Origin of the sequence: Bacillus tequilensis KCTC 13622 (genome assembly GCF_000507145.1) — a bacterium.
GTDB lineage: Bacteria > Bacillota > Bacilli > Bacillales > Bacillaceae > Bacillus > Bacillus tequilensis.
Genome location: NZ_AYTO01000041.1, coordinates 1 through 230,686, shown reverse-complemented (window position 1 = coordinate 230,686; position 230,686 = coordinate 1). Strand labels below are relative to the sequence as shown.

238 protein-coding genes and 9 pseudogenes (1 of these 247 cut by a window edge) are annotated in these 230,686 nt (G+C 42.4%); 208 read left to right on the top strand and 39 right to left on the bottom strand.

Translation table 11 applies throughout. The annotated features are described in order from the left end of the window. Nucleotides 1–1,509: the 5' portion of a tRNA modification protein RqcH gene (gene rqcH, locus V756_RS0119280; protein ID WP_024716104.1), read on the bottom strand. It extends 204 nt beyond the left edge of the window; only the first 1,509 of its 1,713 coding nucleotides appear in the window; it begins with the start codon at nt 1,507–1,509; the stop codon falls past the left edge of the window. A 121-nt stretch (nt 1,510–1,630) separates the two neighbouring features. Here rqcH and V756_RS0119275 point away from each other — a divergent pair, with 121 nt between their 5' ends. From V756_RS0119275 to spoVM, 17 genes are all read left to right on the top strand, one after another. Next, on the top strand, nt 1,631–4,303 hold the full coding sequence (locus V756_RS0119275) for a calcium-translocating P-type ATPase, SERCA-type (RefSeq protein WP_024716103.1): 2,673 nt from the start codon (nt 1,631–1,633) through the stop codon (nt 4,301–4,303). 82 nt (nt 4,304–4,385) lie between these two features. Continuing rightward, a complete protein-coding gene (locus V756_RS0119270) occupies nt 4,386–5,261 on the top strand; it encodes a YicC/YloC family endoribonuclease (protein ID WP_024716102.1) in 876 nt (291 codons plus the stop codon). 76 nt (nt 5,262–5,337) lie between these two features. Next, the gene (remA, locus tag V756_RS0119265) at nt 5,338–5,607 is read left to right on the top strand and encodes an extracellular matrix/biofilm regulator RemA (RefSeq protein WP_003154355.1); all 270 of its coding nucleotides are present in this window, start codon (nt 5,338–5,340) and stop codon (nt 5,605–5,607) included. Between the two features lie 7 nt (nt 5,608–5,614). Then, nucleotides 5,615–6,229: a guanylate kinase gene (gene gmk, locus V756_RS0119260; RefSeq protein WP_003232083.1), complete on the top strand. Its 615-nt coding sequence runs from the start codon at nt 5,615–5,617 to the stop codon at nt 6,227–6,229. Between the two features lie 3 nt (nt 6,230–6,232). Continuing rightward, on the top strand, nt 6,233–6,436 hold the full coding sequence (gene rpoZ, locus V756_RS0119255) for a DNA-directed RNA polymerase subunit omega (protein WP_003221520.1): 204 nt from the start codon (nt 6,233–6,235) through the stop codon (nt 6,434–6,436). Between the two features lie 79 nt (nt 6,437–6,515). Continuing rightward, entirely contained in the window at nt 6,516–7,736 is a 1,221-nt protein-coding gene (gene coaBC / locus V756_RS0119250) for a bifunctional phosphopantothenoylcysteine decarboxylase/phosphopantothenate--cysteine ligase CoaBC (RefSeq protein WP_024716101.1), read from the top strand. Continuing rightward, nucleotides 7,733–10,150, top strand: a complete 2,418-nt coding sequence (gene priA, locus V756_RS0119245) for a primosomal protein N' (RefSeq protein ID WP_024716100.1) — start codon at nt 7,733–7,735, stop codon at nt 10,148–10,150. The genes coaBC and priA overlap by 4 nt, the downstream gene beginning before the upstream one ends. Before the next feature lie 26 nt (nt 10,151–10,176). After that, the gene (gene def, locus V756_RS0119240; RefSeq protein WP_024716099.1) at nt 10,177–10,659 is read left to right on the top strand and encodes a peptide deformylase; all 483 of its coding nucleotides are present in this window, start codon (nt 10,177–10,179) and stop codon (nt 10,657–10,659) included. Between the two features lie 4 nt (nt 10,660–10,663). After that, a complete protein-coding gene (gene fmt / locus V756_RS0119235) occupies nt 10,664–11,617 on the top strand; it encodes a methionyl-tRNA formyltransferase (protein WP_024716098.1) in 954 nt (317 codons plus the stop codon). Continuing rightward, on the top strand, nt 11,604–12,947 hold the full coding sequence (gene rsmB / locus V756_RS0119230) for a 16S rRNA (cytosine(967)-C(5))-methyltransferase RsmB (RefSeq protein WP_024716097.1): 1,344 nt from the start codon (nt 11,604–11,606) through the stop codon (nt 12,945–12,947). The genes fmt and rsmB overlap by 14 nt, the downstream gene beginning before the upstream one ends. A gap of 3 nt (nt 12,948–12,950) precedes the next feature. Beyond that, a complete protein-coding gene (rlmN, locus tag V756_RS0119225; protein WP_024716096.1) occupies nt 12,951–14,042 on the top strand; it encodes a dual-specificity RNA methyltransferase RlmN in 1,092 nt (363 codons plus the stop codon). A gap of 6 nt (nt 14,043–14,048) precedes the next feature. Further along, nucleotides 14,049–14,813, top strand: coding sequence for a protein-serine/threonine phosphatase PrpC (gene prpC / locus V756_RS0119220; protein WP_024716095.1), 765 nt, complete (start codon nt 14,049–14,051; stop codon nt 14,811–14,813). Next, entirely contained in the window at nt 14,807–16,756 is a 1,950-nt protein-coding gene (gene prkC / locus V756_RS0119215) for a serine/threonine protein kinase PrkC (protein ID WP_024716094.1), read from the top strand. Before prpC ends, prkC begins: the two co-directional genes overlap by 7 nt. Before the next feature lie 14 nt (nt 16,757–16,770). Then, nucleotides 16,771–17,667, top strand: coding sequence for a ribosome small subunit-dependent GTPase A (rsgA, locus tag V756_RS0119210; RefSeq protein WP_024716093.1), 897 nt, complete (start codon nt 16,771–16,773; stop codon nt 17,665–17,667). Nucleotides 17,668–17,671: 4 nt separating this feature from the next. Continuing rightward, a complete protein-coding gene (gene rpe / locus V756_RS0119205; RefSeq protein ID WP_024716092.1) occupies nt 17,672–18,325 on the top strand; it encodes a ribulose-phosphate 3-epimerase in 654 nt (217 codons plus the stop codon). A gap of 71 nt (nt 18,326–18,396) precedes the next feature. After that, nucleotides 18,397–19,041: a thiamine diphosphokinase gene (locus V756_RS0119200; protein ID WP_024716091.1), complete on the top strand. Its 645-nt coding sequence runs from the start codon at nt 18,397–18,399 to the stop codon at nt 19,039–19,041. A gap of 70 nt (nt 19,042–19,111) precedes the next feature. Further along, nucleotides 19,112–19,192, top strand: coding sequence for a stage V sporulation protein SpoVM (gene spoVM / locus V756_RS01000000122795; RefSeq protein WP_003221545.1), 81 nt, complete (start codon nt 19,112–19,114; stop codon nt 19,190–19,192). A 71-nt stretch (nt 19,193–19,263) separates the two neighbouring features. On the opposite strand, the gene rpmB is transcribed toward spoVM, so the two are convergent. Continuing rightward, entirely contained in the window at nt 19,264–19,452 is a 189-nt protein-coding gene (gene rpmB, locus V756_RS0119190) for a 50S ribosomal protein L28 (RefSeq protein ID WP_003221548.1), read from the bottom strand. A 278-nt stretch (nt 19,453–19,730) separates the two neighbouring features. On the opposite strand from rpmB, the gene V756_RS0119185 reads away from it, so the two are divergent. From V756_RS0119185 to mutL, 122 genes are all read left to right on the top strand, one after another. After that, on the top strand, nt 19,731–20,093 hold the full coding sequence (locus V756_RS0119185) for an Asp23/Gls24 family envelope stress response protein (RefSeq protein WP_003238605.1): 363 nt from the start codon (nt 19,731–19,733) through the stop codon (nt 20,091–20,093). A 15-nt stretch (nt 20,094–20,108) separates the two neighbouring features. Then, nucleotides 20,109–21,770: a DAK2 domain-containing protein gene (locus V756_RS0119180; RefSeq protein WP_024716090.1), complete on the top strand. Its 1,662-nt coding sequence runs from the start codon at nt 20,109–20,111 to the stop codon at nt 21,768–21,770. 138 nt (nt 21,771–21,908) lie between these two features. Beyond that, nucleotides 21,909–22,571, top strand: coding sequence for an L-serine ammonia-lyase, iron-sulfur-dependent subunit beta (gene sdaAB / locus V756_RS0119175; RefSeq protein ID WP_024716089.1), 663 nt, complete (start codon nt 21,909–21,911; stop codon nt 22,569–22,571). Between the two features lie 23 nt (nt 22,572–22,594). Continuing rightward, nucleotides 22,595–23,497 (top strand): L-serine ammonia-lyase, iron-sulfur-dependent, subunit alpha, encoded by a 903-nt coding sequence (gene sdaAA, locus V756_RS0119170; protein ID WP_024716088.1) that lies wholly within the window; start codon nt 22,595–22,597, stop codon nt 23,495–23,497. Continuing rightward, nucleotides 23,475–25,523 carry an ATP-dependent DNA helicase RecG gene (gene recG / locus V756_RS0119165; RefSeq protein ID WP_024716087.1) on the top strand — a complete coding sequence of 683 codons (2,049 nt, stop codon included), beginning with the start codon at nt 23,475–23,477 and terminating at the stop codon, nt 25,521–25,523. Before sdaAA ends, recG begins: the two co-directional genes overlap by 23 nt. A gap of 108 nt (nt 25,524–25,631) precedes the next feature. Further along, on the top strand, nt 25,632–26,198 hold the full coding sequence (gene fapR, locus V756_RS0119160; RefSeq protein ID WP_003221561.1) for a transcription factor FapR: 567 nt from the start codon (nt 25,632–25,634) through the stop codon (nt 26,196–26,198). 13 nt (nt 26,199–26,211) lie between these two features. After that, entirely contained in the window at nt 26,212–27,213 is a 1,002-nt protein-coding gene (gene plsX, locus V756_RS0119155; RefSeq protein WP_024716086.1) for a phosphate acyltransferase PlsX, read from the top strand. 18 nt (nt 27,214–27,231) lie between these two features. After that, nucleotides 27,232–28,185 carry an ACP S-malonyltransferase gene (gene fabD, locus V756_RS0119150; protein WP_024716085.1) on the top strand — a complete coding sequence of 318 codons (954 nt, stop codon included), beginning with the start codon at nt 27,232–27,234 and terminating at the stop codon, nt 28,183–28,185. Next, the gene (fabG, locus tag V756_RS0119145; RefSeq protein WP_024716084.1) at nt 28,178–28,918 is read left to right on the top strand and encodes a 3-oxoacyl-[acyl-carrier-protein] reductase; all 741 of its coding nucleotides are present in this window, start codon (nt 28,178–28,180) and stop codon (nt 28,916–28,918) included. The genes fabD and fabG overlap by 8 nt, the downstream gene beginning before the upstream one ends. 83 nt (nt 28,919–29,001) lie before the next feature. After that, entirely contained in the window at nt 29,002–29,235 is a 234-nt protein-coding gene (gene acpP, locus V756_RS0119140; RefSeq protein WP_003154310.1) for an acyl carrier protein, read from the top strand. Nucleotides 29,236–29,374: 139 nt separating this feature from the next. Next, nucleotides 29,375–30,139: a ribonuclease III gene (gene rncS, locus V756_RS0119135; protein WP_024716083.1), complete on the top strand. Its 765-nt coding sequence runs from the start codon at nt 29,375–29,377 to the stop codon at nt 30,137–30,139. Between the two features lie 85 nt (nt 30,140–30,224). Then, a complete protein-coding gene (gene smc, locus V756_RS0119130) occupies nt 30,225–33,785 on the top strand; it encodes a chromosome segregation protein SMC (RefSeq protein WP_024716082.1) in 3,561 nt (1,186 codons plus the stop codon). Between the two features lie 19 nt (nt 33,786–33,804). Beyond that, nucleotides 33,805–34,794 (top strand): signal recognition particle-docking protein FtsY, encoded by a 990-nt coding sequence (ftsY, locus tag V756_RS0119125; protein ID WP_024716081.1) that lies wholly within the window; start codon nt 33,805–33,807, stop codon nt 34,792–34,794. Between the two features lie 83 nt (nt 34,795–34,877). Beyond that, nucleotides 34,878–35,648, top strand: a complete 771-nt coding sequence (locus tag V756_RS0119120) for an aminoglycoside phosphotransferase APH(3') (protein WP_024716080.1) — start codon at nt 34,878–34,880, stop codon at nt 35,646–35,648. A gap of 130 nt (nt 35,649–35,778) precedes the next feature. Next, nucleotides 35,779–36,111 (top strand): putative DNA-binding protein, encoded by a 333-nt coding sequence (locus tag V756_RS0119115; protein WP_024716079.1) that lies wholly within the window; start codon nt 35,779–35,781, stop codon nt 36,109–36,111. Between the two features lie 13 nt (nt 36,112–36,124). After that, on the top strand, nt 36,125–37,465 hold the full coding sequence (gene ffh, locus V756_RS0119110; protein ID WP_024716078.1) for a signal recognition particle protein: 1,341 nt from the start codon (nt 36,125–36,127) through the stop codon (nt 37,463–37,465). Between the two features lie 105 nt (nt 37,466–37,570). Next, complete coding sequence (rpsP, locus tag V756_RS0119105) at nt 37,571–37,843, top strand: 30S ribosomal protein S16 (RefSeq protein WP_024716077.1); 273 nt, start codon at nt 37,571–37,573, stop codon at nt 37,841–37,843. Continuing rightward, nucleotides 37,843–38,088 (top strand): KH domain-containing protein, encoded by a 246-nt coding sequence (locus tag V756_RS0119100; RefSeq protein WP_032682161.1) that lies wholly within the window; start codon nt 37,843–37,845, stop codon nt 38,086–38,088. The genes rpsP and V756_RS0119100 overlap by 1 nt, the downstream gene beginning before the upstream one ends. A gap of 119 nt (nt 38,089–38,207) precedes the next feature. After that, the gene (locus V756_RS0119095; RefSeq protein WP_024716075.1) at nt 38,208–38,594 is read left to right on the top strand and encodes a YlqD family protein; all 387 of its coding nucleotides are present in this window, start codon (nt 38,208–38,210) and stop codon (nt 38,592–38,594) included. 4 nt (nt 38,595–38,598) lie between these two features. Continuing rightward, entirely contained in the window at nt 38,599–39,123 is a 525-nt protein-coding gene (rimM, locus tag V756_RS0119090; protein ID WP_024716074.1) for a ribosome maturation factor RimM, read from the top strand. Continuing rightward, nucleotides 39,120–39,851, top strand: a complete 732-nt coding sequence (gene trmD, locus V756_RS0119085; RefSeq protein WP_024716073.1) for a tRNA (guanosine(37)-N1)-methyltransferase TrmD — start codon at nt 39,120–39,122, stop codon at nt 39,849–39,851. Before rimM ends, trmD begins: the two co-directional genes overlap by 4 nt. 139 nt (nt 39,852–39,990) lie before the next feature. After that, the gene (gene rplS, locus V756_RS0119080) at nt 39,991–40,338 is read left to right on the top strand and encodes a 50S ribosomal protein L19 (RefSeq protein ID WP_003220825.1); all 348 of its coding nucleotides are present in this window, start codon (nt 39,991–39,993) and stop codon (nt 40,336–40,338) included. Between the two features lie 144 nt (nt 40,339–40,482). Continuing rightward, nucleotides 40,483–41,331 carry a ribosome biogenesis GTPase YlqF gene (ylqF, locus tag V756_RS0119075; protein ID WP_024716072.1) on the top strand — a complete coding sequence of 283 codons (849 nt, stop codon included), beginning with the start codon at nt 40,483–40,485 and terminating at the stop codon, nt 41,329–41,331. A 70-nt stretch (nt 41,332–41,401) separates the two neighbouring features. Next, a complete protein-coding gene (gene rnhB / locus V756_RS0119070) occupies nt 41,402–42,169 on the top strand; it encodes a ribonuclease HII (RefSeq protein WP_024716071.1) in 768 nt (255 codons plus the stop codon). 29 nt (nt 42,170–42,198) lie between these two features. Beyond that, nucleotides 42,199–43,932 (top strand): hypothetical protein, encoded by a 1,734-nt coding sequence (locus V756_RS0119065; RefSeq protein ID WP_024716070.1) that lies wholly within the window; start codon nt 42,199–42,201, stop codon nt 43,930–43,932. Then, nucleotides 43,929–44,210: a FlhB-like flagellar biosynthesis protein gene (locus tag V756_RS0119060; RefSeq protein WP_024716069.1), complete on the top strand. Its 282-nt coding sequence runs from the start codon at nt 43,929–43,931 to the stop codon at nt 44,208–44,210. The genes V756_RS0119065 and V756_RS0119060 overlap by 4 nt, the downstream gene beginning before the upstream one ends. Before the next feature lie 173 nt (nt 44,211–44,383). Further along, a complete protein-coding gene (gene sucC / locus V756_RS0119055) occupies nt 44,384–45,541 on the top strand; it encodes an ADP-forming succinate--CoA ligase subunit beta (RefSeq protein ID WP_024716068.1) in 1,158 nt (385 codons plus the stop codon). 28 nt (nt 45,542–45,569) lie between these two features. Continuing rightward, complete coding sequence (gene sucD, locus V756_RS0119050) at nt 45,570–46,472, top strand: succinate--CoA ligase subunit alpha (RefSeq protein ID WP_024716067.1); 903 nt, start codon at nt 45,570–45,572, stop codon at nt 46,470–46,472. 58 nt (nt 46,473–46,530) lie between these two features. After that, nucleotides 46,531–47,424 carry a DNA-processing protein DprA gene (gene dprA / locus V756_RS0119045; protein WP_024716066.1) on the top strand — a complete coding sequence of 298 codons (894 nt, stop codon included), beginning with the start codon at nt 46,531–46,533 and terminating at the stop codon, nt 47,422–47,424. Nucleotides 47,425–47,610: 186 nt separating this feature from the next. After that, nucleotides 47,611–49,686, top strand: a complete 2,076-nt coding sequence (topA, locus tag V756_RS0119040) for a type I DNA topoisomerase (protein ID WP_024716065.1) — start codon at nt 47,611–47,613, stop codon at nt 49,684–49,686. A 75-nt stretch (nt 49,687–49,761) separates the two neighbouring features. Continuing rightward, nucleotides 49,762–51,069: an FADH(2)-oxidizing methylenetetrahydrofolate--tRNA-(uracil(54)-C(5))-methyltransferase TrmFO gene (trmFO, locus tag V756_RS0119035; protein WP_024716064.1), complete on the top strand. Its 1,308-nt coding sequence runs from the start codon at nt 49,762–49,764 to the stop codon at nt 51,067–51,069. 66 nt (nt 51,070–51,135) lie between these two features. Continuing rightward, nucleotides 51,136–52,050, top strand: a complete 915-nt coding sequence (xerC, locus tag V756_RS0119030; RefSeq protein ID WP_024716063.1) for a tyrosine recombinase XerC — start codon at nt 51,136–51,138, stop codon at nt 52,048–52,050. Nucleotides 52,051–52,062: 12 nt separating this feature from the next. Continuing rightward, nucleotides 52,063–52,608, top strand: coding sequence for an ATP-dependent protease subunit ClpQ (gene clpQ, locus V756_RS0119025; RefSeq protein WP_024716062.1), 546 nt, complete (start codon nt 52,063–52,065; stop codon nt 52,606–52,608). A gap of 16 nt (nt 52,609–52,624) precedes the next feature. After that, nucleotides 52,625–54,028: an ATP-dependent protease ATPase subunit HslU gene (gene hslU, locus V756_RS0119020; RefSeq protein ID WP_024716061.1), complete on the top strand. Its 1,404-nt coding sequence runs from the start codon at nt 52,625–52,627 to the stop codon at nt 54,026–54,028. 39 nt (nt 54,029–54,067) lie between these two features. Then, nucleotides 54,068–54,847 (top strand): GTP-sensing pleiotropic transcriptional regulator CodY, encoded by a 780-nt coding sequence (gene codY / locus V756_RS0119015; protein WP_024716060.1) that lies wholly within the window; start codon nt 54,068–54,070, stop codon nt 54,845–54,847. A gap of 357 nt (nt 54,848–55,204) precedes the next feature. Next, nucleotides 55,205–55,594 (top strand): flagellar basal body rod protein FlgB, encoded by a 390-nt coding sequence (flgB, locus tag V756_RS0119010; protein WP_024716059.1) that lies wholly within the window; start codon nt 55,205–55,207, stop codon nt 55,592–55,594. Next, nucleotides 55,594–56,046 carry a flagellar basal body rod protein FlgC gene (gene flgC, locus V756_RS0119005; RefSeq protein WP_024716058.1) on the top strand — a complete coding sequence of 151 codons (453 nt, stop codon included), beginning with the start codon at nt 55,594–55,596 and terminating at the stop codon, nt 56,044–56,046. Before flgB ends, flgC begins: the two co-directional genes overlap by 1 nt. A gap of 11 nt (nt 56,047–56,057) precedes the next feature. Then, complete coding sequence (gene fliE, locus V756_RS0119000) at nt 56,058–56,378, top strand: flagellar hook-basal body complex protein FliE (RefSeq protein ID WP_024716057.1); 321 nt, start codon at nt 56,058–56,060, stop codon at nt 56,376–56,378. Between the two features lie 45 nt (nt 56,379–56,423). Continuing rightward, nucleotides 56,424–58,034 carry a flagellar basal-body MS-ring/collar protein FliF gene (gene fliF, locus V756_RS0118995; protein ID WP_032682160.1) on the top strand — a complete coding sequence of 537 codons (1,611 nt, stop codon included), beginning with the start codon at nt 56,424–56,426 and terminating at the stop codon, nt 58,032–58,034. Between the two features lie 12 nt (nt 58,035–58,046). Then, entirely contained in the window at nt 58,047–59,063 is a 1,017-nt protein-coding gene (gene fliG, locus V756_RS0118990; RefSeq protein WP_024716055.1) for a flagellar motor switch protein FliG, read from the top strand. Continuing rightward, nucleotides 59,056–59,808: a flagellar assembly protein FliH gene (gene fliH / locus V756_RS0118985; protein ID WP_024716054.1), complete on the top strand. Its 753-nt coding sequence runs from the start codon at nt 59,056–59,058 to the stop codon at nt 59,806–59,808. Before fliG ends, fliH begins: the two co-directional genes overlap by 8 nt. Beyond that, nucleotides 59,805–61,121, top strand: coding sequence for a flagellar protein export ATPase FliI (gene fliI, locus V756_RS0118980; RefSeq protein WP_024716053.1), 1,317 nt, complete (start codon nt 59,805–59,807; stop codon nt 61,119–61,121). The genes fliH and fliI overlap by 4 nt, the downstream gene beginning before the upstream one ends. Before the next feature lie 2 nt (nt 61,122–61,123). Further along, nucleotides 61,124–61,567 carry a flagellar export protein FliJ gene (gene fliJ / locus V756_RS0118975; RefSeq protein ID WP_024716052.1) on the top strand — a complete coding sequence of 148 codons (444 nt, stop codon included), beginning with the start codon at nt 61,124–61,126 and terminating at the stop codon, nt 61,565–61,567. An 11-nt stretch (nt 61,568–61,578) separates the two neighbouring features. Beyond that, a complete protein-coding gene (locus tag V756_RS0118970) occupies nt 61,579–62,193 on the top strand; it encodes a MotE family protein (RefSeq protein ID WP_024716051.1) in 615 nt (204 codons plus the stop codon). Nucleotides 62,194–62,205: 12 nt separating this feature from the next. Beyond that, a complete protein-coding gene (locus tag V756_RS0118965; RefSeq protein ID WP_024716050.1) occupies nt 62,206–63,669 on the top strand; it encodes a flagellar hook-length control protein FliK in 1,464 nt (487 codons plus the stop codon). Beyond that, the gene (gene flgD, locus V756_RS0118960) at nt 63,666–64,088 is read left to right on the top strand and encodes a flagellar hook assembly protein FlgD (protein ID WP_024716049.1); all 423 of its coding nucleotides are present in this window, start codon (nt 63,666–63,668) and stop codon (nt 64,086–64,088) included. The genes V756_RS0118965 and flgD overlap by 4 nt, the downstream gene beginning before the upstream one ends. A 20-nt stretch (nt 64,089–64,108) precedes the next feature. After that, nucleotides 64,109–64,903: a flagellar basal body rod protein FlgG gene (gene flgG / locus V756_RS0118955; protein ID WP_024716048.1), complete on the top strand. Its 795-nt coding sequence runs from the start codon at nt 64,109–64,111 to the stop codon at nt 64,901–64,903. Nucleotides 64,904–64,942: 39 nt separating this feature from the next. Further along, nucleotides 64,943–65,158 (top strand): swarming motility protein SwrD, encoded by a 216-nt coding sequence (gene swrD, locus V756_RS0118950; protein ID WP_024716047.1) that lies wholly within the window; start codon nt 64,943–64,945, stop codon nt 65,156–65,158. Further along, nucleotides 65,155–65,577 carry a flagellar basal body-associated protein FliL gene (gene fliL / locus V756_RS0118945; RefSeq protein WP_024716046.1) on the top strand — a complete coding sequence of 141 codons (423 nt, stop codon included), beginning with the start codon at nt 65,155–65,157 and terminating at the stop codon, nt 65,575–65,577. The genes swrD and fliL overlap by 4 nt, the downstream gene beginning before the upstream one ends. 33 nt (nt 65,578–65,610) lie before the next feature. Next, a complete protein-coding gene (fliM, locus tag V756_RS0118940) occupies nt 65,611–66,609 on the top strand; it encodes a flagellar motor switch protein FliM (RefSeq protein ID WP_024716045.1) in 999 nt (332 codons plus the stop codon). Then, a complete protein-coding gene (fliY, locus tag V756_RS0118935; protein WP_024716044.1) occupies nt 66,599–67,732 on the top strand; it encodes a flagellar motor switch phosphatase FliY in 1,134 nt (377 codons plus the stop codon). Before fliM ends, fliY begins: the two co-directional genes overlap by 11 nt. A 25-nt stretch (nt 67,733–67,757) precedes the next feature. Continuing rightward, entirely contained in the window at nt 67,758–68,120 is a 363-nt protein-coding gene (cheY, locus tag V756_RS0118930) for a chemotaxis protein CheY (protein WP_003220882.1), read from the top strand. A gap of 14 nt (nt 68,121–68,134) precedes the next feature. Then, nucleotides 68,135–68,794 (top strand): flagella biosynthesis regulatory protein FliZ, encoded by a 660-nt coding sequence (fliZ, locus tag V756_RS0118925; protein WP_024716043.1) that lies wholly within the window; start codon nt 68,135–68,137, stop codon nt 68,792–68,794. Beyond that, nucleotides 68,787–69,452: a flagellar type III secretion system pore protein FliP gene (gene fliP / locus V756_RS0118920; RefSeq protein WP_024716042.1), complete on the top strand. Its 666-nt coding sequence runs from the start codon at nt 68,787–68,789 to the stop codon at nt 69,450–69,452. Before fliZ ends, fliP begins: the two co-directional genes overlap by 8 nt. A 14-nt stretch (nt 69,453–69,466) precedes the next feature. Beyond that, the gene (gene fliQ / locus V756_RS0118915) at nt 69,467–69,736 is read left to right on the top strand and encodes a flagellar biosynthesis protein FliQ (RefSeq protein ID WP_014113798.1); all 270 of its coding nucleotides are present in this window, start codon (nt 69,467–69,469) and stop codon (nt 69,734–69,736) included. 7 nt (nt 69,737–69,743) lie between these two features. Continuing rightward, a complete protein-coding gene (gene fliR, locus V756_RS0118910; RefSeq protein ID WP_024716041.1) occupies nt 69,744–70,523 on the top strand; it encodes a flagellar biosynthetic protein FliR in 780 nt (259 codons plus the stop codon). After that, nucleotides 70,523–71,605: a flagellar biosynthesis protein FlhB gene (flhB, locus tag V756_RS0118905; protein ID WP_024716040.1), complete on the top strand. Its 1,083-nt coding sequence runs from the start codon at nt 70,523–70,525 to the stop codon at nt 71,603–71,605. The genes fliR and flhB overlap by 1 nt, the downstream gene beginning before the upstream one ends. Before the next feature lie 32 nt (nt 71,606–71,637). Continuing rightward, entirely contained in the window at nt 71,638–73,671 is a 2,034-nt protein-coding gene (gene flhA, locus V756_RS0118900) for a flagellar biosynthesis protein FlhA (RefSeq protein ID WP_024716039.1), read from the top strand. Then, complete coding sequence (flhF, locus tag V756_RS0118895; protein ID WP_024716038.1) at nt 73,671–74,771, top strand: flagellar biosynthesis GTPase FlhF; 1,101 nt, start codon at nt 73,671–73,673, stop codon at nt 74,769–74,771. Before flhA ends, flhF begins: the two co-directional genes overlap by 1 nt. Further along, entirely contained in the window at nt 74,762–75,658 is an 897-nt protein-coding gene (gene flhG / locus V756_RS0118890; RefSeq protein ID WP_081719926.1) for a flagellum location/number ATPase FlhG, read from the top strand. Before flhF ends, flhG begins: the two co-directional genes overlap by 10 nt. A gap of 1 nt (nt 75,659) precedes the next feature. After that, nucleotides 75,660–76,730, top strand: coding sequence for a protein-glutamate O-methylesterase CheB (gene cheB, locus V756_RS0118885; protein ID WP_024716036.1), 1,071 nt, complete (start codon nt 75,660–75,662; stop codon nt 76,728–76,730). Nucleotides 76,731–76,734: 4 nt separating this feature from the next. Then, nucleotides 76,735–78,750: a chemotaxis protein CheA gene (cheA, locus tag V756_RS0118880; protein ID WP_024716035.1), complete on the top strand. Its 2,016-nt coding sequence runs from the start codon at nt 76,735–76,737 to the stop codon at nt 78,748–78,750. Nucleotides 78,751–78,771: 21 nt separating this feature from the next. Beyond that, the gene (gene cheW, locus V756_RS0118875; RefSeq protein WP_024716034.1) at nt 78,772–79,242 is read left to right on the top strand and encodes a chemotaxis protein CheW; all 471 of its coding nucleotides are present in this window, start codon (nt 78,772–78,774) and stop codon (nt 79,240–79,242) included. Nucleotides 79,243–79,260: 18 nt separating this feature from the next. After that, complete coding sequence (gene cheC / locus V756_RS0118870; RefSeq protein ID WP_024716033.1) at nt 79,261–79,890, top strand: CheY-P phosphatase CheC; 630 nt, start codon at nt 79,261–79,263, stop codon at nt 79,888–79,890. Further along, complete coding sequence (cheD, locus tag V756_RS0118865; protein ID WP_024716032.1) at nt 79,887–80,387, top strand: chemoreceptor glutamine deamidase CheD; 501 nt, start codon at nt 79,887–79,889, stop codon at nt 80,385–80,387. Before cheC ends, cheD begins: the two co-directional genes overlap by 4 nt. Nucleotides 80,388–80,409: 22 nt before the next feature. Next, nucleotides 80,410–81,174, top strand: a complete 765-nt coding sequence (gene sigD, locus V756_RS0118860; protein ID WP_003220911.1) for an RNA polymerase sigma-28 factor SigD — start codon at nt 80,410–80,412, stop codon at nt 81,172–81,174. A 28-nt stretch (nt 81,175–81,202) separates the two neighbouring features. Further along, nucleotides 81,203–81,703 carry a hypothetical protein gene (locus tag V756_RS0118855; protein ID WP_024716031.1) on the top strand — a complete coding sequence of 167 codons (501 nt, stop codon included), beginning with the start codon at nt 81,203–81,205 and terminating at the stop codon, nt 81,701–81,703. Nucleotides 81,704–81,847: 144 nt separating this feature from the next. Further along, a complete protein-coding gene (gene rpsB / locus V756_RS0118850; RefSeq protein WP_003220918.1) occupies nt 81,848–82,588 on the top strand; it encodes a 30S ribosomal protein S2 in 741 nt (246 codons plus the stop codon). A 101-nt stretch (nt 82,589–82,689) separates the two neighbouring features. Next, nucleotides 82,690–83,571 (top strand): translation elongation factor Ts, encoded by an 882-nt coding sequence (tsf, locus tag V756_RS0118845; protein ID WP_014663986.1) that lies wholly within the window; start codon nt 82,690–82,692, stop codon nt 83,569–83,571. Nucleotides 83,572–83,716: 145 nt separating this feature from the next. After that, entirely contained in the window at nt 83,717–84,439 is a 723-nt protein-coding gene (pyrH, locus tag V756_RS0118840; protein WP_024716030.1) for a UMP kinase, read from the top strand. 1 nt (nt 84,440) lies between these two features. Beyond that, the gene (frr, locus tag V756_RS0118835) at nt 84,441–84,998 is read left to right on the top strand and encodes a ribosome recycling factor (protein ID WP_024716029.1); all 558 of its coding nucleotides are present in this window, start codon (nt 84,441–84,443) and stop codon (nt 84,996–84,998) included. Nucleotides 84,999–85,128: 130 nt separating this feature from the next. Next, nucleotides 85,129–85,911, top strand: coding sequence for an undecaprenyl pyrophosphate synthase (gene uppS / locus V756_RS0118830; RefSeq protein ID WP_024716028.1), 783 nt, complete (start codon nt 85,129–85,131; stop codon nt 85,909–85,911). A gap of 3 nt (nt 85,912–85,914) precedes the next feature. Then, nucleotides 85,915–86,724: a phosphatidate cytidylyltransferase gene (gene cdsA / locus V756_RS0118825; RefSeq protein ID WP_081719925.1), complete on the top strand. Its 810-nt coding sequence runs from the start codon at nt 85,915–85,917 to the stop codon at nt 86,722–86,724. A 61-nt stretch (nt 86,725–86,785) separates the two neighbouring features. After that, the gene (gene dxr, locus V756_RS0118820; RefSeq protein ID WP_024716026.1) at nt 86,786–87,937 is read left to right on the top strand and encodes a 1-deoxy-D-xylulose-5-phosphate reductoisomerase; all 1,152 of its coding nucleotides are present in this window, start codon (nt 86,786–86,788) and stop codon (nt 87,935–87,937) included. 6 nt (nt 87,938–87,943) lie between these two features. Continuing rightward, nucleotides 87,944–89,212 (top strand): RIP metalloprotease RseP, encoded by a 1,269-nt coding sequence (gene rseP, locus V756_RS0118815; RefSeq protein ID WP_081719924.1) that lies wholly within the window; start codon nt 87,944–87,946, stop codon nt 89,210–89,212. Nucleotides 89,213–89,244: 32 nt separating this feature from the next. Further along, nucleotides 89,245–90,939 carry a proline--tRNA ligase gene (gene proS / locus V756_RS0118810; protein WP_024716024.1) on the top strand — a complete coding sequence of 565 codons (1,695 nt, stop codon included), beginning with the start codon at nt 89,245–89,247 and terminating at the stop codon, nt 90,937–90,939. A 108-nt stretch (nt 90,940–91,047) separates the two neighbouring features. Continuing rightward, the gene (locus tag V756_RS0118805) at nt 91,048–95,361 is read left to right on the top strand and encodes a PolC-type DNA polymerase III (RefSeq protein WP_024716023.1); all 4,314 of its coding nucleotides are present in this window, start codon (nt 91,048–91,050) and stop codon (nt 95,359–95,361) included. A 330-nt stretch (nt 95,362–95,691) separates the two neighbouring features. Continuing rightward, nucleotides 95,692–96,162: a ribosome maturation factor RimP gene (gene rimP / locus V756_RS0118800; RefSeq protein ID WP_024716022.1), complete on the top strand. Its 471-nt coding sequence runs from the start codon at nt 95,692–95,694 to the stop codon at nt 96,160–96,162. Between the two features lie 34 nt (nt 96,163–96,196). Next, nucleotides 96,197–97,315: a transcription termination factor NusA gene (gene nusA, locus V756_RS0118795; protein WP_024716021.1), complete on the top strand. Its 1,119-nt coding sequence runs from the start codon at nt 96,197–96,199 to the stop codon at nt 97,313–97,315. Nucleotides 97,316–97,328: 13 nt separating this feature from the next. Further along, nucleotides 97,329–97,604 carry an RNase P modulator RnpM gene (gene rnpM / locus V756_RS0118790; protein WP_024716020.1) on the top strand — a complete coding sequence of 92 codons (276 nt, stop codon included), beginning with the start codon at nt 97,329–97,331 and terminating at the stop codon, nt 97,602–97,604. Nucleotide 97,605: 1 nt separating this feature from the next. Continuing rightward, nucleotides 97,606–97,908: a YlxQ family RNA-binding protein gene (locus V756_RS0118785; protein WP_024716019.1), complete on the top strand. Its 303-nt coding sequence runs from the start codon at nt 97,606–97,608 to the stop codon at nt 97,906–97,908. 19 nt (nt 97,909–97,927) lie between these two features. After that, on the top strand, nt 97,928–100,078 hold the full coding sequence (gene infB / locus V756_RS0118780; RefSeq protein WP_024716018.1) for a translation initiation factor IF-2: 2,151 nt from the start codon (nt 97,928–97,930) through the stop codon (nt 100,076–100,078). Further along, a complete protein-coding gene (locus V756_RS0118775) occupies nt 100,075–100,353 on the top strand; it encodes a DUF503 domain-containing protein (RefSeq protein WP_024716017.1) in 279 nt (92 codons plus the stop codon). The genes infB and V756_RS0118775 overlap by 4 nt, the downstream gene beginning before the upstream one ends. A gap of 16 nt (nt 100,354–100,369) precedes the next feature. Beyond that, a complete protein-coding gene (rbfA, locus tag V756_RS0118770; protein WP_009967251.1) occupies nt 100,370–100,723 on the top strand; it encodes a 30S ribosome-binding factor RbfA in 354 nt (117 codons plus the stop codon). An 83-nt stretch (nt 100,724–100,806) separates the two neighbouring features. Continuing rightward, a complete protein-coding gene (gene truB / locus V756_RS0118765; protein WP_024716016.1) occupies nt 100,807–101,736 on the top strand; it encodes a tRNA pseudouridine(55) synthase TruB in 930 nt (309 codons plus the stop codon). A gap of 18 nt (nt 101,737–101,754) precedes the next feature. After that, entirely contained in the window at nt 101,755–102,705 is a 951-nt protein-coding gene (gene ribF / locus V756_RS0118760) for a bifunctional riboflavin kinase/FAD synthetase (RefSeq protein ID WP_024716015.1), read from the top strand. 156 nt (nt 102,706–102,861) lie between these two features. Continuing rightward, nucleotides 102,862–103,131 (top strand): 30S ribosomal protein S15, encoded by a 270-nt coding sequence (gene rpsO, locus V756_RS0118755; protein WP_003154182.1) that lies wholly within the window; start codon nt 102,862–102,864, stop codon nt 103,129–103,131. Between the two features lie 173 nt (nt 103,132–103,304). Continuing rightward, nucleotides 103,305–105,422 (top strand): polyribonucleotide nucleotidyltransferase, encoded by a 2,118-nt coding sequence (pnp, locus tag V756_RS0118750; protein ID WP_024716014.1) that lies wholly within the window; start codon nt 103,305–103,307, stop codon nt 105,420–105,422. A gap of 117 nt (nt 105,423–105,539) precedes the next feature. Further along, on the top strand, nt 105,540–106,499 hold the full coding sequence (locus V756_RS0118745) for a polysaccharide deacetylase family protein (protein WP_024716013.1): 960 nt from the start codon (nt 105,540–105,542) through the stop codon (nt 106,497–106,499). A 39-nt stretch (nt 106,500–106,538) separates the two neighbouring features. Then, a complete protein-coding gene (locus V756_RS0118740) occupies nt 106,539–107,768 on the top strand; it encodes a M16 family metallopeptidase (protein ID WP_024716012.1) in 1,230 nt (409 codons plus the stop codon). Nucleotides 107,769–107,845: 77 nt separating this feature from the next. Continuing rightward, on the top strand, nt 107,846–108,103 hold the full coding sequence (locus V756_RS0118735) for a YlmC/YmxH family sporulation protein (RefSeq protein WP_014664003.1): 258 nt from the start codon (nt 107,846–107,848) through the stop codon (nt 108,101–108,103). Nucleotides 108,104–108,265: 162 nt separating this feature from the next. Beyond that, nucleotides 108,266–109,159: a dipicolinic acid synthetase subunit A gene (dpaA, locus tag V756_RS0118730; protein WP_024716011.1), complete on the top strand. Its 894-nt coding sequence runs from the start codon at nt 108,266–108,268 to the stop codon at nt 109,157–109,159. A 2-nt stretch (nt 109,160–109,161) separates the two neighbouring features. Continuing rightward, nucleotides 109,162–109,764: a dipicolinate synthase subunit B gene (gene dpaB / locus V756_RS0118725; protein ID WP_024716010.1), complete on the top strand. Its 603-nt coding sequence runs from the start codon at nt 109,162–109,164 to the stop codon at nt 109,762–109,764. A gap of 125 nt (nt 109,765–109,889) precedes the next feature. Beyond that, the gene (asd, locus tag V756_RS0118720) at nt 109,890–110,930 is read left to right on the top strand and encodes an aspartate-semialdehyde dehydrogenase (protein WP_024716009.1); all 1,041 of its coding nucleotides are present in this window, start codon (nt 109,890–109,892) and stop codon (nt 110,928–110,930) included. Nucleotides 110,931–111,021: 91 nt separating this feature from the next. Next, on the top strand, nt 111,022–112,236 hold the full coding sequence (dapG, locus tag V756_RS0118715; protein WP_024716008.1) for an aspartate kinase: 1,215 nt from the start codon (nt 111,022–111,024) through the stop codon (nt 112,234–112,236). Nucleotides 112,237–112,266: 30 nt separating this feature from the next. Beyond that, nucleotides 112,267–113,139: a 4-hydroxy-tetrahydrodipicolinate synthase gene (gene dapA / locus V756_RS0118710; RefSeq protein WP_024716007.1), complete on the top strand. Its 873-nt coding sequence runs from the start codon at nt 112,267–112,269 to the stop codon at nt 113,137–113,139. 177 nt (nt 113,140–113,316) lie between these two features. Next, nucleotides 113,317–114,984, top strand: coding sequence for a ribonuclease J2 (gene rnjB / locus V756_RS0118705; RefSeq protein WP_024716006.1), 1,668 nt, complete (start codon nt 113,317–113,319; stop codon nt 114,982–114,984). Between the two features lie 116 nt (nt 114,985–115,100). After that, nucleotides 115,101–115,838: a translocation-enhancing protein TepA gene (tepA, locus tag V756_RS0118700; RefSeq protein ID WP_024716005.1), complete on the top strand. Its 738-nt coding sequence runs from the start codon at nt 115,101–115,103 to the stop codon at nt 115,836–115,838. After that, nucleotides 115,835–116,050, top strand: coding sequence for a YlzJ-like family protein (locus V756_RS0118695; RefSeq protein WP_024716004.1), 216 nt, complete (start codon nt 115,835–115,837; stop codon nt 116,048–116,050). Before tepA ends, V756_RS0118695 begins: the two co-directional genes overlap by 4 nt. A gap of 130 nt (nt 116,051–116,180) precedes the next feature. Further along, entirely contained in the window at nt 116,181–118,541 is a 2,361-nt protein-coding gene (spoIIIE, locus tag V756_RS0118690; protein WP_024716003.1) for a DNA translocase SpoIIIE, read from the top strand. Between the two features lie 133 nt (nt 118,542–118,674). After that, entirely contained in the window at nt 118,675–119,400 is a 726-nt protein-coding gene (locus V756_RS0118685) for a GntR family transcriptional regulator (RefSeq protein WP_024716002.1), read from the top strand. A gap of 137 nt (nt 119,401–119,537) precedes the next feature. Beyond that, entirely contained in the window at nt 119,538–120,749 is a 1,212-nt protein-coding gene (gene bcbE, locus V756_RS0118680) for a bacillibactin exporter BcbE (RefSeq protein ID WP_032682208.1), read from the top strand. Between the two features lie 174 nt (nt 120,750–120,923). Beyond that, complete coding sequence (yfmF, locus tag V756_RS0118675; protein WP_024716000.1) at nt 120,924–122,204, top strand: EF-P 5-aminopentanol modification-associated protein YfmF; 1,281 nt, start codon at nt 120,924–120,926, stop codon at nt 122,202–122,204. Then, nucleotides 122,201–123,487 carry an EF-P 5-aminopentanol modification-associated protein YfmH gene (gene yfmH, locus V756_RS0118670; protein WP_024715999.1) on the top strand — a complete coding sequence of 429 codons (1,287 nt, stop codon included), beginning with the start codon at nt 122,201–122,203 and terminating at the stop codon, nt 123,485–123,487. The genes yfmF and yfmH overlap by 4 nt, the downstream gene beginning before the upstream one ends. Nucleotides 123,488–123,540: 53 nt before the next feature. After that, the gene (gene ymfI, locus V756_RS0118665) at nt 123,541–124,269 is read left to right on the top strand and encodes an elongation factor P 5-aminopentanone reductase (protein ID WP_024715998.1); all 729 of its coding nucleotides are present in this window, start codon (nt 123,541–123,543) and stop codon (nt 124,267–124,269) included. A gap of 80 nt (nt 124,270–124,349) precedes the next feature. After that, complete coding sequence (locus V756_RS0118660) at nt 124,350–124,607, top strand: DUF3243 domain-containing protein (protein ID WP_024715997.1); 258 nt, start codon at nt 124,350–124,352, stop codon at nt 124,605–124,607. A gap of 129 nt (nt 124,608–124,736) precedes the next feature. Continuing rightward, a complete protein-coding gene (locus V756_RS0118655) occupies nt 124,737–125,528 on the top strand; it encodes a DUF3388 domain-containing protein (protein ID WP_003220998.1) in 792 nt (263 codons plus the stop codon). A gap of 18 nt (nt 125,529–125,546) precedes the next feature. Next, the gene (gene rodZ, locus V756_RS0118650) at nt 125,547–126,455 is read left to right on the top strand and encodes a cell shape determination protein RodZ (protein WP_024715996.1); all 909 of its coding nucleotides are present in this window, start codon (nt 125,547–125,549) and stop codon (nt 126,453–126,455) included. A gap of 49 nt (nt 126,456–126,504) precedes the next feature. Beyond that, entirely contained in the window at nt 126,505–127,086 is a 582-nt protein-coding gene (gene pgsA / locus V756_RS0118645; protein ID WP_003238444.1) for a CDP-diacylglycerol--glycerol-3-phosphate 3-phosphatidyltransferase, read from the top strand. Between the two features lie 18 nt (nt 127,087–127,104). Then, the gene (locus V756_RS0118640) at nt 127,105–128,355 is read left to right on the top strand and encodes a competence/damage-inducible protein A (RefSeq protein WP_024715995.1); all 1,251 of its coding nucleotides are present in this window, start codon (nt 127,105–127,107) and stop codon (nt 128,353–128,355) included. Between the two features lie 171 nt (nt 128,356–128,526). After that, entirely contained in the window at nt 128,527–129,573 is a 1,047-nt protein-coding gene (recA, locus tag V756_RS0118635) for a recombinase RecA (RefSeq protein ID WP_024715994.1), read from the top strand. 167 nt (nt 129,574–129,740) lie between these two features. After that, nucleotides 129,741–130,916 (top strand): serine hydrolase domain-containing protein, encoded by a 1,176-nt coding sequence (locus V756_RS0118630; RefSeq protein ID WP_024715993.1) that lies wholly within the window; start codon nt 129,741–129,743, stop codon nt 130,914–130,916. A 274-nt stretch (nt 130,917–131,190) separates the two neighbouring features. Then, on the top strand, nt 131,191–132,753 hold the full coding sequence (rny, locus tag V756_RS0118625) for a ribonuclease Y (protein WP_003221010.1): 1,563 nt from the start codon (nt 131,191–131,193) through the stop codon (nt 132,751–132,753). Nucleotides 132,754–132,822: 69 nt separating this feature from the next. Next, nucleotides 132,823–133,617, top strand: a complete 795-nt coding sequence (gene ymdB / locus V756_RS0118620) for a 2',3'-cyclic-nucleotide 2'-phosphodiesterase (RefSeq protein ID WP_024715992.1) — start codon at nt 132,823–132,825, stop codon at nt 133,615–133,617. 199 nt (nt 133,618–133,816) lie between these two features. Then, entirely contained in the window at nt 133,817–134,077 is a 261-nt protein-coding gene (spoVS, locus tag V756_RS0118615; RefSeq protein WP_003154135.1) for a stage V sporulation protein SpoVS, read from the top strand. A gap of 265 nt (nt 134,078–134,342) precedes the next feature. Further along, complete coding sequence (gene tdh, locus V756_RS0118605; protein ID WP_024715991.1) at nt 134,343–135,386, top strand: L-threonine 3-dehydrogenase; 1,044 nt, start codon at nt 134,343–134,345, stop codon at nt 135,384–135,386. Nucleotides 135,387–135,399: 13 nt separating this feature from the next. Continuing rightward, entirely contained in the window at nt 135,400–136,578 is a 1,179-nt protein-coding gene (locus V756_RS0118600; RefSeq protein ID WP_024715990.1) for a glycine C-acetyltransferase, read from the top strand. A gap of 144 nt (nt 136,579–136,722) precedes the next feature. Beyond that, nucleotides 136,723–138,252 (top strand): tRNA (N6-isopentenyl adenosine(37)-C2)-methylthiotransferase MiaB, encoded by a 1,530-nt coding sequence (miaB, locus tag V756_RS0118595; protein WP_024715989.1) that lies wholly within the window; start codon nt 136,723–136,725, stop codon nt 138,250–138,252. A 1-nt stretch (nt 138,253) separates the two neighbouring features. Continuing rightward, the gene (ricA, locus tag V756_RS0118590) at nt 138,254–138,685 is read left to right on the top strand and encodes a regulatory iron-sulfur-containing complex subunit RicA (protein ID WP_024715988.1); all 432 of its coding nucleotides are present in this window, start codon (nt 138,254–138,256) and stop codon (nt 138,683–138,685) included. Between the two features lie 252 nt (nt 138,686–138,937). After that, nucleotides 138,938–139,483 carry an outer spore coat protein CotE gene (gene cotE / locus V756_RS0118585; protein ID WP_003231833.1) on the top strand — a complete coding sequence of 182 codons (546 nt, stop codon included), beginning with the start codon at nt 138,938–138,940 and terminating at the stop codon, nt 139,481–139,483. Nucleotides 139,484–139,616: 133 nt separating this feature from the next. Then, nucleotides 139,617–142,193, top strand: a complete 2,577-nt coding sequence (mutS, locus tag V756_RS0118580) for a DNA mismatch repair protein MutS (protein ID WP_024715987.1) — start codon at nt 139,617–139,619, stop codon at nt 142,191–142,193. Nucleotides 142,194–142,208: 15 nt separating this feature from the next. Further along, entirely contained in the window at nt 142,209–144,092 is a 1,884-nt protein-coding gene (gene mutL, locus V756_RS0118575) for a DNA mismatch repair endonuclease MutL (protein WP_024715986.1), read from the top strand. Nucleotides 144,093–145,620: 1,528 nt separating this feature from the next. Here mutL and V756_RS01000000122780 read toward each other — a convergent pair. Both V756_RS01000000122780 and V756_RS01000000122775 read right to left on the bottom strand, forming a co-directional pair. Then, on the bottom strand, nt 145,621–145,887 hold the full coding sequence (locus V756_RS01000000122780; protein ID WP_032682159.1) for an LCI fold-containing protein: 267 nt from the start codon (nt 145,885–145,887) through the stop codon (nt 145,621–145,623). Between the two features lie 287 nt (nt 145,888–146,174). Continuing rightward, nucleotides 146,175–146,450 (bottom strand): hypothetical protein, encoded by a 276-nt coding sequence (locus tag V756_RS01000000122775; RefSeq protein ID WP_338083798.1) that lies wholly within the window; start codon nt 146,448–146,450, stop codon nt 146,175–146,177. Nucleotides 146,451–147,716: 1,266 nt separating this feature from the next. Here V756_RS01000000122775 and V756_RS1000000124625 point away from each other — a divergent pair. Beyond that, nucleotides 147,717–147,920, top strand: coding sequence for a hypothetical protein (locus V756_RS1000000124625; protein ID WP_024715985.1), 204 nt, complete (start codon nt 147,717–147,719; stop codon nt 147,918–147,920). Between the two features lie 69 nt (nt 147,921–147,989). Here V756_RS1000000124625 and V756_RS0118540 read toward each other — a convergent pair whose 3' ends face one another. Beyond that, nucleotides 147,990–148,445 (bottom strand): regulatory YrvL family protein, encoded by a 456-nt coding sequence (locus V756_RS0118540; protein WP_024715984.1) that lies wholly within the window; start codon nt 148,443–148,445, stop codon nt 147,990–147,992. A gap of 157 nt (nt 148,446–148,602) precedes the next feature. Continuing rightward, complete coding sequence (locus V756_RS0118535; protein WP_024715983.1) at nt 148,603–149,160, bottom strand: hypothetical protein; 558 nt, start codon at nt 149,158–149,160, stop codon at nt 148,603–148,605. A 119-nt stretch (nt 149,161–149,279) separates the two neighbouring features. On the opposite strand from V756_RS0118535, the gene V756_RS0118530 reads away from it, so the two are divergent. Then, nucleotides 149,280–149,897, top strand: a complete 618-nt coding sequence (locus V756_RS0118530; protein WP_024715982.1) for a TetR/AcrR family transcriptional regulator — start codon at nt 149,280–149,282, stop codon at nt 149,895–149,897. A 152-nt stretch (nt 149,898–150,049) separates the two neighbouring features. Here V756_RS0118530 and ymzB read toward each other — a convergent pair whose 3' ends face one another. The 3 genes and pseudogenes from ymzB to aprX form a co-directional block, all read right to left on the bottom strand. After that, a complete protein-coding gene (gene ymzB, locus V756_RS0118525; RefSeq protein ID WP_024715981.1) occupies nt 150,050–150,406 on the bottom strand; it encodes a protein YmzB in 357 nt (118 codons plus the stop codon). A 78-nt stretch (nt 150,407–150,484) separates the two neighbouring features. Next, a pseudogene (locus V756_RS1000000124755) lies at nt 150,485–151,272 on the bottom strand (MBL fold metallo-hydrolase). A gap of 110 nt (nt 151,273–151,382) precedes the next feature. Continuing rightward, nucleotides 151,383–152,711, bottom strand: a complete 1,329-nt coding sequence (gene aprX / locus V756_RS0118520) for a serine protease AprX (RefSeq protein WP_024715980.1) — start codon at nt 152,709–152,711, stop codon at nt 151,383–151,385. Between the two features lie 254 nt (nt 152,712–152,965). Here aprX and V756_RS1000000124615 point away from each other — a divergent pair. The 3 genes and pseudogenes from V756_RS1000000124615 to V756_RS0118505 all read left to right on the top strand — a co-directional run bounded on the left by V756_RS1000000124615 (nt 152,966) and on the right by V756_RS0118505 (nt 154,659). Next, nucleotides 152,966–153,158, top strand: a pseudogene (locus V756_RS1000000124615) (hypothetical protein). 267 nt (nt 153,159–153,425) lie between these two features. Then, on the top strand, nt 153,426–154,133 hold the full coding sequence (locus tag V756_RS0118510; RefSeq protein ID WP_024715978.1) for a poly-gamma-glutamate hydrolase family protein: 708 nt from the start codon (nt 153,426–153,428) through the stop codon (nt 154,131–154,133). Nucleotides 154,134–154,206: 73 nt separating this feature from the next. Then, on the top strand, nt 154,207–154,659 hold the full coding sequence (locus V756_RS0118505; protein ID WP_024715977.1) for an OsmC family protein: 453 nt from the start codon (nt 154,207–154,209) through the stop codon (nt 154,657–154,659). Nucleotides 154,660–154,670: 11 nt separating this feature from the next. On the opposite strand, the pseudogene ebrB reads toward V756_RS0118505, so the two are convergent. From ebrB to ymaG, 3 genes and pseudogenes are all read right to left on the bottom strand, one after another. Further along, nucleotides 154,671–155,025 (bottom strand): annotated as a pseudogene (gene ebrB, locus V756_RS0118500) (multidrug efflux SMR transporter subunit EbrB). Between the two features lie 13 nt (nt 155,026–155,038). Continuing rightward, the gene (ebrA, locus tag V756_RS0118495; RefSeq protein WP_024715975.1) at nt 155,039–155,356 is read right to left on the bottom strand and encodes a multidrug efflux SMR transporter subunit EbrA; all 318 of its coding nucleotides are present in this window, start codon (nt 155,354–155,356) and stop codon (nt 155,039–155,041) included. 141 nt (nt 155,357–155,497) lie between these two features. After that, complete coding sequence (ymaG, locus tag V756_RS0118490; RefSeq protein WP_024715974.1) at nt 155,498–155,797, bottom strand: inner spore coat protein YmaG; 300 nt, start codon at nt 155,795–155,797, stop codon at nt 155,498–155,500. 90 nt (nt 155,798–155,887) lie between these two features. Here ymaG and V756_RS0118485 point away from each other — a divergent pair, with 90 nt between their 5' ends. The 9 genes from V756_RS0118485 (at nt 155,888) to V756_RS0118445 (ending at nt 162,738) form a co-directional block, all read left to right on the top strand. Beyond that, nucleotides 155,888–156,301: a YmaF family protein gene (locus V756_RS0118485; protein ID WP_081719921.1), complete on the top strand. Its 414-nt coding sequence runs from the start codon at nt 155,888–155,890 to the stop codon at nt 156,299–156,301. Nucleotides 156,302–156,399: 98 nt separating this feature from the next. Next, a complete protein-coding gene (gene miaA / locus V756_RS0118480; protein ID WP_024715972.1) occupies nt 156,400–157,344 on the top strand; it encodes a tRNA (adenosine(37)-N6)-dimethylallyltransferase MiaA in 945 nt (314 codons plus the stop codon). Nucleotides 157,345–157,383: 39 nt separating this feature from the next. Continuing rightward, complete coding sequence (gene hfq, locus V756_RS0118475; RefSeq protein ID WP_003221097.1) at nt 157,384–157,605, top strand: RNA chaperone Hfq; 222 nt, start codon at nt 157,384–157,386, stop codon at nt 157,603–157,605. A 173-nt stretch (nt 157,606–157,778) separates the two neighbouring features. After that, nucleotides 157,779–158,051, top strand: a complete 273-nt coding sequence (locus V756_RS0118470) for a YmzC family protein (RefSeq protein WP_024715971.1) — start codon at nt 157,779–157,781, stop codon at nt 158,049–158,051. Between the two features lie 81 nt (nt 158,052–158,132). Beyond that, nucleotides 158,133–158,363, top strand: coding sequence for a hypothetical protein (locus V756_RS0118465; protein WP_024715970.1), 231 nt, complete (start codon nt 158,133–158,135; stop codon nt 158,361–158,363). Between the two features lie 243 nt (nt 158,364–158,606). Continuing rightward, entirely contained in the window at nt 158,607–158,999 is a 393-nt protein-coding gene (nrdI, locus tag V756_RS0118460) for a class Ib ribonucleoside-diphosphate reductase assembly flavoprotein NrdI (RefSeq protein ID WP_024715969.1), read from the top strand. Beyond that, nucleotides 158,959–161,061, top strand: a complete 2,103-nt coding sequence (nrdE, locus tag V756_RS0118455) for a class 1b ribonucleoside-diphosphate reductase subunit alpha (protein ID WP_024715968.1) — start codon at nt 158,959–158,961, stop codon at nt 161,059–161,061. Before nrdI ends, nrdE begins: the two co-directional genes overlap by 41 nt. A 17-nt stretch (nt 161,062–161,078) precedes the next feature. After that, nucleotides 161,079–162,068, top strand: coding sequence for a class 1b ribonucleoside-diphosphate reductase subunit beta (gene nrdF / locus V756_RS0118450; protein WP_014113879.1), 990 nt, complete (start codon nt 161,079–161,081; stop codon nt 162,066–162,068). Nucleotides 162,069–162,117: 49 nt separating this feature from the next. Beyond that, nucleotides 162,118–162,738 carry a hypothetical protein gene (locus V756_RS0118445; RefSeq protein ID WP_024715967.1) on the top strand — a complete coding sequence of 207 codons (621 nt, stop codon included), beginning with the start codon at nt 162,118–162,120 and terminating at the stop codon, nt 162,736–162,738. Between the two features lie 60 nt (nt 162,739–162,798). Here V756_RS0118445 and V756_RS0118440 read toward each other — a convergent pair whose 3' ends face one another. Next, on the bottom strand, nt 162,799–163,566 hold the full coding sequence (locus V756_RS0118440; RefSeq protein ID WP_024715966.1) for an N-acetylmuramoyl-L-alanine amidase: 768 nt from the start codon (nt 163,564–163,566) through the stop codon (nt 162,799–162,801). A gap of 638 nt (nt 163,567–164,204) precedes the next feature. On the opposite strand from V756_RS0118440, the gene spoVK reads away from it, so the two are divergent. The 5 genes from spoVK (at nt 164,205) to glnA (ending at nt 169,761) form a co-directional block, all read left to right on the top strand. Then, the gene (gene spoVK / locus V756_RS0118435; RefSeq protein WP_032682158.1) at nt 164,205–165,173 is read left to right on the top strand and encodes a stage V sporulation protein K; all 969 of its coding nucleotides are present in this window, start codon (nt 164,205–164,207) and stop codon (nt 165,171–165,173) included. 132 nt (nt 165,174–165,305) lie between these two features. Beyond that, a complete protein-coding gene (hflX, locus tag V756_RS0118430; protein WP_024715964.1) occupies nt 165,306–166,568 on the top strand; it encodes a GTPase HflX in 1,263 nt (420 codons plus the stop codon). A 17-nt stretch (nt 166,569–166,585) separates the two neighbouring features. Continuing rightward, a complete protein-coding gene (locus V756_RS0118425; protein ID WP_024715963.1) occupies nt 166,586–167,851 on the top strand; it encodes a methionine gamma-lyase family protein in 1,266 nt (421 codons plus the stop codon). A 109-nt stretch (nt 167,852–167,960) separates the two neighbouring features. Then, on the top strand, nt 167,961–168,368 hold the full coding sequence (glnR, locus tag V756_RS0118420) for a transcriptional repressor GlnR (protein WP_003238341.1): 408 nt from the start codon (nt 167,961–167,963) through the stop codon (nt 168,366–168,368). Nucleotides 168,369–168,426: 58 nt separating this feature from the next. Continuing rightward, complete coding sequence (gene glnA, locus V756_RS0118415; protein ID WP_024715962.1) at nt 168,427–169,761, top strand: type I glutamate--ammonia ligase; 1,335 nt, start codon at nt 168,427–168,429, stop codon at nt 169,759–169,761. Between the two features lie 106 nt (nt 169,762–169,867). Here glnA and V756_RS1000000123715 read toward each other — a convergent pair. After that, a pseudogene (locus V756_RS1000000123715) lies at nt 169,868–170,584 on the bottom strand (tyrosine-type recombinase/integrase). A gap of 662 nt (nt 170,585–171,246) precedes the next feature. Between V756_RS1000000123715 and V756_RS0118410 the strand changes: the two are divergent. The 3 genes from V756_RS0118410 to V756_RS0118400 all read left to right on the top strand — a co-directional run bounded on the left by V756_RS0118410 (nt 171,247) and on the right by V756_RS0118400 (nt 172,284). Continuing rightward, nucleotides 171,247–171,567, top strand: a complete 321-nt coding sequence (locus V756_RS0118410; RefSeq protein ID WP_024715961.1) for a CotD family spore coat protein — start codon at nt 171,247–171,249, stop codon at nt 171,565–171,567. Between the two features lie 149 nt (nt 171,568–171,716). Further along, nucleotides 171,717–171,947: a hypothetical protein gene (locus V756_RS0118405; RefSeq protein WP_024715960.1), complete on the top strand. Its 231-nt coding sequence runs from the start codon at nt 171,717–171,719 to the stop codon at nt 171,945–171,947. Between the two features lie 148 nt (nt 171,948–172,095). Beyond that, entirely contained in the window at nt 172,096–172,284 is a 189-nt protein-coding gene (locus tag V756_RS0118400) for a hypothetical protein (protein WP_024715959.1), read from the top strand. 259 nt (nt 172,285–172,543) lie between these two features. Here the strand turns inward: V756_RS0118400 and V756_RS1000000123710 are convergent, their stop codons facing one another. Further along, nucleotides 172,544–172,639 carry a YjcZ family sporulation protein gene (locus V756_RS1000000123710; protein WP_081719920.1) on the bottom strand — a complete coding sequence of 32 codons (96 nt, stop codon included), beginning with the start codon at nt 172,637–172,639 and terminating at the stop codon, nt 172,544–172,546. 342 nt (nt 172,640–172,981) lie between these two features. Here V756_RS1000000123710 and V756_RS1000000124020 point away from each other — a divergent pair, with 342 nt between their 5' ends. From V756_RS1000000124020 to xynB, 3 genes are all read left to right on the top strand, one after another. Continuing rightward, nucleotides 172,982–173,158 (top strand): hypothetical protein, encoded by a 177-nt coding sequence (locus V756_RS1000000124020; protein WP_155906247.1) that lies wholly within the window; start codon nt 172,982–172,984, stop codon nt 173,156–173,158. Between the two features lie 305 nt (nt 173,159–173,463). Continuing rightward, nucleotides 173,464–174,858: an MFS transporter gene (locus tag V756_RS0118390; RefSeq protein ID WP_024715958.1), complete on the top strand. Its 1,395-nt coding sequence runs from the start codon at nt 173,464–173,466 to the stop codon at nt 174,856–174,858. Nucleotides 174,859–174,900: 42 nt separating this feature from the next. After that, a complete protein-coding gene (gene xynB / locus V756_RS0118385) occupies nt 174,901–176,502 on the top strand; it encodes a xylan 1,4-beta-xylosidase (RefSeq protein ID WP_024715957.1) in 1,602 nt (533 codons plus the stop codon). 127 nt (nt 176,503–176,629) lie between these two features. Here xynB and xylR read toward each other — a convergent pair whose 3' ends face one another. After that, nucleotides 176,630–177,784 carry a transcriptional repressor XylR gene (gene xylR, locus V756_RS0118380; RefSeq protein WP_024715956.1) on the bottom strand — a complete coding sequence of 385 codons (1,155 nt, stop codon included), beginning with the start codon at nt 177,782–177,784 and terminating at the stop codon, nt 176,630–176,632. A 224-nt stretch (nt 177,785–178,008) separates the two neighbouring features. Here xylR and xylA point away from each other — a divergent pair, with 224 nt between their 5' ends. From xylA to V756_RS1000000123705, 3 genes and pseudogenes are all read left to right on the top strand, one after another. Further along, a complete protein-coding gene (xylA, locus tag V756_RS0118375) occupies nt 178,009–179,346 on the top strand; it encodes a xylose isomerase (protein ID WP_024715955.1) in 1,338 nt (445 codons plus the stop codon). A 140-nt stretch (nt 179,347–179,486) separates the two neighbouring features. Continuing rightward, nucleotides 179,487–180,986, top strand: a complete 1,500-nt coding sequence (gene xylB, locus V756_RS0118370; RefSeq protein ID WP_024715954.1) for a xylulokinase — start codon at nt 179,487–179,489, stop codon at nt 180,984–180,986. 5 nt (nt 180,987–180,991) lie between these two features. Further along, nucleotides 180,992–181,196: pseudogene (locus tag V756_RS1000000123705) on the top strand (glycoside hydrolase family 11 protein); the annotation flags it as partial. Between the two features lie 190 nt (nt 181,197–181,386). Here V756_RS1000000123705 and V756_RS0118360 read toward each other — a convergent pair. Beyond that, a pseudogene (locus V756_RS0118360) lies at nt 181,387–181,836 on the bottom strand (thermonuclease family protein); the annotation flags it as partial. Nucleotides 181,837–182,432: 596 nt separating this feature from the next. On the opposite strand from V756_RS0118360, the gene V756_RS0118355 reads away from it, so the two are divergent. Then, a complete protein-coding gene (locus tag V756_RS0118355; RefSeq protein WP_024715952.1) occupies nt 182,433–183,842 on the top strand; it encodes a sugar porter family MFS transporter in 1,410 nt (469 codons plus the stop codon). Here V756_RS0118355 and V756_RS01000000122755 read toward each other — a convergent pair. After that, nucleotides 183,839–184,311: pseudogene (locus V756_RS01000000122755) on the bottom strand (alanine racemase C-terminal domain-containing protein); the annotation flags it as partial. The gene V756_RS0118355 and the pseudogene V756_RS01000000122755 sit on opposite strands and share 4 nt — an antisense overlap. A 386-nt stretch (nt 184,312–184,697) precedes the next feature. Here V756_RS01000000122755 and V756_RS0118345 point away from each other — a divergent pair. The 3 genes from V756_RS0118345 to V756_RS0118335 all read left to right on the top strand — a co-directional run bounded on the left by V756_RS0118345 (nt 184,698) and on the right by V756_RS0118335 (nt 186,144). Then, complete coding sequence (locus V756_RS0118345; protein ID WP_024715950.1) at nt 184,698–185,159, top strand: DUF2691 family protein; 462 nt, start codon at nt 184,698–184,700, stop codon at nt 185,157–185,159. Nucleotides 185,160–185,186: 27 nt separating this feature from the next. Then, complete coding sequence (gene dutA, locus V756_RS0118340) at nt 185,187–185,621, top strand: dUTP diphosphatase DutA (RefSeq protein ID WP_024715949.1); 435 nt, start codon at nt 185,187–185,189, stop codon at nt 185,619–185,621. Between the two features lie 73 nt (nt 185,622–185,694). After that, entirely contained in the window at nt 185,695–186,144 is a 450-nt protein-coding gene (locus tag V756_RS0118335; protein WP_024715948.1) for an AraC family transcriptional regulator, read from the top strand. 39 nt (nt 186,145–186,183) lie between these two features. On the opposite strand, the gene V756_RS0118330 is transcribed toward V756_RS0118335, so the two are convergent. Both V756_RS0118330 and V756_RS1000000124750 read right to left on the bottom strand, forming a co-directional pair. Continuing rightward, nucleotides 186,184–186,429 (bottom strand): hypothetical protein, encoded by a 246-nt coding sequence (locus V756_RS0118330; protein ID WP_024715947.1) that lies wholly within the window; start codon nt 186,427–186,429, stop codon nt 186,184–186,186. 82 nt (nt 186,430–186,511) lie between these two features. Continuing rightward, complete coding sequence (locus V756_RS1000000124750; protein WP_081719919.1) at nt 186,512–186,781, bottom strand: DUF1643 domain-containing protein; 270 nt, start codon at nt 186,779–186,781, stop codon at nt 186,512–186,514. A gap of 106 nt (nt 186,782–186,887) precedes the next feature. On the opposite strand from V756_RS1000000124750, the gene V756_RS0118325 reads away from it, so the two are divergent. Further along, on the top strand, nt 186,888–187,727 hold the full coding sequence (locus V756_RS0118325) for a thymidylate synthase (protein ID WP_024715946.1): 840 nt from the start codon (nt 186,888–186,890) through the stop codon (nt 187,725–187,727). Nucleotides 187,728–187,787: 60 nt separating this feature from the next. Continuing rightward, nucleotides 187,788–187,940 (top strand): hypothetical protein, encoded by a 153-nt coding sequence (locus V756_RS1000000124015; protein WP_155906245.1) that lies wholly within the window; start codon nt 187,788–187,790, stop codon nt 187,938–187,940. Between the two features lie 45 nt (nt 187,941–187,985). On the opposite strand, the gene V756_RS0118315 is transcribed toward V756_RS1000000124015, so the two are convergent. The 6 genes from V756_RS0118315 to V756_RS0118285 all read right to left on the bottom strand — a co-directional run bounded on the left by V756_RS0118315 (nt 187,986) and on the right by V756_RS0118285 (nt 191,459). Continuing rightward, a complete protein-coding gene (locus tag V756_RS0118315) occupies nt 187,986–188,183 on the bottom strand; it encodes a hypothetical protein (protein ID WP_024715945.1) in 198 nt (65 codons plus the stop codon). A gap of 456 nt (nt 188,184–188,639) precedes the next feature. Then, nucleotides 188,640–189,362, bottom strand: coding sequence for a YrpD family protein (locus tag V756_RS0118310; RefSeq protein ID WP_142675227.1), 723 nt, complete (start codon nt 189,360–189,362; stop codon nt 188,640–188,642). Nucleotides 189,363–189,502: 140 nt separating this feature from the next. Then, a complete protein-coding gene (locus V756_RS0118305; protein WP_024715943.1) occupies nt 189,503–189,859 on the bottom strand; it encodes a YoqO family protein in 357 nt (118 codons plus the stop codon). Between the two features lie 232 nt (nt 189,860–190,091). Further along, nucleotides 190,092–190,316 (bottom strand): hypothetical protein, encoded by a 225-nt coding sequence (locus V756_RS0118300; RefSeq protein WP_024715942.1) that lies wholly within the window; start codon nt 190,314–190,316, stop codon nt 190,092–190,094. Between the two features lie 179 nt (nt 190,317–190,495). Further along, nucleotides 190,496–190,684, bottom strand: a complete 189-nt coding sequence (tatAC, locus tag V756_RS0118295; protein ID WP_024715941.1) for a twin-arginine translocase TatAC — start codon at nt 190,682–190,684, stop codon at nt 190,496–190,498. A 340-nt stretch (nt 190,685–191,024) separates the two neighbouring features. After that, nucleotides 191,025–191,459 carry an SRPBCC family protein gene (locus tag V756_RS0118285; protein ID WP_024715940.1) on the bottom strand — a complete coding sequence of 145 codons (435 nt, stop codon included), beginning with the start codon at nt 191,457–191,459 and terminating at the stop codon, nt 191,025–191,027. A gap of 393 nt (nt 191,460–191,852) precedes the next feature. Here V756_RS0118285 and V756_RS0118275 point away from each other — a divergent pair, with 393 nt between their 5' ends. The 8 genes and pseudogenes from V756_RS0118275 to pghL all read left to right on the top strand — a co-directional run bounded on the left by V756_RS0118275 (nt 191,853) and on the right by pghL (nt 197,291). Further along, complete coding sequence (locus V756_RS0118275; RefSeq protein WP_024715938.1) at nt 191,853–192,041, top strand: hypothetical protein; 189 nt, start codon at nt 191,853–191,855, stop codon at nt 192,039–192,041. A 306-nt stretch (nt 192,042–192,347) separates the two neighbouring features. Continuing rightward, a complete protein-coding gene (locus V756_RS1000000124010; RefSeq protein ID WP_155906243.1) occupies nt 192,348–192,488 on the top strand; it encodes a hypothetical protein in 141 nt (46 codons plus the stop codon). Between the two features lie 45 nt (nt 192,489–192,533). Beyond that, nucleotides 192,534–192,635, top strand: a pseudogene (locus V756_RS1000000124835) (hypothetical protein); the annotation flags it as partial. A 203-nt stretch (nt 192,636–192,838) separates the two neighbouring features. After that, nucleotides 192,839–193,642, top strand: a complete 804-nt coding sequence (locus V756_RS0118265; RefSeq protein WP_024715937.1) for a hypothetical protein — start codon at nt 192,839–192,841, stop codon at nt 193,640–193,642. A 7-nt stretch (nt 193,643–193,649) separates the two neighbouring features. After that, on the top strand, nt 193,650–194,270 hold the full coding sequence (locus V756_RS0118260) for a DUF4166 domain-containing protein (protein ID WP_024715936.1): 621 nt from the start codon (nt 193,650–193,652) through the stop codon (nt 194,268–194,270). Beyond that, complete coding sequence (locus V756_RS0118255; RefSeq protein ID WP_024715935.1) at nt 194,264–195,907, top strand: YndJ family protein; 1,644 nt, start codon at nt 194,264–194,266, stop codon at nt 195,905–195,907. Before V756_RS0118260 ends, V756_RS0118255 begins: the two co-directional genes overlap by 7 nt. Before the next feature lie 81 nt (nt 195,908–195,988). Beyond that, a complete protein-coding gene (locus tag V756_RS0118250) occupies nt 195,989–196,303 on the top strand; it encodes a hypothetical protein (RefSeq protein WP_024715934.1) in 315 nt (104 codons plus the stop codon). A gap of 229 nt (nt 196,304–196,532) precedes the next feature. Beyond that, nucleotides 196,533–197,291 carry a gamma-polyglutamate hydrolase PghL gene (gene pghL, locus V756_RS0118240; protein ID WP_024715933.1) on the top strand — a complete coding sequence of 253 codons (759 nt, stop codon included), beginning with the start codon at nt 196,533–196,535 and terminating at the stop codon, nt 197,289–197,291. A gap of 26 nt (nt 197,292–197,317) precedes the next feature. On the opposite strand, the gene V756_RS0118235 is transcribed toward pghL, so the two are convergent. Beyond that, nucleotides 197,318–197,770: a YndM family protein gene (locus V756_RS0118235; protein ID WP_024715932.1), complete on the bottom strand. Its 453-nt coding sequence runs from the start codon at nt 197,768–197,770 to the stop codon at nt 197,318–197,320. Between the two features lie 212 nt (nt 197,771–197,982). Between V756_RS0118235 and fosM the strand changes: the two genes are divergently transcribed. Continuing rightward, the gene (gene fosM / locus V756_RS0118230; RefSeq protein ID WP_024715931.1) at nt 197,983–198,405 is read left to right on the top strand and encodes a FosM family fosfomycin resistance protein; all 423 of its coding nucleotides are present in this window, start codon (nt 197,983–197,985) and stop codon (nt 198,403–198,405) included. A gap of 506 nt (nt 198,406–198,911) precedes the next feature. On the opposite strand, the gene lexA is transcribed toward fosM, so the two are convergent. Beyond that, nucleotides 198,912–199,529, bottom strand: coding sequence for a transcriptional repressor LexA (gene lexA, locus V756_RS0118225; RefSeq protein WP_024715930.1), 618 nt, complete (start codon nt 199,527–199,529; stop codon nt 198,912–198,914). 148 nt (nt 199,530–199,677) lie between these two features. Between lexA and yneA the strand changes: the two genes are divergently transcribed. From yneA to V756_RS0118195, 6 genes are all read left to right on the top strand, one after another. Continuing rightward, nucleotides 199,678–199,995 (top strand): cell division suppressor protein YneA, encoded by a 318-nt coding sequence (gene yneA / locus V756_RS0118220; protein ID WP_081719918.1) that lies wholly within the window; start codon nt 199,678–199,680, stop codon nt 199,993–199,995. 18 nt (nt 199,996–200,013) lie between these two features. After that, nucleotides 200,014–200,667, top strand: a complete 654-nt coding sequence (locus V756_RS0118215; protein WP_024715928.1) for a YneB family resolvase-like protein — start codon at nt 200,014–200,016, stop codon at nt 200,665–200,667. Between the two features lie 62 nt (nt 200,668–200,729). Continuing rightward, complete coding sequence (locus V756_RS0118210; RefSeq protein ID WP_024715927.1) at nt 200,730–200,963, top strand: DUF896 domain-containing protein; 234 nt, start codon at nt 200,730–200,732, stop codon at nt 200,961–200,963. Nucleotides 200,964–201,131: 168 nt separating this feature from the next. Beyond that, entirely contained in the window at nt 201,132–203,135 is a 2,004-nt protein-coding gene (gene tkt / locus V756_RS0118205) for a transketolase (protein WP_024715926.1), read from the top strand. A 152-nt stretch (nt 203,136–203,287) separates the two neighbouring features. Then, nucleotides 203,288–203,734, top strand: coding sequence for a sporulation inhibitor of replication protein SirA (gene sirA / locus V756_RS0118200; RefSeq protein WP_024715925.1), 447 nt, complete (start codon nt 203,288–203,290; stop codon nt 203,732–203,734). Between the two features lie 85 nt (nt 203,735–203,819). Then, nucleotides 203,820–204,038, top strand: coding sequence for a YneF family protein (locus tag V756_RS0118195; RefSeq protein WP_003153994.1), 219 nt, complete (start codon nt 203,820–203,822; stop codon nt 204,036–204,038). Nucleotides 204,039–204,118: 80 nt separating this feature from the next. Here the strand turns inward: V756_RS0118195 and ynzD are convergent, their stop codons facing one another. Then, the gene (ynzD, locus tag V756_RS0118190) at nt 204,119–204,283 is read right to left on the bottom strand and encodes an aspartyl-phosphate phosphatase YnzD (RefSeq protein WP_081719945.1); all 165 of its coding nucleotides are present in this window, start codon (nt 204,281–204,283) and stop codon (nt 204,119–204,121) included. Between the two features lie 219 nt (nt 204,284–204,502). Here ynzD and ccdA point away from each other — a divergent pair, with 219 nt between their 5' ends. The 3 genes from ccdA to V756_RS0118175 all read left to right on the top strand — a co-directional run bounded on the left by ccdA (nt 204,503) and on the right by V756_RS0118175 (nt 206,231). Then, nucleotides 204,503–205,210, top strand: a complete 708-nt coding sequence (gene ccdA, locus V756_RS0118185; RefSeq protein ID WP_024715923.1) for a cytochrome c-type biogenesis protein CcdA — start codon at nt 204,503–204,505, stop codon at nt 205,208–205,210. Nucleotides 205,211–205,298: 88 nt separating this feature from the next. Further along, nucleotides 205,299–205,661 carry a response regulator gene (locus V756_RS0118180; protein ID WP_024715922.1) on the top strand — a complete coding sequence of 121 codons (363 nt, stop codon included), beginning with the start codon at nt 205,299–205,301 and terminating at the stop codon, nt 205,659–205,661. A gap of 78 nt (nt 205,662–205,739) precedes the next feature. Beyond that, the gene (locus V756_RS0118175; protein ID WP_081719917.1) at nt 205,740–206,231 is read left to right on the top strand and encodes a CcdC family protein; all 492 of its coding nucleotides are present in this window, start codon (nt 205,740–205,742) and stop codon (nt 206,229–206,231) included. 30 nt (nt 206,232–206,261) lie between these two features. Here V756_RS0118175 and V756_RS0118170 read toward each other — a convergent pair whose 3' ends face one another. The 4 genes from V756_RS0118170 to sspO form a co-directional block, all read right to left on the bottom strand. Continuing rightward, the gene (locus V756_RS0118170) at nt 206,262–206,690 is read right to left on the bottom strand and encodes a DUF2621 domain-containing protein (protein WP_024715920.1); all 429 of its coding nucleotides are present in this window, start codon (nt 206,688–206,690) and stop codon (nt 206,262–206,264) included. A gap of 234 nt (nt 206,691–206,924) precedes the next feature. Beyond that, on the bottom strand, nt 206,925–207,317 hold the full coding sequence (gene cotM, locus V756_RS0118165; RefSeq protein WP_081719916.1) for an outer spore coat protein CotM: 393 nt from the start codon (nt 207,315–207,317) through the stop codon (nt 206,925–206,927). 80 nt (nt 207,318–207,397) lie between these two features. Next, the gene (locus V756_RS0118160) at nt 207,398–207,544 is read right to left on the bottom strand and encodes a small acid-soluble spore protein P (protein WP_003221237.1); all 147 of its coding nucleotides are present in this window, start codon (nt 207,542–207,544) and stop codon (nt 207,398–207,400) included. 31 nt (nt 207,545–207,575) lie between these two features. After that, nucleotides 207,576–207,722, bottom strand: a complete 147-nt coding sequence (gene sspO / locus V756_RS0118155) for a small acid-soluble spore protein SspO (protein WP_024715918.1) — start codon at nt 207,720–207,722, stop codon at nt 207,576–207,578. A gap of 225 nt (nt 207,723–207,947) precedes the next feature. Here sspO and acnA point away from each other — a divergent pair, with 225 nt between their 5' ends. The 7 genes from acnA to V756_RS0118120 all read left to right on the top strand — a co-directional run bounded on the left by acnA (nt 207,948) and on the right by V756_RS0118120 (nt 212,780). Then, nucleotides 207,948–210,677, top strand: a complete 2,730-nt coding sequence (acnA, locus tag V756_RS0118150) for an aconitate hydratase AcnA (protein ID WP_024715917.1) — start codon at nt 207,948–207,950, stop codon at nt 210,675–210,677. A 71-nt stretch (nt 210,678–210,748) separates the two neighbouring features. After that, the gene (locus V756_RS0118145; RefSeq protein WP_024715916.1) at nt 210,749–211,261 is read left to right on the top strand and encodes a redoxin domain-containing protein; all 513 of its coding nucleotides are present in this window, start codon (nt 210,749–210,751) and stop codon (nt 211,259–211,261) included. 79 nt (nt 211,262–211,340) lie between these two features. After that, entirely contained in the window at nt 211,341–211,466 is a 126-nt protein-coding gene (locus V756_RS01000000122745; RefSeq protein WP_003244964.1) for an FbpB family small basic protein, read from the top strand. A gap of 64 nt (nt 211,467–211,530) precedes the next feature. Continuing rightward, nucleotides 211,531–211,677, top strand: coding sequence for an acid-soluble spore protein SspN (gene sspN, locus V756_RS0118135; RefSeq protein WP_003231569.1), 147 nt, complete (start codon nt 211,531–211,533; stop codon nt 211,675–211,677). A 36-nt stretch (nt 211,678–211,713) separates the two neighbouring features. Further along, nucleotides 211,714–211,965 carry a small acid-soluble spore protein Tlp gene (gene tlp / locus V756_RS0118130; protein WP_024715915.1) on the top strand — a complete coding sequence of 84 codons (252 nt, stop codon included), beginning with the start codon at nt 211,714–211,716 and terminating at the stop codon, nt 211,963–211,965. A gap of 83 nt (nt 211,966–212,048) precedes the next feature. Further along, nucleotides 212,049–212,465, top strand: coding sequence for a YbgC/FadM family acyl-CoA thioesterase (locus tag V756_RS0118125; protein WP_024715914.1), 417 nt, complete (start codon nt 212,049–212,051; stop codon nt 212,463–212,465). Between the two features lie 15 nt (nt 212,466–212,480). Further along, complete coding sequence (locus V756_RS0118120) at nt 212,481–212,780, top strand: hypothetical protein (RefSeq protein ID WP_024715913.1); 300 nt, start codon at nt 212,481–212,483, stop codon at nt 212,778–212,780. Nucleotides 212,781–212,810: 30 nt separating this feature from the next. Here the strand turns inward: V756_RS0118120 and V756_RS0118115 are convergent, their stop codons facing one another. Next, the gene (locus tag V756_RS0118115; RefSeq protein ID WP_024715912.1) at nt 212,811–213,098 is read right to left on the bottom strand and encodes a HesB/YadR/YfhF family protein; all 288 of its coding nucleotides are present in this window, start codon (nt 213,096–213,098) and stop codon (nt 212,811–212,813) included. 87 nt (nt 213,099–213,185) lie between these two features. Continuing rightward, entirely contained in the window at nt 213,186–213,767 is a 582-nt protein-coding gene (plsY, locus tag V756_RS0118110; RefSeq protein ID WP_024715911.1) for a glycerol-3-phosphate 1-O-acyltransferase PlsY, read from the bottom strand. A 168-nt stretch (nt 213,768–213,935) separates the two neighbouring features. On the opposite strand from plsY, the gene V756_RS0118100 reads away from it, so the two are divergent. The 3 genes from V756_RS0118100 to parC all read left to right on the top strand — a co-directional run bounded on the left by V756_RS0118100 (nt 213,936) and on the right by parC (nt 219,125). Then, nucleotides 213,936–214,343, top strand: a complete 408-nt coding sequence (locus V756_RS0118100; RefSeq protein WP_024715910.1) for a CoA-binding protein — start codon at nt 213,936–213,938, stop codon at nt 214,341–214,343. A gap of 390 nt (nt 214,344–214,733) precedes the next feature. Then, the gene (gene parE / locus V756_RS0118095; RefSeq protein WP_024715909.1) at nt 214,734–216,701 is read left to right on the top strand and encodes a DNA topoisomerase IV subunit B; all 1,968 of its coding nucleotides are present in this window, start codon (nt 214,734–214,736) and stop codon (nt 216,699–216,701) included. Nucleotides 216,702–216,704: 3 nt separating this feature from the next. Further along, nucleotides 216,705–219,125: a DNA topoisomerase IV subunit A gene (gene parC / locus V756_RS0118090; protein ID WP_024715908.1), complete on the top strand. Its 2,421-nt coding sequence runs from the start codon at nt 216,705–216,707 to the stop codon at nt 219,123–219,125. Between the two features lie 44 nt (nt 219,126–219,169). On the opposite strand, the gene V756_RS1000000124605 is transcribed toward parC, so the two are convergent. After that, nucleotides 219,170–219,295, bottom strand: a complete 126-nt coding sequence (locus V756_RS1000000124605; protein WP_003231548.1) for a hypothetical protein — start codon at nt 219,293–219,295, stop codon at nt 219,170–219,172. Nucleotides 219,296–219,319: 24 nt separating this feature from the next. After that, nucleotides 219,320–219,673, bottom strand: coding sequence for a hypothetical protein (locus V756_RS0118080; protein WP_024715907.1), 354 nt, complete (start codon nt 219,671–219,673; stop codon nt 219,320–219,322). Between the two features lie 406 nt (nt 219,674–220,079). On the opposite strand from V756_RS0118080, the gene V756_RS0118075 reads away from it, so the two are divergent. From V756_RS0118075 to V756_RS0118065, 3 genes are all read left to right on the top strand, one after another. Continuing rightward, the gene (locus tag V756_RS0118075; protein WP_024715906.1) at nt 220,080–221,477 is read left to right on the top strand and encodes an alanine/glycine:cation symporter family protein; all 1,398 of its coding nucleotides are present in this window, start codon (nt 220,080–220,082) and stop codon (nt 221,475–221,477) included. 301 nt (nt 221,478–221,778) lie between these two features. Further along, nucleotides 221,779–223,278, top strand: coding sequence for a cellulase family glycosylhydrolase (locus tag V756_RS0118070; RefSeq protein WP_024715905.1), 1,500 nt, complete (start codon nt 221,779–221,781; stop codon nt 223,276–223,278). A 73-nt stretch (nt 223,279–223,351) separates the two neighbouring features. Further along, nucleotides 223,352–223,615, top strand: a complete 264-nt coding sequence (locus V756_RS0118065) for a YnfE family protein (protein WP_024715904.1) — start codon at nt 223,352–223,354, stop codon at nt 223,613–223,615. A gap of 376 nt (nt 223,616–223,991) precedes the next feature. Here V756_RS0118065 and V756_RS0118060 read toward each other — a convergent pair whose 3' ends face one another. Continuing rightward, nucleotides 223,992–225,128 carry an alpha/beta hydrolase gene (locus tag V756_RS0118060; protein WP_024715903.1) on the bottom strand — a complete coding sequence of 379 codons (1,137 nt, stop codon included), beginning with the start codon at nt 225,126–225,128 and terminating at the stop codon, nt 223,992–223,994. Between the two features lie 648 nt (nt 225,129–225,776). On the opposite strand from V756_RS0118060, the gene V756_RS0118050 reads away from it, so the two are divergent. Genes V756_RS0118050 through V756_RS0118035 form a run of 4 tightly spaced genes read left to right on the top strand, consistent with a single transcriptional unit; the run spans nt 225,777 to nt 229,618 of the window. Next, nucleotides 225,777–227,153 carry a glycosyltransferase gene (locus tag V756_RS0118050; RefSeq protein WP_032682156.1) on the top strand — a complete coding sequence of 459 codons (1,377 nt, stop codon included), beginning with the start codon at nt 225,777–225,779 and terminating at the stop codon, nt 227,151–227,153. Further along, nucleotides 227,150–228,253 carry a glycosyltransferase gene (locus V756_RS0118045; protein ID WP_024715900.1) on the top strand — a complete coding sequence of 368 codons (1,104 nt, stop codon included), beginning with the start codon at nt 227,150–227,152 and terminating at the stop codon, nt 228,251–228,253. Before V756_RS0118050 ends, V756_RS0118045 begins: the two co-directional genes overlap by 4 nt. Beyond that, nucleotides 228,243–228,950, top strand: a complete 708-nt coding sequence (locus tag V756_RS0118040; protein ID WP_024715899.1) for a class I SAM-dependent methyltransferase — start codon at nt 228,243–228,245, stop codon at nt 228,948–228,950. The genes V756_RS0118045 and V756_RS0118040 overlap by 11 nt, the downstream gene beginning before the upstream one ends. Continuing rightward, nucleotides 228,947–229,618: a glycosyltransferase family protein gene (locus V756_RS0118035; RefSeq protein ID WP_024715898.1), complete on the top strand. Its 672-nt coding sequence runs from the start codon at nt 228,947–228,949 to the stop codon at nt 229,616–229,618. The genes V756_RS0118040 and V756_RS0118035 overlap by 4 nt, the downstream gene beginning before the upstream one ends. 113 nt (nt 229,619–229,731) lie before the next feature. On the opposite strand, the pseudogene V756_RS0118030 reads toward V756_RS0118035, so the two are convergent. Next, nucleotides 229,732–230,686 (bottom strand): annotated as a pseudogene (locus V756_RS0118030) (collagen-like triple helix repeat-containing protein); the annotation flags it as partial.

Here is a 230,686-nt window from a genome sequence, read left to right as displayed (position 1 = left end):
ATCCGGTTCGCTGCTTCTGATGACAACGTGGGAGCCTGGAATATCCTTCGTGTGAAGCCAAATATCATCTCTGGCTGCGGCTCTTGTCGTTAAGTATTCGTTTTGGCGGTTGTTTTTGCCTACTAAAATCGTCAGGCCCGAAGAAGATTCATATGTTTCTAAAACCGGATTGTGCGATTTTGATTTTTTCTGTCCTTTTTGCTGTTTAGGGCGTAAATATTTACCCTCCACAAGCTCTTCCCTGATTTCGCTGATATCTCGGGGAGAAGCGGATGAAAGCTGCTGAATCAGCTGGTCAAAGTATTCGATCTCTTCCTGTGCCAGCCTGATTTGCTCCTCGACAACCGCGACCGAATTTTTCGCTTTTTGATATTTTGTGAAGTAGGCCTGTGCGTTTTCAGAAGGCGTCTTATTCGGATTTAAAGGAATCGTGATTGTCGGACTTTCTTCATCATAATAGTTGATGACCTCAGCCTGTTTATCGCCTTTTTTTAGCATATATAAGTTCGCTGTTAACAGCTCACCGTATAGCTGGAATTCCTTCGCGCTTTCTGAATACTCCAGTGTTTTCTCTAATTTTTTGATTTTGTTGGCATTTTTCTTTCGTTCATTGACAACAAATCGTTCAAGATCCTGAGCCTGCTGTTTGACCCGGTCTCGTTCAGCTTTTCCAAAATAAAAACGATCGAGCAGCTCGCTTAATGAATCAAAACGGCGCGTTTCGCCTTTTAGATGTGTCAGCTCCAGCAGATAAAAATATTCTTTTCCGCTTACGGTCGTAATGTTAGGAATGAAGCGGTGCTCTTTTACTTCCGCGAAAAGCTCCAGCAGTGCTTTTGGAAGTGTGACTTTGTTAGCGAGGCCCGCTCTGTGAACCGCTTCTTTGGCAAAGAGCGGAGACACCCCTGAAAAGTGGTCGACAATCTGTTTATCAAGGCGTCCTTCTTGAAAACTGAGATGACGCAAAATATCGTCTTCTGTTGCCTCAAACGGCGAAATTTTGTCCTGTGCCGGCGGAAGCTTATAATCGTGTCCGGGCAGCACTGTACGATAGCTGTTCATTGACGGTGATAAATGCTTAAGCCCGTCGATGATCACATTGTCTTCTCCGTCTGTCAAAATGATATTGCTGTGGCGGCCCATAATTTCTACATATAGCTTTCGAGTGGTTTCATCGCCAATTTCGTTCCGGCTTTTGATATGAAAAATCATAATGCGGTCTAAGCCCGCTTGTTCGATTTTCTCAATGAATCCGCCCTCGATATGCTTTCTCAGCAGCATGCAAAACATCGGCGGTTCGCTCGGGTTTTCATAAGCTTGCGTTGTAATATGCACCCGTGAATAGCTCGGGTGTGCGGATAACAATAGTTTTTGGTTTTTTCCATTGGCGCGGATGTGAAAAATCACATCGTGTTTATATGGCTGATGGACTTTCGTAATTCGTCCGCCCGTCATTTTCTCATTAAGTTCATGTGTCATTCCGTATGTAAACATACCATCAAACGACATATGCAATACACCCTCTCATTCTTCCTGCATTCGATAATTATAGCATGAAATGGGACGAGTCAGAATAAGCATGCTTATAGAGTGATATCTCTATATGAGAGCAGGGGAGTGGACGAGCGGAATGAAGTTTCATGAAATGGGACAAACAGATTTACTAGAGGCAACCAATACGTCCATGAAACAAGGGTTAACAGAAAAAGAGGTGAAAAAACGCCTCGACAAGCATGGACCAAACGAGCTGCAAGAAGGGAAAAAAACATCAGCGCTTCTCTTGTTTTTCGCGGAGTTCAAAGATTTTATGGTGCTTGTTCTTTTGGCGGCAACGTTAATCTCAGGTTTTCTTGGTGAATACGTAGACGCGGTTGCAATTATTGCGATTGTGTTTGTGAATGGCATACTCGGCTTCTTTCAAGAAAGGCGTGCTGAGCAATCTCTTCAGGCTTTAAAAGAGCTTTCAACACCGCATGTCATGGCGCTCAGGGAAGGAAGCTGGACAAAGATTCCTTCCAAAGAACTTGTGCCGGGTGATATTGTGAAATTTACGAGCGGGGACAGGATTGGCGCGGACGTTCGAATTGTCGAAGCGAGAAGCCTTGAAATAGAGGAGTCAGCACTAACCGGGGAATCAATCCCGGTAGTGAAGCATGCCGATAAATTGAAAAAAACGGATGTTTCCCTCGGTGATATTACGAATATGGCATTTATGGGAACAATTGTGACCCGCGGCAGCGGTGTCGGAGTTGTCGTCGGCACAGGAATGAATACGGCAATGGGGAAAATTGCCGACATGCTTGAAACGGCAGGGACACTCTCAACCCCGCTGCAAAGAAGACTCGAACAGCTCGGAAAGATTTTAATTGTTGTTGCATTGCTTCTGACCGTACTTGTCGTTGCCGTCGGTGTCATCCAGGGTCACGATTTGTACAGCATGTTTTTAGCGGGTGTGTCGTTAGCGGTTGCCGCTATTCCTGAGGGGCTCCCGGCCATTGTGACAGTGGCGCTGTCGCTAGGCGTACAGCGGATGATTAAGCAAAAATCGATCGTAAGAAAACTCCCTGCGGTTGAAACGCTGGGATGTGCGTCTATCATTTGTTCAGATAAAACAGGGACTATGACGCAAAACAAAATGACAGTGACACATGTCTGGTCCGGAGGGAAAACGTGGAGAGTGGCAGGAGCCGGCTATGAGCCGAAAGGAAGCTTCACGCTAAACGAAAAAGAGATCAGTGTCAATGAACATAAGCCGCTTCAGCAGATGCTGCTGTTCGGAGCGCTTTGTAACAACTCCAATATTGAGGAAAGAGACGGCGAATATGTGCTTGATGGAGATCCAACAGAGGGAGCGCTCCTCACTGCGGCGAGAAAAGGCGGTTTTTCAAAAGAATTTGTTGAATCTCATTACCGGGTAATCGAAGAATTTCCGTTTGATTCCGCCCGGAAAATGATGACAGTCATTGTCGAGGATCGGGACAGAAAGCGGTATATCATTACTAAAGGTGCACCAGATGTGCTGATGCAGCGTTCTTCCCGTATTTTTTATGACGGTTCAGCGGCTCTTTTCTCAAATGAGAGAAAAGCAGAAACAGAGGCGGTATTAAGACATTTGGCATCACAGGCGCTCAGAACGATAGCAGTCGCCTACAAGCGGATAAAAGCAAATGAAACACCGTCTATGGAGCAGGCGGAAAAAGATTTGACGATGCTCGGTCTTTCAGGCATCATCGATCCACCGCGGCCTGAGGTCAGACAGGCGATTAAAGAATGCCGTGAAGCCGGAATCAAGACCGTCATGATTACAGGCGATCATGTAGAGACCGCTAAAGCGATAGCGAAAGACTTGCGCCTCCTTCCAAAGAAGGGAAAAATCATGGACGGCAAGATGCTGAATGAACTTACTCAAGAGGAGCTTGCTCATGTGGTGGAGGACGTGTATGTCTTTGCCCGCGTTTCTCCTGAGCATAAACTGAAAATCGTGAAAGCCTATCAGGAAAACGGGCATATTGTGGCGATGACTGGAGATGGCGTCAATGACGCCCCGGCCATTAAACAAGCTGACATCGGGGTCGCTATGGGCAATACCGGGACAGATGTGGCAAAAGAAGCGTCATCCCTTGTGCTTGTGGACGATAATTTCGCGACAATCAAATCAGCGATAAAAGAGGGCAGAAACATCTATGAAAATATCAGAAAGTTTATTAGATACCTGCTGGCTTCTAACGTCGGAGAAATTCTTGTCATGCTGTTTGCAATGCTGCTTGCCCTTCCCTTGCCGCTCGTCCCAATTCAGATTTTATGGGTGAACTTGGTGACGGATGGGTTGCCGGCGATGGCACTCGGCATGGATCAGCCGGAAGGAGACGTGATGAAGCGGAAGCCCCGTCATCCGAAAGAAGGAGTGTTTGCCCGCAAGCTTGGGTGGAAGGTCGTCTCCAGAGGGTTTTTAATCGGCGCCGCCACTATTCTAGCGTTTATCATTGTGTATCATCGGAATCCGGAGAATTTGGCTTATGCTCAGACGATTGCGTTTGCCACATTGGTGCTGGCTCAGCTGATTCACGTTTTTGACTGCCGAAGCGAGACATCTGTTTTTTCCAGAAATCCGTTTCAAAATCTGTACTTAATCGGTGCGGTATTGTCATCCACTTTGCTGATGCTTGTTGTCATCTACTATCCGCCGCTTCAGACGATTTTCCATACGGTTTCCATCACGCCGGGAGACTGGATGCTTGTCATCGGCATGTCTGCCATCCCTACTTTTTTACTGGCTGGGTCACTTTTGACAAGAAAAAAATAAATTCATATGATATAATCTTAGGGGTAATAGCATGTCTATTGCCCTTTTATTATGAGAACAGGGAAGAATTGGGTGTTTTAAAATGATACGAAGTATGACGGGCTTCGGCAGTGCAAGCAAAACACAAGATGATCTCTCTGTAAGCGTAGAACTTAAATCTGTGAACTACAGGTTTAAAGAAGTGAACGCTCGTTTGCCAAGGCCTTTGCTATATGTTGAAGATAAGCTGAAACAAACCATTCTGCAGCATATCCAGCGCGGAAGGATTGAGCTTTTCGTTTCCGTTGACAGCGATATGCTTGTGGAGAAAAGGCTTGAAATTGATTGGCCGCTCCTCGATGAGTTTGTCGCAGCTGCGGGCGATATGAAGAAGCGGTATCAATTGTCTGCAGAGCCTGATGTAATGGATTTCTTTAAGCTTGACCATGTCGTCCAGATTCATGAAGAACAGACGCAAAATGACAAGCTGGAGGCGTTAATCACCGCTGCTGCAGAGGAAGCTGTAAAAGGGCTCTGTGAAATGCGTGAAAAAGAGGGGCAGCTTTTAGCGAGAGACTGCCTGACACATATTGATCAGCTTGAAGAGCTGGTGAAAGAAACGGAATTGCTGGCAGCAGACGTCGTATCTCGTTACCGGGAACGGCTGTACGCCAGAATCAAAGAATGGACTGAAGACGTATTAGACGAAAGCCGGCTTGTAACAGAATGCGCTATTTTTGCAGACCGCTCTGATATCACTGAGGAGATTACCAGGCTGAAGAGCCACTTCGCCCAGTTTCGTGATATATTAGCTGGGGGCGGAGCTGTCGGGCGCAAACTCGACTTTCTTGTTCAAGAGCTGAACCGGGAAGCCAATACAATTGGCTCAAAAGCAAATGATCACCAGATCACAAAGCTTGTCGTCGAAATGAAAAGTTCTATTGAAAAAATAAAAGAACAAGTGCAAAATATAGAATAGTGACTGTGCGTGTTGTTTACAGACGCTCTTGCTAGGCTAAACTAGAGACGTCTATTTTACAGGGGGAACGTAGAAGATGACGATTAAACTGATTAATATCGGATTTGGCAATATTATCTCCGCTAATCGGATGATTTCGATTGTCAGCCCGGAGTCTGCGCCAATCAAAAGAATGATTCAGGATGCAAGAGACCGCGGAATGCTAATTGACGCTACATACGGACGAAGAACCCGTGCAGTTGTCGTCATGGATAGTGATCACATTATCTTATCTGCCGTCCAGCCTGAGACAGTTGCACACAGACTTTCTGTTAAAGAAGAAATTATGGATGAAGGGCAGGGATAATTGCCGCATGAAAGAAAGAGGGTTATTAATCGTTCTCTCAGGTCCCTCAGGAGTTGGTAAAGGAACGGTTCGGCAAGCGATCTTTTCGCAGGAAGACACAAAATTTGAATATTCGATTTCAGTAACAACAAGAAGTCCGCGAGAGGGCGAAGTAAACGGAGTCGATTATTTTTTCAAAACAAGAGACGAATTCGAGCAAATGATTGCGGACAACAAGCTGCTTGAATGGGCAGAGTATGTTGGCAATTATTACGGTACGCCGGTCGATTATGTTGAACAGACGCTTCAAGATGGAAAAGACGTCTTTTTAGAAATTGAAGTTCAAGGCGCTCTTCAAGTGAGAAATGCTTTCCCGGAAGGCCTGTTTATTTTCCTTGCGCCTCCAAGTCTTTCTGAACTGAAGAATAGAATCGTGACACGAGGAACGGAAACAGATGCTCTGATTGAAAATCGAATGAAAGCCGCAAAAGCTGAGATCGAAATGATGGATGCTTATGATTATGTCGTTGAAAACGATAATGTCGAAACGGCTTGCGATAAAATCAAGGCAATCGTTCTCGCTGAGCATTTGAAGCGCGAGCGCGTTGCGCCTAGATATAAGAAAATGCTGGAGGTTGAATAACAAATGTTAGATCCGTCAATTGACTCTTTAATGAATAAATTAGATTCCAAATACACGCTCGTGACTGTTTCTGCGAGACGTGCACGTGAAATGCAAATCAAAAAAGACCAAATGATTGAACATACGATTTCACACAAATATGTAGGCAAAGCTTTAGAAGAAATTGATGCAGGCCTGCTTTCGTTTGAAAAGGAAGACCGCGAATAGTAGCACAAGTAGCAACCTATATCATGTAGGTTGTTATTTTTTTCCGTGCGGTTTTTAAAGTGAAAAGGGGGAGAAGTCATTGCTTAACAATCGAAATGTGTTGCTTTGCGTGAGCGGAGGCATCGCTGTTTATAAAGCCTGCGCGCTAACGAGCAAGCTGGTTCAGGCAGGAGCCAACGTCAAAGTGATTATGACTGAATCAGCTTGCCGATTCGTCTCACCGCTGACATTTCAGGCATTGAGCCGCCATGAAGTATATACAGATACATTTAAAGAACAAAACCCAAGCGTTATTTCACATATTGATGCCGCAGACTGGGCCGACTTGATTATCGTGGCGCCGGCTACGGCCAATGTGATTGGCAAACTGGCAAACGGCATCGCTGATGATATGCTGACGACAACATTGCTTGCAGCAACGGCTCCCGTATGGATCGCCCCGGCGATGAACGTTCACATGTATGACCATCCGGCAGTTAAACGAAATATTTCTGTTCTTTATCAGGATGGTTATCGTTTTATTGAGCCGAGCGAGGGTTATTTAGCATGCGGTTACGTGGGAAAAGGAAGACTGGAAGAGCCTGAAAATATCGTGAAGCTTGCCGAAGAGCATTTTGCTGAAGAAAAATTCGCTCCTTTAGAAGGGAAGCGCGTGGTCATTACAGCTGGCCCGACACGGGAAGCGATTGATCCTGTCCGATTTTTCACCAATAAATCAACTGGCAAAATGGGTTACGCATTAGCGGAGGCTGCTGTCCAGCTCGGCGCACAGGTAACCTTAATCTCTGGCCCTGTTTCGCTGGATCAGCCGAAAGGCCTTGCTCAGTTTATCCCGGTTCAATCGGCTGCGGATATGCATGAAGCGGTGCTCTCAGTGTATGACACGAGTGATATTGTCATCAAAACAGCTGCGGTGGCCGATTTTACGCCGAAAACAGTATTTGATCATAAAATGAAAAAACAAGACGGCGATATGACACTTGAATTGAATAGAACAATCGATATTTTGAAAGAATTGGGCGAGAAAAAGAACGAGCAGATTTTAGTCGGATTTGCCGCTGAAACACAGGACGTTGAACACTATGCACGTAAAAAGCTCGCCGCCAAAAATCTTGATATGATTGTGGCAAATGATGTGAAAGCAAATGGGGCCGGATTTGGTGCTGATACGAATATCGTAACCATCTTTTTTAAAGACGGGCATAAACGTGAGCTTCCGATCATGACTAAGCTCGATGTTTCTTTTGAAATCCTTCAAGAAATCGCAGCCCGCTCAACACAAACCGGAGAGCACTCATGAATTTTGCCGAAGTCATCGTTGATGTCAGCACCAAAAATATAGACAGGCCTTTTGATTACAAAATCCCGGACCATCTCAAAGGCATGATCAAAACAGGCATGCGAGTTATTGTTCCGTTTGGCCCCCGTAAAATTCAAGGCTTCGTAACAGCTGTGAAAGAAACGTCTGATCTCTCGGGGAAATCTGTCAAGGAGGTAGAGGATTTATTAGATCTTACACCTGTTTTAACAGAGGAGCTTATGCATCTGTCATCATGGCTGTCCGACAAAACGCTGTCTTTTAAAATAACGGCGCTTCAAGCGATGCTGCCTGCCGCATTAAAGGCAAAATATGAAAAAGAATTAAAAATCGCACACAGCGCTGATCTTCCGCCGCAAGTGGAACGGCTGTTTTCTGAAACGAAAACGCTGCTTTATTCAGACATACCGGATCACGAAATGCTGAAACTGATTCAAAAGCATGTTCAAAAAGGCAGCATTGACGTAACGTACAAGGTTGCGCAAAAAGCCAATAAAAAAATGGTCAGGTATATTCAGGCAAATGCGAGTAAAGAAGAGCTTAGTAAGCAGGCTGAGGGATTATCCCGCCAAGCAGCGAAGCAGCAGGCGATTCTCCGCTTTTTCATCGCTGAGCCGGAAGGTGCGAACATCCCTGCGGCGGATTTGTGCAAAAAAACGGACGCGAGCTCTGCGACCATTAAAACCCTTATTCAAAAGGGGCTGTTGAAGGAAAGCTATGAAGAGGTTTACAGAGATCCCTATCAGGACAAAATGTTCAAAAAAACCGAGCCGCTCCCGCTGACAGACGAACAGAGCGCTGCCTTTGAGCTAATCCGCAAGACATTGGACAATGATGAACATAAAGTGTTCCTTCTTCACGGCGTAACAGGAAGCGGAAAAACAGAAATTTATCTGCAATCGATTGAAAAAGTACTGGCAAAAGGTAAGGAAGCTATCGTCCTCGTGCCGGAAATATCGCTGACACCGCAGATGGTCAATCGCTTCAAGGGCCGTTTCGGCTCTCAGGTGGCAGTCATGCACAGCGGTTTATCCACAGGAGAAAAATATGACGAGTGGCGTAAAATCCACCGGAAGGAAGTGCGCCTTGTCGTTGGCGCCCGATCCGCTATTTTTGCTCCGTTTGAAAATCTCGGAATGATTATCATCGATGAAGAACATGAGTCCTCTTATAAACAAGAAGAAATGCCGCGCTACCATGCGAAAGAGGTGGCGATCAAGCGGGCTGAGCATCACAGCTGCCCTGTTGTATTGGGCAGTGCTACACCGACATTAGAGTCATATGCACGGGCGCAAAAGGGCGTTTACGAGCTCCTTTCGCTGAAGCATCGCGTGAACCACCGGGTGATGCCTGAGGTTTCGCTTGTCGATATGAGAGAGGAGCTTAGAAGCGGCAACCGCTCCATGTTTTCAGTTGAATTGATGGAAAAGCTTGAAGAAACGATTGCAAAGGGCGAGCAGGCAGTTCTGTTTTTAAATAAAAGAGGCTATTCCTCCTTTGTGATGTGCAGGGATTGCGGATATGTCCCGCAATGTCCGCACTGCGACATTTCCATGACGTACCATCGTTACGGCCAAAGGCTGAAATGCCATTATTGCGGACATGAAGAACCTGTTCCGCATACGTGTCCCGAATGCGCAAGCGAGTATATCCGCTTTTTCGGAACGGGAACACAAAGAGTGGAGGAAGAGCTGACAAAAGTGCTGCCAAATGCGAGAGTGATTCGGATGGATGTTGACACGACTTCAAGGAAAGGCGCCCATGAAAAATTATTGTCAGCTTTCGGAGAAGGAAAAGCGGATATTCTTCTCGGAACGCAAATGATTGCCAAAGGGCTTGACTTTCCAAATGTCACACTTGTCGGAGTACTAAGTGCCGATACAACACTTCATATTCCCGATTTTAGATCGGCCGAAAAAACATTTCAGCTGTTAACGCAAGTCAGCGGCCGGGCAGGCAGGCATGAAAAGCCGGGCCATGTCATCATCCAAACGTATACGCCGTCTCATTACAGCATCCAGCTGACGAAGACACACGATTATGAGACGTTCTATCAGCATGAAATGGCGCACAGGAGAGGGCAATCCTATCCGCCCTATTATTATTTGGCTCTTGTGACTGTTTCCCATGAGGAAGTGGCGAAAGCAGCTGTTACGGCTGAAAAAATCGCTCACTTCTTGAAAGGAAACTGCGGAGCTGACACGAAAATTCTCGGGCCGAGCGCGTCGCCGATAGCCAGGATCAAAGATAGATATCGCTATCAATGCGTGATAAAATACAAACAGGAGACCCAGTTATCAGCTTTATTGAAGAAGATACTGGAACATTATAAACGCGAAATTGAACAAAAGCATGTAATGATTTCAATTGATATGAATCCTTATATGATGATGTAAGATCTCACGTCTTGGAGGGTAACAAATTGGCGGTAAAAAAGGTCGTCACACATCCTGCGGAGGTTTTGGAAACACCGACGGAAACCGTGACTGTTTTTGATAAAAAGCTAAAAAAACTGCTTGATGATATGTACGACACCATGCTTGAAATGGATGGAGTCGGACTGGCAGCGCCGCAGATCGGCATTTTAAAAAGAGCGGCTGTCGTCGATATCGGGGATGACAGCGGAAGAATAGATCTTGTGAATCCCGAGATATTAGAAAAAAGCGGTGAGCAGACCGGAATAGAAGGATGTTTGAGCTTTCCTGACGTCTATGGTGATGTCACCCGTGCCGACTATGTCAAAGTGCGTGCGTTTAACCGTCAGGGAAAACCGTTCATTTTGGAAGCACGAGGCTTTTTAGCGAGAGCCGTGCAGCACGAAATGGACCATTTAGACGGTGTCCTGTTTACATCTAAAATAAGTAAATACTATACAGAAGATGAACTAGCGGATATGGAAGGATGATTTGATGACGAGAATCGTATTTATGGGAACACCGGATTTTTCAGTTCCTGTTTTAAGAACCCTTTTAGAGGATGGATATGAAGTAGTGGGGGTCGTCACACAGCCGGACCGTCCGAAGGGCAGAAAAAAAGTGCTGACACCTCCTCCGGTAAAGGAAGAGGCAATGCGTCACGGCATCCCGGTTCTTCAGCCGGAAAAAGTCAGATTGGCAGAAGAAATTGAGAAAGTGCTCGCATTAAAGCCTGACCTGATTGTAACGGCGGCATTTGGGCAAATTTTGCCTAAGGAGCTTCTCGACAGCCCGAAATACGGCTGTATTAACGTTCACGCGTCTCTTTTGCCGGAACTGCGCGGAGGTGCTCCGATCCATTATTCCATCCTGCAGGGAAAAAAGAAAACCGGCGTTACCATTATGTATATGGTGGAAAAATTGGATGCAGGCGATATGATCTCAAAAGTGGAAGTGGACATTGAAGAAACCGACAATGTCGGAACTCTGCACGATAAATTAAGCGTAGCTGGCGCGAAGCTATTGTCTGAAACGGTTCCTAACGTCATTGCCGGCAGCATATCACCTGAAAAGCAGGATGAAGAGAAAGCGACATATGCGCCTAACATCAAAAGAGAGCAAGAGCTGATCGACTGGTCTAGAACAGGAGAAGAGCTTTACAACCAGATCCGCGGCTTAAATCCTTGGCCTGTTGCCTATACGACTCTTAATGGGCAAAACTTGAAAGTGTGGGCGTCGAAAAAAACATCCGCACCAGCCAAAGCTGAGCCCGGCACAGTCGTTGCGGTTGAAAAGGAAGGGATTATCGTTGCGACAGGTAACGAGACGGCTTTGCTATTAACCGAACTTCAGCCGGCAGGTAAAAAACGCATGAAGGGCGAGGACTTTGTTCGCGGCGCTCATGTTGCAGCAGGCGATATGTTAGGAGCAAACAATGAAAAAGAATAGTGTTCGTGATATCGCCCTTGAGGCGCTGATCAAACTGGAACAAAACCAAGCATACAGCAACCTGCTCCTGAAATCGGTCATTAAATCAAATGAATTGAGCGATCAGGACAGAGGCCTTTTGACTGAACTTGTCTACGGTACATTGCAAAACAAGATCGCGCTTGATTATATGCTCAAACCGTTTATTAATAAGCCTCAAAAAGTAAAGCCGTGGGTGATTCAGCTTCTTCGCCTGTCCCTGTATCAAATGGAGTATCTGGAGAAGATTCCGGATAGGGCTGTTATCCATGAAGCGGTCGAGATTGCTAAAATCCGCGGACATAAGGGCATTGCATCATTTGTCAACGGCGTGCTGCGTTCCATTCAGCGCGAAGGTGTTCCATCCTTTGACGCCATCGAAGATCCTGTTCGCCGGCTGGCGACAGAAACAAGTCATCCAGAATGGCTCGTGAAAGAGTGGGCAGACGCATATGGATTTGATGCGGCTGAAAAGATTTGCCGTATCCACCTCATTCCGCCGAAGCAGACACTGCGCGTCAACCAAATGAAAACAGACAGATCGGATTTGCTTGATCAAATGGCTGCTGAGGGTATCGAAATTGAAAAAGGCGATCTGGCTGAAGACGCTTTGAAGCTTTTAAAGGGATCAATTGCCGGAACTCATTTCTTCCAAAACGGCGAAGTGTCCATTCAGGATGAGAGCTCCATGCTCGTCGCCCGTGCTCTTGACCCTAAGCCTGGTGAAGCGGTGCTTGACGCGTGTGCAGCACCTGGCGGAAAGTCGGCTCATATCGCAGAATTAATGGAGAACAAGGGAAGTGTTACGTCGCTTGATCTTCACAAACATAAAGTGAAGCTGATCAAAGAAGCGGCAGATCGTCTTGGCCTTTCCATTATTCATGCGGAAACAATGGATGCGCGAAAAGCAGGAGAAACGTTTGAAAATGGACAATTTGACCGGGTATTGGTCGATGCCCCGTGTTCAGGTTTTGGTGTCATTCGAAGAAAGCCTGACATGAAATACACGAAAAAGCCTGAAGACAGTGCGCGGCTTGCTGAAATTCAGCTGTCAATCTTAAGGGAAATCGCACCATTAGTAAAAAAAGGTGGCACTCTTGTCTACAGTACGTGTACAATGGACCGGACAGAAAATGAAGAAGTAATACATGCGTTTATACAGGAACATCCTGATTTTGAACCCGATTTGTCTCTTGAAAAGCGGCTGCCCGAAAAGGCGAGACCCTTTGTTCGGGATGGAAGGGTCCAAATCCTTCCTCATTATTTCGGAACAGATGGTTTCTTTATTTGCAGCATGAGAAAGAAGGGATAAGCAATGGCAGAACTTAAAAAAACAAAAGTGAGAAAAGAATTGCGGACAGAGCGCCCGTCTATTTATTCTTTTGAATTAGATGAAATCAAACAATGGCTGACAGACAACGGAGAGAAACCGTTCCGTGCGGCACAGATCTTTGAATGGCTATATGAAAAACGCGTATCTTCTTTTGAAGACATGACAAACCTGTCAAAAGATCTGCGTGAGAAATTAAGCGCTCATTTTGAGATGACAACGCTGAAAACGGCTGTTAAACAAACCTCTCAAGACGGTACGATGAAGTTTTTGTTCGAATTGCATGACGGTTATACAATCGAAACCGTTTTAATGAGACACGAGTATGGCAATTCTGTATGTGTAACGACACAAGTCGGCTGCCGTATCGGCTGTACGTTCTGCGCGTCAACGCTCGGAGGTTTAAAACGAAATCTTGAAGCGGGTGAAATTGTCGCTCAAGTACTCAAAGTTCAAAAGGCTCTGGATGAAACCGATGAACGCGTCAGCTCTGTCGTGATCATGGGGATCGGTGAACCTTTTGATAACTTTAATGAAATGCTCGCTTTCTTGAAAATCATTAACCATGAAAAGGGCCTGAATATCGGCGCACGCCATATTACCGTTTCCACAAGCGGAATCATCCCGAAAATTTACGAATTCGCAGACCAGCAAATGCAGATTAACTTTGCGATTTCTCTGCACGCGCCGAATACAGAAATCAGAAGCCGTTTGATGCCGATTAACAGAGCGTACAAGCTGCCTGATTTAATGGAAGCTGTTAAATATTATATTGATAAAACGGGACGGCGGATCAGCTTTGAATATGGTCTGTTCGGGGGTGTGAACGATCAGGTTGAGCACGCTGAAGAGCTTGCCGACTTGCTGGAAGGAATCAAATGCCACGTGAACTTGATTCCGGTAAACTACGTGCCAGAGCGGGACTATGTGCGCACACCGCGTGACCAGATTTTTGCTTTTGAAAAAACGCTGAAATCCCGCGGAGTAAATGTCACAATCCGAAGAGAGCAAGGACATGACATTGACGCAGCCTGCGGTCAGCTTCGCGCGAAGGAGCGTCAAGACGAGACGAGGTGATGAGGGTTGTTAACAGCCTTAAAAACAGATACAGGAAAAATCCGCCAGCATAATGAAGATGATGCGGGGATATTTAAGGGGAAAGATGAATTTGTATTAGCGGTTGTCGCTGATGGCATGGGCGGCCATCTTGCTGGAGATGTTGCAAGCAAGATGGCTGTGAAAGCCATGGGGGAAAAATGGAATGAAGCAGAGGCGATCCCAGATGCGCCCGCAGCATGTGAAGAATGGCTTATTGAACAGATTCTTGCGGTAAACAGCAAAATTTACGATCACGCCCAAGCCCATGAAGAATGCCAAGGCATGGGGACGACGATTGTATGTGCCCTTTTTACGGGGAAAACGGTTTCTGTTGCCCATATAGGTGACAGCAGGTGTTATTTACTTCAAGACGATCATTTCATTCAGGTGACAGAAGATCACTCGCTTGTAAATGAACTGGTTCGCACTGGAGAGATTTCCAGAGAAGACGCCGAACATCATCCGCGAAAAAATGTGTTGACGAAGGCTCTTGGAACAGACCAGTCAGTCAGTATTGACACACGTTCATTTGATATCGAGCCCGGGGACAAATTGCTTCTGTGTTCTGACGGACTGACGAATAAAGTGGAAGGCACTGAGTTAAAAGACATCCTGCAAAGCGATATAGCTCCTCAGGAAAAAGTAAACCTGCTTGTGGACAAAGCCAATCAGAATGGCGGAGAAGACAACATTACAGCAGTTTTGCTTGAGCTTGCTTTACATGTTGAAGAGGGTGAAGATCAGTGTTAATCGGCAAGCGGATCAGCGGGCGTTACCAAATTCTCCGCGTCATAGGCGGCGGGGGAATGGCCAACGTGTATTTAGCTGAGGATATCATTCTAGACCGTGAAGTCGCAATCAAAATCCTCCGGTTTGACTATGTGAATGACAATGAGTTTATCAGGCGATTCCGCAGAGAAGCCCAATCCGCATCAAGCCTCGATCACCCGAATATTGTCAGTATTTACGATGTGGGCGAGGAAGACGATATTTATTATATTGTCATGGAATACGTCGAGGGCATGACGCTCAAAGAATACATAACAGCAAACGGGCCGCTTCACCCCAAAGAAGCGCTGAACATTATGGAACAAATTGTCTCAGCTATCGCTCATGCCCATCAAAATCAGATTGTTCACAGAGACATTAAGCCGCATAACATTTTGATTGACCACATGGGAAATATCAAAGTGACGGATTTCGGAATTGCGACGGCACTCAGTTCGACGACAATCACACACACCAATTCTGTGCTTGGCTCAGTCCATTATTTATCACCTGAACAGGCGCGGGGCGGTTTGGCGACAAAAAAATCGGATATATATGCGCTTGGAATCGTTTTGTTTGAGCTCTTAACCGGCCGCATCCCGTTTGATGGAGAATCGGCAGTCAGCATCGCCTTAAAGCATCTTCAGGCGGAAACCCCTTCTGCGAAAAGGTGGAACCCCTCAGTGCCCCAAAGTGTTGAAAACATTATCCTAAAGGCAACTGCAAAGGATCCTTTTCATCGCTACGAAACGGCTGAAGACATGGAAGCAGACATACAAACAGCTTTTGACGCAGACAGACTCAATGAAAAGAGATTTACCATTCAAGAAGATGAAGAAATGACAAAAGCCATTCCTATCATCAAAGATGAGGAGCTCGCAAAAGCTGCTGCTGGCGGAAAAGAAGCTGAAAAGACTTCCGGCCAAGAGAATCAAACAAAGAAAAACGGCAAAAGAAAAAAGTGGCCGTGGGTTTTGCTCACGATATGCATCATTTTCATCACGGCTGGAATTCTTGCTGTCACTGTTTTTCCGTCGCTTTTTATGCCTAAAGATGTCAAAATACCTGATGTTTCCGGAATGGAATACGAAAAGGCGGCAGACCTCTTGGAAAAAGACGGTTTGCAGGTTGATTCCGAGGTGTTGGAAATCTCGGATGAGAAAATTGCCGAGGGCTTGATCGTAAAATCGGATCCTAAAGCGGAATCCACTGTCAAAGAAGGGGCAACGGTTACGCTTTATAAGAGCACCGGAAAAGCCAAAACGGAGATCAATGATGTGACAGGCCAAACGATCGATCGGGCAAAAAAAGCATTAAAGGATCAGGGGTTTAAACATGTGACGGTGGACGAAGTAAATGACCAGAAAAGTGCGGGCACTGTCATTGACCAGAATCCGTCGGCAGGGACTGAACTTGTGCCCAGTGATGATCAAGTCAAGCTCACCGTCAGTATCGGGCCCGAAGACATTACGCTTAGAGACTTAAAAACCTACAGTAAAGAAGCAGCGTCTGGATATCTGGAAGACAACGGACTGAAGCTGATAGAAAAAGAGGCGTACTCAGATGACGTTCCAGAAGGACAGGTTGTCAAACAAAAGCCGGCAGCAGGCACGGCAGTAAAACCGGGAAACGAAGTAGAAGTGACATTCTCTCTCGGACCTGAGAAAAAGCCTGCGAAAACAGTGAAAGAGAAGGTTGAAATCCCCTACGAACCAGAAAATGAAGGGGATGAGCTTGAAGTGCAAATCGCGGTTGACGATGCGGATCACAGCATTTCTGACACTTACGAAGAATTTAAGATAAAAGAACCGACTGAACGGACGATCGAACTAAAGATTGAATCCGGCCAAAAAGGGTACTATCAAGTAATGGTAAACAATAAGGTCGTCAGCTACAAAACCATTGAGTATCCGAAAGATAAATAACAAGGAGGGAAAATATGCCTGAGGGCAAAATTATTAAGGCGCTAAGCGGCTTTTACTATGTACTGGATGAATCTGGAGATTCAGATCAAGTTATACAATGCAGAGGAAGAGGCATTTTCAGAAAGAACAAAATTACCCCTCTTGTCGGTGATTATGTTGTGTATCAGGCTGAAAATGACAAAGAAGGATATCTGTTAGAAATTAAAGCGCGAACCAATGAGCTTATCAGGCCGCCAATTTGCAACGTAGATCAAGCGGTCCTTGTTTTCTCTGCGGTTCAGCCTTCTTTCAGCACGGCATTGCTCGACCGCTTTCTCGTTCTCGTTGAGGCCAATGATATTCAGCCGATCATATGCATTACAAAAATGGATTTGATTGAAGATCAAGATACACAAGATGCCATTCAAGCCTATGCAGAAGACTATCGGAATATAGGTTATGACGTGTATCTCACTTCTTCTAAGGACCAAGACAGTTTAGCGGACATCATCCCCCATTTCCAAGACAAAACTACCGTATTTGCCGGACAATCGGGGGTTGGAAAATCCTCGCTTCTCAACGCGATCAGTCCTGAGCTCGGTTTAAGAACAAACGAAATTTCGGAGCATTTGGGCCGCGGGAAACACACAACCCGCCACGTGGAACTGATTCACACGTCCGGAGGCTTGGTTGCAGATACGCCGGGATTCAGCTCGCTAGAATTTACAGACATTGAGGAAGAAGAGCTGGGATATACCTTCCCTGATATCAGAGAAAAAAGTTCTTCGTGCAAATTTAGAGGCTGTCTGCATTTAAAAGAGCCGAAATGTGCGGTGAAACAAGCTGTTGAAGACGGGGAATTAAAGCAGTACCGCTATGACCATTATGTTGAATTTATGACGGAGATTAAAGACAGAAAGCCGAGGTATTAGCATAATGATAAAGGTTGCACCATCTATTCTTTCCGCTGATTTTGCCGCTTTAGGCAATGAGATTAAAGATGTAGAAAAGGGCGGAGCCGATTGTATTCATATTGATGTCATGGACGGCCATTTTGTCCCGAATATTACGATTGGCCCGCTGATTGTAGAGGCAGTTCGCCCGGTGACTGATCTGCCGCTTGATGTTCATTTAATGATAGAAGAGCCTGATCGTTATATCCCTGCTTTCGCGAAAGCAGGCGCGGATATCCTGTCTGTTCATGCTGAGGCATGCCCGCACCTGCACCGGACCATCCAGCTTATGAAAGAACAAGGCGTGAAGGCCGGTGTTGTTCTAAACCCGCATACGCCTGTTCAAGTCATCGAGCATGTTTTCGACGATCTTGATCTTGTTCTTTTAATGACGGTGAACCCGGGATTTGGCGGGCAGAAATTTATTCATTCAGTCCTTCCTAAAATAAAAGAGGTTAAGCGAATGGCGGATGAAAGAGGAAAAACAGATCTGTTAATTGAGGTAGACGGCGGCGTCAACAAAGAAACCGCTCCACTGGTCATTGAAGCGGGTGCAAATTTACTCGTTGCCGGTTCAGCAGTTTATGGCCAGCCAGACCGCCAAAAAGCGATCGCTGAGATCAAAGGAAGTAAATAAAATGCTAAAAAAGAGAGCTGGGCGTACAGAGCCCAAGCTCTTTTTCCTGTATGCAGAGAAAGGAATCAGAGATGAAAACAATCAATATTGTTGCAGGAGGCCCTAAAGATCTCATTCCCGATCTAACCCAATATAGGGCTGAGCACATTCTTTGGATCGGTGTTGACAAAGGCACCGTCACTCTTTTAGATGCCGGGATCATTCCTGATGAAGCCTTTGGGGATTTTGACAGCATAACAGAGCAAGAACGCCGACGAATTGAAAAAGCCGCTCCCGCACTCCATGTGTTTCAAGCAGAGAAAGACCAAACTGATTTAGATCTCGCCCTTGATTGGGCGCTGGGAAAGCAGCCGAATGTCATTCAGATCTTCGGCACTACAGGCGGCAGAGCTGATCATTTTTTAGGAAACATTCAGCTGCTGTATAGAGGCATACAAACCAATATAAAAATTAGGCTGATAGACAAACAAAATCATATTCAATTGTTCCCTCCCGGTGAATATGATATTGAGAAGGATGAAAACAAGCGATATATCTCCTTCATACCGTTTTCCGAAGACATACATGAGCTGACCCTGACCGGTTTTAAATATCCGCTAAATAAGTGTCATATTACACTCGGTTCAACACTATGTATTAGTAACGAACTCATTCATTCACGAGGTACTTTTTCGTTTGCAAAAGGCATAATAATAATGATAAGAAGCACGGATTAGCATGTGCTTTCATTCATTTGGTGAGATCAATGAACAGGCGGTTACGGGACGTTATAGGAGGGGACAAATAATGAAATTTTACACCATTAAATTGCCGAAGTTTTTAGGAGGAATCGTCCGGGCGATGCTGGGCTCATTTAGAAAAGATTAATGCCCAGGGGTTCAAAGCCCTCTTTCACCACATAAAAACGCCTGCCACATATGAGGCAGGCGTTCATTTTGTTATACACGCTCAACTTTACCGGATTTCAAAGCTCGAGCAGATACATATACTTTTTTAGGTTTTCCGTTCACAAGGATACGAACCTTTTGAAGATTCGCGCCCCAAGTGCGCTTAGAAGCGTTCATTGCGTGAGAACGGTTATTCCCAGCTGTTGTTTTTTTACCTGTGATAACGCATTTACGTGCCATTTGTTTCCCTCCTCACTTGCACAAAACATCTACTTTTTAACATTCATATGATCTTAGATGCTTTCGATATGGATACTTTAAATAATTTACCACAGCTAAAAAACGTTTGCAACTATTGTTTCATCATCTTTCAAGAAAATTCACTTGACATCTTGCAGAAACAGCGGCGCTATAGTATATGTAGAGGGACGGGTAGCAATTGCCGGGTCTTTTCTTTTCAGAATGGAAACCATATAGTAGAATAGCTGTAACTCTATGCATTCGAAGGAGGAACTAGTGTGTCCATTGAATTAAGAACGAAGTACGGACAGATTGATATATCTAATGAAGTCATTGCGATGGTTGCAGGGGGCGCGGCGATTGACTGTTATGGCATTGTCGGCATGGCCTCTAAAAACCAGATTAAAGACGGACTGACTGAAATCCTTCGGAAAGAAAATTTCAGCAGGGGTGTCCAAGTTCGCCAAGAAGGAGAACAAATACATATCGACATGTACATCATTGTCAGCTATGGCACGAAAATTTCTGAAGTGGCACATAATGTCCAAACGAAAGTAAAGTACACAGTAAATCAAACGATCGGACTGGCCGTGGACTCTGTTAATATTTATGTCCAAGGCGTACGTGTGACGAACCCGTAGTTAGGAGGAGTAGGATTGTCTATCAGAACATTAGACGGCAGAACCTTTGCCGAGATGATTCTTGCGGGAGCGCAGAATCTGTCTCAAAACGCGAGTGCGGTTGATGCGCTGAACGTGTTTCCGGTGCCGGACGGCGATACGGGAACAAATATGAACCTGTCAATGACTTCCGGAGCAAGAGAAGTGGAGCAAATGGATACGGATGATATCGGTAAGGTGGGCTCCGCGTTATCTAAAGGATTGCTCATGGGAGCACGCGGAAATTCAGGAGTGATCCTGTCCCAATTGTTCCGCGGCTTCAGTAAAAGCATTGAAACGAAAAAAGAAATTAATGCGCCGGAGTTTGCGGCAGCACTGCAAGCAGGCGTTGATATGGCGTATAAAGCTGTCATGAAACCTGTAGAGGGCACCATTTTAACAGTTGCAAAAGATGCTTCGAAAAAAGCGGTGGCCCTGGCGGAAAAAGAAACCGATATCACAGCGCTGATGGCTGCGGTGACAGAAGAAGCAGAGGCTTCTTTAAACCGGACGCCTGATTTGCTCCCTGTCCTGAAGGAAGTAGGAGTCGTCGATAGCGGCGGCAAAGGCCTGCTTTGTGTGTATGAAGGTTTTCTTGCTTCATTAAAAGGTGAAGCCGTGCCTCAGAAAGCTGTTCTTCCGTCGCTTGATGACATGGTCAGCGCAGAGCATCATAAGAGCGCTCAAAGCATGATGCATACCGAAGATATTGAATTTGGTTTTTGTACCGAAGTGATGGTGAGGCTCGATCAGACAAAACTAGAATTCGACGAAGGCACATTCAGACAAGACCTCAGCCAGTTCGGTGATTCTCTGTTAGTCATTGCGGATGAATCGCTGGCGAAGGTTCATATTCATGCGGAAGAACCGGGAAACGTCTTAAACTATGCCCAGCAGTTCGGTGAATTGATCAAAATTAAAATAGATAATATGAGGGAACAGCATACCTCCATTATCAGCCAAGAAAGCAAGCCTGCTGGCAACGAAAAAACGCCGGCAAAACAGCCGTATGGCATTGTGACTGTGGCGATGGGTGAAGGCATTTCTGACTTGTTCAAAAGCATCGGCGCTTCTGTGGTGATCGAAGGCGGGCAGACGATGAACCCGAGTACTGAGGATATCGTCGAGGCTGTGAAGTCTGTAAATGCAGAAACGGTGTTTATCTTACCGAATAATTCCAACATTATTATGGCGGCTAATCAAGCGGCCAGCGTAATCGATGAACAGGTTTTGGTCATTCCGGCCAAAACGGTTCCGCAAGGGATGTCAGCCCTGCTGGCATTTAATCCGGACCAAGAAGCTGAAGCCAACGAAGCTAATATGCAGAGCGCCATTCAGCAAGTGAAAAGCGGGCAGGTAACGTATTCAGTCAGAGATACTCATATTGACGGCAAAGATATTAAAAAAGGCGACTTTATGGGAATTTTGAACGGAACGATTATCGGCACTGCTGAAGATCAGCTGTCAGCCGCGAAAATGCTGCTGTCAGAAATGATCGGAGAAGACGACGAAATTGTCACTATCCTCTATGGAGAGGATGCGTCTCAGGAAGAAGCTGAGGAGCTTGAAGCGTTTCTCAGTGGGAAGTACGAGGAGATTGAGATTGAGATCCACAACGGCAAACAGCCGCTGTATTCGTATATCATTTCTGCAGAATAGAAGGGCAATTTGCCCTTCTATTCTTATGTCTGCTTTTAAGTGCAGCAGCGCTGTGACGTGCCCGCTTGCCATTTTATATCTGATCAATTAGTCTAGAAGCAAAGCGCTCATAAGCTCTGGTTCATAAGGAGGAATAACATGAAATACAGAAGCGTTTTTGATATTATCGGCCCGGTTATGATCGGTCCGTCCAGCTCGCATACCGCGGGAGCAGCGAGAATCGGGAGAGTGGCCAGAAGTTTATTCGGCAGAGAGCCAAAGCGCATTGTGGTCTCCTTTTACGGCTCTTTTGCGGAAACGTATAAGGGTCATGGCACAGACGTCGCGATTATCGGCGGATTGCTTGATTTTGATACATTCGACGAGCGGATTAAAACCGCTATACAAATTGCAGAAGATAAAGGAATTGCTATAGAGTTTCGAGTTGAAGACGCAGTCCCAGTCCACCCGAATACAGCCAAAATCACCATTTTTGATGAAAAGGGAGAGCTTGAGCTGACGGGTATTTCGATTGGCGGAGGAAAGATTGAAATCACAGAATTAAATGGTTTTGAACTCCGGCTGTCAGGAAATCATCCGGCCATATTAGTTGTTCATAATGACAAGTTCGGCACAATTGCCGGTGTTGCCAATGTTCTGGCGAAATTTTCAATCAACGTAGGCCATATGGAAGTAGCCCGGAAAGATATCGGCCAGCTTGCGCTAATGACAATAGAGGTCGATCAAAATATTGACGACCATGTTCTCGACGAGCTGTCGAAGCTGCCGAATATTATTCAAGTGACAAAGATTGCTGACTAGCGAAAGGTCAGGAGGAGCCAGTTATGTTTCGTAATGTAAAAGAATTAATTGAGATTACTAAAGAAAAGCAAGTATCCATCTCAGAGATCATGATCGCGCAGGAGATGGACGTAACAGATAAAACAAAAGAAGAGATTTTTCAGCAGATGGATCATAATCTGACCGTTATGGAAGCGGCGGTTCAGAAGGGACTTGATGGAGTGACGAGCCAAACGGGTTTAACAGGCGGGGATGCCGTTAAAATGCAGGCCTATATTCGATCAGGTAAAAGCCTGTCTGGCCCGCTGATTTTAGATGCGGTATCAAAAGCTGTTGCCACAAATGAAGTAAATGCAGCGATGGGAACGATCTGTGCGACACCGACTGCGGGTTCCGCCGGTGTTGTGCCTGGCACGTTATTTGCTGTAAAAGAAAAGCTGAACCCGACAAGAGAACAAATGATCCGCTTTTTGTTTACAGCCGGTGCTTTCGGATTTGTCGTGGCCAATAATGCAAGTATTTCCGGCGCCGCCGGGGGATGCCAGGCAGAGGTTGGATCAGCCTCAGGTATGGCTGCTGCGGCGATTGTTGAAATGGCGGGAGGAACACCCGAGCAAAGCGCGGAGGCCATGGCCATCACACTGAAAAATATGCTCGGCCTTGTGTGCGATCCCGTTGCTGGGCTTGTTGAAGTGCCTTGCGTGAAACGGAATGCGATGGGTGCGTCAAATGCAATGATTGCTGCTGATATGGCATTGGCGGGCATCACAAGCCGCATTCCATGTGATGAGGTTATCGATGCCATGTATAAAATTGGCCAAACGATGCCAACTGCTCTTAGAGAAACAGGCCAGGGCGGTTTAGCAGCAACACCGACTGGAAGAGAATTAGAGAAAAAAATATTCGGAGGAGCGCTAGGTTCACGTGAAACAACATCAGCAAATTAGTATAGCCAACATGAAGGGTATTGGGCCGGAAACAGAAAAAACATTGAATGAACTCGGTATTTATGACATTTCTGATCTTCTGAATTATTTCCCTTATCGCTATGATGACTATGAGCTGAGGGATTTAGAAGAAGTAGCGCATGATGAAAGGGTGACAGTCGAAGGGAAGGTTCATTCAGAGCCTTCTCTTACCTATTACGGAAAAAAACGAAACAGGCTGACATTTCGGGTTCTTGTCGGCAACTATTTAATCACAGCCGTATGTTTCAACAGGCCTTATTTGAAGAAAAAGCTTTCGCTGGGCTCTGTCGTGACGGTCTCCGGTAAATGGGACAAACATCGCCAAACCATCTCTGTTCAGGAGTTGAAAAACGGACCCCATCAAGAGGATAAAAGCATTGAACCAGTGTATTCTGTGAAAGAAAATGTTACCGTCAAAATGATGAGACGTTTTATTCAGCAGGCGCTGACTCAATATGCAGACACTCTTTCAGATCCTCTTCCGGAAAAGCTAAGAACAAGCTATAAGCTGCCGGACTATCAACAGGCGCTAACAGCCATGCACCAGCCAGAAACAAGAGAAGCGTTAAAGCTTGCCAGACGACGGTTTGTTTACGAAGAATTTCTGTTGTTTCAGTTGAAAATGCAGGCGTTCCGAAAGGCGGAAAGAGAGCAGACTCAAGGGATACGGCAGCGTTTTTCAAACGACGAACTCATGAGATTTGTCAAAAGCCTCCCGTTTCCCCTCACAAACGCCCAGACGCGTGTGCTTCGCGAAATCACAGCAGATATGTCTTCTCCATACAGAATGAACCGTCTTCTTCAAGGGGACGTCGGATCAGGAAAAACGGCAGTCGCAGCCATTGCGCTGTATGCCGCGATCCTGTCCGGATACCAGGGGGCGCTCATGGTGCCGACAGAAATTCTGGCCGAACAGCATGCAGATTCGCTTGTTTCACTATTTGAAAAGTGGGATGTCAGCGTTGCTCTTTTGACAAGCTCTGTCAAAGGGAAGCGGCGAAAAGAACTGCTGGAGTGTCTTGCTGCGGGAGAGATTGATATTCTTGTAGGAACTCACGCTTTAATCCAGGACGAGGTGGAGTTTAAGGCGCTGAGCCTTGTCATTACAGATGAGCAGCATCGATTTGGAGTTGAGCAACGCAAAAAGCTTCGGAACAAGGGACAGGACCCCGATGTTCTCTTTATGACAGCTACCCCAATCCCAAGAACGTTAGCTATTACAGTGTTCGGGGAAATGGATGTATCTGTCATTGATGAAATGCCGGCGGGACGAAAGCAAATCGAAACCTATTGGGTGAAGCATGACATGCTGGACCGTATTTTGGCATTTGTCGAAAAAGAATTAAAGCAGGGCAGACAGGCTTATATCATTTGCCCGCTGATTGAAGAATCGGACAAGCTTGATGTACAAAACGCCATTGACGTGTACAATATGCTTTCTGATATTTTCCGCGGGAAATGGAATGTCGGCCTTATGCACGGAAAGCTGCATTCCGATGAAAAAGATCAGGTCATGAGAGAATTCAGCGCAAATCACTGTCAAATCCTCGTATCAACCACTGTTGTTGAGGTCGGCGTAAACGTTCCGAATGCAACCATTATGGTGATTTATGACGCTGATCGTTTCGGTCTGTCCCAGCTTCACCAGCTGCGCGGCCGTGTCGGACGGGGCGAGCACCAATCTTTCTGCATACTGATGGCTGATCCTAAATCAGAAACAGGTAAAGAACGGATGAGAATCATGTCCGAGACCAATGACGGCTTTGAGTTGTCTGAAAAGGACTTGGAACTGAGAGGCCCGGGGGATTTCTTCGGAAAAAAACAAAGCGGAATGCCTGAATTTAAGGTGGCGGATATGGTTCATGATTACAGAGCGCTTGAAACGGCAAGACAGGATGCTGCAAATCTAGTGGCTTCTGACGCATTCTGGAAGGAGCCGGAATATAGTGCGCTGAGAGAGGAATTGCTGAAGAGCGGAATAATGGACGGGGAAAAATTAAGCTGAGCAACAGAAGTTTTTGGTGTTCAGCCAGAAACAATCGTTGCATTCCAATCTATGAAATTATATACTACTATTAGTACCTAGTCTTAATTGTCCGGACGGTGTTTAGATATGAGAAGAAATAAGCGAGAACGCCAGGAATTACTTCAGCAGACGATTCAAGCAACCCCCTTTATTACAGATGAAGAATTAGCGGGTAAATTTGGGGTGAGCATCCAGACAATACGTTTGGACCGCTTAGAGCTTTCCATACCGGAGCTGAGAGAAAGAATTAAGAATGTGGCAGAAAAAACGCTTGAAGATGAAGTGAAATCTCTGTCACTGGACGAAGTTATCGGAGAAATTATTGACCTTGAGCTGGATGATCAGGCGATATCCATTTTAGAAATAAAACAGGAGCATGTGTTCAGCCGGAATCAGATTGCACGAGGACACCATTTATTTGCGCAGGCAAATTCTTTGGCTGTTGCAGTCATTGATGACGAGCTGGCGCTGACTGCAAGTGCAGACATCCGTTTTACAAGACAGGTAAAGCAGGGTGAACGTGTCGTAGCGAAAGCGAAAGTGACGGCAGTCGAAAAAGAAAAAGGAAGAACGGTTGTCGAAGTGAACAGCTACGTTGGCGAAGAAATTGTTTTTTCTGGACATTTTGACATGTACCGTTCAAAACATTCATAAAGGTGGAGCATGCATGAGAATAGCTGTAGATGCAATGGGAGGAGACCACGCTCCCAAAGCTGTTATTGACGGAGTTATCAAGGGTATAGAGGCATTTGAGGATCTCCATATCACACTTGTCGGTGACAAAACAACGATAGAATCACATTTAACAACAACATCAGATCGCATCACGGTGTTGCACGCGGATGAAGTGATTGAGCCTACGGATGAACCAGTCCGCGCCGTGCGGAGAAAAAAGAATTCATCTATGGTCCTTATGGCGCAGGAAGTTGCAGAAAACAGAGCCGACGCCTGCATTTCAGCAGGAAATACCGGCGCGTTAATGACAGCCGGTCTGTTTATTGTCGGGAGAATTAAAGGAATTGACCGGCCGGCGCTTGCACCGACACTTCCGACCGTTTCGGGAGACGGGTTTCTTCTCCTTGATGTCGGCGCCAATGTCGATGCCAAACCGGAGCACCTTGTTCAATACGCCATTATGGGCTCTGTTTATTCTCAGCAAGTGCGCGGTGTCAATTCACCGAGAGTCGGGCTTTTAAATGTCGGAACAGAAGATAAAAAAGGAAACGAACTGACGAAACAGACGTTTCAAATGCTGAAAGAAACAGCAAACATCAACTTTATCGGTAATGTGGAAGCGCGAGACCTTTTAGATGATGTGGCGGATGTTGTCGTAACGGACGGCTTTACCGGGAATGTTACACTCAAAACGCTGGAAGGTTCTGCGTTATCTATTTTTAAAATGATGAGAGAAGTCATGACGTCTACTTTTACATCGAAGCTTGCAGCAGCTGTGCTGAAGCCAAAGTTGAAAGAAATGAAAATGAAAATGGAGTATTCGAATTATGGCGGAGCAAGTCTTTTTGGCTTAAAAGCGCCTGTGATCAAGGCGCACGGCTCTTCAGATTCTAATGCTGTGTTTCATGCGATTCGACAAGCAAGAGAGATGGTCAGCCAAAATGTGGCTGAACTCATTCAGAAAGAAGTTAAAGAAGAAAATACAGATGAGTAGTCTGGAGGTTTTTACATCATGAGTAAGATTGCGTTTTTATTCCCGGGACAGGGATCACAATTTATCGGCATGGGAAAAGAGCTTTATGAACAGGTGCCTGCTGCAAAGCGTCTGTTTGATGAGGCGGATGAAACATTGGAAACAAAACTCAGTTCTTTGATTTTTGAAGGTGATGCTGAAGAATTAACACTTACATACAATGCCCAGCCTGCTTTGCTGACGACAAGCATTGCTGTTCTAGAGAAATTTAAAGAATCAGGCATTACACCTGATTTCACAGCGGGGCACAGCCTTGGTGAATACTCTGCGCTGGTTGCGTCTGGCGCACTGTCTTTCAAAGATGCTGTTTATACCGTCAGAAAACGCGGAGAATTTATGAATGAAGCGGTACCGGCTGGTGAAGGAGCTATGGCTGCGATTCTAGGCATGGATGCTGAAGCATTAAAGCAAGTAACTGATAAAGTTACGGAAGAAGGCCATCTAGTTCAGCTTGCGAATCTCAACTGTCCCGGACAAATCGTCATTTCCGGAACAGCTAAAGGGGTGGAGCTTGCGTCTGAACAGGCGAAAGAGAACGGTGCAAAACGAGCGATTCCACTCGACGTAAGCGGTCCGTTCCATTCTGAACTGATGAAGCCTGCTGCTGAAAAGCTGAAGGAAGTACTCGATTCCTGTGACGTAAAGGATGCTGGCGTTCCGGTTATCTCAAATGTTTCTGCTGATGTTATGACTGATAAAGCAGATATCAAAGAGAAACTCATTGAGCAGCTCTACTCTCCGGTTCGTTTCGAGGAAAGCATTAACAAGCTGATTGCAGAGGGTGTGACGACTTTTATTGAAATCGGTCCCGGAAAAGTGCTTTCAGGCCTTGTGAAAAAAGTGAACAGACGATTAAAAACAATTGCTGTATCAGATCCAGAAACGATCGAGCTGGCAATTCAAACGCTCAAGGAGGAGAATGAAAATGCTTAATGACAAAACAGCTATTGTCACTGGCGCATCCCGCGGAATTGGCCGTTCAATCGCCCTTGACCTTGCAAAAAGCGGCGCAAATGTCGTCGTGAACTACTCCGGCAATGAGGCGAAAGCAAATGAAGTCGTTGATGAAATCAAATCAATGGGCAGAAAAGCAATTGCTGTCAAAGCGGATGTATCAAATGCCGAAGATGTACAAAACATGATAAAAGAAACACTGTCTGTTTTTTCTACAATTGACATTCTAGTAAATAATGCCGGAATTACAAGAGACAATCTCATCATGAGAATGAAAGAAGATGAATGGGATGATGTCATTAACATTAACCTAAAGGGTGTTTTCAACTGCACAAAAGCCGTAACAAGACAAATGATGAAACAGCGTTCAGGCCGGATTATTAACGTATCGTCTATCGTCGGCGTCAGCGGAAACCCTGGACAAGCCAACTACGTGGCTGCAAAAGCCGGCGTGATCGGTTTAACAAAATCTTCTGCTAAAGAGCTCGCAAGCCGCAATATTACGGTGAATGCGGTTGCGCCTGGATTTATCTCAACTGATATGACAGATAAGCTTGCAAAAGATGTTCAAGACGAAATGCTGAAACAAATTCCGCTCGCGCGATTTGGCGAACCAGGTGACATCAGCAGCGTTGTCACGTTCCTTGCTTCTGAGGGGGCCCGTTACATGACAGGCCAAACGCTTCATATCGACGGCGGAATGGTGATGTAAGTTTTTTCTCAAAAATTTCATCATAGTTTCTCTAGTTTTTTAAAAACGAATCCACTATAATACTTGAGGGGAGGTGAATTGCTATGGCAGATACATTAGAGCGTGTAACGAAAATCATCGTAGATCGCCTTGGCGTTGATGAAGCAGACGTCAAACTTGAAGCTTCTTTCAAGGAAGACTTAGGTGCTGATTCCCTAGATGTAGTTGAGCTTGTTATGGAACTTGAAGACGAGTTTGATATGGAGATTTCTGACGAAGATGCTGAAAAGATTGCTACAGTCGGCGACGCTGTGAACTACATACAAAACCAGCAATAAGCTGATGCTAAAAGTCCCGCCGAAACGCGGGGCTTTAGCCCTTTATTCGTGCAGTTATTACAGCATGCCGCTTTTACGCGCGCTGTATCCGGTTTAGTCAGAGAAGCGCGGTGAACCTGATGTGCCTATGGAGGTTACTATGTCAAAACACTCACATTATAATGATAAAAAAAAGTTCTATAAAAAAGTAGAACAGTTTAGAGAGTTTCAAGAACGGATTTCGGTTCACTTTCAAAATGAAAAGCTTTTGTATCAAGCATTTACACATTCATCTTATGTGAATGAGCATCGGAAAAAGCCGTATGAAGATAATGAAAGGCTTGAATTTTTAGGTGACGCTGTTTTGGAACTGACGATCTCCAGATTCTTATTTGCCAAGTACCCGGCTATGAGTGAAGGAGATTTGACGAAGCTGAGAGCCGCGATTGTATGCGAGCCATCTCTCGTTTCATTAGCTCACGAACTGTCATTCGGCGACCTTGTCCTGTTGGGTAAAGGTGAGGAAATGACAGGCGGAAGAAAGCGTCCTGCACTATTAGCGGATGTTTTTGAGGCATTTATCGGAGCTTTGTATCTTGACCAGGGATTAGAGCCGGTCGAAAGCTTCTTAAAAGTCTATGTGTTCCCTAAAATTAACGATGGTGCTTTTTCTCATGTGATGGATTTTAAAAGCCAGCTGCAGGAATACGTGCAGCGGGATGGCAAAGGCTCTTTGGAGTATAAAATCTCCAACGAAAAAGGGCCTGCGCATAACCGTGAATTTGAAGCCGTCGTATCGCTAAAAGGTGAACCACTTGGAGTAGGAAACGGCCGTTCCAAGAAAGAAGCCGAACAGCACGCTGCTCAGGAAGCTTTAGCTAAATTGCAAAAACACTATACGAGCCAACAAAATCCCCCTGAGTGATAAGGGGGATTTCAATATGTATGCCGTCTTATTTCACCCATGTTTATGATAGAATTGAAATACTTATTACATAAGGAGGATCGCTATGTTCCTCAAACGTTTAGACGTTATAGGATTTAAATCATTTGCAGAACGGATTTCCGTCGACTTCGTTAAAGGAGTGACAGCTGTTGTCGGCCCGAACGGAAGCGGAAAAAGCAACATCACTGATGCCATTCGCTGGGTTCTTGGCGAACAATCGGCCCGGTCTCTTCGCGGCGGAAAAATGGAAGACATCATTTTTGCGGGCAGTGATTCAAGAAAACGATTAAACCTAGCTGAAGTTACGCTTACGCTTGATAATGATGATCATTTCTTGCCGATTGACTTCCATGAGGTCAGTGTCACAAGGCGTGTGTACAGATCAGGCGAGAGTGAGTTTCTGATTAACAATCAGCCGTGCCGCTTAAAGGACATTATTGATTTATTTATGGACTCTGGGCTGGGGAAAGAAGCCTTTTCTATTATCAGCCAAGGGAAAGTGGAAGAGATCCTGAGCAGCAAAGCGGAGGATCGCCGCAGTATCTTTGAAGAAGCGGCTGGGGTGCTTAAATATAAAACGAGAAAGAAAAAAGCAGAAAATAAATTGTTTGAGACACAGGACAATTTAAACCGGGTAGAGGATATATTACATGAGCTTGAAGGACAGGTTGAACCGCTTAAAATTCAAGCTTCAATCGCAAAAGACTATCTGGAGAAAAAGAAAGAGCTTGAGCATGTTGAAATTGCGCTGACTGCCCATGATATCGAAGAATTGCATGGCAAATGGTCGACGCTTAAAGAGAAAGTGCAGCTCGCAAAAGAAGAAGAAGTCGCTGAATCGTCTGCGATTTCTACGAAAGAAGCGAAGATCGAGGATACACGAGACAAAATCCAAGCGCTTGATGAATCAGTAGACGAGCTCCAGCAAGTCTTATTAGTAACAAGTGAAGAGCTGGAAAAGCTTGAAGGCCGTAAAGAAGTCTTGAAAGAACGAAAGAAAAACGCTGTGCAAAACCGAGAACAGCTTGAAGAAGCCATCGTTCAGTACCAGCAAAAAGAAACGGTGCTGAAGGAAGAGCTTGCGAAGCAGGAAGCTGTTTTCGAAACGCTTCAGGCAGAGGTGAAACAGCTAAGAGCTCAAGTAAAAGAAAAACAGCAGGCTCTCAGTCTTCACAATGAAAATGTCGAAGAGAAAATCGAGCAGCTGAAAAGTGATTACTTTGAGCTGTTAAACAGCCAGGCTTCGATACGCAATGAGCTCCAGCTGCTGGATGACCAGATGTCCCAATCCGCTGTCACATTGCAGAGGCTTGCGGACAACAATGAAAAGCATCTTCAGGAGCGGCGCGATATTTCTGAACGGAAAGCCGCGTGTGAAACGGAGTTTGCCCGAATTGAGCAGGAAATTCACAGCCAAGTCGGCGCATATCGTGACATGCAGACAAAATATGAGCAGAAAAAGCGTCAATACGAAAAAAATGAATCCGCTCTGTATCAGGCATACCAATACGTTCAGCAAGCGAGATCGAAAAAGGACATGCTTGAGACAATGCAGGGCGATTTCTCCGGCTTTTATCAAGGTGTAAAAGAAGTGCTGAAAGCGAAAGAGCGGCTCGGCGGAATTCGCGGAGCGGTCCTTGAGCTGATCTCAACAGAACAGAAGTATGAAACGGCCATTGAAATAGCACTTGGCGCTTCTGCCCAGCATGTCGTGACCGACGATGAACAGTCTGCCCGCAAAGCGATTCAATATTTAAAACAGAATTCCTTCGGCCGGGCGACGTTTCTGCCTCTTTCTGTTATCAGAGACCGCCAGCTTCAAAGCCGCGATGCAGAAACAGCAGCCAAGCACTCTTCATTTCTAGGGGTTGCCAGTGAACTAGTCACATTTGATCCTGCGTATCGCCGCATCATCCAGAACCTCCTGGGAACCGTGCTGATCACAGAGGATTTAAAGGGTGCAAACGAGCTTGCGAAGCTTCTCGGGCACCGCTACCGCATCGTAACCCTTGAGGGAGATGTTGTGAATCCGGGCGGTTCAATGACGGGCGGCGCGGTTAAAAAGAAAAACAACTCGCTGCTTGGAAGAAGCAGGGAGCTTGAAGATGTGACGAAGCGGCTCACTGAAATGGAAGAGAAAACAGCACTGCTTGAACAAGAAGTTAAAACCCTTAAGCAATCCATTCAGGACATGGAGAAAAAACTGGCTGACTTAAGAGAAACCGGGGAAGGCTTAAGAGTAAAGCAGCAGGATGTAAAAGGCCAGCTGTACGAACTTCAAGTTGCCGAGAAAAATATCAACACCCATTTAGAGCTCTATGATCAAGAAAAATCCGCTCTGTCAGAAAGCGATGAAGAGAAGAAAGCGCGCAAACGCAAGCTGGAAGAAGAGCTTTCTGCCGTATCAGAAAAGATGAAACAGCTTGAAGAGGATATTGACAGACTGACCAAACAAAAACAAACACAATCCTCAACAAAAGAGTCTCTCTCCAACGAGCTGACTGAGCTGAAGATTACAGCGGCCAAAAAAGAACAGGCATGCAAGGGGGAAGAAGACAACCTTGCCCGAGTAAAGAAAGAGCTCGCAGAAACAGAGATTGCGTTACGAGAAGCGAAAGAAGATTTAAGCTTCTTAACGTCAGAGATGTCATCAAGCACAAGCGGTGAAGAAAAACTGGAAGAAGCCGCAAAGCATAAATTGAATGATAAAACGAAGACAATCGAACTGATTGCGTTAAGACGCGATCAGCGCATCAAGCTTCAGCATGGACTTGATACGTATGAGCGTGAGCTGAAAGAAATGAAACGACTGTATAAACAAAAAACAACGCTCTTAAAAGATGAAGAAGTCAAACTCGGCCGGATGGAAGTTGAGCTTGATAATTTACTTCAGTACTTGCGGGAGGAATACAGTCTGTCCTTTGAGGGCGCAAAAGAGAAATATCAGCTTCAAACTGATCCAGAGGAAGCCAGAAAGCGCGTGAAGCTGATTAAACTCGCAATTGAAGAGCTGGGCACCGTAAACATCGGAAGCATAGATGAGTTTGAGCGGGTCAACGAGCGGTATAAGTTTCTGTCAGAACAGAAAGAAGATTTGACTGAAGCGAAAAATACTTTGTTCCAAGTGATTGAAGAAATGGATGAAGAAATGACGAAACGCTTTAACGACACTTTTGTCCAAATCCGCTCACACTTTGATCAAGTATTCCGTTCGTTATTCGGAGGAGGACGAGCTGAATTGAGGCTCACCGACCCTAATGATCTGCTTCATTCGGGAGTCGAAATTATCGCGCAGCCGCCGGGGAAAAAACTGCAAAACTTAACCCTTCTGTCAGGCGGAGAGCGTGCGCTTACAGCTATAGCGCTCTTATTCTCAATCTTAAAGGTTCGGCCAGTGCCGTTTTGCGTCCTTGACGAAGTAGAGGCTGCCCTTGACGAAGCGAATGTGTTCCGATTTGCACAGTATTTAAAAAAATACAGCAGCGATACCCAGTTTATTGTGATTACTCACAGAAAAGGCACGATGGAAGAAGCGGATGTGCTGTACGGTGTAACAATGCAGGAATCCGGAGTTTCCAAGGTAATCTCAGTTAAGCTGGAAGAAACAAAAGAATTCGTTCAGTAACGAGGAAAGAGGTTAAAAGATGAGCTTTTTTAAAAAATTAAAAGAGAAAATCACAAAACAGACAGATTCCGTATCTGAAAAGTTTAAGGATGGCCTTGAAAAAACAAGAAACTCCTTTCAAAACAAAGTGAATGATCTTGTATCCCGTTACCGTAAAGTGGATGAGGATTTCTTCGAGGAGCTTGAAGAAGTTCTCATCAGCGCGGATGTCGGTTTTACAACCGTTATGGAATTAATAGACGAGCTGAAAAAAGAAGTCAAACGCAGAAATATTCAAGATCCGCAGGAAGTCCAGTCTGTTATTTCTGAGAAGCTGGTCGAGATCTATAACAGCGGTGATGAACAAATTTCCGGGTTGAACATTCAGGATGGGCGTTTAAACGTGCTCCTCCTGGTGGGTGTAAACGGAGTCGGCAAAACGACAACAATCGGAAAGCTTGCCTATAAATTGAAGCAAGAAGGGAAATCTGTCGTGCTTGCTGCAGGCGACACTTTTAGAGCGGGGGCCATTGAACAGCTGGAAGTATGGGGAGAGCGTACGGGAGTGCCTGTCATTAAGCAGACGGCCGGAAGCGATCCTGCGGCTGTCATCTACGATGCTGTACATGCTGCGAAAGCTCGAAACGCCGATGTGTTAATCTGCGATACGGCAGGACGTCTCCAAAACAAAGTAAACCTGATGAAAGAGCTGGAAAAAGTCAAGCGCGTCATCGAAAGAGAAGTGCCTGAAGCGCCGCATGAGGTGCTGCTTGCCCTTGATGCCACAACCGGCCAAAATGCAATGGCACAGGCGAAAGAGTTCTCTAAAGCAACAAACGTTACCGGTATCGCTTTAACAAAGCTTGATGGTACGGCAAAAGGCGGTATCGTCCTCGCGATCCGCAACGAGCTTCACATTCCGGTGAAACTAGTCGGGTTAGGCGAAAAAGTTGACGATCTCCAAGAATTTAACGCTGAATCGTATGTATACGGCCTCTTTTCAGATTTAGTGGAAAAAGCCGAGGATTAATGAATAAAAACGAGTATAAAATGAACAGTTTTATACTCGTTTTTTTATACGCATTAATAGATCGGAATGGAGGGTGCAGATTGTTGGACAAATGGCTGAAAGCTGAATTGGAAAGGAAGATCGGCGCAATAAAACACATGTCGCTGTTGGATGAACAGGGAGGCACTTCAATCGTTCGTAAACTAGTGACAAGCCAAGGCGCATTTCTGTTGAAAAGTTCTTCTCAACAGAGATATCGGGAGTGGTTAAGGAGAGAAGCCCTTGTTTTACAAAAGCTTACCGAAACGCATCGTCTGCCTGTCCCTGTTTATTATGGGTTTATCCAAGAACAGCATTCCAGCCATATTGTAATGTCGTTTGAAGATGGCATTACACTGACTTCTGCTTTAAGAAAAGCAAAAGGAGATACTGAAAAGAAAAAGCTGATCAAAAGCTTCGGCCAGTTTCTGCAGCGTCTGCATGAAACCGAACTTGTCCCTGGTTTACAGCCGGAAATAGATTGGCTCGATCTGCAAATGAAACGAGCCGGTGAATATGTCGAAAAAGGACAAGCTGAAGGCAGCGCAGAACTTTTGAAGGAATTAGACCAGCACAGGCCTGTTCCTGTTCAGCAGACAATGATTCACGGTGACTGCACAACTGATAATGTGCTGGTGAGAGACGGAGAGGTCTATCTGTTTATTGATGCTGTGGGAATATCGGCGGGAGATCCACGATATGATGAATCATTAGCGATCAGAAACTTTGTCACAAATGAAGCATTTCTCAATGCTTTTTACGAAGGCTATTGCCGCTATCGCGTATCTAAACAAGAATTCGAGTATTTTAACGGCGGTCTATATGAATTTTTCTGAAAAAACCCAATGAATGTATTATGCAAAAAGAGCAGGATGCTTTGACAAGATAAAAACTTGACAGTCTCAATAAAACCGTGTAAACTAAGTTATCGTAAAGGGATTTGACTTAACAAAGGGGAGAGCTCAAATGTCACTCGAAAAGACAACGAGAATGAATTATCTGTTTGATTTTTATCAGTCGTTGTTGACGTCAAAACAGAAGAGCTATATGTCGCTTTATTATTTGGACGATTTCTCCCTAGGCGAAATAGCCGAAGAATATGAGGTTTCAAGACAAGCTGTTTATGATAACATTAAACGAACAGAAGCAATGCTTGAACAATATGAAGAAAAGCTGCTCCTTTTGAAAAAGTTTCAGGAGCGTAAAGAGATGTTTATTAAGCTGAAGGAGCTTGCTTCCGGTTCAAAAGAAGAGGAAGAAATTACAGCTCTGATTGAAGCGCTTGAGAAATTAGATTAGGAGGCGGCAAACTATGGCATTTGAAGGATTAGCCGACCGACTGCAGCAGACGATTTCTAAAATCCGCGGAAAAGGGAAAGTCAGCGAACAAGATGTAAAAGAGATGATGCGTGAGGTCCGTCTTGCGCTGCTTGAGGCTGACGTTAACTTTAAAGTAGTCAAGGATTTTGTCAAAAAAGTAAGTGAACGCGCTGTAGGCCAAGACGTCATGAAAAGTCTGACGCCCGGCCAGCAGGTCATTAAAGTTGTTCAAGAGGAACTGACTGAGCTGATGGGCGGCGAAGAGAGCAAAATCGCCGTTGCCAAAAGACCGCCGACTGTTATTATGATGGTCGGTCTCCAAGGTGCCGGTAAAACGACGACAAGCGGTAAGCTCGCGAATCTGCTGCGCAAGAAGCATAATCGCAAGCCGATGCTGGTTGCTGCCGATATTTACCGGCCAGCCGCAATTAAGCAGCTGGAAACGCTTGGCAAACAGCTCGACATGCCTGTTTTTTCTCTTGGTGATCAGGTCAGCCCTGTGGAAATAGCTAAACAGGCTATTGAAAAAGCCAAGGAAGAACATTATGACTATGTCATTTTGGATACGGCAGGCCGCCTGCATATTGACCATGAACTGATGGACGAACTGACCAACGTAAAAGAAATTGCGAATCCGGAAGAAATCTTCCTGGTTGTCGATTCAATGACCGGTCAGGACGCTGTGAATGTTGCCCAAAGCTTTAATGAACAGCTCGGTTTAACCGGTGTTGTGTTAACTAAGCTGGATGGAGACACACGCGGCGGTGCTGCGCTTTCTATTCGCGCGGTCACAAACACGCCAATTAAGTTCGCTGGTTTAGGCGAAAAGCTTGACGCGTTAGAACCGTTCCATCCTGAACGCATGGCATCAAGGATTCTCGGCATGGGCGACGTGCTGACATTGATTGAAAAAGCACAGGCCAGCGTCGATGAAGACAAAGCCAAAGAGCTGGAACAAAAAATGAGAACGATGAGCTTCACATTGGACGATTTTCTGGAGCAGCTCGGTCAGGTCAGAAACATGGGACCGCTTGATGAGCTTCTGCAAATGATGCCGGGTGCAGGCAAAATGAAAGGCCTGAAAAACATCCAAGTGGATGAAAAGCAGCTGAATCACGTGGAAGCGATTATCAAATCAATGACTGTTCTTGAAAAAGAACAGCCGGATATCATCAATGCCAGCCGGCGGAAGCGGATTGCGAAAGGGAGCGGGACATCCGTGCAGGAAGTCAACCGTCTGCTTAAGCAGTTTGATGAAATGAAAAAAATGATGAAGCAGATGACAAACATGTCAAAAGGTAAGAAAAAAGGGTTTAAGCTCCCTTTTATGTAATCGGTTATACATGATAAAACCATTGTTAAGAAAAAACACTTTACAAACACTTTTATCATTGTTAATATACTATCTTGTTGAAATATTTTCGGAGGTGCTAGTAAAATGGCAGTAAAAATTCGTTTAAAACGTATGGGAGCAAAAAAATCTCCTTTCTATCGTATTGTTGTAGCAGATTCTCGTTCACCACGTGACGGCCGTTTCATCGAAACAGTCGGAACTTACAACCCGGTTGTAAAACCAGCGGAAGTAAAAATCGACGAAGAGCTTGCTCTTAAATGGCTTCAAACTGGAGCGAAACCATCTGATACAGTTCGCAACTTGTTCTCTAGCCAAGGAATTATGGAAAAATTCCACAACGCTAAACAAGGCAAGTAATGACTGATCAACACTTGGAAGATTTGATTGTCCAAATTGTGACGCCGCTTGTTGATCATCCAGATGACATTCGCGTCATAAGAGAAGAAACCGATCAAAAGATTGCGCTGCGCTTATCTGTCAATAAGTCAGATACCGGTAAAGTTATCGGAAAGCAGGGCCGGACTGCAAAAGCGATTCGAACAGCTGTATTTGCAGCTGGCGCACAGTCTTCTAAGAAAGTTCAATTTGAGATATTTGACTAAAAGGGAGAGGGCCGGCACCTCCCCTTTTTTTACACGCAAAAAAAGGGTAAACTGATAGAAGCTTAGGCAAAATAGAAAAGCCTGAGCCAAAAAGTTTTAAAAGCGGGGAGCTTGGTGCGATGCAAATTATTCACCGTGTAGCCGTGATGCAAGTCTTAACTGAGCACAGCAAAGAAAAGCTTTTAGCTTCTTTTACCGAAAAGAAACAAATGCTTGAACGAGAATGCAGCCAGCTCTATTTTCAGCTTAGAAAACATGAAAAAGAACAGCAAAACCCAGACATGATTGAACAATTCAAAAAGGCAATAGAAAAGCGAAAAGATAACATAAAAATAATCGATTTTCAAATTGCTCAAGTACATACATTGCCGCTCGGCAGTGAGATGAAAGAAAAGGAAGTCGATGCGCTGCTGACGATTGAAGCCGGGGATGACTGGCATGAGAAGACAGCAGCAAACACCATCGTCATAAAAGACGGGAAAGTAATTGAAATTCGCCAGAGGTGATCATATGACAAAGCGATGGTTTAATGTAGGCAAAATCGTAAATACGCACGGAATTAAAGGTGAAGTGCGGGTGGTTTCGAAAACTGATTTTGCCGAAGAACGGTACAAGCCGGGCAACACGCTGTATTTGTTTATGGACGGCCGTAACGAACCTGTGGAGGTAACGGTAAACACGCACAGACTGCATAAGCAGTTTCATCTGCTGCAGTTTAAAGAAAGACAAAGCCTGAATGAAGCAGAAGAACTGAAAAACGCAATCATTAAAGTTCCTGAAGAAGATTTAGGAGACCTGAATGAGGGAGAATTTTATTTCCACGAAATCATTGGGTGTGAAGTATTTACCGAAGACGGCGAACTGATTGGAAAAATCAAAGAAATTTTGACGCCGGGAGCAAATGACGTATGGGTTATCGGCCGAAAGGGAAAAAAAGACGCGTTAATTCCTTACATTGAATCAGTAGTCAAACATATCGATGTCAGCGAAAAGAAAATTGAGATTGAACTCATGGAAGGATTAATAGACGAATGAAAATCGACTTTTTGACGCTGTTTCCCGAAATGTTTGAAGGCGTGCTCAATTCATCGATTCTTCAAAAAGCCCAGGACAAAGATGCGGTGCAATTCCAGGTCGTGAATTTTCGGGAGTATTCTGATAACAAGCATAATACGGTTGATGATTATCCTTATGGAGGCGGCGCGGGCATGGTTCTCAAGCCTCAGCCTGTTTTTGACGCGGTCGAGGACCTGACTGCAAAGGCAGCCGCGGCTCCGCGTATTATCCTCGTTTGTCCGCAAGGTGAGCGTTTTACCCAAAAAAAAGCAGAGCAATTAGCGAAGGAAGAGCATTTGCTGTTTATTTGCGGCCATTATGAAGGCTATGATGAACGTATTCGCGAGCATTTGGTGACGGATGAAATATCTATTGGCGATTTTGTGCTTACGGGCGGTGAGCTTCCTGCAATGATGATTGCAGACAGCGTGGTCAGACTGCTTCCGGGTGTGCTTGGCAAAGAGGCTTCCCATATTGAGGATTCATTCAGCACCGGTCTTTTAGAACACCCGCATTATACAAGACCGGCAGATTACAAAGGTTTAAAAGTGCCTGAAACACTTCTGTCAGGAAACCATGCGAAAATTAAAGAATGGCGGAATAAAGAGTCGATCAGAAGGACCTATGTCAGGCGCCCGGATCTTTTGAAAGATTATCCGCTTACAGAACAGCAAAGAAAATGGATTTCCGAATGGGAAAAAGACTAGATTTTATTGCATAGGCTATGAAATTGTGATAAGATACTACTTGTGGCTTGAGCGGGCTTATCCGCTGTAAGCTTGAAAACGATGTTCCGCTGTGCCGGGTTTTGTGGCCAAGAGCATCTGTTGGAAGGAGTTGAAAACGATGCAAAAACTAATTGAAGATATCACAAAAGAACAGCTTCGTACTGATCTTCCTGCGTTCCGTCCTGGTGACACTTTACGTGTACACGTGAAAGTTGTTGAGGGTAACCGCGAGCGTATCCAGATCTTTGAAGGTGTTGTGATTAAGCGTCGTGGTGGTGGAATCAGCGAAACGTTCACAGTTCGTAAGATTTCTTACGGTGTTGGTGTTGAACGTACTTTCCCTGTACACACACCTAAAATCGCGAAAATCGAAGTTGTGCGTTACGGTAAAGTACGCCGTGCTAAGCTTTACTACCTGCGTGAACTTCGCGGAAAAGCGGCTCGTATTAAAGAGATCAGACGATAATGATAACGAACGAAAAGAGCTTGTTACCTGTAACAAGCTCTTTTTTTATACAGAATTTGAAAATGCCGGACAGGCATCGTAAAATACATAAATGACAACAAAGAATCATGTATACTGAAGAGATAAAGGCGGTGCTCGTGTCACATGACAATTCAATGGTTCCCGGGCCATATGGCAAAGGCAAGACGGGAAGTAACCGAAAAATTAAAATTAATCGATATTGTATATGAATTGGTAGATGCCAGGATTCCAATGTCATCAAGAAACCCAATGATTGAAGACATTCTAAAAAATAAGCCCCGGATTATGCTGTTAAACAAAGCGGACAAAGCAGATGCAGCAGTTACAAAGCAATGGAAAGAGCATTTTGAGAACCAGGGGATCCCCTCTCTGTCCATTAACTCTGTAAACGGCCAAGGCTTAAATCAAATTGTGCCAGCGTCAAAAGAGATTCTCCAAGAAAAATTTGATCGGATGAGGGCGAAAGGTGTGAAGCCGAGAGCGATTCGCGCTTTGATTATTGGCATTCCAAACGTCGGAAAATCAACGCTCATCAACCGGCTGGCAAAGAAAAACATAGCAAAAACGGGAGACAGACCTGGTATCACGACTTCTCAGCAGTGGGTCAAAGTCGGAAAAGAACTAGAGCTCTTAGATACACCGGGGATTTTATGGCCTAAATTTGAGGATGAGCTTGTCGGCTTGAGGCTCGCAGTTACCGGGGCTATTAAAGACTCGATTATCAACCTTCAGGACGTGGCAGTGTTTGGCCTTCGTTTTCTCGAAGAACACTATCCTGAACGTCTGAAAGAGCGCTACAGCCTTGATGAGATACCAGAGGACATTGCGGAGCTGTTTGATGCAATTGGTGAAAAGCGCGGCTGTCTCATGAGCGGAGGGCTCATTAACTACGATAAGACGACTGAAGTCATCATTCGCGATATCCGCACTGAAAAGTTCGGCAGGCTGTCATTTGAACAGCCGACTATGTAAAGGCGCGCAGAAATGCGGGTCTTTATTTTTTCCTGACCCAACCGATACATACAGTAAGGGAGAAGAGAAAGTGAATACATTAACCGTAAAGGACATTAAAGACCGTTTGCAGGAAGTAAATGATGAACAAGACCCATTCCTTGCCCAATGTGAAAACGACCCGAGAAAAAGCGTTCAAACGCTTGTAGAGCAATGGCTTAAAAAAAAGGCGAAAGAAAAAGCGCTGAAAAAACAATGGATCAATATGACTTCCTATGAAAGACTGGCAAGAAACAAAGGATTTCGCTTGATTGCCGGTGTTGACGAGGTCGGCCGGGGGCCATTGGCTGGACCCGTTGTTGCCGGCGCCGTCATCCTTCCAGAGGAATGTGAAATACTTGGGCTGACAGACTCCAAAAAACTTTCAGAAAAAAAGCGTGAGGAATATTACGAGCTTATTATGAAAGAAGCGCTGGCGGTCGGAATAGGAATTGTAGAAGCTTCTGTTATTGATAAAATCAATATATACGAAGCTTCCAAGATGGCCATGGTGAAAGCGATACACAATTTGTCAGATACACCTGATTACTTGCTTGTTGACGCAATGACGCTGCCGCTCGATACGAATCAGTTATCAATTATAAAAGGTGATGCCAAAAGTGTGTCAATTGCGGCAGGTGCGTGTATCGCAAAAGTAACGAGAGACCGAATGATGAGCGCCTATGCCCAAACCTATCCCATGTATGGTTTTGAAAAAAATAAAGGCTATGGGACAAAAGAACATTTGGAGGCTCTTGCCGCATACGGCCCAACTGAACTGCACCGCAAAACTTTCGCTCCTGTTCAATCGTTCAGATAAACCCATGGACAAGGAGGCACTTTTTTTAAATGAATATACGGAATGATGTGCAAAAGGCGCTGCAGCACCTTTTTAGAAATACTGCAGTCCCGCAGGAGACATCAACTATCAGCGAAGCGCTAAATGGGGAGAAGCGTCTCCTTTTAGGAAAAGTGCTTCGTTTATTAGGAGACCAGCACGCGCTGATCCAAGTCGGAAATCAAACGATCCAAGGAAAACTTGAAGCCCAGCTTCGTCCTCAAGCATACTATTGGTTTTCCTACGAAAAAAAAACGGCAGAACAGACAGGCCGTCTTCAGGTCGTTCAAAGCTTTGAGCAGACTCCCAAAACCATTCAGGATGCAGCTGGCAAGCTGTTAAATGCCATGTCAATGAAACCGTCAAACGCTGCTCTAATGATGACTGGAGCGATGCTGAAAAGTAAAACACCCGTAACAGAAAATGATATCAAAACAGCTGTCCGCTGGATGGATACGCTGCCTGCGCCAGACGCAAAAAAAGCGATTGAAACGGTTCTGTTCGCTTTAAAGCGTGAGCTGCCCATTCACCCCGAGGTTTTGAGCGGTGTTCATGCTGTGAAATCGCCTGTTCCGCTGCATCAGCACGTATCCCAGCTGCTTCAGGCAATCAACGAAAGCCCTCAGCAGAGCCCGATGATGGCAAAGCTGAAAGAAGCCGTTACGGCACTTTTTAATAGTGAAATTGAAGTTCATGCAGAACGCCTGATCGAAAAGCTTATTTCTCTAACGGACAATACTAAAGCATCTTCTTCAGGCCCTACAGCTGGAAACAGGGAAATTAGCGCACCAGCAGATTCTCCCGGGAAGGCCGGCTTACCTCTTGCAAACCGCACAGAGGAACAGAGAAGCATACAAGGAGAGCCTGTTAAAACAGCAGCAGATATTCCAATCAAAGAAGCCCGGCAGCTGCTGGCAAAGCTGACGGAATCAGCTGAAAAAAACAGTCTCCAAATTGTGAAAGAAGCGGCAAATTGGATGAAAGCGGCGACTGCTTCATCGGGCGATAGCAAGTCACCAGAAGCCTCGGCTGTTTTACAGGCGGCACAAGTTACAGATCAGGAAGCCGAAGTCTTTTTAAAGGCTGTTCAGCAGACAGCGCCTCATTTGGCGGATAAGGCGGATGTTCTTTCTTTCTTATCCAAAGTGAAAATGGCAATCGGCGCAAGGGACGAGCTTGCGTTCATTAAGGCGTTAGAACAAGGAAGCGAAGTGACACCTGACGATTTACAATCCATCAAGCTGGCTCTTCATGCCGCACGAGCGTCGCAGGAGGTAGCAGAACCTGTCAAACAGGAAGCCGATCAGCTGTTTCATAAATTAAACGGCCAGCTTTTCATGCAGCAGGACCATCCGTCATACAGCCAAATTGTAATGTCATTTCCGCTATTTTCGAAGTCAGGGGCACAGGACATGACTGTTCTGTTTAAAGGTAAAAAGGAGGCGGATGGAAAGCTTGACCCATCCCATTGCCGCCTTTTGTTTTTGCTTCAGCTGGATACGTTAAAAGAAACCGTCGTTGATTGCTTGATCCAGCAAAAAGTCATGACGATTACAATTGAGACTGATTTCGAGCTTCAGGCTGCGATTGATCCGATGGTGCCCGCGCTTAAACATGGTCTCAAAGAAATGGGCTACAGCCTTTCGGGAGTAAACGCTAAAAAAAGGATTCACACCGAAGAAAAGGCTGCAATCGATCAATATATAACAAGCATCAGTGATCAGGAAGTGGATGTGAAAATATGAATGAGCAGACACCCATGAGAAAAGCAGTGGCTCTCCACTATGACGAACAAAAAGACAAGGCGCCGAAAGTGATTGCCACAGGAAAGGGCCATGTAGCCGACAACATTATCAAAGAAGCGAAAAAGGCAGGGGTCCCGATTCAAGAAGATCGGACCCTTGTCGAATTAATGCGCCATTTGACTGTGGATGATCAAATTCCGGAAGCTCTTTATGAAACAGTTGCCGAGATTTTTTCGTTCATTTACAGACTGGACGAAAGTGTAAAAAACAAAAAATAGCTAAAATATTCCCCATCCTCTTTTTGAAATTTATGTTTTCAATAAAATAAAAGTTTGAATGTTTAGAAGGATTTAAAGATTTTGCATCGAACTCTAGACAATTCTTCCAGTATTATTATAGAATGAAAGCGCAGTCTATTTTAGTTTTGTTACATAAGTTAGGAGGATGGGAAATGAATATCCATGAGTACCAGGGAAAAGAAGTCCTCAGAAAATATGGGGTATCTGTTCCTGAAGGTAAGGTAGCTTTTACAGCAGAAGAAGCAGTTGAGAAAGCTAAGGGCTTATCCAGCTCAGTTTATGTCGTAAAGGCTCAAATTCATGCTGGCGGTCGAGGCAAAGCTGGTGGGGTAAAAATAGCAAAATCAATAGACGAAGTGAAAGCGTATGCCGAAGAACTCTTAGGGAAGACCCTAGTTACACATCAGACGGGTCCGGACGGCCAAGTAATAAAACGCTTACTTATTGAAGAAGGCTGCGATATTAAAAAGGAATACTATGTCGGGCTCGTGCTTGACCGCGCTACGTCCAGAATCGTTCTGATGGCTTCTGAGGAAGGCGGAACGGAAATTGAGGAAGTAGCGGAGAAAACACCGGAAAAAATCAAAAAAGCCGTTATTGATCCGGCTGTCGGCCTCCAAGGCTATCAAGCCAGAGAAATTGCATTCGCTATTAATATTCCAAAGGAGCTCGTGGGAAAAGCTTCTAAATTTATGCTTGGACTATACAAAGCGTTTGTTGAAAAAGACTGCTCAATTGCCGAAATCAATCCGCTCGTTGTCACTGGTGACGGAAATGTGATGGCGCTTGATGCGAAATTGAATTTCGACAGCAACGCGCTGTACAGACAAAAGGACATTTTGGAGTACAGAGATTTGGATGAAGAAGATCCGAAAGAAATCGAAGCGTCCAAATATGACCTAAGCTACATTTCTCTTGATGGAAATATCGGCTGTATGGTAAACGGCGCGGGACTTGCAATGTCCACTATGGATATTATCAAGCATTATGGAGGAGAACCGGCCAACTTCCTTGATGTGGGCGGCGGTGCAACCGCAGAAAAAGTCACGGAAGCATTTAAAATCATTCTTTCTGATCAAAACGTTAAAGGGATTTTTGTCAACATTTTCGGCGGCATTATGAAATGTGATGTCATCGCAGAAGGGGTTGTTGAAGCGACAAGACAAGTCGGTTTGACATTGCCGCTTGTCGTCCGTCTTGAAGGCACAAACGTGGATCTAGGGAAGAAAATCCTTAGTGAATCAGGATTAAATATTACATCTGCGGAATCAATGGCTGACGGCGCGCAGAAAATCGTATCCTTAGTTTAGGAAAGAATGAAAGGCAGGGGACCAGATAATGAGTGTTTTTATTAATAAAGATACAAGAGTTATTGTACAAGGGATTACAGGTTCTACCGCTTTATTTCATACGAAGCAGATGCTCGAATACGGCACAAATATCGTAGGCGGTGTAACACCTGGAAAAGGCGGAACTGAAGCGGAAGGTGTTCCTGTATTTCATACAGTGGCTGAAGCCGTTCAAACGACTGGCGCTAATGCGTCTGTTATATATGTGCCGGCGCCGTTTGCAGCTGATGCGATTATGGAAGCGGTAGATGCGGAGCTTGATCTCGTAATTTGTATCACAGAGCATATTCCGGTTTTGGATATGGTGAAGGTCAAACGCTTCATGGAAGGCAAAAAAACGAGACTGATAGGGCCGAACTGCCCTGGTGTCATCACGCCTGAAGAATGTAAAATCGGCATTATGCCTGGATATATCCATAAAAAGGGTCATGTAGGCGTTGTATCGCGTTCAGGAACATTAACATATGAAGCAGTGCACCAGCTGTCAGAAGCGGGCGTAGGACAATCTACAGCTGTCGGAATCGGCGGCGACCCTGTAAATGGCACAAACTTTATTGACGTTTTAAAAGCGTTTAACGAAGATCCTGACACACACGCTGTGATCATGATTGGTGAAATCGGCGGTACTGCTGAAGAGGAAGCAGCAGAGTGGGTAAAAGCCAACATGACAAAACCGGTAGTCGGTTTTATCGGCGGTAAAACAGCACCTCCAGGGAAGCGCATGGGGCATGCAGGCGCCATTATTTCAGGCGGAAAAGGGACAGCTGAAGAAAAAATCAAAACCCTTAATGCATGCGGAATCGAAGTGGCAGAGACCCCTTCTGTAATGGGTGAAACCTTAATTAAAGTGCTGAAAGAGAAGAACTTGTTCGAAACGTGTAAAACGCATTAAAAAGAAGGGACAGCCGTCAAGGCTGTTTCTGCTTTTCTGTCAAAAGGAGGTCAAAATATTGGATCAGGCCGCTGCCTGTTTAATGATTTGCAGAATCAATCAATTATTATCCCCATCCCTACTATTAAAATGGTGGAAAGCTGATCCATCTATGTCGCTGACATCACCTGTGTTAGAAACTGTTACTCGCGGTAAAATAAAGGCATCTGCATTAAAAAACAAAATAGAAGGATATTATCCAAAGCTTCAACGTCTGCTTGAGGCTTACCATGAGCAAGGCATTAACCCCATCCCGATTTCTTCAGAGCGATATCCTATCTGGCTGAAAATGATTTATGATCCCCCCGTCGTCCTGTTTGCTAAGGGTGATATGACCCTTCTTTCGAAAGGGAGGAAAATTGGAATCGTAGGAACTAGAAGACCAACAGCTTACGGGATACAAGTTGTCAATCATCTTACAAAAGAGCTTTGCCGTAAAGATTGGGTGATTGTCAGCGGACTGGCGTCTGGGATAGATGGAATGTCCCATGCTGCAAGTATTAAGGCGAAGGGGCGGACAATCGGCGTCATTGCAGGCGGATTTCAGCACATTTATCCCCGGGAAAACCTTCAGTTAGCAGATCACATGGCTACACATCATATCCTTCTGTCAGAACATCCACCTGAAACGAAACCCCAAAAATGGCATTTCCCTATGAGAAACCGCATCATCAGCGGACTAAGTGAAGGCATAATTGTCGTGCAGGGCAAAGAAAAAAGCGGTTCGCTGATTACTGCGTATCAAGCACTCGAACAAGGAAGAGAAGTATTTGCAGTACCCGGTTCATTATTTGACCCTTACGCCGGAGGTCCTATAAAACTGATCCAGCAGGGGGCTAAAGTGATATGGTCAGCAGAGGATATTTTCGAGGAGCTTCCCGAGAGAAACGTTCAATATACGGAACCCTTTTGAATTATCGTTTGACAAACGGCATTGTAATATTTAATAATAGTGAGGATTTGAAGTTGCATATTGTTTTCTATTTAAATAATGACGTTCATCATAAAGAATGAAATGTTGAAAGCCAATTAAAGACAGCTGCAAAACCAAAATTTAAATAATTGAAAAGAGAGAGAACACCTCTTGAGGGGGATGAAAATGTCTGATTATCTAGTCATCGTGGAATCGCCCGCTAAGGCGAAAACGATTGAACGTTACTTAGGTAAAAAATATAAAGTGAAAGCATCAATGGGACATGTCCGGGATCTTCCGAAAAGTCAAATGGGAGTTGACATAGAACAGAATTTCGAACCGAAATATATTACCATTCGAGGCAAAGGGCCGGTATTAAAAGAGCTGAAAACGGCTGCCAAAAAGGCCAAAAAAGTGTATCTCGCAGCTGACCCCGACAGAGAAGGGGAAGCGATTGCATGGCACTTGGCACACAGCCTTGATTTAGATCTCAATTCAGACTGCCGAGTAGTGTTTAATGAAATTACAAAAGACGCCATTAAGGAATCGTTTAAGCATCCCCGCATGATCAATATGGATTTAGTGGATGCACAGCAGGCGAGACGTATTTTAGACAGGCTTGTCGGATACAAAATCAGTCCTATCCTATGGAAAAAAGTCAAAAAAGGGCTTAGCGCAGGCCGCGTGCAATCCGTTGCCCTTCGTTTAATTATTGACCGTGAAAAAGAAATTAACGATTTTAAGCCAGAGGAATATTGGACGATTGACGGTACGTTCTTAAAAGGGCAGGAAACTTTTGAAGCGAGCTTTTTCGGAAAAAACGGCAAAAAACTTCCTTTAAATAGTGAAGCCGATGTAAAAGACATTCTTTCTCAGCTTAAAGGCAATAAATATACAGTTGAAAAAGTAACGAAAAAGGAACGCAAGCGTAATCCGGCCCTGCCTTTTACCACTTCCACCCTGCAACAGGAAGCGGCGCGCAAGCTCAATTTCAGAGCGAAGAAAACGATGATGATTGCACAGCAATTATATGAAGGAATCGATCTTGGAAGAGAAGGAACTGTCGGCCTGATTACGTATATGAGAACGGATTCAACCCGTATTTCAAATACAGCGGTTGATGAAGCAGCAGCATTTATTGATCAGGCATACGGCAAAGAGTTTTTAGGCGGCAAACGAAAGCCTGGGAAAAAGAATGAAAATGCCCAGGATGCTCACGAAGCCATCCGTCCGACATCAGTTCTCAGAAAGCCAAGTGAATTAAAAGCAGTGCTTGGCAGAGATCAGTTGAGATTGTATAAATTAATTTGGGAGCGCTTTGTTGCCAGCCAAATGGCATCTGCTGTTCTCGATACAATGAGTGTCGACCTGACAAACAATGGTTTGACATTTCGTGCGAATGGAAGTAAGGTCAAGTTTTCCGGCTTTATGAAGGTATATGTTGAAGGAAAAGACGATCAACTGGAAGAAAAAGACCGGATGCTGCCTGACTTAAAAGAAGGCGACACAGTATTATCAAAAGATATAGAACCGGAGCAGCATTTTACCCAGCCGCCTCCGCGTTATACTGAGGCACGGCTCGTTAAAACTCTTGAAGAATGCGGAATCGGCCGTCCTTCCACATATGCTCCGACGCTTGATACCATTCAGCGGCGCGGCTATGTAGCTTTGGATAATAAACGCTTTGTTCCGACTGAACTGGGACAGATCGTTCTTGACTTGATCATGGAATTCTTCCCTGAAATCATTAACGTTGAGTTTACAGCGAAAATGGAGAAAGACCTTGATCATGTTGAAGAAGGCAATACCGAATGGGTCAAGATTATCGATAACTTCTACACCGATTTTGAAAAACGCGTCAAAAAAGCAGAATCAGAAATGAAGGAAGTTGAAATCGAACCGGAATACGCAGGAGAAGATTGTGAATTGTGCAGTTCTCCAATGGTATATAAGATGGGCCGATACGGTAAATTCTTAGCTTGCTCTAACTTCCCGGACTGCCGGAACACAAAACCGATTGTAAAACAAATCGGCGTGAAGTGCCCGAGCTGCGGTGAGGGAAATATTGTTGAGCGAAAATCGAAAAAGAAACGAGTTTTTTACGGCTGTGACCGTTATCCGGAGTGCGAATTCGTTTCCTGGGACAAACCAATTGAACGAAACTGTCCGAAATGCGGAAAAATGCTGGTCGAGAAAAAACTCAAAAAAGGCATACAAGTCCAATGTGTGGAATGTGATTATAAGGAAGAACCACAGAAGTAGCGGTGAGCAGGGTCTTGCTCACCTTCTTTGTGTGTTAAAAGAAGGCCTTGAATAATAAACTAGGAGATGTGAAAGATGAACCAACAAACAGTGAATGTAATTGGAGCCGGACTCGCAGGAAGTGAAGCGGCATGGCAGCTTGCCAAACGTGGGATTCAAGTCAAGTTATATGAAATGCGCCCTGTTAAACAAACACCTGCGCACCATACAGATAAATTTGCAGAGCTTGTATGCAGCAACTCCCTGCGCTCTAATACGCTCGCTAACGCTGTCGGTGTATTAAAGGAAGAAATGCGGGCGCTTGATTCAGCCATCATCGCGGCTGCTGACGAATGTTCTGTGCCTGCCGGCGGCGCTCTCGCGGTAGACCGTCATGAATTTGCCGCAAGTGTGACAAATCGGGTTAAAAATCATCCGAACGTAACCGTTATTAATGAAGAAGTGACAAAAATTCCTGAAGGCCCTACCATTATCGCAACGGGCCCGTTAACCTCTGAATCACTGTCTGCCCAGCTGAAGGAGCTGACTGGAGAGGACTATTTATATTTTTATGATGCAGCGGCGCCAATTGTAGAAAAAGACAGCCTTGATATGGATAAAGTGTACTTAAAATCCCGTTATGATAAAGGTGAAGCGGCATATTTGAACTGCCCGATGACAGAAGAAGAGTTTGACCGTTTTCATGAAGCATTAACATCAGCAGAAACCGTTCCATTAAAAGAATTTGAGAAAGAAATTTTCTTTGAAGGGTGCATGCCGATTGAAGTCATGGCAAAACGGGGCAAAAAAACAATGCTTTTCGGCCCGATGAAACCGGTTGGTTTAGAGCATCCTGTTACAGGGAAACGTCCTTATGCTGTCGTTCAGCTTAGACAGGATGATGCAGCTGGAACACTCTATAATATCGTAGGTTTCCAGACTCATTTAAAATGGGGAGACCAAAAGGAAGTTCTCAAATTAATCCCGGGGCTGGAAAATGTAGAAATCGTCAGATACGGCGTGATGCACAGAAACACGTTCATTAACTCTCCAAGCCTGTTAAAGCCGACTTATCAATTTAAAAACCGCAGTGATCTGTTCTTTGCAGGCCAAATGACGGGAGTAGAAGGATATGTGGAATCAGCTGCTTCAGGACTGGTAGCAGGTATTAATGCGGCTAAACTTGTTTTAGGAGAAGAGCTTGTTACTTTCCCGCAAGAAACAGCAATCGGCAGTATGGCTCACTATATTACAACAACAAACCAGAAGAACTTCCAGCCGATGAATGCAAACTTTGGGCTTTTAAAAGAATTGCCTGTTAGAATTAAAAATAAAAAAGAACGCAATGAACAATACGCGGAACGTGCAATTGAGACAATTCAAACAATTTCGAAAACAATATAGGTATTGATTGCAACCTGAACGCGATTTGTGATACCATTTAAAAGCCCTTCCTGGGGAGGTATTAGCATGAAGAATGTTAAGAATTTCGTAAAGTTATTCGTAGAATATTTACAAATTGAAAAAAATTATTCACAATATACTATTGTGAATTATGTGGATTCAATTGAAGAATTCGAAACTTTTCTGCGCGTTCAAGGTATAAATGGATTTGAAGAAGCTGCATATCAAGATACTAGGATTTTTTTGACGGAAGCCTATGAAAAAGGTTTATCGAGAAGAACAATAAGCAAAAAGATATCTGCATTAAGAAGCTTTTATAAGTTTCTGATGCGGGAAAAGCTTGTTGAAGAAAATCCGTTTCAGCTTGTTCATCTGCCGAAACAAGAGAAACGGATACCGAAGTTTCTATATCAAAAAGAGCTTGAGGAACTGTTTGAAGTTTCAGATATAAGCCAGCCGACCGGAATGAGGGACCAAGCGCTGTTAGAACTTCTCTATGCCACGGGAATGAGGGTCAGTGAATGCTGTTCCATAACTGTTAACGACGTTGATTTATTTATGGACACTGTGCTTGTTCACGGTAAAGGCAAGAAGCAGCGATATATCCCCTTTGGGTCTTACGCCCGCGAAGCGTTGAAGGTATATATGAATAGCGGAAGACAGTGCTTGCTGATGAAAGCAAAAGAACCTCATGATCTATTATTCGTAAATCAAAGAGGCGGACCGCTTACGGCCCGAGGCATCAGACATATTTTAAGCGGCCTCGTTCAAAAAGCGTCCGGCACTTTACATATCCATCCGCATATGCTTCGACATACGTTCGCCACTCATCTGTTAAACGAAGGAGCAGATTTGAGAAGCGTTCAGGAACTGCTCGGGCATTCCAATCTGTCTTCAACACAGATATACACGCACGTTTCGAAGGAAATGTTGAGAAACACATATATGTCTCACCATCCAAGAGCTTTTAAGAAAAATTAAAGGAGGCCCATTATGTCATCTTTTCATGCGACCACAATATTTGCCGTACAGCATAAGGGACGAAGCGCTATGTCCGGAGACGGCCAGGTGACATTTGGTCAGGCTGTTGTCATGAAACACACTGCAAGAAAAGTGAGAAAACTGTTTAACGGCAAGGTTCTTGCCGGGTTTGCGGGATCTGTTGCAGACGCTTTCACTTTATTCGAAAAGTTTGAAGCCAAGCTTGAAGAATATAACGGCAACATAAAACGGGCGGCTGTTGAACTGGCGAAGGAATGGCGCAGCGATAAAGTGCTTAGAAAGCTTGAAGCCATGCTGATTGTAATGAATCAGGATACTTTGCTTCTCGTATCGGGAACAGGCGAGGTAATTGAACCAGATGACGGCATTCTCGCGATTGGATCAGGAGGCAACTACGCTTTGGCAGCCGGAAGAGCGTTGAAAAAGCATGCCGGTGAAAATATGTCAGCAAGTGAGATTGCCAGAGCCGCGTTAGAAACAGCAGGCGAAATTTGTGTGTACACGAACGATCAAATCATACTGGAAGAACTTGAATAGAAAGGACTTGAGGCGCATGGAAAAAAAGCCGTTAACACCAAGACAGATTGTAGATCGGTTAGACCAATATATTGTCGGTCAGCAAAACGCGAAAAAAGCTGTCGCCGTGGCATTAAGAAACCGCTATAGAAGAAGTCTTCTGGATGAAAAGCTGAAGGACGAGGTCGTTCCGAAAAACATTTTAATGATGGGGCCTACCGGCGTCGGGAAAACTGAAATTGCCAGACGAATCGCCAAGCTTTCAGGTGCGCCATTTATCAAAATTGAAGCAACAAAATTTACCGAAGTCGGCTATGTAGGCAGAGATGTTGAATCAATGGTCAGAGACCTTGTTGAAACTTCTGTTCGGCTTATAAAAGAAGAGAAAATGAATGATGTAAAGGAGCAGGCAGAAGAAAATGCAAACAAACGCATTGTTCGTCTGTTAGTTCCTGGGAAGAAAAAACAATCAGGCGTTAAAAATCCGTTTGAAATGTTTTTTGGAGGCAGCCAGCCGAATGGCGAAGATGAGGCGGAGAGCCAGGAAGAAGCCAACATTGAGGAAAAAAGAAAACGCATGGCGCATCAGCTGGCTTTAGGAGAACTCGAGGACTATTATGTAACAGTAGAAGTCGAAGAGCAGCAGCCTTCTATGTTTGACATGCTGCAGGGCTCGGGTATGGAGCAGATGGGCATGAACATGCAGGATGCTCTGAGCGGATTAATGCCAAAGAAAAAGAAGCGGCGAAAAATGACAGTCAGAGAAGCCAGAAAAGTCCTGACGAATGAAGAAGCAAGCAAACTCATTGATATGGATGAAGTCAGCCAGGAAGCTGTTCAGAGAGCAGAAGAAAGCGGGATTATCTTTATCGACGAGATTGATAAAATTGCAAAAAACGGCGGCGCATCATCCTCTGCCGATGTATCAAGAGAGGGCGTTCAGCGGGATATCCTTCCGATCGTTGAGGGTTCTACCGTCGTCACTAAATATGGTTCAGTAAAAACAGATCATGTGTTATTTATTGCAGCAGGAGCGTTTCATATGGCCAAACCGTCTGATTTGATTCCTGAGCTGCAGGGGCGCTTTCCGATTCGTGTAGAACTGAGCAAACTCACGGTAGACGACTTCGTGAGGATTCTGGTTGAGCCGGATAATGCACTGCTAAAACAATATCAGGCATTATTGGAGACAGAAGGTATATCTCTTGAATTTTCTGACGAAGCTATTCATAAGATTGCTGAAGTTGCTTATCATGTGAACCAGGACACAGATAATATTGGTGCGAGACGCCTTCATACAATACTTGAACGCCTATTAGAAGATCTGTCCTTTGAAGCGCCTGATGTAACAATGGAGAAAATAACGATTACACCACAGTATGTCGAAGATAAGCTCGGAACGATAGCAAAAAACAAAGATTTAAGTCAATTTATATTGTGAAAAATTTAATAAGTGGAATGTTTAGGAGGATTATTTATCATGGCTTTATTACAAAAAACAAGAATTATTAACTCGATGCTGCAAGCTGCGGCAGGGAAACCGGTAAACTTCAAGGAAATGGCGGAGACGTTGCGGGATGTCATTGATTCCAATATTTTCGTTGTAAGCCGCAGAGGCAAACTCCTTGGATATTCTATTAATCAGCAGATTGAAAACGAGCGTATGAAAAAAATGCTTGAGGATCGTCAATTCCCAGAAGAATATACGAAAAACCTGTTTAATGTCCCTGAAACATCTTCTAACTTGGACATTAATAGTGAATATACTGCTTTTCCTGTTGAAAACAGAGACCTGTTCCAAGCTGGTTTAACAACAATTGTACCGATCATCGGAGGCGGAGAAAGATTAGGCACACTCATTCTTTCACGTTTACAGGATCAATTTAATGACGATGACCTAATTCTTGCTGAATACGGTGCTACAGTTGTCGGAATGGAAATTCTAAGAGAAAAAGCAGAAGAAATTGAAGAGGAAGCAAGAAGCAAAGCTGTCGTTCAAATGGCTATCAGTTCTCTTTCTTACAGTGAGCTTGAGGCAATTGAGCACATTTTTGAAGAGCTTGACGGAAACGAAGGGCTTCTAGTAGCAAGTAAAATTGCTGACCGTGTCGGCATTACCCGTTCTGTTATTGTTAACGCACTCAGAAAGCTGGAAAGCGCGGGTGTCATCGAATCAAGATCATTAGGAATGAAAGGTACTTATATCAAAGTCTTAAATAACAAATTCCTAATTGAATTAGAAAATCTAAAATCTCATTAATCATAAAAAGAACCCCTTTTATGGGGTTCTTTTTATTTCAAATAAAGGAAATAGCTAAGCTTTATTTCCTGGGTTAAAAGTCTTTCCTTGTAATAATTTTAATGAAGTTTGAATTTCACTTCAAAAAAACTCAAAAATGCCGAAAAAAAGGATAAAAAAACAGAAATTTTGTGCTGAAAACGTAGTTCAAATAATCTAGGACTATATACCTAGTTATAAAATAGATAATTGTGAGGACATTTTTTTACACGAACTTCATAGACTTTATGCCTGTTATTTCTTACAATAAGCATATAGTTTTACAATTCTCGACAAGGATATAGAGGTTGAAAAAAACTGAAATGGAGGTAAGTGGATTTGAGCTTATTTTCTGGAACGATACAGAATCTTGAAAATGCCTTAAATAGAGCGGATATTAAGCAAAAAGTCACAACTAATAATATTGCCAATATAGATACACCGAACTATAAGGCGAAACAAGTCTCTTTTCAAAATTTATTAGATCAAGAATCCTCACGTCTTGATGCGGTAAAAACAGACTATCGTCATGTTGATTTTTCTGATACTGATTCGAATTATTCAATTGTGAAGAGTGAGAGTACATCGTATCAGCAAAATGGAAATAATGTTGATGTTGACAAAGAGATGACAGAATTGGCGCAAAATCAAATCAACTATCAAGCTTTAGTTGAAAGAATGAACGGTAAATTTAATTCGTTGAAGACCGTATTAACAGGAGGAAAATAATGACAGCTTTTCAAGGCTTAAATGTTTCAGCATCAGCTTTAACAGCTCAGCGTGTCAGAATGGATGTTGTTTCGTCTAACTTGGCTAATATGGATACGACACGAGCTAAGCAGGTGAATGGAGAGTGGGTGCCTTACAGAAGGAAAATGGTATCCCTTCAATCAAAAGGTGAATCGTTCTCTTCCATTCTCAATTCACAAATGAGCGGAAGCGGAAATGTTGGAAACGGCGTAAAGGTTTCAAAAATCACAGAAGATGGTTCGGAATTTAATCTTGTCTATGATCCTACAGATCCTGATGCGAATGCTGAAGGATATGTGCGAAAGCCTAATGTGGATCCGTTGAAAGAAATGGTTGACCTTGTCAGTAGCACCAGATCATACGAGGCGAATGTAACGGCGATGAATGCCACAAAGGGAATGCTGATGAAGGCATTAGAAATCGGAAAGTAAGGTGAATGAATGTGGTTAATGCAATTTCTCCTTTTCAGGTTCAAAATACTCAAAACACTCAAAATGCAACAAATCAAGTAAACAATAGCCAAAAAACAGATTCTTCAAATCAAACAAGCTTTTCGGAGCTTTTAAAAAACTCGATTAGTTCGTTAAATGAGTCCCAAGTAGCTTCTGACAATATGACTAATGCTTTGGCTGCAGGAAAAGATGTAAATCTTGATGAGGTCATGATCGCTGCTCAAAAAGCAAACATCTCTCTCACTGCTGCTACAGAGTTCCGCAATAAAGCTGTGGAAGCCTATCAGGAGATTATGAGAATGCAAATGTAGGGGGTCTGACGATTAACAGAAAGAGTGGAATGACCGGGGGTTAACATGAATCGTACTCTAATGCAAATGAAAAACAAAACGAGTGAGTTTTGGAAAAACAGATCTAAATTACAAAAGATTTTAATGATTAGTGTGTTAGCGGCAATTATTATTATTGGAATTATTGTTAGTGTTTTTGCTTCCAGTACAAAGATGGCGCCGCTTTACAAAGATTTATCTGCCGAAGAAGCAGGGAAAATCAAAGAAGAACTGGATAAGAAAAAAGTGCCAAACGAACTTTCGAATGGCGGTACAGTGATTAGCGTTCCAGAGGAACAGGTTGATTCATTGAAGGTGCAGCTGGCTGCGGAAGGACTTCCGAAAACCGGATCAATTGATTATTCGTTTTTTGGGCAGAATGCCAGCTTTGGTTTGACAGACAATGAGTTTGATATGGTGAAAGTGAAAGCGACACAGACAGAACTGTCAAATTTGATCAATGAAATGGACGGTATCAAAAATTCAAAAGTAATGATCAATCTCCCGAAAGACGCTGTGTTTGTCGGTGAGGAGCAGTCGGCAGCATCTGCATCAATCGTTTTGCAGACTGAACCGGGCTATACACTTGATCAAAGCCAGATCAACGGGTTGTATCATCTGGTGTCGAAAAGTGTGCCGAACCTAAAAGAAGATAACATCGTCATCATGGACCAGAATTCTACATACTACGACAAATCAGACAACGGTGCAGGGTCCTACGCGGATAGTTATTCTTCTCAGCAAGGAATTAAGTCTCAAGTTGAAAAAGACATCCAAAAGCATGTTCAGTCATTGCTTGGTACGATGATGGGACAAGATAAAGTCGTTGTCTCCGTTACAGCAGACATTGATTTCACAAAAGAAAAACGTACAGAAGACATTGTTGAACCTGTCGATAAAGACAACATGGAAGGCATTGCAGTCAGCGCGGAAAAGGTATCGGAAACATACCAAGGTGACGGTGCAGCCAATGGAGGTACTGCCGGAACCGGAAACGAAGATGTAACAAATTATAAAGGTGACGGTGGAAATTCTGAAAGCGGGAACTACGAAAAAAACAGCAATAAAATCAATTACGAGGTTAACCGAATCCATAAAGAAATCGCTGAAAGCCCTTATAAGGTCAGAGATTTAGGCATTCAAGTCATGGTAGAGCCGCCTGATGCCAAAAACACAGCGTCGCTATCAACTGAAAGACAGGGTGATATACAAAAGATTCTTTCAACTGTAGTCAGAACATCACTGGATAAAGATGAATTACAAAATCAGAATTTATCTGCTACTGATATCAACAATAAGATTGTTGTCTCTGTTCAGCCGTTTGACGGAAAAGTCAACTTGGATACGAGTGCGGAAAAATCCTCAGGTATCCCGCTTTGGGCATATATTATAGGCGGTGTTTTAATCGCAGCAATCATTGTTCTGATCATTATGCTTGTCAGAAAGAAACGGGCGCAAGAGGATGAATTCGAGGAATATGAGTATGATGTTCCTCAAGAACCAATCGATTTGCCTGATATCAACGAAGAGGAAAATGAAACAGCGGAAACAGTCAGACGAAAACAGCTTGAAAAAATGGCGAAAGAAAAGCCCGAAGATTTTGCGAAACTGCTGAGAAGCTGGCTGGCCGAGGATTAGGAGGAATTAGAAATGGCGAGACGTGATCAAGATAAGCTTTCAGGAAAACAAAAAGCAGCCATTCTCATGATTTCCTTGGGGTTAGATGTGTCAGCTTCTGTATATAAGCACTTAACCGATGAAGAAATTGAAAGGCTTACCCTGGAAATATCAGGTGTTCGAAGTGTCGATCACCAAAAAAAAGATGAAATTATAGAAGAATTTCATAATATAGCCATTGCGCAAGATTATATTTCTCAAGGCGGACTGAGCTATGCAAGACAAGTACTTGAAAAGGCGCTTGGAGAGAATAAGGCGGAAAACATTCTAAACAGGCTGACTTCTTCTTTACAGGTTAAACCATTTGATTTTGCCAGAAAAGCGGAGCCTGAACAAATTTTGAATTTTATACAGCAAGAGCATCCGCAGACGATGGCTTTAATCTTATCCTATTTAGATCCTGTGCAAGCCGGGCAAATTTTGTCCGAGCTGAACCCTGAGGTGCAGGCCGAGGTCGCAAGAAGAATCGCGGTCATGGACAGAACGGCGCCTGAAATTATTAATGAGGTAGAGCGGATCCTAGAACAAAAATTATCTTCTGCATTTACTCAGGACTATACACAAACAGGCGGAATTGAAGCTGTTGTGGAAGTGTTGAACGGGGTAGACAGAGGAACAGAGAAGACGATCTTGGATTCATTGGAAATTCAGGATCCCGATCTTGCTGAGGAAATTAAAAAGCGGATGTTTGTTTTCGAAGATATTGTTACGCTTGATAACCGCGCGATTCAGAGAGTCATTCGCGATGTTGAGAATGACGATCTGCTCCTTTCATTAAAAGTTGCCAGCGAGGAAGTCAAAGAAATTGTATTCAACAATATGTCACAGCGTATGGTTGAAACCTTCAAAGAAGAAATGGAATTCATGGGCCCTGTACGCTTGAAAGATGTAGAAGAGGCTCAATCAAGAATTGTAAGCATCGTCAGAAAGCTTGAAGAAGCCGGTGAAATTGTGATAGCAAGAGGCGGAGGGGACGATATTATTGTCTAATATCATTAAACAAGAAACATCTTTTTCTCCACAAAAGGAAAGAAGAAAACTTTCTATACAAGAGGTGCGTATTGATCATTCACACCTTTTACAGGCTGAAGAGAATCCGGAAGCGCTTATGGCACGAGTGAAAGAAGAAGCTGATCGGATTTCTGAGCAGGCAAACAGTCATATAGAAAGTATTCGCCGTCAAATTGAGCAGGAAAAAAATGATTGGGCGGCTGAAAAACAGAAGCTGATCGAGGAGGCAAAAGCCGCGGGCTTTGAACAAGGTGTGGCATTAGGCAAAGCTGAGGCGCTTCAACAATATGCCGAGCTTATCGAGCAGGCGAACAGCATAACTGAAATGTCCAGAAAAGCTGTTGAGGATAAGCTTGAAGACGCTAATGAAGAAATCGTTGAGCTCGCCGTCGCACTAGCTAAAAAAGTATGGAAGCAAAAATCTGATGATAAAGAGGCTTTTCGCCTGCTTGTACAACAGGTTGTAAACGAAGTTAAGGAATATGACGATATATCAATATATGTGGATCCTTATTACTATGAGACAATCTTTCAGCAAAAAGATGAAATTCAGCAGCTTCTTTATAAAGAATGCCGGCTTGGCATATATGCTGATGAACAGGCGCAAAAAGGTTCATGTTACATCGAAACGCCTTTTGGCAGGGTAGATGCGAGTGTTGACACACAATTGATGCAATTGAAAGATAAACTGCTGACAGCGCTGGAAGCAGGTGCAGCTGAATGAAGACACAGAGTCTGATAGATTGTATAGAAATAACGGACTCGTATAAACGGTACGGAAAAGTCAAACGGGTGATCGGCCTGATGATTGAATCAAAAGGGCCTGCAAGCTCAATTGGCGATGTGTGCTTAATTTATGCAAAAGGGCAATCCGGGAAAGTCATTAAAGCTGAGGTTGTCGGCTTCCAGGAAGAAAATATTTTGCTTATGCCTTATTTAGAGGCTGCAAGCATTGCGCCTGGCAGCATTGTAGAAGCTACTGGTGAGTCTCTGCGGGTTAAAGTCGGGGCTGGACTGATCGGACAAGTCATTGATGCTTTTGGAAAGCCGCTGGACGGAAAACTTTTGCCGAAAGGGCTTTCGCCTGTATCAACGGAGCAATCACCGCCCAACCCGATGAAACGGCCGCCTATCCGTGAAAAGATGGGTGTCGGAGTCAGATCAATTGACAGCTTACTGACAGTCGGAAAAGGCCAGCGGATTGGCATCTTTGCAGGAAGCGGTGTTGGAAAAAGCACATTAATGGGGATGATCGCCAAGCAGACAGAGGCTGACTTAAATGTCATTGCACTTGTCGGTGAACGCGGACGAGAGGTTCGGGAGTTTATTGAAAAAGATCTTGGAGAAGAGGGGCTCAAACGATCAATTGTGGTCGTTGCCACCTCAGATCAGCCAGCTTTAATGAGATTGAAAGCGGCTTACACAGCGACGGCAATTGCCGAGTATTTCCGAGATAAAGGCCAAAATGTCATGTTTATGATGGATTCTGTTACAAGGGTGGCAATGGCGCAGCGTGAGATTGGACTGGCTGCAGGAGAGCCTCCGACCACAAAAGGCTATACACCTTCTGTGTTCGCTATTTTACCTCGTTTATTAGAACGAACCGGTGCAAATGAGCATGGTACCATTACGGCGTTTTATACAGTATTGGTAGACGGGGATGACATGAATGAGCCGATTGCTGACACTGTTCGCGGAATTTTAGACGGACATATCGTGTTGGACAGGGCGCTCGCCAATAAAGGGCAGTTTCCTGCAGTTAATGTATTAAAAAGCATCAGCAGAGTGATGTCGAACATATCGACAAGACAACACTTGGATGCAGCAAATAAATTCCGTGAACTTTTATCAACATATCAAAATTCGGAAGATCTCATTAATATTGGGGCTTACAAAAGAGGGTCCTCAAGAGAAATTGATGAAGCGATACAATTTTATCCGCAGCTTATTCAATTTTTAAAACAGGGAACAGACGAATCAGCATTATTGGAAGAAAGCATTGCTGCATTAACTAGTTTGACAGGAAATGAGGAATAAACGTGGCTTATCAGTTTAGATTTCAAAAGCTGCTGGAACTAAAAGAAAATGAGAAAGATCAATCCTTATCCGAGTATCAGCAATCAGTTTCTGAATTTGAAAATGTTGCAGAAAAGTTATATGAGAATATGAGCAAAAAGGAATTGCTTGAACAAAATAAGGAAAAGAAATTGAAAAGCGGCATGAGCGTACAAGAAATGAGGCATTACCAGCAATTTGTCTCAAATCTTGAGAATACGATTTATCACTATCAAAAACTTGTCGTCATGAAAAGAAATCAAATGAATCAAAAGCAAGAAATTTTGACTGAGAAAAATATTGAAGTAAAGAAGTTTGAAAAAATGCGTGAAAAACAGTTTAAAATGTTTGCTCTTGAAGACAAAGCTGCAGAGATGAAAGAGATGGACGATATTTCGATTAAGCAGTTTATGATTCAAGGCTATTAGGAGCGAATGTAATGTCCGGCAAAAAGAAAGAATCAGGTAAGTTCCGTTCGGTTTTGCTTATCATTATCCTTCCGCTGATGTTTCTTTTAATCGCAGGGGGGATTGTTCTTTGGGCTGCTGGTGTTAATGTCTTAAAGCCGATACAGGAAGCTGCGGCAAAAACGCCGGTTCTTAAAGAGTTGGTTCCTGAACCCGGAAATAAAAAAGACACAGCATCAAGTAAGGATAGCGGTAATACAGCTGCTCTGGAAAAGACCATTAAGGATCAAAAAAGTGAAATCAGTATATTGAATAAAGATTTGGAAACGAGTAAATCTGAAATTGATGGACTCAATCAAAAGATCCGGTCACTTGAAAAGACGGCGGAGGATCAAAAAAAGCCACCAGAAGATAGTACGGCCAAAACATCAGGCTCAAATTCTTCTTCTAAAAGTGACAAAGTAATCAGTGTATATAAAAGCATGGACAGTGGAAAGGCTGCTAAAATTATTACCCAATTAAAGGAGCAAGAAGCGCTGAAAATATTGAATGGCCTAAGCAAAAAGCAGCTTGCCGATATATTGGCGAAAATGACTCCAGAGCAAGCAGCAACCTATACAGAAAAAATTGCTGCCAGCCAAGAATAGGGGGAATTGAAGGTGAAGCTGCTTGAATTGGCGGGACCTTTGCTGCAAACCACAGCAGGTACTGCGGCTAAAACCACAAAAGGCAGCCAAGGAGTTTTTCAAAATTGGCTTTTGTCTGAGGCTGGATTGAAGGAACTGTCAGAACAAGGAAAAGGAACTTCTGATTCCGGAAATCAGCCTGTAGCAGATGCGCTTAAAAAGATCAGTGATTGGCTAATTGCAAGTCCTGCAGATCAAGACAAACAAAAAGCGGAGCTTCTGTTAACATTAAGCAAACTAACTGGAAAGCAGTTGGATGAAACTGCTCAGCAAATGCTGCAGAATCTGCTGCAAGCAATTAAAGCAAAAATGTCCGGCGGGACGGATCAATTACTCGCAGAAACAGAGAAAATCATTTCAAAAAGTAAGACGGCTCTGGCTGCTAATGATTCTGCTGCTGACATGAAAGAAAAACTGAAGTCTGATACAGAGCAATCAAATCAGGAGAATGAAGTACCTGACGATGATAAAGAACTTGTCCTTATTCAGATGTTCATCAGTCAGCTTCTAGAAGGAAATAAGCTGACTGACCGCGGGAATGGCAATCAAGCTCATGTCATTTACCAGAATGGAGATCAATTTCTGTCTGCATTAGAAAAAAAAGGCGTATCTCAACAGCTCATTCAGGATCTTAAACAGCAACTATTTACTAAAGATGAGTCGAGTTCAAAGCTTTATTCGATGACAGCGTCAGAGTTGAAAAGTTTTCAAAGCTTAATGGAACAAATGTCTATGCTTCCTCAAAAAGGGACCAAAGAATGGAATTTAGCTGAAAGTCAGCTGAAAGCTTTCTTGTTATCGAAATCATCCGAGTCATCGCAAGACATTGGCAAGCGTGCTCTTGCACCTCTGTCACAGAGTCCATCCAGTAAAGGTGCATCTGATGCTTCTGGAAGTATTCAGCCTGTAGATAGTAAATCAGGACTGCAAATGCTGTTTTCAGGGTATCGGAGCGCTGGAGGAGTTCAAACACTTGATCTGCAGCAAATGTCATCTGACTTACCGGCTGCGGAAACAAAAACGGTGGCTGATCAGGTGATCAATGGGTGGAAGCAGATGAAATATACGCCATTTGGCAGATCGACGGGAAGTTTCACCATTCGGCTGAACCCTGAACACTTAGGGTTTGTCACAATCAAGCTGACAAATGAAAATGGGATGTTTCAGAGTAAAATCATTGCATCGAGCCAATCAGCAAAGGAACTGCTTGAACAGCATCTTCCTCAGCTGAAGCAATCATTGCCGAATATGGCCGTCCAAATTGATCGTTTTACGCTCCCGGTCCAAAGCGGGGATCAGCCGATATACGGACAGCTTGCTGATGAACAGAAACAGCAGCATGAGGGGCAAAGACAACAAAGACAGAAAAAGCAATCAAATGATTTTGATGATCTGCTTGAAGAAGTGTCGATGGTTGAAATGGAGGAAGAAGAATGACTTCTATCAGTTCAGAATATAAGCTGCCTGAAAAAACCAACACGGTGAAGACTAACAATAGCAGCTTGGGGAAAGATGAATTCTTAAAAATATTAATGACTCAAGTCAAAAGCCAAGATCCGCTCAACCCGGTTGATGACAAAGAATTTATCAGTCAGATGGCGACTTTTTCAAGCTTGGAACAAATGATGAATTTAAATACCACAATGACTCAGTACGTCGAAAATCAAGATCCGTTTACGACGCACCTTGATTGGATGGGCAAAGAAGTTTCTTGGACTGCTGACGGAGGAGCAACAGAAAAAACAGGCACAGTAAGCTCAGTAAAACAGTCAAAGGGAAACTATTATCTCGTGCTGAAGGATGGTACTGAAATCAGTCCGTCCAATGTGTTGTCTGTATCACAGTCTTCTAAATAAAAATCTGGGGGAATACATTAATGTTACGTTCACTTTATTCTGGAATCAGCGGTATGAAAAACTTTCAAACAAAGCTTGACGTTATCGGCAACAACATTGCCAACGTGAATACAGTAGGATTCAAAAAGAGCCGTGTTACTTTTAAAGATATGGTAAGCCAAACGATTGCCGGCGGCTCTGCTGCTGGTGCCACTATCGGCGGTACGAACTCTAAGCAGATCGGTTTAGGTTCATCATCCGGCACAATTGATACAATTCATTCAACAAGCGCACCACAAAGCACAGGAAGAACACTTGATTTAGCAATTGATGGCGACGGTTATTTCCGCATAGATACAGGCGCCGGAACAGCTTATACAAGAGCTGGAAACTTCTACTTAGATAACACCGGAACTTTGGTTACGGGTGATGGCTACCATGTATTAAATATGAATGGCGGAACAATTAAAATTCCTACTGATGCACAAAGCTTCACTATTGGTTCTGATGGTAAGGTATCGATCGTTGATGCAGGTGGCCAACCACAAAACGGCGGACAAATCGGGATCGTTACATTTGCAAACAATGATGGTTTGGATAAAATCGGCAGTAACTTATATCGTCAGTCATTAAACTCTGGAGCCGCAAGTGCAGCTAACCAGCCTGGTGATGGCGGTACAGGTTCCCTTAAAGTAGGGTTTCTCGAAATGTCTAACGTTGATTTAACTGATGAATTTACTGAAATGATCGTTGCCCAGCGGGGATTCCAATCAAACTCGAAGATTATTACAACATCTGATGAAATCCTTCAAGAACTGGTTAACCTTAAACGTTAAGGAGGGAGGGGAGGCGAGTAATCGCTTCTCCGCTGTTTTATGATTAAAGTAACCCGTTTGAATGGGCAGCCCTTTACACTGAATGCGCTATTTATTGAACAGATTGAATGCTTTCCGGATACTACAATTACACTGTCAAACGGTAAGAAGTTTGTAGTAAAAGAAGATGAAGAAGCTGTTCTGGAAAAGGTCGCATCCTTTTACCGAAAAATACAAATATTTGCAATGGATCAAGGAATAGAGGAACCGGAATGAAGAAAAAATTAATGATTATTTTGCTAATTATTCTTATCGTAATTGGTGGTCTCGGCGCGGCGGCTTATTTCGTTTTTGGCGGAAAGTCTGAAAAAAGTGAAGCGGACAAAAGTATCGATGAAATCGTTGCATCTTCTGTTGATATAGAAGAGATCACAACAAATTTAAAGTCTGATAACATTATTCGGCTTGCTATTAAACTCGAAACTGACTCTGATAAATCAAAAGAAGAACTTCAAAAACGCGATTTTCAAGTCAAGGACGCTGTAATATCACTGCTGGCTGATACGAATGCTAATGAGATTGAGGGAGACAAGGGAAAAGAAACCTTTAAGAAGGAACTAAAAGGTAAAATAAATAGCTACCTCCAAGAAGGAAAAGTAGAAAAAGTGTATATTACCTCCTTTAATCTGCAATAAACAACAATTTGACAGAATACGGAGGTGAGGAAAATGTCAGGAGAAGTTCTCTCCCAAAATGAAATAGATGCACTGCTTTCTGCAATATCAACTGGTGAAATGGACGCTGAAGAGCTGAAAAAAGAAGAAAAAGAGAAGAAAGTGAAGGTTTATGATTTCAAACGTGCACTGCGTTTTTCTAAGGATCAGATCCGCAGTTTAACGAGAATTCATGACAACTTTGCAAGACTTCTAACGACACACTTTTCTGCTCAGCTCAGAACCTATATTCACATATCTGTCAGTTCTGTTGACCAGGTCCCGTATGAGGAATTTATCAGATCCATTCCGAATATGACGATTTTAAATCTGTTTGACGTCCACCCGATGGAAGGCAGAATTATGATGGAGGTTAACCCGACGATTGCTTATGCGATGATGGATCGGGTAATGGGCGGGATTGGAATCAGTCATAATAAGGTTGATAGTTTAACAGAAATTGAAACAAAAATCATTTCTAATTTATTTGAAAATGCACTGGGAAATTATAAAGAAGCTTGGCAGTCAATTGCTGATATTGAACCGGAAATGACTGAGTTTGAAGTGAATCCGCAATTCGTTCAGATGGTATCTCCTAATGAGACAGTCGTGGTCATCTCACTCAATACTCAAATCGGTGAAATCAGCGGTGTCATTAATCTCTGTATCCCGCATATCGTCCTCGAGCCGCTCATACCGAAGCTTTCAGTCCACTATTGGATGCAATCAGATAGAAATGAGCCTAAGCCTGAGGAAACAAAGTCGCTTGAAAAACGTATCATGACAGCACAAATACCTGTCGTGGCCGAGCTCGGCACATCTGAACTGACAATAGAAGAGTTTTTAATTTTAGAAGTCGGAGACTGCATAACTTTAGACAAATCAGTCACAGATCCTCTTACTGTATTGGTCGGAGATAAGCCGAAATTTTTAGGACAAGCCGGCCGGGTGAATCGAAAACAGGCAGTGCAAATTTTAGATCACGACATAAGAGGTGAACAAGATGGAGAATAATAGATTATCTCAAGATGAGATTGACGCGCTTCTTAACGGCACAGGCAGCACGCCGGATGAGCCAGAGGTTCCGGAAACACATGACTTGTCGGAAATGGAGCGTGATGCAATCGGTGAAATTGGAAATATTTCATTTGGCAGTTCTGCGACAGCACTTTCAACGCTTTTAAATCAAAAGGTTGATATTACGACTCCGAGTGTAACTGTCATTCCTAAAAGTAAAATCAGCGATGCGTTTCCTGAACCGTATGTAGCGATTGAAGTGAATTATACAGAGGGCTTCAGCGGTAGCAACCTGCTGGTCGTGGAGCAAAATGACGCGGCGATCATTGCTGACTTAATGATCGGTGGAGACGGAAAAGGTGCGGACCCTTCACTGGGTGAAATCCATTTAAGTGCGGTTCAAGAAGCAATGAACCAAATGATGGGATCAGCCGCTACATCAATGTCTACTGTATTCAGTAAAAAAATTGATATTTCACCGCCTCGGGTTGAGTTGCTCGATGTTACTGAAGAAAAGGGAACAGACCGTATTCCTGATGATGAAATGCTGGTGAAAGTTTCTTTCAACTTAAAGGTGGGAGAATTAATAGACTCCAGCATTATGCAGCTTTACCCGCTGACATTTGCGAAAGATTTAATTTCAAGTCTTATGAACACAGAAAGTGCGGAGGAAGAAACAACGGCGCAGCCTGATGTTGCATATGAGCAGCCGAAAGAGCCTGTCATGCCAGAGCCGCGTAATGAACCGCAGCAACAGCAGCCGCCAAAAAGGCAGGGAACACCGAAAAAAGCAGCGCCGGTTCAGGTTTCTCCGGTGGAATTTTCCGCGTTTGATCCAAACGAGGCTTCGCAAGCCCCTATAAACAACCTGGATATGCTTTTGGATATCCCGCTTTCGATTACTGTTGAGCTTGGCAGAACGAAGAGAAGCGTAAAAGAGATTTTGGAGCTTTCTGCCGGAAGTATTATTGAACTTGATAAATTAGCCGGTGAACCTGTAGATATTTTAGTTAATCAGCGTATTGTTGCCAAAGGCGAGGTCGTTGTCATTGAAGAAAACTTTGGGGTAAGAGTCACTGACATTTTAAGCCAGGCAGAGCGCATTAATAATTTAAAATAACGAAACACAAGGAGAGAGATTGATTATGGCACACAGAATTTTAATTGTAGATGACGCAGCATTTATGCGAATGATGATTAAAGATATTTTGGTGAAAAACGGATTTGAAGTAGTAGCAGAAGCAGAAAATGGAGCACAAGCAGTAGAAAAGTATAAAGAGCATTCTCCTGATCTTGTTACTATGGATATCACAATGCCAGAGATGGATGGGATTTCAGCATTAAAAGAAATTAAACAAATTGATGCACAAGCAAGAATCATTATGTGTTCTGCTATGGGTCAGCAATCAATGGTTATTGATGCCATTCAGGCCGGCGCTAAGGATTTTATCGTAAAACCATTCCAGGCTGACCGTGTGCTTGAAGCAATCAACAAAACATTAAGTTAAAGGGTGTACGACTGTTGAAAAAGAGTCAATATTTCATCGCTTTTATATGTTTTTTCGTTTTATTCAGTGTACATCCGATTGCTGCAGCCGCGGCAGGCTCTGATAATTCAACTGTAAACGAATGGTTTCAAAAGAAAGATGAAAAAACTGCAGATAAGTCAGAGCAAAAGATAGAAAAAACAACACAAACTGCTGATGAGACGGAGGGAGCGGCTGCTCCTTCTGTCTCAGCTTTTGATTTTGTGAAGATGATTTTCGCTTTACTGTTTGTTGTCGTGCTGATTTACGGGCTGGTTAAGCTCATGAACAAAAGAAATCGCCTTCTAAAACCTTTCCAATATGTTGAAAATATTGGCGGCACATCGGTTGGTCAAAACAGATCCATTCAATTGGTCAAAGTTGGAAAAAGTGTGCTCGTCGTCGGTGTAGGAGAGACGATTCAGCTGCTGAAAGAAATTGAAGATGAAAAAGAGATTGAAGCTATTCTCAGCCAGCATGAAGAGGCAATGTCAAGCAAGATAGAGTGGAAAAAGTTTGTAAAGCCGCTGAAGGGCTCTGAACATCAGCCGCAGCAAAAACTGCCTTCATTTTCAAAAGCATTAAAAGAGCAGCTTGAGGAGTTAAAACAAAACCGTTCTGAAGGAAAGAAGAAAGGCCCACGTCATCATGAATGAGTTTATAAATATTTTCAATTCGAGCGATCCGCAAAACGTTAGTTCAACTGTTAAATTACTGTTATTGTTAACTGTATTTTCAGTGGCGCCTGGAATTTTGATTCTTATGACTTGTTTTACTCGCATCGTCATTGTTCTGTCATTTGTCCGGACTTCCCTGGGGACACAATCTATGCCGCCAAACCAGGTTCTCATCGGGCTTGCGCTGTTTTTAACGTTTTTTATTATGGCTCCTACTTTTTCAGAGATTAATAAAGAAGCGCTGACCCCATTGATGGACAACAAAATCAGCTTGGACGAAGCGTATACAAAAGCTGAGGAACCGATCAAAGAATTTATGAGTAAACACACAAGGCAGAAGGACCTGGCGCTGTTTATGAATTACGCAAAAATGGATAAACCTGAATCATTAAAGGATATTCCGCTAACAACAATGGTTCCGGCTTTTGCGATATCAGAGCTTAAAACAGCGTTTCAAATCGGTTTTATGATTTTTATCCCATTTTTAATTATAGATATGGTAGTGGCGAGCGTTTTAATGTCAATGGGAATGATGATGCTCCCTCCAGTTATGATTTCTCTGCCCTTTAAAATATTACTTTTTGTTTTAGTAGACGGCTGGTATTTAATTGTAAAATCTTTGCTTCAGAGCTTTTAGGGTAGGTGCTAAACGTGAGTTCAGAATTTGTAATTTCTATGGCGGAAAAGGCCGTATACGTAACGCTGATGATCAGTGCGCCATTGCTGGCTATCGCTTTACTGGTCGGTTTAATCGTCAGCATATTTCAGGCAACAACTCAAATCCAGGAACAGACTTTGGCGTTTATTCCGAAAATCGTGGCGGTTCTTCTGGCCCTGATTTTTTTTGGTCCATGGATGCTGTCGACCATTCTTTCATTTACAACAGAGCTGTTCTCTAATTTAAATCGTTTTGCAGGGTAATGTAGAGATGAATTCGATTATTGATTTATTTCCTGCCTTCTTATTGGTTTTTATTAGAATCTCTGCTTTTTTTGTAACGATACCGCTGTTCGGACACCGAAATGTCCCGGCTGTTCATCGTATTGGATTTGCTTTTTTTCTCGCAGTCATTTGTTTCAGCACCATTGATAAACCGCCCTCTTTGGAGATAGATGAGCAATATATGCTCTTGGCGTTTAAGGAAGCTTTGGTTGGTCTCTGTCTAGGTTTAATCGCTTATATGATGATTGCCGCAGTTCAGATTGCCGGCTCGTTTATTGATTTTCAAATGGGATTTTCAATTGCGAACGTAATTGACCCGCAAACCGGTGCACAAAGTCCGTTGATCGGCCAGTTTATCTATACGATGGCACTATTGTTTATGCTTAGTGTCAATGCCCACCATTTGCTTCTGGACGGTATTTACTATAGCTTTCAGTATATTTCAGTTGATCAGGCATTTCCGAATTTCGGCGATGAAAAGTTTGCTTATTTTATCGCGAAAAGCTTTAATGCGATGTTTATTATCGCTTTTCAAATGTCAGCGCCGGTTGTGGCCAGTTTGTTTCTAGTTGATTTAGCATTAGGTATTGTGGCTCGGACTGTTCCGCAACTAAATGTATTTGTGGTCGGTCTGCCTTTAAAGATCGCTGTCAGTTTTATCATGCTCATTGTGTGTATGTCCGTTATTTTCGTTGTTGTGCGGAATGTTTTCGGTTTGACGATTGAAACGATGCGGAATCTTTTAGCATTGGTCGGTGTTTCTTAATGAAGCTTAGAATTGACCTGCAGTTTTTTGCGGGAGAAAAGACAGAAAAAGCCACTCCGAAAAAACGGAAGGATACGCGAAAAAAAGGGCAGGTAGCCAAAAGTTCGGATGTTAATACCGCCATTTCTTTATTAGTCGTATTCCTTTCGTTTATTGCGATTGGTCCGTATATGAGAGACAAGCTGCTTTCATTTATAGAAATGTTTTATACCGATTCGCTCACAATGAAGCTTTCAGAATCAAATGTGCACACGCTGTTTATCAGCTTATTAGAGGATATGGGCATGATACTTGCACCGATCTTGCTTGTCGCTCTTGTTGCAGGGGTCGTAAGCAACTATATGCAGGTTGGGTTCTTGTTTTCTGCTGAAGTGATACAGCCTAAGCTTGAAAAGCTGGACCCGATCAAAGGTTTTAAACGAATATACAGCATGAGGGCGATTGTAGAGCTGATTAAATCTATATTGAAAATCACAGTTGTCGGTTTTGCGGCTTTCGCTGTGCTTTGGCTGCATTATGGAGAAATTCTCCGGCTCCCGCTCCTGACACCCGGAGAGGTACTTTCTTTTGTATCAAAACTCACCTTATGGATGGGGCTGAGCGGTGCAGGAGCTTTGTTGATACTTGCTGGTCTCGACTATTTATATCAAAGGTTTGACTATGAGAAAAATATCAAAATGTCAAAGCAGGATATAAAAGATGAGTACAAAAAATCTGAAGGAGACCCGATTATCAGGTCAAAAATTAAACAAAGACAGCGGGAAATGGCGATGAGGCGGATGATGCAGGAAGTCCCAAAAGCAGATGTGATTATCACTAACCCGACCCATTATGCGATTGCTCTGAAATATGACGAAGAAAAAATGGACGCTCCTTATATTGTTGCAAAAGGTGTTGACCATTTAGCGTTAAAAATCAGGAAAATCGCTAAAGAGCATGATGTCATGATGGTAGAAAACAGACCGCTTGCCCGTGCGTTATATGATCAGGTAGAAATTGACCAGGCAGTGCCGGAAGAGTTTTTTAAAGTCTTGGCAGAAATTCTGGCTTACGTATATAAAACCAAACAAAAAGTATATTGAATTTTTCGATTTAAAAGGAGAGAAAAAACAGCATGTCAACAAGAGATTTATCCGTTTTAATAAGTGTGGTCCTCATTGTGGCGATGCTGGTGATTCCATTTCCTCCATGGCTGTTAAGTATTTTAATCATTATTAATATTTCTCTTGCGTTGATCGTGCTTCTTACCACAATGAATATGCAAGAAGCGCTTCAGTTTTCGATATTTCCGTCACTGTTGCTGCTTTTAACCCTATTTCGTTTGGGCTTGAACGTCTCAACTACCCGTTCAATTCTTTCACATGGTGAGGGAGGAAAAGTCGTCGAGACTTTCGGAAATTTCGTTGTCGGCGGAAATGTACTAGTTGGACTCGTTGTTTTCATCATCCTGATTATTATTCAGTTTATCGTCATTACGAAAGGTGCTGAACGTGTTTCCGAGGTGGCAGCAAGGTTTACGCTCGATGCAATGCCAGGGAAGCAGATGAGTATTGATGCTGATTTAAACGCAGGGATGATTACCGAACAGGAAGCGAAGCACCGCCGCGAAAAAGTGGCAAGAGAAGCAGACTTTTATGGAGCAATGGACGGTGCCAGTAAATTTGTTAAAGGCGACGCGATTGCCGGAATCATCATTGTGATGATCAATATTATCTTTGGTATCGTGATCGGAATGCTTCAGCAGGGCATGTCCATTCAAGAAGCCGCTTCACACTTTACGATGCTGACTGTAGGGGATGGAATCGTTTCGCAAATTCCAGCGCTGCTCATTTCTACAGCTACAGGTATTGTCGTAACAAGAGCTGCTTCTGAAGGAAACTTAGGTCATGATATTACAGGTCAGCTGTTTGCTTATCCAAAGCTTTTATACGTCGCAGCAGCTACGATTTTGCTTCTTGGTATTTTCACTCCGATTGGCATTTTTCTGACGGGACCGCTTGCGGGACTGCTTGCTTTCGGCGGTTATACGTTATCTAAATCAGGTAAGGAAAAAGAAGAAGTGGATGAAATACTTGAGGAAGAGGCTGAGGTTGACGACCTTAAAAGCCCTGAAAGCGTTGTTCAGCTTCTGCACATAGACCCGATAGAATTTGAGTTCGGATATGGTCTGATCCCGCTTGCTGATGCCAATCAAGGCGGTGATTTATTAGACCGAATTGTGATGATTCGCCGTCAGTTGGCTCTGGAACTCGGACTTGTCATTCCTGTTGTGCGCATCAGAGACAATATAGCGCTTCAGCCTAATGAATATCGATTGAAAATTAAAGGAAATGAAGTAGCGAAAGGCGAGCTTTTGCTTGATCATTACTTAGCGATGTCGCCTACGCCTGAAGACGATCTCATAGAAGGAATTGAAACAGTTGAACCGTCATTCGGACTGCCGGCAAAATGGATTGGCGAAGCTGTAAAGGATGAAGCTGACATGCTTGGTTATACAGTTGTCGATCCTGCTTCGGTCGTTTCAACCCATATTACGGAGAAAATTAAGCAGCACGCCCACGAATTGATCGGAAGACAGGAGACGAAACAGCTGATCGATCACTTGAAAGAAACGTACCCGGTCCTTGTGGAAGAGGTTACGCCGAATCCGTTGTCTGTCGGTGAGGTTCAGAAGGTGCTGGCTAAGCTTTTAAAAGAAAAAGTGTCTATCCGAAATTTAGTCACGATTTTTGAAACGCTTGCTGACTATGGAAAATTAACAACTGATTCCGATCTTTTGACAGAGTATACGAGACAGGCGCTTGCTAAACAAATTACAGCCCAGTTTGCCAAGGAAAGTGAAGTGTTAAAGGTCGTGACTTGTTCGGGCCGTGTAGAAAAGGCAATAGCAGACGGTGTACAGCAAACGGAACACGGTAATTATTTGTCGCTTGAACCAGATGTTTCAGAAAGCATTGTGCGCTCTGTCGCTAAAGAAGCCGAACAGCTTTCATTGCGTCAGGAAACCGCAATTCTTCTATGCTCGCCGCCTGTCAGAATGTATGTGAAACAGCTTCTGGAACGATACTTCCCTGACCTTCCGGTACTTTCTTATAACGAACTTGAAGCGAATGTTGAGGTACAAAGCATTGGAGTGGTGGATATTTAATGAAAATAAAAAAATTTACTGCTGCTTCAATGCAAGAAGCGGCACTTCTCATCAGAAAAGAATTAGGTAATGAAGCAGTCATATTAAATTCGAAAAAAATTAATAAGCGAAAATGGTTTGGACTCATCAAAAAGCCTGCTGTTGAAGTAATTGCCGTATTGGATCAAGACTTTCTTGAGAAAAAAACACCCCAAAAAGCAGCTGAGCCGAAACAAACATTAAAAACTCCGGTCAGCAGTCCGAAAATAGAGGAGGGGCCGTATCTCTCTCAAATTCCGGCGCAACAAGAGCCCGGTGATTTTTCAGCTTATCAATCAGTACTTCCTGAGCCGTTGAGAAAAGCAGAAAAGCTTTTGGATGAAACGGGGATTAAAGAATCAACAAAGACGAACGCTCTAAAAAAATTGCTTCGCTTCTCTGTGGAAGCAGGAGGTCTTACAGAAGAAAACGTGGTCGGCAAACTTCAGGATATACTATGCGACACGCTGCCTTCAACAGACAAGTGGCAGGAGTCTATACATTCAAAGTATATTGTACTGTTTGGTTCAACTGGCGCTGGTAAAACAACAACGCTGGCTAAGCTCGCAGCCATATCTATGCTTGAAAAACAGAAAAAAATCGCTTTTATTACAACAGATACGTATCGTATTGCAGCTGTTGAACAGTTGAAAACATACGCCGAACTGCTGCAGGCACCCCTGGAAGTTTGCTATACAAAAGAAGAATTTCAGCAGGCGAAGGAGTTGTTTTCTGAGTATGATCATGTGTTTATTGATACAGCCGGAAGAAACTTCAAGGAACAGCAATATATTGATGAATTGAAAGAAACGATTCCTTTTGGAAGTGCCATTCAGTCATTTCTCGTTTTATCGGCAACTACAAAATATGAAGATATGAAGCATATTGTCAAACGGTTTTCATCCGTCCCTGTCAATCAGTTTATTTTTACAAAAATAGATGAAACTGCTTCCTTAGGTTCTGTATTTAATATACTGGCAGAATCAAAAATAGGCGCCGGGTTTTTTACAAACGGCCAGAATGTGCCGGAGGATATAAAGACTGTGTCTCCGCATGAATTTGTAAGGATGCTGTGCAGATGAACAGATTTGACCAAGCAGCGACTTTACGGGCGAAAATGGAAAAGCGTCAGCGTGTTCTGCCAATGGTTTATTCACAAAAAGCGAAGACACTTGCTGTCATCAGCGGCAAGGGCGGTGTCGGAAAATCCAATATTACTTTAAACATGGCCCTTGTGCTGCAGGATAAAGGTAAGAAGGTGTTGCTCATTGATCTCGATATCGGGATGGGAAACATTGATATATTGATGGGAAACACATCGTCCGCCACGATTATCGACGTATTAACCGAACATAAGCCGCTGATGCAGTCATTATCCGTTGGGCCAAAGGGTCTGCGGTATATATCAGGAGGAACCGGTCTGGATGTAATGTTTCAGCTGGATCAGAGAAAATGGGCCTTTTTTGCTAATGAACTTTCTCATGCGTTAAGCCAGTTCGATTATGTGCTGTTTGACTTGGGAGCGGGCCTATCAAAAGATCAGCTGCCTTTTATCTTATCCGCAGAAGATATTTTGATTATTACGACTCCAGAACCGACGGCCATCATGGACGCATACAGTGCTGTCAAACATTTGATTTTGACTGAAAGTAAACTTTCAATGAAGGTTGCTGTCAATCGGTGCCGTGATCAAAAGGAAGGGCTAGACGCTTTTACCCGCCTTTCCCGCACGATTCATATGTTTTTGGATGTTCAGGTTCAGTTTGCCGGTTCCGTTTCTGATGATCCGATCGTGAGCAAAGCAGTTGTCGAACAGGTTCCTTTTTTCATAAAAAGTCCTCAGGCAAAAGCCAGCCGGTCAGTCCGTCTTTTAGCGGACGCCTTATTTGAAAGAGAAGAAACGAGACACAAAGAAGACAAACAGACATTTATAGAGAAATTATCTTCTTTTTTAATGAGGAGGGCTTAATTTGATTCGTGTGCTTGTAGTGGATGATTCAGCTTTTATGAGAAAAATGATAAGTGATTTTCTGACCGAGGAAAAGCAGATAGAAGTAATCGGAACTGCGAGAAACGGAGAAGAAGCGCTTAAGAAAATTGAATTACTAAATCCGGACGTTATTACACTTGATGTTGAAATGCCAGTCATGAATGGAACGGACACACTGCGTAAAATTATTGAAATTTATAACTTGCCGGTCATCATGGTGTCAAGCCAGACCGAAAAAGGGAAAGAGTGCACAATTAATTGTTTAGAGATCGGTGCTTTTGACTTTATCACAAAGCCATCAGGCTCGATATCTCTGGATTTGTACAAAATTAAAGAACAATTAGTTGAGCGTGTCGTCGCGGCTGGACTTTCCGGCAAGCATAAACCGCCTGTTCCGCAGGCGGTCCGCCCTGAACCTATAGTGCGTGCTGTAAAGCCTGAATTAAGCAAACTGAAATCCGGCACAGGCAGACAGATTGTATGTATCGGCACATCAACAGGCGGCCCAAGAGCATTACAAAAGGTGATACCGAAGCTCCCTAAGGATTTGAATGCACCAGTGGTTGTCGTTCAGCACATGCCCGAAGGTTTTACTGCTTCTTTGGCTGAGCGGCTGAATCATTTATCTGACATTCAAGTAAAAGAAGCAAAAGATGGTGAGGAAGCTCTTAACGGCTGTGTTTACATAGCGCCGGGCGGAAAAAACATATCCGTTATCAAAAACAGCGGAGGACTCCAGATTGTTCTTGATAATGTCGATACACCAAGCCGTCATAAACCATCAGCGGATTATTTGTTCCGTTCTGTCGGTAAACTGGCAGACTATGAAAAAGTAGCGGTAATCATGACCGGAATGGGCAGTGACGGAACTGCCGGCTTAAAGGATTTGCTAACGGCAGGCAATGTGAAAACCATTGCGGAGTCTGAAGAATCTTGTGTCGTATATGGGATGCCGAAAGCAGCTGTTAAAGCGGGCCTCATTCATGAGATTAAACATGTGGAAGATATCGCAGCATCCATCACAAGCTGTGTGAAAAAAGAGAGGGTGTGATTCAATGGATATGAATCAGTATTTAGATGTCTTTATTGATGAGAGTAAAGAACATTTACAAACATGTAATGAAAAGCTTCTTCTTTTAGAGAAAGACCCGACTGATCTTCAGCTCGTTCATGATATATTCAGAGCTGCCCATACATTAAAAGGAATGAGCGCAACGATGGGCTATACGGATTTAGCACATCTAACCCATCTGCTTGAGAACGTGCTGGATGCATTCCGAAACGGAGAAATGGCAGTTACCTCAGACTGGATGGATATTTTGTTTGAAGCTCTGGATCACCTGGATGCTATGGTTCAGTCTATCATTGACGGCGGGGATGGTAAAAGAGATATCTCAGAAGTAAGCGCAAAGCTTGATGTGAATGGTGCGCACGCTGAAGCGGCTGCCTCTGCGGAACCTGCAGTAGCACAGAATTCAGCCACTGATTGGGAATATGACGAATTTGAACGAACTGTGATACAAGAAGCGGAGGAACAAGGCTTTAAGCGATTTGAAATCAAAATTTCTCTGAATGAAAACTGTATGCTAAAAGCAGTTCGTGTCTATATGGTGTTTGAAAAGCTTAATGAAGTCGGAGAAGTGGCCAAAACAATCCCAAGTGCGGAAGTGCTTGAAACAGAAGATTTCGGCACGGACTTTCAAGTTTGCTTCTTAACACATCAATCAGCGGAAGAGATTGAACAATTAATCAATGGCGTTTCAGAAATTGAGCATGTTGAAGTCATTCAAGGAGCTCCTTTAACATCAGCTGAAAAGCCGGCAGAATCTAAGCCTGCAGATTCGCCAGCACCTGTACCTGTAAAGCAGGAGAATCAAAAACAGCCTGCTAAAAACGATGAGCAGGCGAAGCATGCAGCGGGTGGATCTAAAACAATTCGTGTCAACATTGACAGACTTGATTCTTTAATGAATTTATTTGAAGAGCTTGTTATTGACCGCGGGCGTCTTGAGCAGATTGCAAAAGAGCTTGAGCACAATGAACTGACTGAAACGGTTGAACGAATGACGAGAATTTCCGGAGATTTGCAATCGATTATTCTCAATATGAGAATGGTTCCGGTTGAAACCGTTTTTAACCGGTTCCCGAGAATGATTCGTCAGCTTCAAAAAGAGCTGAATAAAAAAATCGAACTCTCGATCATCGGTGCTGAAACTGAACTGGACCGCACAGTGATTGATGAAATCGGAGATCCTCTCGTTCACTTAATCAGAAACAGTATTGACCATGGGATTGAGTCGCCGGAAACACGTTTGCAAAAAGGAAAACCGGAATCAGGAAAAGTTGTGCTTAAAGCTTATCACAGCGGCAACCATGTCTTTATCGAAGTAGAGGATGACGGTGCAGGCCTTAATCGCAAAAAAATTCTTGAAAAAGCGCTTGAACGCGGGGTCATTACGGAAAAAGAAGCAGAAACCTTAGAAGACAATGAAATTTATGAATTGATTTTTGCTCCAGGGTTCTCAACTGCTGATCAAATTTCTGATATTTCCGGCCGCGGTGTCGGTCTTGACGTTGTGAAAAATAAATTGGAGTCTCTTGGCGGTTCAGTAAGTGTGAAATCTGCTGAAGGTCAAGGCTCTTTATTCAGCATCCAGCTTCCGCTGACATTGTCCATTATTTCAGTTCTGCTGATCAAATTGGAAGAAGAGACATTTGCTATTCCGATTTCTTCAATCATTGAAACAGCAGTTATTGACAGAAAAGACATTTTACAAACGCATGACCGTGAAGTCATTGATTTTAGAGGGCACATTGTCCCTGTCGTTTATTTAAAAGACGAGTTTAAAATAGATGATACAAGGCAAGATGCGGAACAGCTCCATATCATTATCGTGAAAAAAGGCGACAAACCTACTGCATTTGTGGTGGACTCCTTTATTGGTCAGCAGGAAGTTGTGCTGAAATCACTCGGAGATTATTTAGCAAACGTCTTTGCAATTTCCGGAGCTACTATTTTAGGAGACGGGGATGTAGCGCTCATTATTGATTGTAACGCACTGATTATTTAACCATTCGAGGAGGTGTCTCACATGACTGCAGAAATTAAAACCGGCGAAAAAATGATTGTTTTTATGGTGAATGGCAAAGAGTATGCCATTTCCGTCGCTCAGGTGAAATCAATTGAAAAATGGCAAAAGCCAACGAGAGTGCCAGGCGTTGAACCATATATTTGCGGGGTAATCAATTTGCGCGGGGTGGTGACTCCGGTTATTGATTTAAGAAAGCGTCTGAATTTGCCAGAGAATGAAATTACTGATGAAACACGAATTATCATTATTGCTTATCGTGATACTGAAATCGGCTGGATTGTGGATGAAGCGAATGATGTGATTACCGTACACGAAAGTGAAATCGAATCCGCTCCAGAAAGCATCCAGAAAGATACGGATGTGTCGATTGAACAGATTGTAAAACAAGAGAACAGACTCTTAAATATTATTGATGCGAACGCGGTTTTGGATAAAGAATCATCTCAGTCCGCTGTGCCCGATCAAGCTTAATCTTAAAGGGGTTATGACATGAGTATTTTTAATGGAATCAAAGAAGAGCAGATGGACATTTTGCGGGAAGTCGGCAATATAGGCGCCGGCCACTCCGCCTCTGCAATGGCCCAGCTGTTAAATAGAAAGATAGATATGGAAGTCCCGTTTGCAAAGCTGCTGTCTTTCGATGAGCTTGTAGATTTTTTCGGCGGCGCCGATACCCCGGTTGCCAGCATCTTTTTAAGAATGGAAGGCGATTTGACGGGTTCGATGTTCTTTATAATGCCTTTTTACCAGGCGGAACAGTTTATCAGAGATCTGATTGGAAACCCCGACTTTGATATAGAGGACTTAGGTGAAGATCATATGAGCTCATCGGCTTTGCATGAACTGGGCAATATTTTAGCAGGATCATATTTAACAGCCTTGGCGGATTTGACGCAGCTTCAGCTTTATCCAAGTGTTCCTGAAGTTTCATTGGACATGTTCGGCGCTGTGATCAGCGAAGGGCTGATGGAGCTAAGCCAGGTTGGAGAACACGCTATCGTTGTCGACACGTCAATTTTTGACCAAAGCCATCAGCAGGAGCTGAAAGCGCATATGTTTATGCTGCCGGACTATGATTCATTTGAAAAGCTCTTTGTCGCATTGGGTGCATCATTATGAGTACAACTGAGGCTGTTGTTGTAAAGGTTGGAATTGCCGACGTGAAGATTGCCCGCTTCCCGGACACCATCAGGACCTCTGGGTTGGGATCATGTGTGGGGCTGGTGCTTTATGATAAAGAAAAGCAAACGGCGGGGCTTGTCCATGTCATGCTGCCCGATTCGACGTTATCGAAAACGGCCGAACTCAATCGGGCTAAGTACGCTGACACAGCCGTAAAGACCACGATTGATATGCTGATTGAAGCTGGCTGCCGGAAATTTGCATTAAAAGCAAAGCTGGCCGGCGGATCAGAAATGTTTAAATTTAAATCGACAAATGATTTGATGAAGATCGGACCGAGAAATGTATTAGCGATAAAGGAACAGCTGTCTTTATATCATATTCCTATTATTAGTGAAGATACGGGCGGCTCTAGCGGCCGGACGATAGAATTTGAACCGAAGTCCTGCATGCTGCATATTCGAACTGTTAAACAAGGTGAAAAAACGATTTAATTAAGGTATTAGGGGGATAACAATGCAATCCTTGAATTATGAAGATCAGGTGCTTTGGACGCGCTGGAAAGAGTGGAAGGATCCTAAAGCCGGTGATGATCTAATGCGCCGTTACATGCCGCTTGTCACATATCATGTAGGCAGAATTTCTGTCGGACTGCCGAAATCAGTGCATAAAGACGATCTTATGAGCCTTGGTATGCTTGGTTTATATGATGCCCTTGAAAAATTTGACCCCAGCCGGGACTTAAAATTTGATACCTACGCCTCGTTTAGAATTCGCGGCGCAATCATAGACGGGCTTCGTAAAGAAGATTGGCTGCCCAGAACCTCACGTGAAAAAACAAAGAAGGTTGAAGCAGCAATTGAAAAGCTTGAGCAGCGTTATCTTCGGAACGTATCGCCCGCTGAAATTGCAGAGGAACTCGGAATGACGGTTCAGGATGTAGTGTCAACAATGAATGAAGGTTTTTTTGCAAATCTGCTGTCAATTGATGAAAAGCTTCATGATCAAGATGACGGTGAAAACATTCAGGTCATGATCAGAGATGACAAAAATGTTCCCCCTGAAGAAAAGATTATGAAGGATGAACTGATTGCACAACTTGCTGAAAAAATTCACGAACTCTCTGAAAAAGAGCAACTGGTGGTCAGTTTGTTCTACAAAGAGGAGCTGACATTGACAGAAATCGGACAAGTATTAAACCTTTCTACGTCCCGCATATCACAGATCCATTCAAAAGCACTATTTAAATTAAAGAATCTGCTTGAGAAAGTGATTCAATAATGAATTTCATGGTTAGCGAGTGAAAAACATGTCAACACTATTATGGCTTTTAAGCTTTACGCTCCACGGCGTTCTTCTGTATGCTGTTATGATCCTGTATACGAGACTCGCAGCTGTGAAAGAAACAGAAAAACAGCAGAAGAAGATACTTGAAGAGACGGAAAACACCTTGGCGGCATTTCTTCTTGAACTAAAGGAAGAAAATGAAAAACTGATAGACAATTCCGATTCACCTTCAAGCCTAACTGATGAAGAGACTCAAAAGCCAGATCTTCAGCACGTTGAAAAAGATTCAGAGCGGGATGCGGTTCAAGAAGAAAATCTTCCTGAACATATTGAAGGTCTGATTACTGCAGTCGAGCGTCAGGAAGAGAGCGTAAACAGCGATGTCCAATCATTTGAAGATCAGGTCCTAGAATTATATGAAGAGGGGTATTCAGCCAGTCAAATTGCCCAGAAACTGAAGAGCGGAAAGACAGAAATCGAGCTCTTTTTAAAATTTCGCTCCAAAGGTGTAAAGGATTCTTGATTGTCGGATAAACCTGTGTTATATTATGTCTTGGTGTTAAATACACACGCTTAACGATTTATGCAGAGGGTGCTGCAGGCGGCAGTTCTGTACAAAAATGACTTAAGCGGAGGAAAAAAAACCATTATATTAGGAGGAAATAACATGTCAGTCATTTCTATGAAGCAATTGCTTGAAGCTGGTGTTCACTTCGGTCACCAAACACGCCGTTGGAACCCAAAAATGAAGCGTTACATTTTCACGGAGCGTAACGGAATCTACATCATTGACCTTCAAAAAACAGTCAAAAAAGTAGAGGAAGCTTACAACTTCACTAAAAATCTTGCTGCTGAAGGCGGAAAAATCCTTTTCGTCGGAACTAAAAAACAAGCTCAAGATTCTGTTAAAGAAGAAGCTCAGCGCTCTGGCATGTACTATGTCAACCAACGCTGGTTGGGCGGTACATTAACAAACTTTGAAACAATCCAAAAACGTATTAAACGTCTTAAAGACATTGAAAAAATGCAAGAAAACGGTACGTTTGATGTACTTCCTAAAAAAGAAGTCGTTCAATTGAAAAAAGAATTAGAACGTCTTGAAAAATTCCTAGGCGGAATTAAAGATATGAAGGATCTTCCTGATGCATTATTCATCATCGATCCTCGCAAAGAGCGCATCGCTGTTGCGGAAGCTCGCAAATTAAACATTCCTATCATCGGTATCGTAGATACTAACTGTGATCCAGATGAAATTGATGTTGTAATCCCAGCGAACGATGACGCTATCCGCGCTGTTAAACTTCTAACTTCTAAAATGGCAGATGCAATCTTAGAAGCGAAGCAAGGCGAAGAAGAAGCGGAAGTTGCTGAAGAAACTGCACCAGAAACAGAAACAACAACTGCGTAACCTATTCAAAAGGTGATAAGAGGGACTGCCTTTTATCACCTTTTTTCAAGAAAAATGTGTAATATACATAGTCTTGTTTAAACATATAAGGAGGAATACAAATGGCAATTACTGCACAGCAAGTAAAAGAACTGCGTGAAAAAACTGGCGCAGGCATGATGGATTGTAAAAAAGCGTTAACTGAAACTGACGGAGATATGGACAAAGCAATTGACCTTTTAAGAGAAAAAGGGATTGCGAAAGCAGCGAAAAAAGCTGACCGTATTGCAGCAGAAGGTTCTACTCTGATTAAAACTGACGGCAACAAAGGTGTTATCCTAGAAGTAAACTCTGAAACTGACTTCGTTGCGAAAAACGAAGGCTTCAAAGAGCTTCTTAACACGTTAGCTGACCACCTTCTTGCAAATGCTCCTGCAGATGTTGAAGAAGCAATGGGTCAAAAAATGGAAAACGGCTCTACCGTTGAAGAGTACATCACAAGCGCAGTTGCTAAAATCGGTGAGAAAATCACTCTTCGCCGCTTTACAGTTCTTACAAAAGACGACAGCTCTGCATTCGGTGCATACCTTCACATGGGCGGCCGCATCGGTGTATTAACTGTTCTTAACGGTACAACTGACGAAGAAATTGCAAAAGATATCGCAATGCACGTTGCTGCGGTTAACCCTCGTTACATTTCTCGTGATCAAGTTTCTGAAGAAGAAGCAAACCATGAGCGTCAAATCTTAACTCAGCAAGCTCTTCAAGAAGGCAAACCTGAAAACATCGTAGCGAAAATGGTTGAAGGCCGTCTGAACAAATTCTTCGAAGAAATTTGTCTTTTAGACCAAGCGTTCGTTAAAAATCCAGATGAAAAAGTGAAGCAAGTTGTTGCAGCGAAAAACGCAACTGTTCAAACTTATGTCCGCTATGAAGTTGGAGAAGGCATCGAAAAACGCCAAGAAAACTTTGCTGAAGAAGTAATGAACCAAGTGAAAAAATAATGGCGAAAAGATTCCGCGGCTAAGCCGCGTCTTTTCAGGCAGTATAGGGGACACAATTTGTGTTCCCTATTTTTAAAACTATATTTACAAACCTTTTTTTCTCTTGCATAATAGAAAACGGCAATGTTTACACTTGGAGGTTATCATGGAAAAACCAAAATACAAACGTATCGTATTAAAGCTTAGCGGAGAAGCATTGGCAGGAGAACAGGGAAACGGCATTAACCCAACTGTCATTCAATCTATTGCACAGCAAGTGAAAGAAATCGCTGAGCTTGAAGTCGAAGTCGCTGTTGTAGTGGGCGGCGGCAACTTATGGCGCGGAAAAACAGGAAGTGACCTGGGCATGGACCGTGCAACTGCTGACTATATGGGAATGCTTGCGACAGTTATGAATTCGCTTGCTCTTCAAGACAGCTTGGAAACACTCGGAATCCAGTCCAGAGTGCAAACATCCATTGAAATGAGACAAGTTGCCGAACCGTACATAAGAAGAAAAGCGATACGCCACTTAGAGAAAAAACGTGTCGTTATTTTCGCTGCGGGCACAGGAAACCCATATTTCTCTACTGATACGACGGCTGCACTGCGGGCTGCTGAAATTGAAGCAGACGTTATTTTAATGGCTAAGAATAATGTTGACGGTGTGTATAATGCTGATCCTAGAAAAGATGAATCAGCTGTTAAGTATGAATCGCTTTCTTATCTTGACGTTCTAAAAGACGGCCTGGAAGTCATGGATTCAACAGCATCATCTTTATGCATGGATAATGACATTCCGCTTATCGTCTTTTCTATTATGGAAGAAGGAAATATCAAACGTGCCGTTATCGGTGAATCTATCGGAACGATTGTAAGGGGGAAATAACGTGTCAAAAGAAGTATTAACTCAAACAAAAGAAAAAATGGAAAAAGCGATTGCTGCTTATTCACGCGAATTGGCTACTGTTCGCGCAGGCCGTGCAAACCCATCTTTATTAGATAAAGTAACAGTTGAATATTACGGGGCACAGACACCTTTAAATCAGCTGTCTTCTATTAATGTGCCTGAAGCTCGTATGCTTGTTGTAACGCCATATGATAAAACTGCAATCGGTGATATCGAAAAAGCGATTTTAAAAGCTGATTTGGGCCTTACGCCAACAAGTGACGGCAATATCATTCGAATTGCGATTCCGGCATTAACGGAAGAAAGACGTAAAGAATTAGTAAAAGTAGTGAAAAAATATGCTGAAGAGGCGAAAGTAGCAGTCCGAAACGTTCGCCGTGATGCTAACGATGATCTCAAAAAGCTTGAGAAAAACGGAGACATCACTGAGGATGAACTGCGCGCTTCAACTGAAGACGTTCAAAAACTGACAGATGAATATGTGTCAAAAATTGACAGTGTCACAAAAGACAAAGAAAAAGAAATCATGGAAGTTTAATGAAAAACTATGTACAATAGATAATAGTGAAAAGACCCTCTCATGTTTACAGGGGGTTTTTTTGTTAATACTGTTGATTACATTGATTATCAGCAGGGAATGTAACCTTTTTGGGTGACGGAGGAATCTCATGCTCAACATACTCAAAAATTGGAAGAATCAGCAAACTGCGGCTTCCAACTTAGAACGTTATACAAAAGAAGACATACTTAAGGGAGAAATTCCCGAACATATCGCCATTATCATGGATGGGAATGGCCGTTGGGCTAAAAAACGCTCTCTTCCCCGAATTGCAGGCCACCACGAAGGGATGAAGGTGGTAAAAAGGACAACAAAGCTTGCGAACGCATTAGGTGTCAAAGTGCTGACATTGTATGCTTTTTCAACAGAAAATTGGAAGAGGCCGAAAATGGAAGTCGATTTTCTCATGAAGCTTCCGGAAGAATTTTTAAATACGTATCTTCCAGAGCTTGTTGAGGAAAATGTACAGGTTCGGATCATAGGAGATAAAACGGCTTTGCCGGCACACACATTACGTGCGATTGAAAAGGCTGTAGTGGATACAGCGCAAAACGACGGAATGATCCTAAATTTTGCTCTCAATTATGGAGGCCGCACTGAAATTGTCACTGCTGCAAAATCACTCGCGGAAAAAGTGAAGGAAGGCTCTTTAAATATTGAAGACATTGATGAATCTCTTTTTTCTAACTATTTAATGACTGAATCTTTGCAGGATCCTGAACTTTTAATTCGAACGAGCGGCGAGATTAGACTGAGCAATTTTATGCTATGGCAGGTTGCTTACAGTGAATTTGTCTTTACTGACGTCTTGTGGCCTGACTTTAAAGAAGATCACTTCTTACAGGCGTTAGGAGAATATCAGCAGAGAGGCCGGAGGTTTGGCGGAATTTAGAGGATGGTGGACATGAAACAAAGAATTTTGACAGGTGTTCTGGCAGCAATTGTATTTTTATTTTTGGTTATTGTCGGGAAATTGCCGTTCACCGTATTAATTTATGTGATGGGCAGTGTAGCGCTTTTTGAACTTTTACGGATGAAAAAGCTGAAGCTGGTTTCACTGCCGGGTGTGATCGGTCTTTTATTATTGTGGCTGTTCTTATTGCCAAGCCAGTATTCGTTTTTGGAAGAGAATGGTATTTCGAAAATGGAAATCGCTTTGTTCGCGGTGTTGCTTTTGCTGATTTACACAGTTCTGGTAAAAAACACCTTTACTTTTGATGAAGTCGGGTTTATTACACTGGCAGCAATTTACATCGGAATGTGTTTTCATTATTTTATAGAAATCAGAAATCTAGACCAATATGGATTAACATACATTTTTTACGCGTGTGTTGTCATTTGGTCCACTGATTCCGGTGCATATTTTGTCGGGAAATCGCTTGGCAAGCGAAAACTTTGGCCTGAAATCAGTCCGAATAAAACAGTGGAAGGCTTTGCAGGCGGAATTGTCATCGCACTTATACTGGCGACGATTTTTCAGTTTGTTGCTCATCTTCCGATCCCGTATATCTATCTGCTGTTGATCACACTGTTTTTGTCTGTTTTCGGACAACTTGGAGATTTAGTGGAATCCGCCTTGAAAAGACATTACGATGTAAAAGATTCTGGGAAGATTCTTCCCGGGCATGGCGGTATATTAGACCGTTTTGACAGTTTCTTGTTTGTCATGCCTTTCTTGTACTTTCTGCTTGCCCTTTTTTCATAAAAAAGTCTAATATGAGTATGAGACTGATCATGCAGCAAAAAGAATAGGAGTAGTGGCAACTTTGAAAAATATTTGTCTTTTAGGAGCAACAGGATCAATCGGCGAACAGACTCTTGACGTATTGCGTACACATCAGGATCAATTTCAGCTGGTATCTATGTCGTTTGGCAGAAATATTGATAAGGCCGTTCCAATGATAGAGGCCTTTCAGCCGAAGTTTGTCTCTGTCGCTGATCTGGATACATATCATAAATTAAAACAAACGTCTTTTTCTTTTGAATGCCAAATCGGGCTGGGAGAAGAAGGGCTGATAGAAGCAGCGGTGATGGATGAGGTTGACATTGTTGTCAATGCCTTGCTTGGAAGCGTCGGTCTTATCCCGACGTTAAAGGCAATTGAACAGAAAAAAACAATTGCGCTTGCAAATAAGGAAACTCTTGTCACTGCAGGGCATATAGTAAAAGAACATGCTAAGAAATATGATGTTCCGCTTCTGCCTGTTGACAGTGAGCATTCGGCAATTTTTCAAGCGCTTCAAGGCGAACAGGCTAAAAACATTGACCGCCTCATCATTACGGCATCCGGCGGGAGCTTTCGGGACAAGACGCGGGAGGAGCTCGAATCAGTTACAGTTGAGGACGCATTAAAACACCCAAATTGGTCAATGGGTGCAAAAATTACGATTGATTCGGCTACAATGATGAATAAGGGATTAGAAGTGATCGAGGCACATTGGCTTTTCGATGTCCCGTATGAACAAATTGATGTGGTTTTACATAAGGAGAGCATCATCCATTCAATGGTTGAGTTTCATGACAGGAGTGTGATTGCACAGCTCGGAACCCCGGATATGAGGGTCCCAATCCAGTATGCGCTCACTTATCCTGACCGGTTGCCATTGCCGGATGCGAAAAGGCTTGAATTATGGGAAATCGGCACCCTCCATTTTGAGAAAGCTGATTTTGACAGGTTCCGATGCTTACAATTTGCTTTTGAATCAGGTAAAATAGGAGGAACAATGCCGACAGTGCTTAATGCGGCAAATGAAGTAGCTGTCGCAGCCTTTTTAGCCGGCAAGATACCGTTTTTGGCTATTGAAGACTGTATCGAAAAGGCATTATCCCGCCATCAGTTGATTAAAAAACCGAGTCTGGCGGACATTCAAGAAGTGGACAAAGATACCCGGGGATACGTCAACTCAATACTCACATAAGGTGGTATGTTCGTGAATACAGTTATAGCGTTTGTCATTATTTTCGGAGCGCTCGTTTTCTTCCATGAACTGGGCCATTTATTGCTAGCCCAAAGAGCGGGAATTCTCTGCCGTGAATTTGCGATCGGTTTCGGTCCAAAGATTTTTTCCTTCAAAAAAAATGAAACAGTTTATACGATCAGGCTGCTTCCGGTCGGCGGATTTGTCCGTATGGCAGGCGAAGATCCGGAAATGATTGAGGTGAAACCCGGTTACACGGTCGGGCTTCTGTTTAATAAAGAAGATCAAGTTGAGAAACTCATCATCAATCAAAAGGAAAAATACCCCGATGCTCTAGTCATTGAAGTGGAAACAGCGGATTTAGAGCATGACATGAAAATCACCGGCTATGAGCAAGGGAAAGAGGATGAGCTTTCAAGCTTTACTGTCAGCGAAACATCCTTTTTCATTGTAGACGGAGAAGAAGTTCAGATTGCGCCATATAATCGCCAATTTGGTTCCAAACCTGTGTGGCAGCGGATTAAAGCGATTGCTGCAGGGCCGATCATGAACTTTATTTTAGCTTACGTCATTTTAGTGATGCTTGGGCTTATTCAAGGCGTTCCGTCCAATGAGCCTATGCTCGGGCAGCTGACTGACAATGGCCGGGCGGCTGAAGCAGGGCTAAAAGAAGGAGATTACATTCAAAGCATTAATGGAGAGAAAATGAGGTCTTGGACGGACATTGTCTCCGCTGTAAAAGAAAATCCGGAAAAAGCAATGGATGTTGCAGTAAAAAGAGATAATAAAATGCTTCATATTTCTGTGACTCCGGAAGCTGTGAAAGATGAGAACAAGAAAACAATCGGACGTTTCGGCTCCTATGCGCCGACTGAAAAAGGCGTTCTCTCAGCAGTTGCCTACGGTGCGACGTCCACAGTAGATGTCACCAAAGCCATTTTAACCAACTTAAGCAAATTAGTGACAGGGCAATTTAAACTTGATATGCTGTCAGGCCCTGTCGGTATATATGACATGACAGACCAAGTGGCGAAAACAGGGCTAGTGAACCTATTCCAGTTTGCTGCGTTTTTAAGCATTAACCTTGGGATTGTCAACTTGCTTCCGATTCCGGCGCTTGACGGAGGAAGATTGTTATTTCTATTTATTGAAGCGATTCGGGGCAAACCGATTAACAGGGAAAAAGAAGCATTTGTTGTGTTTATCGGAGTAGCTTTCTTAATGCTTCTTATGCTGGTCGTCACATGGAACGATATCCAGCGGCTGTTCTTGTAAACGAAAAGTAAATCAATCAGAGGTGCGAAGAAATGAGACAAAGCTTGACGCTTATTCCTACGCTCCGTGAAGTTCCAGCTGATGCCGAGGCAAAAAGTCATCAGCTTCTTCTAAGAGCAGGATTTATCAGACAGAATACGAGCGGGGTATACAGCTATATGCCTCTTGCGTATAAGGTAATTCAAAACATTCAGCAGATTGTTCGTGAAGAAATGGAGAAAATTGATGCCGTAGAAATGCTTATGCCCGCACTGCAGCAGGCTGAGACTTGGCAGGAATCAGGCAGATGGTATACGTATGGTCCTGAACTGATGAGATTAAAAGACCGTCATGGCCGTGAGTTTGCTTTAGGGGCAACGCATGAGGAAGTTATTACTTCACTTGTTCGCGATGAGGTTAAATCTTATAAGCGTCTCCCTCTGACTCTGTTTCAAATTCAGTCTAAGTTCAGAGATGAAAAACGTCCTCGCTTCGGTTTGTTAAGAGGCCGCGAATTTATTATGAAGGATGCATATTCTTTCCATGCATCTGAAGAGAGCTTGGATGAAACGTATCGGAAAATGTACGAGGCTTATTCTAATATTTTTGCCCGCTGCGGCATTAATGTAAGACCTGTCATTGCCGATTCCGGCGCAATGGGAGGAAAGGATACGCATGAGTTTATGGCACTATCTGCAATCGGAGAGGATACGATTGCGTATTCTGATGAATCACCATATGCGGCTAATATCGAAATGGCTGAAGTTCTTTATCAAGAAGTCCCTTCTGCCGAAGAGCCTAAAGCTTTAGAGAAGGTCCACACGCCTAATGTGAAAACAATAGAAGAACTGACAGCGTTTTTACAGGTTTCTGCCGACGCCTGCATCAAGTCAGTCTTGTTTAAAGCAGATGACCGTTTTGTCTTAGTGCTTGTACGAGGCGACCATGAAGTCAACGATATTAAAGTGAAAAACTTGCTTCATGCAGAAGTTGTGGAACTTGCCGCACATGAAGAGGTCATTCAGCAGCTCGGGACAGAGCCGGGCTATGTCGGCCCTGTCGGTGTCAATCAAGATGTTGAAGTATATGCTGACCAAGCTGTGAAAGCAATGGTCAATGCCGTTGCCGGTGCGAATGAAGGCGATCATCATTATCAAAATGTCAACGTGCACCGTGACGCGCAAATTAAAGAATTTGCTGATCTTCGTTTTATTAAAGAAGGCGATCCTTCACCAGACGGTAAAGGCACGATCCGTTTTGCGGAAGGAATCGAAGTCGGACAAGTCTTTAAGCTTGGTACACGCTATTCAGAAGCGATGAACGCGACATACTTGGATGAAAACGGCCGCGCGCAGCCAATGTTGATGGGCTGTTATGGAATCGGTGTATCTAGAACGCTTTCTGCTATTGCTGAACAGCATCACGATGAAAAAGGATTAATATGGCCAAAGAGCGTTGCGCCGTATGATCTTCATATTCTTGCTTTGAACATGAAAAACGATGGGCAAAAAGAGCTTGCTGAAAAGCTGTATGCCGATTTAAAAGCGGAAGGCTATGAAGTGCTCTATGATGATCGTGCTGAGCGTGCAGGCGTGAAATTTGCTGATTCAGATCTAATCGGCCTTCCAATCCGCATTACAGTCGGAAAACGGGCTGACGAAGGAATTGTTGAAGTGAAAATTCGTAAAACAGGTGAGTCGACTGAGATGACAGTTGACGAATTATCTGCTTTTATCAGCAAGCAGTAATCACGATAACGATTTATCAAAAAACATGTTAAAATAGAAATAATAGAAGGTACCTCATTGCCTGAGGTACCTTCACTTATGATGTTTTTAGGGAGGGATACTGTCTTAATGGAACAGTTATCAGTAAACAGAAGGCAGTTTCAAATTCTTCTGCAGCAGATTAATATGACAGATGATACCTTCATGACATACTTTGAAGATGGCGAGATTAAAAAGCTGACGATACACAAAGCGTCTAAGTCTTGGCATTTTCATTTTCAATTTAAATCTTTGCTGCCTTTTCAATTATATGACACATTAACAACGAGGCTGACACAATCATTTGCCCACATAGCAAAAGTGACATCTTCAATTGAAGTGCAGGATGCCGATTTCAGTGAAAGTCTTGTTCAAGACTACTGGTCACGCTGCATTGAAGAATTGCAAGGCATTTCGCCGCCGATTATCAGTCTCCTAAATCAGCAAAAGCCGAAGCTGAAGGGCAATAAACTGATTGTCAAAACAAAAACGGACACAGAAGCGGCTGCCCTTAAGAATAAATACAGTTCCATGATTCAAGCGGGCTACCGGCAATTTGGTTTTCCGGATCTTCAGCTTGATGCTGAAATATTTGTATCAGAGCAAGAAGTTCAAAAGTTCCGGGAGCAAAAGCTTGCAGAAGACCAAGAGCGGGCCATGCAGGCCTTGATTGAAATGGAGAAGAAAGATAAAGAAAGTGATGAAGATCAAGTGCCGTCTGGGCCTCTTGTCATCGGTTATCAAATTAAAGATAACGAAGAAATCCGGACGCTTGACAGCATCATGGATGAAGAACGGAGAATTACGGTTCAGGGGTATGTGTTTGATGCGGAGACGCGAGAGCTGAAAAGCGGACGCACACTGTGCATCTTCAAAATTACAGACTATACAAATAGTATTTTAATTAAAATGTTTGCACGTGAAAAAGAAGATGCGGCACTGATGAAGTCTCTGAAAAAAGGAATGTGGGTAAAAGCACGCGGAAGCATCCAAAATGACACTTTCGTCAGAGATCTCGTCATGATCGCAAATGACGTTAACGAAATAAAAGCAAAAACCCGTGAAGATACGGCTCCTGAAGGAGAAAAAAGAGTGGAATTGCATCTGCATTCTCCAATGAGCCAAATGGACGCTGTTACAGGGATTGGAAAACTTGTCGAACAGGCGAAAAAGTGGGGGCATGAGGCCATCGCTTTGACTGACCATGCTGTTGTTCAATCTTTCCCTGATGCGTATTCTGCCGCCAAAAAGCATGGAATTAAAATGATTTACGGGATGGAAGCGAATCTCGTTGATGATGGTGTGCCAATTGCGTATAACGCTGCATATCGCCTTCTTGAGGAAGAAACATATGTTGTTTTCGACGTCGAAACGACTGGGTTGTCTGCTGTATACGACACCATTATTGAGCTGGCTGCAGTAAAAGTAAAAGGCGGAGAAATTATTGATAAATTTGAGGCGTTTGCGAACCCGCATCGCCCGCTTTCAGCCACAATTATAGAGCTGACAGGCATCACCGATGATATGCTTCGCGATGCTCCGGATGTTGTAGATGTGATAAGAGATTTCAGAGAATGGATCGGCGATGATATCCTTGTTGCTCATAATGCGAGCTTTGACATGGGGTTCTTAAATGTCGCTTATAAAAAGCTTCTTGAAGTCGAAAAAGCTAAAAACCCAGTCATTGATACGCTTGAGCTCGGCCGTTTCCTCTATCCGGAATTTAAGAACCATCGTCTGAACACGCTCTGTAAAAAGTTTGATATTGAGCTCACACAGCATCACCGTGCGATTTATGATACTGAGGCGACCGCTTATTTGCTCCTGAAAATGCTGAAGGACGCAGCGGAAAAGGGTATTCAGTATCATGACGAACTGAATGAAAATATGGGGCAGTCCAACGCTTATCAAAGATCAAGACCGTATCATGCAACATTACTTGCGGTGAACAGCACGGGGCTTAAAAATTTATTTAAGCTTGTGTCACTTTCCCATATTCATTATTTTTACAGAGTGCCTCGTATCCCAAGATCTCAGCTTGAGAAATACAGGGAAGGGCTTCTGATCGGTTCAGCCTGTGACAGGGGAGAGGTTTTTGAAGGGATGATGCAAAAATCGCCTGAAGAGGTTGAAGATGTCGCGTCATTCTATGATTATCTTGAGGTTCAGCCGCCTGAAGTGTACCGTCACTTGCTGGAGCTTGAACTCGTCCGCGATGAAAAATCACTGAAAGAAATTATTGCGAATATCACGAAACTGGGTGAAAAGCTAAATAAACCGGTTGTTGCTACGGGAAATGTACATTACTTGAATGATGAGGATAAAATCTACAGAAAGATTTTAGTATCCTCTCAAGGCGGAGCCAATCCGCTGAACAGGCATGAACTTCCGAAAGTACATTTCAGAACGACGGATGAAATGCTTGAAGCCTTTTCTTTCTTAGGTGAAGAAAAAGCGAAGGAAATCGTTGTTACCAATACCCAAAAAGTCGCATCTTTAATCGATGACATCAAACCGATTAAAGATGACTTGTATACACCGAAAATCGAAGGCGCCGATGAAGAGATCAGAGAAATGAGCTACCAGCGTGCAAGAAGCATTTACGGCGAACAGCTGCCTGAAATTGTCGAAGCGCGGATCGAAAAAGAATTAAAGAGTATCATTGGCCACGGCTTCGCTGTTATTTATTTGATTTCTCACAAACTTGTAAAACGGTCACTGGATGACGGATACCTCGTAGGTTCCCGTGGTTCTGTCGGATCTTCATTAGTTGCGACGCTTACTGAGATCACTGAGGTGAACCCGCTGCCGCCGCACTATGTATGCTCCGAGTGCCAGCATTCTGAGTTCTTTAATGACGGCTCTGTCGGTTCCGGTTTTGACCTGCCTGACAAGACATGTCCTCATTGCGGAACGCCTTTGAAAAAAGACGGCCATGATATTCCGTTTGAAACGTTCTTAGGATTTAAAGGGGACAAAGTACCTGATATCGACTTGAACTTCTCAGGGGAATACCAGCCGCAAGCGCACAATTACACAAAAGTATTGTTTGGAGAAGACAATGTATATCGTGCGGGAACAATAGGCACGGTGGCAGAAAAAACGGCCTACGGATATGTGAAAGGCTATGCCGGAGATCATAATCTTCATATGCGCGGGGCTGAAGTAGATCGGCTCGTACAGGGATGTACAGGTGTAAAACGAACGACCGGACAGCACCCTGGGGGCATTATCGTTGTTCCAGATTATATGGATATTTATGATTTTTCACCAATTCAGTTCCCGGCAGACGCCACAGGTTCAGAATGGAAAACGACGCATTTTGATTTTCACTCCATCCATGACAACCTGCTAAAACTGGATATTCTCGGACACGATGACCCGACCGTCATTCGGATGCTTCAAGACTTAAGCGGAATTGATCCGAAAACAATTCCAACCGATGATCCTGAAGTGATGAAAATCTTCCAGGGAACCGAATCACTCGGTGTTACAGAAGAACAGATCGGCTGTAAAACGGGAACTCTCGGAATTCCTGAATTCGGAACCCGGTTTGTCCGGCAGATGCTTGAAGATACAAAGCCGACAACTTTTTCCGAGCTCGTTCAGATTTCAGGCTTGTCTCACGGAACAGATGTATGGCTCGGCAATGCGCAGGAGCTCATCCACAATAATATTTGTGAGCTGAGTGAGGTTATCGGCTGCCGTGATGACATTATGGTTTATTTAATCTATCAAGGCCTTGAGCCGTCCCTTGCCTTTAAAATCATGGAATTTGTGCGTAAAGGAAGAGGATTGATGCCCGAATGGGAAGAAGAAATGAAAAATAACAATGTCCCAGACTGGTATATTGATTCTTGTAAAAAGATTAAATACATGTTCCCGAAAGCTCACGCCGCAGCGTATGTATTAATGGCAGTCCGCATTGCTTACTTTAAAGTGCATCACGCGCTTCTGTATTATGCTGCTTATTTTACTGTTCGTGCAGACGATTTTGATATCGATACAATGATCAAGGGCTCTACAGCAATCAAGGCTGTAATGGAGGATATTAACTCTAAAGGACTTGATGCTTCACCAAAGGAAAAAAACCTTCTGACTGTTTTAGAATTGGCGCTTGAAATGTGTGAGAGAGGCTATTCATTCCAAAAAGTCGATTTATATCGCTCCAGCGCTGCAGAGTTTATTATTGACGGCAACAGTCTTATCCCGCCGTTTAACTCCATTCCTGGATTGGGGACGAACGCTGCTCTAAACATTGTAAAAGCTCGTGAAGAAGGCGAGTTCCTCTCGAAAGAAGATTTGCAAAAGAGAGGGAAAGTGTCAAAAACGATTTTAGAGTATTTAGATCGTCATGGCTGCCTTGAATCACTGCCAGATCAAAACCAATTGTCATTGTTCTAACATAGGAAGCAGAATTTCTTTGGAAATTCTGCTTCTATGCATATATAAGCGTAAAAAGTGCCATTGTAACATTAGAGTTTCTGTCATTTGCTTAGGTATGGTGGTAAGCGTATATCCATTTGCAATAAAAATATGGTTATGGTATAGTTTTATTGGAAATGCTAACGATTACCGAGGCAAAGAGTGGGGAAACCCGCTCTTTTGTATTGAACAAGAGAAATTTGTCTCGACATGTTCATCGTTTACTTTTTAGCCCCTGCTCTTTTGAAGCAGGGTTTTTATGCAGAGTGACGAGACGAATATGAGATCGACAGCACAAGGAGGAAGAACATGAGCAAAAAAGTGACTGACACCGTTCAAGAAATGGCTCAGCCAATCGTAGACAGCCTTCAGCTGGAACTCGTTGACATTGAATTTGTCAAAGAGGGTCAAAGCTGGTTCCTTCGCGTGTTTATTGATTCCGATGACGGTGTGGACATTGAGGAATGTGCCAAAGTAAGCGAAGCTTTAAGTGAAAAGCTTGATGAGGCAGACCCAATTAGCCAAAATTACTTTCTTGAAGTCTCATCTCCGGGAGCTGAGCGTCCGCTGAAGAAAAAAGCCGATTTCGAAAAATCACTTGGAAAAAATGTGTACATTAAGACGTATGAGCCTATTGAGGGTGTAAAAGTGTTTGAAGGTGAACTGGCTGAATTTGATGGACAAACAGTGACAGTTGAGATCACGATCAAAACAAGAAAGAAACGGATCAATATTCCGTATGACAAAATAGCTAATGCGAGATTAGCTGTTACATTCTAATGAATACAAATGTTTTAAGGGGGGAGACCGTTAAATGAGCAGTGAATTATTAGATGCTCTCACGATTCTTGAAAAAGAAAAAGGCATCAGTAAGGAAATTATCATTGAAGCAATCGAAGCTGCGTTAATTTCTGCTTATAAGCGGAATTTTAATCAAGCGCAAAATGTACGGGTGGATTTAAACCGTGAAACTGGCTCCATCCGTGTGTTTGCAAGAAAAGATGTCGTTGACGAAGTATACGACCAAAGACTGGAGATCTCTATTGAAGAGGCACAGGGCATCCATCCGGAATATATGGTCGGCGATGTCGTTGAAATCGAAGTAACGCCTAAGGATTTCGGGCGCATTGCTGCTCAAACAGCGAAGCAGGTTGTCACACAGCGTGTGCGCGAAGCTGAGCGCGGTGTGATTTATTCTGAATTTATCGACCGTGAAGAAGACATCATGACAGGTATCGTCCAGCGTCTGGACAATAAGTTTATCTATGTGTCTTTAGGCAAAATTGAAGCCTTGCTGCCGGTGAATGAGCAAATGCCAAATGAAAGCTACAAGCCTCATGACCGCATTAAGGTATATATCACAAAAGTAGAAAAAACGACGAAGGGCCCGCAGATCTATGTGTCAAGAACACATCCAGGCTTGCTAAAGCGTTTATTTGAAATCGAAGTGCCTGAAATTTATGATGGAACTGTCGAGCTGAAATCTGTTGCCAGAGAAGCCGGCGACCGTTCAAAAATTTCTGTCCGCACAGATGATCCTGACGTGGATCCTGTCGGCTCATGCGTAGGTCCTAAAGGTCAGCGTGTTCAGGCGATCGTCAATGAATTAAAAGGTGAAAAAATTGACATTGTCAACTGGTCCAGTGATCCTGTGGAATTTGTCGCAAATGCGCTCAGCCCTTCAAAAGTGATGGATGTCATCGTTAATGAAGAAGAAAAAGCGACAACTGTTATTGTTCCTGATTACCAGCTGTCTTTGGCAATTGGCAAAAGAGGACAAAACGCACGCTTAGCTGCTAAACTGACAGGCTGGAAGATTGATATTAAGAGCGAAACGGACGCAAGAGAACTTGGAATCTATCCGAGAGAACTTGAAGAAGATGATGATGAACCGCTCTTTACAGAGCCTGAAACTGCTGAATCGGATGAATAAGAGGTGACCTTAGGTGAATAAACACAAAAAGATCCCGTTACGCAAATGTGTAGTGACTGGTGATATGAAGCCTAAAAAGGAACTGATCCGAGTTGTACGTTCGAAAGAAGGCGAAGTCTCAGTAGACCCGACCGGAAAAAAGAACGGACGGGGTGCTTATTTAACGCTGGATAAAGAGTGCATCTTAGCAGCAAAAAAGAAAAACACTTTGCAAAATCAATTTCAATCACAAATCGATGACCAGATTTTCGAAGAATTGCTGGAGCTGGCGGAAAAGGTGAAAAAATAAAATGTCTGGAATGGAATGGTTTCCCTTGCTGGGTCTGGCCAATCGAGCTCGTAAGGTCGTGTCAGGCGAGGACTTGGTAATCAAAGAAATCAGGAATGCGCGTGCAAAGCTTGTCCTGCTTACAGAGGATGCATCATCTAACACAGCGAAAAAAGTAACCGACAAGTGCAATTATTATAAAGTTCCTTTTAAAAAAGTTGAAAGTCGCGCGGTTCTTGGGCGCTCTATAGGTAAAGAAGCCCGTGTCGTTGTCGCCGTCACTGACCAAGGTTTTGCGAATAAGCTGATCAGCTTGCTCGATTAATATTTTTGGGGGTGAACGAATGGCTAAAATGAGAGTATACGAATATGCAAAAGCGTTAAATGTTTCAAGTAAGGAAATTTTGACCGCACTGAAAAACATGGATTTAGAAGTGAATAATCATATGGCCATGCTTGAAGAAAAGGCCATTAAACAGCTTGATGCCAAATTTAAAAAAGGCGGCGCAGCCGCTACATCTCAAAAGCCTGCAGAAACGAACAAAAACAAACAGCCGCAAGGGGTTAATCAGCAATCAGCTGGAAATCAACCAAATAAAATTCGAGACGGAAAGAAGAATGACGTGCAGAATAATCAATTTAACAAAAACAAGAAGAATAACAACAACAAAAAAAATAAACGCAACCAAAACAACAATAAAAACCAATATCAGCAAAAGCCTGTAAAACCGAAAAAAGAGCTTCCGGAGAAAATTACATTCTCTGGCACTTTAACAGTCGGCGCACTGGCTGAAGAGCTTGGCAAAGAGCCTTCAGAAATCATTAAAAAGCTGATGCTTCTTGGCGTAATGGCAACCATTAACCAAGAACTTGATAAAGACACAATCGAGCTCATCGCATCAGAATATGGTGTTGAAACAGAAGAAGTCATTGTGCTTGAAGAAACCGAGCTGGAAAAATACGAAGAGCCGGATAATGAAGAGGATCTTGAAATTCGTCCTCCTGTTGTCACAATCATGGGGCACGTTGACCACGGTAAAACAACGCTTCTTGACAGCATCCGTAAAACGAAGGTTGTTGAAGGAGAAGCAGGCGGAATTACTCAGCATATCGGTGCTTACCAAATTGAAGAGAACGGCAAGAAAATTACGTTCTTGGACACTCCTGGACACGCCGCATTTACTACAATGCGTGCACGCGGTGCAGAAGTAACTGATATTACAATTCTCGTTGTAGCTGCCGATGACGGTGTAATGCCGCAAACAGTAGAAGCAATTAACCATGCAAAAGCAGCTGAGGTTCCAATTATCGTTGCTGTGAATAAAATTGATAAAGAATCCGCAAACCCTGACCGTGTCATGCAAGAACTGACGGAATACGGACTTGTCCCTGAAGCTTGGGGCGGAGAAACGATTTTTGTGCCGCTTTCCGCTTTAACTGGAAAAGGCATTGATGAACTCATTGAAATGATTTTGCTTGTCAGTGAGGTAGAGGAACTGAAAGCGAATCCGAACCGCCAGGCAAAAGGAACGGTTATTGAAGCGGAACTCGATAAAGGCAGAGGATCAGTTGCGACATTGCTCGTACAAACTGGGACACTGCATGTCGGTGATCCGATCGTAGTCGGCAACACATTCGGCCGTGTCCGTGCAATGGTTAACGATATTGGACGCCGTGTGAAAACTGCCGGCCCGTCAACTCCGGTTGAAATTACCGGTTTGAATGATGTCCCTCAAGCGGGAGACCAATTCCTTGTTTTTAAAGATGAAAAAACAGCTCGTTCTGTCGGGGAAGCCCGTGCTTCGAAACAGCTTGAAGAGCAGCGCAGCGATAAAGCGAAGCTCAGTCTTGATGACTTATTCGAGCAAATTAAACAAGGTGATGTAAAAGATATCAACCTCATCGTAAAAGCTGACGTTCAAGGATCTGCTGAAGCTTTAACAGCCACACTTCAAAAAATTGAAGTAGAAGGCGTTAAAGTGAAAATCATTCATACAGGCGTTGGTGCGATTACTGAATCTGACATTATCTTGGCATCTGCTTCCAATGCAATTGTTATCGGGTTTAATGTGAGACCTGACGGAAATGCTAAGAGTACGGCTGAAGCTGAAAATGTAGATATTCGACTTCACCGTATCATTTACAAAGTAATTGACGAGATTGAAGCAGCCATGAAAGGTATGCTTGATCCTGAATATGAAGAAAAAGTAATTGGTCAAGTAGAAGTGCGCCAAACATTCAAGGTATCTAAAATCGGTACAATTGCCGGCGGATATGTTACTGAAGGAACCATTACGCGTGACAGCGGCCTCCGTTTAATTCGTGACGGCGTCGTTATCTTCGAAGGCGAAGTAGACGTTCTGAAACGTTTTAAAGACGATGTGAAAGAAGTTTCACAAGGCTATGAATGTGGTATTACAATTAAGAAATACAATGACATTCGTGAAGGTGACATCCTTGAAGCGTATGTCATGCAAGAAATTGAAAGAACGTGATCGGATTTGCGGAGTGTGAATGCATCATTTATAATGCAGGATCGCTAAAGGAAAAGCGTGCCGTTCTTAAGCGGATCTTAACCAGGGTTCAAAACAAGTTCAATGTTTCGATTTCGGAGATTGACTACCAGGACACCTGGCAAAGAACCAGCTTTGGAATCGCCGCTGTTTCTTCCTCTCGCGTTCAAACAGAAAAAGAGCTGCAGCGCGTTCTGGCGTTTATCGATTCTTTTCCTGAAATTGAACGGACGATCACTAGAACAGAGTGGTTTTAACTTAGAGGTGATTGAATTGAGTATGAGAGCAAACCGTGTCGGCGAGCAAATGAAAAAAGAACTCGGTGATATTATCAGCCGTAAGCTGAAAGATCCGAGAATTGGTTTTCTGACAGTAACGGATGTACGTGTATCAGGTGATTTGCAAATTGCAAAGGTGTATATCTCGGTACTCGGTGACGAGAAAAAACGGGAGGAAGCGCTGAAAGGGCTGGCAAAGGCGAAAGGATTTATCCGATCCGAAATCGGCAGCCGCATCAGACTTCGAAAAACGCCTGAAATTGAATTTGAGTTCGATGAATCAATCGATTACGGAAATCGTATCGAAACATTGATTCACGAATTACATTCAGAGAAACCATCTGAATAAAAAATGGAGAGGATAGGCGTATATCGTCTGTCCTCTTTTCTGCGTTTTAAAGAGAAAAGCTTAAAAGAAGGAGTGAAAGGCAAATGGTTAACGGAGTTCTCCTTTTACATAAACCAGTTGGCATGACATCGCATGACTGTGTCATGAAGATCCGAAAACTGTTAAAAACAAAAAAAGTAGGACATACGGGAACGCTTGATCCAGAAGTGTCAGGCGTGCTTCCGATTTGTGTGGGAAGGGCGACAAAAATTGTCGAATACTTAACTGAAAAGTCTAAAACGTATGATGCGGAAATCACGCTTGGCTTTTCAACGACAACAGAGGATCAAACCGGTGAAACGGTTGAAACAAAGCCTGTCAATCAAGATATTGATAAAGCAGCAGTGGAAAAGGTATTAAACAGTTTAAAGGGGAAACAAGAACAAACTCCGCCTATGTATTCCGCTGTAAAAGTAAACGGCAAAAAATTATACGAATACGCAAGGTCAGGGATTGAAGTAGAACGTCCAAAGCGTATGATTACCATCGAAGACATTGAGCTGACGACAGAGATTAAACATAATGGAGAAACTGCAAGCTTCCGGTTTACGGTGACATGCTCAAAAGGGACTTATGTAAGAACGCTGGCGGTTATGATTGGAGAAAAACTTGGATATCCGGCTCATATGTCTCATTTAATTCGTACGGCATCGGGAGATTTTTCTCTCGACGAATGCTTTACTTTTGATGAACTGGAAGCTCAGGCGCAGTCTGGGACCGTATGGGAGCATACAGTTCCTATTGAACGCGCGCTCAATCATTTGCCGAAATGGACCATAAGTGATACATTAGCTAAGAAAGTAGAAAATGGGGCTTTGCTTGAGACGCCCGAACAGTTTTCTGAAATGACAAGCGAAGACCGGATTGCTGTCTTTACTGAATCCGGCAGCTGTTTGGCGATCTATTTCCCACATCCTTCAAAAGATGGGCTGTTAAAGCCGGCAAAAGTATTGATGCAAAAAAGCGAACAATAGAAAAAAGGTGACCGTTCTGTGAAGACGATACATATTACACATCCGCATCATTTAATGAAAGAGGAGCAGGTAAAGTCTGTGATGGCGTTAGGGTATTTTGACGGCGTTCATCTTGGACATCAAAAGGTAATCGGCACAGCGAAGCAAATAGCCGAAGAAAAGGGCCTGTCTTTAGCTGTGATGACCTTTCATCCTCACCCTTCCCATGTTTTAGGCAGGGATCAGGAGCCAAAGGATTTGATTACGCCTCTGGAAGACAAAATAAACCAAATTGAACAATTAGGCACAGAGACTCTGTATATCGTTACATTTAATGAAGTGTTTGCTTCTCTTTCCCCTAAACAGTTTGTAGACCAGTATATTATCGGTCTTAATGTACAGCACGCAGTGGCGGGCTTTGACTTTACGTACGGCAAATACGGCAAGGGAACAATGGAAACCATGCCGCATGATTTAGACGGAAAAGCTGAATGCACAATGGTAGAAAAATTAACGGAGCAGGATAAAAAAATCAGCTCCTCGTATATCCGCACAGCGCTTCAAGACGGCGATGTTGAATTGGCGAGTGTCTTGCTCGGAAAGCCTTATTTTATAAAAGGAATTGTTATTCACGGTGATAAAAGAGGGCGTACCATCGGGTTTCCGACAGCAAATGTCGGTTTAAATAACAGCTATATCGTTCCGCCGACGGGTGTATATGCCGTAAAAGCGGAAGTCAACGGCGAACTCTACAATGGCGTTTGCAATATCGGTTATAAGCCGACGTTTTATGAAAAACGTCCGGAACAGCCTTCCATCGAGGTCAATCTGTTTGATTTCGATCAGGAGGTATACGGAGCCGCTATAAAAATCGAATGGTATAAACGAATTCGGAGCGAGCGGAAATTCAATGGCATCAAAGAATTAACAGAGCAAATTGAAAAGGATAAACAGGAGGCCATCCGTTATTTCAGCGATTTGCGGAAATAACATGCAACGCACACAAATTTTATTCTAAAATATTTGCATATAGGCACGATTTTTAGTATGATAGTTTTCGTAGTCTTAAAACCATTGCTTGGCAATCCGAAGTCACCGACGGTTGCTAGGTAACTGGGGCTAAATATGATTTGGAGGTGAAACAGGATGGCAATTACTCAAGAGCGTAAAAACCAACTCATCAGCGAGTTCAAAACACACGAATCTGATACTGGATCTCCAGAAGTTCAGATCGCTATCCTAACTGACTCAATTAACAACTTGAACGAGCATTTACGTACTCATAAGAAAGATCACCATTCACGTCGCGGTCTTCTTAAAATGGTAGGTAAGCGTCGTAATCTTCTTACGTATCTACGTAATAAAGACGTAACTCGTTACCGTGAGTTAATTAACAAACTAGGCTTACGTCGATAATCGTAAAAAGCGGGAGGATTCCCGCTTTTTTATCGTATTAAAGCGAAAATTTCTTATAACAAATCATTGAAATCCTTTTACATACTACTTTGACATTGATATGTTCAATTCATTTCGTTCATAATAGGAGTAATCGATTATTTCACACAACGAAGAGAGGAGTTCGTAATTGTATGGGACAAGAAAAACATGTCTTTACCATAGATTGGGCCGGAAGAACGCTTACAGTTGAAACCGGCCAGCTTGCCAAACAGGCAAACGGTGCTGTGATGATCCGTTACGGTGATACAGCAGTACTGAGTACAGCAACCGCTTCAAAAGAACCAAAGCCGCTGGATTTCTTCCCGCTTACTGTAAACTATGAGGAGAGATTATATGCGGTAGGGAAAATTCCAGGCGGATTTATTAAAAGAGAAGGGCGCCCAAGTGAAAAGGCGGTTCTTGCCAGCCGTTTAATTGACCGTCCGATCCGTCCTTTATTTGCCGATGGATTTCGTAATGAAGTTCAAGTCATCAGCATTGTCATGAGTGTTGACCAAAACTGCTCTTCTGAGATGGCTGCCATGTTCGGTTCATCTCTTGCGCTTTCTGTATCGGATATTCCGTTTGAAGGACCGATTGCAGGGGTGACCGTCGGACGCATTGATGATCAATTTATCATTAACCCGACCGTCGATCAGCTTGAAAAAAGCGACATCAATCTCGTTGTTGCCGGCACGAAAGATGCCATTAACATGGTAGAAGCGGGAGCGGACGAAGTTCCTGAGGAAACCATGCTTGAAGCCATTATGTTCGGCCATGAAGAGATTAAACGCCTGATTGCATTCCAAGAAGAAATTGTTGCAGCAGTCGGCAAAGAGAAATCTGAAATTAAGCTCTTTGAAATTGATGAAGAGCTTAGCGAAAAAGTAAAAGCTTTAGCAGAAGAGGATCTGCTGAAAGCTATCCAAGTTCATGAAAAGCATGCTCGCGAAGCTGCCATTAGCGAAGTGAAAAACGCAGTTGTGGCAAAATTCGAGGATGAAGAGCATGATGAAGACACAATCAAGCAAGTAAAGCAGATTTTATCCAAGATGGTAAAAAATGAAGTGCGGCGCCTGATTACTGAAGATAAGGTAAGACCGGACGGCCGCGGTGTCGATCAAATCCGCCCGCTTTCTTCAGAGGTCGGCCTCTTGCCAAGAACGCACGGATCAGGTCTGTTTACAAGAGGACAAACTCAGGCTCTCAGCGTATGTACGCTAGGTGCGCTGGGTGATGTACAAATTCTTGACGGCTTAGGTGTTGAAGAATCAAAACGGTTTATGCATCACTACAACTTCCCGCAATTCAGCGTTGGGGAAACAGGACCGATGCGCGGACCGGGACGCCGTGAAATCGGACACGGAGCACTGGGTGAGCGTGCGCTTGAGCCAGTTATTCCGTCTGAAAAAGACTTTCCTTACACTGTCCGACTTGTATCAGAGGTGCTTGAATCAAACGGTTCTACTTCTCAAGCAAGTATCTGTGCAAGCACACTTGCAATGATGGATGCCGGTGTACCGATTAAAGCGCCGGTTGCTGGTATTGCGATGGGTCTCGTCAAATCAGGTGAACATTACACTGTTTTGACTGATATTCAAGGCATGGAAGACGCGCTTGGAGACATGGACTTTAAAGTAGCCGGCACGGAAAAAGGCGTAACAGCGCTGCAAATGGACATTAAAATCGAAGGCCTTTCCAGAGAGATTCTTGAAGAAGCGCTTCAGCAGGCGAAAAAGGGAAGAATGGAAATCCTCAACAGCATGCTTGCGACATTAAACGAATCAAGAAAAGAGCTTTCTCGTTATGCGCCTAAGATTTTAACAATGGCCATTAATCCTGATAAAATTCGCGATGTCATCGGGCCAAGCGGAAAACAAATCAATAAAATCATCGAAGAAACCGGTGTTAAAATTGATATTGAACAGGACGGCACAATCTTTATTTCTTCAACAGATGAAAGCAGCAACCAAAAAGCGAAAAAAATCATCGAAGACCTTGTCAGAGAGGTTGAAGTCGGCCAGCTTTACTTAGGTAAAGTGAAACGAATCGAAAAATTCGGGGCTTTCGTTGAAATTTTCAGCGGAAAAGACGGTTTGGTGCACATTTCAGAGCTTGCGCTTGAACGCGTAGGAAAAGTTGAAGATGTTGTGAAAATCGGAGACGAGATTCTTGTCAAGGTCACTGAAATTGATAAACAAGGACGAGTCAATTTGTCTCGTAAAGCGGTGCTCCGTGAAGAGAAAGAAAAAGAAGAACAACAATCTTAAATGAAAACATAAAGGAGCCTGGGAGACCCGGCTTCTTTATTTTGAAGCTTTTAAAACGCAGGCGGGTTCTACCTTGTCCTTCTCCTTCATAATCTGGAGGGGAGGGGGGGACAGAACATGTACAAAAAATTTGTACCGTTTGCCGTTTTTCTATTTCTTTTTTTTGTCTCATTTGAGATGATGAAAAATCCGCACACACTTGATTATATAGGTGCAATGAAAAAAGATACGGTGACTGTCACGGCGTCCAAAGACCCGTTATATGAAGAATTGCTTCAAAAAGCGCCGGAATACGAGGTTAAGCCTCAGGATGCAAGAATTGATAAAGTGTGGAAAAGCATTCCCGGCTACAATGGATTGAAGGTCAATATTGAACAATCATATAAAAAAATGAAAAAGCACGGCGAGTTTCGAGAGAGCGATTTGGTGTACAGCCAAGTAAAACCAAACGTTCATCTTGAGTCTCTTCAGCCTGAGCCCATTTATAAAGGAAATCCAGACAAACCGATGGTGGCTTTTTTAATTAATGTGGCGTGGGGAAATGAGTATTTGGAAACAATGCTCCCTATTCTGCAAAAGCACCAGGTCAAGGCGACGTTCTTTTTAGAAGGCAATTGGGTGAGAAACAATGAACAGCTCGCTAAGAAGATTGCGCAAGACGGACATGAAATCGGAAATCATTCATACAATCATCCGGATATGAGCAAACTGACTACAGGAAGAATTTCCGAGCAGCTCGACAAGACAAATGAACAAATAGAACGAACGATGGGTGTTAAGCCAAAGTGGTTCGCTCCGCCGAGCGGAAGTTTCAGAAAAGCGGTAGTCGACATTGCAGCTGAGAAACAGATGGGAACAGTCATGTGGACAGTTGATACGATCGATTGGCAAAAACCGGCTCCGTCTGCCCTTCAAACGAGAGTGTTAAGCAAGATACATAATGGTGCCATGATATTAATGCACCCGACTAATCCCACGGCGGAAAGTCTTGAAGCGCTGATTATAAAGATAAAAGATAAAGGATACGCGCTTGGAACAGTCACTGAACTAATGGACGAAACAAGACTGTTGAAGTAACAGTTGCAGGCAGCTTGTCTTTGAATAGGAGGAACAAATTTGATTAAACGATATACGTGTCAAAATGGTGTAAGAATTGTGCTGGAAAATAACCCGACAGTTCGTTCTGTCGCGATCGGCGTGTGGATCGGCACAGGTTCGCGGCATGAAACGCCGGAGATAAACGGAATTTCTCACTTTTTAGAGCACATGTTCTTTAAAGGGACGAGCACAAGATCTGCACGCGAGATAGCAGAATCTTTTGATCGTATTGGCGGTCAGGTCAATGCGTTTACCTCAAAGGAATATACCTGCTACTATGCAAAGGTGCTTGATGAGCATGCGAATTACGCGCTTGACGTATTAGCAGATATGTTCTTTCATTCAACATTTGATGAAAACGAGCTGAAAAAAGAAAAAAATGTAGTGTATGAAGAAATTAAAATGTACGAAGATGCGCCGGACGATATTGTGCATGATTTACTGAGCAAAGCGACTTATGGCAATCATTCTTTAGGCTACCCAATTCTTGGAACGGAAGAAACGCTTGCCACCTTCAATGGCGATTCCCTGAGACAATACATGCATGATTACTATACACCGGACCGAGTGGTGATTTCAGTAGCCGGCAATATATCCGACAGTTTTATCCAGGATGTAGAGAAATGGTTCGGCTCATACGAAGCGAAGGGCAAAGCAACCGGCCTTGAGAAACCCGAGTTCTACACGGAACAGCTGACGAGAAAAAAAGAAACGGAGCAGGCTCATTTGTGCCTCGGATTTAAAGGCCTTGAGGTTGGCCATGAACGCATTTATGATTTAATCGTTCTGAATAATGTGCTCGGAGGCAGCATGAGCAGCCGATTGTTCCAAGATGTCCGCGAAGATAAAGGGCTCGCTTATTCTGTTTACAGCTATCACAGCTCTTATGAGGACAGCGGAATGCTTACCATTTATGGCGGCACGGGTGCAAATCAGCTTCAGCAGCTGTCAGAAACAATTCAAGAAACCCTCGCCACATTAAAACGTGATGGAATTACCTCTAAAGAGCTGGAAAACAGCAAAGAGCAAATGAAGGGAAGCTTGATGCTGAGCTTAGAAAGCACAAACAGCAAAATGAGCCGAAACGGAAAAAATGAACTGTTGCTCGGCAAACATAAAACATTAGATGAGATCATCAATGAATTAAACGCCGTGAACTTAGAGCGTGTCAACGGCCTCGCCAGACAATTGTTTACTGATGACTATGCACTGGCACTCATCAGCCCTTCCGGTCATATGCCTTCATAGAAGGAAAAGCCTGCCCCATAACGCGGCAGGCATTTTTTTATCCCTTTGATCATACATAGTACAAGGGGGTGACAGACATGCGGCTCAGTGAATTATCTGGAAAGGAAATCGTAGACATCAAAAGAGCTGAACGGCTGGGAGTCCTCGGCCAGACCGATTTAGAAATCAATGAACAGGATGGCCAGATTACAGCACTTCTCATTCCGACAGTTAAGTGGTTTGGTTTGAGAAAACAAGGTCATGACATTCGTGTCCCCTGGCATCATATTCAAAAGATCGGATCAGATATGATCATATTAGATGTCCCTGAGGAAATGTCTCCTCGACAAGAGTAAGGCTCTAAAGTAAGCATTTGAAACATCGGCTGAGGCAGCCGATGTTTTTTTTATATGAAAAAAGCGCATGTTTTAATTCACCGGTATTTCCTTTTGATCATAAGATGAAGGGGAGCTTAACAACTAGAGATCTAGTATACACAAAGAAGGTGAACGTTTAGAATGTTAACCGGATTGAAAATTGCAGTTATCGGCGGTGACGCAAGACAGCTTGAAATTATAAGAAAGCTCACTGAACAGCAGGCTGACATCTATCTTGTCGGTTTTGACCAATTGGATCACGGTTTTACCGGAGCAGTAAAATGCAATATTGATGAAATTCCTTTTCAGCAAATAGACAGCATCATTCTTCCAGTGTCTGCGACCACAGGAGAAGGTGTCGTATCGACTGTATTTTCGAACGAAGAGGTTGTGTTAAAGCAGGACCATCTCGACAAAACGCCTGCACACTGTGTCATTTTCTCAGGGATTTCTAACGCCTATTTGGAAAGCATTGCTGCTCAAGCAAACAGAAAACTTGTTAAGCTGTTTGAGCGGGATGACATTGCGATATACAATTCTATTCCGACAGTAGAAGGAACGATCATGCTGGCTATTCAGCACACGGATTATACGATACACGGATCTCAGGTGGCCGTTCTCGGTTTGGGACGCACCGGGATGACAATTGCCCGTACATTTGCCGCACTCGGAGCGAATGTAAAAGTAGGGGCAAGAAGTTCAGCGCATCTGGCACGTATCACTGAAATGGGGCTCGTTCCTTTTCACACCGATGAGCTGAAAGAGCATGTAAAAGATATAGATATTTGTATTAATACCATACCGAGTATGATTTTAAATCAAACGGTACTTTCTAGCATGACACCAAAAACCTTAATATTGGATCTGGCCTCACGCCCTGGGGGAACGGATTTTAGATATGCCGAAAAACAGGGGATTAAAGCACTTCTAGCCCCCGGCCTTCCAGGGATTGTCGCTCCTAAAACGGCTGGGAAAATCCTCGCAAACGTCTTGAGCAAGCTTTTGGCTGAAATACAAGCTGAGGAGGGGAAATAAGGATGTCGTCATTAAAAGGAAAAAGAATCGGGTTTGGGCTGACCGGATCGCATTGCACATATGAAGCGGTTTTTCCGCAAATTGAGGCGCTGGTCAACGAAGGGGCTGAAGTTCGGCCGGTTGTCACATTCAACGTGAAATCAACAAATACTCGATTTGGAGAGGGAGCCGAATGGGTTAAAAAAATTGAAGACCTGACTGGGTATGAGGCCATTGATTCGATTGTAAAGGCAGAGCCCCTTGGGCCGAAGCTGCCCCTTGACTGCATGGTCATTGCTCCTTTAACCGGCAATTCAATGAGCAAGCTGGCAAATGCTATGACAGACAGCCCGGTGCTGATGGCGGCAAAAGCGACAATCCGAAACAATCGCCCAGTCGTTCTTGGCATCTCGACAAATGATGCTCTCGGTTTAAATGGAACAAATTTAATGAGGCTCATGTCAACAAAAAATATCTTTTTTATTCCATTCGGGCAAGACGACCCTTTTAAAAAACCGAATTCAATGGTAGCCAAAATGGATCTGCTTCCGCAAACCATTGAAAAGGCGCTTACGCATCAGCAGCTTCAGCCGGTTCTCGTTGAGAATTATCAGGGAAATGACTAAATTTACAGAAAATCTTTCCCAAACTAAAAAATTCAGTCATCACCCGCATATTCTATGGTAAAATAAAATGTAAAATCATAGTCAAATCAATTCAATGATGCTGATTGGCGGAAGGAGTTTTACAGATGGGAAGAGGTTTACACGTAGCTGTTGTCGGAGCGACAGGGGCTGTAGGACAACAAATGCTTAAAACACTTGAAGACAGAAACTTTGAAATGGACACACTTACATTGCTATCTTCAAAACGTTCTGCGGGGACAAAAGTCACGTTTAAAGGCCAAGAGCTGACTGTTCAGGAAGCTTCTCCTGAGAGCTTTGAAGGGATAAATATTGCGTTATTCAGCGCCGGCGGAAGCGTATCACAAGCATTGGCTCCAGAAGCTGTAAAACGCGGCGCTATTGTTATAGATAATACGAGTGCATTCCGGATGGATGAAAATACCCCGCTTGTTGTGCCTGAAGTGAATGAGGCAGACTTGCGCGAACACAACGGCATTATTGCCAACCCTAACTGCTCTACAATCCAAATGGTTGCGGCTCTTGAACCGATCCGTAAAGCATATGGCTTAAACAAAGTCATCGTATCAACTTACCAGGCGGTATCAGGAGCGGGAAATGAAGCTGTAAAAGAGCTTTACAGCCAAACACAGGCAATTTTAAATCAAGAAGAAATTGAGCCTGCGATCATGCCTGTAAAAGGCGACAAAAAACACTATCAAATCGCCTTCAACGCGATTCCGCAAATTGATAAATTCCAAGATAACGGCTATACGTTTGAGGAAATGAAAATGATAAATGAAACGAAAAAAATCATGCACATGCCTGACCTTCAAGTAGCGGCAACATGTGTGAGACTCCCAATTCAAACTGGGCACTCAGAGTCCGTCTACATCGAGGTAGACCGTGATGACGCTACAGTTGAAGATATTAAAAATGTATTAAAAGAAGCTCCGGGCGTGACCCTACAGGATGACCCGAGCCAGCAGCTATATCCGATGCCTGCTGATGCCGTCGGCAAAAACGATGTATTTGTAGGCCGCATCCGCAAAGACTTGGACAGAGCAAACGGTTTTCATTTATGGGTTGTTTCTGATAACCTATTAAAAGGCGCGGCATGGAACTCTGTTCAAATTGCAGAAAGCCTGAAAAAACTAAACCTCGTATAAAAGAGAGAATTTCCTAAAGACGAATAGAAGAGAGTAAGGCGCTATCAGCCTGCTCTCTTCTGTTACGTCCGAATAATTTGGAGTGAAAACAGTGAAGATAATTGTTCAAAAGTTCGGCGGAACATCAGTAAAAGATGATAAAGGCCGCAAACTGGCTTTAGAGCATATTAAAGAAGCAATCAGTGAAGGATATAAGGTTGTCGTTGTCGTTTCAGCGATGGGCCGGAAAGGTGACCCGTACGCAACAGATTCTCTGCTGGGGCTGCTTTACGGCGATCAATCAGCGATTTCTCCAAGGGAGCAGGATTTGCTTTTATCATGCGGAGAAACGATTTCCTCTGTCGTCTTTACAAGCATGCTGCTTGATAATGGTGTGAAAGCAGCTGCGCTGACAGGGGCTCAGGCTGGTTTTTTAACGAATGATCAGCATACCAATGCGAAAATCATGGAAATGAGACCGGAGCGTTTATTCAGTGTGCTCGCGAATCATGACGCTGTAGTCGTCGCAGGGTTTCAGGGGGCAACGGAAAAGGGCGATACAACAACGATTGGCAGAGGGGGCAGCGACACGTCTGCAGCCGCACTCGGAGCAGCAGTTGACGCGGAATACATTGATATTTTCACCGATGTAGAAGGCGTGATGACTGCTGATCCGAGAGTGGTAGAAAATGCAAAACCGCTTCCTGTCGTGACATATACAGAAATTTGCAACTTGGCGTATCAAGGAGCGAAGGTCATTCATCCGCGGGCTGTGGAAATTGCAATGCAGGCCAAGGTTCCGATCCGCGTCCGTTCGACTTATTCAAAAGATAAAGGCACATTGGTGACATCGCATCACTCTTCCAAAGTCGGAAGCGATGTTTTTGAAAGGCTGATTACGGGAATCGCCCATGTCAAAGACGTCACGCAGTTCAAAGTGCCTTCGAAAATCGGCCAGTATAATGTTCAGACTGAAGTGTTCAAGGCGATGGCGAACGCGGGAATCAGCGTCGATTTCTTTAACATTACACCTAGTGAAATCGTATATACGGTGGCCGGGAATAAAACAGAAACAGCTCAGCGCATTTTAATGGAAATGGGCTATGATCCGATGGTAACGAGAAATTGTGCGAAGGTATCGGCGGTCGGAGCGGGTATTATGGGTGTTCCGGGTGTCACGTCCAAAATTGTTTCGGCGCTTTCAGAAAAAGAAATACCGATCCTTCAGTCGGCTGACAGCCATACGACGATATGGGTGCTCGTCCATGAAGCAGATTTGGTTCCTGCTGTAAACGCTTTGCATGAAGTGTTTGAACTTTCCAAGTAAATGTGATTGAATCATGATGAGGTGAATAAAATGAATTTCGGAAATGTGTCTACAGCGATGATTACACCTTTTGACAATAAAGGGAACGTAGACTTTCAAAAACTGTCTACACTGATTGATTACTTGTTGAAAAACGGAACGGATTCTTTAGTAGTGGCGGGAACAACCGGAGAGTCGCCAACTCTTTCGACTGAAGAAAAAATTGCGCTTTTTGAATATACGGTAAAAGAAGTAAACGGACGGGTGCCGGTGATTGCGGGTACTGGTAGCAACAACACGAAAGATTCGATTAAACTGACAAAAAAAGCTGAGGAAGCGGGCGTAGACGCGGTCATGCTCGTTACGCCATATTACAATAAACCTTCTCAAGAAGGAATGTACCAGCATTTTAAAGCAATTGCGGCAGAAACGTCTCTTCCGGTTATGCTTTATAATGTGCCGGGCCGTACGGTTGCTTCCCTTGCTCCTGAAACGACGATCCGTTTGGCGGCAGACATTCCGAACGTTGTTGCGATTAAAGAAGCGAGCGGAGACCTCGAGGCGATTACAAAAATTGTTGCGGAAACGCCGGAAGACTTCTCTGTTTATTCAGGGGATGACGCCCTGACGCTTCCTATTCTCTCAATCGGAGGAAGAGGGGTAGTATCTGTGGCGAGCCATATTGCAGGCTCTGATATGCAGCAAATGATCAAAAATTATACGAATGGGCAAACAGCTAATGCGGCACTGATTCATCAGAAACTGCTGCCGATTATGAAGGAACTGTTTAAAGCACCTAACCCTGCTCCTGTCAAAACAGCGCTTCAGCTGAAAGGCCTTGATGTCGGTTCAGTGCGTCTGCCTCTTGTCCCGTTAACCGAGGATGAACGTCTGAGCTTAAGCAGCACGATCAGCGAACTGTAAGAAAATTTCATACAGTGAAACAAACGCGGTCATTCTCACATTCAGCTGAGTTTGACCGTTTCTTATACATATTGGTTTTCCCTAAACCTTCTGCTTTATCTTGTTTTCTAAATTTACTTTCAGTTATAATAGGAACAAGTGATGATGGACGGGTATGAGACTAGGAGGATATAGATTTTGAAAAAGAAAAATACAGAAAACGTTAGAATTATCGCCCTTGGCGGTGTCGGAGAAATTGGGAAGAACCTTTATGTCATCGAAATTGACTCAGACATATTTGTCGTTGATGCCGGCCTTATGCATCCAGAAAACGAAATGCTCGGTATTGATGTGGTAATTCCCGACATATCATATTTGATTGAACGGGCTGATCGCGTCAAGGCAATCTTTTTAACGCACGGGCATGATGAAAATATCGGCGGTGTTTTTTACTTATTAAACAAGCTGTCCGTTCCGGTGTACGGAACAAAGCTGACGCTTGCGCTGTTAAGAGAAAAATTAAAACAATACGGACATAACCGAAAAACCGATTTAAGAGAAATTCACTCCAAATCTGTCATTACATTTGAATCGACAAAGGTATCGTTCTTTAGAACGATTCACAGTATTCCTGATTCTGTAGGTGTGAGCTTTAAAACATCACTTGGGTCTATTGTATGCACGGGAGACTTCAAATTTGACCAAACGCCTGCTCTAAATCAAACGTGTGACATTGGCGAAATCGCCAAGATCGGCAACAGCGGCGTGCTCGCCCTGCTTTCCGACAGTGCAAATGCGGAGCGCCCGGGTTATACACCTTCCGAAGCTGCTGTCAGCGGAGAAATTTCAGACGCGCTGTATAATTCAGATAATCGAGTGATTATTGCTGTTTTTGCATCTAATATTAACCGAATTCAGCAAGTCATTCATGCAGCGGCTCATAACGGCAGAAAGATTGCCGTTGCCGGAAAGAATCTTCAATCTGTCCTGCAGCTGGCAAGAAAGCTCGGGTATATTGAAGCAGACGATGAACTGTTTATTTCTGTACAGGATGTTAAGAAATATCCGAAGCGCGAAGTGGCCATTATTACAGCCGGCAGCCAAGGTGAACCGTTAGCTGCCTTGACAAGAATGGCAAACAAAGCCCACAAACAGCTGAACATCGAAGAAGGGGATACAGTCGTCATCGCGTCAACGCCAATCCCGGGGCAGGAGCTCATTTATTCTAGAACAGTAGATCTCCTTGCGAGAGCCGGTGCACAAGTCATCTTTGCCCAAAAGCGTGTCCATGTATCAGGCCACGGCTCACAGGAAGAGTTAAAACTGATGATCAATCTGCTTAAGCCAAAATATTTAATTCCTGTAAACGGCGAATACAGAATGCAAAAAGCGCATTCGAAAATCGCTGAAGAAACCGGCATGAAGCGCAGTGATATCTTCTTAATTGAAAAAGGAGACGTCGTTGAATTCCGCGGCCAAAACGTAAAAATCGGGGATAAAGTTCCTTACGGCAATATTTTAATTGATGGATTAGGTGTCGGTGATATCGGCAATATCGTATTGAGAGACCGCCGCTTGCTTTCGCAGGACGGAATTTTAATCGTAGTTATTACACTTGATAAACAAAAGAAACATCTCGTATCAGGACCAGAAATTATCACGCGCGGTTTTGTTTATGTTAGAGAGTCTGAAGGCCTTATCGTACAGGCTACAGAGCTTGTCCGTTCCATCGTGACAGAAGCGACTGAAACATCAAATGTTGAATGGTCAACGCTGAAGCAGGCAATGCGAGATGCTTTGAACCAATTCCTATATGAAAAAACGAAACGTAAACCGATGATCATCCCAATTATTATGGAAGTATAATATCTGACGAAAGACCGGAGCAGCTCCGGTCTTTATTTTTTTGCCTTTTTAGTCGGGATTGAATTGAGAATCTTTGTTCATAATACAAAGAGAAACTCGGAAAGGGTGAAAGCGAGATGGATTATCGTATGGAAAACACAGAAGAAGAGCGTCCTGCAAAAAATGATGCGAAAGACAGCATTATGAATAAAATACAGCAGCTTGGTGAAACGACGCTTCCGCAGCTGCCCCAAGATACCAATATTCATTGTCTGACCATTATCGGACAAATAGAAGGCCATGTTCAGCTTCCTCCGCAAAACAAAACAACTAAATATGAGCATGTCATCCCGCAGATTGTGGCAATTGAACAGAATCCCAAAATAGAAGGCCTGCTGATTATATTAAATACTGTCGGAGGAGATGTGGAAGCCGGTCTCGCAATAGCAGAAATGCTGGCATCTTTATCAAAACCGACTGTCTCGATCGTGCTTGGCGGAGGGCATTCCATCGGCGTTCCGATTGCCGTATCATGTGATTACAGCTATATTGCTGAAACAGCAACGATGACGATTCATCCCGTTCGGCTGACCGGTCTTGTAATCGGTGTGCCGCAAACGTTTGAATACCTGGATAAAATGCAAGAAAGAGTTGTTAAATTTGTGACAAGCCATTCCAACATCACCGAAGAGAAGTTTAAAGAGCTGATGTTTTCAAAAGGAAACTTAACACGCGATATCGGAACAAATGTAGTCGGTAAGGATGCAGTTGAATACGGACTGATTGATCACGCTGGCGGTGTCGGGCAGGCGATCAGCAAACTGAATGAGCTCATTGAGGAAGCGAGATCAGAAGAAGGGCGGATGATTCAATGATTCTGTATACCGTGATGCCGCAGGAAATTGTGTTTGCGGAACAGAACCAGGAGACAAGCGTACTACATGAGCAAATTGAATATAAAGGTGTACCGCTTCTTGTCGAGATGAAAGGCAATGAAGCGGAAGTTATTCAAATCATGAGCACAAATCCAATGCATTTTCTGCACCCGGACATTTCACCAGGGCAAAAACTGAAATTAAACGTATAAGAATCGACCCCTTTTTTAGGGGGAAAATATGCTATAATAGGGGAATCCTACAGAAAAAACGCAGCCTGTAAACGGCTGCTTTCTTCATTATGTATGAACTTACATTTTTTAACGCAGTAAGGTGATGAGTGTGGCAAAGAAAAAAAGAAAATCAAGAAAAAAACAGGCGAAACAACTCAATATAAAATACGAACTCAATGGATTGCTGTGTATAGCCATTTCAATTATCGCGATCCTGCAGCTGGGGGTAGTCGGACAAACTTTTATCTACTTGTTCCGCTTTTTTGCCGGAGAGTGGTTTATTTTATGCTTGTTAGGTTTATTGGTGTTAGGCGTCTCACTATTTTGGAAGAAGAAAACGCCAAGCCTTTTAACGAGACGAAAGGCCGGGTTGTACTGTATTATCGCAAGCATATTGCTGCTTTCTCACGTGCAGCTGTTTAAACATTTGGCGCACAAAGGGTCTATTGAGTCCGCAAGCGTGGTACGCAACACGTGGGAATTGTTTTTAATGGACATGAATGGCAGCTCCGCTTCACCAGATTTAGGCGGAGGAATGATCGGTGCACTGCTGTTTGCGGCTTCACACTTTTTGTTTGCGTCGACTGGTTCTCAGATTATGGCGATTGTCATGATTTTAATCGGAATGATTTTAATCACGGGGCGTTCTCTTCAAGAAACGCTGAAAAAGTGGATGAGCCCGATTGGCCGCTTTATAAAAGAACAATGGTTTGCATTTATTGATGATATGAAATCCGTCAAAACAAATATGAAACAATCGAAAAAAACGAAAACGCCAAGCAAAAAACAAAAACCGGTCCGCAAAAAACAGAAAACGGAAGAAGAGCTTTCTGATGAAGAGGAGGATTCGGAAGCGGTATCGCCTCTTATTCATTCAGAGCCGATTATCTCAAGCTTTTCAGATCGTAATGAAGAAGAGCCTTCAATCATTGAAAAGCGTCCCGAACCTGTATCAGAGCCGCTTCAGGACATCCAGCCTGAGCCAGGTGAACAGGAAACTGTTTCTGCCCCTCCTATGACCTTTACAGAGCTTGAAAATAAGGATTACGAGATGCCGTCACTGGATTTATTGGCAGATCCGAAGCATACCGGCCAGCAGGCTGATAAAAAGAATATTTATGAAAATGCAAGAAAGCTCGAACGCACCTTCCAAAGCTTTGGCGTAAAGGCGAAAGTCACACAGGTTCATCTCGGGCCGGCCGTCACAAAATATGAAGTGTATCCTGATGTAGGAGTGAAGGTTAGCAAAATTGTCAATTTAAGCGATGACCTAGCGCTTGCACTTGCTGCGAAGGATATCAGGATCGAAGCGCCTATACCAGGTAAATCAGCAATCGGAATCGAGGTTCCAAATGCAGAAGTGGCAATGGTATCGCTGAAGGAAGTGCTCGAGTCGAAATTAAATGACAGACCTGATGCGAAGCTGTTAATTGGGCTCGGCCGCAATATTTCAGGTGAAGCTGTGCTGGCTGAGTTAAACAAGATGCCCCACCTTTTGGTCGCAGGCGCAACCGGAAGCGGGAAAAGCGTTTGTGTCAACGGCATTATTACAAGTATTTTGATGCGCGCGAAGCCGCATGAAGTGAAAATGATGATGATTGATCCTAAAATGGTAGAGCTGAATGTCTACAACGGGATTCCGCATTTGCTTGCTCCCGTCGTAACCGATCCAAAAAAAGCGTCACAGGCTTTAAAAAAGGTTGTCAATGAAATGGAGCGGCGGTACGAATTATTTTCACATACAGGCACAAGAAATATTGAAGGATACAATGATTATATAAAACGCGCTAACAGTGAAGAAGGAGCGAAACAGCCAGAGCTGCCATATATTGTTGTGATTGTGGACGAGCTTGCGGACCTCATGATGGTCGCTTCATCTGATGTGGAAGATTCGATTACGAGATTGTCTCAAATGGCACGGGCTGCCGGCATTCACCTCATTATTGCGACACAGAGGCCGTCGGTTGATGTTATCACAGGGGTCATCAAAGCGAATATTCCGTCACGGATCGCGTTCAGCGTATCTTCACAGACGGATTCAAGAACCATTCTTGACATGGGCGGCGCTGAGAAGCTGCTCGGCCGAGGCGATATGCTGTTTTTGCCTGTTGGAGCTAATAAACCTGTCCGCGTACAGGGCGCATTTTTGTCTGATGATGAAGTCGAGAAGATAGTCGACCATGTGATTACGCAGCAGAAAGCGCAATATCAGGAAGAAATGATTCCTGAGGAGACAACGGAAACTCATTCCGAGGTGACGGATGATCTATATGATGAAGCTGTTGAATTAATCGTCGGCATGCAGACGGCATCCGTTTCAATGCTGCAAAGAAGATTCAGAATCGGTTATACGAGAGCGGCGCGCCTGATTGATGCCATGGAGGAACGGGGCGTTGTCGGACCGTATGAAGGCAGCAAACCTAGGGAAGTCTTATTATCAAAAGAAAAATATGATGAGCTCTCTTCTTAATGAAGGGAGTTCAGTTTTCAATAACAACATTATGTAAACTAATAAGCTGACTATTTATTTTTTCGACAAAACATGATATAGTTGTCCCAATTGTTCAATAATTTTTATCGAAAGTGGTTTACGGAGGGGAAACATGTCTACAAAAGCTGATAATCGGCACTTGTATTTAAAAGTGATTGAACGAATTAAAGAGGATATCAAAAATGGCATCTACACTGAGAAGGAAAAGCTGCCTTCTGAATTTGAGCTATCTAAAAAGCTTGGGGTCAGCAGAGCGACGCTAAGAGAAGCTTTGCGGATATTAGAAGAAGAGCATGTGATTATCAGAAGGCATGGTGTAGGCACTTTTGTCCATTCTAAGCCGTTATTTCTTTCGGGCATTGAACAGCTGAACAGTGTAACGAAGATGATAGAGCAGGCAAATATGACGCCCGGAACCATTTTTCTATCTTCACAAGTGCTTATGCCGTCTGAAGATGATACGGCAAGATTTCATCTGGCAGAGGGGCAGGAACTTTTTTACCTCGAACGAGTCAGGACTGCTGACGGACAGCCGATTGTATATTGTATAGACAAAATTCCGATGAATATTTTGCCGAATTCTTTTTCTCATCAGCAAGAATCTATGTTTGATTTGCTTGAGAAAAATTCAGGCTCTGTGATCAGCTATGCCGTGACTGATATTGAACCAATCGGCTATCATGATACCATTTCTCCAGTGCTGGAATGCGATCCGGAAACAGCTCTTTTGCTGTTGAAACAAACCCATTACGATCAGCACGATAAACCGGTGCTTTACTCATTAAATTATTTTAGAGCGGATAAATTCAGATTTCATGTTTTGCGTAAACGATTCTAAAACGGGCGCTGTAATGTGTCTGTTTTTTTATTTGCCCTGATTCATGTTTCTTTGTACATACTTTTACTCCGGTTGAGGCAACATATAAGCGATGACAAGAAAGTGAATGGGTGAAAAAGTTGAGAGAGAAAAATGGAATGAAAAATATTATTGCATTGTCTTCCGTACCGCTTGTGATGACACTGGGGAACTCCATGCTGATACCTGTTCTTCCGATGATGGAGAAAAAGCTGTCAGTGACTTCATTTCAGGTGTCTTTAATCATTACTGTATATTCAGTAGTAGCGATTATTTGCATTCCGATTGCCGGATATTTGTCGGATCGATTCGGGAGAAAAAAAATATTGCTTCCATGCCTACTCATTGCAGGATTAGGTGGGTTGGTGGCCGCTTTTGCCTCAACCTATATGAAAAATCCCTACGCTATGATTTTGGCGGGACGGGTTCTTCAAGGCATCGGCTCTGCGGGGGCGGCTCCTATCGTCATGCCGTTTATCGGCGATTTGTTTCAAGGAGACGATGAAAAGGTTAGCGCCGGTCTTGGGGATATTGAAACAGCTAACACGTCAGGAAAGGTTCTGAGTCCCATACTTGGCGCCTTGCTTGCTACCTGGTACTGGTTTGTTCCGTTTTGGTTTATTCCGTTTTTCTGTTTGATCAGCTTTTTCCTCGTGCTGTTTCTGGTGGCCAAGCCTGAAGAAGATGAGGATGCGCCAGCGGTTTCTGAATTTATCAAAAGTGTGCGGAAAATCTTTAAACAGGATGGGCGCTGGCTTTACACGGTTTTTATTATCGGGTGTGTGATTATGTTTTTGTTATTTGGCGTATTATTTTATTTGTCAGATACGCTGGAGAACAAGTATGCCATTGACGGAGTGGCTAAAGGCGGATTACTGGCAATTCCACTGTTGTTTTTGTCAACCAGTTCATTTATAGCCGGCAAAAAAATCGGTAAAGATAAAATTCGAATGAAATTTTGCGTTGTTACAGGAATGATTCTGTTAACCCTATCATTTATTGCCTTGTGGTGGAACCACAGTTTTTATTTTTTATTTATCTTTTTAAGCTTTGGCGGGATCGGGATTGGGATGGCTCTTCCTGCTTTAGATGCACTGATAACCGAGGGGATTGAAAGTGAGCAGTGCGGGACCATTTCCTCCTTTTACAATAGCATGCGCTTTATAGGGGTGGCTCTCGGTCCTCCTGTGTTTGCGGCATTAATGTCTCATGCAAACTGGCTGATTTTCATACTATCGTCGTTTTGCAGCATTATCGCTTTATTTTTAGTGCTTTTTACTGTGGATGCTAAAAAAAGTGAAGAGGAAGAAAAAAATGTAGAGACGGTCTAGCCAACCGTCTTTTTTGCTGTGATTTAGCGAACAGCCGCGTCCAACCTGTCAGACGAAGGTTATTGTTTCCTTATAAATCCTACAGTTGCTATAATTACATGAAAGAGTGTTTCTGCGGATGCTGAAAATTGGTCATAATACATACTAATAAGAAATGAACGAAGGAGGTTCCATATGTCATATGTAAATGAAATCAAAACAAAGCACGGCGGTTTAACCGCACACATTGTCAAAACAGAAAAATTCAAAACCGTCTCGCTTATTTTTAAAATGCTTGCGCCGTTGACAAAGGACCAAGTCACCAAAAGAGCGCTGCTTCCGCATGTGCTTCTTCGCGGAACAAAAAGCCATCCGAAAACTGCAGAGTTGCGTTCTTATTTAGATGAACTGTACGGCACGTCCGTTTCTGCGGATCTTTCGAAAAAAGGAGAGCGGCACGTCATTACGTTCAGGCTGGAAATCCCGAATGAAAAATATTTAAAAGATCAAACGCCGCTACTTGAAAAAGGGCTGCAGCTTCTCGCAGAAATCATCTTTTCACCTGCTCTGGAGGGAGGCGCTTTTCAATCACAATATGTGGCACAGGAAAAACGGACGCTTAAGCAAAGAATTCAAGCGGTCTATGATGACAAAATGCGCTACTCGAATTTAAGGCTGATACAGGAAATGTGCAAAAATGAGCCTTACGCGCTCCATGTCAACGGTCAAATTGACGATGTCGACGCCATTACCGCCGATCAATTATATGAAACATACCAAAGGGCGATCCAAAAAGATCAGCTTGACCTTTATGTCGTTGGCGATGTAGACAGCAATCAAGTGCAAAGGGCAATCGGCAAGTATTTCCAAACAGAAGAGCGCACCGTGGGTACGATTGAATCCAATCATGCTGAACGAAATGCCCAGCCTAAAGAAGTGGTTGATGAAGAAGATGTCAAACAAGGAAAGCTGAATATCGGCTACCGCACCAGCATCACTTACACGGATCACGATTATCCTGCTCTGCAGGTGTTTAACGGACTGTTTGGCGGGTTCTCTCATTCCAAGCTTTTCATCAATGTTCGGGAAAAAGCCAGTCTTGCTTACTACGCCGCTTCGCGTATAGAAAGTTTTAAAGGCTTGTTAATGGTGATGTCAGGAATTGAAGTGAAAAATTACGAACAGGCCGTTTCTATCATAGCTGAGCAATTTCAGGCAATGAAAAACGGTGACTTCAGTGAGCAGGACATCGCTCAGACAAAGGCCGTCATTCGCAATCAAGTGCTGGAAACCATTGATACTGCATACGGTTTATCTGAATTTTTATATCAGCAGGCCGCTGCCCAAGTCGATATTTCTATTGAAGACTTTCTTGCCAATATTGAGCAGGTCACAAAAGAGGATATCGTGAAAGCAGGCGAAAAAATCCAGCTTGATACGACTTATTTCTTAAAAGGGACGGAGGGTGCATCTTGATCAAACCAATCAAATATGAACAGCTTCAGGAGACGCTGTACCATGAAAAAATGCCAAATGGGCTTGACGTTTACGTTTTGCCGAAAAAAGGCTTCAACAAGACATATGCGGTCTTTACAACAAAGTACGGCTCTATAGACAACCGGTTTGTCCCTTTAGAAAAAAATGAGATGGTACACGTGCCTGATGGGATCGCTCATTTTCTTGAGCATAAGCTGTTTGAAAAAGCGGACGGAGACGTTTTTCAAGATTTCAGCAAACAAGGCGCTTCTGCCAATGCCTTTACGTCATTTACAAGAACCGCTTATCTTTTTTCAAGCACATCAAATGTTGAACGGAATTTAGAGACGCTCATCGATTTTGTACAGGATCCGTATTTTACCGAAAAAACGGTTGAAAAAGAAAAGGGGATTATCGGACAGGAGATTAACATGTATGACGACAATCCCGATTGGAGGCTTTATTTCGGGGTCATTGAAAACATGTACAAGGAACATCCTGTCAGAATTGACATAGCGGGCACAGTGGAAAGCATTTCACATATTACAAAAGACCTTCTTTATGAGTGCTATGAAACGTTTTATCACCCGAGCAACATGCTCCTCTTCATTGTCGGCCCTGTAGATCCTGAAGCGATCATTTCTCAGGTAAGAGAAAATCAGGAGAAAAAGCCGTATACTGATCAGCCGGAGATTAAACGTGAAGAAGTGAAAGAGCAAGAAGCGGTTTTCAGAAAAGAAAAAGAGATTAAAATGAACGTGCAGGGACCGAAATGCCTTGTCGGGCTGAAATCAAAGAACCCGTTTAGATTAGGCAAAGAGCTGTTAAAACATGAACTTTCAATGAATTTATTGCTTGAGTCTTTATTCGGCAAAAGCTCAGCCCAGTACGAATCACTTTATGAAAAAGGGTATATTGACGAAACGTTCAGCTTTGATTTTACTGCTGAATACGGCTTCGGTTTTGCGGCGATCGGCGGTGATACGCCGGAGCCTGATCAATTGGCTGAAAACATTTCAAGCATGCTTTTGCGCGCCGGTGAACTGATTACTGCCGAAAAGATTGAACTTGCCAGAAAGAAAAAAATTGGTGCATTCTTAAAAGCGCTGAATTCACCCGAATACATTGCCAATCAATTTACCCGCTATGCTTTCTTGGATATGAGCCTGTTTGAAGTCGTAACGGTTCTTGAGCAAATTACGCTCGAGGATGTCCAGAAAGTCATAAAAGAGGAAATTGCTGCTGACAGACTGACTGTCTGCAAGGTTGTTCCTAAATCATAAACAAAACATCCCTCCAGTGTGAGGGGTGTTTTTTGCGGAAAGAAGGAAAGAGGATGAACAAAACGGCACTAATCACCGGAGCGAGCGGCGGCATCGGCCAAAGCATAAGCAAAACCCTTGCGGCAGAGGGATACAATCTGCTGCTGCATTACAATACAAATCAAAACGCGGCAGCAGAGCTTGCTGAAAAACTGAGAGAGATGTTTAGCGTGCATGCTGAGATATTGCAAGCCGATCTGTCCGCGCCAGAAGGAGCAGATCAGCTGACAAGTTCAATTAGTCAGCCGTTAGATGCGATTGTTTTAAATAGCGGCAGAAGCCATTTTGGGCTGATTACGGATGTGGATAATGCAACGGTTCAGGAAATGGTCCAGCTTCATGTGGCGAGCCCGTATATGCTGACGAGAAACCTTCTACCAAGCATGATTCGGAATAAATCAGGAGCAATTGTGGCTGTCAGCTCGATTTGGGGAGAGACTGGAGCATCTTGTGAAGTGTTATACAGCATGGCAAAGGGAGCGCAGCACTCGTTTGTAAAAGGGCTGGCTAAAGAGCTTGCGCCAAGCGGAATCAGAGTAAACGCCGTAGCGCCGGGCGCGGTTGATACGAATATGATGAATCAATTTTCCTTGTCTGAAAAAGAAGAGATCGCTGATGATATTCCGATCGGCCGGCTGGCCCGGCCGCAAGAAATTGCCGATGCAGCTGCGTTTCTCCTATCTGAAAAAGCGTCATATATCACTGGTCAAATTTTGTCGGTCAATGGCGGCTGGCACTGCTGATCCGAAAATAATCAGTGTATAGTTTCTTTTGTGAAGGACACAATAATCTTGTAACTTCACATGAAATGGAGGAAACAAGCATGTCAGTATTAGAAAACTGGGATAGCTGGAAAAACTTCCTTGGCGATCGTCTGAACTATGCACAAGATAAAGGGATGAGCCAGGATACGATTACAGATCTTGCGACAGAAATCGGCAGCTACTTAGCTAGTGAAGTGGAATCTAAGAACGAGCAGGAAAAAGTGCTGGCAGATCTTTGGAGCGTAGCATCAAAAGATGAACAGCAAGCTATTGCCAATATGATGGTTAAGCTTGTTGAAAATAACAGCACTCACTAGGAAGAGAGGGGATTTTTCCTCTCTTTTTTATGTTTTCCACATCACAGCAACATTCTTCTTTCTAATTAGAGAAAAATGCTTTATGATAAAGGAAGGTAAAATTTTGCCACAATGAAGGGGGTATATCATTTGGCAAAGCTCGAATGGTATTTTGAATATGAAATTCAAGTGAACCGCCCCGGACTGCTCGGGGATATTTCATCTCTTCTTGGGATGCTTTCAATTAATATCGTAACGATAAACGGCGTCGATCTTTCCAGAAGAGGAATGCTTCTCAGGTGCCGCCATATAGATCAAATTAAACGATTAGAATCAATCTTAAAAACGATGGAAACAATTAAAGTAACGAAGCTGAGAGAACCGAGGCTTCGCGACCGTCTTGCCGTACGCCACGGCCGTTATATTCAACGTGACGCCGATGACAAGAAAACGTTTCGCTTTGAACGGGACGAGCTTGGATTATTAGTCGATTTTATGGCCGAACTGTTCAAAAAAGAAGGTCATAAATTAATCGGAATCCGTGGAATGCCGCGTGTCGGAAAAACGGAATCGATTGTGGCCTCCAGCGTGTGTGCAAGCAAAAGGTGGCTGTTTGTGTCATCGACCTTGCTGAAGCAGACGATAAGAAGCCAGCTGATTGCCGATGAATACAGCACTGAAAATGTCTTTATCGTTGACGGAATTGTGTCAACACGAAGAGGGTCAGAACGCCATCTTCAGCTTGTCAGAGAAATTATGAGGCTGCCTGCGACAAAAGTGGTGGAGCATCCGGACATATTCGTTCAAAATACAGAGTATACACTAGATGACTTTGATTATATTATTGAACTGAGAAATGACCCAGATGAGGTTATTACATATGAACATGCCGAGGAACCCCAAATGTTTGATCAATCCGGGTTTTCAAGCTTTGATTTTTAAAATTGGAAGGTGTTTGTTGTGACTGAACTAGGAATCCGGCTCAAAGAAGCCAGAGAGGAAAAAGCAATGTCATTGGATGATCTCCAAGCGGCAACAAAGATTCAAAAAAGGTATTTAACCGCCTTGGAGGAAGGAAACTATGACATTATTCCGGGGAAGTTTTATGTTCGGGCATTCATCAAGCAATATGCAGAAGCCGTCGGGCTTGATGCGGATCAGCTGTTTGAGGAGCATAAAAAAGATATCCCGAATACGTATCATGACGATGTGTCTGAAAAGATCTCCGGCATGAATCTTCAAAAAGAAATGCCAAAGCCAGCATCTAAGGCGCTGGAACTGCTGCCAACCATACTTGTAATTCTTGGCGTGATTGTCGTCATTGCGATTGTGTACGCAATCATTCAGTTTGCGAATCATAAAAACAGCGATGATCACAATGCGGCATCTCAAAAATCAATTACGCAAAGTGAAAGCAAGTACGAAATCCCTAAAGATTCAACGCTAAAAGAGAATCAGAATAACAGCTCTGAAAAAGAGACGGACACTAAAAAAGAAACAAAAAAAGATAAAAAAGAAGAAAACGACAGTGATAAGCTGGAAATTAAAGCGGCTGGCACTGAAGGATCGCTAACGACTTATGAAGTGTCCGGCACTGATAAAATCGAGCTTGAACTGAAGGCTCTAGACAGCTCTTGGATTCGAGTGCGTGATGAAAACAGCAGCTCGTTAAAAGAGGGAACTCTGAAAAAAGACGAAACCTACAAAAAAGACATAACTGATCAGAAACAAGTTGACATCCGCACTGGATATGCACCTAATCTGAAAATAAAAATCAACGGTAAAGTTCTATCATATGAACTTGATCCGAAAAAAGTGATGGCACAAACGATAAAGATTGTAAATAAAAAGGAAGAAAAGTCATCTTGATTACCAGATGACTTTTCTTCACGTCCGAGTATAAAATTGGAGGGGTTTTATGTTTAACTTACCAAATAAAATCACACTAGCAAGAATCGCATTAATCCCAATCTTCATGATCATCATGCTGGCGCCGTTTGACTGGGGCAGACTCGAATTTGGAGACGAATCGATTCCAGTCGCGCACCTGGCTGGAGCCATTCTTTTTATTATTGCATCCACAACAGACTGGGTGGACGGGTATTATGCCCGAAAACTGAATCTCGTGACAAACTTCGGGAAATTTCTTGATCCGCTTGCGGACAAACTGCTTGTATCCGCAGCGCTAATTATTCTTGTTCAATTTGATCTTGCTCCAGCCTGGATGGTCATTGTGATTATCAGCCGGGAGTTTGCCGTGACAGGTTTAAGGCTTGTCTTAGCCGGAACAGGAGAAGTCGTGGCTGCTAATATGCTTGGTAAAATTAAAACCTGGGCGCAAATTATTGCGGTTTCAGCATTGCTTCTTCATAACCTTCCGTTTGAGCTCGTGTCATTCCCGTTCGCTGACTTAGCGCTGTGGGTAGCTGTATTTTTCACTGTTGTCTCAGGGTGGGAATATTTCTCTAAAAACTGGGAAGCGCTAAAAACATCTAACTAAGAAAGAAGGACTAACGTCATGGAATTTCCAAAGAAAGCTGAAATTATTGCAGTCGGTTCAGAGCTGTTACTCGGCCAGATCGCCAATACAAATGCTCAATTTATTAGTAAAGAGCTGGCTGAAATCGGCGTGAACGTATTTTATCATACAGCAGTCGGAGATAACCCGGAGCGGTTGAAGCAGGTTATCCGCATCGCTGAAGAACGCTCTGACTTCATTATTTTTTCAGGAGGTCTCGGGCCGACAAAAGATGATCTGACGAAAGAAACGATTGCAAATGCGCTCGGACGTCCGCTTGCGTTAAATGATGAGGCATTCCAATCCATAGAAGATTATTTCAAACGAACAAAACGCACGATGTCGCCTAATAACCGAAAACAGGCGCTTGTGATCGAAGGATCTGATGTATTGGCGAATCACTTTGGAATGGCACCGGGAATGCTCATCGAGCATGAATCCCGTTTTTATATGCTTCTCCCTGGACCGCCAAGCGAATTGCGTCCAATGTTTGAAAACGAGGCAAAGCCTCTTCTACTGAAAAAGATGGGCTCAAATGAAAAAATTGTATCAACCGTTCTTCGCTTTTTCGGTATCGGTGAATCTCAGCTTGAAGCTGATTTGGAAGATATTATTGATGCGCAAACCAACCCGACAATCGCTCCTTTGGCGGCCGATGGAGAGGTGACGCTGCGTCTGACAGCCAAGCATGCTGACGAAAAGGAAACAGAGCGCCTGTTGAAAGAAACAGAGGCCGTTATCTTAGAACGTGTCGGTGAATTTTTCTATGGATACGACGATACTTCTCTTGTAAAAGAGCTCTCTAAAGCATGTAAGGAAAAAGGCATTACGATTTCCGCGGCGGAAAGCTTTACCGGCGGGCTGTTTTCTGAATGGCTGACAGATCTTAGCGGTGCTTCAACATTATTTGCCGGCGGTGTGGTTTGCTATACAAACGACGTAAAGCAGAACGTGCTGGGTGTCAAGAAGGAAACATTAGATCGATTTGGCGCGGTCAGCAAGGAGTGCGCATCAGAGCTGGCAAAGGGCGTTCAAAAGCTCACGGGCAGCGATATCGGCATCAGCTTTACCGGTGTAGCAGGACCTGATACTCAAGAAGGGCATGAACCTGGGCATGTGTTTATCGGCATTGCAGCAAATGGAAAAGAAGAGGTTCACGAGTTTCACTTTGCGGGTTCCAGAACGGGAATCAGAAAACGCGGCGCTAAATACGGCTGTCATTTAATCTTGAAGCTTTTAGAGCAAAAATAATATTTTCAGCACAGGATCCTCCTAAAAAAACGTGATTTCTCTGATGCATTATGATATTTTGATAGAAATCACGCCAAGAAAAATCCGAATATGCGTTCGCTTTTTTCTTGGCAAATCCCTTCAAACAGGGTATAGTATATGTAGTGGTAACATAAAGGAGGAAAAAATAGAATGAGTGATCGTCAGGCAGCCTTAGATATGGCTCTTAAACAAATAGAAAAACAGTTCGGCAAAGGTTCCATTATGAAACTGGGAGAAAAGACAGATACAAGAATTTCTACTGTCCCAAGCGGCTCCCTCGCTCTTGATACGGCACTGGGAATTGGCGGATATCCGCGCGGGCGGATTATTGAAGTATACGGTCCTGAAAGTTCAGGTAAAACAACTGTGGCGCTTCATGCGATTGCTGAGGTTCAGCAGCAGGGCGGACAAGCTGCGTTTATCGATGCGGAACATGCGTTAGATCCGGTATACGCGCAAAAGCTCGGTGTCAACATCGAAGAGCTTTTACTGTCTCAGCCTGACACAGGCGAGCAGGCGCTTGAAATCGCGGAAGCGTTGGTTCGAAGCGGTGCAGTTGACATTGTTGTTATCGACTCTGTGGCGGCTCTCGTTCCGAAAGCGGAAATTGAAGGCGACATGGGAGATTCACATGTCGGTTTACAAGCGCGCTTAATGTCTCAAGCGCTCCGAAAGCTTTCAGGGGCCATTAACAAATCGAAGACAATCGCGATTTTCATCAACCAAATTCGTGAAAAAGTAGGCGTTATGTTCGGGAACCCGGAAACAACTCCTGGCGGCCGTGCGCTGAAATTCTACTCTTCCGTACGTCTTGAAGTGCGCCGTGCTGAACAGCTGAAACAAGGCAACGACGTAATGGGGAACAAAACGAAAATCAAAGTCGTGAAAAACAAGGTGGCTCCGCCGTTCCGTACAGCCGAGGTTGACATTATGTATGGAGAAGGAATTTCAAAAGAAGGCGAAATCATTGATCTTGGAACTGAACTTGATATCGTGCAAAAAAGCGGTTCATGGTACTCTTATGAAGAAGAGCGTCTTGGCCAAGGCCGTGAAAATGCAAAGCAATTCTTGAAAGAAAATAAAGATATCATGCTGATGATCCAGGAGCAAATTCGCGAACATTACGGTTTGGACAATCATGGAGCAGTGCAGAAGCAAGCTGAAGATGCACAAGAAGAACTCGAATTTGAAGAATAAAAATAAAATAAGTTTGAAATGATACAAAAGGCTGAGTGTAAAACTCAGCCTTTTTGTATTTTAAAAAAAAACGATAAAAATATTGCTTTGATTAACAACTTTTTCAGTGTTTTATTCGTCTAACAAAACGTGTGCAAAATGGAATTTATTTCGGGAGGAAAAAATGAATGACAAGCCCAACCCGCAGAAGAACTGCGAAACGCAGACGGAAAAAACTAAATAATAGAGCCAAACTTTTGCTTGGTCTTATCGCAGTAATGATTTGCTTTATGATTTGGAATGCGCTTCAGCGAGATAGTGAAGAGAACAAGCCGTCTCAAGCAACTGCAGCAGCCACAGGTACCGATCAGAAAAAAGCGGTCAAAAAGAAAAAAGCTGAAAAAACAGATAAACAAATCAAAACAGTGGACCGTAATCAAAAAATAAGCAATTATTTAAAAGAGATCGGATTCAGCGGAACAGCCGTGATTGTCAGAAATGGAGAAGTCATAACAAATAAAGGGTTTGGGTATGCAGATCGTAAACAGCACATTCAAAATAATCCGTTGACATCTTACTATGTCGGTTCATCACAAAAAGCGCTGATCGCAACCGCTATTTTACAGCTTGAGGAAAAAGGGAAACTGCAGACAAGTGATCCGGTAAGTACGTATTTACCTAATTTTCCTAACGGACAAACGATTACTTTGAAAAATCTGCTTACACATACATCGGGAATAAACGGACATATTGAAGGAAACGGCGCAATTACACCGGACGATTTAATAAAAGACATAGAACGACAGGGAATCAAACGTCAGCCAGGCGTGTGGGACTATAAAGACTCCAACTATTCTGTTCTCGCTTATATCGTTGCTGAAGTAAGCGGCGAGTCCTATGAACAATACATAACGAATCATATTTTTAAACCGGCCGGAATGACGCATGCAGGCTTTTACAAAACGTATGATAAAGAACCCTATTCTGCTGTCGGTTATAAGCTGAATAGCGGCAAAACGGTTACACCGTATATACCCGATCTATCTCAGCTGTATGGAGCCGGTGATATTTATATGAGCGCTATAGATATGTATAAGTTCGACCGAGCGCTGATAGACGGCAAACTCTATTCGCAAAAAAGCTACGAAAAGATGTTTACGCCGGGGAGTAGCTCCACATACGGCATGGGATTTTATGTTGCTCCCGGAAGCTATTCAAACCATGGCGTCATGCCGGGCTTTAATATCTTGAACAGCTTTAGCAAATCTGGACAAACCGTTGTTATTTTGTTCTCAAACATTCAAAATAATGCTAAATTGGGCCAAGTGAACAATAAAATATACCAGCTTCTGAATCAAGAATGATCGGTGATCTTCTTTTGAAGGATTCATTCGGCACGTTAAAAGATAGCCGGTCTGTAAACGTTAAGATGGCAAGCTTGACAAGTATTTCCGACACATTTACAATGAAGTTGTAACATTTGTTTTTTTAACATGATTGTTAAACCATTTAAACTTGACAAGGGCGATGAAAAAACTCATTCCCTGTGAAGGTTCTGTATGTTGAGAAAACTAGACAATGTACATGCCGACACTTATTTAAGCAACAACCAAGTTCATAGCAAGAGGAGGTGAAAGTATGACCCCAATTATGATGGTTCTCATCTCCATTTTGCTGATTCTACTCGGTTTAGTTGTTGGCTACTTTGTTCGTAAAACCATTGCCGAAGCGAAAATTGCGGGCGCACGCGGTGCAGCCGAGCAAATTCTTGAAGATGCAAAGCGTGATGCTGAAGCACTGAAAAAAGAAGCTCTGCTTGAAGCAAAGGATGAAATCCACAAACTTCGAATAGATGCTGAACAGGAAGTTCGTGAAAGACGAAATGAGCTTCAAAAACAAGAAAACCGTTTACTCCAGAAGGAGGAAAACCTTGATCGTAAACATGAGGGGATCGATAAACGGGAAGCGATGTTGGAGAAGAAAGATCATTCTCTGAATGAACGACAACAACATATTGAAGAGATGGAAAGCAAAGTGGATGAGATGATTCGTATGCAGCAGTCAGAGTTGGAACGAATTTCGAGTCTGACTCGTGATGAAGCAAAACAAATCATTCTTGAGCGGGTTGAAAACGAGCTTTCACATGACATCGCCATCATGACAAAAGAAACTGAAAACCGTGCGAAAGAAGAGGCGGATAAAAAAGCGAAAAACATTCTTTCACTCGCCTTACAGCGCTGCGCAGCCGACCACGTTGCCGAAACAACGGTATCAGTTGTCAATCTTCCAAATGATGAGATGAAAGGGCGTATCATTGGACGTGAAGGGCGTAATATTCGTACGCTTGAAACGCTGACAGGAATTGACCTGATTATTGATGATACACCTGAAGCTGTCATTCTTTCCGGATTTGATCCGATCAGACGTGAGACAGCAAGGATTGCTCTTGATAAACTCGTTCAGGATGGCCGTATTCATCCGGCACGGATTGAAGAAATGGTAGAAAAATCTCGCCGCGAGGTCGATGACTATATTCGTGAGATGGGTGAGCAAACGACATTTGAGGTTGGCGTTCACGGCCTCCACCCAGATCTCATCAAGATCCTCGGCCGCTTAAAGTTCCGTACAAGCTACGGTCAAAATGTGCTTAAGCATTCCATGGAAGTCGCATTCTTGGCCGGTCTAATGGCATCGGAACTTGGAGAAGACGCAAAGCTTGCTAAACGTGCGGGCCTTCTTCACGACATTGGGAAAGCAATTGACCATGAAGTAGAAGGAAGCCACGTTGAAATCGGGGTAGAGCTTGCAACCAAATATAAAGAGCACCCAGTCGTGATTAACAGTATTGCATCACACCACGGAGATGAGGAGCCGACTTCTATCATTGCTGTGCTGGTAGCGGCAGCAGATGCGCTTTCCGCTGCAAGACCTGGCGCAAGAAGTGAGACGCTCGAGAATTATATTCGAAGACTCGAAAAGCTCGAAGAAATTTCTGAGTCCTACGAAGGTGTGGAAAAATCATTTGCCATCCAGGCTGGACGCGAAGTGCGTATTATGGTGAAGCCGGATTCAATTAATGATCTTGAGGCTCATCGACTGGCGCGAGATATCCGTAAGCGAATTGAGGACGAGCTCGATTATCCAGGTCATATTAAAGTGACAGTAATCAGAGAAACTCGAGCCGTAGAGTATGCAAAATAAAGTGATGCGCTAAGCATCACTTTATTTTTTTGACGGCTAAGGAATTTTCAAGAAGAAAGGATTTACTAAATGAGAATTTTATTTATCGGAGATGTTGTCGGTTCACCGGGACGTGACATGGTAAAAGAATATGTACCAAAGCTAAAAACAAAATATAAACCTCACTTTACCATTATTAATGGTGAAAATGCTGCACATGGAAAAGGCCTGACAGAAAAAATTTATCACGGTTTTATCCAAGCTGGCGCAGATGCAATCACGATGGGGAACCATACATGGGACAAAAAAGAAATTTTCGATTTTATAGATGACGTTCCGAGCTTGGTTCGTCCCGCAAACTTTCCTGAGGGTACACCGGGTAAAGGGATGACTTATGTGAAAGCAAACGGAAAAGAACTTGCCGTTATGAACTTACAGGGCCGTACGTTTTTACCGCCGCTTGATGATCCGTTTTTAAAAGCGGATGAATTGATTGCCGAAGCTGCGAAAAGAACACCGTACATTTTTATCGACTTCCATGCAGAAGCGACAAGTGAAAAGCTTGCACTCGGCTGGTACACGGATGGACGGGCATCGGCTGTAGTCGGTACTCATACACACGTGCAAACAGCGGATAACCGCATTTTACCGAAGGGTACAGCATATATTACCGATGTAGGAATGACTGGCCCATATGACGGTATACTGGGAATGGACAGAGAGACGATTATTAGGCGCTTCAAAACGAACCTTCCAGTTCGTTTTACTGTCGCTGAAGGAAAAACAACACTGAGCGGAGTTGTCATTGACATTGACGATCAAACGAAAAAAGCCGTTAAAATCGAACGTATTTTAATCAATGATGACCACATGTTCTTTGAATAATTGAACAGATGGTTATTTTATAAAAATATTAAAAAGAAAAGCAGGAATATAGCAACTTCTTAGTGAATATAGTAAAAATGGAAGGTAGCCCGCTATTTTTGAAAAGCATTGTGGGGATGGCTTTTTGGATAGCAACATCTAATAATGATTGTTCTAATGAACACTCACTTATCCATTGTAAAACTAGGGGGGAGCAGAAATGGAAATCTTAAAAGTTTCAGCAAAATCGAGTCCAAATTCAGTGGCAGGTGCGCTTGCAGGCGTGTTAAGAGAGCGAGGGGCCGCCGAGATTCAAGCAATTGGGGCGGGTGCATTAAACCAGGCTGTAAAAGCAGTGGCGATTGCCAGAGGATTTGTGGCGCCAAGCGGCGTTGATTTGATTTGTATTCCGGCTTTTACTGATATTCAAATCGATGGGGAAGAAAGAACCGCGATTAAATTAATCGTGGAGCCTCGCTAAAAAACAAATAAAGCATTCTCAACCTGTTTGCATGATGCAAACAGGTTGTTTTTCATTTGTTGTGATATTTTCTTCCGATAATATTTTTGATGCATAAATGGGCGAATATACAATATCAGACATGGGCTGAATGTTTGAGAAAAAAATTCCGCCCATTTTTTAAGACGGATACTAATGTCTTCCTGATAAAGACACTGATGTTTACGCTTATTCCATATCATGGTACAATCCGAATATAACAAGAATCTTTCAAGGAGGATTGTACATGCAGAGTGGAAAGATGAAAGCTCTACTGAAAAAGGACGGGACGTTCGGTGCTGTGCTGACTGAAGTTCCCATTCCTGAGATCGATAAACATGAAGTCCTCATAAGAGTGAAAGCCGCTTCCATATGCGGTACGGATGTGCACATATATAATTGGGATCAATGGGCACGCCAGAGAATCACAACACCCTATGTTTTCGGCCATGAGTTCAGCGGCATTGTTGAAGCTGTGGGAGAGAATGCCGGCAGTGTAAAAGTGGGGGAGTATGTTTCGGCTGAAACCCATATTGTCTGCGGCGAATGTGCCCCTTGCCTATCCGGAAAATCTCATGTTTGTACCAATACAGCTATTATCGGGGTGGACACGGCAGGCTGTTTTGCGGAGTATGTAAAAGTTCCAGCTGAAAACGTGTGGAAGAATCCCGCCGATATGGACCCGTCAATTGCTTCCATTCAAGAGCCTTTAGGAAATGCGGTTCACACAGTGCTCGAGAGTCAGCCAGCAGGAGGAACGACTGCTATCATCGGATGCGGGCCGATTGGTCTTATGGCTGTTGCGGTTGCAAAAGCAGCAGGTGCTTCTCAGGTGATAGCGATTGATAAAAACGAATACAGGTTGGCGCTAGCCAAACAAATGGGAGCTTCATGTACTGTTTCTGTTGAAAAAGAAGATTCGCTCCAAATTGTAAGCGCTTTAACGGGTGGAGAAGGCGCCGATCTTGTTTGTGAGATGTCTGGCCATCCCTCAGCGATTGCCCAAGGCCTTGCGATGGCTGCGAATGGCGGAAGATTTCATATTCTCAGCTTGCCGGAACACCCGGTGACAATTGACTTAACGAATAAAGTGGTATTTAAAGGACTTACGATCCAAGGAATCACAGGAAGAAAAATGTTTTCAACCTGGCGGCAGGTGTCTCAATTGCTCAGTTCAAACGTGCTCGATCTTTCACCTGTTATTACTCATCAGTTTCCGTTAGAGGAATTTGAGAAAGGATTCGAGCTGATGAGAAGCGGCCAGTGCGGAAAAGTGATTTTCATTCCATAAAAGGGGGATAACCATGATGAAAGAATTTGAGTTTTTAAAAGCAGAGCTTGATAGGATGAAAGAAAATCATACATGGCAAGAGATCAAACAGCTTGAATCAATGCAGGGCCCTTCTGTCACAGTGAATCACAAAAACGTCATTCAGCTTTCTTCGAATAATTACCTCGGTTTTACTTCACATCCAAGACTCATCAAAGCCGCAGAGGAGGCCGTACAGCAATTTGGTGCAGGCACCGGATCAGTGAGAACGATTGCCGGTACATTTACAATGCATCAAGAGCTCGAGAAAAAGCTGGCGGCCTTTAAAAAAACGGAGGCGGCACTTGTATTTCAATCAGGGTTCACAACAAACCAAGGCGTACTCTCAAGCATCCTGACAAAAGAAGATATTGTCATCTCAGATGAATTAAATCATGCCTCTATTATTGACGGAATCAGACTGACAAAGGCAGATAAAAAGGTGTATCAGCACGTCGATATGAGTGATTTAGAGAGGGTGCTGAGAAAGTCAATGAATTACCGGATGCGTCTGATTGTGACAGACGGCGTATTTTCCATGGACGGCAATATAGCTCCTTTGCCTGATATTGTAGAGCTCGCTGAGACATATGATGCATTTGTGATGGTGGATGACGCTCATGCATCGGGAGTGCTTGGTGAAAACGGCCGGGGAACGGTGAATCACTTCGGTCTGGATGGCAGAGTCCATATTCAGGTCGGAACGCTGAGCAAGGCAATCGGAGTGCTCGGCGGCTATGCTGCCGGTTCAAGGGTGCTGATCGATTACTTGCGCCATAAGGGCCGTCCGTTTTTATTCAGCACGTCCCATCCGCCAGCTGTGACCGCAGCTTGTATGGAAGCGATTGATGTCTTGCTGGAAGAGCCGGAGCATATGGAGCGCTTGTGGAAGAATACGGCTTATTTTAAATCAATGCTTGTGAAAATTGGTCTGACTCTCACGCAGAGCGAAACGCCGATTCTTCCTATTTTAATAGGTGATGAAGGGGCGGCAAATGCATTTTCTGATCAGCTCCTTTCGCGAGGCGTATTTGCGCAAAGCATCGTATTCCCGACTGTTGCAAAGGGGAAAGCGAGAATTCGCACAATTATTACCGCTGAGCACAGCAAAGAAGAACTGGATCAGGCGCTTGACGTCATCGAAAAGACGGCTAAGGAGCTCCAGCTATTGTAAGAGGAAGAGAATACTCTTCCTCTTTGGATTCCTTATTGATTATTATTCTCAGTGAGTGTACAATAATAGGTTGCCAGTTGTGCAGAGCGTCAATAACCTTTATACTGAAGGGTGGAAGTTTGGTTTGAAAGGAGAAATCATAACATGAATGAAAAACAAAAAGCAGAGAGCGGACAAGTTCATCCATCGGACAAAAAATCCGAGAAGGATTACAGCAAGTACTTTGAAGCTGTTTACATTCCGCCTTCCTTAAAAGATGCGAAAAAACGAGGCAAGGAAGCCGTTACTTATCATAATGACTTTAAAATTTCTGAACAATTTAAAGGATTGGGAGACGGAAGAAAATTCTATATCCGTACGTACGGCTGCCAAATGAATGAACACGATACGGAGGTTATGGCAGGGATCTTTATGGCGCTCGGCTATGAAGCGACAAACTCTGTTGACGACGCCAATGTCATTTTGCTAAACACATGCGCGATCCGTGAAAATGCCGAAAATAAGGTGTTTGGTGAGCTGGGGCACTTAAAAGCACTGAAAAAAAACAATCCCGATCTGATTTTAGGCGTGTGCGGCTGTATGTCCCAAGAGGAATCAGTCGTGAACCGGATTTTGAAAAAACATCCGTTTGTCGATATGATTTTCGGAACACATAATATTCATCGCTTGCCTGAGCTTTTGTCAGAAGCATACCTTTCAAAAGAAATGGTCATAGAAGTTTGGTCCAAGGAAGGTGACGTTATTGAAAACCTTCCGAAAGTCCGGAACGGAAAAATTAAGGGCTGGGTCAATATTATGTACGGCTGTGACAAATTCTGTACGTATTGCATCGTGCCTTACACACGCGGAAAAGAAAGAAGCCGCCGCCCTGAAGAAATCATTCAGGAAGTAAGAAGGCTCGCAAGCGAAGGCTATAAAGAAATTACACTATTAGGCCAAAACGTAAACGCGTACGGCAAAGACTTTGAAGATATGACGTACGGTCTCGGTGATTTGATGGATGAACTGAGAAAAATCGATATCCCGAGAATCCGTTTTACAACAAGTCATCCGCGTGACTTTGACGACCATCTCATTGAAGTGCTGGCAAAAGGCGGCAACCTGCTTGATCACATTCATCTTCCTGTACAATCAGGAAGCTCAGAGGTTCTGAAGCTGATGGCACGTAAATATGACAGAGAGCGTTACATGGAGCTCGTTCGAAAAATTAAGGAAGCAATGCCGAACGCATCTTTGACAACGGATATTATCGTCGGATTCCCGAACGAAACGGACGAACAGTTTGAAGAAACGCTTTCTTTATACCGTGAAGTGGAGTTTGACAGCGCCTATACGTTCATTTACTCTCCGCGTGAGGGCACTCCGGCTGCCAAAATGAAAGATAATGTGCCGATGCGTGTGAAAAAAGAGCGCCTGCAGCGTCTGAACGCACTTGTGAATGAAATTTCCGCTAAAAAAATGAAGGAATACGAAGGCAAGGTTGTCGAAGTATTAGTTGAAGGTGAAAGCAAAAATAACCCTGATATTCTTGCAGGCTATACTGAAAAAAGCAAGCTTGTTAATTTCAAAGGGCCGAAGGAAGCCATCGGCAAAATCGTCCGCGTGAAAATCCAGCAAGCGAAAACATGGTCGCTTGACGGAGAAATGGTAGGAGAAGCAATCGAGGTGAAATAAGATGACGCTCTACTCAAAAAAAGACATTGTGCAGCAGGCACGAAACCTTGCAAAAATGATCTCTGAAACAGAAGAGGTTGATTTTTTCAAACGGGCTGAAGCCCAAATCAATGAGAATGACAAAGTGTCTGCAATCGTTAATCAGATCAAAGCCCTGCAAAAGCAGGCTGTCAACCTGAAGCATTATGAAAAGCATGAAGCGCTCAAACAAGTAGAAGCAAAAATTGACGCGCTGCAGGAAGAGCTTGAAGAGATTCCTGTCATCCAGGAATTCAGAGACTCGCAGATGGAAGTTAATGACCTTCTGCAGCTCGTTGCACACACCATTTCCAACCAAGTCACAAATGAAATCATCACGTCAACCGGAGGCGACCTTTTGAAAGGAGAAACCGGTTCGAAGGTGAAACATTCAAATAACAGCTGTTCTTTCTAAACACGGTGCCTTTACAGGCCCGTGTTTTTTTATATCCATCAAATGAACTAAATAATCTATGTACTAAATATTCAATTCGTTTTACGGTGCTCAGCCGCGAATAAACTTTATGCACTTATAAGTAAAGTTTCTAGGCGCGCCTGCATACAATGAAACAGAAACTTTGTATTTTTATATTTTATTTATAAAAATGCACACTAGACAAATGCCCAGCATAAGATAACACGAAGAAGAACAAGGAGGCATGCCGGAATGTCTGAATACAGAGAAATTATTACGAAGGCGGTAGTAGCGAAAGGGAGAAAATTCACCCAATGCACCAACACCATCTCCCCTGAGAAAAAACCGAGCAGCATTTTGGGAGGTTGGATTATCAACCACAAGTATGACGCTGAAAAAATCGGGAAAACAGTAGAAATTGAAGGGTATTATGATATAAACGTATGGTACTCTTACGCGGACAACACAAAAACAGAGGTTGTCACTGAACGGGTAAAATACGTAGATGTCATTAAACTCAGATACAGAGACAATAATTACTTAGATGATGAGCATGAAGTGATTGCCAAAGTCCTTCAGCAGCCAAACTGTCTTGAAGTGACCATTTCACCGAATGGAAATAAAATTGTTGTGCAGGCGGAAAGGGAGTTTTTGGCGGAAGTGGTGGGAGAAACAAAGGTAGTTGTTGAGGTCAATCCTGACTGGGAAGAGGATGACGAAGAGGATTGGGAAGATGAGCTTGATGAAGAACTGGAAGACATCAACCCGGAGTTTTTAGTGGGAGATCCTGAAGAATAAAAAAGGGACTAGGGGAGTCAGTACCCCAAGTCTCTTTTTTAATATTGATATATCATTCTTTTATCACTTTTTGTTTATGTTATAATGAAGGATGGAAAATAAGAATCGTTGATACATAGTGAGGGATCAAACAATGGCCGGTTATACGCCTATGATACAGCAATATTTAAAAATTAAGGCAGAGCACCAGGATGCCTTTTTATTTTTTCGCCTGGGAGATTTTTACGAAATGTTTTTTGAAGACGCCAAAAAAGCTTCACAAGAGCTGGAAATTACACTAACGAGCAGAGACGGCGGTTCGGCTGAAAAAATACCGATGTGCGGTGTGCCGTATCATTCTGCTTCCGCGTATATCGAGCAGCTGATAAAAAAAGGATACAAAGTGGCTATCTGTGAACAGACAGAAGATCCGAAAGCCGCAAAGGGCGTTGTGAAACGGGAAGTAGTTCAACTGATTACGCCCGGAACGGTAATGGACGGCAAAGGCATCCACGAATCCGAAAACAACTTTATCGCTTCTGTTTCCGTTTGCTCGAATGGATACGGGCTGGCGCTGTCTGATTTAACAACGGGAGAAAATTTGGCCGTTTTGATTGAACGGCTGGAAGATGTCATATCAGAAATTTATTCAGTCGGCGCACGGGAAATCGTGGTTTCAGGAAGCATGGATGCCGATACGGTCGCACAGCTGAAAGAGCGGTGCGGTGCAACAATCTCCATTGAAGATGGTGAAACAGACGAACACGTCACGATAATTGAACACTTAAATCATGAAGAAGTAAGAAAAACATTTTTGCGTTTATATACGTATCTGAAAAGAACCCAAAAGCGAAGTCTTGATCATCTTCAGCCCGTACAGGTGTATGAGCTTGAGGAAGCGATGAAAATTGATTTGTACTCAAAAAGAAATTTGGAACTGACTGAAACGATCCGTTCGAAAAATAAAAAAGGCTCCCTTTTGTGGCTGCTGGATGAAACAAAAACGGCAATGGGAGGCAGGCTGCTTAAACAGTGGATTGACCGGCCGCTTATCAGAGTCAATCAAATCGAAGAGCGCCAAGAAATGGTGGAAACCTTGATGTCCCATTTCTTTGAACGGGAAGATCTGCGTGAACGGCTGAAAGAAGTATATGACCTAGAACGCCTTGCAGGCCGCGTCGCGTTCGGAAATGTCAATGCACGGGATTTAATTCAGCTGAAGGAATCGTTAAAGCAGGTGCCTGGCATCAAACAGCTGGTTGCTTCACTGGCTCATGACAAGGCCAAGGAACGTGCGGAGCGGATTGACCCTTGCGGGGATGTGCTTGAATTGCTGGAAGAAGCTTTGTACGCAAACCCTCCTTTATCGTTGAAAGAAGGGAACCTGATTAAAGATGGGTACAATCAAAAGCTTGATGAATATCGTGACGCAAGCAGAAACGGAAAAGACTGGATTGCCCGCTTGGAGCAGCAGGAGCGGGAATACACGGGCATTCGCTCTTTAAAGGTCGGCTTCAACAAAGTTTTCGGCTATTATATTGAAGTGACAAAAGCGAATTTGCATCTGCTTGAGGAAGGGCGCTATGAGCGGAAACAGACGTTAACAAATGCGGAACGCTACATCACGCCTGAATTAAAAGAAAAAGAAGCGCTCATTTTGGAAGCGGAAAATAACATCTGCGAGCTGGAGTATGAGCTTTTCACCGAGCTTCGTGAGAAAGTGAAGCGATATATTCCGCGGCTGCAGCAGCTTGCCAAACAGATGAGCGAGCTTGACGCATTGCAGTGCTTTGCGACAATCAGTGAAAATCGTCGCTATACGAAACCGGCGTTTTCTAAAGACGAAGTTGAAGTGATTGAAGGCAGACACCCGGTTGTAGAAAAAGTGATGGACAGCCAGGAATATGTCCCGAACGATTGTATGATGGGCGATAACAGACAAATGCTTCTTATTACAGGTCCAAACATGTCTGGGAAAAGCACGTATATGAGACAAATCGCGCTCATTTCCATCATGGCGCAAATCGGTTGCTTTGTACCGGCGAAGAAAGCGGTGCTTCCGATTTTTGATCAAATCTTCACGCGAATCGGCGCAGCAGATGATTTGATTTCCGGGCAAAGTACATTTATGGTGGAAATGCTTGAAGCCAAAAATGCAATTGTCAATGCCACGGAAAACAGCCTCATTTTGTTTGACGAAATCGGGCGGGGAACGTCCACTTATGACGGCATGGCACTGGCACAGGCGATTATCGAATATGTTCACGATCATATCGGCGCCAAAACGCTGTTCAGCACACACTATCACGAGCTGACCGTTCTTGAGGAGAAGCTGCCTCAGCTGAAAAACGTTCATGTTCGCGCTGAAGAATATAACGGAACGGTTGTCTTTCTTCATCAAATTAAAGAAGGGGCAGCTGACAAAAGCTACGGTATCCATGTAGCCCAGCTTGCCGAGCTGCCGGAAGATCTTATAGCGCGCGCTCAAGATATTTTAAAAGAGCTTGAGCATTCCGGAAACAAACCTGAAGTGCCGATGCAGAAACCTCAGGTGAAAGAAGAGCCGGCACAGCTGTCCTTTTTTGAGGCAGCGGAAAAGCCGGCTGAAGCGCCGAAGCTTTCAAAAAAAGAAAAGCAAGTGCTCGATGTCTTTAAATCACTTAATATATTGGATATGACACCGCTTGAAGCGATGAATGAAATGTACAAGCTGCAAAAGAAATTACATTAAAACGGGGTGATGAATGTGGCAAAAATCATCCAGCTGTCAGATGAGCTTTCAAATAAAATAGCGGCGGGCGAGGTTGTGGAGCGGCCCGCCTCAGTCGTCAAGGAATTGGTGGAAAATGCGATCGACGCTGACAGCACAGTCATTGAAATCGACATTGAGGAAGCAGGCCTTGCATCCATTCGAGTGCTGGATAACGGCGAAGGAATGGAAACGGAAGATTGCAAGCGTGCTTTCCGCCGCCACGCAACAAGTAAAATAAAAGATGAAAATGATTTATTCAGGGTAAGAACGCTTGGCTTTAGGGGAGAAGCACTGCCGAGTATCGCGTCAGTCTCTCATCTTGAAATTACAACAAGCACCGGCGAAGGAGCAGGGACGAAGCTTGTGCTACAAGGAGGAAACATCATCTCCGAATCACGCTCCTCAAGCAGAAAAGGAACTGAAATTGTCGTTTCCAACCTGTTTTTTAACACACCGGCCCGCTTGAAATATATGAAAACCGTTCATACAGAGCTTGGGAACATCACGGATGTGGTCAACCGAATTGCGCTGGCTCACCCGGAGGTATCGATCCGCCTGCGCCATCATGGGAAAAACCTGCTTCAAACGAATGGAAACGGAGATGTACGCCACGTCCTGGCAGCAATTTACGGCACGGCTGTCGCCAAAAAAATGCTTCCGCTGCATGTGAGCTCATTGGATTTTGAAGTGAAGGGGTATATCGCCCTCCCAGAAATTACACGGGCGTCGAGAAACTATATGTCGTCTGTGGTTAATGGCCGTTACATTAAAAATTTCCCGCTCGTTAAAGCGGTCCATGAAGGATACCATACGCTTCTGCCTATTGGACGTCATCCGATTACCTTTATAGAAATTACGATGGACCCGATTTTAGTCGATGTCAATGTGCACCCATCGAAGCTTGAGGTCCGTCTCAGCAAGGAAACAGAGCTTCATGACTTAATTCGTGACGGAATTAAAGATGTATTTAAACAGCAGCAGCTGATTCCGAGTGCCCAGCTTCCGAAAAAATCGGCACCTGTTATCAAAAATGAGCAGCAGTTCATCACTTTTGATGAAAAGCCTGCGGAAAGAAAAGCTCCGGAAAAAGCGTCTGCGCCATCTTATTCACCAATGAAGCTCAGCTCAGTCGTGAAAGAGCCGGTTGATGCGGAGGAAGAATTGCCGCCTCTCCCATTTGCTGCGCCTCCTATCGCTGATCAGGAACAAAGCATTGAAGTGCCTGATGTTTCAGAGGAACAGCCAGAAGCATTTGAGCAAGAATACCATGAGGAACAGCCACAGCCAACGTCTGAGCGGGTTCCGATTATGTACCCGATCGGCCAAATGCACGGGACTTATATATTGGCACAAAACGAAAACGGCCTGTATATTATCGATCAGCACGCCGCCCAAGAGCGTATTAAATACGAATACTTCAGGGAAAAGGTGGGAGAGGTTGAGCCTGAGGTGCAGGATATGATTGTACCGCTGACGTTCCACTATTCCATGAACGAGGCGCTCATTATCGAACAGCACAAACAAGAGCTTGAAAGCGTCGGTGTCTTTTTAGAGTCATTCGGCTCAAACAGCTACATCGTCCGCTGCCATCCGGCCTGGTTTCCAAAGGGAGAAGAAGCTGAGCTGATCGAAGAAATCATTCAGCAGGTCCTTGATTCCAAACATATTGATATCAAAAAACTGCGTGAGGAAGCGGCAATCATGATGAGCTGCAAGGGCTCCATCAAAGCAAACCGCCACCTCAGAAATGACGAAATCAAAGCGCTTCTGGACGACCTCCGAAGCACATCAGACCCATTTACATGCCCGCACGGCCGCCCGATCATCATTCACCATTCCACTTATGAGATGGAAAAGATGTTCAAACGCGTGATGTAGCGGGATTTGGCGATGGGGAGTATACCCTTTGCCCATGTATTTTTTAGCATTGAGACATTCTTTGAATGGATCAATGCTTTTTTTATTGTGTTTTTCGGTGAATTGAATATAAACACTGCAGCCATATTAACTGTAGTATGGACAAGGCTTACATATTAAAGATCTGTATCACTTTCTAACAGAATGATTGCATGAGTACTTAGACCATGCGGAGTAATATGATGTAAATCATTTTTTTTCTGCAACCGCGTCTATCATTTTACTAATTGCTAAGGTCCATAATCTTCCCCTTTGGAGTTGGGATAAAGTTAGGAGGGTCCGGGAACTGTTGAAATGAACAGAACGTCAGCACTTGATTGATAATGCACTATCTTGTGCGGGTACGGAAAACATTTTGAAATGCCAGTCAGACGATAAAATTAAGACGCTTTAGTCTGCCGCATCAAACAATTAAACGAAGGGTAAGAAGACGATGACATGACGGAATATAAAACTCGCGTCAGAATGGAGAAGCCATTACAGGTCATGACGGAAGAAAAGCATTTGGAGTATTTAAAAAACCTCCAATCATTCCAACTGAAAAATCCACAAACAAAGCTACAGGTTTCTCCGATGTTGACGTCATCCGAAAATTGAAACTAAACATTTATATATACCATACGTGCGCGTTTACAGAGAACTGTCCAAAACATATAGAAAATTTGAAACAGGTATTTAATCAAATTGAAAATGACAAAAATTACGTCATTGTGATTGGCGGAAACAATAGATCCAATCAAATTAACGGAAACGCCGGAGCACGGGAAAACAATCGTGCAACATCAAAAGATAATCTCTCAAGAATTGATTTAGAAATGGGCTATAAAATGTGACGCGGAGGGGCCGGTCCTTTCTGCGATATGAATCAATAAAAAATTCACTTTATTATCGGGCGTTGTTTTTTCGCAAGGGTATTTCAGGGGTTTGTTATACCGATCTGGGTTCTAACAGCCTTCCAGTTGCAAGAAGCAGACGATAAACCTGTTTGCTGATGAAGTTCTTTGGCTAATGGAAATCATCAAGGTAAACAAGTGTCAGCAGGATATATCGTTTAGTCAGTTCCGGCAGACTCGGGAGGAGATACAGCGGATCAATAAAGAGAATGCAGGTTTATTAAAGCTTTGCTTATAAAAATATAGCCTAATCTACAGGTAGTCTGCAGCGGGCAATTAAATCTACGAAAGACGAAGCGATGACAGTTTAGCAAGCATGGGAATAAATAATAATGCAAGATTACATACCGATGCCCGTGGCAAAGTCAGACGATCTGAAAATGATTGGTGATGAAACAATCATTTCAAAAAGTGAATAAATGGTTGGCTCATTGGAAGGATTGCAGTAGTTTTATTCTTTGCAATTACAATTCTGCCGGGGATAGGGGGTTGACAGCATGATCGAATACAACTACACGAATTTGACAAGTGGCAATATTATTGGCTTTGAACTGAAAGGAAGAAGGCATAAAAAAGGGGGGAGCCCCCCCTTAATATTAGTTACAACTTTCATAATATCCATACCATACTCCATCCCACGAAGAAACCCCTTTTAGATACCATTTTTTCACGCCGTCATTAATGAAATTTGGAATTTCATTTCTTGAGTAATATGGACCGAATGGTGTTGTTGTACAAGTTTCTAATGCCTTTGCTTCAGGCGTTGTGTTTGTACTCGAAGAAGTAGTTGCAAATGCAGGAGTTGCGGAAACAAGTAAAGCAAGGGACAATGCGGAACCAGTTAAAGCTTTTTTTAATCTCATTTTAAACACTCCCTTTGTTTTTTTAGTACAACTGTATTATCACACGTGGTGGGAAAATATACAAGGGAATTTTTGTTAATTATTTGTGAACTTAGTTGAAATATAGAAATCTGCCTGAATGTGTTGCCTATCTGAATCTCTCGTTTGTGAGATTGGCAATGTCGTCAGACGGCTCTAGCTGATGAAAGGGCTTTATGAACCAAAAACAAAACCTATTGAATTAAAAAAAGCCCTCAAAGATAGGACCTTTACTCTTGGTTTAAAACTTTATCAGATAGTTGGTATCTTTATTTTTTTATTAATTTATCATTGATCGATACTTCATTTCCGTCTATAACACCTGAGAAAGTTATTTTTTTGTTGGAGGGATCATAATGAAAAATGTAATAGTTGCTCTTATTATTTTCATTCTTTACAAAAACCGCTTTAGTAAAACCTGTAGGTGCACTTAAAGAATTAAACATAGGATATTCTTCAGACTCAATCTCTTTTTGAGGAATACCGTAATCAGAAATATAATGATCGATTTTATCTTCGGCTACTTTTCTGCTGTTAAAATGCATAAGTAAAAAAACGCCAGCAACAATAATCGCTAAAGCTAAAAGAGAAAGTAAGATTTTTTTACGATTTTATAAACTCCTATTTAATATTGATGTTCTAACGAAAAAAGTACTTAGTGAACACCCCAAGTAAATCAATGAACGCAAACAACGATACCATAATTTTGCTGATAAATACTTAAAATTTCTTTAATAAACTAAAATGATCATATAAGTAACTTATAAAGGAAATAAGAATTAAATTCACATAATAACTTGATCAAACTTTTTAATTGCAAAATGGGCAAGAAGAGATTATCGTCCATGTTTAGTCTAAGAAAACACTGAAATATCATGGTTTTCATTTGAAGGGGTTACTCTGCAATGAAAAATAACATCACAAATGGAATGAAAAAGATATTCAAACGTGTGATGTAGCGGGCAGCAAGGGGAATTTAGGCATTGAGACATTCTTTGAATGGATCAATGCTTTTTTTGTACTGTTTGGAATAACAGATTAGAACAAGCTTATATTTGCAAATAATTTAAATAAATGTATATTTTGGATATAAGGAGGTGGGAACATGGCATTAAGCCCAAAGATAGTTATCATTTTGGATGAACTGACTATTGAGAATGAAGGAATCCTTGTTTTTGAATGCAGAATCTAAATTCAATCATCATTATTTTGCTTCCTGTTTCTTATAAGCAGGGAGTTTTATTTTGCGCTGAAGAGAATTTGAGGCTGTCGCCCGATATTATAAATGAGTAATTTAAAAATAAAAGGGGGTTGTTTCGTGATGGAAATGTGTTTCTGAGCGCTCATTTTATTTTTAATGATTTATGAACCGATATTTGGATACTTTGATTTTCAAAGGTCTAAAAGAATTATCAAGACTGGTGAAAATGGAAATGAAAGAGTGAAGTATTATGTTCGTACAATGATCGGATTATGGATTCCCGCTTTGTTTATTGTAGCTCTAGTCGCTTTTACTGATCTTTCATTCAAGTCGGGTTCACTATGCCGGCAATACAAATAAATCCTCTCGGTCCGCTTGCATCCTATCTTTACCTGGGATTAGGTCTTTTATATGTAATCCTTGTGATATATTGTATCATCGGTTTTAGACTTAGCCCGAAGATAAGGCGAGTAGCAAAGAAAAAAGCGGAAGAGGTAAAGGCTTCGGCCGCCGGCCCATCCTGTCTGTTTCATTGAATGAGAAAAAGGTTTGGAATGTTGTATCCTTAACATCCAGTGTAACGGAGGAGATCATTTATAGAGGGTTTTTAATGTTTGTTCTCGTGTTTTTGTTCCCGCAAATTTTAAACTGGGTCATCGTCCTGGTTTCATCGCTCCTTTTTGGATTAGCTCATACATATCAGGGGCTGTGTGGCAGGAAGTGGTCAGAATTTCACTGGTTGGGGCTTTTTTTTCCGCTTTATATATCATTATTGATTCTATTATTCCGCTCATCATTTTACATTTTCATGTAGATATCTAGCAAAATTAGACGGTGAGTATGAGAAAAAAAGCAAAAACCGCTTGAATCATTACAGGCGGTTTTAAGCAGTTTGCTCATTTGGCTTGTAATCAAAGGCAAGCTCAATAAGTGCCATCAATGCTGATATCACAAAAAGCAAGATATCTGGAATAGATATAGACTGCATAAAGTAATCTGCAAAACAGATCGTTATGAAATTACTCACAAAGTAAAGTATAAAAGCAAAAAGTGCAGTTTTTTTCAATGAAAATGATTTTGCCAGAATCATAGAGACAATCTTTGTGAGTGGATCTATGATCATGCCTGCCGCAAAACAGACCAAAAGAAATAAAACTAATGTTTGATTGGAATCATAAGTAATGCCCAAAATAGAGAATAATCCTTTCATCCCGAAGAAATAGCCGCCGAAGATCACCGCAAGTGCAATGGCAACGATAAGAATGATAGATACAATCACGATTATTTTTGAGCCTAGGTTTAAATCTTTAAACTGCTCGTTCTGTTCGTTTTGGCTCAAGTTTGACACTCCCTTTCCCTGCTTCAACGAGGCCAGAATATGAATGCAATAAAAACAGCAAGAGTTTGAACTAGATAGATCATCCGGACAATAGTATAACATGATTCAAAAATGAAAAAAGTCCTTTTCCAGCGAAAAGGACTTTTTTTTCATCTTGTTAACTTTTGAGATTCTCCGAGGCTTTTTCTTTTTTCGGCCAGATAAAATAGCTGGCGGTAAAGAGAAAATCAATGCCTAAAATGACTGTCCATATTTTAAGAATGCCGCTTAATGCTTCGGTACGGGCAGAATCATTAATGAAATAGATCATTCCTGCTAATAGCCCCGCACCTATAAGGTAAGCCAGCACGTGCCTTATCCAGCTTTTTGCATTGTGCTTGGCGTAATCCATTCCATAGCGTTTCAGCGGTTTGGATCCTTGTTTTGTCACATAATATTGAAATCTTTCATCCGCCCATTGAATCATTTGTTTCCCATAGGCGATCGATATACCGATGTAAACTGCTGCGATCCCGTGGGCAGCAGTCGCTGAGGCTCCGCGATAAAGATCCACACCAGTTGCTGCTAATAAGATCAAATCAATAACTGGTGTTAAGGCAAGGACCAGCAGCCCTAATGTACGCTGTTTGAATAGGTAGCGTACAGCCAGCCCTAAAACAATCACAACCCAAAATGCAATTTCACAGAATACAATCATCCATGCGATACCGTTCAATCTATTCCCCTCTTTTCAATACAGTTGTATTATTTAAATAATATGTTACCACTTTTGTTTTCGCAACACAACTGTATTATAAAATTGCCCTCATCTTTTTTTCTTGTTACAATAAAGTTATGCCAAAACAAATTGACCATGAGAAAAGAAGAAAACAAATTGCAGAAGCGACGTGGCGTGTGATTTTAGAACGGGGGATGGAGGGAGCCTCAGCCCGAAACATTGCAAAGGAAGCAGGACTGTCATTAGGTGCGCTGCGCCATTATTTTTCTACTCAGGATGAACTGCTTGTTTTTGCAATGAAACTTGTTCAAGAAAAGGCGAGAGCCCGCATTGAGGACATTGCAACGAAGGATTTGCCCCCCAAGGAAAAAATGTTGCACATTTTGCTTGAAATTGTCCCGACAAATGAAGAAACAATTAGAGAGATGGAGGTATGGTTTGCTTTTACGGTTTACGCCAGACATAAAAAGGATATGTTTGATGCGAATCATGACGGGATTTACGGCGGTATACGGAATCTCATTGCCTATTTAGATGAATTCGATTTACTAAAGCAGGATGCCGATAAAGACATTGAAGCTGAGAGGCTTTACGCGCTTATTGACGGGTTGGCTTTACATGCGATGCTTGACCCTGTGCGAGTGAATAAAGACAGAATCACACGTGTCATTATGCAGCATGTAGAATCAATTTGCGCTGAAGAAACAAATGAGACAGAAGGGCGGGAATATTAATAAAGCTGTAAAAAAAACGGAGAAAATCACTAAGTATAGAGGGCAAAAACTATGTACTCTATGCGTTATACTTTTGAAGAGATCCATCTAAAGCAGCGCCTTTTGAAAAAACTCAAAGGCGCTGCCCTGTATTAGTTTGATGAAAGCGGCTGTCAGCTGTGCTGGATATCAATTGTATATACTGCACGATCGGTTACGACCTTCAATCCTTCGTTTTCTTGGTGAATATGAATATCACCTAATAAAGGAATCTCATAGGCATTTTGCGGAAGCGGTACGTTTCCCTCCTCAGTGAATGTCGTGCCTTCTCCTTCTAAAACGAGCTCTTCTTTCGCAACATAATCATCAGGATGATTCGTGCTGCGGATGCCTACCTTTTGAAGGTTGAGAACAATCTGATCCAAGTCTGAGATCTCTTCATCGTGAGTCAATTCACCTTTTCTAATATCAAGCGTCTGGCCGACTTTTGACTCCAGCCATTGAGAAAGCTGAGTATTCGTGTGTGCCATCAATATTCCTCCTTTTGATCTATACGATACTATTCCCAATTGCTCCATCTTTTACACGGAAAAGAGCCGTCTCACCCTTTATGTATGAAACAATTCGCTGTTCAGCGCCTTGATATAGCATACGGCAGAACGCTGAACTGCTTTGCCGGCATTTTTTTGACCACAAAAGCATTGTAAAGCCGGTTGAATTGAAGCGATTCCACTTTAGCCGCTATCTCTTCCACTTTGGAAGCGGGGAGGGGAACGAGATTTGGATAGCTGTACATATAGCAGATCCAGTTTCAATTCGCCGCAGCCGTAATAATATCTCCGGTCAATAGACAGCCTTTCCCTTGATTGCCGTTGATCTAATGAAGAACAGCACCGTTTTTTAAATGTTCGCCCAGATGGTAAAGGTCCAGTCCCGGTTTCGCGCTGAGCGTTTCTCCTGCCCAGAAATGAATGTGATGGCTTGGCTTTGCCGCCTATTCTTTGTCATCCTCATGAATATAGAATGGGCCTGAAGTACTTCATGCCCATTCAACCTGATCATAGTAGTAATGCGGATGAGACAAGGCACTGGCTTGATACCGTCTAATTCGGTGCTTGGATTAATTGTCTTTTGGTCAAGATATGAAATGCCACTTCACGTTGAAACCCTGATGCCAGATCAAATGTGCTGTTTGCCTGATTGCAAACTCTGGTTCAGTTTTGCTGCTGTAAAGATGCTCTTCTACTTTTTTGTGGATGTTTTGAAGGCTTCCTTTTGCATATATTCAAGTGCTGCCCAAGATTGTCCAGCTGGGTGAATGAATCAGATATAAGTTAGGCGGATTTACAGTCTCCGCATGTTGTACACGGCATGTTTTGCAGATATAATTCGGCACTTTTCTCACTTTCTTGATCTATTTTGATTATTCCATTTCATTATTATGTAAATTAAAAAACATAGAACCGGCAAGTCTATGAGAGATTGCCGGTTCTATGATGATCCTGTCTATTGGCCGGGAATGGATTTTTCTGCGTTGACAGCGCCCGCTCCGTAAACGTTCGGATCTTCATTTTTCCATTTGTCCGCGCCGTTTTTCAAAAGCTCTTTCACTTCATCAGGTGTAAGGTCCGGGTTTTGTTGAAGGAGTAAAGCTGCGATTCCTGCACAAATTGGGGTTGCCATCGATGTTCCTGACATTGTGAAGTACTGAGATCCTACACGGCTTGACTTTTGAAGCTTATCGATATAAGAATTCGGAGAGCGTAGGGAAATAATATTAACACCCGGCGCTAAAATATCTGGCTTTTCTTTCCCGTATACTGTCGGCCCGCGGCTTGAGAAGGAAGCGACCGTATCATCATCGTCGCTTGGGGTATTGTTATCGTCAAGGGCACCTACCGTAATCACCTTTTCACTCACGCCTGGGCTGGCAATGGTCTGTGGATCAGGGCCTGAGTTTCCGGCAGCGACACAGACGACAATTCCTGCGTTCCACGCTTCTTCAACCGCTCTGACTAACGGGTCTTCCTGTTCATTATCATATCGAAGCGCATCGCCCCCGAGCGACATACTGATAATATCAATCGGTTCATTTGGGTTGTCCTCATTGTATTGAATACACCACTCTACACCTTCAATAATATCTGCCAGCGTTCCTGAACCTTGCTTGTTCAATACCTTCACGCCGATCAGATTGGCTTCCGGCGCAGGTCCGCGGTATTGGCCGGATGAGGACGCGCCGCTGCTTGCGATATCACCTGCACAGTGTGTGCCATGACCATTATCATCATAAGGCTCTGTTTTTTGATTAATCATATCCGCGAAGTCGATAATCCTGCCTTTTAAATCAGGATGCGGGTAGATTCCCGTATCGACAACAGCGACAGTCACGCCTTTTCCTGTCAGGGTGTGCCCGTTTCTGATGACTTTCTTCGCGTGGCTTGCTTCGGTTGCCGTGTCTAGAAGCGCTTTGACTTCGCGGTTTAAATAGACCTTGCGGATTTCGCTGCATGCAGAAAGAAGTGAATCTAACGCTGAAGGTGTCACCACCGCGCTGCAGCAATTGATTTTGTTAAAACGGTTTTTCAGCTTGCTGCGTTTTTCTTTTTGAAGCACCTCTCCAGCCATTTGAAGGCCGGTCTCGTGACAGCCTTCCTCAAATTCGATGATGACAGATATTTTTTTTCTGTTTCTCAATTTGGTTTCAAAAAACTGATGTAAGAAGCAAGGAGTCCATTTGAAGGGCTTGTAAAGCTGCAAGACACTTTCCCGTAACGGCCAATCTAGCTTATGAGCATTTGCTCTTACCATTTGTACCATAGAGTACCCAAACATGCATTTTCCTCCTATTATAAGGTTCTCTGTATACTCTATGAACAGATGAAAGGTTTGGTAAGTTTGTTTGTCCTTTATAAGAGACGGACAAGAGTTGGTTTTTATGAATCTTTCGAATCAGATAAAAAAGGGTTCAGGGGGTTGTGGCAAGAATTTGGGGCATCGAAAGAAAACTTTTGTTCGAAGAGAGCAGCTGTATGAATTTCTTGCAGCGGTCTTTGGAAATCCAAATGCCAATCTGCATTATATAATATATGAAGAAAGACGGCACAATCTGTAAAAGAATGATGATTGTAAGACAGAAAAGCAAAACGCAAAACAAAGCTTTTTGTTTGTCGAAACAACAGATAAGAACGTTTTTTGTTAGACTCTATACTCTCCTGCGACTTTGTGAGAACAAATAAGCAAAACCTATCTTGCAGACCGATAAAAGGCTTTCCGTCTTAGCATATCGGATAGCCTGACGGATGGGAAAACCTTCCTTAAACCTATTTACATGTAATTTCCAAGTGAGGTTATTACTACCTTTTCCTTTTTCCTCTCAATCTTTTTTCACTCCTATTTGAAATGGACCGCTATGAACTGTGACAATCAATTGATTTTTTGAAACCGGGAACTTTTTCACTGATGATATAGTGTATACAATGGTAAGATAAAACCTATTGACTAAACTTCATATAATGAACCGTGCTACTCTTATGAAAGGAGTTAAACATGAGAAGATTTTTACTAAATGTCATATTTGTCTTAACAATTGTCCTATTTCTAAAATATGTTCATTACTCATTAGAACCTGAACCATCTAATCAGCCAGATACATATCCTAATTTCAGCAGTTTGGCAGAGAATGAGAGCCCAGCTGATTATGATATTTCATATAATGAGAAAAAAGGAAGCAAAGTCTTAATTATGTCTCCGCATGGCGGAAGAATTGAAGGCGGAGTAAGCGAACTTGTGCGGTATTTTAATAATGAATACTCTACATACCTGTTTGAAGGTTTCAAGTCACAGGATAACCAAACCCTGCACATCACAAGCACCAACTTTGATGAGCCATTGGCTGAAAAGAAAATCAAGGAGCATCAATATGTTGTCGCTTTTCATGGATATAAAGGGGAGAACAAGAATACACTTGTTGGAGGCACCGACCGAAAGCGAGCAAAAATGATCGTACGAGCTCTTAAAAGAAGTGGATTTTCCGCTGAGTTAGCGTCGACCGGAAGCGGTCTTGCTGGTTTGAATGCAGAAAACATTAATAACCAAGGGGAAACGGGACTGAGTATCCAGCTTGAAATCAGCCGAGAGCAGAGAGAAGCATTTTTCGATGATTTTTATTATAAAAATAGGAAATACACAAAGAATAATGAATTTTATGCCTATGTCCGTGCAATCAAAAGTGTCCTTGAAAATGAGTATTCGTAACAAGCAGATCAGAAGACAAAATAAGAGAAGGTTAGTAGACTGAAAAAGGATCATAAAAGGAGGCAAAACAACGATGGCAGATCATCATTTTTATTTAAAAGCCAACTGGCCGGGTAACCGGAATGACGTCGGTACGATCGAAAGCGGGAACTTAATCACAACGATCTCCATTCCGAAAGAAATGGATGGTCCGGGAGAAGGGACCAACCCGGATGAAATGCTTCTCGGGGCGGCAGCGACCTGTTACATTATTACACTTGCTGCGATGATGGAAAGAAGCGGACTGGTAAAAGAAGATTTGCAGATGGAGTCAGAAGGCATTGTCGATGTCACAAAAGGAGTCTTTACATACAAAAAGATCATTCACCGTCCGTCTGTCGTGCTCAAACATGGCGCTTCACAAGAAGACGTCGCATTGGCGCACAAGCTTTGTGAAAAGGCGGAGTCGTCATGCATGATTTCCCGCGCCATTCAAGGAAATGTCGAGATGCAGCTTGAAGCCGCTGTAAAACGGGCTGGTGAATAAAAAACAGACGGTCACTCACAGGCCGTCTGTTTTTTTATCTTTAGCAGGAGCTTTCGACTGATTTAACACGATCACGCCTGCAATGACAAGCGTGAGCCCGAACACTCCCTTTAAACTGATGGTTTCGCCAAAAAGCAAAAAACCGACTATGGCTGTAAGCGCCGTTCCAACACCCGACCATGTCGCATACGCGCTTGATAAGTCGATTGTTTTTAAAGAAAAGCTTAGAAAGGTAAAAGCCGAAAGAAATCCGGCAATGACTCCGACAATAGGCAAGCCTTGTGTAAACCCTTCTGAAAGCTTCAGCATTGTGCTCCCGAAAACCTCGGATACAATGGCAAGAGCCAGATAAAGCAATCCTTTCATCCTTATCACTCCTTTACTGCCAGTTAAGTAACACGACCCCTGATAGTAATAAAAGAATCCCGAAAAGCCCTTTGACATTCAGTTCTTCCTTGAACCATTTCACTCCGATCACTGCCGTCAGCACCGTGCCCGCGCCGCTCCAAGTCGCATAGGAGAGGCTGAGGGGGATATGGTTTAAGGTCAGCGACAGCATATAAAAGGCGAGGGAATAGCCAATCACGACCAAAGCGCTGGGCTTCCACTTTTTGAAGCCGTCAGATACTTTCAGCATGGCCGCCCCTATCGATTCCGAGCATATGGCAATCGTGAGGAATATGTAACCTATCAACATCGCAAATTCTCCTCACTTCTGCTGTATTTTTAGATGAGAAAAGACCTTCAGCTAGAAAAATATTAGTGTATGCCTATGTATGAGTCAAGAGATTCATTTTCAATACTTAAAAAAGACCCCTTTGTAAGAGGTCTTTTGCGCTTAATAGTAATAAGGATACGGGGCATACGGATAATAGGGATATCCGCCATACAAATAAGGATTAAACAAAGCGCTTCCTACAAGCCCGCCTGCAAGGCCGCCGATAAAGGGTCCTCCAAAAAATCCGAATGGCCGGCCGAAACCAAATCCAAATGGTCTTCCAAACCCAAAGCCGAATCCAGGTCTTCCAAATCCGAATGGCCGGCCGAAACCAAATCCAGGTCTTCCAAATCCAAAGCCGAATCCAGGTCTTCCAAATATTCTTGTATCTTCAGCACTGAAATTCTCAAACTCGTTCATGTTTTCTTTCCTCCTGTAATAAAGTGTAGATGATGCAGTGTATTCAGCCTATCGGGATTTGATTGGGCGAATCGAGGAAAAAGAAAGGATGTGAACATATTGGGCCTGTATCAGTCTGATTGGTCAAAAGCACCGCCTCACGTACATGCTTACCATGTCAAAACGATGAGAGAACAGGGACATTACCACCTCATTGAGGGATTTACCCAGCCGGCAAACGGATCGAATATCGATCAGCATACACATTACTTTTCAGGGATTACGTCTTTTGAAAACGGCCATTTTCATCGGTATTACGGAGTCTCAGGGCCAGCGATTCCTTTAGCAGACGGCACACATTATCATGAAATCGAGGAGACAACGTATTTGGCCTATAACGAGCCGATTGAGATCCAATACGGAGGCGTTGTGTATCATCACGGAGATGGAGAGAGAAAAACGCACCGTCATGCTCTGAAAGGAAAGACGAGGGAAATTGTCGGCAATGAGCCGTTCGGCTGGTAGCTTGTGTTTACAGGGGCAAAAAAAGGGCAAAATGGATAGGTGGTTGTATAGGATGAATGCTATAATGGGGGGAGATTTATAAAAGAGAGTGATACATATTGAATAATACGAAGCAGCCCGTTGTCATTTTAGTCGGACCGACGGCAGTGGGGAAAACCAATTTAAGTATTCAGCTGGCCAAATCTTTAAACGCGGAAATTATCAGCGGAGATTCAATGCAGGTCTATAAAGGGATGGATATTGGAACAGCTAAAATCACCGAACGGGAGATGGAGGGAGTTCCCCATCATCTGATTGACATTTTAGACCCTCAGGATTCCTTTTCTACCGCCGATTATCAAAGTTTAGTCAGAAAAAAAATCAGCGAGATCGCAAAAAGAGGAAAGCTTCCGATGATTGTCGGCGGTACAGGTCTCTATATACAATCTGTGCTTTACGATTATACATTCACGGAAGAGGCGAACGATCCTGCATTTCGACAGCGCATGCAAACGGCTGCGGAGCGGGAAGGCGCTGACTTTCTGCATGCCAAACTTGCTGAGGCAGATCCCGAGGCAGCTGCGGCGATACATCCGAATAATACAAGAAGAGTCATTCGCGCGTTGGAAATTTTACATACGTCTGGAAAAACGATGTCCCAGCATTTGAAGGAGCAAAAACGAGAACTCCTCTACAATGCAGTGTTAATCGGGCTGACAATGGATAGAGATACGCTTTATGCAAGAATTAATCAGCGTGTTGATATGATGATGGAGGCTGGCCTTCTTCCTGAAGTGAAACACCTTTATGACAGGAACATAAGAGACTGTCAATCGATACAAGCGATAGGCTATAAAGAGCTGTATGCATATTTTGACGGTTTTGTGACACTTTCTGATGCCGTCGATCAGCTGAAGCAGAATTCAAGGCGTTATGCGAAACGCCAGCTGACGTGGTTTCGCAACAAGATGCAGGTCACATGGTTCGATATGACACCGCCCGTTGATATGGAGCTGAAAAAAAAGGAAATTTTCACACATATAGCAGGAAAACTCGAACTTTAATCGAAACTGTATGATATAGAGAATCAAGGAGGACGAAACATGAAACCGATTAATATTCAGGATCAGTTTTTGAATCAAATCCGGAAAGAAAATACGTATGTCACTGTTTTTTTGCTGAATGGCTTTCAGCTGCGGGGCCAAGTGAAAGGCTTTGATAACTTTACCGTATTGCTGGAATCTGAAGGTAAGCAGCAGCTTATTTATAAACATGCGATCTCAACGTTTGCGCCGCAAAAAAACGTTCAGCTTGAACTCGAATAGATCAAAAAAGCCATGTCAAGGCATGGGGAGGCTGTCGGGGAATCTCGGCAGCCATTTTTAAAATGTTTTTCTGTAAGCTGACCATGCTGAGGCACGGTCTTTTTTTATGAGATCGACATATGTAGGGCTAAATCGAATATCATGTAAAAATCTGAATCTGGGAGTGACGTATCTTGTTTGACAGTGAAGCAGAACTGAGACGAATCAGAATTGCGCTTGTGTGGATAGCCGTATTTTTGCTGTTTGGGGCATGCGGGAACCATGATACCGTCATTGAAACGGACAGCGGCTATTCTGGCGATGAAACACCTCAGCCTACCTCGTTCCCGCTTGAACACAATCATTTTGGCGTTATGGGGGACGGCTATATCAAAATTTATGAGTATAATGAGTCCCGCAATGAGGTAAAGCTGAAGAAAGAATACTTGGATGATGAGCTTGAATAAAATTCACAAGCATCCGAATTTACAAAGCGGCTGCTACCCGCTAAACTAATTACAGACACAGATCAAACAGAGGGTGAAAAAATGAAGCATAAAGTGATCGTGAATCATTGGGAAGAAATTTGCGAAGATGATTCTTGCTATGAATACGGAACAAGCATCATTGTGAACGGAAAAGAATTAATCAGAGAAGCGTCAATTATCAGCGCCTTGAAGGCGGTTTTAGAAGAGATCGGTGCGGACGTTGAAATAGAAGAGACAGTAGAGAGCGAAACTTGCTGTGATCGCTTAAGAAAAAAAAATCTAGACTACTAAGCAGTTTTTTTTCATGTTATGATAAACATCGGCTTAAACACGATACCCCGAGTAGGACGAGAGATGATTCTCGTTCTGCTCTCTTTTTTGGGCCCTTATAAGGCTGCCCATTTGCCTAATTTGATCAAAATATGAATTTTTCATAAAAACAAATCTATATATTGTGTTTTTGCTAGAGGTTAGTATACTATATATAGTGTTAGTAATGAGAGATTCATATTTTCTGATAGGTCGTGATAAAACGTGGTACAAATCATATTTGATTCGAAAACAGGGAATGTTCAGCGGTTTGTGAATAAAATAGGCTTTCAGCAGATACGCAAGGTGGACGAGATTGACCATCTGGACACCCCGTTTGTTTTGGTCACCTACACGACAAACTTCGGCCAGGTACCGGCATCAACACAATCATTTCTCGAAAAATACGCCCATCTCTTATTAGGAGTCGCCGCGAGCGGCAATAAAGTGTGGGGCGATTACTATGCAAAAAGCGCCGATACCATTTCAAGACAATATCAGGTGCCGATCTTGCACAAATTTGAACTCAGCGGCACATCTAAAGACGTTGAATTGTTTACTCAGGAGGTAGAAAGAGTTGTCACAAAATCAAGTGCCAAAATGGATCCAGTTAAATAACGAAATCATGATCCAAAAAGATGGAAAATTCCAGTTTGATAAAGATAAAGAGGCTGTACATAGCTATTTTGTAGATTATATTAATCAAAATACAGTTTTCTTTCACGATTTAAAAGAGAAGCTGGATTATTTGATTAAAAACCAATACTACGAAGAGGAATTCTTAAGCCTTTATTCTTTTGAAGACATTAAAGAAGTGTTTAAGACAGCTTACGCTAAGAAGTTTCGTTTTCCTTCCTTCATGAGTGCGTTTAAATTTTATAATGACTATGCTTTGAAAACGAATGACAAGAAAAAAATCCTTGAGCGATATGAGGACCGGATCTCCATTGTTGCGCTGTTCTTTGCAAACGGGGACACGGAGAAAGCAAAAGAATATGTGGACTTGATGATCAATCAGGAATATCAGCCGAGCACACCGACATTTTTGAATGCCGGCAGAAAACGCCGCGGTGAACTTGTGAGCTGCTTCTTGCTCGAAGTAAATGATTCTTTAAACGACATCTCAAGAGCGATCGATATCTCCATGCAGCTTTCTAAGCTGGGCGGCGGGGTTTCTCTTAACCTGTCCAAGCTTCGTGCGAAAGGTGAAGCCATTAAAGATGTTGAAAATGCCACAAAAGGCGTTGTAGGCGTCATGAAGCTTCTTGATAACGCATTCCGTTATGCTGACCAAATGGGGCAAAGACAGGGATCCGGCGCGGCGTACTTAAACATTTTTCACCGCGATATCAATGATTTTCTTGATACGAAAAAGATTTCTGCTGATGAAGATGTGCGTGTCAAAACGCTTTCGATCGGTGTTGTTATTCCGGACAAGTTCGTTGAGCTTGCGCGTGAGGACAAAGCGGCTTACGTATTTTATCCGCACACGATTTATAAAGAGTACGGCCAGCACATGGATGAGATGGACATGAACGAAATGTACGACAAATTTGTCGACAACCCTCGGGTGAAAAAGGAAAAAATCAACCCGCGGAAACTGCTTGAAAAACTGGCGATGCTTCGTTCTGAATCAGGCTATCCGTACATCATGTTCCAAGATAACGTGAATAAAGTGCATGCGAATAACCATATTTCCAAGGTGAAATTTTCTAACCTTTGCTCTGAAGTGCTGCAGGCATCTCAGGTTTCTTCATACACAGACTACGATGAAGAAGATGAAATCGGTTTGGATATTTCCTGCAACCTAGGTTCGCTTAACATTCTCAACGTTATGGAGCACAAATCAATTGAAAAGACAGTTAAGCTTGCGACAGACTCTTTAACACACGTGTCTGAAACGACTGATATCCGCAATGCGCCTGCTGTAAGACGGGCAAACAAAGCGATGAAATCAATCGGTCTCGGCGCTATGAATCTTCACGGCTATCTTGCGCAAAACGGCATTGCGTATGAAAGTCCGGAAGCGCGTGACTTTGCAAACACGTTCTTTATGATGGTGAATTTCTACTCCATCCAGCGTTCTGCGGAAATCGCAAAAGAGAAGGGTGAAACGTTTGATCAATACGAAGGATCAACCTATGCGACAGGTGAATACTTCGACAAGTACGTTTCAACTGATTTCTCGCCCAAATACGAAAAAATCGCCAGCCTGTTTGAAGGCATGCATATCCCGACGAAAGAGGACTGGGAAAAGCTAAAAGCCTTTGTTGCTGAACACGGCATGTATCACAGCTATAGATTATGCATTGCGCCGACAGGCTCTATCTCATACGTTCAATCAAGCACGGCGTCTGTTATGCCGATTATGGAACGGATTGAAGAAAGAACATATGGCAACTCAAAAACGTACTACCCAATGCCTGGGCTTGCATCGAATAACTGGTTCTTCTATAAAGAAGCCTACGACATGGACATGTTCAAGGTTGTAGATATGATCGCGACTATCCAGCAGCACATTGATCAAGGAATCAGCTTCACATTGTTCTTAAAAGACACAATGACGACTCGTGATTTAAACCGAATCGATCTGTATGCGCATCACAGAGGAATTAAAACCATTTACTATGCAAGAACGAAAGATACTGGGCAAGACAGTTGCCTTTCTTGTGTTGTTTGATTAAAGGAGAGTTTATAGTGACAAAAATTTATGACGCAGCAAACTGGTCAAAGCATGAAGATGATTTTACCCAAATGTTCTATAACCAAAACGTGAAACAGTTCTGGCTTCCGGAAGAGATTGCTTTAAACGGCGATCTCCTCACATGGAAGTATCTCGGGAAAAATGAGCAGGACACTTATATGAAGGTACTTGCCGGTCTTACACTTCTCGATACAGAGCAGGGGAATACGGGCATGCCGATCGTGGCTGAACATGTAGACGGCCACCAGCGGAAAGCGGTGCTGAACTTTATGGCGATGATGGAGAACGCTGTCCATGCGAAGTCATACTCTAATATTTTCATGACTCTGGCACCGACCGAAACGATTAACGAGGTCTTCGAATGGGTGAAACAAAATAAATATTTGCAGAAAAAAGCGCAAATCATCGTCGGGCTTTACAAAGCCATTCAAAAAGATGACGAGATTTCACTGTTCAAGGCGATGGTTGCTTCCGTCTATCTGGAAAGCTTCCTGTTCTACAGCGGCTTCTATTATCCGCTATATTTCTACGGACAAGGAAAACTCATGCAAAGCGGTGAAATCATTAACCTGATCCTTCGTGATGAAGCGATCCACGGCGTCTACGTGGGCCTCCTTGCTCAGGAAATCTATAATAAGCAGACAGAAGAGAAAAAAGCAGAGCTTCGCGAATTTGCGATCGATCTTCTGAATGAGTTATACGAAAATGAGCTTGAGTATACAGAGGACTTATACGACCAAGTCGGACTCTCACACGATGTAAAGAAATTCATCCGCTATAATGCAAATAAAGCGTTGATGAACCTTGGATTTGATCCATATTTCGAAGAGGAAGACATTAATCCGATCGTTTTAAACGGATTAAATACGAAAACAAAATCACATGACTTCTTCTCTATGAAGGGGAACGGCTATAAAAAAGCGACAGTTGAGCCGCTTAAAGACGACGACTTTTATTTTGGAGACGAAAAAGAGCAGATATAATATCTGCTCTTTTCGGCTTGAAGGTTCAAATGAGGAGGACGCAGTAACCATGGGAAAAATGGACGAAATGATTTTGGTCGCCCCGCGTGATGAAGTGTTTAAAAAAGAAAGCTTAACCTTCCAGGGCGTATACAGTGAAGATAGCAGAGTAGCAGAAATCATGGCTCAGATCGAGGCGGGCTATCGTGAAATGAGAAGGGGAGACGCAGAAGAAGATCCGCATTTCAAGCAGCCGATTCCTTATGTCGTCATTAAGCGTGAAGAGGAAGTCTTTCTTTACGAACGGCTGGCTGGCGGCGGTGAATCGCGTCTGCACAATAAGCTTTCTCTCGGCTTTGGAGGCCATATGAACGCCATTGACGGAGCGGCTTCATTTGCAGAAGTTTTAAAGCTGAACACAGACAGGGAGCTTGATGAAGAACTGCAAATAAAGGAAGAGGATAAACAGGCGATTGTCACATTGGGACTCATTAATGATGATGAAAACAGTGTCGGCAAAGTGCATATCGGAATTCTTTCTGCGCTTCAGTTAAAGCCAGGTTCACAGGTGGAAGTGAAGGAGAAAGAACAAATTGCAGGAAAATGGATGAAAATCTCTGAATTGAAACAGGACGATATTTATAACCGTCTGGAAACATGGTCACAATTTGTTGTTGATATTCTTGAATAAAAAACCCGGCTTCTCATGATGAGAAGCCGGGTTTTTTTGAGATGCTCGTCCGCGTCTAGATTATGGTTCTAAAATGGCAATAGCATCAAAGCCGGCATTTTTTGCTCTGGCAGCAAGTGCGTCTGCATTGTCTTTGGATGAAAAAGCGCCAATCTGCACTTTGTATAACCCGTCCTTTAAAACGACAATCGTGTCAAAGCCTTTAGCTTCGGCGCTGACTGCATGTGAATCAGCATTCGCTTTGACTTTAAAAGCGCCGATCTGGACCTTATATAACCCTGAGATGGATGTCTTTTTAAGATTAAAGGCTTGCTGCAGTCCATTTGCATGTCCTCTCGCTAAGCCTTGAATAAAGCTGCTGGTTTTCAGCTTATTAGCATCTGCGAGGGTATCAATGAATCCGTTCTCCGTCAATAGTGCAGGCATTGCTGACTCCCTTAAGACATGGAAGTTTGCTGTTTTTTTACCGCGGTCTGCAAAGTTGACAGCTTGTATCACTTCAGGGTGAATCATCGATTGGTAAGTCGTCGTCGGGGCGCCCACGCCTGGATAAATATAGCTTTCAAAACCTGTACCGCCCCCGGAATTAACATGGATGGACAAAAAGAAATCTGCTCCCCAGTTATTTGCAGCATTTGTCCGGTCAGTTAAACTGACATATTTGTCGCTTGTCCGGCTCAGCAGCAAAGAAATTTCTTCATACTCATTTGTCAATATCGTACGTAAAGCTAAAGCAATTTGCAGGGTTAACGTTTTTTCTTGAAGGCCATTTCCTGTTGCGCCTGGATCTGACCCGCCATGGCCGGGATCAATAAAAATCTTAACCATTCTTCATCATCACCTCATTACAGGATATGAAAAGAAACGGCTTCTGCTTGTACGGTTATCATCCGTCTGAAAAATGAGGAATTAACCCTTCCGCATGCGGAAATTATTTCTCGGGAAAGCGCACAAATCAACACGAAGCGACAGCATATGCGATCTGAAATAGAATATGTGCATATGTCCATCTGTTTACAAGTATTAATGGATTCGGTTCTAACTGCACTGATCCTACTGGTTTTAAGCTTTGCGTTCATGTGATGGGCAGTCAATTGGAACGTAAATTAACAGAAAAGCACCTTCATTTTGAGAAGAAAAAGAAGAAGGGGGATGTCGCTAAGGCATCAGAGCAAAAACGGCCTGTTTGTTAAAGAGGATAGATCAAGTGAGAAAAAAGATTCTCAATGTGAATTGAAAAATAATGATAGGAGGCTTTGCGATATGACCCTGACAAATTGTTGAAAAATAAAATCTCTTGGTTTGTCCACCCCATGTCCGTGAATACAATAAGAAATAAAGTATTTCTCGGGAAAGCGCAGGATTCCTGAGTATTCCCGAAAAAAGCAATTGTTTCGACACATGATAGGCGTTTGTCACAAACGGCATTCGCTTGAATATCATATAGAGAGAACAGAGAGGTGAATATGTTGGAGCGCGCTGTGACTTATAAAAATAACGGACAGATCAACATTATTCTGAACGGGCAAAAGCAGGTGCTGACAAATGCTGAGGCAGAGGCGGAATATCAAGCTGCATTGCAAAAAAACGAAGCGAAGCACGGCATCTTGAAGGAAATCGAAAAAGAGATGAGCGCACTGGTTGGGATGGAGGAAATGAAACGCAACATCAAGGAAATTTACGCCTGGATTTTTGTGAACCAAAAACGTGCGGAGCAAGGCTTGAAGGTGGGGAAGCAAGCGCTGCACATGATGTTTAAAGGAAATCCGGGAACAGGCAAAACAACGGTCGCACGGCTGATCGGCAGGCTGTTCTTTGACATGAATGTCCTCTCAAAAGGCCATTTGATAGAAGCGGAGCGGGCCGATCTAGTCGGGGAATACATTGGTCACACCGCCCAAAAGACGAGAGATTTAATCAAAAAGTCATTAGGAGGCATTTTGTTTATAGACGAAGCCTACTCGCTGGCAAGAGGCGGCGAAAAGGACTTTGGAAAAGAAGCGATTGACACACTCGTGAAGCATATGGAAGACAAACAGCATGAGTTTATTTTGATCCTCGCCGGATATTCTCGGGAAATGGATCATTTTCTTTCATTAAATCCCGGTCTCCAATCAAGGTTCCCGATCTCCATTGATTTTCCGGACTATTCTGTCACCCAGCTCATGGAGATTGCGAAGCGAATGATCGCTGAAAGGGAATACCAGCTCAGTCAAGAAGCGGAATGGAAATTGAAAGATTACTTAATGACGGTGAAAAGCACGACAAGTCCTATTAAATTCAGCAATGGACGTTTTGTCAGAAATGTGATCGAAAAATCGATCAGAGCGCAAGCCATGAGACTGTTAATGGGCGATCAATACTTAAAAAGCGACTTGATGACCATTAAAAGCCAAGATCTTTCCATTAAAGAAGAAGCATCTGGATCTGTATAGACCTCTCAGCTTTCGAGAGGTCTGTTTTTTGCTGTATTTCTTCCTGTTCAACGCAACCGATTTGTGGTATACACATGCAGGGTTTGGTATGATAATACTACTGCCCAATATGCAAAAGAAAGGAACATCCATTTGAACGAACAAGAAACAAGACAGGAAAAAGCGATTTTGGTCGGATGTCAGCTGCCGCATATCACGGATGAGCATTTTGAAAATTCTATGGAAGAGCTTGCATCTCTGACAAAAACAGCAGACGGAAAAGTATTGACCAGCGTCACACAAAAAAGGAACAGGGCTGACGCGGCTACATATATAGGAAAAGGGAAGGTAGAAGAGCTGAAGGCACTGGTGGAAGAGCTTGAAGCTGATCTCCTTATCTTTAATGATGAGCTGTCGCCAAGTCAGCTAAAATCATTGGCAACAGCGATTGAAGTGAAGATGATTGACCGCACGCAATTGATATTAGATATTTTCGCGAAGCGGGCGAGAACGAGAGAAGGCAAACTTCAAATTGAGCTGGCTCAGCTGCAGTACGCACTTCCTCGCTTGACGGGGCAAGGGATCAATCTCTCTCGGCAAGGCGGAGGAATTGGAGCGAGAGGTCCTGGAGAAACGAAACTGGAAACGGACCGCCGCCATATCAGAAACCGCATTCATGAAATCAACACACAACTTTCAACTGTTATTCGCCACAGAAGCCGATATCGTGAAAGAAGAAAGAAAAACGGTGTGCTCCAAATTGCGCTTGTCGGATATACAAACGCGGGGAAATCAACATGGTTCAACCGCCTGACAAGTGCTGACAGCTATGAAGAAGACCTCCTGTTTGCCACACTGGACCCGATGACCAGAAAAATGGTCCTGCCAAGCGGCTATAGTGTGTTACTGTCAGATACAGTAGGATTTATTCAGGATCTTCCGACGACGCTGATCGCTGCATTCCGGTCAACGCTTGAGGAAGTAAAAGAAGCGGATTTGATTCTTCATTTGATCGATTCCTCAAATGAGGATTACGCGGGACACGAAAAAACGGTGCTTCGGCTGCTTGAGGAGCTTGAAGCCGATGACATCCCGATGCTGACGGCCTACAATAAACGTGACCAAAAACTGTCTGATTTCATACCGTCCGCCGGAAGGGATCACATTATGGTCAGTGCGAAATTTGAGGGCGACGCCGATACGTTTAAAGAAGCGATTCAGCGCTATTTGCGCCAAGAACTGTTAACACCTTTTGAAGCGCATGTACCGGCAGGTGAAGGCAAGCTCCTTTCCAGAATCAAATCGGAAACGATGGTTGACCGCTTCTATTTTAATGAGGAAAATGAACAGTATGACATTTCAGGCTATCTACAAGAAGAGCAAAGCATCATCGGTGAATTAAAGAAGTATATGTAGGAAGGACATACAAAAACATGTTTGACACATTAACACACGGAGAATTATTGAAAAAAACGGCAATGGAAGTGGAAGCGGACATTGCCGGTGTTCATAAACAAATAGAAGAAATCAGCGAGCGCAATGAATGGAGAGTGCTTCAAAGCTATAGGAATCACAAAGTAAGCGACACGCATTTCACACCGTCTACGGGATACGGCTATGATGATATCGGGAGAGACACGCTAGAAAGTATTTATGCGGATGTGTTTGGCGGAGAAGCGGGCCTTGTAAGACCGCAAATTATCTCAGGCACACATGCCATCTCGATCGCTTTGTTCGGTGTTCTCAGACCGGGGGACGAGCTCCTTTATATAACCGGCAAGCCATATGATACGCTAGAGGAAATTGTGGGTGTAAGAGGCGGAGAAAACGCTGGGTCGTTAAAGGATTTTCAAATCGGCTACAATGCGGTTGAACTGACGGAAGACGGAAAAATAGACTATGATGCAGTCGCCGCTGCGATCAACCCAAAGACGAAGGTAATCGGCATTCAGCGCTCAAAAGGATATGCGAATCGTCCTTCTTTCTTAATTAGCGAAATAAAAGAAATGATCCGTTTTGTCAAAGAAATCAATGAAAATCTGATCGTCTTTGTGGACAACTGTTACGGAGAATTTGTGGAAGAGCTTGAGCCTTGTCATGTCGGCGCCGATCTGATGGCGGGATCTCTCATTAAAAACCCCGGCGGCGGTCTTGCGAAAACAGGGGGCTATCTCGTCGGAAAAGAGAAATGGATTGAAGCATGCTCATACCGTATGACGTCCCCTGGCATCGGCAGAGAAGCGGGGGCATCCCTTTACTCGCTCCAAGAAATGTATCAAGGCTTCTTTTTGGCGCCTCACGTTGTATCGCAAAGCTTAAAGGGAGCAGTGTTTACAGCGAGATTTCTTGAAAAACTGGGCTTTACTTCAAACCCGAAATGGGATGCGAAAAGAACCGATTTGATACAATCCGTTGAGTTTTCCGACAGAGAAAAGATGATTGCCTTTTGCCAGGCCATTCAATATGCATCGCCAATCAATGCCCATGTTACGCCTTACCCAGCCTACATGCCGGGCTACGAAGACGATGTCATCATGGCAGCAGGCACATTTATTCAAGGAGCAAGTATCGAATTATCAGCAGATGGCCCTATCCGCCCGCCGTATGTAGCGTATGTTCAGGGAGGATTAACCTATTCGCATGTAAAGAATGCCATATGCAGTGCAGTGGATTCACTCATGGAAAAGCAATTAATTTAAATTTTTTAAAAATTTCACTGAATTCGATGTTAAGAATCCTTACATGTTGTTGACACAAAATATAACATCACCTATAATGAAACTAAGTTAAGAAAAGGAGGAAATTGAGATGAGTGATAATATTCGCCGCTCAATGCCTTTATTTCCAATAGGAATTGTCATGCAGTTAACAGAGTTATCAGCAAGACAAATTCGATATTATGAGGAAAATGGACTGATATTTCCAGCCAGAAGCGAAGGGAATAGACGATTATTTTCATTCCATGATGTAGATAAACTGTTAGAAATCAAGCACCTGATTGAACAAGGTGTAAACATGGCAGGGATTAAACAGATTTTGGCGAAAGCGGAAGCTGAGCCGGAGCAAAAACAAAACGAGAAGACGAAAAAACCAATGAAACATGATCTGTCCGATGACGAGCTGAGACAGCTCCTGAAAAACGAGCTCATGCAAGCCGGCCGTTTTCAAAGAGGGAATACATTCCGTCAAGGCGACATGTCCCGCTTCTTTCATTAATCCGTTAGCAACTGTTTTGCTATATACATTTACCTTTTAAGAGGAGGAGTTTTACGAAATGGCAAAGTACACTAGAGAAGATATCGTAAAATTAGTAAAAGAAGAAAACGTGAAGTATATCCGTCTTCAATTTACTGACATTCTTGGAACGATCAAGAACGTTGAAATTCCTGTTAGCCAGCTTGAAAAAGCGCTTGATAATAAAGTCATGTTTGACGGTTCTTCTATTGAAGGATTTGTTCGCATCGAAGAGTCAGACATGTACCTGTATCCAGACTTGAATACATTTGTTATCTTCCCATGGACAGCTGAAAAAGGTAAAGTAGCACGTTTCATCTGTGATATCTACAATCCGGATGGCACACCTTTCGAAGGTGACCCGCGAAACAACTTAAAACGGATTCTGAAAGAAATGGAAGACCTCGGCTTCAGTGATTTTAACCTTGGACCTGAGCCTGAATTCTTCTTATTCAAATTAGACGAAAAAGGCGAGCCGACGCTTGAACTAAACGACAAAGGCGGATATTTTGACTTAGCTCCAACTGACTTAGGAGAAAACTGCCGCCGCGATATCGTACTTGAGCTTGAAGAGATGGGCTTTGAAATCGAAGCATCTCACCACGAAGTAGCACCTGGTCAGCACGAAATTGACTTTAAGTATGCTGGTGCAGTCCGCTCTTGTGATGATATCCAAACATTTAAACTAGTTGTCAAAACAATTGCCCGCAAACACGGTCTGCATGCGACATTTATGCCAAAACCATTGTTCGGTGTGAACGGTTCAGGTATGCACTGCAATCTATCACTCTTCCAAGATGGCGTTAATGCATTCTATGATGAAAACGCAGATCTTCAGTTAAGTGAAACAGCGAAACACTTCATTGCAGGTATCGTGAAGCACGCAACAAGCTTTACAGCAGTAACAAACCCGACAGTAAACTCTTACAAACGTCTTGTACCCGGCTATGAAGCACCTTGCTACGTAGCGTGGAGCGCGCAAAACAGAAGCCCGCTTATCCGTATCCCGGCTTCCCGCGGCATCAGCACACGTGTTGAAGTACGCAGCGTAGACCCAGCTGCTAACCCGTATCTTGCACTTAGCGTATTGCTTGCAGCAGGATTAGACGGAATCAAAAACAAATTGGAAGCGCCAGCTCCAATCGACCGCAACATCTATGTGATGAGCAAAGAAGAGCGCATGGACAACGGAATCGTTGACCTTCCAGCAACACTTGCTGAAGCGCTAGAAGAGTTCAAATCAAACGAAGTCATGGTTAAAGCGCTGGGCGAGCACCTATTCGAACACTTCATCGAAGCAAAAGAAATCGAATGGGATATGTTCCGCACACAAGTTCATCCTTGGGAGCGCGAACAATATATGTCTCAATATTAATCTCTCAATCCCTTGGCACTATTGGTGTCAGGGGATTTTTGAATTTTGGTCAAAAGATTAAGAGACCAATATTTTTGGTCCAAAATATGACCAAAAAAATTTGAAGTTATGAATCTAACTCCACAATTGAGGGCACGTATTTCTCGTAATCCTTTATTCGGTTTTGGTCAAGCTTCTTACTAATATGTGAATAAACATCGGCAGTTACCATCATGCTTTTATGACCTAAACGTTCTTGAATGTATTTCATATCAGCGCCTGACTCTAAAAGTAAAACAGCATGTGTATGGAAGTAATGCGTGGATAGGCATTTTATTGATGTCAGCTCGCTTTAAAATACGATTAAACGCATTAAAAAGGGTGGACTTAGGTAAAAAATTCCTGTCAACTCTGCAAAATACTAAATTGAGATCATGTTTATAATCATCCTGTAACATTTGTTTATTCTCAAATTGCCACTTCTTATGTTTTTGTAAAGCAGCAGATAGTACCATGTATAATTTCTACAGTGCGTTTGCTGTATCCACGATCGATCGGTTAAAAAGTTAGGAATTTTTGATACATAATAGGTTTAATATCTGTAATCTTGATGTTTTTGAAGTAAGGAAGAATATAATTCTTGATGTTTCGTTCGTGGAGTTCATATGTATTCTTTCTAACGGTGTCTTTTTTGTATTCATGTAGCCAGCTAAATAAAAATTGCTCAAGGGACATGGTTTCTGTATCAAATTCAAATCCAGTAGCTATTTGCTTTTATTTTATATTTGAGAGTAAAAGGGTCCTTAAAGGAGACACGATATTCCCATTTGTCTCCTCTTGAAATTAATCATTCAAAAATACCAGTAAGTGTAATGATTGAAAATTGGTCAGGGCAATCTGATATTTTACATTCTACACTAGTTGCTTACTAAAACCTTTAAAGAAGCTTTCAAAAATTAATTAGAAGGTTTTTTGTCGACAAATTTCCGATAAAACAGGGGACATTTTAGAGGATAAAAAGGGGGAGTATTTATGTTTGAAATCCCGATAAACTTAATCTATCAACGAAATATAATAAATAAAACTTATCGAAATATACGGGAGAAGCATCTTTCCTTTATCAAGACGAATTCGGATACGGAACAAAGGTGTTGAGGAATAAAGCCAAAACGAGAGGAACATTCTGAGCCTGGATAGCAGCTAGTCTGAGGCGTCCGTATCGGGAGAGTAGTATTATCGTGTTTCATTGTGCGATCTTGCTATACTTGGCTTTCTCTCGGAGTATGTGTGAGATCAATTCAATTAAGCTATTAGCGTAAGGAGGGTTAAACTTAAATTTGTATTGCATTTGCAATCTTCTAATTCGAATAAAATTATCATTTTAACCCGTTATTAGACCATAATGACTTATGTTGATTTCTCTATCGTAGTTGAACAGTCTAGGACAACCTAAAATAAAAATCATATACTACAGCGTATGATTCTATTAAAGGAAGGAGTGATTACATGAGCAACAGAGAGTGGAACCGAAATGCAGATGACTTTATTCTTGGCTCCCGCCGCAACCATAATAGCTGCAATGAAAACAACCATGCAAAAACAAAAGTTTCACCTACTAAAAATCTTGTGAATACCACTACAAATGTTCGAACTATTAGACGTGTTCATCCAACTCATATAACCAATGTAAATAAAAACATTACTAGAATTGAAAATTTTTATCCGGTAACTCATTCTGAACAAAATGAAAATTTCGTAGAAGAATATGACTGTGGTTGTGATTTAAAAAAACCACGTTGTAAACTTATTAAAAAATTCAGAAGATGATATGTAATTCTATTGAGAGAAGCATCTGATCGGTGCTTCTTTCATTATGTATCTTTTACAAACTTAATTGCTTCATCTTTAAACTTTTTTCGGCAAATTCTTCAAATAGTTCCATTGTAATGCATTTTAGTGGGTAATTAGGTGGGGATATGGCATTTACTGAAGAATTAGATCAGAAGATTAAACAAGCAATAACTTCAAAAGTAAAGGGTCCCTGCGAAAAATGTGGCAACTTTGGATTTGATCTTTTAGATAGTACGATAAGATTAGATTTACAAAACAAACCAAACGTAATAGAAGTTGGTGGACCTAGTGTTCCAACCATTGCTCTTGCTTGCACTAATTGCGGGAAAATTGATTTTATGCAGCAAAAATATTAGTTCCATCTGAATTTTAATTTTAAAAGCATCCTTCGGGGTGATTTTTTATGTTCTCTGTAAACTGCTTCCGGTAAATCGTTCGACAAATTTTGCAAACTGTTACATTTTTAGATCTCTTGTCTGATAATAAAACAAGAGGTGAAAGTTTATGAACATTGTAGTTGACTTTTGGTTTGACAATGGAAATGTAAGAACAGCTAAAGTAAATGCAGAATCTGAGAAGGCACTTATAAAAGAATTACAAGCATGTGAGCATTGGTATGAGTATGAAAATGGTAAGCGTATTACCAGTATTAATATGCGACTTGTAACGCAATTTGATGTAAGAGCAAGATAAAGTCTATCAATAAGCATCCTTCGGGGTGCTTTTTTATATTCTCTGCAAACTGCTTTTGGTAAGTCTTAGGATAGACAATTGGCGATTAACGGCTTGAGTACAGTGGCGGATGAGAAAGAATATTTCCCTCGTTTAGAAACTTTGTCAGCATGAATCGGCAATCACATAGCAAAACGCCATAAAAACTGCTTATGGCGTCTGCTATTCACAGGGAGGTGAATTTAAAAAAAAGGTGGCTTTGGATTGAAATGGCTCAAGACTAATAAAGGAATGAAGCGCCAACAATGATTAACAGGATGAATAACACCACAACTAACACGAAGGAGCTATTGTAACCAGTTGACATGTTTGACATGTTATCACCTCTTTTTTGGAGATAGTATAAGATATGCCAAACGATCATTTTCGACATAGATTTAAGTCTAAATAAGAAAAAATGAATATTTTGTCTAAATGTGTAACAGCAGACACACCAGCAAATTTATATAAAACAAACTCAAACTTAATTATGAGGTCGGAGGTGGGTGAGATGCAATTCTAAGACCACTTGTCCACAAAGTGATGAAGCTTTTCAATTGTGGAAAGTAAACTTTTTTGTCTTATGATTGCCACCTATTTATGGGGGTGCTTTCGTTCGGCAAATTTTGAAGATAGTGCCATTGTTACCTCCAAATAGCTAAGGTGGGAGGGATTTAAAATGGATCAAGAAATAGAAGAAAGACTTTTAAGTTTAAAGTTAAAGAAAAAAGAACAATGGTACTGTGATTTTTGTGGAGAGATAATCGAAAGTGATAGAGACAGAGAATCAATCATTGTTTCTGAGTGGTTTAAATTTTCTGGAAAAGATGTTGAAAAAGCGGAAAAGATTTTATAATATTAAATCAAGTTAGTTTGTTCGAACAACAAACTAATAATAAAGCCCGAATTTAAAGTTCTTAAATGGGAGGGGGGATAAGAGGCTCGATTTTATTGGAGGTATATAAAAAACGAAAGCTGAGGCTTTTATCCTTTTCGCTGCTATCTGATCACCATTTGTATCGTGAAAATGCTCTGTGAAATGTTACACCGCTATCATCTTTTGAAAGCGCTTTTATGAATCGCTATTGGCCAATAATTTTGAAGGGATTTTTAACCCGTTTCATACTGTTACTTATTAAATGACCGAAAAGAGGAAAAATCATGCCCGGTGAAAAAACTGTAAAGAAGATTAGCATGGTTGAAAAAGTTGGATATGCGTCTGGGGATTTCGCCTGTAATTTAATTTATGCAACAGTGTCTACCTATCTTTTGTTCTTCTATACAGATGTATTTGGTTTATCGGCAGCAACAGCCGGTACTATGTTTTTAGTGGTTAGAATCATCGACGCTCTCGCTGATCCTTTTATTGGAACGATAGTTGACAGAACGAATAGCAGGTTTGGACGCTTTAGACCGTATCTTTTATTCGGAGCTTTTCCATTTGTCATACTGGCCATCCTCTGTTTTACAACCCCCGATTTTTCAGATATGGGAAAATTAATATATGCCTATATAACCTATGTCGGCTTGTCGCTTACATACACAGCGATAAACGTACCGTATGGCGCGTTAACCTCTGCCATGACCAGGAATAATCAAGAAGTTGTTAGTATAACATCTGTCCGTATGTTATTTGCGAATCTTGGGGGACTTGTCGTTGCATTTTTTGTTCCTTTACTTGCTGCTTATTTAAGCGATACTTCCGGCAGCGAATCTCTTGGCTGGCAGCTAACCATGGCCATTATGGGATTCATAGGCGGATGTCTTTTAATCTTTTGTTTTAAAAGCACAAAAGAGCGTGTCACTCTTCAAAAATCTGAAGAAAAAATTAAATTATGGGATATATTTGAGCAATTTCGTGTTAATCGTCCGCTTGTTGTACTGAGTATTTTCTTTATTATAATTTTTGGAGTGAATTCAATAAGTAATTCGGTTGGCATCTATTACGTGACGTATAACTTAGGAAGAGAGGATTTAGTGAAATGGTACGGTTTGCTAGGAAGTTTGCCCGCTTTGGTCATTTTACCGTTTATTCCAAAGCTGCATCAATTATTAGGGAAGAAGAAATTACTAAACTATGCATTATTACTGAATATAATCGGCCTCTTAGCTTTACTGTTTGTTCCGTCAAGTAATGTTTTCCTCATACTCTTCTTTCGATTAATTGCTGCTGCTGGAAGTCTTACTGCGGGGGGGTATATGTGGGCGCTCATTCCTGAAACAATAGAATATGGAGAGTACAGAACCGGGAAAAGAATGGGCGGGCTCATATACGCTATTATCGGATTTTTCTTTAAATTCGGCATGGCCTTGGGAGGGGTTGTACCAGGGCTGGTTTTAGATAAGTTTGGATATGTGGCAAATCAGGCGCAAACCCCTGAGGCATTAACAGGCATATTAATTACAGCAACCATTATTCCCGCGATTTTGCTCGTTTTAGCCATGATTGATATTAATTTCTATAATCTCGATGAGAAAAAATATAAAAACATGGTGCGAGAATTAGAGAATAGAGACAAAGTTTATTTGGATCATATTGATGATTTTAAAGCTTAAAACATGATGAATCAAAAGAAAATAGCTGAGGAGGCGTTCTGCATGAAGATTATCAATCCAGTGCTTAAAGGATTTAATCCCGATCCGAGTATTTGCAGGGTGGGAGAGGATTATTATATCGCCGTATCTACATTTGAGTGGTTTCCGGGAGTCCAGATACACCACTCAAAAGATTTAGTGAATTGGCACTTAGTTGCACATCCATTACAGAGAGTTTCGCAATTAGACATGAAAGGAAACCCTAATTCAGGCGGGGTCTGGGCGCCATGTTTAAGTTACAGCGACGGAAAGTTTTGGCTGATCTATACGGATGTTAAGGTAGTAGATGGCGCCTGGAAAGATTGCCACAATTATTTAGTGACTTGTGACACGATTGATGGTGATTGGGGGGAGCCGATCACATTAAATAGCTCGGGATTTGATGCTTCTTTATTCCATGATACGGATGGAAAAAAATATTTATTAAATATGTTATGGGATCAGCGTATTGATCGGCACTCATTCGGAGGCATTGTCATGCAGGAATATTCTGATGAGGAGCAAAAATTAATTGGAAAACCGAAAGTGATATTTAAAGGAACTGAAAGAAAGCTGACGGAAGCGCCGCACCTTTATCATATCGGGAACTATTATTATTTATTAACCGCAGAAGGAGGAACACGGTTCGAGCATGCTGCTACAATTGCCCGTTCTGCAAATATTGAGGGGCCATATGAAGTTCACCCTGATAACCCTATCTTAACGTCATGGCATGCGCCGGAAAATCCGCTGCAAAAATGCGGGCATGCATCCATTGTTCACACACATACAGATGAGTGGTATTTAGCACATTTAACGGGACGTCCTATTCATCCGGACGATGATTCAATTTTTCAGCAGAGAGGATATTGTCCGCTGGGCAGAGAAACAGCTATTCAAAAGCTCTATTGGAAAGATGGCTGGCCTTATGTAGAAGGCGGAAAAGAAGGGAGCTTGGAAGTGGATGCGCCTTCTATACCTGAAACCATATTTGAAGCAACGTACCCGGAAGTTGATGAATTCGAGGACTCAACATTAAATATCAATTTTCAAACATTAAGGATTCCGTTTACAGAGAAATTAGGTTCATTGACTCAAGTGCCAAATCATTTGCGATTATACGGCCATGAATCATTAACCTCGGCATTTACTCAGGCATTTGTGGCCAGACGCTGGCAAAGTCTCCATTTTGAAGCGGAAACGGCTGTTGCATTTTATCCGGAAAATTTTCAGCAAGCCGCTGGTCTGGTGAACTATTACAATACAGAGAACTGGACGGCTCTTCAAGTTACGCATGATGAAGAACTTGGCCGTATTCTTGAATTAACAATATGTGATAACTTTTCTTTTTCACAGCCATTAAACAATAAAATTGTGATCCCCCGTGAAGTAAAGTATGTCTATTTAAAAGTAAATATCGAAAAGGAAAAATATTATTATTTCTATTCGTTTAACAAAGAAGACTGGCATAAAATTGACATTACATTAGAATCGAAAAAATTATCAGATGATTACATCCGCGGAGGAGGATTCTTTACAGGAGCTTTTGTAGGGATGCAGTGCCAAGATACCAGCGGTCATCATATTCCGGCTGACTTCAAATATTTTCGTTATAAAGAAAAATAATGTGCACAAGAAAAAGGAGCTTCTATTTTAGAACTCCTTTTTCATATCGGTCCTATGTGAAAAATCCCTTTAGAAATACTCCTGTTCAGTATGAAAAATAACAAAAACTAAAAAAACAGCGTAAAACTTAATGATTAACCACATCAAGAAAATGATCAATCACAATAGAGGACATTCCTAACGCCGGTGCGTTTTTTCCTAAAACAGATGGTAATAATTCATAGCTATTGTCTAATTGGGAATAAACCCTGGACGACACTTCGCTTTTAATTGAATTTAAAACTATAGGATGCGATTCGATTATGCTGTTTCTTAAAATGATGGCTTGCGGATTAAATGTATTTAGTATATTGGTCAAGCCTATACCTAAATAGAATCCAAAATTCTGTAACGCATGTAAAGTTCCAATATCATTCAGATGGGCGAGGTCTATGATATCTTGAGTGGACACTTTTTTCTTCTTAGTTTGAAGCGATTTTAATAAAGCCTTTTCTGAAGCATACAATTCCCAGCAGCCTCGGTTTCCGCAGCTGCATTTCGGACCATTAAAGTCTATTGTCATATGTCCCATTTCTCCAGAGAATCCGCTTACCCCTCTGTATAAATCATTGTTGATAATAACGCCGATTCCTATCCCTGTACCAATACTTGCATAAATCATGTTATCGTGATTTTTTGCAGCACCGAATACTTTTTCTCCATATGCACCGGCATTTGCCTCATTTTCAATAAAAACAGGCACATTGAACTCCTCTTGAATGAAAGGTTTTAAGTCAATATTTCTCCAGTTGGAGTTTGGAGCGAAAACAATTTTTTGATTTTTATCAATTAACCCGGGGACGCATATGCCTATACCAATAAGCCCGTACGGAGATTGCGGCATATTCGCAATAAAGTGATGAATCATTTCAATTAAAATATCTTTCGTTATTTCAGGAGAGCTGCATTCCAAATGGTGGTGTTGATCAAGAACAATTGTCCCTTCAAGATCTGTTAAAATGCCGTTAATATAATCCACCCCGACATCTATTCCTACGGAGTAGCCTGCTTTTTTATTAAAAACAAGCAGGACAGGTCTTCTGCCGCCGCTTGATTGTCCCTGACCGATTTCAAATACAAGATTTTCTTTCATTAATGTGTTTACCTGTGATGAAACAGTCGATTTATTTAATCCAGTCATTTCAGATAATTTTGCTCTTGAAATAGGTGAGTTTTTAAGGATTTCTTTTAATAATAACTTTTGATTTACTTTTTTGACAAAGGTTTGATCTGCGATATCCACTTCATCCACTCCATTTGTATAACCTTTAAATTAAGTTGAAATTTTTTGTGTGTTCAATATGAAACAAAGTACATAGCGAAACGTACCTTTATTATAGCGAATGTGTTTATAAAAAACTAAAAAATATTGAAAATACGGATGAGGTTATATAAGATAAAAATAAGTTAGTTTGTTTAGACAACAAACTAATATACAATGTGAATTTATGATAAGGGGGAAATCAAATGGTTCAATCTCATTCTGGTTCAGTCGGCTATTTTGAAAGCGTAAACAAAGTGGTTTACGAAGGGAAAGATTCCACTAATCCTTTAGCATTTAAATATTATAATCCTCAAGAAGTAATCGGCGAAAAGACAATGAAAGAACATCTGCGGTTTTCTATTGCTTATTGGCATACATTTACCGCTGACGGTACAGACATGTTTGGAGCAGCTACGATGCAAAGACCGTGGGATCATTATAAAGGCATGGATTTAGCGAGGGCGAGAGTAGAAGCAGCATTTGAGATGTTTGAAAAACTGGATGCGCCATTTTTTGCTTTCCATGACCGGGATATTGCACCTGAAGGAAGTACGTTAAAAGAGACGAATCAAAATTTAGATATTATTGTGAGCATGCTGAAGGAGTACATGAGAACGAGCAACGTGAAGCTATTATGGAATACTGCAAATATGTTCACGAACCCCCGTTTCGTCCATGGGGCGGCGACTTCTTGCAATGCAGATGTGTTTGCGTATGCAGCAGCACAAGTAAAAAAAGGGCTGGAGACAGCAAAAGAGCTTGGCGCCGAGAACTATGTATTTTGGGGCGGCCGTGAGGGATACGAAACATTGTTAAATACGGATTTGAAATTTGAACTTGATAATTTGGCCAGGTTCATGCATATGGCAGTGGATTATGCGAAGGAAATCGGGTATACGGGGCAATTTTTGATTGAACCAAAACCAAAAGAGCCGACCAGCCATCAATATGATACAGATGCAGCAACAACCATTGCCTTTTTGAAGCAATATGGCTTAGATAATCATTTTAAATTAAATCTCGAAGCCAATCATGCCACATTAGCCGGGCATACATTCGAACATGAATTACGTATGGCAAGAGTACATGGACTTCTTGGCTCTGTTGACGCGAATCAGGGGCATCCTCTTTTAGGCTGGGACACCGATGAATTTCCGACAGATTTATATTCGACGACATTGGCCATGTACGAAATCCTGCAAAATGGCGGCCTTGGAAGCGGAGGATTAAACTTTGATGCGAAGGTCAGAAGATCTTCTTTTGAGCCTGATGATCTATTATTTGCGCATATTGCAGGGATGGATGCATTTGCAAGAGGATTGAAAGTCGCACACAAGTTAATCGAAGATCGTGTGTTTGAAGATGTGATTCAACATCGTTACCGCAGCTTTACTGAAGGGATTGGCCTTGAAATTGCAGAAGGAAGAGCTAATTTCAAGACGCTTGAGGAATATGCACTCAATCATAAATCAATTAAAAATGAATCTGGAAGACAGGAACAATTAAAAGCGAGATTGAACCAATACATTTTAGAAGTATAACAGATAAAAAGAAACGCTAGATCCTGCTATCAAAAGATATAGCAGGATCGCCAAGTCGCCCAAAACTCTCCGTCATGATGCCTTTACTTTGTTGCTATGACGGGGAATTTCATATCATCGGGAGGGGAAGGAGTGAAAAAATGAAGTATGTTATTGGAATAGATATTGGAACGAGTGCTGTTAAAACCATTTTAGTCAATCAAAACGGCAAGGTTTGTGCAGAAACGTCCAAACGTTATCCGCTCATCCAAGAGAAGGCGGGATATAGTGAACAAAATCCTGAAGACTGGGTGCGGCAAACGATTCATGCATTGACTGAGTTGGTTTCTAAATCCAATGTTCAAGCTAAGGATATTGACGGAATAAGCTATTCAGGTCAGATGCATGGGTTAGTCCTGCTTGACCAAGATCGGCAGGTGTTACGCCATGCAATTCTTTGGAATGATACCAGAACGACGCCTCAATGTATCAGGGTGACCGAGACATTTGGCGATCATCTGCTTGATATCACAAAAAACCGTGTCCTGGAAGGGTTTACATTGCCTAAAATGTTATGGGTGAAGGAACATGAGCCCGATCTTTTTAAAAAAACTGCTGTTTTTTTGCTTCCGAAAGACTATGTGAGATTCCGTATGACCGGTGCCATTCACACTGAATACTCCGATGCGGCGGGAACGTTACTTTTACATATTACCCGCAAGGAGTGGAGCGATGATATTTGCAATCAATTTGGTATTTCTGCAGATATTTGTCCTCCACTTGTTGAATCCCATGATTGTGTAGGATCGCTGCTTCCGAACGTCGCGGCGGAGACGGGGCTGATTGAAAAAACAAAAGTGTACGCCGGGGGAGCAGATAATGCGTGCGGTGCAATTGGAGCCGGTATTCTTTCTTCTGGTAAAACATTATGCAGTATTGGGACATCAGGGGTTATACTCTCCTACGAAGAAGGCAAAGAAAGAGACTTTAAAGGGAAAGTCCACTTTTTTAATCATGGAAAAAAGGATTCTTTTTATACGATGGGAGTCACACTTGCTGCAGGATACAGCTTGGACTGGTTTAAAAGAACATTTGCGCCAAACGAATCGTTTGAGCAATTGTTGGCGGGCGTGGAATCAATTCCGATAGGAGCAAATGGACTGCTATATACTCCTTATTTGGTTGGTGAAAGAACGCCGCATGCTGATTCTTCTATTCGGGGAAGCTTGATCGGAATGGATGGTGCCCACAAAAGAGAGCACTTTTTGAGGGCAATAATGGAAGGGATTACATTCTCTTTACATGAATCAATTGAGTTATTCCGTGAAGTAGGGAAATCAGTTCATACTGTTGTTTCTATTGGCGGGGGAGCTAAAAATGAAACATGGCTGCAAATGCAAGCTGATATTTTCAATGCGAGGGTGATCAAATTAGAAAATGAACAAGGCCCTGCCTTGGGGGCTGCTATGCTGGCTGCCTTTGGGAGCGGGTGGTTTGAATCACTTGAAGAATGTGCAGAGCAATTCATACGTGAGGCTGCTGCATTTTATCCAAAGGAACAAAATGTTCAAAAATATAAAACGCTATTCGATTTGTATAAGAACATTTACACTCACACAAAGGATCTTAATATAGCTTTGGAGAGCTTTCGAAAAAACTGATGATACATGACGAATATGAGATGATTCGAATCAATCTGCCTTCCATTATAGGTATCACAATACTGGAGTGTCCGGCAGACAAAACGGACGAGCAGAACTGCATCTGTCTGCAAACACTTCAAGAAGCGGGAAAGCTTAGAAATGCCAATGGGGAAGATGTATGAAACTGCGCTTATGGTTGAGGGATATCAAAGCGGCACAAGAAATTAATTCTTTTAATAAACAAATCCCCCTTCACATTAGCGTGAAGGGGGGTTTTTATTATCTATATAGCTGTTTTTATATTAGTCAACAAGATTCATGTTTAAAAAGCCCAATCAACATTATCTTTATAGAGCTGCTAAAACAGATCAATTGTATTCTGCTATGTAGTTTCTTTTTTAACCGCAGAGTTTTTTTATTTCACACAGCCATTAAATCCTCTATTAGTCACATATCCATTCCTGCTCCAGATTGAAAGTTTTTCTGATTTTGCCTCTTGCTCATCCAGTCTGAATTGGTCTATGTATTTGGTGTTTGGCTCATATACATATGCTACTCTAGCCAATCCTTCTTTCAATAATGTCTCTTGAACAGATTTGCCGTCAACATAAACGTAAGCTAACAGTCTTCCATACTTATCTCTGCGATCGCCTTTGTCGAATTCCAGTTGCAGCTCACCGCTGCTGACCAATTCTTTATTCCGTTTTGACGCATCTTTACCGTATGGCTGAACACAAGAATTTGGCTTCTTCGTCTCAGGTGTGTCAACGAGCAAGTAGCGAACTGTGTCTTTCTTTCCATTGTAAATCACCTTAATCGTATCTCCATCAACTGCTCTGTCTAATGTAACATCCGCCAATTTCTTACGATTTTTTGAATAAGATGGGCCAGGCTTATGTTCTGGCTGTTTTTCAGCATTAAATGGAATACCTTGAGAGGTTTGTTCTTTTTGATTAGATGTTGAATGGCTTTTTTCTGCGTGATTTGATCCACAGGCTGCTAATGTCATGCATAAAACCAATACGATAATCCTCATTAAAGCTGTCTTCATTTTGATGTCCTCTTTAGAATGTAAGTTCTTGTATGCTTTCTTTTAATCCCGTTAACGTCATTATTATAACGATATGAGCATTTTTTGTGAATAGGATATGGCTCCCCATCTTCATACTATGAATTTGCAAAAATGCGAACTTCATAATAAAACAATCAAAATCTACCTGTGAAATAACAAAAATAAAAGATTGTAAAAACATAATTGACTAAAAATACTTTTATAATTATGATAATATCAGAAATGACAATAAAGTAACCAAAACATATCTATAACATAACAATGTTTTTTCTTTTGGTTAAATCGGAAATCTAAGGTAGAGGTTTTTCAAACGATCACCTTTAGTTAAAATTCTTGTTTCAATATCCATACTGAGAGGAACTTATTAAGTAATCTTAATAAAGGCAGGGGAAATGGATATGTCTGAAAATCGAAATCGCAGATTGAAATTAATCATGATTTCAGCAACATTTGGGGGGCTTCTCTTTGGATATGACACCGGAGTGATAAATGGAGCTTTGCCTTTTATGGCAAAACCAGACCAGCTTCATTTAACGCCGGTTACAGAAGGGCTTGTTACAAGTATTCTTTTATTAGGTGCGGCGTTTGGAGCGTTGTTATGCGGCAGATTGGCTGATCGCTATGGCCGCCGTAAAATGATCCTTAATCTTTCATTTATATTTTTCATAGCATCACTTGGAACAGCATTAGCGCCTAATGTTTCAGTGATGGTGGTCTTTCGGTTTTTGCTCGGGCTGGCTGTTGGCGGAGCTTCAGCGATGGTTCCGGCCTTTTTGGCAGAAATGGCACCGCATGAGAAGAGGGGACGTATGGTAACCCAAAATGAGCTAATGATTGTCGGCGGGCAATTTTTAGCATATGTTTTTAATGCCATTCTTGGCGTGACAATGGCAAATACGGGACATGTTTGGAGATATATGCTGGCGCTTTGTGCCGTTCCGGCTATCATGCTATTTTCCAGTATGCTCAAGGTGCCAGAAAGTCCGAGATGGCTAATCTCCAAAGGGAGAAAAAGTGAGGCGCTGCGTGTTCTTAAGCAAATTCGAGATGTTAAACGTGCAGAAGCTGAATGTAGAGACATTCAAGCAGCGGTACAAAAAGATACAGAACTGGAGAAGGTTTCACTTAAGGACTTTTCTACACCATGGCTGCGCCGTCTTTTACTGATTGGTATTGGTGTTGCGATAGTGAATCAAATTACCGGTGTGAACTCGATTATGTATTATGGCACTCAAATCCTTAAAGAATCTGGCTTTGGGACAAAAGCGGCTTTAATCGCTAATATTGGAAATGGGCTGGTATCTGTCATTGCCGTTATATTTGGGATTTGGCTTGTCGGAAAAGTGAGACGGCGTCCTATATTATTGATTGGTTTGGCCGGAACGACGACAGCGCTTTTATTCATTGCGATATTCTCAATCGTGCTTGCAGGGTCTGCAGCACTCCCTTATGCGGTACTATCCTTGACCGTTGTATTTTTAGCCTTTATGCAAGGATGCGTAGGGCCTGTGACTTGGCTGGTCATTGCGGAAATCTTCCCTCAAAAATTAAGGGGACTCGGTTCTGGAATAAGTGTTTTTTTCCTATGGATATTAAACTTTATAATCGGTTTTGCTTTTCCGATACTGCTTAGCTCTGTAGGCTTGTCTTCTACATTCTTTATATTCGTGGCTTTCGGTATATTCGCCATCGGGTTTGTGTATAAATTCATGCCGGAAACAAAAGGACGCACACTTGAAGGGCTAGAAGAGCATTTCCGATCTCGACATGATAAAGATACAGCTGAAAAATCAGTTATTTAAGGTATGGCGCAATTACCCCCTCTGTTTAATAATAGCAGGGGGGATTTGTTTGATTTCAGAGCATGATATGTAAACAAAATCAAAATCTCTCTATTTCTAATATAAAAACGAGGGATGCAGAGGCTTAATGCAGACACCACTTCATAGTTAATCGCATGTCAGCCATTTCATCAACGGGAATCTCAGCTCCCTTTTGCTGACTGTAAATTACAACTTCCTCTCCTAGTTTACCTTCACCGTTTTCTCCTAAACTAACAATGATCATATCCATTGAGACTCTCCCAGCCACTGGCACTCGTTTTCCGCGATGAAGAACAAACCCGCGATTGCAAAGTGCATAAGAATTACCGTCAGCACATCCAATCGGAAGTGTAGCAATAACTTCGTCAGGTTCAGCGATGTATGTAGCGCCATAGCTAACGGTTCGTGGCTCTTTCCGCATTGTTTTCACATAAGCGATCCGCGCTTCCTTATGGATTGTAAAAACCAAATATAGCCGCAAAAAATAAATGTTAATTGCTGGATGTCGATCTTGTTTTATTCAGCTTCATTTGAAATCATTCAACAGCACATCTATGATAGACCAAGAGACGTTTCAATGCTCTATAACCAAAACGATTGCGGGAACCCCCGTGTAGAAGTACTAGGAAAACCAGCAGGACACTTATATATTAAAGGTACTCGCTGTACTAAAACGTCTTGCAAGGAAACACCTATATTACTAAGCATACGAAGAGCAATTAAACGAGAAGGACGAGAAAATTTATAAGTGAAGCCTGGTATCAAGCGGGAGTCGATTCCTTGTTCCATAAACCTGACATCAGAGTATATAATGAAATGAAGTGAGGGATATACATGAAAAGGGGAGTTAGCTTTCAAATACCGAATGAATATGGACATTTTTTATGGAGAATACTGCAGCCGTTAGAAATAACTCATTATAAGTGGCAAACGAGTGGGGAATCTTATTTTGTTGTAAATGGAGAACTAGGTGATGAGGAGCTCTTTAATGATTACGCAATTGTTGAAGGAACTAACTTAGCGAATCGATTAAAAACAAATCAGTATTATACCATTTTTGTTGAACTGCAGGCATTTCCACTTGGAAAAACAGTTATTCAAGTCCAGACATATGAAGAGTTTGTTGACAGTGATTGCGCACTTGTCCTTTTGATCGCTGATAGCAGTTATGTTTCGATATACTGTAAAAACAAAAATGATATTGAAAAGCTTTACTTTAATGCATTAAAAATTTTTTTTGAAGACGTTCAATTTATAACTGATGAAAACGACGTAAGAACGGGTTTTACCGTATGATAGTTTTCATAAAAGGAGCTAATACATATGTCGATGCAAATAAAAATCAAATATCTAGATGAAAACCAAACGAGAATCAGCAAAATTGAGCAAGGAGATTGGATCGATCTCAGAGCAGCTGAAGATGTAGCAATCAAAAAAGATGAATTTAAGCTTGTCCCATTAGGTGTAGCAATGGAGCTGCCTGAAGGCTACGAAGCACATGTCGTTCCCCGTTCAAGTACATATAAGAACTTTGGGGTTATTCAAACCAATTCAATGGGTATTATCGATGAGTCTTATAAGGGAGACAACGATTTTTGGTTCTTTCCTGCATATGCATTGCGTGATACTGAGATTAAGAAGGGTGATCGGATCTGTCAATTTAGGATTATGAAGAAGATGCCTGCAGTTGAATTGATAGAGGTAGACCATCTAGGCAACGATGACCGAGGTGGGCACGGATCAACTGGAACGAAGTAATTGGATTTTGTTAAAAATTTCTTGAAAAATGTTTTTAATCATATTACCTTTTTCTAGGAAAGGGGATTAAAATATGAAAATAACTATTGAAAAATTACCTGAATCAAGGATTGCATATTTCCGGAATGTTGGAGAGTATGGTGGCAAACAAAACAAAGAACTAATGGAATCTTTTAAAAAGTGGGCACAGTTAAATGGTGTATTTCATAACTCTATAATTTTAGGAATTCCACAAGATGATCCAAGTATTACTCCTAAAGAGAAATGCCGTTATGATGTTTGCGTTATAGTAAATAAAGATTTTAATGTGCCGCAACCAGCTCAAGTTGGTAAGATACCTGGAGGGAAATACGCTGTTTTCTTGCTTGACCATACAAAAGAGGCAGTAAGTGAATTTTGGGGCATTATTTTCTCTGAAATAGAAAAAAATAGTCTAACTATAAGAGAAGAACCGATTATAGAGAGATATACTTCACAAATGATTGATAATCACTTAGGTGAAATATTAGTTCCTATACAATAAAGAAGGTGGGAAATTTCCCACCTCTTATATATGTAAAAGTTAAATGCTCTGAATTAATTCCTTTATGTAATCAAAATTGATAATTGTGTTACATATTGCAATTACGAAGTATAGAGTACCTTTATACCGATCTTTTTTTACAAAGCTGTTAATTCCAAACCCAATCAAGAATGCGATTAAGATTAACTGAGCCCACACAAATAATTGTGAATTAGAACCGAAGAGAGAATAAATTAATAATAACAATATAATTAATAAACTAATGGTTTTGAATATTTTACGCAAAATAACACTCCTTTAAATTCATTGCTTTAAATTTACCATAAAAGATTTTTGTTGGAAATATTTCTGAATAAAATAATACTTTTTATCTAATATAATAAGGAGGAAAGTGATCATTTATGGAGGATTGGTATTGAATTTTACTCATTGATTCAAACATTGGGTGTAAATCTTTGGGGTCTGTAGCATAAAAGGGATACAAGTTATATATAGATACAGTTCCAATTTTCAATTCCTTGTGTGAATAAAAAAATTTAATTACATTGTTAATAGTGGAATCTGATTTGAATTTATTTGCTTTACTTGGGTTTAAACAGACAACAGATACTTCCTGTTTAAAGTCATTACTAATCATTACACTGTAACGGTTTCTAATTTTTATCCCGTTTTAAATCTATCATCACTTTCTACTTTGAAACTATTTTCATTATGCACTCTTAAATCATTGGAGGAATTTAATAATGACTCAATTCGATAAACAATACAATTCAATCATAAAGGACATTATAAATAATGGAATCTCAGACGAAGAATTTCATGTAAGAACAAAGTGGGACTCTGATGGTACACCGGCTCACACACTAAGCATTATCAGTAAGCAAATGAGATTCGACAACTCCGAGGTTCCGATTTTAACGACAAAAAAGGTTGCCTGGAAAACAGCGATTAAAGAGTTGCTCTGGATATGGCAGATGAAATCAAACAATGTTAATGATTTAAACAAGATGGGCGTACATATTTGGGATCAATGGAAACAAGAAGACGGCACCATCGGACATGCATACGGATTTCAACTGGGAAAGAAAAACAGAAATCTAAATGGAGAAAAAGTGGATCAGGTTGATTATCTTCTGCATCAATTGAAGAACAATCCATCTTCACGCAGACACATTACAATGCTGTGGAATCCTGATGAACTAGACGCAATGGCCTTAACGCCATGTGTATACGAGACACAATGGTATGTTAAACAAGGAAAGCTTCATCTAGAGGTAAGAGCGCGGAGCAATGACATGGCATTGGGGAATCCTTTCAATGTATTCCAGTATAATGTGTTGCAGCGCATGATTGCTCAAGTCACCGGTTATGAGCTTGGTGAATATATCTTTAACATTGGCGACTGCCATGTGTACACACGTCATATAGACAATTTGAAAATCCAAATGGAAAGAGAACAGTTTGAAGCGCCTGAATTATGGATCAATCCTAACGTTAAAGATTTTTATGACTTTACGATAGATGATTTCAAGTTAATCAACTATAAACATGGGGACAAGCTTTTATTTGAGGTAGCAGTTTAATGCTGCCTCTTTATTCATTGCATTGTTAGTAGGTCCTCTATTAGATAGGGAGGGTGGTGATTGGATCAGAAGATAGAGTTAAATGGGATGATCGAAAAAGCTAAAGAATTGCGGTGGCAGCTGAGAGATATGAGAGCTGACAGCGTAACTAATGATTTAAAACAATTGTATGATAAGAGGGGAAATTACCTTAAAACAGTGGGATCGTTTTAAACATTTTAGGTTAAGACGTAAAAAAAATGAAGAGGGTAATCCTCTTCATGATGCAGCCTTCTTTTTAGGTTCCCAAGTGCATCCTAAAATTGAATTAATAATTCCAGCTGTTAAAAATCCAAAAATAACACTTAAGTAATGATTGATATTTACATTAAACCATACTCCTAGAGAAACAGCAGTGATTAAGATCTCCAATACATTTTTAATAAACGGGTGAGAATTGAAAAAATCCTTAAACATGTACACACTCTTTTTTCTTTGATTTCTTAATCAGTTGAATAACGACAATAAAAATGATGTATCAGGAACAAGGCCAAAAATTAAACAAGAATAATATGATATTTACGAAACGTTTCTTTTTCTCTTTTTTGTTTTTATTCAACGGCAATCAACTACACCTCTAGATAAAATTCACATAGAAAATCATACCATTGGAAATTGCAGTAGGGCAAGTGATGTTTTTCAGATTTGGGAGAGAAATGGTTCCCTTCAAGTGTTTTTTCTAATTTTGAAACTAGATATCATTATTCCATGAATAGCTAAATCATATTCAGCCGGTATCAATGCTTTTGTATGAAACATAAAATACATTGACATGGAGAGAGCTAGATTATTTCCAAAATAACCTAAACCTATGATATTAGATTGTATAATTGAAAAACCGCCTGGCGATGCCGGCGGCCTTCTCTGCTTCGTTTATTGATTAACAGAAATTGTAACGTTATTTCCTGAAACAGAAACCTTTGCGTTATCTTGTGTATCTATGACAGGTGTGACGGCTTTATTGTCGATTGTAATATTGTTAAAAGATGTCGAAAAGTTTGTTTTGATGGCGTCACGCTGACTTTCATACGAAACAGCTGCGGTAGCAAGTGTTTTCCAACTTGAGATTGTGCCGATGTTGGTTTCTTGAATTTCCGTGATGATCCGTCCAGTATAGCCATCATTGTTCGTTCCCCAAAGAGTCATGCGTGTATTGCCATTTACATTTTTATAGATAGTCATTTGGACTGTGCTTCCAGGACGGAAGCCTTTAGTGTATGTGAATTTGTCTTTTCCTTCGATGTACGTTTGATTATTTTTGGCCCCGACCTTCATAAAGGGCTTCCACACGTTGTACTGTTTGCTGTACTGAAGCCCGGTATCCGCCTCAGTTCCGCTTTTTGCTTTAAATCCTGAATAGATATAAGGTGTAGAGACCGAGTCATCATGTTTCACGGTGTCAGGCAGCTTAATTTTAGCTGTGAAAACTGCGCCATTACTGTTCAGGTAGGCGCGGCCGCCAATTCCCTTAGACAGCTTAGTGGCTGCTTTCGCGACTTGGGCGTCTGCCGCGGGCAAGCCTGGTATACCCGATGAAAGTGTTCCGAAAAGAACTGCAGTTCCTACTGCACCTGCAATCAATACTTTTTTCACCAAAATTCCCCCTCTTGATAGTGGTTACCCATTCATTATACCTAATTTTGGAACTGGATATATGTATATAAATCGACAAAATTCTTCATTTTGAATGATTTAAGGGACTAAACCTTTCTCCAATCTGAAGTTTAATACATTGATCAGAATCGTTTTAAACGGTTTGAAATCTTCCGCAAAATATAAACACAAATACTTAAAGAAACGATAATCAAAAGAATATTTTCTATCATTTCCCAGCCTGCAAAGAAGGTATGATGTTTCATAGCTGTCTGTCCATGTAAAATGATAAAAGCACAGATAACAACTAAGAAAAGAAAACAAATAATTAGGATGGCTAATGCTTTACGTGAATATGTTTTCAACTCCTCTTTAACATAAAGCAAAACGATAAAAAAACAGCTAACATTGGCAACTGTTTCTATTACTTCAAAGTTTTTCATAGAAATTGATAGAAATAGGCAAAATAAAATGAGATAAAATGCTATGTTTTTAGACAAAGAACCTCTCCTTTTATGTATAACTCTCAAAGAGTTTACAAAAATTTCTTTGCGCCTGCAATATTTGAAGCGGAAGCAAATGCACATCCACTAATTAATCTATGTACTAAATATTCAATATAATTTTAGATTTTGTCATTAAGGAAAACTTCAATTTTTCCAAATAGCAGATCAAACAAAAAACCCGGCATGTAGCCGGGGAAAAAGTGAAAAAGAGGAGATGTAATGGAGTTTAGTAATGTTTATTATGCTTTTTATACTCTACAACATAATCATAGTCTTTTTTGTCATGATCATAATATTTTTTATCATAGTCCTCATATTTCTTGTCATAATCACATTCGTACTCTTTTTTATCATGGTGATCATCGTATTTTTCATCATATTCGTAATACTTCTTATAATATGTTTTTTTGACCGTGTAAAACTCTTCTTTGTATTTTTTATAATAACCCATATCTTCTCCTCCTTTATTTGTTATCAATACGCTTTATTATACGGCGAATAAAATGTGCGGTTTGGACAGTTGAAATCATTGAAGGAAAAAAAGGCTGTCTAAATTATAGAAAAAAGGCAGATGACACAGAAACAAATCATAATAAAAAGCCGATTATTCATCGGCCCAAATCATTTATCTTATATTTGTTTGTCTTCTTTGTTTTCTGAATCACTTTTTCTTACATCCTGAGTCAGTCCGCTTGTCGCTTGTTTAAATTCTGATAAGGCCTTTCCTGCAGCACGGCCGAGCGCCGGCAGTTTATCAGGTCCAAATACTAAAAAGCCTACAAATAAAATAACGAGTATTTTTGTGAAGCTTAATTCCATGTTCTTTTCCTCCTGATTGAAGTACAACCTTCTAACCAAATTATAAGAGATGGCATTTCAAATGAAAATGCTTTTATTTTGAACATTTTAAAAACCCGCAGGCGGATTCATAAAGCAGGTGGTGACTTGCTAGATTGCTATAGGGGATAGATCTGGATGATGAAATACATGAAGGGCATTAAATTCCTATCTGTGTTAGGCTTCGTTTCAGTTTATTCCATTAACGGCACAGGAAAAAAACTCTGGTAAATCTAAAACTGTTACGTTCTATGATTGATAAATCTCAAACCGTAAAGTATGTGTTGAAAACAAAAAGAGAGAGACACCATCTCTCTCTTTTTTATTCTTCAATTGCCTTACGCAGCCGATCATTTACAATTCCAGTCCAGCCGCCATCCATTTTACCGCGAATGACTGAGCTTTTCTCGTTCGCTTTGCCGATCACTTCATTTGGCTCCTTCCAGCCGCCGTGAATAAGGGTAAACCTTGTCTTTCCTCCCAAGTCTTCTAATTGAAAGGTAACGACCCATCCATCTGTATCCCATGCAAAAGAAAGTTCAGTGGGAGCTTGAACAGTCAACACTTTACAAGGAGATGGCCCAAACGGTGATTGCAAGTGGAATTCTTGTCCTTCCTTCAGCTGAAAGTCATTGGGCATAAACCACTTGGCGATGCCTTCTGAAGCGGAGACTGTCTCCCAGACTTTCTGAATAGGTGCGTCCAAAGTAATGCTTTTCGTAATATCTGGTAATGTATATTCGTGATTATGGTTCATTTCATTTACCTCTTGACATAAGATATTTTTTCATTTAAATCATATAATACATATTGAGATCATGTCCATAGCTTGCATTATTTATGCTGCAACTCTGTTGATGAGTATTGTGTCAGTTTGCTCTTTGAAAAGGGAGGCTATGCATGTATGGGAAAGAACATACAGTGAGAAAGTGTATGGTTTCGTTCCTGATCGTATGTGCAGCGGCAGTCATTATTTTTGAACCGAAAATTCTTCACAGTCAGAACGTTCTGCGCGGATTCAATGTAGTCATTGGTTTTAGTTTATATGCTGTTTTTCTAGAGAGGACAAACGTATATCATCTTTTTTTAATTTTAAACTGTCATCAATTTTATGATAGTCTGATTTAATATCTAGAACAGGAGGTTTTTTATGCTTGGAAAAATTAAAGCAGCCATTGATAACAGCCCGGGAAAGCCGGCTAGAATTGTAGTCAGTGAAAGGGCGTTTCAGCAATTAGAGGAAGAGATGCGCTTTGTTTCCGTTTCCAAACCGAAAACGATAATGGGAATACCTGTGGAAGTTTCAGATCAGGCAGAAAGCTTCAAACTGGAGTTTTAGTCTATTCCAGACTGCAAAGGCGCATTTTTGAAAAGTATGATGAAAGATACATCATGCTTTTTTTATTGAAAAAATGGATATAAAGAAAAATAATTCTGTTCGAATGAAGGAAATTGACGGATGGATAACTTGATATCAATACTTACTGACTGGAATGTGTGGTTCCAAGCGCTAGATTTCTTGTTCCATATGTCATCTATTCATTTATAGGAAGGTGCAGTGATGAGGTGGCGGAGCAAGCAATACAAAACACCAAACCAGCTTTAAAAATCAGATCATCCAAAAGATGAAAAGCAGGACTATGATGTGTTAACCAGTAAAATCGGAGACAATATTGAGCAGAAAAAAGAAAAATCAGACCTAACAGAAACGTTCATTTTCCGAGGATTTGAACTCACTCATTTTACATGTGAAAGCGGCATTGATTTTTATAGTGGGACTGTCTGATAAGGATTTGATAAATAAAGGACGGATCATCCGTTAGTCTTGGACCTCAATGTTCTGGTCACTTTCAACATGATGCTTCAATCGCCAGAAGATTATTATGAACGACGGTTCCCGAGGTCGCTCATCAAGCTGCTCAGATTCATTGCTGACATCACATAGAGCGTAAATGCCGCAATTATTCATTTTGGTACGGTTAAAACTCAATAATGAAACAAATAGATGTTTAAAAAGAAGAGAAGGTAACAACTCTTCTTTTTCTATGCTTTTTTTAGGATTTTTGGAAGGATGTACTTTTTAAAACGTTTAATATGCTAATATAGGAATTACTTCAAATAGAAGGGAGGAGGACTGTGAGACAGCAGCCGATTTATGTAGAAATCGAAATGAGATCTGATCTTGATAAGCTTTGGGAATATACACAAAATCCATCGCTGCATCAGGAATGGGATCTCCGGTTTTCAAATATCACGTATTTGCATAGGCAGCCATATGAAAGGCAGAAGTTTCTTTACGAAACAAGGATAGGATTTGGGTTAAAGGTATCAGGTACAGGAGAAACACTCGGTGTTTTTAACAAATGTTCATCTGAAAGAGTGTCTTCACTGGCTTTTGGCTCGAATCATCCGTTATCTTTGATTCAGCATGGCAGCGGGTACTGGAAATATATACAGCAAGACAACGGGAAAACGACATTTCTAACACAGTACCAATACAAAACAGCATACGGACTGCCGGGAAGGTGGGTCGATCGTTTATTATTTCGGCCGCTGCTTGGCTGGGCGACCGCATGGAGCTTTGATGCGTTAAGGCTTTGGATTGAGCAAAATAAACAACCGAAACACTTGATTCGATCTGCTATCGTCTATGTGTTTATGTGTCTGTTTTTCAGTTTGTTTTGGCTTTATCAAGGCTTTACAGGTTTTGAAACAAGTATTTTTATAGGGACAGCTGAGACAGGATTGGGTATTTTATGGCTGATTCCGTTAAAGAAAAAATGGATCATTCATGCTGTCCAGGCTTGTATCTTTGCTGGATTCGCTTTTCTAGGTTCAGAGATATTATTATGGATTCTGTTAAGTGTGTGTTCTGCGGCTAGCGGCGTCCTTAGTCTGCAGCTCCCCAGTGCGTGGCACACAAAACGAAAGAGAAAGTAGTGACATTGTGAGTTCGATTTATGAAAAATCAATCAATAACTATCATTTGCTGCATCCCAAACTGCGAAAACGGTATCAATTAGATGGATCTCATACATTCAGTGGGACAGGAACGATGTCAGAAATAAGCGGGGGCTCTTTTCTGGTCAGAATGCTGTTGAAGCTGGGCGTTTTTTTCAGGTGCTTCTTTTCAGAAAGGGGTAAAGACATTCCATTTACGATAAAAAATAGAACTTGTCTTTTAAATCGTGAACATATCGGAATAGAATGGAATCGCACCTTTATCTTTAAAGGCAAAAAACGTTTCTTTGATGCCATAATGGTATATGACGAAAAAGAAGATAGAATACTTGATTTCTTCGGCAACCCTCATCTTCTGCTGTCTGTTTTAGCGTTCGAGGCATCGCCTGATGGTTCTCTTACGATTACATCGGGAAAGCAATGGCTATTGATATGCGGAAAACGAATACCGCTCCCAAAATGGATGAGGGGTACATCAGTTGTTTGTGAAACGTTTGACGAAAGCAAGAATTGTTTCAACATTTCAGTACATGTTCAAAACACAATTCTCGGCACTCTTTTCTTTTATAAAGGTACGTTTCAGGAAGAAGAGGGAGAATCATGCTAAAACAAAATAGCCTGGTCAGTGCGCTTTGCTTTATCGGATTTCTTGCAGCGGAAGCTCCCGATATATCAGTGGCGGAGGCTCTTGTTTTGTTATCTATTCTTTTTTTCGCACCCGGAATTTTTCCTTTTATTTTTCATCAATTGCCGCTTCGGACCGTCCGATTTCTGGAATCGGGATTAATCCAGTGCTATCCGATAGCCGCCGTCTTTGCGGTGCTGGCTCTTGTGACAGACATTGGAGCCTTCGCGCTGATCTGGTGGATGTACACAGTTTTTCTGGCGTTGTATGCAATCTTTCGTCTTTGGGAAACAAAGATACATAGAATCGAAGAAATATCGGTTTTGTTCGGTCTTATCTATTTGGCGGGAGGAGGGTTTTGGTTTTTTGCTTATGCTGCCCATTTACAGATAATGCAATTTGGCCCTCTCATCATTTTGCTGACTGCTGTCCATTTTCACTATTCTGCTTTTCTGATCCCAATCTTTAACGGCTTGCTTGGGAGAATCACCAGAAAAAATCGGATGTTGTACAGTTGGATAACATGGGTGATTTTGCTTTCGCCTATTCTTATCGCGCTTGGCATCACATATTCAAAAGCACTTGATGTCATTGCGGTTGGCATCTATATGGCTGCCCTTTATCTTCACGCCTTTTTGGTGTTCAACACGGCTTTTCGCAGCAAGACGGGAAAATGTCTTATTCGGCTTTCTTTTGCCGTCCTAATGATCACAATCACCTTCTCGATGATTTATTCATTTGGTGTTTTTCGGCAAGACGTTATCCTGACCATTAATCAGATGATTTGGATTCACGGTTTTATTAACGCATTTTTTGTAATATTGCCCGCTCTTATAGGATGGAGAATAGAAGGTCCAAAGCCTTTTGATGCAGGAAGTGTAAAGACATTCAGCGGCATCTACGGAAAAAGAAAGATTGGAAAAGATTTTTTAGCTACTATTCAAGCTGAAAGTAATGTTCAGTACAGAGGGCTTGTGGATGATATGGGAAGCCTTCGTTCAAAAGATTTTTTGCCCGAAAAACTAGAGCCGTCCATTTTATCCTTTTATGAACAAACCATTGATTATGATGTGAGAGCAAAAGTAACATGGAACAACTGGTTTCGGCCCTTTGCAAAGGTTTACGAATGGTTCAGCAGAAGAACCGGCCAAATACATCTGTCGACGAACCCTGACTGGTATACGATGTACAGCACGATAAAGGGTGTTTATTCGAAAAAAGACAGAAGAAAAAAGGTGCGTGCCTGGATCAGAACAAATGAAAAAAATGAAACCATTTTCACGGCTCTTTATTCAGTATATCGTTCAAATGGAGAGGGGTATATGAACATTTCTCTGCCGCTTCCATTCAGCAGCATGACGGGCATTTTAAAGCCTTATCATCGCCAGAACAAGCTGGTTTTGACAAGCAGGCGGAGGAAAAGCAGAGCCGGGGACGAGGGGATTTATCTGCAAACAAGAGCGGGAACTTGTCCGCTTCCTTTATCTGAAACGTTTCTGATAGAAGCTACACTTGACAACAGATTAACCGCTGTCCATCACATGTGGCTGTTTGGAATAAAATTTTTAACTGTTCATTACAGCATTACACATATTCCCCGCCCAAAAGAAAGAACCTAACACAAAGAAGCGGTTCGTCTGCCAGCTGTTTGACGATGAAATTACGCTACATTTCAATTCTCCACCGGAAAGGAACGATAAATGATGTTTTATATGAGTTGTTTTCTGATTCTCTGGCTGGCTGCAGGGTTTGCAGTGGGGATGAAACAAGTGTATGTCGATCAGCTGTTTGATAAAGCTGTGATGGAAAGACTGGAAAAAGAAGCGGGTGATCATGGCCGGGCAGACAGGATGATCAAACAGCGAGCTCTTTACATCGCAGCAATGACAATAAGAGGATTTATCGCCGTATATCATGAAATGAAAACAATCCCGCAAAGGCGAAAAATAAGAAAAATCGAAAAAAACATCATGAAACTGAATAAAGCAAAAAAACGAAGAATGAGAAGAAAATAAAAATGCACGGGCCTAAAAAGGCAAGTGCGTTTTTATTTTGTTTAATATGGGAATTGGAAAAAGGAGGTGCCTTACCTTTTCATAAATTAAAAATGAGAAGAACAGCGCCCGGGCTAAGGGTATATAATATTGTGAATTTAACAAAAATTTAACAAGGAGGACGAGAGAATTCGTGCTAAAGCCTCAAAGAAACCAACATCCTGTTTATTTGGACTTAGAGGCGGAGTAGATGAAACCGGCCAAAGTATCCCTGCTCCGCCGTTTGCTCCATTCCTTGAAGCATGTTGATTGTAACATAGCCAAACATTTCCTAACAACTCTTAAAATTGTGAAATTTTTGTTTGTTTTTATGGTATTCACTCCGATTTCTTCAATATATGCTGGAGATGTATATCAGAATTTTGAAGAATTAAGAAACATTGAAGACCCTTCCGATTACGGCATTGTTACAAAAGAAACGGGAAGCCCAGTTCTCATTTTAGCGATTCACGGAGGAGGTATTGAAGGCGGAACCAGTGAAATTGCGAGAGAACTTAGCAAAGAGTACTCGATGTATTTATTTGAAGGCTTACAATCGTCAGGAAATGCAGTGCTGCATATTACAAGCACACAATTTGATGAGCCTCAGGCCCTGAAGATGACGGGAAGTCATGAATATGTTATTTCATTGCACGGGTATGCAGACGAAGATCAGCAGATCGAAGTAGGCGGTACAGATCGCGTAAGAGCGGCAGATTTAGTTGAAAAACTGCAACATGCCGGTTTACCTGCTATATTGCTCAGTACGGATCACCCGCATGCTGGCGTAAGCCCGAATAACATCGCAAATCAATCAAAAACAGGTCTGAGTATCCAATTAGAAATGAGCACAGGATTTAGAAGATCTTTGTTCGGCGTTTTTTCTTTAAAAAGCAGATCTGTTACTCAAAATGAGAGGTTTTATGATTTTACTGAAGTGATATCCCGCTTTCTGAAAAGTAACTACTGAAAAATAGGAGGCAGGCTTATTGCCTCCTATTCCTTATCATTCTCATTCGTCACGTCAGGAAACAGCTCGTCTGCGGCTTCAGTTTGATACTGCAGCGTGTTATCTCTGGCTGATAGTTCATTTCGAAAGGTTTCATCCAGCACATTTTTCAGCAAATACCGATGAAAAAAATATTCGAAAACAGTAAGACAGGCAGCGGAAAGAAGAGCGGCTGCAAACGGCGGGAAATCATTCCTTGTTTGGGCTAAAACAAAAACCCAAAGAATAACGAATGAAAGTCCAAAGTCAGCTAAGGAAGCTGTAATATTGTTTGTTCTCGGCAGGACGAGCATGTCCCCGGACAGGTATGACACAAAACCTAAGAAAAGTGCAATAAACATCACACTTAAAAAGGGAGCGTGATAAACTCTATCCAAAATCACATATAAAAGAGCAAGAGTGAAAGCAATCTTTGAAGCGAGAGCAATGATATGTTTCATTTGACCACCTAAATTGTTATTTTTGAGGAAAACCGTTGGCAGTAAACAAATTATAACCATAAGTAGGATTGAATCCATAAAGGACATCGCTGTTACAGTCATTATTTTGAACAATCCAATTTTGTTTATACTTGTATTTTTGCTGGCTGCACGAAACTTTTTTGAAAAAAAGCCGTACATAAGGATGATCAGCTTTCAAGGGGGAATGATTTGTGAAGATAAAAGGGATCAATCACTTGTTATTTTCAGTTTCTCAGCTGGATACATCGATTGATTTTTATCAAAACGTGTTTGATGCCAAGCTTCTGGTAAAGGGTAGAACGACAGCGTATTTTGATTTAAATGGCATCTGGCTTGCGCTTAATGAAGAACCTGATATTCCGAGAAATGACATCAAGGCGTCCTATACCCATATTGCTTTTACTATTCAGGATCATGAGTTTGAGGAAATGTCAGAAAAATTAAAAAGGCTTCATGTCAATATTCTGCCTGGCAGGGAACGAGATGATCGTGATTGCAAATCGATTTATTTTACCGACCCTGACGGCCATAAATTTGAATTTCATACCGGGACCCTTCAAGACAGGCTCCGTTATTATAAACAGGAAAAAACGCATATGGATTTTTATGAATGAGCAAAGTTATAGCATGATCCTTCACGCGTATTAACGATTTTGTGATGTCATTTAGAATAAAGTCTGGAACTAAAATCAAAGCACTGACGGGTGCTAAAGTGAAAATATTGACGTCTGTTAAGCTTTCAATGATAAAGGAGAGTGAGCTTTTTTCAGAGTGGAATAAACTAACTATACTATGTACTAAATTTTCATTACAATAGAATTTTCACGCTCCTTAAATCAACTTTAAGCCTAAACATTCCACGCCCTAAAAGAATGAAACGTTTTTAAGAAGATGTCGTCTAATTATTTAAACAGATAGTATTCTGATAAAAGTTTCCTAAAGGAAAGAAATTTTCTTGACTTCAACAATTGTTTGGTGGATAATTATGGTGTAAACATGATGTTCTTTTTCCTCCTATTCAGGCTCGCTCTTAAAAATCAGGGCGAGTCTGCTTTTTTGAACAATAAACCCCCTCTCCGTAAAGGAAGAGGGGGTTATTTCATAATAATAGATCAGTAGGTTAATGGACCGTTCTGAAAACGCCAATCACCTTGCCTAGAATGCTGACATTTTGCAAAATGATAGGTTCCATCGTTGGGTTTTCTGGCTGTAAACGAATGTGGGTATTCTCTTTATAGAAACGTTTTACCGTAGCTTCATCATCTTCTGTCATCGCAACTACTATTTCCCCGTTGTTAGCAGTATTTTGCTGTTTAACGATGACATAATCCTTATCGAGAATACCGGCGTCAATCATACTGTCTCCCATAATCTCCAGCATAAACACGTGCTCGTTCGGGGGAACCATACGGTCAGGGAGCGGAAAATATTCTTCGATATTTTCTACTGCTGTAATAGGAGAACCCGCAGTGACTTTCCCGATGACCGGTACATTAACGACCTGGCTTTGCGGAATGTCTACTTCTTCATCAAGTATTTCTATTGCTCTGGGTTTTGTCGGATCCCGTCTGATCAGCCCTTTTGTTTCCAAACGGGCCAAATGGCCGTGGACAGTTGAACTGGACGCAAGCCCGACAGCCTCTCCGATTTCTCTCACGGAAGGCGGATATCCTTTTGATTTAACCTCTGCTTTAATAAAACTGAGGATATCAAGTTGCCTTTTTGATAGCTTCGTCATTTTTCGCACCTCAAAACGTCGATTTTAAGAAGATTATAGCATGATTTTCCTTTCAGTACAAACATAGGTTCGAAAAAATAATTGACAGAAACGTTTGTTCGTATATACTGAAACTATAAAAAGCGAACAAACATTCCTGTCGGAGGTTATGATCATGAATAAAGAATCTATTATTTTTGTCGGTCTGTTCACAGTGATTTTGAGCGCGGTTATCCTATTGCTGTCATATACAAGCAGCGGCCAGGAGCTTAATCAGTATGTTAAAATAGAAGTCCAGCAGGGCGACACACTTTGGTCAATTGCTGATCAGGTAGCAGATACAAAAAAGATAAACAAAAGTGATTTTATTGAATGGATAGCTGATAAAAATCATCTTCAGACGTCTGATATCCAGCCGGGAGATGAGTTAGTAATTCCGTTGGAAAAGAAACATCAGGATGCATATGAATTGGCAACTGTAAGATAGAGAGGAAAGATAGAATAAATGAAAGCACTCATTTATGCCCGCGTAAGTACAAATAAAGAACAGCAGGAAACATCATTAAAGCGGCAGGAGGAGGAGCTTACGGCCATTGCAGAGGAGAACGGAATGGAAGTGGTCAAAGTGATTTCTGAAAAAGCCAGCGGATATGAGATGGATCGGGATGGTGTATTTGAACTGCTTGATGAGATCAAGAATGCTGGAATTGATGTTATTTTGGTTCAGGATGAGACAAGGCTCGGGCGGGGAAACGCAAAAATCGCACTGCTTCATTGTATTTACAGAGAGGGTGTGAAAGTTTATACAACGGCTCACAGAGGTGAACTGGAGTTATCGGAGGCTGACTCGATGGTGCTGGAGATCGTCAGCATTGTGGAAGAGTATCAGCGGAAAATTCACAACATGAAAATCAAGCGGGGAATGAAACGGGCAGTGAAAAACGGTTTTAAACCGCAAAAAAACCTAAAAAACCAACATGAAAACAGTGGAAAAGAAAGAATTGAAGTTCCCATTTCAGAGATCGTCCGCCTCAGAGCGAATAAACTGACGTTTGCAGAAATCGCGGCTACGCTAAGAGGATTTGGCTACGATGTCTCTAAAGCGACAGTCCATCGGCGGTTTCAGGAATACATAGAGAATGAAGAGACAGCACAGTGAATCAGTTGTAAAACTCGGTTTGATCTAGTACTATATAGACAAAATGCATAAAGGAGTTTAACATGATTTCAAACGCAAAAATTGCCAGAATTAATGAACTTGCTGCCAAAGCCAAAGCTGGCGTTATAACAGATGAAGAAAAAGCCGAACAGCAGCAGCTCCGTCAAGAGTACCTGAAAGGTTTTCGTTCTTCTATGAAAAACACGTTAAAGAGTGTGAAAATCATTGACCCGGAAGGCAATGATGTAACACCGGAAAAGCTAAAAAGAGAAAAAAGAAATAATAAACTTAACTAATATAAGAGGAATACGGCAATATCGTATTCCTCTTTTGTATATACTATAAGCAAATCTCTCATGTGACAAGATTCAACAAGTTTCTCTCAAATTTAAGCTGAAACAGTTGAGAAAAAGTCGTCAGACATTTATGATGTAAGGGTACAACACATAAGGAAGGGGATTTTTATGGATACAATTGAAAAAAAATCAGTTGCTACCATTCGCACACTGTCAATAGACGCTATTGAAAAAGCAAACTCTGGTCACCCTGGGATGCCAATGGGGACCGCTCCTATGGCATACACGCTGTGGACAAAATTTATGAACGTAAGTCCGGCAAACCCTGGCTGGTTTAACCGTGATCGTTTTGTTTTATCCGCCGGACACGGATCAGCACTTTTATACAGCATGCTTCATTTAAGCGGGTTTGATCTTAGTATTGAAGATCTTAAGGGATTCCGCCAGTGGGGCAGCAAAACACCTGGACATCCGGAATTCGGACATACTGCCGGTGTAGATGCAACAACAGGTCCGCTCGGCCAAGGGATTGCTATGGCGGTCGGTATGGCTATTGCTGAACGCCATTTAGCGGAAACTTACAACCGCGATTCATTTAACGTAGTCGATCATTATACATACAGCATTTGCGGTGATGGTGACTTAATGGAAGGGATTTCTTCTGAAGCCGCTTCACTTGCAGGCCATCTCCAGCTTGGACGTCTGATCGTTTTATACGATTCTAATGACATCTCACTCGACGGAGATCTCGACCGTTCATTCTCTGAAAACGTAAAACAGCGCTTTGAAGCAATGAACTGGGAAGTTCTCTATGTTGAGGATGGAAACAACATTAAAGAATTAACAGCGGCAATCGAAAAAGCACGCCAAAATGAAAAGAAACCTACATTAATTGAAGTGAAAACGACAATTGGATTCGGATCACCTAACCGTGCCGGTACATCCGGTGTTCACGGCGCGCCGCTTGGTAAAGAGGAAAGCAAATTAACAAAAGAAGCTTACGCGTGGACGTATGAAGAAGATTTCTACGTTCCGTCTGAAGTATATGAGCATTTCGCAGCAGAGGTTAAAGAATCTGGCGAGAAAAAGGAACAGGAATGGAATGCCCAATTCGCTAAATATAAAGAAATTTATCCTGAACTTGCTGAACAGCTTGAGCTGGCAATCAAAGGAGAGCTTCCGAAGGACTGGGATCAAGAGGTTCCTGTATATGAAAAAGGAAGCAGCCTGGCATCCCGTGCATCTTCCGGTGAAGTTCTTAATGGACTTGCGAAAAAAATTCCTTTCTTTGTCGGAGGATCTGCTGACTTAGCGGGATCAAACAAAACGACAATTAAAAATGCCGGTGATTTTACAGCGGTTGATTACTCAGGCAAAAACTTCTGGTTTGGAGTTCGTGAATTTGCGATGGGTGCAGCCTTAAACGGTATGGCGCTTCATGGCGGACTTCGTGTATTCGGCGGGACTTTCTTTGTCTTCTCTGATTATCTGCGTCCGGCAATTCGCCTTGCAGCGCTAATGGGTCTTCCTGTCACATATGTCTTCACACATGACAGCATTGCGGTAGGTGAAGACGGCCCGACACACGAACCTGTTGAACAGCTCGCTTCACTCCGCGCGATGCCTAATCTTTCCTTAATCCGTCCTGCAGACGGCAATGAGACAGCAGCAGCATGGAAGCTTGCAGTGCAAAGTACTGATCAGCCAACGGCATTAGTATTGACACGCCAAAACCTACCTACGATCGACCAAACAGCTGAAGAAGCATTGGCAGGGGTAGAAAAGGGTGCATATGTCGTTTCTAAATCTAAAAACGAAACACCTGATGCTCTCCTCATCGCTTCTGGCTCAGAAGTAGGTCTTGCCATTGATGCGCAGGCTGAATTAGCAAAAGAAAATATCGATGTTTCCGTTGTCAGCATGCCTTCAATGGATCGTTTCGATAAACAATCTGATGAATACAAAAACGCTGTCCTTCCTGCAGACGTGAAAAAACGGCTTGCGATTGAAATGGGTGCATCTTTTGGATGGGGCAAATACACGGGACTTGAAGGAGACGTGCTTGGTATAGACCGGTTCGGTGCATCTGCTCCTGGCGAAACCGTCATCAATGAATACGGCTTCTCAGTTCCAAACGTAGTGAACCGAGTGAAAGCATTACTCAATAAGTAAGTCTTTTAAAGAGGATGAGTCAAATCATCCTCTTTTTCTTGTTTATCCGACAAAAATAGTATTGGCTGGTTAACAGTAATAGACAAATCTTTTTTTTCTACTTTTGTATAATAGAGAGCAAATGAAGTGCTGCTGAAAAAGGGGATGAAAAGATGGAACGTCATTACTATACGTACCTGATAAAAGAGGAGTTTGCCAATCACTATTTCGGGCGGGAATCGATTATGTTTGAGCTGTTTCAAGACTATCATTGGACAAGCTTGGCAAAGCAGCAGTATGAAATGACAGAAAAACAGATTCAATATATTACACAGCCAATCCCGATTTTACATATGCATCAGCGGTTAAGAATGAATTTAAACAATGCAGATTACAGACAGCTGGATTATATTTATAGATTAGCTTTGCCGAAAGCAAAAGGCCACGCGACGTTTATGATGAAGGAGCACATGATAGAGATTGTGGCTTCGGGGGATTACGAGGCAGAAACGATTTTCTTTGAAGTGTTGAGAAAAGTCAGCCCTTGCTTTCTGGCAATGGACTTCAATTCGAAGAGATATGGATGGCTAAATCCCGTGAAAGAAAGAAATTTTGTCTAAAACCGAAGAAAAAGAGATGTAAATGTTGTATAATAGCTTTTGGTTTAGTACACTTTAAACTAGACAACATGAAGGAGGAAATAAAATGACTTTATGGGTTGGCATCCTAGTGGGCGTTGTTGCATTGCTCATAGGTGTTGCACTCGGGTTTTTTATTGCTCGTAAATATATGATGAGCTATCTTAAAAAGAATCCGCCTATTAATGAACAAATGTTACGCATGATGATGATGCAAATGGGAATGAAACCTTCTCAAAAGAAAATTAATCAAATGATGAAAGCCATGAATAATCAAGCGAAATAATACGTAAAGATTATGATATAGAGAAACATGGTTATAAAATAAAAAACCCTTATACGGGTTTTTTATTTTGCAATGAATCATTACCCGCTACTCTCTAGGCGCTGCTTTTGATATTGTATGAGAAGATGGTCAAGCTCCTGACTGAGCTCTATCGTTATATGAGATGTCATTCCGTTCGCCATGACAATTTGCAGCAGCTCTGCTCTTTTTTTTTCGATTTCATTTAATAGATGCTCTCTAATCACAGGGATGTATCCTTTCATACATTAGATCTTCAAATTGAATGATTATATTATATCCATATTTATACTAATTTTCAAATGAGAAGGAGTACAATATCTCAATGTCAAATTAAATTATATAAGTTTTTTCTGAAAATAGAAATCCTTCAAGGGAAAGTGTTAAAAAAATGAAATGATTTTGTCATAACTTGAAGGAAGGTCAAATCATGAAGGGATGATGACATGGGAGACGTGAATTTATTTTTGACTTTCGGAGCGGGATTTTTATCCTTTATTTCGCCTTGCTGCCTGCCGCTTTATCCTGCTTTTTTGTCTTATATTACAGGGGTCAGCATGGATGATGTGAAAACAGAAAAGCTGCTGCTGCAGAAAAGAAGCTTGTTTCATACTTTGTGTTTCTTGCTTGGTTTTTCCATTATTTTTATCGCTTTAGGCTATGGAACTTCGTTTATTGGCAGCCTGTTTAGGGGTTATCACGATGCGATAAGGCAAATTGGCGCGTTGCTTATTATTTTGTTCGGTTTCTTTACGCTTGGTGTGTTCCGCCCTGAGGCGATGATGAAAGAACGGAGAATCCATTTTAAGCATAAGCCAAGCGGATTTTTAGGTTCTGTCTTCATCGGGATGGCGTTTGCGGCGGGATGGACGCCGTGTACCGGACCGATATTAGGTGCTGTTATCACACTTGCGGGCACAAATCCAGGCTCAGCTGTGCCGTATATGATGTTTTATGTACTCGGTTTTGCTGTTCCATTTCTTTTGTTGTCTTTCTTTATCACAAAGCTGAAGTGGATAAGAAAAAACCAGCTTTTGATCATGAAAGCAGGCGGCGTTTTAATGATTGTAATTGGTGTGCTGTTATTCTTTGATTGGATGAGCCTGATCATTATTTTGCTGTCTGATCTGTTTGGAGGATTTACCGGTTTTTGACGAATGGTTACTTTTGCACTACTGCCAATCCCTTTATTTTTGATACAATAAGACTATTATCTGTGGAAATCGATTTTTGGAGGGGAATATGACAAGAGTTTTAGTTGTAGATGACGCCAAGTTCATGAGAGTCAAAATCAGAGAGATCTTGGAAGAGGCAAATTACATAATTGCAGGCGAAGCGGCGGACGGTGAGCAAGCGGCAGACCTGTATAAAAAACTGCGGCCGGACATCGTGACAATGGATATTACAATGCCGGTGAAAAACGGCATTAAGGCACTTCGTGATATCTTAACCTTCGATCCTAAAGCAAAGGTCATCATGTGCACCGCTATGCGTCAGCATAGAATTGTAGCTGAAGCGATTGAGCTGGGGGCAAAAGACTTTATTGTTAAGCCATTCGAAGAAACAAAAGTGTTAGAAGCTGTTAGCCGCGTCATAGGAAATTAAAGTCATTTCTTTTCAAAATGGTTTTTTTTATTATTTTGGAGTATAGTATATAGTATCAACACTCCGAGAAACAAAGGAATGATAAGTATGATGATTATAGTTTCATCGATTATTGCTGTGTTAATGGCTGTAACTGTGATGGTGGTCAGAATAAAGTCCTCTGACAAGCCCGTTTCACCGAAAAAAATCATTCTTCCGCCCATTTTTATGAGTACGGGAGCGTTAATGTTTGTATTTCCGGTATTTTGGGTGACTGGTGCAGAGTTTTTAGAAGCGATCACTTTAGGCGTGATTTTCTCTATTTTTCTAATCAAAACTTCTAAATTTGAAATTAAAAATAATGAAATCTATATGAAACGCTCTAAAGCTTTTGTCTTTATATTAGTCGGTCTTTTAGTGATCAGAATCGTGATGAAATCGATCTTAAGCACATCAATTGACTACGGCGCACTGAGCGGAATGTTTTGGATTCTGGCTTTCGGTATGATTGTTCCATGGAGAATCGCCATGTATTTATCATATCGTAAACTTCATAACGAGCTGCAGTCAGCTAATATTCAAATGAATTAAAAAACCTTTCCTTCTATCAGGAAAGGTTTTTTATTTGAGAAGGGTCTGATAAGGTTCGAGATCGATTTTTTTGTCTCGCAGATGCCTTTTTAAGAAGGTATGATCTCTTTTAGGAGTAGCGAGAATATAGCCTCTGATTATAAGCTGCTGATCAATCTTTGATACCTTTTCTTTTAATGCAAGCTCACCGATTTTACCTGCGATTTTGGCTTTGGCTGCATCTCTGAACAGCTCTGGAACCGGCAATACCAATTCATTCAGAAATTCTTTGTTTTCATGGCTCCACAAATCCCTGCTGTTTTCGATATAGTAATCCTGCCAATCAAGCTCTGACCTGCCGTCTTCTTTCGGTAAACGCTTTAAAAACTTTCGAAACATAAAAAAACCGCCGATTGATAATAAGACAACCATCGTGATCACCCAAAACAGAATAAACCACAAAAACCAGCCTTCCAGCATCAACCATTCCCCCTTCTATTCTAACCATATTGTATATGAAGCGAGATTAGAAGAACACAGGAAAAAAAGAATAGAAAAAAGTGATAGACGTCTAGTCAAAAGAAAGAATAGATCATATTCTATTGTATAGTGAATCTGCTATTTGGCCATGGGAGAGTCACTAGAGGGTATTTGACGATAAATGGACGGAAAAAAAGTCACTTTCATAATAGGGGATGAAAGTGACTTTTTATATTAGCTGAGAGGAAATTGAAGAGAAAAAGAAGAACCATCTTTTGTGTCTTTATTGACGGCAACTGTGAGTATTTGATTTTCGCATTCGGTTTGAATGGTTTTGTCATTAAGATGAAAAGGAAGCATCATTTGTTTCTCAATAGTCTGTCCTGACGATTTGACAGTCAAAATAAACTCGCATCCAGACAGGGTAACTGTTACTTGTGTCGGCTGTAAACAAGTCAGATCAGCTTCAATAATATACTGCTGACTTGTTTCATATAAATCAATAGGCAATGTTTCGTCGTACCAGGCGAAGGGGTCTTCAAAAAATTGCCGAAGCCATTCGTCCATACTATCGAAATCATTAGGATCATCACGTTTTGAATGGGTCATGGAAGCATTCCTCCACATATCAACCTTGCTTACCATCATATGCGGAGATGCAGAAATGGGTGAACGCATAAAAAAACAGACACTAAGGTCTGCTTTTCTTACATATCATGGCTTGAATTGTGCTTCTGTCTTGTATGGTTTCGGTTCTTCACTTTTTTGCTTCCGCTGAGAGGCTCCGGCTGACCCGGATTGTGTCCTTTAGGGGCGTTTTTATGCATATCTTTACTTGTATTTTTATTGGTCATGAAATGAGAACCTCCTTAAAAGAGTCCGATGTTATTGATTGGTTTTTCTTTTTTTATTATTTTGGCGTTCCGCTTCAGTTTGTACAAGCTGGTCGTTTTCAACGTATCCGGCACCTTTGCCTTGGCTTTTCGCGTCATTCATTCCGTTAATGACGTGATTCGCTTTTCTTTTGACCATCATTATCACCTCAATCATAATATGGCTTCTTTTACTGCGTTATATGAGAAGTCATCAACAGTAATAATTACCGGTACGTTTGTCTGATAAGCCAAACTTATTGTATTTAATAAAAACATTGATATTTACTTATGTATGATTTTGTTTTAATATGAAATTGTGAGAAAATTGTGATGGAATTTACGTTCATCTAGGATGATCTGATCTGAAGGGGGATTTTGGAGAATGGCAAATGAGCAAAAAACTGCAGCCAAAGACGTTTTCCAAGCAAGAAAAACGTTTACTACAAATGGGAAAACCTATCATTACTACTCTTTAAAAGCGTTAGAAGACTCGGGGATCGGGAAGGTTTCGAAGCTTCCTTATTCCATCAAAGTTCTTTTAGAATCAGTATTGCGTCAAGTTGACGGATTCGTGATCAAAAAAGAACACGTGGAAAATTTGGCAAAATGGGGAACTGCCGAATTAAAGGAAATCGACGTTCCGTTTAAACCGTCTCGTGTTATTTTACAAGACTTCACTGGGGTACCGGCAGTGGTAGACCTTGCTTCATTGCGTAAAGCGATGGCAGCTGTCGGCGGAGATCCTGATAAAATTAACCCTGAAATTCCTGTTGATCTTGTTATCGACCACTCTGTACAGGTTGATAAAGCGGGCACAGAAGATGCGTTAGCCATCAATATGGACTTGGAATTCGAAAGAAATGCTGAGCGCTATAAATTTTTAAGCTGGGCAAAGAAAGCGTTTAATAATTATCAAGCAGTGCCGCCTGCAACAGGTATCGTGCACCAGGTAAACCTTGAGTTTCTGGCAAGTGTCGTCCACGCTATTGAAGAAGACGGCGAGCTTGTCACGTATCCTGATACGCTTGTCGGAACGGACTCACATACAACAATGATTAACGGTATCGGTGTTCTCGGCTGGGGTGTCGGCGGAATTGAAGCTGAAGCAGGAATGCTTGGACAGCCTTCTTACTTTCCAGTTCCAGAGGTAATCGGCGCGAAACTTGTCGGCAAGCTTCCAAACGGAACAACAGCTACTGACTTGGCGTTAAAAGTGACACAGGTGCTGCGCGAAAAAGGCGTTGTCGGCAAATTTGTTGAATTCTTCGGGCCGGGAGTTGCTGAACTGCCGCTCGCAGACCGCGCAACAATTGCGAACATGGCGCCGGAATATGGTGCTACATGCGGATTCTTCCCAGTAGATGAAGAAGCGCTCAACTACATGCGCCTGACAGGCCGTGATCCTGAACATATTGATGTTGTTGAAGCGTACTGCAGAAGCAATGGCTTGTTCTACACTCCTGATGCGGAAGACCCTCAATTTACTGATGTGGTTGAAATCGACCTCTCACAAATTGAAGCAAACCTATCAGGTCCAAAGCGTCCTCAGGATTTAATTCCGCTTTCTGCTATGCAGGAAACGTTTAAAAAGCACTTAGTAAGCCCCGCGGGTAACCAAGGGTTCGGTTTAAACGCTGAAGAAGAGAATAAAGAAATTAAGTTTAAACTTCTCAATGGTGAAGAAACAGTTATGAAAACCGGTGCGATCGCTATTGCCGCGATTACAAGCTGCACGAATACATCTAACCCTTACGTTCTGATCGGTGCAGGACTAGTAGCGAAAAAAGCGGTTGAGTTAGGGCTACAGGTGCCTAATTACGTGAAAACATCACTTGCACCGGGTTCTAAAGTCGTTACAGGATATCTTGTGAATTCAGGCCTTCTTCCTTACATGAAAGAGCTTGGTTTTAATCTTGTTGGGTACGGCTGTACAACATGTATCGGAAACTCAGGTCCGCTTTCACCAGAAATCGAAGAAGCGGTTGCGAAAAATGATCTTCTGATTACGTCTGTCCTTTCCGGAAACCGTAACTTTGAAGGACGTATTCACCCGCTTGTTAAAGGCAACTACCTTGCTTCTCCGCCGCTTGTAGTGGCATATGCGCTGGCTGGAACGGTGAACATTAACCTGAAAACCGACCCGATCGGTGTGGGCAAAGATGGTCAAAACGTATACTTTAACGATATTTGGCCGTCAACAGACGAAATCAATTCACTTGTTAAGCAAACTGTTACGCCTGAGCTCTTCCGTAAAGAGTATGAAACGGTATTTGATGACAACGAGCGCTGGAACGAGATTGAAACAACAGATGAAGCATTATATAAATGGGATAACGAGTCAACTTACATCCAAAACCCGCCATTCTTTGAAGAGATGTCTGTTGAGCCAGGCAAGGTTGAGCCATTAAAAGGACTGCGTGTTGTCGGTAAGTTTGGTGATTCAGTCACAACTGACCATATTTCTCCTGCGGGGGCAATCGGAAAAGACACGCCTGCCGGAAAGTACTTGCAAGAGAAAGGTGTTTCTCCTCGTGACTTTAACTCCTACGGTTCCCGCCGCGGAAACCATGAAGTCATGATGAGAGGAACATTTGCAAACATCCGCATCAAAAACCAAATCGCGCCGGGTACAGAAGGCGGATTTACAACGTACTGGCCGACTGGTGAAGTAACATCTATCTATGAGGCGTGCATGAGATATAAAGAAGATAAAACCGGTCTTGTCGTATTAGCCGGAAAAGACTACGGTATGGGATCTTCACGTGACTGGGCTGCAAAAGGAACAAACCTTCTCGGCATCAGAACGGTAATTGCAGAGAGCTTTGAAAGAATCCACAGAAGCAACCTTGTATTCATGGGTGTGCTGCCGCTTCAATTTAAACAAGGTGAAAATGCTGAAACACTCGGCTTAACTGGTAAAGAAGTCATCGAGGTAGATGTTGATGAAACAGTTCGCCCTCGTGATCTTGTCACAGTACGAGCGATCAATGAAGACGGCAATGTCACAACATTTGAAGCGGTCGTCCGCTTTGATAGTGAAGTTGAAATTGATTACTATCGCCATGGCGGCATCCTGCAAATGGTGCTTCGTGAAAAAATGAAACAGTCCTGATGAATCAATAAGGAGAGAAGGCATTTTGCTTTCTCTTCTTTTTATGACAAAGTGTGCTGCGGAGGTGGCATATGCTGAAAAAATGGCTCGCTGGGATCGTGCTTATCATGCTTGCCGGGTATATGGGATGGAACTTGTATCAAACATACAGCAAAAAAGAAGTGGGAATTGAAGAGGGACAGCAAGCTCCTGATTTTTCTTTGAAAACGTTATCAGGAGAGAATCGTTCCCTACAAGACACAAAAGGCAAAAAAGTCTTGCTCAATTTTTGGGCAACTTGGTGTAAACCGTGCCGTCAGGAAATGCCAGCGATGGAACAGCTGCAAAAAGAGCACCCAGACAACCTTGCCATTGTAGCGGTAAATTTCACTTCAGCCGAGAAAAGTGAAAAACAGGTCCGGGCGTTTGCTGATACGTATGATTTAACGTTTCCTATTCTGATTGATAAAAAAGGGATTAATGCTGACTACAACGTGATGTCGTATCCAACGACGTATATCTTAGATGAAAAAGGTGTCATTCAAGACATACACATAGGCACCATGACAAAAAAAGAAATGGAACAAAAACTGAATCTTGATTAGGTTCAGTTTTTTTATGTTTAGATATGCTTACAAATTTTCAGAATTGGAAAAAATAAAAGAATATGCGGAGGTGAGAAGAGTGAAGAAGATGAGAAAGCGGTCTTTTCATGAGCTGGTCATGGAGAATAAAAAAGAGCTGATGACCAATACGGAGTATTTGAATCAGCTTGAGGAAAAGCTTGAGCAGCGATTTAAGCAAAAATAACCTTTAAATTGTATTCATGTTTACCCCTCCTTTTGAGAATCCTATCTGTTGAGGAGGGATAAACATGGGAAACAACAAGAAAAACGGTCAGCCTCAATATGCTCCAAGCCACTTGGGTACGAAGCCTGTAAAATATAAAGCCAATAAAGGGGAAAAAATGCATGATACCTCCGGACAGCGGCCGATTATCATGCAGACAAAAGGCGAGTAGCACTGAATCGAGTTTATTTCTAGGAGGTACATCTGAATGTCAAAAAAACAAAATCAATACCAGCAGCCTAATCCTGATGATCGTTCTGATAACGTGGAAAAATTGCAGGATATGGTTCAAAATACAATTGAAAACATAGAAGAAGCAGAATCATCAATGGAATTTGCGTCAGGAGAAGATAAACAGCGAATCAAAGAAAAAAATGCAAGACGCGAGCAGAGTATCGAAGCATTTCGCAATGAAATCCAAGATGAATCCGCAGCGAGACAAAACGGATACCGTTCATAAAAACCAGGGAAACCTGGTTTTTTTCTTTCTGATTTGATTATGGTAAAATGGGGCTAAATTGACGTTAAGGGAGCAGAGTAATCTTGCATGTATCAAAAAAAGAAATAGAAGTGCGTTATGCAGAAACGGATCAAATGGGGATTGTTTATCACGCAAATTATCTAGTATGGATGGAGGTCGGCAGGACGGCCCTTATTAAGGACTTAGGCTTTTTATACAGTGACATGGAAAAAAAAGGTGTCTTGTCCCCGGTTGTCGATATCCAAATTTCCTATAAAAAGCCGCTTCATTACGGAGAAACCGCGGCTGTGCATACATGGATAGAGGAATACAACGGCTTTAAAACCGTCTATGGTTATCACATTTATAATCCGGCCGGCGAGCTCTCCATCGAAGCCACCTCATCTCATATTTGTGTGGATAAAGAAAGTTTTAAGCCTATTCAGTTCCGAAAAGCTTTTCCTGATTGGCACGAAGCTTATGAAAAGGCCAGAAAATAGGGAAGTGAACGAGATATGGCGTTTGGCGTGAAACGTGAGGAACTTAACCTGTGGAAACAAGCAGTGAAAAGAGGAGAAATCGCTTTTTTAACACATTACTGGCTGGATGACCGGTTTCCTGAAGCAAAGACTGTAACAAAAGCAGGCTGTGCAGATATTGATAAACTGATACAATGGGGAGCGGCGTACGGTTTAAAAAAAGAATGGATACATAAGAAAAGTGAATTTCCCCACTTTGATCTGCTGGGTGAGACACAAAAATATATTTTGGAACAAGAAAACCTGACCGATCATCTTATACGATTTGGTTTGTAAAAAAAGAACGCACATGATGTGCGTTCTTTTTTATTGGTATTCAAAAACCGGTTCATCTGCGTCTTCTGAAAAGCTGACGAGAAGGTCGTGGTTATCGAAGTACCATAGATCACTTTCTTCAATAAAGAAGGTGATGCCGCCGGCTTCTGCTGTGACGCCAGCCTCTTGTGGGGCATCTTTCGCTACTCCGAGAGAAAAACCTTTTTGAACGTTGCTGCAGCCACCGTAGCGGACAAAAAAACGAACATGGTCTCCGCTTTCTAAATCAAGCTCTTCTTTATACCAGTTCAGTGCATCTTCGTTAATCGTCATATTCATAACAGAACACCCCTTTGTTCTTGGTTTGAATTTTCTCTATTATAAACTCATTAGACTATTCTGTGTCAAAAGAGAAGATTTTTACGTTTATAACCATTTTACTTTAGGTTCTGTTTTATTGATAATTCGTTTAATGTTTGCCCGGTGTCTGTATATCACAAAAATAGTGAGCAGGATAACGACAATCAATAAATACTTATCATGAACAAAGAGACTATATATCACAGTATAGATCCCTGTTAACATTGATGACAGAGAAACAAACTTAGTCAAGTATAAAAAGATGAAAAACACCGCGAGCATCGTGATAAATAAAAGTGGAGCGTAAAATAGCAAAACGCCTCCGGATGTTGCGACGGCTTTGCCGCCTTTAAATTTGGCGAAGATGGGAAACACATGGCCTAAAACCGCAAAGACTCCTGCAAGAAGCGGGTGAATATCAACATGCATGAGAAAAGGCAAAGCAGTTGCCAGCGTCCCTTTTAAAATATCTCCGGCTATCACGATCGAACCAGCTTTTACGCCAAGCGTACGGAATGCGTTGGTGGCGCCTAAGTTGCCGCTTCCGTGCTCTCGAATATCAATTCCTTTGGCAAGCTTGCCCACAATTAAGCCAGATGGAATGCTGCCTATCAAGTAGGCCAAAATAATCAATAAAGCAATTAACATCTACATTTCTCCTTTTTCAAAATCCCTTCTTTTTATTTTAACATGAGATGTCATGATCTGATGATAAGTTTTTTTGTAAAGTTTACTTACATACCCAATCGAATATGCATCATATTTTGATTTCTGCCATTTTGATCGTGTAAAATAGATAAAAAAGGAGTGTTCATGATGCAAAACCCTTCCAAAGCGGAAATTAAAGAGATTCTTGATAAAAGCAAACGAATCGCGGTAGTCGGGCTTTCAGACCGGCCGGATAGAACGTCTTATATGGTTTCCAAAGCGATGCAGGATGCAGGCTATGAGATCATTCCCGTTAATCCTACAATTGATGAGGCACTTGGTGTTAAAGCAGTTTCATCTTTACAGGAGATTGACGGTCCGATCGACATCGTCAATGTATTTCGGCGCTCAGAACAGCTGCCAGGCGTGGCGGAAGAGTTTTTAAAGACAGATGCTCCAGTATTTTGGGCACAGCAAGGACTGGCAAACGAAGAAGCTTATGAGATGTTAAAGGGAAAAGGCAGAACGGTGATCATGGATCTGTGCATAAAAGTGGCTCACGCTGTAACAAAATAGACGCAGAACTGCAAAAATCCTTGTGAATTCAAGGATTTTTGCTTTTTAATTTTAAGATATTGTTTGCGTATTACGGTGAAACAGATACAATAAAGCTTGAACAGCTTTTTGAAATACCTTGTCTAACTGGGTTTCGGCCGTTCGATTTGCGAAGGCCTGCTGCTTTATATATAATAAACAAACATACGTTCTCATGATGTGAAAACAACATATGCCGATGCTTTGCGAACTGATTCGTTCGCTCTATGTTGCGATTGCAAACATATTGGTTATAATGAGGAGTCCGAGGCAGTACCGGCTCAAGGCGAGGTTTAAAAATATTTTATACAATTGATACGCAACACTGAAAAAGAGAAAGACAATGTTAGTTTTTGAAAGGGGTTTGTACGTTTGGCTAGAAAACAGCAATTTGATTACAACGAAGATGCCATACAGGTGCTCGAAGGCCTTGAGGCCGTCAGGAAAAGGCCGGGTATGTATATTGGTTCTACTGACGCGCGGGGCTTGCACCACTTGGTTTATGAAATCGTAGATAACTCTGTCGACGAGGTGCTCGCCGGCCATGGAGACCACATTATCGTCAAAATACATAAAGACAACAGTATTTCTGTACAGGATAGAGGCCGCGGAATGCCGACCGGAATGCATAAGCTCGGCAAACCAACCCCTGAAGTGATTTTAACGGTGCTTCATGCCGGAGGAAAGTTCGGCCAAGGCGGCTATAAGACGAGCGGAGGACTGCACGGAGTTGGTGCATCAGTCGTGAATGCTTTATCTGAATGGCTGACGGTGACCATTGAGCGGGACGGTTTCGTCTATCAGCAGCGATTTGAGAATGGAGGAAAACCGGTTACCTCTCTCGAAAAGATCGGCAAAACAAAAAAGACAGGAACGCTGACGCACTTTAAGCCAGATTCAACAATGTTCAGCACAACGACTTATAATTTTGAAACGCTTTCTGAGCGCTTAAGAGAATCTGCGTTTTTATTAAAAGGATTAAAAATCGAGCTGATTGACGAGCGCAATGACCAGCACGAGGTTTTTTGTTATGAGACCGGCATAGAAGCGTTTGTCGCTTACTTAAATGAGGAAAAGGACGCCTTGTCTGAAGTGGTTTCGTTTGAGGGAGAGCACCATTCAATCGAAGTGGATTTTGCGTTCCAGTTTAACGACGGCTATTCTGAAAACATTTTATCGTTTGTTAACAACGTCAGAACAAAAGACGGCGGAACTCATGAATCGGGTGCAAAAACAGCGATGACACGTGCTTTTAATGAATATGCGCGAAAAGTGGCTTTGCTGAAAGAAAAGGATAAAAACCTGGAAGGCACCGATATAAGGGAAGGTCTATCAGCCATTATTTCCGTCCGTATTCCTGAGGAGCTTCTTCAATTTGAAGGACAAACAAAAGGAAAGCTCGGGACCAGTGAAGCAAGATCAGCAGTCGACGCGATTGTTTCAGAGCAGCTTGCTTACTTTTTAGAGGAAAATCGAGATACCGCTACGCTGCTTGTTAAAAAAGCAATCAAAGCGAGCCAGGCGCGCGAAGCGGCACGGAAGGCCCGTGAAGAAGCAAGAAGCGGCAAAAAACGAAAAAAATCAGAAGCGACATTAAGCGGAAAGCTGACGCCTGCGGGTTCGAGAAACCCGGCAAAAAATGAATTGTATCTCGTTGAGGGCGATTCAGCAGGCGGGTCAGCCAAGCAGGGAAGAGACCGCAGATTCCAAGCGGTTCTGCCTTTACGCGGTAAGGTCATTAATACGGAAAAAGCTAAGCTTGCAGATATCTTTAAAAATGAAGAGATCAATACGATCATTCATGCGATCGGCGGCGGAGTCGGAGCGGATTTCTCAATCGATGACATCAACTATGACAAAATCATCATTATGACCGATGCCGATACAGACGGCGCTCACATTCAAGTGCTGCTTCTCACCTTTTTCTATCGCTATATGAAGCCGCTCATTGAGCACGGCAAGGTGTTCATTGCACTGCCTCCTTTATATAAGGTCAGCAAAGGGAGCGGGAAAAAGGAAATCATTGAGTACGCATGGTCTGACGAAGAGATGGCTGATGTCCTGAAAAAAGTCGGTAAAGGCTATACCATTCAGCGATATAAAGGTCTTGGAGAGATGAATGCAGACCAGCTGTGGGAAACGACGATGAATCCGGAGTCCCGTACGCTTGTCAGGGTCAAAATTGACGATGCGGCACGTGTAGAGAGACGTGTGACGACGTTAATGGGAGATAAAGTAGAGCCGCGCAGAAAGTGGATTGAGAAAAACGTCGCTTTCGGTTTAGATGAAGAAAGCAATATTTTAGAAAATGAAAACTTATCGGTCGCTGAGGAGGTTTAATGATTGTCACAGCCAGAATTATTTCATGATTTACCATTAGAAGAGGTGATAGGCGACCGTTTTGGACGCTATAGTAAATACATTATTCAAGACAGGGCGCTTCCTGATGCGAGAGACGGCTTAAAGCCGGTACAGCGCAGAATTTTGTATGCGATGCATACAGATGGAAATACGTTTGATAAAAACTTCAGAAAAGCAGCCAAAACGGTCGGTAACGTCATCGGTAACTATCATCCGCACGGTGACAGTTCGGTTTATGAAGCAATGGTGCGGATGAGCCAGGATTGGAAAGTGCGTAATGTGTTAATAGAAATGCATGGGAACAACGGAAGCATCGACGGAGATCCTCCGGCTGCCATGCGTTATACAGAAGCGAGGTTATCTCCGATCGCGTCTGAGCTTTTGCGGGACATTGATAAAAACACGGTTGAATTTGTGCCGAACTTTGACGATACGAGCAAAGAGCCTGTCGTGCTCCCAGCGATGTTTCCTAACCTATTGGTCAATGGATCGACCGGGATTTCAGCAGGATACGCGACCGACATTCCCCCTCATCATCTTGGAGAAGTCATTGATGCTGTCATTAAACGCATTCAAATGCCAACTTGCTCTGTTGATGAGCTGATGGAAGTCATTAAAGGGCCTGATTTTCCGACAGGTGGTATTATTCAGGGCGTTGACGGCATAAAAAAAGCTTACGAAACCGGAAAAGGAAAAATCATTATCCGCGGAAAAGCTGAAATTGAAGGAATCAGAGGCGGCCGTGAACAAATTGTCATTACGGAAATTCCATTTGAAGTCAACAAAGCCAACCTTGTGAAAAAAATGGATGAGTATCGCATTGATAAAAAGGTTGAAGGCATCTCAGAGGTTCGTGATGAAACGGACCGAACAGGGCTGAGAGTGGTTATTGAACTGAAAAAAGAAGCCGATGCCAAAGGCATTTTGAATTTCTTATATAAAAATACAGATTTGCAAGTGACCTATAACTTTAATATGGTGGCTATTCATAACCGCCGTCCGATGCTGATGAGCCTGCCGTCTATTTTGGATGCATATATCGGCCATCAAAAGGAAGTCGTCACAAACCGGTCTGTTTATGAGCTTCAAAAAGCAAAAGACAGACATCACATCGTAGAAGGTCTCATGAAAGCTCTGTCTATTTTGGATGATGTCATTGCAACAATCCGTTCTTCAAGCGATAAGCGTGACGCTAAAAACAATTTGACAGCGAAATATGACTTTACAGAGCCTCAGGCTGAAGCCATCGTGTCATTGCAGCTTTATCGTTTAACCAATACAGATATTACAGCGCTTAAGGAAGAGGCAGAAGAGCTTGGCAAAAAGATTGAAGAGCTCGAATCCATTCTGAGCAATGATTCAAAGCTGTTAAAAGTGATCATAAACAGCTTAAAAGCACTGAAAAAGAAATATGCAGACACGAGACGTTCCGTGATTGAAGAAAAAATTGAGGAAATTAAAATCAATCTCGAAGTCATGGTTGCGTCTGAGGATGTATATGTGACCGTTACGAAGGATGGTTACCTAAAACGGACGAGCCAGCGTTCATTTGCGGCTTCTAATGGTCAGGATTTCGGCATGAAAGATACGGATAGGATGCTGCATCAGTTTGAAATGAATACGACGGATGTGCTGCTGCTCTTTACAAACAAAGGAAGCTACATTTATTGTCCGGTTCACCAGCTGCCTGATATCAGATGGAAGGACATGGGACAGCATTTTTCAAACCTAATCACCATTGACCGTGATGAAACGATTGTAAAGGCGATACCGATAAAAGAATTTGATCCGTCGGCATATCTTTTGTTCTTTACGAAAAACGGAATGGTGAAAAAGACAGAGCTCACCCATTATAAAGCACAGCGTTATTCTAAAGCGCTTGTCGCATTAAATTTGAAGGGTGAAGACGAACTGATTGATGTACATGTAACAAATGGGGAAAGCCAGATCTTTATGGCTACTCATTTAGGATACGGCCTTTGGTTTGGAGAAGACGAAGTAAATGTAGTTGGCGCGCGTGCGGCAGGTGTCAAAGGGATTAACTTAAAAGAAGATGACTTTGTTGTCTCCGGAGAGATCCTTCAAGAATCTGATTCCATTGTATTGTTCACGCAGCGGGGAGCGGTAAAACGCATGAGTCTTTCCGAGTTTGAAAAGACATCCCGTGCAAAACGCGGTGCCGTGATGCTAAGGGAACTGAAGAAGAACCCTCACCGTGTCGTTGCGCTGTTCGCTTGCGGTCTTGAACAGCGGCTTATGGCGGAAACAGAAAAAGGCGACAGAAAAGAACTGCAGGCAAAAACTTTACGGACAAACGACAGATACAGCAATGGCTCTTTCTTTATTGATGAAGAGGAATCAGGCAAGGTCACAGCTGTCTGGCGCCTTCATACAGAACAATAAACAAAACCCGCTCATATCACGTGAGCGGGTTTTGTTTGTTTTTATCAGCTTTCATGGTTGGTGAAAAGATCTGTTACGGCATGAATAACTTCGATTCCTTGCCATACAAATAAATTCAGCGCCGTGAAAGAAAACAAGCCTAAAATCACCATTCTTAAGATAAACAACATGTTTAACAGCCTCCTCATATTTCGTTATATTATCAGGTGATGTTGAACATGAAGTTTGTCGAAATAAGACGATTGATAAAATTTGGCCAATATAAAGCTTTTTTTCCGCTGACGCCTGCGGGTGTATCCCGTACTTTTGTTTTCAGCGGTCAGAAGCAGAACAGCCATTGCCCAAAAAGCAGTCAGCGCAAATGCTCCTGTGATGGATTTCTTCTCATCATCAGCATTTTGGCCGGCTTTCATCTCATGCATTTCCTGCTGGTCGGCTACGGCTTTATAATGATGGCCGATATCAAAGGCGTGGGGAATGGAGAACAAATGAAAACTGGCAATTGCCAAAAATAAGATGGACGCTTTCAGTATCGTTACTTTTTTCAAATGATCTCCCCCTCCTTTAATATTACTGAATATTTTTATAATAATACCCTAACCCATCCTAAAAGTAAACTTGATTTTTTAAATTTAAAAATAAAATTTCACTTTGTTAAGTATATATCTTTTTTCTTATTATTGAAAGTGAAATTTCTTTTATTAGTGTATGTATACCCGTTATAAGAGGTGATGAAAAACACATTTAAGATGATATGTTTGATGTTTAAGGATTATTCCTTCATAGGAAAATAATAGAGAGGGGGAGGTAATGATTTGAACCTCAATCTAGGACAATCATCTTCACGAAAAAACTTCCTAATTCGACATATTGTGATATAATAATACTCGTTATGTTAAAAAATCTAACATCAAGATCGAATTCACAATGAATTGATGAAAACGGGAGGTAAATATGGAGGCTTTTTTCAATAGTTTGATTAATATTCCAAGTGATTTCATCTGGAAATACCTATTTTATATTTTAATAGGGCTTGGATTATTTTTCACCATACGTTTTGGTTTTATCCAATTCCGTTACTTTATTGAAATGTTTAGAATCGTAGGGGAGAAACCCGAGGGAAATAAAGGTGTTTCATCTATGCAGGCATTCTTTATTTCTGCCGCATCCCGAGTCGGTACAGGGAATTTGACTGGTGTCGCCTTAGCGATCGCGACAGGCGGACCAGGCGCTGTATTTTGGATGTGGGTCGTAGCTACTGTAGGCATGGCTTCCAGCTTTGTTGAGAGTACATTAGCGCAGCTTTATAAGGTGAGAGACGGGGAGGACTTCCGCGGAGGCCCGGCCTACTATATTCAAAAGGGTCTTGGAGTCAGATGGCTTGGCATCGTTTTTGCTGTCTTAATTACTGTCTCGTTCGGCTTAATTTTTAATGCTGTTCAAACAAATACAATTTCAGGCGCATTGGATGGCGCATTCCATGTGAATAAAACGGTTGTCGCCATTGTTCTGGCGGTTTTAACTGCGTTTATTATTTTTGGCGGTTTAAAACGTGTTGTCGCTGTTTCACAGTTAATTGTGCCGGTTATGGCAGGCATTTATATTCTTATCGCTTTATTTGTTGTTATCACCAATATTACAGCTTTCCCTGGCGTTATCGCTACAATTGTTAAAAATGCTTTAGGCTTTGAACAAGTTGTCGGCGGCGGAATAGGCGGCATCATCGTTATCGGTGCGCAGCGCGGGCTTTTCTCAAACGAAGCAGGAATGGGGAGCGCGCCAAACGCAGCTGCAACAGCTCATGTATCCCATCCGGCAAAGCAAGGATTTATTCAAACTTTAGGCGTATTTTTCGATACATTTATCGTATGTACGTCCACAGCATTTATTATTTTGCTATACAGTGTAACACCAAAAGGCGATGGCATCCAAGTAACACAGGCTGCTCTTAACCATCACATTGGAGGCTGGGCGCCGACTTTCATCGCAGTCGCAATGTTCTTGTTTGCTTTCAGTTCAGTAGTCGGAAACTATTATTATGGCGAGACAAACATTGAATTTATTAAAACAAGCAAAACATGGCTGAATATTTACCGTATCGCTGTTATTGCTATGGTTGTATATGGATCTTTATCAGGTTTCCAAATCGTTTGGGATATGGCGGATCTCTTTATGGGCATCATGGCACTGATTAACTTGATTGTGATTACGCTACTGTCAAACGTTGCTTATAAAGTATATAAAGATTACGCGAAACAGCGTAAACAAGGACTTGATCCTGTATTTAAGGCGAAAAACATCCCAGGGCTGAAAAATGCTGAAACATGGGAAGATGAGAAACAAGAAGCGTAATATCAATATAAAACAAAGCTGCATTCAGTTGTTGAATGCAGCTTTTTCATTGTTGGAAATAAATTTAATTTTTCGACTCGATTGAAAAATGACGTGTAAAGTCCCGGTTCAGTCCAGTTTTCTTTGTTCTATATGTGTCAGGTGTAACTAATTTAATAGAGAAAGAGCACATTGACAGGCTTTTACACCTTCTAAAAACAAGAAATTAGGTTGATAGACAATCAAGAGAAAGATTTTTACAATGAGTTCGTGCTCATAAGAAGTGGAGAGCCAAAATGATGAGAAGGAGGAAAAGATAGATATGAAACGGTCAATCTCTATTTTTATTACGTGTTTATTGATTGCGGTATTGACGATGGGCGGCTTGCAGGCTTCGCCGGCATCTGCAGCAGGAGCAAAAACGCCAGTAGCCAAGAATGGCCAGCTTAGCATAAAAGGGACACAGCTCGTAAACCGAGACGGTAAAGCGGTACAGCTGAAAGGAATCAGTTCACACGGATTGCAATGGTATGGCGATTTCGTCAATAAAGACAGCTTGAAATGGCTGAGAGACGATTGGGGCATCACCGTTTTCCGCGCGGCAATGTATACGGCAGACGGCGGTTATATTGACAACCCGTCTGTGAAAAACAAAGTGAAAGAAGCAGTTGAAACAGCAAAAGAACTTGGGATATATGTCATCATTGACTGGCATATTTTAAATGACGGCAATCCAAACCAAAATAAAGAGAAGGCGAAAGAATTTTTTAAGGAAATGTCAAGTCTTTACGGAAACACGCCAAACGTCATTTATGAAATTGCAAATGAACCAAACGGCGATGTGAACTGGAAGCGGGATATTAAACCGTATGCGGAAGAAGTGATTTCCGTTATCCGCAAAAATGATCCCGACAATCCCATCATTGTAGGTACCGGTACATGGAGCCAGGATGTGAATGATGCAGCCGATGATCAGCTAAAAGATGCAAATGTCATGTACGCGCTTCATTTTTATGCCGGCACACACGGCCAATCTTTACGGGATAAAGCAAACTATGCACTCAGTAAAGGAGCGCCTATTTTCGTGACGGAATGGGGAACAAGCAACGCGTCTGGAAATGGCGGTGTATTCCTTGACCAGTCGCGGGAATGGCTGAATTATCTCGACAGCAAGAAAATCAGCTGGGTGAACTGGAATCTTTCTGATAAGCAGGAATCATCCTCAGCATTAAAGCCGGGAGCATCTAAAACAGGCGGCTGGCCGCTGTCAGATTTAACTGCTTCAGGAACATTCGTAAGAGAAAACATTCTCGGCAACAAAGATTCAACGAAAGAACGCCCTGAAACGCCAGCACAAGATAATCCCGCACAGGAAAACGGCATTTCTGTACAATACAAAGCAGGGGATGGGGATGTGAACAGCAACCAAATCCGCCCTCAGCTTTCCATAAAAAATAACGGGAATACCAAGGTTGATTTAAAAGGTGTCACTGCCCGTTACTGGTATAACGCGAAAAACAAAGGACAAAACTTTGACTGTGACTACGCGCAGATTGGATGCGACAATCTGACCCACAAGTTTGTGACGCTGCATAAACCTAAGCAAGGCGCAGATACCTATCTGGAACTGGGGTTTAAAAAAGGAACGCTGTCACCGGGAGAAAGCACAGGGAATATTCAGCTTCGTCTTCACAACGATGACTGGAGCAATTATGCACAAAGCAGCGATTATTCCTTTTTCCAATCAAATACGTTTAAAACAACGAAAAAAATCACATTATATCATCAAGGAAAACTGATTTGGGGAACAGAGCCCAATTAGTTAAGCTTTAGGCGGGCATCAGCAATGATGTCCGTTTTCATATCTTATACAGCAAAACAAGGAGGTTTACGTAGTGGATGAAACACTGAAACAGTATATGATGTTGTTCAAGGAAATGAATAATGTGATAAATGGTCCGGATTATCCAGGTAAGGAAAAAGACATTCAACATCAAAAAGAACAGATCGACGCCTACGGAAAACAGCTGCAGCAAGGTTTTTCAACCGATTATGACTACGATGTATTTGCTGACTCGGTTATCAAATGTGCATATGGCGATATGACGCTGGAAGATTTAGAAGCCGTTTATTATGGATTGAAAACATCATTTTTTTAATGTAGACATGCAGCAGTAACATTTTAATTTCTGTCTCACTTACTTAAGTATACTTTAATGATGAGACAGAAATTCATTTATTTCTTTAACTTCCTAGAATATATATTATGTTAACTAGAATAATTGAGTTTAAGTTAACGTATCAATTTTCATCTTATCTACACTTTCACCCTTTTGTTTGTAATAGCAAAAAACCTTTACGTCCTCAATAAATAAATTTAATCGGTCATAAAGGTTTTTTCAGTTGGTTGTTCGTCTCACTCATTTCATTTTCTAACCAATCAAATATATACATATAGTTGAAATCTTCATCATTTTGTTCTATACAGTACGGCTAGCTCTTTGACATGTGTTTATCAGCAACCTCTAGGTTATGTCACTCGTTGCTGGTCTTCTTGATCAAGTCCACGCCATCATATGCCAGACTTTCCACACTTGTATCCTTCTGCAGGATGTAATGATCAAAAAAGTTCTTCGTATAGTCTGTAACAAGATTTCGCATCTCCATAGCATCCCGTTCGCCTCTGAGTTCCTCATTCACACTGGTAAACACGATGTCGCAGAAATCTAAATGCGCAACACGATCAACAGAGAAATAATAGGTTTCCATGCTATTGTTAGCGCCAATGATCGCGTTCATGTTATAGTTCGGTTCACAAAACAGCAGCAAAAAGGGTTTCTTAAGGTCGCTGTCCAGAAGGCCGAACGCACCGCTATCCAAGCCAATCCCGCAGGCGAACCGGTCGTCGTCCCGGCAAACAATCGCCGTCGTAGGCCCTCCATAAGAATGTCCGACTATGCCCATGCCGATATCAAGCGACAATCTGCCCTTAAAAATGGAATTCAGCTCTCCGGAGTCCAGTTTGTAAAGATAATCGGCTATGTACCTTACATCTTCCGCCTGTAATTCACAATACTTTGTTAAATTTCCAATAATCGGCAGCGTAAGCACGTTACGGCATATCTCAATGGCAGTTTCATCGTCAGGACGCATCTCCATCTTACCAGACAATGCCAGCATCTCCGGATCTTCAGAAAACGCCAAAATGGCATCCGAAAAATCCTTTGATACATTAAACAGGCGACCATCTTTACGCTTATACATCGTGCTATTCTGATGGCCGATGCTTACTACACCATATCCTATGCTTGCCAAGTCTGTACAGATCACTGTGCCCCATTCTGGAGAACCGCCTCCGCCGCAAACATAGAATAACACCGGATAACGCTTTTCTTTCCCAGAGAGAGCAAGGTCGTCATAACATTGGGTCTTGATATCTATAGAGAAAACATCCTTCAACGCAGTGACAAGGGGCTGCTCATTAAACATCTCGTAGACTTCAGGAAACATGTACGTTGATGTATTCTTCCCTTCGCTGCTGTCGGACGGATAGTACACAAACGCCGTCAGTTCTCTTTTTGAGTGATCTGATGTCGTGTACTCAAAATCCATCTGGGTTCGCCCGACAGTATAGTCGCCAATTGGTTCTGGAAATGCGTCATAAGTTTTCATTCTCTTCTTCCCCCTTAATGAATAAAGTGGCGAATGTGAAATACATACATTGCGATATAAGCGCTGAATACTGTGAAACGATTACATCAAAGTACTTGCTAATCTTAACATTTGAATAGTCTATTATGTTTTTATTCTTTGAATTTTGGGGTCGGCTAGAAGTAGAACTAATAAGTTTAAACGAGCTATTTTTTTCGTTGTTCTTTTTATTTGTATGAGCGTATACATTGAGTAGCACTTCCCTTCTCTTTAAAATTTTGTATCATCCTTTATCCGTTGTTAAGAAGGCTTGCTAATTCAGCGCAATGATTGCTTCTTTTTTTCGCTGCAAAAATCTTAATAAAATCGTAGTTGATGTCACAAAACCTCCACTTGACCGAAATGTCGTCCTCCCCCCTGCTATCAACGCTATTAAATAAAATAATGCCCTCATCAATATTCTTCTTTCTATTTCTTCCAACCCTGTTGATCCCTAAATACAAATCAAGCTAAAAATAGTCCCTTTTCTTTAAAAGACCATTCATGTTTTTTAAAACGTCCCAATTTATTCCGTTAAGCATCATTCTTCTTTTTTACAGGAAAGAATCATTCCGTCTGAACCTTACGATATACATATAGTATCCGAATTTATGGTGAAGGGCGGAGGTTATGGTGAAAACGAGTATTATTGTTCTGACTTATAATCAATTAGCTTTAACAAAACAATGCTTGGAGAGCATATGGGAGCATACGAATAATGACTGTATAGAAGTAATTGTTATAGATAACGGCTCTCATGACGGTACACGTGACTACCTCAAACAGATATCTTCAATTAAAGCAATTTTTAACAAAACGAACGAAGGCTTCGCAAAAGCCTGCAATCAGGGACTTGAAGCTGCCTCAGGGGACAATATTCTTTTTTTAAACAATGATACTGTTGTAACACATCAATGGCTGGAGCCGATGATCAAGCTGCTTTATCAGGATGATAAAATCGGCATGGTCGGACCTGTAAGCAATTATGTCAGCGGTCCGCAGCAAGTTCCCGTTGACTACACAAACGTTGAGGGAATAGAAGATTTTTCCCGCCTTTACTGTTTGCAGCAGCGAGGCAAGTCAAAAGCTGTATTGAGGCTCGTAGGGTTTTGCCTGCTTGTCAAAAAGGAGGTATTGGACGAAGTCGGCGGTTTTGATGAACGTTTTGAAGGCGGTTCATTTGAAGATGATGATTTAAGCCTTCGTGTACTACAAGCCGGTTATCAGCTGAAAATTGCTCTGGATTCGTTTGTCCACCATCACGGTCATGCTACGTTTACAGGCAATCCAGATTTGAGCATCAGTCGATTATATGGAGAAAATCGACAACGCTTCATCGGAAAATGGAAGGTGGATGTAACAACATTCTTTGATTCTCAGCCTCAACTGACAGCATTTGTGCCCGTGGAAGCCGGCACTATCTTACATATCGGCTGCGGCGCGGGAGCTGCGGGGACAGAACTTTTGAACAGGCAAACTTGTACATTGTATGGAGTTGAGAATGATGAGTTGTTACAGACCATTGCAAGCGCATATTACGAACAAGTCATTTCGGCAGATGTGGAAACATCCGATCTCCCCTACCCTGATGCCTTTTTCGATGCAATTTTGATCGGAGACCTTTTAAACTGCTCGATGAATCCCAGACATACGATTGAGACTCTTGCCGTTTATTTAAAGCCTTCAGGCTCGCTGATTTGTAGCATCCCAAATACTGCCTATGCAGATTCATTTTTCTCTTTAATACTCTGTGCATCGACACACACATATTTCATCACACCTCACAACGTAAATATGTTATTTCCTGAATATCTTTATAACATAAAATCCATCACCTCCCATTCCAACGATACTGAATCACACATACAGCTCTTTTTACAAGAAATGCAATTTCTTGCCGGGCAATTTGGCTTGTCTTTGGATCACTTGTCAAAACATGCCCATATTGATTACATGTTTGTTCATGCCATAAAGAAAAAACAGAATGAAACGGAGGTGGCCATGTGATTTCAATCAGTTTATGTATGATTGTGAAAAATGAAGAAGCTGTTATTGGGCGATGCTTAGATTCTGTGCAAGGGATAGCTGATGAAATTAACATTGTGGATACCGGCTCGGATGACGAGACGAAAAACATCGTTGCTCGTTATACAGATCGAATTTTTGATTTTGCATGGATCGACGATTTTGCGGCAGCCCGAAATTTTTCGTTTCAGCAAGCAACAGCCGACTATATTTTATGGCTTGATGCCGACGACGTATTTACCGAGAAGGATCAAAAGCTGTTGCTACATTTAAAAAGAACGCTTGATCCACGTGTTGACGCGGTTTCAATGAAATATCATTTGGCATTTGATGAAGAAAACAACGTCACATCCAGCTTAAGAAGATACCGGCTCGTAAAACGGGAGAAGGGTTTTAAGTGGATCGGCTCTGTCCATGAATATTTAGAAGTGTACGGAAATCTTCACCATAGTGAAGCTGCGGTTTCTCACATGCCACTTAGTCATGACGCAGACCGAAATTTGCGGATTTATGAAAACATGGCCTCTTCGGGAAAGGATTTTTCGCCAAGAGATTTATTTTATTATGCGAACGAGTTGTGTGATCACGGGAAAATAGAAAAAGCAATTGAGTACTATTTACGTTTTTTGAAAACAAAACAGGGATGGATAGAAGATAACATTAGAGCGTGCAATAAATTAGCCGATTGTTATCATTCACTAGGGCTGAAGGAAAAAGAATTAAGCTGGGTGCTTCACACGCTCGTCTATGGGCCGCCTAGAGCCGAAACCTGCTGCAGGCTGGGATTCTCTTTTTTAGAAAAAAATGATTTTCAAGGTGCGGTCTATTGGTATGAAAAAGCAATGGAAAACAGAGGCACTGAAATCTTGGCTTTTCAAAACCGCGCATGCGCCACCTGGCTGCCCCACCTACAATTAGCCGTCTGCTATGATAAGCTTGGCGAGCATCAGCTTGCCTATCAGCATAATGAGTCGGCTTTACAATACCGTCCTCATGATTCAAGAATGCTATCAAACAAAAAATACTTTGAAGATATTCTGCAGAAGCAAGCTAGTTCGGGAGGTGAACAGCATGGAAATTAATAAACGGTCACAAGCTGAGTCTATGAAAGAGTATCAGCTAAAAGATAAAGCGTATTACAAAGGAGTCAACTGGAAACTGTTTGAACTGGTAGGGCCTCAGGCAAAAAACATTCTTGAAGTCGGATGTGCTGAAGGCTTGTTTGGAGCAGCTGTTAAGGAAAAAACGAATTGCTCATATTATGGGATCGAATCATATCCGCCAGCTGCCGAAAAAGCAGCTCATCACATTGACGAAGTAATAATGGGAGATATTGAAACACTGAAGCTGCCTTTTCAAATAAATACATTTGATCATATCATCTTCGGCGATGTATTGGAACATTTAAAAGACCCGTGGGCAGTTTTAGGTAACCTCAAGCCTTATGTGAAAGAGACAGGAAGCATTTTGGCAAGCATCCCGCATATCGGGCATATCTCAATTTTCGAAAGTCTGCTGTCCGGCAAATGGACGTATACACAGGCAGGGTTGCTCGACAAAACACACCTCCGTTTTTTTACCCTGCACGAAATAAAAAAGATGTTTCGTGAAACAGGTTACAAGATCAGTCAAATTGAGCCCATTCCCTTTACAACTGATTATTATGAAAAAATGATCAGTAAACTGACTCATGTCAGGGCATGCATGGGTATCCACTATGCAGATTTTGAGGAGGAAGTCAGAGCCTATCAATATGTTATAAAGGCAGAAAAAAGATGAATCAGCATGCAGATGAAAATTCAATTAGTTTTATTTCATGTGTGAATGACGATACCCTTTATGATCTCTGTCTAAGACATATACACACTCTCTCAGTACCGCCGCATATGAAGGTAGAATTAATTAATATCCGAGACGCAGGCAGTATGGCCTCCGGTTACCAGGCGGCAATGGAGGACTCAGACTCAAAATATAAAGTGTATTTACATCAGGACACATTTATCATCAATCGCTCCTTTATTTATGATATCCTCCATGTCTTTCAGCAGAATGATGGTCTGGGCATGATAGGTGTCATAGGAGCTGAAGAAATGCCGCAAAGCGGGATTTGGTGGGAGGCTTCTAAAAAAGTCGGAAAAGTCATTGAATACCGCAATACGTACAGCTATTTGTTATTTGATGAAATTGATGAAACTGTCAAAACAGTTCAAGCATTAGACGGTTTATTGCTGGCTACTCAGTACGATATTCCGTGGCGAAAAGAAATTTTTGACGGCTGGCATTTGTATGACATTTCTCAATGCTATGAGTTCAGAAAAAAAGGATATGCTGTCGGCATTCCTCATCAGCAAGTGCCATGGGTCTTACATGCATGCGGTAATGAATTTGATTCAGACCAGTATTCTTATTACCTAGAGAAATTTTCCCATGAATATTTTAAAACTTGATAAATCTTTCATTGGGCACAACAAGAAACCTACTTTATAAAAAGTAGGTTTCTATTTTGATATGCTTGGGATTTAAGATCAAATAAATAGTGAACTGAATACGTACTTAGTATTTAAGGGAATCTAATAGCGTTTATATCCAAATTCAGTGCGCTGCTGCTGCTCACATTACTTACTGCTGTAAAGATTATCCTAATCTCATAAGAAGTCGTACCTGTGACTGTTGCAGTATCTACATATGTTGAAGCAATTGGAAATCTTGACGTAATTGCAGCATTAATATTTCTTTGGATGGAGCGTGTATCTACCAATACTCCGTTTCTATAAATTCTGGTTTGGAAAGTAAAGTTCGAGTTAGCTGTCGTTGTCACATCCACAGAAATGGCAAAATCTAATTTTATTAATTGGCCAGCGACTGTTGGCACACTTACAGTCCCAATTGACGTTTCAGTACCGTTAATAGCAACAGAAACTGGGCCAGCTACCTCATTGAAAAACAGCTGCGGATTTGCCCCGGTTGAACCGGTTGGTCCTGTGGCTCCTGTTGGCCCAGTTACACCAGTGACGCCAGTGGCTCCAGTTACGCCAGTAGCTCCAGTTACTCCTGTTGGCCCGGTTGGTCCAGTTACACCAGTTACTCCAGTTACTCCTGTTGGCCCGGTTGGTCCAGTTACACCAGTTGGTCCTGTTTCTCCGGTGGCCCCAGTTACTCCGGTTGCGCCAGTATCTCCGGTTGGTCCTGTTACTCCAGTGGCCCCAGTTACTCCGGTTGGTCCAGTTACACCAGTTGGTCCTGTTTCTCCGGTAGCGCCAGTAGCACCAGTAGCTCCAGTTACACCAGTATCGCCAGTTACTCCGGTTGGTCCAGTTACACCAGTGACCCCAGTTACTCCGGTTGGTCCAGTTACACCAGTTGGTCCTGTTTCTCCGGTGGCCCCAGTTACTCCAGTGGCCCCAGTTACTCCGGTTGGTCCAGTTACACCAGTTGGTCCAGTTACTCCGGTAGCGCCAGTGGCTCCAGTTGGACCAGTTGGTCCTGTTACTCCAGTGGCCCCAGTTACTCCGGTT

Coding starts and splice junctions, on each gene's coding strand:
- plsY (WP_024715911.1), bottom strand. CDS start 213,767: ATGTTAATTGCTTTATTGATTATTTTGGCCTACTTGATAGGCAGCATT.
- V756_RS0118325 (WP_024715946.1), top strand. CDS start 186,888: ATGACTCAATTCGATAAACAATACAATTCAATCATAAAGGACATTATA.
- V756_RS1000000123710 (WP_081719920.1), bottom strand. CDS start 172,639: ATGTCAAACATGTCAACTGGTTACAATAGCTCCTTCGTGTTAGTTGTG.
- hslU (WP_024716061.1), top strand. CDS start 52,625: ATGGAAAAAAAGCCGTTAACACCAAGACAGATTGTAGATCGGTTAGAC.
- tdh (WP_024715991.1), top strand. CDS start 134,343: ATGCAGAGTGGAAAGATGAAAGCTCTACTGAAAAAGGACGGGACGTTC.
- V756_RS01000000122775 (WP_338083798.1), bottom strand. CDS start 146,450: ATGCATTTTAACAGCAGAAAAGTAGCCGAAGATAAAATCGATCATTAT.
- spoVM (WP_003221545.1), top strand. CDS start 19,112: ATGAAATTTTACACCATTAAATTGCCGAAGTTTTTAGGAGGAATCGTC.
- ymaG (WP_024715974.1), bottom strand. CDS start 155,797: ATGAACGAGTTTGAGAATTTCAGTGCTGAAGATACAAGAATATTTGGA.
- sucD (WP_024716067.1), top strand. CDS start 45,570: ATGAGTGTTTTTATTAATAAAGATACAAGAGTTATTGTACAAGGGATT.
- V756_RS0118530 (WP_024715982.1), top strand. CDS start 149,280: ATGCCAAAACAAATTGACCATGAGAAAAGAAGAAAACAAATTGCAGAA.
- V756_RS0118145 (WP_024715916.1), top strand. CDS start 210,749: ATGCTGAAAAAATGGCTCGCTGGGATCGTGCTTATCATGCTTGCCGGG.
- V756_RS0118425 (WP_024715963.1), top strand. CDS start 166,586: ATGTTTGACACATTAACACACGGAGAATTATTGAAAAAAACGGCAATG.
- xylB (WP_024715954.1), top strand. CDS start 179,487: ATGAAGTATGTTATTGGAATAGATATTGGAACGAGTGCTGTTAAAACC.
- pyrH (WP_024716030.1), top strand. CDS start 83,717: ATGGAAAAACCAAAATACAAACGTATCGTATTAAAGCTTAGCGGAGAA.
- V756_RS0118160 (WP_003221237.1), bottom strand. CDS start 207,544: ATGACCAATAAAAATACAAGTAAAGATATGCATAAAAACGCCCCTAAA.
- mutS (WP_024715987.1), top strand. CDS start 139,617: ATGGCCGGTTATACGCCTATGATACAGCAATATTTAAAAATTAAGGCA.
- cheW (WP_024716034.1), top strand. CDS start 78,772: ATGACTGCAGAAATTAAAACCGGCGAAAAAATGATTGTTTTTATGGTG.
- V756_RS0118180 (WP_024715922.1), top strand. CDS start 205,299: ATGACAAGAGTTTTAGTTGTAGATGACGCCAAGTTCATGAGAGTCAAA.
- V756_RS0118970 (WP_024716051.1), top strand. CDS start 61,579: ATGTCCGGCAAAAAGAAAGAATCAGGTAAGTTCCGTTCGGTTTTGCTT.
- fliG (WP_024716055.1), top strand. CDS start 58,047: ATGGCGAGACGTGATCAAGATAAGCTTTCAGGAAAACAAAAAGCAGCC.
- V756_RS0118315 (WP_024715945.1), bottom strand. CDS start 188,183: ATGTTTAAGGATTTTTTCAATTCTCACCCGTTTATTAAAAATGTATTG.
- V756_RS0118345 (WP_024715950.1), top strand. CDS start 184,698: ATGAAAAGGGGAGTTAGCTTTCAAATACCGAATGAATATGGACATTTT.
- ftsY (WP_024716081.1), top strand. CDS start 33,805: ATGAGCTTTTTTAAAAAATTAAAAGAGAAAATCACAAAACAGACAGAT.
- flgC (WP_024716058.1), top strand. CDS start 55,594: ATGACAGCTTTTCAAGGCTTAAATGTTTCAGCATCAGCTTTAACAGCT.
- miaB (WP_024715989.1), top strand. CDS start 136,723: ATGAATGAAAAACAAAAAGCAGAGAGCGGACAAGTTCATCCATCGGAC.
- V756_RS0119100 (WP_032682161.1), top strand. CDS start 37,843: ATGACTGATCAACACTTGGAAGATTTGATTGTCCAAATTGTGACGCCG.
- fmt (WP_024716098.1), top strand. CDS start 10,664: ATGACGAGAATCGTATTTATGGGAACACCGGATTTTTCAGTTCCTGTT.
- V756_RS0118600 (WP_024715990.1), top strand. CDS start 135,400: ATGATGAAAGAATTTGAGTTTTTAAAAGCAGAGCTTGATAGGATGAAA.
- rseP (WP_081719924.1), top strand. CDS start 87,944: ATGTTCGTGAATACAGTTATAGCGTTTGTCATTATTTTCGGAGCGCTC.
- V756_RS0118735 (WP_014664003.1), top strand. CDS start 107,846: ATGCGGCTCAGTGAATTATCTGGAAAGGAAATCGTAGACATCAAAAGA.
- V756_RS0118250 (WP_024715934.1), top strand. CDS start 195,989: ATGATGTTTTATATGAGTTGTTTTCTGATTCTCTGGCTGGCTGCAGGG.
- proS (WP_024716024.1), top strand. CDS start 89,245: ATGAGACAAAGCTTGACGCTTATTCCTACGCTCCGTGAAGTTCCAGCT.
- rpsB (WP_003220918.1), top strand. CDS start 81,848: ATGTCAGTCATTTCTATGAAGCAATTGCTTGAAGCTGGTGTTCACTTC.
- plsX (WP_024716086.1), top strand. CDS start 26,212: ATGAGAATAGCTGTAGATGCAATGGGAGGAGACCACGCTCCCAAAGCT.
- V756_RS0118335 (WP_024715948.1), top strand. CDS start 185,695: ATGAAAATAACTATTGAAAAATTACCTGAATCAAGGATTGCATATTTC.
- flhA (WP_024716039.1), top strand. CDS start 71,638: ATGTCAACAAGAGATTTATCCGTTTTAATAAGTGTGGTCCTCATTGTG.
- priA (WP_024716100.1), top strand. CDS start 7,733: ATGAATTTTGCCGAAGTCATCGTTGATGTCAGCACCAAAAATATAGAC.
- V756_RS0119060 (WP_024716069.1), top strand. CDS start 43,929: ATGAATGAGCAGACACCCATGAGAAAAGCAGTGGCTCTCCACTATGAC.
- truB (WP_024716016.1), top strand. CDS start 100,807: ATGGTTAACGGAGTTCTCCTTTTACATAAACCAGTTGGCATGACATCG.
- sirA (WP_024715925.1), top strand. CDS start 203,288: ATGGAACGTCATTACTATACGTACCTGATAAAAGAGGAGTTTGCCAAT.
- bcbE (WP_032682208.1), top strand. CDS start 119,538: ATGAAAAATATTATTGCATTGTCTTCCGTACCGCTTGTGATGACACTG.
- V756_RS0118355 (WP_024715952.1), top strand. CDS start 182,433: ATGGATATGTCTGAAAATCGAAATCGCAGATTGAAATTAATCATGATT.
- V756_RS0118410 (WP_024715961.1), top strand. CDS start 171,247: ATGAGCAACAGAGAGTGGAACCGAAATGCAGATGACTTTATTCTTGGC.
- hfq (WP_003221097.1), top strand. CDS start 157,384: ATGAAACCGATTAATATTCAGGATCAGTTTTTGAATCAAATCCGGAAA.
- V756_RS0118745 (WP_024716013.1), top strand. CDS start 105,540: ATGTACAAAAAATTTGTACCGTTTGCCGTTTTTCTATTTCTTTTTTTT.
- ymdB (WP_024715992.1), top strand. CDS start 132,823: ATGAGAATTTTATTTATCGGAGATGTTGTCGGTTCACCGGGACGTGAC.
- fapR (WP_003221561.1), top strand. CDS start 25,632: ATGAGAAGAAATAAGCGAGAACGCCAGGAATTACTTCAGCAGACGATT.
- dpaA (WP_024716011.1), top strand. CDS start 108,266: ATGTTAACCGGATTGAAAATTGCAGTTATCGGCGGTGACGCAAGACAG.
- V756_RS0118050 (WP_032682156.1), top strand. CDS start 225,777: ATGGTGAAAACGAGTATTATTGTTCTGACTTATAATCAATTAGCTTTA.
- fliF (WP_032682160.1), top strand. CDS start 56,424: ATGAATCGTACTCTAATGCAAATGAAAAACAAAACGAGTGAGTTTTGG.
- fliY (WP_024716044.1), top strand. CDS start 66,599: ATGGAGAATAATAGATTATCTCAAGATGAGATTGACGCGCTTCTTAAC.
- V756_RS0118170 (WP_024715920.1), bottom strand. CDS start 206,690: ATGCTGGAAGGCTGGTTTTTGTGGTTTATTCTGTTTTGGGTGATCACG.
- xylA (WP_024715955.1), top strand. CDS start 178,009: ATGGTTCAATCTCATTCTGGTTCAGTCGGCTATTTTGAAAGCGTAAAC.
- V756_RS0118695 (WP_024716004.1), top strand. CDS start 115,835: ATGATTCTGTATACCGTGATGCCGCAGGAAATTGTGTTTGCGGAACAG.
- rpsP (WP_024716077.1), top strand. CDS start 37,571: ATGGCAGTAAAAATTCGTTTAAAACGTATGGGAGCAAAAAAATCTCCT.
- ffh (WP_024716078.1), top strand. CDS start 36,125: ATGGCATTTGAAGGATTAGCCGACCGACTGCAGCAGACGATTTCTAAA.
- fliI (WP_024716053.1), top strand. CDS start 59,805: ATGAAGACACAGAGTCTGATAGATTGTATAGAAATAACGGACTCGTAT.
- fliM (WP_024716045.1), top strand. CDS start 65,611: ATGTCAGGAGAAGTTCTCTCCCAAAATGAAATAGATGCACTGCTTTCT.
- V756_RS0118660 (WP_024715997.1), top strand. CDS start 124,350: ATGTCAGTATTAGAAAACTGGGATAGCTGGAAAAACTTCCTTGGCGAT.
- flhB (WP_024716040.1), top strand. CDS start 70,523: ATGAAGCTTAGAATTGACCTGCAGTTTTTTGCGGGAGAAAAGACAGAA.
- acpP (WP_003154310.1), top strand. CDS start 29,002: ATGGCAGATACATTAGAGCGTGTAACGAAAATCATCGTAGATCGCCTT.
- dutA (WP_024715949.1), top strand. CDS start 185,187: ATGTCGATGCAAATAAAAATCAAATATCTAGATGAAAACCAAACGAGA.
- topA (WP_024716065.1), top strand. CDS start 47,611: ATGTCTGATTATCTAGTCATCGTGGAATCGCCCGCTAAGGCGAAAACG.
- asd (WP_024716009.1), top strand. CDS start 109,890: ATGGGAAGAGGTTTACACGTAGCTGTTGTCGGAGCGACAGGGGCTGTA.
- uppS (WP_024716028.1), top strand. CDS start 85,129: ATGCTCAACATACTCAAAAATTGGAAGAATCAGCAAACTGCGGCTTCC.
- V756_RS0118275 (WP_024715938.1), top strand. CDS start 191,853: ATGCTTGGAAAAATTAAAGCAGCCATTGATAACAGCCCGGGAAAGCCG.
- tlp (WP_024715915.1), top strand. CDS start 211,714: ATGTCAAAAAAACAAAATCAATACCAGCAGCCTAATCCTGATGATCGT.
- clpQ (WP_024716062.1), top strand. CDS start 52,063: ATGTCATCTTTTCATGCGACCACAATATTTGCCGTACAGCATAAGGGA.
- V756_RS0119065 (WP_024716070.1), top strand. CDS start 42,199: ATGAATATACGGAATGATGTGCAAAAGGCGCTGCAGCACCTTTTTAGA.
- ymzB (WP_024715981.1), bottom strand. CDS start 150,406: ATGGCACACACGAATACTCAGCTTTCTCAATGGCTGGAGTCAAAAGTC.
- sdaAB (WP_024716089.1), top strand. CDS start 21,909: ATGAAATACAGAAGCGTTTTTGATATTATCGGCCCGGTTATGATCGGT.
- trmFO (WP_024716064.1), top strand. CDS start 49,762: ATGAACCAACAAACAGTGAATGTAATTGGAGCCGGACTCGCAGGAAGT.
- V756_RS0119115 (WP_024716079.1), top strand. CDS start 35,779: ATGTCACTCGAAAAGACAACGAGAATGAATTATCTGTTTGATTTTTAT.
- fliP (WP_024716042.1), top strand. CDS start 68,787: ATGAATGAGTTTATAAATATTTTCAATTCGAGCGATCCGCAAAACGTT.
- trmD (WP_024716073.1), top strand. CDS start 39,120: ATGAAAATCGACTTTTTGACGCTGTTTCCCGAAATGTTTGAAGGCGTG.
- ricA (WP_024715988.1), top strand. CDS start 138,254: ATGACGCTCTACTCAAAAAAAGACATTGTGCAGCAGGCACGAAACCTT.
- sspN (WP_003231569.1), top strand. CDS start 211,531: ATGGGAAACAACAAGAAAAACGGTCAGCCTCAATATGCTCCAAGCCAC.
- V756_RS0118035 (WP_024715898.1), top strand. CDS start 228,947: ATGAATCAGCATGCAGATGAAAATTCAATTAGTTTTATTTCATGTGTG.
- V756_RS0118285 (WP_024715940.1), bottom strand. CDS start 191,459: ATGAACCATAATCACGAATATACATTACCAGATATTACGAAAAGCATT.
- swrD (WP_024716047.1), top strand. CDS start 64,943: ATGATTAAAGTAACCCGTTTGAATGGGCAGCCCTTTACACTGAATGCG.
- fliL (WP_024716046.1), top strand. CDS start 65,155: ATGAAGAAAAAATTAATGATTATTTTGCTAATTATTCTTATCGTAATT.
- V756_RS0119095 (WP_024716075.1), top strand. CDS start 38,208: ATGCAAATTATTCACCGTGTAGCCGTGATGCAAGTCTTAACTGAGCAC.
- spoVK (WP_032682158.1), top strand. CDS start 164,205: ATGTTGGAGCGCGCTGTGACTTATAAAAATAACGGACAGATCAACATT.
- V756_RS0118400 (WP_024715959.1), top strand. CDS start 172,096: ATGAACATTGTAGTTGACTTTTGGTTTGACAATGGAAATGTAAGAACA.
- V756_RS1000000124625 (WP_024715985.1), top strand. CDS start 147,717: ATGTTTGTTCTCGTGTTTTTGTTCCCGCAAATTTTAAACTGGGTCATC.
- V756_RS0118040 (WP_024715899.1), top strand. CDS start 228,243: ATGGAAATTAATAAACGGTCACAAGCTGAGTCTATGAAAGAGTATCAG.
- V756_RS1000000124605 (WP_003231548.1), bottom strand. CDS start 219,295: ATGTTGTTTATCTTAAGAATGGTGATTTTAGGCTTGTTTTCTTTCACG.
- V756_RS0118805 (WP_024716023.1), top strand. CDS start 91,048: ATGGAACAGTTATCAGTAAACAGAAGGCAGTTTCAAATTCTTCTGCAG.
- rsgA (WP_024716093.1), top strand. CDS start 16,771: ATGCCTGAGGGCAAAATTATTAAGGCGCTAAGCGGCTTTTACTATGTA.
- acnA (WP_024715917.1), top strand. CDS start 207,948: ATGGCAAATGAGCAAAAAACTGCAGCCAAAGACGTTTTCCAAGCAAGA.
- smc (WP_024716082.1), top strand. CDS start 30,225: ATGTTCCTCAAACGTTTAGACGTTATAGGATTTAAATCATTTGCAGAA.
- V756_RS0118115 (WP_024715912.1), bottom strand. CDS start 213,098: ATGAATATGACGATTAACGAAGATGCACTGAACTGGTATAAAGAAGAG.
- dapA (WP_024716007.1), top strand. CDS start 112,267: ATGAATTTCGGAAATGTGTCTACAGCGATGATTACACCTTTTGACAAT.
- xynB (WP_024715957.1), top strand. CDS start 174,901: ATGAAGATTATCAATCCAGTGCTTAAAGGATTTAATCCCGATCCGAGT.
- V756_RS0118070 (WP_024715905.1), top strand. CDS start 221,779: ATGAAACGGTCAATCTCTATTTTTATTACGTGTTTATTGATTGCGGTA.
- codY (WP_024716060.1), top strand. CDS start 54,068: ATGGCTTTATTACAAAAAACAAGAATTATTAACTCGATGCTGCAAGCT.
- V756_RS0118445 (WP_024715967.1), top strand. CDS start 162,118: ATGGGAAAAATGGACGAAATGATTTTGGTCGCCCCGCGTGATGAAGTG.
- sdaAA (WP_024716088.1), top strand. CDS start 22,595: ATGTTTCGTAATGTAAAAGAATTAATTGAGATTACTAAAGAAAAGCAA.
- V756_RS0118855 (WP_024716031.1), top strand. CDS start 81,203: ATGTCAACACTATTATGGCTTTTAAGCTTTACGCTCCACGGCGTTCTT.
- V756_RS0118465 (WP_024715970.1), top strand. CDS start 158,133: ATGAAGCATAAAGTGATCGTGAATCATTGGGAAGAAATTTGCGAAGAT.
- tatAC (WP_024715941.1), bottom strand. CDS start 190,684: ATGGAATTAAGCTTCACAAAAATACTCGTTATTTTATTTGTAGGCTTT.
- pnp (WP_024716014.1), top strand. CDS start 103,305: ATGGGACAAGAAAAACATGTCTTTACCATAGATTGGGCCGGAAGAACG.
- ebrA (WP_024715975.1), bottom strand. CDS start 155,356: ATGTTGATAGGTTACATATTCCTCACGATTGCCATATGCTCGGAATCG.
- V756_RS01000000122780 (WP_032682159.1), bottom strand. CDS start 145,887: ATGAGATTAAAAAAAGCTTTAACTGGTTCCGCATTGTCCCTTGCTTTA.
- V756_RS0118235 (WP_024715932.1), bottom strand. CDS start 197,770: ATGAAACATATCATTGCTCTCGCTTCAAAGATTGCTTTCACTCTTGCT.
- remA (WP_003154355.1), top strand. CDS start 5,338: ATGACGATTAAACTGATTAATATCGGATTTGGCAATATTATCTCCGCT.
- yneA (WP_081719918.1), top strand. CDS start 199,678: ATGATCATGAATAAAGAATCTATTATTTTTGTCGGTCTGTTCACAGTG.
- V756_RS0119200 (WP_024716091.1), top strand. CDS start 18,397: ATGAAAACAATCAATATTGTTGCAGGAGGCCCTAAAGATCTCATTCCC.
- cheY (WP_003220882.1), top strand. CDS start 67,758: ATGGCACACAGAATTTTAATTGTAGATGACGCAGCATTTATGCGAATG.
- fliR (WP_024716041.1), top strand. CDS start 69,744: ATGAATTCGATTATTGATTTATTTCCTGCCTTCTTATTGGTTTTTATT.
- rsmB (WP_024716097.1), top strand. CDS start 11,604: ATGAAAAAGAATAGTGTTCGTGATATCGCCCTTGAGGCGCTGATCAAA.
- nusA (WP_024716021.1), top strand. CDS start 96,197: ATGAGCAGTGAATTATTAGATGCTCTCACGATTCTTGAAAAAGAAAAA.
- V756_RS0118100 (WP_024715910.1), top strand. CDS start 213,936: ATGCAAAACCCTTCCAAAGCGGAAATTAAAGAGATTCTTGATAAAAGC.
- fabD (WP_024716085.1), top strand. CDS start 27,232: ATGAGTAAGATTGCGTTTTTATTCCCGGGACAGGGATCACAATTTATC.
- rimM (WP_024716074.1), top strand. CDS start 38,599: ATGACAAAGCGATGGTTTAATGTAGGCAAAATCGTAAATACGCACGGA.
- infB (WP_024716018.1), top strand. CDS start 97,928: ATGGCTAAAATGAGAGTATACGAATATGCAAAAGCGTTAAATGTTTCA.
- flgD (WP_024716049.1), top strand. CDS start 63,666: ATGACTTCTATCAGTTCAGAATATAAGCTGCCTGAAAAAACCAACACG.
- V756_RS0118440 (WP_024715966.1), bottom strand. CDS start 163,566: ATGGTTAAGATTTTTATTGATCCCGGCCATGGCGGGTCAGATCCAGGC.
- yfmF (WP_024716000.1), top strand. CDS start 120,924: ATGTCATATGTAAATGAAATCAAAACAAAGCACGGCGGTTTAACCGCA.
- pghL (WP_024715933.1), top strand. CDS start 196,533: ATGAAACCGGCCAAAGTATCCCTGCTCCGCCGTTTGCTCCATTCCTTG.
- cheC (WP_024716033.1), top strand. CDS start 79,261: ATGAGTATTTTTAATGGAATCAAAGAAGAGCAGATGGACATTTTGCGG.
- flgG (WP_024716048.1), top strand. CDS start 64,109: ATGTTACGTTCACTTTATTCTGGAATCAGCGGTATGAAAAACTTTCAA.
- V756_RS0118215 (WP_024715928.1), top strand. CDS start 200,014: ATGAAAGCACTCATTTATGCCCGCGTAAGTACAAATAAAGAACAGCAG.
- glnA (WP_024715962.1), top strand. CDS start 168,427: ATGGCAAAGTACACTAGAGAAGATATCGTAAAATTAGTAAAAGAAGAA.
- aprX (WP_024715980.1), bottom strand. CDS start 152,711: ATGTTTGGGTACTCTATGGTACAAATGGTAAGAGCAAATGCTCATAAG.
- V756_RS0118195 (WP_003153994.1), top strand. CDS start 203,820: ATGACTTTATGGGTTGGCATCCTAGTGGGCGTTGTTGCATTGCTCATA.
- rpmB (WP_003221548.1), bottom strand. CDS start 19,452: ATGGCACGTAAATGCGTTATCACAGGTAAAAAAACAACAGCTGGGAAT.
- lexA (WP_024715930.1), bottom strand. CDS start 199,529: ATGACGAAGCTATCAAAAAGGCAACTTGATATCCTCAGTTTTATTAAA.
- ylqF (WP_024716072.1), top strand. CDS start 40,483: ATGACAATTCAATGGTTCCCGGGCCATATGGCAAAGGCAAGACGGGAA.
- flhF (WP_024716038.1), top strand. CDS start 73,671: ATGAAAATAAAAAAATTTACTGCTGCTTCAATGCAAGAAGCGGCACTT.
- cotM (WP_081719916.1), bottom strand. CDS start 207,317: ATGTGGAGGAATGCTTCCATGACCCATTCAAAACGTGATGATCCTAAT.
- V756_RS0119270 (WP_024716102.1), top strand. CDS start 4,386: ATGATACGAAGTATGACGGGCTTCGGCAGTGCAAGCAAAACACAAGAT.
- ymfI (WP_024715998.1), top strand. CDS start 123,541: ATGAACAAAACGGCACTAATCACCGGAGCGAGCGGCGGCATCGGCCAA.
- rny (WP_003221010.1), top strand. CDS start 131,191: ATGACCCCAATTATGATGGTTCTCATCTCCATTTTGCTGATTCTACTC.
- sucC (WP_024716068.1), top strand. CDS start 44,384: ATGAATATCCATGAGTACCAGGGAAAAGAAGTCCTCAGAAAATATGGG.
- V756_RS0118300 (WP_024715942.1), bottom strand. CDS start 190,316: ATGGGTTATTATAAAAAATACAAAGAAGAGTTTTACACGGTCAAAAAA.
- V756_RS0118505 (WP_024715977.1), top strand. CDS start 154,207: ATGGCAGATCATCATTTTTATTTAAAAGCCAACTGGCCGGGTAACCGG.
- V756_RS0118640 (WP_024715995.1), top strand. CDS start 127,105: ATGGAATTTCCAAAGAAAGCTGAAATTATTGCAGTCGGTTCAGAGCTG.
- cotE (WP_003231833.1), top strand. CDS start 138,938: ATGTCTGAATACAGAGAAATTATTACGAAGGCGGTAGTAGCGAAAGGG.
- rplS (WP_003220825.1), top strand. CDS start 39,991: ATGCAAAAACTAATTGAAGATATCACAAAAGAACAGCTTCGTACTGAT.
- sigD (WP_003220911.1), top strand. CDS start 80,410: ATGCAATCCTTGAATTATGAAGATCAGGTGCTTTGGACGCGCTGGAAA.
- V756_RS0119275 (WP_024716103.1), top strand. CDS start 1,631: ATGAAGTTTCATGAAATGGGACAAACAGATTTACTAGAGGCAACCAAT.
- V756_RS0118120 (WP_024715913.1), top strand. CDS start 212,481: ATGGCGTTTGGCGTGAAACGTGAGGAACTTAACCTGTGGAAACAAGCA.
- V756_RS0118630 (WP_024715993.1), top strand. CDS start 129,741: ATGACAAGCCCAACCCGCAGAAGAACTGCGAAACGCAGACGGAAAAAA.
- rlmN (WP_024716096.1), top strand. CDS start 12,951: ATGGCAGAACTTAAAAAAACAAAAGTGAGAAAAGAATTGCGGACAGAG.
- V756_RS0118390 (WP_024715958.1), top strand. CDS start 173,464: ATGCCCGGTGAAAAAACTGTAAAGAAGATTAGCATGGTTGAAAAAGTT.
- V756_RS0118510 (WP_024715978.1), top strand. CDS start 153,426: ATGAGAAGATTTTTACTAAATGTCATATTTGTCTTAACAATTGTCCTA.
- ccdA (WP_024715923.1), top strand. CDS start 204,503: ATGGGAGACGTGAATTTATTTTTGACTTTCGGAGCGGGATTTTTATCC.
- tepA (WP_024716005.1), top strand. CDS start 115,101: ATGGATTATCGTATGGAAAACACAGAAGAAGAGCGTCCTGCAAAAAAT.
- V756_RS0118060 (WP_024715903.1), bottom strand. CDS start 225,128: ATGAAAACTTATGACGCATTTCCAGAACCAATTGGCGACTATACTGTC.
- V756_RS0118255 (WP_024715935.1), top strand. CDS start 194,264: ATGCTAAAACAAAATAGCCTGGTCAGTGCGCTTTGCTTTATCGGATTT.
- V756_RS0118175 (WP_081719917.1), top strand. CDS start 205,740: ATGATAAGTATGATGATTATAGTTTCATCGATTATTGCTGTGTTAATG.
- V756_RS1000000124750 (WP_081719919.1), bottom strand. CDS start 186,781: ATGATTAGTAATGACTTTAAACAGGAAGTATCTGTTGTCTGTTTAAAC.
- rpsO (WP_003154182.1), top strand. CDS start 102,862: ATGGCAATTACTCAAGAGCGTAAAAACCAACTCATCAGCGAGTTCAAA.
- rpoZ (WP_003221520.1), top strand. CDS start 6,233: ATGTTAGATCCGTCAATTGACTCTTTAATGAATAAATTAGATTCCAAA.
- V756_RS0118210 (WP_024715927.1), top strand. CDS start 200,730: ATGATTTCAAACGCAAAAATTGCCAGAATTAATGAACTTGCTGCCAAA.
- cdsA (WP_081719925.1), top strand. CDS start 85,915: ATGGTGGACATGAAACAAAGAATTTTGACAGGTGTTCTGGCAGCAATT.
- V756_RS0118785 (WP_024716019.1), top strand. CDS start 97,606: ATGTCTGGAATGGAATGGTTTCCCTTGCTGGGTCTGGCCAATCGAGCT.
- sspO (WP_024715918.1), bottom strand. CDS start 207,722: ATGGTCAAAAGAAAAGCGAATCACGTCATTAACGGAATGAATGACGCG.
- glnR (WP_003238341.1), top strand. CDS start 167,961: ATGAGTGATAATATTCGCCGCTCAATGCCTTTATTTCCAATAGGAATT.
- cheA (WP_024716035.1), top strand. CDS start 76,735: ATGGATATGAATCAGTATTTAGATGTCTTTATTGATGAGAGTAAAGAA.
- tsf (WP_014663986.1), top strand. CDS start 82,690: ATGGCAATTACTGCACAGCAAGTAAAAGAACTGCGTGAAAAAACTGGC.
- rncS (WP_024716083.1), top strand. CDS start 29,375: ATGTCAAAACACTCACATTATAATGATAAAAAAAAGTTCTATAAAAAA.
- recA (WP_024715994.1), top strand. CDS start 128,527: ATGAGTGATCGTCAGGCAGCCTTAGATATGGCTCTTAAACAAATAGAA.
- pgsA (WP_003238444.1), top strand. CDS start 126,505: ATGTTTAACTTACCAAATAAAATCACACTAGCAAGAATCGCATTAATC.
- V756_RS0118685 (WP_024716002.1), top strand. CDS start 118,675: ATGTCTACAAAAGCTGATAATCGGCACTTGTATTTAAAAGTGATTGAA.
- dpaB (WP_024716010.1), top strand. CDS start 109,162: ATGTCGTCATTAAAAGGAAAAAGAATCGGGTTTGGGCTGACCGGATCG.
- spoVS (WP_003154135.1), top strand. CDS start 133,817: ATGGAAATCTTAAAAGTTTCAGCAAAATCGAGTCCAAATTCAGTGGCA.
- rimP (WP_024716022.1), top strand. CDS start 95,692: ATGAGCAAAAAAGTGACTGACACCGTTCAAGAAATGGCTCAGCCAATC.
- V756_RS0118405 (WP_024715960.1), top strand. CDS start 171,717: ATGGCATTTACTGAAGAATTAGATCAGAAGATTAAACAAGCAATAACT.
- tkt (WP_024715926.1), top strand. CDS start 201,132: ATGGATACAATTGAAAAAAAATCAGTTGCTACCATTCGCACACTGTCA.
- V756_RS0118075 (WP_024715906.1), top strand. CDS start 220,080: ATGGAGGCTTTTTTCAATAGTTTGATTAATATTCCAAGTGATTTCATC.
- xerC (WP_024716063.1), top strand. CDS start 51,136: ATGAAGAATGTTAAGAATTTCGTAAAGTTATTCGTAGAATATTTACAA.
- gmk (WP_003232083.1), top strand. CDS start 5,615: ATGAAAGAAAGAGGGTTATTAATCGTTCTCTCAGGTCCCTCAGGAGTT.
- fabG (WP_024716084.1), top strand. CDS start 28,178: ATGCTTAATGACAAAACAGCTATTGTCACTGGCGCATCCCGCGGAATT.
- cheD (WP_024716032.1), top strand. CDS start 79,887: ATGAGTACAACTGAGGCTGTTGTTGTAAAGGTTGGAATTGCCGACGTG.
- V756_RS1000000124020 (WP_155906247.1), top strand. CDS start 172,982: ATGGATCAAGAAATAGAAGAAAGACTTTTAAGTTTAAAGTTAAAGAAA.
- rpe (WP_024716092.1), top strand. CDS start 17,672: ATGATAAAGGTTGCACCATCTATTCTTTCCGCTGATTTTGCCGCTTTA.